199 protein-coding genes, 5 tRNA genes and 15 pseudogenes (2 of these 219 running past the window's edge) are annotated in these 230686 nt (G+C 35.0%); 118 read left to right on the top strand and 101 right to left on the bottom strand.

The features are described 5' to 3' along the window. Positions 1 to 3024: the start of an ankyrin repeat domain-containing protein gene (locus tag EA652_RS03400; protein ID WP_012673229.1), read on the bottom strand. 4401 nt of this gene lie to the left of the window's left edge; 3024 of the gene's 7425 nt are visible here — the first part of the coding sequence; its start codon is at positions 3022 to 3024; the stop codon falls past the left edge of the window. Between the two features lie 55 nt (positions 3025 to 3079). Here EA652_RS03400 and EA652_RS07285 point away from each other — a divergent pair, with 55 nt between their 5' ends. Further along, positions 3080 to 3211 (top strand): hypothetical protein, encoded by a 132-nt coding sequence (locus EA652_RS07285; protein WP_256359308.1) that lies wholly within the window; start codon positions 3080 to 3082, stop codon positions 3209 to 3211. Between the two features lie 185 nt (positions 3212 to 3396). Here EA652_RS07285 and EA652_RS03395 read toward each other — a convergent pair whose 3' ends face one another. Together EA652_RS03395 and EA652_RS03390 are read right to left on the bottom strand one after the other, a co-directional pair. Beyond that, entirely contained in the window at positions 3397 to 4476 is a 1080-nt protein-coding gene (locus EA652_RS03395; protein ID WP_012673230.1) for an ankyrin repeat domain-containing protein, read from the bottom strand. A gap of 95 nt (positions 4477 to 4571) precedes the next feature. After that, entirely contained in the window at positions 4572 to 7172 is a 2601-nt protein-coding gene (locus EA652_RS03390; RefSeq protein WP_012673231.1) for an ankyrin repeat domain-containing protein, read from the bottom strand. 528 nt (positions 7173 to 7700) lie between these two features. Here EA652_RS03390 and EA652_RS03385 point away from each other — a divergent pair. Next, positions 7701 to 7844 (top strand): hypothetical protein, encoded by a 144-nt coding sequence (locus EA652_RS03385; protein ID WP_226079608.1) that lies wholly within the window; start codon positions 7701 to 7703, stop codon positions 7842 to 7844. Between the two features lie 201 nt (positions 7845 to 8045). Here the strand turns inward: EA652_RS03385 and EA652_RS03380 are convergent, their stop codons facing one another. Beyond that, positions 8046 to 8966 (bottom strand): patatin-like phospholipase family protein, encoded by a 921-nt coding sequence (locus EA652_RS03380; RefSeq protein ID WP_007549910.1) that lies wholly within the window; start codon positions 8964 to 8966, stop codon positions 8046 to 8048. 9 nt (positions 8967 to 8975) lie between these two features. Continuing rightward, positions 8976 to 9194 (bottom strand): hypothetical protein, encoded by a 219-nt coding sequence (locus tag EA652_RS03375; protein WP_012673232.1) that lies wholly within the window; start codon positions 9192 to 9194, stop codon positions 8976 to 8978. A 124-nt stretch (positions 9195 to 9318) separates the two neighbouring features. Between EA652_RS03375 and EA652_RS03370 the strand changes: the two genes are divergently transcribed. Then, positions 9319 to 9855 carry an ankyrin repeat domain-containing protein gene (locus tag EA652_RS03370; protein ID WP_007549904.1) on the top strand — a complete coding sequence of 179 codons (537 nt, stop codon included), beginning with the start codon at positions 9319 to 9321 and terminating at the stop codon, positions 9853 to 9855. Here the strand turns inward: EA652_RS03370 and EA652_RS03365 are convergent. From EA652_RS03365 to EA652_RS03220, 30 genes and pseudogenes are all read right to left on the bottom strand, one after another. Further along, complete coding sequence (locus EA652_RS03365; RefSeq protein ID WP_012673233.1) at positions 9821 to 10801, bottom strand: phage late control D family protein; 981 nt, start codon at positions 10799 to 10801, stop codon at positions 9821 to 9823. The two genes, EA652_RS03370 and EA652_RS03365, sit on opposite strands and share 35 nt — an antisense overlap. Before the next feature lies 1 nt (position 10802). Beyond that, positions 10803 to 11009 carry a tail protein X gene (locus EA652_RS03360; protein ID WP_012673234.1) on the bottom strand — a complete coding sequence of 69 codons (207 nt, stop codon included), beginning with the start codon at positions 11007 to 11009 and terminating at the stop codon, positions 10803 to 10805. Further along, complete coding sequence (locus tag EA652_RS03355; RefSeq protein WP_007550111.1) at positions 10987 to 11403, bottom strand: phage tail protein; 417 nt, start codon at positions 11401 to 11403, stop codon at positions 10987 to 10989. Before EA652_RS03355 ends, EA652_RS03360 begins: the two co-directional genes overlap by 23 nt. Before the next feature lie 3 nt (positions 11404 to 11406). After that, positions 11407 to 13587, bottom strand: coding sequence for a phage tail tape measure protein (locus tag EA652_RS03350; protein WP_012673235.1), 2181 nt, complete (start codon positions 13585 to 13587; stop codon positions 11407 to 11409). 112 nt (positions 13588 to 13699) lie between these two features. Then, positions 13700 to 13951, bottom strand: a complete 252-nt coding sequence (locus tag EA652_RS03345) for a phage tail assembly protein (RefSeq protein WP_007549241.1) — start codon at positions 13949 to 13951, stop codon at positions 13700 to 13702. A gap of 16 nt (positions 13952 to 13967) precedes the next feature. Beyond that, positions 13968 to 14468 carry a phage major tail tube protein gene (locus tag EA652_RS03340; protein WP_007549243.1) on the bottom strand — a complete coding sequence of 167 codons (501 nt, stop codon included), beginning with the start codon at positions 14466 to 14468 and terminating at the stop codon, positions 13968 to 13970. Between the two features lie 21 nt (positions 14469 to 14489). Beyond that, positions 14490 to 15641, bottom strand: coding sequence for a phage tail sheath subtilisin-like domain-containing protein (locus EA652_RS03335; RefSeq protein ID WP_012673236.1), 1152 nt, complete (start codon positions 15639 to 15641; stop codon positions 14490 to 14492). Continuing rightward, positions 15634 to 16194, bottom strand: coding sequence for a hypothetical protein (locus tag EA652_RS03330; RefSeq protein ID WP_012673237.1), 561 nt, complete (start codon positions 16192 to 16194; stop codon positions 15634 to 15636). The genes EA652_RS03335 and EA652_RS03330 overlap by 8 nt, the downstream gene beginning before the upstream one ends. A gap of 14 nt (positions 16195 to 16208) precedes the next feature. After that, positions 16209 to 17675 (bottom strand): hypothetical protein, encoded by a 1467-nt coding sequence (locus EA652_RS03325; RefSeq protein ID WP_012673238.1) that lies wholly within the window; start codon positions 17673 to 17675, stop codon positions 16209 to 16211. After that, positions 17672 to 17866 carry a hypothetical protein gene (locus tag EA652_RS03320; protein WP_012673239.1) on the bottom strand — a complete coding sequence of 65 codons (195 nt, stop codon included), beginning with the start codon at positions 17864 to 17866 and terminating at the stop codon, positions 17672 to 17674. The genes EA652_RS03325 and EA652_RS03320 overlap by 4 nt, the downstream gene beginning before the upstream one ends. 93 nt (positions 17867 to 17959) lie before the next feature. Further along, positions 17960 to 19294, bottom strand: coding sequence for an IS110-like element ISWpi13 family transposase (locus EA652_RS03315; protein WP_012673403.1), 1335 nt, complete (start codon positions 19292 to 19294; stop codon positions 17960 to 17962). A gap of 239 nt (positions 19295 to 19533) precedes the next feature. Beyond that, positions 19534 to 20679, bottom strand: a complete 1146-nt coding sequence (locus EA652_RS03310; protein WP_147737886.1) for a hypothetical protein — start codon at positions 20677 to 20679, stop codon at positions 19534 to 19536. Between the two features lie 11 nt (positions 20680 to 20690). Beyond that, entirely contained in the window at positions 20691 to 22619 is a 1929-nt protein-coding gene (locus tag EA652_RS03305; RefSeq protein WP_103412392.1) for a DUF4815 domain-containing protein, read from the bottom strand. A gap of 6 nt (positions 22620 to 22625) precedes the next feature. Beyond that, positions 22626 to 23312 (bottom strand): hypothetical protein, encoded by a 687-nt coding sequence (locus EA652_RS03300; protein WP_007549309.1) that lies wholly within the window; start codon positions 23310 to 23312, stop codon positions 22626 to 22628. 20 nt (positions 23313 to 23332) lie between these two features. Then, a complete protein-coding gene (locus EA652_RS03295) occupies positions 23333 to 24550 on the bottom strand; it encodes a phage tail protein (RefSeq protein ID WP_012673240.1) in 1218 nt (405 codons plus the stop codon). Positions 24551 to 24556: 6 nt separating this feature from the next. Then, positions 24557 to 25354 carry a baseplate assembly protein gene (locus EA652_RS03290; RefSeq protein ID WP_012673241.1) on the bottom strand — a complete coding sequence of 266 codons (798 nt, stop codon included), beginning with the start codon at positions 25352 to 25354 and terminating at the stop codon, positions 24557 to 24559. Positions 25355 to 25363: 9 nt separating this feature from the next. After that, positions 25364 to 25699: a GPW/gp25 family protein gene (locus EA652_RS03285; RefSeq protein WP_012673242.1), complete on the bottom strand. Its 336-nt coding sequence runs from the start codon at positions 25697 to 25699 to the stop codon at positions 25364 to 25366. Between the two features lie 5 nt (positions 25700 to 25704). Continuing rightward, positions 25705 to 25959 (bottom strand): PAAR domain-containing protein, encoded by a 255-nt coding sequence (locus EA652_RS03280; RefSeq protein WP_007548996.1) that lies wholly within the window; start codon positions 25957 to 25959, stop codon positions 25705 to 25707. 8 nt (positions 25960 to 25967) lie between these two features. After that, a complete protein-coding gene (locus tag EA652_RS03275; protein ID WP_007548997.1) occupies positions 25968 to 26423 on the bottom strand; it encodes a phage baseplate assembly protein V in 456 nt (151 codons plus the stop codon). Continuing rightward, entirely contained in the window at positions 26410 to 26883 is a 474-nt protein-coding gene (locus tag EA652_RS03270; RefSeq protein WP_006280893.1) for a hypothetical protein, read from the bottom strand. The genes EA652_RS03275 and EA652_RS03270 overlap by 14 nt, the downstream gene beginning before the upstream one ends. After that, positions 26864 to 27361, bottom strand: a complete 498-nt coding sequence (locus tag EA652_RS03265; protein WP_006280854.1) for a phage tail protein — start codon at positions 27359 to 27361, stop codon at positions 26864 to 26866. Before EA652_RS03265 ends, EA652_RS03270 begins: the two co-directional genes overlap by 20 nt. Next, positions 27354 to 27674 carry a head-tail joining protein gene (locus EA652_RS03260; RefSeq protein WP_012673243.1) on the bottom strand — a complete coding sequence of 107 codons (321 nt, stop codon included), beginning with the start codon at positions 27672 to 27674 and terminating at the stop codon, positions 27354 to 27356. The genes EA652_RS03265 and EA652_RS03260 overlap by 8 nt, the downstream gene beginning before the upstream one ends. Positions 27675 to 27757: 83 nt before the next feature. Then, positions 27758 to 28762: a major capsid protein gene (locus tag EA652_RS03255; RefSeq protein ID WP_007548999.1), complete on the bottom strand. Its 1005-nt coding sequence runs from the start codon at positions 28760 to 28762 to the stop codon at positions 27758 to 27760. 25 nt (positions 28763 to 28787) lie between these two features. Then, a complete protein-coding gene (locus tag EA652_RS03250) occupies positions 28788 to 29159 on the bottom strand; it encodes a head decoration protein (protein WP_007549003.1) in 372 nt (123 codons plus the stop codon). Between the two features lie 67 nt (positions 29160 to 29226). Then, the gene (locus EA652_RS03245; protein WP_012673244.1) at positions 29227 to 30264 is read right to left on the bottom strand and encodes a S49 family peptidase; all 1038 of its coding nucleotides are present in this window, start codon (positions 30262 to 30264) and stop codon (positions 29227 to 29229) included. Continuing rightward, entirely contained in the window at positions 30261 to 31682 is a 1422-nt protein-coding gene (locus EA652_RS03240; RefSeq protein ID WP_007549005.1) for a phage portal protein, read from the bottom strand. The genes EA652_RS03245 and EA652_RS03240 overlap by 4 nt, the downstream gene beginning before the upstream one ends. Next, the gene (locus EA652_RS03235; protein ID WP_007549006.1) at positions 31682 to 32740 is read right to left on the bottom strand and encodes a PDDEXK nuclease domain-containing protein; all 1059 of its coding nucleotides are present in this window, start codon (positions 32738 to 32740) and stop codon (positions 31682 to 31684) included. Before EA652_RS03235 ends, EA652_RS03240 begins: the two co-directional genes overlap by 1 nt. Continuing rightward, on the bottom strand, positions 32740 to 32964 hold the full coding sequence (locus tag EA652_RS03230) for a gpW family head-tail joining protein (RefSeq protein WP_007549008.1): 225 nt from the start codon (positions 32962 to 32964) through the stop codon (positions 32740 to 32742). Before EA652_RS03230 ends, EA652_RS03235 begins: the two co-directional genes overlap by 1 nt. Before the next feature lies 1 nt (position 32965). Then, entirely contained in the window at positions 32966 to 34798 is a 1833-nt protein-coding gene (locus EA652_RS03225; RefSeq protein ID WP_041582652.1) for a phage terminase large subunit family protein, read from the bottom strand. Continuing rightward, positions 34798 to 35928 (bottom strand): annotated as a pseudogene (locus EA652_RS03220) (ankyrin repeat domain-containing protein); the annotation flags it as partial. The gene EA652_RS03225 and the pseudogene EA652_RS03220, both read right to left, overlap by 1 nt. 221 nt (positions 35929 to 36149) lie before the next feature. On the opposite strand from EA652_RS03220, the gene EA652_RS03215 reads away from it, so the two are divergent. Next, positions 36150 to 37172 (top strand): IS110-like element ISWen2 family transposase, encoded by a 1023-nt coding sequence (locus tag EA652_RS03215; protein WP_007548332.1) that lies wholly within the window; start codon positions 36150 to 36152, stop codon positions 37170 to 37172. 335 nt (positions 37173 to 37507) lie between these two features. Here EA652_RS03215 and EA652_RS03210 read toward each other — a convergent pair. Then, a pseudogene (locus tag EA652_RS03210) lies at positions 37508 to 39310 on the bottom strand (peptidylprolyl isomerase); the annotation flags it as partial. 304 nt (positions 39311 to 39614) lie between these two features. On the opposite strand from EA652_RS03210, the gene EA652_RS03205 reads away from it, so the two are divergent. Together EA652_RS03205 and rho are read left to right on the top strand one after the other, a co-directional pair. Next, positions 39615 to 40217 carry a cell cycle transcriptional regulator TrcR gene (locus EA652_RS03205; RefSeq protein ID WP_012673219.1) on the top strand — a complete coding sequence of 201 codons (603 nt, stop codon included), beginning with the start codon at positions 39615 to 39617 and terminating at the stop codon, positions 40215 to 40217. Between the two features lie 199 nt (positions 40218 to 40416). After that, on the top strand, positions 40417 to 41820 hold the full coding sequence (rho, locus tag EA652_RS03200; protein WP_007549497.1) for a transcription termination factor Rho: 1404 nt from the start codon (positions 40417 to 40419) through the stop codon (positions 41818 to 41820). 165 nt (positions 41821 to 41985) lie between these two features. Here rho and EA652_RS03195 read toward each other — a convergent pair whose 3' ends face one another. Further along, positions 41986 to 42462 carry an RDD family protein gene (locus tag EA652_RS03195; RefSeq protein ID WP_006280487.1) on the bottom strand — a complete coding sequence of 159 codons (477 nt, stop codon included), beginning with the start codon at positions 42460 to 42462 and terminating at the stop codon, positions 41986 to 41988. A 22-nt stretch (positions 42463 to 42484) separates the two neighbouring features. Next, positions 42485 to 42964 carry an RDD family protein gene (locus tag EA652_RS03190; protein WP_006280486.1) on the bottom strand — a complete coding sequence of 160 codons (480 nt, stop codon included), beginning with the start codon at positions 42962 to 42964 and terminating at the stop codon, positions 42485 to 42487. A gap of 143 nt (positions 42965 to 43107) precedes the next feature. Here EA652_RS03190 and icd point away from each other — a divergent pair, with 143 nt between their 5' ends. From icd to EA652_RS03170, 4 genes are all read left to right on the top strand, one after another. Beyond that, the gene (gene icd, locus EA652_RS03185; RefSeq protein WP_012673218.1) at positions 43108 to 44544 is read left to right on the top strand and encodes an isocitrate dehydrogenase; all 1437 of its coding nucleotides are present in this window, start codon (positions 43108 to 43110) and stop codon (positions 44542 to 44544) included. Between the two features lie 83 nt (positions 44545 to 44627). Continuing rightward, positions 44628 to 45929, top strand: coding sequence for a hypothetical protein (locus tag EA652_RS03180; protein ID WP_006280276.1), 1302 nt, complete (start codon positions 44628 to 44630; stop codon positions 45927 to 45929). A gap of 21 nt (positions 45930 to 45950) precedes the next feature. Beyond that, a complete protein-coding gene (nth, locus tag EA652_RS03175) occupies positions 45951 to 46589 on the top strand; it encodes an endonuclease III (RefSeq protein WP_006280275.1) in 639 nt (212 codons plus the stop codon). A gap of 276 nt (positions 46590 to 46865) precedes the next feature. Further along, positions 46866 to 48248: an IS66-like element ISWen3 family transposase gene (locus tag EA652_RS03170; RefSeq protein WP_007548562.1), complete on the top strand. Its 1383-nt coding sequence runs from the start codon at positions 46866 to 46868 to the stop codon at positions 48246 to 48248. On the opposite strand, the gene dapE is transcribed toward EA652_RS03170, so the two are convergent. Next, positions 48245 to 49393, bottom strand: a complete 1149-nt coding sequence (gene dapE, locus EA652_RS03165) for a succinyl-diaminopimelate desuccinylase (RefSeq protein ID WP_007548894.1) — start codon at positions 49391 to 49393, stop codon at positions 48245 to 48247. The two genes, EA652_RS03170 and dapE, sit on opposite strands and share 4 nt — an antisense overlap. A gap of 42 nt (positions 49394 to 49435) precedes the next feature. Between dapE and EA652_RS03160 the strand changes: the two genes are divergently transcribed. After that, entirely contained in the window at positions 49436 to 50692 is a 1257-nt protein-coding gene (locus EA652_RS03160; RefSeq protein WP_012673217.1) for an iron-containing alcohol dehydrogenase, read from the top strand. A 170-nt stretch (positions 50693 to 50862) separates the two neighbouring features. On the opposite strand, the gene EA652_RS03155 is transcribed toward EA652_RS03160, so the two are convergent. The 8 genes from EA652_RS03155 to gltX all read right to left on the bottom strand — a co-directional run bounded on the left by EA652_RS03155 (position 50863) and on the right by gltX (position 59466). Further along, positions 50863 to 50935 (bottom strand) — tRNA-Met (locus EA652_RS03155). Beyond that, on the bottom strand, positions 50935 to 52227 hold the full coding sequence (gene purB / locus EA652_RS03150) for an adenylosuccinate lyase (RefSeq protein ID WP_012673216.1): 1293 nt from the start codon (positions 52225 to 52227) through the stop codon (positions 50935 to 50937). The genes EA652_RS03155 and purB overlap by 1 nt, the downstream gene beginning before the upstream one ends. Next, entirely contained in the window at positions 52224 to 52457 is a 234-nt protein-coding gene (locus EA652_RS03145) for a hypothetical protein (protein WP_094189587.1), read from the bottom strand. The genes purB and EA652_RS03145 overlap by 4 nt, the downstream gene beginning before the upstream one ends. Before the next feature lie 6 nt (positions 52458 to 52463). Further along, a complete protein-coding gene (rplI, locus tag EA652_RS03140; protein ID WP_007548891.1) occupies positions 52464 to 53018 on the bottom strand; it encodes a 50S ribosomal protein L9 in 555 nt (184 codons plus the stop codon). 7 nt (positions 53019 to 53025) lie between these two features. Next, positions 53026 to 53301, bottom strand: a complete 276-nt coding sequence (gene rpsR, locus EA652_RS03135; RefSeq protein ID WP_007548890.1) for a 30S ribosomal protein S18 — start codon at positions 53299 to 53301, stop codon at positions 53026 to 53028. Beyond that, positions 53301 to 54074, bottom strand: a complete 774-nt coding sequence (gene rpsF, locus EA652_RS03130) for a 30S ribosomal protein S6 (RefSeq protein WP_012673215.1) — start codon at positions 54072 to 54074, stop codon at positions 53301 to 53303. The genes rpsR and rpsF overlap by 1 nt, the downstream gene beginning before the upstream one ends. Before the next feature lie 48 nt (positions 54075 to 54122). Continuing rightward, positions 54123 to 57452 carry a DNA polymerase III subunit alpha gene (gene dnaE, locus EA652_RS03125; protein WP_041582646.1) on the bottom strand — a complete coding sequence of 1110 codons (3330 nt, stop codon included), beginning with the start codon at positions 57450 to 57452 and terminating at the stop codon, positions 54123 to 54125. 691 nt (positions 57453 to 58143) lie between these two features. Further along, entirely contained in the window at positions 58144 to 59466 is a 1323-nt protein-coding gene (gltX, locus tag EA652_RS03115; protein WP_012673213.1) for a glutamate--tRNA ligase, read from the bottom strand. A gap of 214 nt (positions 59467 to 59680) precedes the next feature. On the opposite strand from gltX, the gene ligA reads away from it, so the two are divergent. Continuing rightward, on the top strand, positions 59681 to 61669 hold the full coding sequence (gene ligA / locus EA652_RS03110; RefSeq protein ID WP_012673212.1) for an NAD-dependent DNA ligase LigA: 1989 nt from the start codon (positions 59681 to 59683) through the stop codon (positions 61667 to 61669). A 38-nt stretch (positions 61670 to 61707) separates the two neighbouring features. On the opposite strand, the gene dapA is transcribed toward ligA, so the two are convergent. The 6 genes from dapA to EA652_RS03080 all read right to left on the bottom strand — a co-directional run bounded on the left by dapA (position 61708) and on the right by EA652_RS03080 (position 66123). Continuing rightward, on the bottom strand, positions 61708 to 62664 hold the full coding sequence (gene dapA, locus EA652_RS03105) for a 4-hydroxy-tetrahydrodipicolinate synthase (protein ID WP_041582614.1): 957 nt from the start codon (positions 62662 to 62664) through the stop codon (positions 61708 to 61710). A 9-nt stretch (positions 62665 to 62673) separates the two neighbouring features. Beyond that, positions 62674 to 63156 carry a single-stranded DNA-binding protein gene (ssb, locus tag EA652_RS03100; protein WP_012673210.1) on the bottom strand — a complete coding sequence of 161 codons (483 nt, stop codon included), beginning with the start codon at positions 63154 to 63156 and terminating at the stop codon, positions 62674 to 62676. Between the two features lie 67 nt (positions 63157 to 63223). After that, positions 63224 to 63297 (bottom strand) — tRNA-Arg (locus EA652_RS03095). Positions 63298 to 63310: 13 nt separating this feature from the next. Further along, positions 63311 to 64117, bottom strand: a complete 807-nt coding sequence (locus EA652_RS03090; protein WP_006280081.1) for a hypothetical protein — start codon at positions 64115 to 64117, stop codon at positions 63311 to 63313. A gap of 4 nt (positions 64118 to 64121) precedes the next feature. Next, positions 64122 to 64730, bottom strand: a complete 609-nt coding sequence (locus EA652_RS03085) for a hypothetical protein (RefSeq protein ID WP_006280080.1) — start codon at positions 64728 to 64730, stop codon at positions 64122 to 64124. Between the two features lie 4 nt (positions 64731 to 64734). Beyond that, positions 64735 to 66123 (bottom strand): hypothetical protein, encoded by a 1389-nt coding sequence (locus EA652_RS03080; RefSeq protein ID WP_049749683.1) that lies wholly within the window; start codon positions 66121 to 66123, stop codon positions 64735 to 64737. Between the two features lie 181 nt (positions 66124 to 66304). Between EA652_RS03080 and EA652_RS03075 the strand changes: the two genes are divergently transcribed. Further along, entirely contained in the window at positions 66305 to 67327 is a 1023-nt protein-coding gene (locus EA652_RS03075; protein WP_007548332.1) for an IS110-like element ISWen2 family transposase, read from the top strand. A gap of 698 nt (positions 67328 to 68025) precedes the next feature. Here EA652_RS03075 and EA652_RS03070 read toward each other — a convergent pair. The 4 genes from EA652_RS03070 to EA652_RS03055 all read right to left on the bottom strand — a co-directional run bounded on the left by EA652_RS03070 (position 68026) and on the right by EA652_RS03055 (position 73629). Further along, positions 68026 to 69771, bottom strand: coding sequence for a type I secretion system permease/ATPase (locus tag EA652_RS03070; RefSeq protein ID WP_006280392.1), 1746 nt, complete (start codon positions 69769 to 69771; stop codon positions 68026 to 68028). Between the two features lie 690 nt (positions 69772 to 70461). Next, positions 70462 to 71253, bottom strand: coding sequence for a prolipoprotein diacylglyceryl transferase (lgt, locus tag EA652_RS03065; RefSeq protein ID WP_006280508.1), 792 nt, complete (start codon positions 71251 to 71253; stop codon positions 70462 to 70464). A 6-nt stretch (positions 71254 to 71259) separates the two neighbouring features. Further along, a complete protein-coding gene (gene smpB, locus EA652_RS03060; protein WP_007548863.1) occupies positions 71260 to 71709 on the bottom strand; it encodes an SsrA-binding protein SmpB in 450 nt (149 codons plus the stop codon). 120 nt (positions 71710 to 71829) lie between these two features. Further along, positions 71830 to 73629, bottom strand: coding sequence for an ankyrin repeat domain-containing protein (locus tag EA652_RS03055; protein WP_238514263.1), 1800 nt, complete (start codon positions 73627 to 73629; stop codon positions 71830 to 71832). 116 nt (positions 73630 to 73745) lie between these two features. On the opposite strand from EA652_RS03055, the gene EA652_RS03050 reads away from it, so the two are divergent. Further along, complete coding sequence (locus EA652_RS03050; RefSeq protein ID WP_006280659.1) at positions 73746 to 74276, top strand: Na+/H+ antiporter subunit E; 531 nt, start codon at positions 73746 to 73748, stop codon at positions 74274 to 74276. Here EA652_RS03050 and EA652_RS03045 read toward each other — a convergent pair. Then, positions 74269 to 74685 (bottom strand): hypothetical protein, encoded by a 417-nt coding sequence (locus tag EA652_RS03045; protein ID WP_006279382.1) that lies wholly within the window; start codon positions 74683 to 74685, stop codon positions 74269 to 74271. The genes EA652_RS03050 and EA652_RS03045 overlap by 8 nt on opposite strands. A 304-nt stretch (positions 74686 to 74989) precedes the next feature. Between EA652_RS03045 and purN the strand changes: the two genes are divergently transcribed. Next, positions 74990 to 75556 (top strand): phosphoribosylglycinamide formyltransferase, encoded by a 567-nt coding sequence (purN, locus tag EA652_RS03040; protein ID WP_012673208.1) that lies wholly within the window; start codon positions 74990 to 74992, stop codon positions 75554 to 75556. On the opposite strand, the gene EA652_RS03035 is transcribed toward purN, so the two are convergent. The 4 genes from EA652_RS03035 to ribF are packed head-to-tail and all read right to left on the bottom strand — an operon-like array spanning position 75550 to position 79631. Then, positions 75550 to 76869 (bottom strand): M16 family metallopeptidase, encoded by a 1320-nt coding sequence (locus tag EA652_RS03035; protein ID WP_007548860.1) that lies wholly within the window; start codon positions 76867 to 76869, stop codon positions 75550 to 75552. The two genes, purN and EA652_RS03035, sit on opposite strands and share 7 nt — an antisense overlap. Then, a complete protein-coding gene (locus EA652_RS03030; protein WP_121721695.1) occupies positions 76856 to 78196 on the bottom strand; it encodes a M16 family metallopeptidase in 1341 nt (446 codons plus the stop codon). Before EA652_RS03030 ends, EA652_RS03035 begins: the two co-directional genes overlap by 14 nt. Positions 78197 to 78225: 29 nt before the next feature. Continuing rightward, on the bottom strand, positions 78226 to 78702 hold the full coding sequence (gene lspA, locus EA652_RS03025) for a signal peptidase II (protein WP_006279329.1): 477 nt from the start codon (positions 78700 to 78702) through the stop codon (positions 78226 to 78228). Further along, a complete protein-coding gene (ribF, locus tag EA652_RS03020) occupies positions 78699 to 79631 on the bottom strand; it encodes a riboflavin biosynthesis protein RibF (protein ID WP_012673207.1) in 933 nt (310 codons plus the stop codon). The genes lspA and ribF overlap by 4 nt, the downstream gene beginning before the upstream one ends. A 68-nt stretch (positions 79632 to 79699) precedes the next feature. Here ribF and grxC point away from each other — a divergent pair, with 68 nt between their 5' ends. From grxC to EA652_RS02995, 5 genes are all read left to right on the top strand, one after another. Continuing rightward, the gene (grxC, locus tag EA652_RS03015; RefSeq protein ID WP_007550037.1) at positions 79700 to 80038 is read left to right on the top strand and encodes a glutaredoxin 3; all 339 of its coding nucleotides are present in this window, start codon (positions 79700 to 79702) and stop codon (positions 80036 to 80038) included. Positions 80039 to 80153: 115 nt separating this feature from the next. Then, positions 80154 to 81026: a hypothetical protein gene (locus tag EA652_RS03010; RefSeq protein ID WP_007550039.1), complete on the top strand. Its 873-nt coding sequence runs from the start codon at positions 80154 to 80156 to the stop codon at positions 81024 to 81026. A gap of 948 nt (positions 81027 to 81974) precedes the next feature. Continuing rightward, the gene (locus EA652_RS03005) at positions 81975 to 82574 is read left to right on the top strand and encodes a peroxiredoxin (RefSeq protein WP_012673206.1); all 600 of its coding nucleotides are present in this window, start codon (positions 81975 to 81977) and stop codon (positions 82572 to 82574) included. Next, entirely contained in the window at positions 82561 to 83499 is a 939-nt protein-coding gene (gene trxB, locus EA652_RS03000; protein WP_012673205.1) for a thioredoxin-disulfide reductase, read from the top strand. The genes EA652_RS03005 and trxB overlap by 14 nt, the downstream gene beginning before the upstream one ends. Before the next feature lie 263 nt (positions 83500 to 83762). Further along, positions 83763 to 84785, top strand: coding sequence for an IS110-like element ISWen2 family transposase (locus tag EA652_RS02995; protein WP_007548332.1), 1023 nt, complete (start codon positions 83763 to 83765; stop codon positions 84783 to 84785). 227 nt (positions 84786 to 85012) lie between these two features. On the opposite strand, the gene EA652_RS02990 is transcribed toward EA652_RS02995, so the two are convergent. After that, positions 85013 to 86452 carry a hypothetical protein gene (locus EA652_RS02990; protein ID WP_041582644.1) on the bottom strand — a complete coding sequence of 480 codons (1440 nt, stop codon included), beginning with the start codon at positions 86450 to 86452 and terminating at the stop codon, positions 85013 to 85015. A 127-nt stretch (positions 86453 to 86579) separates the two neighbouring features. Here EA652_RS02990 and EA652_RS02985 point away from each other — a divergent pair, with 127 nt between their 5' ends. Next, the gene (locus tag EA652_RS02985) at positions 86580 to 87935 is read left to right on the top strand and encodes a phosphomannomutase/phosphoglucomutase (RefSeq protein ID WP_241516699.1); all 1356 of its coding nucleotides are present in this window, start codon (positions 86580 to 86582) and stop codon (positions 87933 to 87935) included. Between the two features lie 74 nt (positions 87936 to 88009). Here EA652_RS02985 and tnpC read toward each other — a convergent pair. Continuing rightward, positions 88010 to 89352: pseudogene (gene tnpC / locus EA652_RS02980) on the bottom strand (IS66 family transposase). A gap of 555 nt (positions 89353 to 89907) precedes the next feature. Here tnpC and EA652_RS02975 point away from each other — a divergent pair. Continuing rightward, positions 89908 to 92103 carry an AAA family ATPase gene (locus EA652_RS02975; RefSeq protein WP_006280189.1) on the top strand — a complete coding sequence of 732 codons (2196 nt, stop codon included), beginning with the start codon at positions 89908 to 89910 and terminating at the stop codon, positions 92101 to 92103. A 1165-nt stretch (positions 92104 to 93268) separates the two neighbouring features. Here EA652_RS02975 and ltrA (EA652_RS02965) read toward each other — a convergent pair. Together ltrA (EA652_RS02965) and EA652_RS02955 are read right to left on the bottom strand one after the other, a co-directional pair. Continuing rightward, a complete protein-coding gene (gene ltrA / locus EA652_RS02965; protein ID WP_006280268.1) occupies positions 93269 to 94582 on the bottom strand; it encodes a group II intron reverse transcriptase/maturase in 1314 nt (437 codons plus the stop codon). A gap of 585 nt (positions 94583 to 95167) precedes the next feature. After that, on the bottom strand, positions 95168 to 96172 hold the full coding sequence (locus tag EA652_RS02955) for a virulence RhuM family protein (RefSeq protein ID WP_006280269.1): 1005 nt from the start codon (positions 96170 to 96172) through the stop codon (positions 95168 to 95170). A gap of 836 nt (positions 96173 to 97008) precedes the next feature. Here EA652_RS02955 and EA652_RS02950 point away from each other — a divergent pair. From EA652_RS02950 to EA652_RS02835, 23 genes and pseudogenes are all read left to right on the top strand, one after another. Next, positions 97009 to 97464 carry a crossover junction endodeoxyribonuclease RuvC gene (locus EA652_RS02950; RefSeq protein WP_012673199.1) on the top strand — a complete coding sequence of 152 codons (456 nt, stop codon included), beginning with the start codon at positions 97009 to 97011 and terminating at the stop codon, positions 97462 to 97464. Between the two features lie 113 nt (positions 97465 to 97577). After that, positions 97578 to 98804 (top strand): DNA modification methylase, encoded by a 1227-nt coding sequence (locus EA652_RS02945; protein WP_006280179.1) that lies wholly within the window; start codon positions 97578 to 97580, stop codon positions 98802 to 98804. Between the two features lie 13 nt (positions 98805 to 98817). Next, positions 98818 to 99297: a hypothetical protein gene (locus EA652_RS02940; protein WP_006280180.1), complete on the top strand. Its 480-nt coding sequence runs from the start codon at positions 98818 to 98820 to the stop codon at positions 99295 to 99297. Between the two features lie 3 nt (positions 99298 to 99300). Further along, positions 99301 to 100782 carry an ankyrin repeat domain-containing protein gene (locus tag EA652_RS02935; RefSeq protein WP_010082188.1) on the top strand — a complete coding sequence of 494 codons (1482 nt, stop codon included), beginning with the start codon at positions 99301 to 99303 and terminating at the stop codon, positions 100780 to 100782. Continuing rightward, a complete protein-coding gene (locus EA652_RS02930) occupies positions 100779 to 102602 on the top strand; it encodes a phage terminase large subunit family protein (RefSeq protein WP_012673198.1) in 1824 nt (607 codons plus the stop codon). Before EA652_RS02935 ends, EA652_RS02930 begins: the two co-directional genes overlap by 4 nt. A gap of 3 nt (positions 102603 to 102605) precedes the next feature. Continuing rightward, positions 102606 to 102839, top strand: a complete 234-nt coding sequence (locus tag EA652_RS02925) for a gpW family head-tail joining protein (protein ID WP_010962704.1) — start codon at positions 102606 to 102608, stop codon at positions 102837 to 102839. Between the two features lie 40 nt (positions 102840 to 102879). Next, positions 102880 to 103140 carry a hypothetical protein gene (locus tag EA652_RS02920; RefSeq protein WP_012673197.1) on the top strand — a complete coding sequence of 87 codons (261 nt, stop codon included), beginning with the start codon at positions 102880 to 102882 and terminating at the stop codon, positions 103138 to 103140. Next, positions 103131 to 103412 carry a type II toxin-antitoxin system RelE family toxin gene (locus EA652_RS02915; protein ID WP_010962706.1) on the top strand — a complete coding sequence of 94 codons (282 nt, stop codon included), beginning with the start codon at positions 103131 to 103133 and terminating at the stop codon, positions 103410 to 103412. The genes EA652_RS02920 and EA652_RS02915 overlap by 10 nt, the downstream gene beginning before the upstream one ends. Before the next feature lie 102 nt (positions 103413 to 103514). Further along, positions 103515 to 104933: a phage portal protein gene (locus tag EA652_RS02910; protein WP_012673196.1), complete on the top strand. Its 1419-nt coding sequence runs from the start codon at positions 103515 to 103517 to the stop codon at positions 104931 to 104933. Further along, positions 104930 to 105991, top strand: coding sequence for a S49 family peptidase (locus tag EA652_RS02905; protein WP_006280203.1), 1062 nt, complete (start codon positions 104930 to 104932; stop codon positions 105989 to 105991). Before EA652_RS02910 ends, EA652_RS02905 begins: the two co-directional genes overlap by 4 nt. A gap of 74 nt (positions 105992 to 106065) precedes the next feature. Next, positions 106066 to 106437: a head decoration protein gene (locus EA652_RS02900; RefSeq protein WP_010082142.1), complete on the top strand. Its 372-nt coding sequence runs from the start codon at positions 106066 to 106068 to the stop codon at positions 106435 to 106437. 37 nt (positions 106438 to 106474) lie between these two features. Further along, positions 106475 to 107479 (top strand): major capsid protein, encoded by a 1005-nt coding sequence (locus EA652_RS02895; RefSeq protein ID WP_006280204.1) that lies wholly within the window; start codon positions 106475 to 106477, stop codon positions 107477 to 107479. A gap of 97 nt (positions 107480 to 107576) precedes the next feature. Further along, the gene (locus tag EA652_RS02890) at positions 107577 to 107882 is read left to right on the top strand and encodes a head-tail joining protein (protein ID WP_007550857.1); all 306 of its coding nucleotides are present in this window, start codon (positions 107577 to 107579) and stop codon (positions 107880 to 107882) included. 1 nt (position 107883) lies between these two features. Next, positions 107884 to 108405: a phage tail protein gene (locus tag EA652_RS02885; protein WP_006280676.1), complete on the top strand. Its 522-nt coding sequence runs from the start codon at positions 107884 to 107886 to the stop codon at positions 108403 to 108405. Further along, complete coding sequence (locus EA652_RS02880) at positions 108402 to 108878, top strand: hypothetical protein (protein ID WP_010962732.1); 477 nt, start codon at positions 108402 to 108404, stop codon at positions 108876 to 108878. Before EA652_RS02885 ends, EA652_RS02880 begins: the two co-directional genes overlap by 4 nt. Next, positions 108865 to 109329 (top strand): phage baseplate assembly protein V, encoded by a 465-nt coding sequence (locus EA652_RS02875; protein WP_012673195.1) that lies wholly within the window; start codon positions 108865 to 108867, stop codon positions 109327 to 109329. The genes EA652_RS02880 and EA652_RS02875 overlap by 14 nt, the downstream gene beginning before the upstream one ends. 7 nt (positions 109330 to 109336) lie before the next feature. Continuing rightward, complete coding sequence (locus EA652_RS02870) at positions 109337 to 109591, top strand: PAAR domain-containing protein (RefSeq protein WP_010082105.1); 255 nt, start codon at positions 109337 to 109339, stop codon at positions 109589 to 109591. A gap of 2 nt (positions 109592 to 109593) precedes the next feature. Beyond that, complete coding sequence (locus EA652_RS02865; RefSeq protein ID WP_007552425.1) at positions 109594 to 109929, top strand: GPW/gp25 family protein; 336 nt, start codon at positions 109594 to 109596, stop codon at positions 109927 to 109929. Between the two features lie 2 nt (positions 109930 to 109931). After that, on the top strand, positions 109932 to 110723 hold the full coding sequence (locus tag EA652_RS02860) for a baseplate assembly protein (protein ID WP_012673194.1): 792 nt from the start codon (positions 109932 to 109934) through the stop codon (positions 110721 to 110723). Further along, complete coding sequence (locus tag EA652_RS02855) at positions 110723 to 111883, top strand: phage tail protein (RefSeq protein WP_044471240.1); 1161 nt, start codon at positions 110723 to 110725, stop codon at positions 111881 to 111883. Before EA652_RS02860 ends, EA652_RS02855 begins: the two co-directional genes overlap by 1 nt. A 155-nt stretch (positions 111884 to 112038) precedes the next feature. Then, positions 112039 to 112654 (top strand): annotated as a pseudogene (locus EA652_RS02850) (ankyrin repeat domain-containing protein); the annotation flags it as partial. A 509-nt stretch (positions 112655 to 113163) separates the two neighbouring features. After that, positions 113164 to 113479: pseudogene (locus EA652_RS07540) on the top strand (DUF2924 domain-containing protein). 4 nt (positions 113480 to 113483) lie between these two features. Beyond that, positions 113484 to 114905 (top strand): annotated as a pseudogene (locus tag EA652_RS02835) (recombinase family protein). 406 nt (positions 114906 to 115311) lie between these two features. On the opposite strand, the gene EA652_RS02830 reads toward EA652_RS02835, so the two are convergent. The 3 genes and pseudogenes from EA652_RS02830 to EA652_RS07535 form a co-directional block, all read right to left on the bottom strand. Next, on the bottom strand, positions 115312 to 118212 hold the full coding sequence (locus EA652_RS02830) for an ankyrin repeat domain-containing protein (RefSeq protein ID WP_121692673.1): 2901 nt from the start codon (positions 118210 to 118212) through the stop codon (positions 115312 to 115314). A gap of 1119 nt (positions 118213 to 119331) precedes the next feature. Next, positions 119332 to 122832, bottom strand: a pseudogene (gene cifB / locus EA652_RS02825) (cytoplasmic incompatibility factor CifB). A gap of 75 nt (positions 122833 to 122907) precedes the next feature. After that, positions 122908 to 124203, bottom strand: a pseudogene (locus tag EA652_RS07535) (cytoplasmic incompatibility factor CifA). 242 nt (positions 124204 to 124445) lie between these two features. On the opposite strand from EA652_RS07535, the gene EA652_RS02810 reads away from it, so the two are divergent. Together EA652_RS02810 and EA652_RS02805 are read left to right on the top strand one after the other, a co-directional pair. Then, the gene (locus EA652_RS02810) at positions 124446 to 125630 is read left to right on the top strand and encodes a hypothetical protein (protein ID WP_244942335.1); all 1185 of its coding nucleotides are present in this window, start codon (positions 124446 to 124448) and stop codon (positions 125628 to 125630) included. Positions 125631 to 125835: 205 nt separating this feature from the next. Then, on the top strand, positions 125836 to 126690 hold the full coding sequence (locus EA652_RS02805; protein ID WP_244942334.1) for a TomO hydrophobic C-terminal domain-containing protein: 855 nt from the start codon (positions 125836 to 125838) through the stop codon (positions 126688 to 126690). A gap of 587 nt (positions 126691 to 127277) precedes the next feature. Here the strand turns inward: EA652_RS02805 and EA652_RS02800 are convergent. From EA652_RS02800 to EA652_RS07435, 4 genes and pseudogenes are all read right to left on the bottom strand, one after another. Continuing rightward, complete coding sequence (locus tag EA652_RS02800) at positions 127278 to 127748, bottom strand: pyrimidine dimer DNA glycosylase/endonuclease V (RefSeq protein WP_147737885.1); 471 nt, start codon at positions 127746 to 127748, stop codon at positions 127278 to 127280. Then, positions 127749 to 128522, bottom strand: coding sequence for an Rpn family recombination-promoting nuclease/putative transposase (locus EA652_RS02795; protein WP_007550849.1), 774 nt, complete (start codon positions 128520 to 128522; stop codon positions 127749 to 127751). It lies immediately after the preceding gene. Then, the gene (gene ltrA / locus EA652_RS02790) at positions 128519 to 130057 is read right to left on the bottom strand and encodes a group II intron reverse transcriptase/maturase (RefSeq protein ID WP_147737889.1); all 1539 of its coding nucleotides are present in this window, start codon (positions 130055 to 130057) and stop codon (positions 128519 to 128521) included. Before ltrA (EA652_RS02790) ends, EA652_RS02795 begins: the two co-directional genes overlap by 4 nt. Positions 130058 to 130533: 476 nt before the next feature. Continuing rightward, positions 130534 to 130770, bottom strand: a pseudogene (locus EA652_RS07435) (PD-(D/E)XK nuclease family transposase); the annotation flags it as partial. 210 nt (positions 130771 to 130980) lie between these two features. Here EA652_RS07435 and ppdK point away from each other — a divergent pair. Both ppdK and EA652_RS02775 read left to right on the top strand, forming a co-directional pair. Beyond that, positions 130981 to 133707 (top strand): pyruvate, phosphate dikinase, encoded by a 2727-nt coding sequence (gene ppdK / locus EA652_RS02780; protein ID WP_173862868.1) that lies wholly within the window; start codon positions 130981 to 130983, stop codon positions 133705 to 133707. Between the two features lie 114 nt (positions 133708 to 133821). Next, positions 133822 to 135204: an IS66-like element ISWen3 family transposase gene (locus EA652_RS02775; protein WP_007548562.1), complete on the top strand. Its 1383-nt coding sequence runs from the start codon at positions 133822 to 133824 to the stop codon at positions 135202 to 135204. Positions 135205 to 135282: 78 nt separating this feature from the next. On the opposite strand, the gene EA652_RS02770 is transcribed toward EA652_RS02775, so the two are convergent. Next, positions 135283 to 136326, bottom strand: a complete 1044-nt coding sequence (locus tag EA652_RS02770) for a hypothetical protein (RefSeq protein WP_238514260.1) — start codon at positions 136324 to 136326, stop codon at positions 135283 to 135285. A gap of 112 nt (positions 136327 to 136438) precedes the next feature. Between EA652_RS02770 and glpX the strand changes: the two genes are divergently transcribed. Continuing rightward, positions 136439 to 137347, top strand: a complete 909-nt coding sequence (gene glpX, locus EA652_RS02765; protein WP_007549174.1) for a class II fructose-bisphosphatase — start codon at positions 136439 to 136441, stop codon at positions 137345 to 137347. A 100-nt stretch (positions 137348 to 137447) separates the two neighbouring features. Continuing rightward, positions 137448 to 138545 carry a hypothetical protein gene (locus tag EA652_RS02760; RefSeq protein ID WP_121721670.1) on the top strand — a complete coding sequence of 366 codons (1098 nt, stop codon included), beginning with the start codon at positions 137448 to 137450 and terminating at the stop codon, positions 138543 to 138545. Positions 138546 to 139087: 542 nt separating this feature from the next. Here the strand turns inward: EA652_RS02760 and EA652_RS02755 are convergent. After that, the gene (locus EA652_RS02755) at positions 139088 to 139582 is read right to left on the bottom strand and encodes a hypothetical protein (RefSeq protein WP_007549176.1); all 495 of its coding nucleotides are present in this window, start codon (positions 139580 to 139582) and stop codon (positions 139088 to 139090) included. Between the two features lie 205 nt (positions 139583 to 139787). Here EA652_RS02755 and carA point away from each other — a divergent pair, with 205 nt between their 5' ends. The 36 genes from carA (at position 139788) to EA652_RS02575 (ending at position 160628) form a co-directional block, all read left to right on the top strand. Then, positions 139788 to 140879 (top strand): glutamine-hydrolyzing carbamoyl-phosphate synthase small subunit, encoded by a 1092-nt coding sequence (carA, locus tag EA652_RS02750; protein WP_006280739.1) that lies wholly within the window; start codon positions 139788 to 139790, stop codon positions 140877 to 140879. A gap of 114 nt (positions 140880 to 140993) precedes the next feature. Then, positions 140994 to 141076: transfer RNA gene (locus EA652_RS02745), tRNA-Tyr, on the top strand. A 4-nt stretch (positions 141077 to 141080) separates the two neighbouring features. Further along, positions 141081 to 141151, top strand: a tRNA-Gly gene (locus tag EA652_RS02740). Positions 141152 to 141229: 78 nt separating this feature from the next. Next, on the top strand, positions 141230 to 142402 hold the full coding sequence (gene tuf, locus EA652_RS02735) for an elongation factor Tu (RefSeq protein WP_012673185.1): 1173 nt from the start codon (positions 141230 to 141232) through the stop codon (positions 142400 to 142402). A gap of 14 nt (positions 142403 to 142416) precedes the next feature. Next, positions 142417 to 142737: a 30S ribosomal protein S10 gene (rpsJ, locus tag EA652_RS02730; RefSeq protein ID WP_012673184.1), complete on the top strand. Its 321-nt coding sequence runs from the start codon at positions 142417 to 142419 to the stop codon at positions 142735 to 142737. A gap of 9 nt (positions 142738 to 142746) precedes the next feature. Next, positions 142747 to 143469 carry a 50S ribosomal protein L3 gene (gene rplC, locus EA652_RS02725; RefSeq protein WP_006279218.1) on the top strand — a complete coding sequence of 241 codons (723 nt, stop codon included), beginning with the start codon at positions 142747 to 142749 and terminating at the stop codon, positions 143467 to 143469. 2 nt (positions 143470 to 143471) lie between these two features. After that, positions 143472 to 144086, top strand: a complete 615-nt coding sequence (rplD, locus tag EA652_RS02720) for a 50S ribosomal protein L4 (RefSeq protein ID WP_012673183.1) — start codon at positions 143472 to 143474, stop codon at positions 144084 to 144086. Further along, on the top strand, positions 144083 to 144370 hold the full coding sequence (locus EA652_RS02715; protein ID WP_012673182.1) for a 50S ribosomal protein L23: 288 nt from the start codon (positions 144083 to 144085) through the stop codon (positions 144368 to 144370). Before rplD ends, EA652_RS02715 begins: the two co-directional genes overlap by 4 nt. A gap of 1 nt (position 144371) precedes the next feature. After that, on the top strand, positions 144372 to 145196 hold the full coding sequence (gene rplB / locus EA652_RS02710; protein ID WP_012673181.1) for a 50S ribosomal protein L2: 825 nt from the start codon (positions 144372 to 144374) through the stop codon (positions 145194 to 145196). A 3-nt stretch (positions 145197 to 145199) separates the two neighbouring features. Beyond that, positions 145200 to 145484 carry a 30S ribosomal protein S19 gene (gene rpsS / locus EA652_RS02705; protein WP_006279181.1) on the top strand — a complete coding sequence of 95 codons (285 nt, stop codon included), beginning with the start codon at positions 145200 to 145202 and terminating at the stop codon, positions 145482 to 145484. Between the two features lie 5 nt (positions 145485 to 145489). Then, positions 145490 to 145837: a 50S ribosomal protein L22 gene (rplV, locus tag EA652_RS02700; protein ID WP_007549821.1), complete on the top strand. Its 348-nt coding sequence runs from the start codon at positions 145490 to 145492 to the stop codon at positions 145835 to 145837. Positions 145838 to 145876: 39 nt separating this feature from the next. Beyond that, entirely contained in the window at positions 145877 to 146491 is a 615-nt protein-coding gene (rpsC, locus tag EA652_RS02695) for a 30S ribosomal protein S3 (RefSeq protein ID WP_010962753.1), read from the top strand. Between the two features lie 14 nt (positions 146492 to 146505). Beyond that, positions 146506 to 146919 carry a 50S ribosomal protein L16 gene (gene rplP, locus EA652_RS02690; RefSeq protein WP_010962752.1) on the top strand — a complete coding sequence of 138 codons (414 nt, stop codon included), beginning with the start codon at positions 146506 to 146508 and terminating at the stop codon, positions 146917 to 146919. A gap of 11 nt (positions 146920 to 146930) precedes the next feature. Further along, positions 146931 to 147134, top strand: coding sequence for a 50S ribosomal protein L29 (gene rpmC / locus EA652_RS02685; protein WP_006279350.1), 204 nt, complete (start codon positions 146931 to 146933; stop codon positions 147132 to 147134). After that, positions 147127 to 147363: a 30S ribosomal protein S17 gene (rpsQ, locus tag EA652_RS02680; protein ID WP_007549925.1), complete on the top strand. Its 237-nt coding sequence runs from the start codon at positions 147127 to 147129 to the stop codon at positions 147361 to 147363. The genes rpmC and rpsQ overlap by 8 nt, the downstream gene beginning before the upstream one ends. Positions 147364 to 147376: 13 nt before the next feature. Further along, positions 147377 to 147736: a 50S ribosomal protein L14 gene (rplN, locus tag EA652_RS02675; RefSeq protein ID WP_006279348.1), complete on the top strand. Its 360-nt coding sequence runs from the start codon at positions 147377 to 147379 to the stop codon at positions 147734 to 147736. Further along, the gene (rplX, locus tag EA652_RS02670; RefSeq protein WP_006279347.1) at positions 147736 to 148053 is read left to right on the top strand and encodes a 50S ribosomal protein L24; all 318 of its coding nucleotides are present in this window, start codon (positions 147736 to 147738) and stop codon (positions 148051 to 148053) included. The genes rplN and rplX overlap by 1 nt, the downstream gene beginning before the upstream one ends. A 6-nt stretch (positions 148054 to 148059) precedes the next feature. Continuing rightward, on the top strand, positions 148060 to 148593 hold the full coding sequence (gene rplE / locus EA652_RS02665; RefSeq protein WP_010962750.1) for a 50S ribosomal protein L5: 534 nt from the start codon (positions 148060 to 148062) through the stop codon (positions 148591 to 148593). 16 nt (positions 148594 to 148609) lie between these two features. Further along, the gene (gene rpsN, locus EA652_RS02660; RefSeq protein ID WP_006279345.1) at positions 148610 to 148918 is read left to right on the top strand and encodes a 30S ribosomal protein S14; all 309 of its coding nucleotides are present in this window, start codon (positions 148610 to 148612) and stop codon (positions 148916 to 148918) included. A 21-nt stretch (positions 148919 to 148939) separates the two neighbouring features. Beyond that, positions 148940 to 149335 carry a 30S ribosomal protein S8 gene (gene rpsH / locus EA652_RS02655; protein WP_007551150.1) on the top strand — a complete coding sequence of 132 codons (396 nt, stop codon included), beginning with the start codon at positions 148940 to 148942 and terminating at the stop codon, positions 149333 to 149335. A gap of 16 nt (positions 149336 to 149351) precedes the next feature. After that, positions 149352 to 149897, top strand: coding sequence for a 50S ribosomal protein L6 (gene rplF / locus EA652_RS02650; RefSeq protein ID WP_007551152.1), 546 nt, complete (start codon positions 149352 to 149354; stop codon positions 149895 to 149897). A 5-nt stretch (positions 149898 to 149902) separates the two neighbouring features. Further along, positions 149903 to 150274, top strand: a complete 372-nt coding sequence (rplR, locus tag EA652_RS02645; protein ID WP_006279867.1) for a 50S ribosomal protein L18 — start codon at positions 149903 to 149905, stop codon at positions 150272 to 150274. Between the two features lie 12 nt (positions 150275 to 150286). Then, entirely contained in the window at positions 150287 to 150799 is a 513-nt protein-coding gene (gene rpsE / locus EA652_RS02640; RefSeq protein WP_010962748.1) for a 30S ribosomal protein S5, read from the top strand. A 3-nt stretch (positions 150800 to 150802) separates the two neighbouring features. After that, positions 150803 to 151273, top strand: coding sequence for a 50S ribosomal protein L15 (gene rplO, locus EA652_RS02635; protein ID WP_006279863.1), 471 nt, complete (start codon positions 150803 to 150805; stop codon positions 151271 to 151273). A 3-nt stretch (positions 151274 to 151276) separates the two neighbouring features. Then, the gene (secY, locus tag EA652_RS02630) at positions 151277 to 152605 is read left to right on the top strand and encodes a preprotein translocase subunit SecY (protein WP_010962747.1); all 1329 of its coding nucleotides are present in this window, start codon (positions 151277 to 151279) and stop codon (positions 152603 to 152605) included. Then, entirely contained in the window at positions 152602 to 153243 is a 642-nt protein-coding gene (locus EA652_RS02625; RefSeq protein WP_007550178.1) for an adenylate kinase family protein, read from the top strand. The genes secY and EA652_RS02625 overlap by 4 nt, the downstream gene beginning before the upstream one ends. A gap of 59 nt (positions 153244 to 153302) precedes the next feature. After that, positions 153303 to 153671: a 30S ribosomal protein S13 gene (rpsM, locus tag EA652_RS02620; RefSeq protein ID WP_007550179.1), complete on the top strand. Its 369-nt coding sequence runs from the start codon at positions 153303 to 153305 to the stop codon at positions 153669 to 153671. Between the two features lie 24 nt (positions 153672 to 153695). Further along, positions 153696 to 154082 carry a 30S ribosomal protein S11 gene (gene rpsK, locus EA652_RS02615; protein ID WP_012673179.1) on the top strand — a complete coding sequence of 129 codons (387 nt, stop codon included), beginning with the start codon at positions 153696 to 153698 and terminating at the stop codon, positions 154080 to 154082. A 21-nt stretch (positions 154083 to 154103) separates the two neighbouring features. Then, a complete protein-coding gene (locus EA652_RS02610; protein ID WP_012673178.1) occupies positions 154104 to 155171 on the top strand; it encodes a DNA-directed RNA polymerase subunit alpha in 1068 nt (355 codons plus the stop codon). A 7-nt stretch (positions 155172 to 155178) separates the two neighbouring features. Continuing rightward, positions 155179 to 155607 carry a 50S ribosomal protein L17 gene (gene rplQ / locus EA652_RS02605; RefSeq protein ID WP_007550873.1) on the top strand — a complete coding sequence of 143 codons (429 nt, stop codon included), beginning with the start codon at positions 155179 to 155181 and terminating at the stop codon, positions 155605 to 155607. 23 nt (positions 155608 to 155630) lie between these two features. Further along, positions 155631 to 155981: a YraN family protein gene (locus tag EA652_RS02600; RefSeq protein ID WP_012673177.1), complete on the top strand. Its 351-nt coding sequence runs from the start codon at positions 155631 to 155633 to the stop codon at positions 155979 to 155981. Between the two features lie 41 nt (positions 155982 to 156022). Continuing rightward, the gene (gene atpH, locus EA652_RS02595; protein ID WP_007550302.1) at positions 156023 to 156583 is read left to right on the top strand and encodes an ATP synthase F1 subunit delta; all 561 of its coding nucleotides are present in this window, start codon (positions 156023 to 156025) and stop codon (positions 156581 to 156583) included. Further along, positions 156580 to 158121 (top strand): F0F1 ATP synthase subunit alpha, encoded by a 1542-nt coding sequence (gene atpA / locus EA652_RS02590; protein WP_012673176.1) that lies wholly within the window; start codon positions 156580 to 156582, stop codon positions 158119 to 158121. Before atpH ends, atpA begins: the two co-directional genes overlap by 4 nt. Before the next feature lie 9 nt (positions 158122 to 158130). Continuing rightward, complete coding sequence (gene greA, locus EA652_RS02585; protein WP_007549342.1) at positions 158131 to 158625, top strand: transcription elongation factor GreA; 495 nt, start codon at positions 158131 to 158133, stop codon at positions 158623 to 158625. 6 nt (positions 158626 to 158631) lie between these two features. Then, on the top strand, positions 158632 to 159276 hold the full coding sequence (gene ribB, locus EA652_RS02580) for a 3,4-dihydroxy-2-butanone-4-phosphate synthase (RefSeq protein ID WP_007549343.1): 645 nt from the start codon (positions 158632 to 158634) through the stop codon (positions 159274 to 159276). Positions 159277 to 159347: 71 nt separating this feature from the next. Then, positions 159348 to 160628 (top strand): M48 family metalloprotease, encoded by a 1281-nt coding sequence (locus EA652_RS02575; protein ID WP_012673175.1) that lies wholly within the window; start codon positions 159348 to 159350, stop codon positions 160626 to 160628. Between the two features lie 27 nt (positions 160629 to 160655). On the opposite strand, the gene EA652_RS02570 is transcribed toward EA652_RS02575, so the two are convergent. Beyond that, positions 160656 to 160991: a TrbC/VirB2 family protein gene (locus EA652_RS02570; RefSeq protein ID WP_007550269.1), complete on the bottom strand. Its 336-nt coding sequence runs from the start codon at positions 160989 to 160991 to the stop codon at positions 160656 to 160658. A gap of 95 nt (positions 160992 to 161086) precedes the next feature. Then, positions 161087 to 161821: a 3-oxoacyl-[acyl-carrier-protein] reductase gene (gene fabG / locus EA652_RS02565; protein WP_007549473.1), complete on the bottom strand. Its 735-nt coding sequence runs from the start codon at positions 161819 to 161821 to the stop codon at positions 161087 to 161089. A 266-nt stretch (positions 161822 to 162087) separates the two neighbouring features. Here fabG and EA652_RS02560 point away from each other — a divergent pair, with 266 nt between their 5' ends. From EA652_RS02560 to EA652_RS02520, 7 genes and pseudogenes are all read left to right on the top strand, one after another. After that, positions 162088 to 163608 carry an HlyD family type I secretion periplasmic adaptor subunit gene (locus EA652_RS02560; RefSeq protein WP_007549478.1) on the top strand — a complete coding sequence of 507 codons (1521 nt, stop codon included), beginning with the start codon at positions 162088 to 162090 and terminating at the stop codon, positions 163606 to 163608. Between the two features lie 142 nt (positions 163609 to 163750). Continuing rightward, positions 163751 to 164835 (top strand): annotated as a pseudogene (locus EA652_RS07640) (IS3 family transposase). Positions 164836 to 166174: 1339 nt separating this feature from the next. After that, positions 166175 to 166939, top strand: coding sequence for a cytochrome c oxidase subunit II (gene coxB / locus EA652_RS02540; RefSeq protein WP_012673173.1), 765 nt, complete (start codon positions 166175 to 166177; stop codon positions 166937 to 166939). Between the two features lie 15 nt (positions 166940 to 166954). After that, complete coding sequence (ctaD, locus tag EA652_RS02535; protein ID WP_006280406.1) at positions 166955 to 168505, top strand: cytochrome c oxidase subunit I; 1551 nt, start codon at positions 166955 to 166957, stop codon at positions 168503 to 168505. 1 nt (position 168506) lies between these two features. Then, positions 168507 to 169394: a heme o synthase gene (locus EA652_RS02530; RefSeq protein WP_007548955.1), complete on the top strand. Its 888-nt coding sequence runs from the start codon at positions 168507 to 168509 to the stop codon at positions 169392 to 169394. A 176-nt stretch (positions 169395 to 169570) separates the two neighbouring features. Further along, positions 169571 to 170008, top strand: a complete 438-nt coding sequence (gene rnhA / locus EA652_RS02525; protein ID WP_007548952.1) for a ribonuclease HI — start codon at positions 169571 to 169573, stop codon at positions 170006 to 170008. Further along, entirely contained in the window at positions 170001 to 172925 is a 2925-nt protein-coding gene (locus EA652_RS02520) for a YhdP family protein (protein WP_012673172.1), read from the top strand. Before rnhA ends, EA652_RS02520 begins: the two co-directional genes overlap by 8 nt. Positions 172926 to 173218: 293 nt before the next feature. On the opposite strand, the pseudogene EA652_RS07635 reads toward EA652_RS02520, so the two are convergent. After that, positions 173219 to 174151: pseudogene (locus EA652_RS07635) on the bottom strand (IS5 family transposase). 249 nt (positions 174152 to 174400) lie between these two features. Beyond that, on the bottom strand, positions 174401 to 175999 hold the full coding sequence (locus EA652_RS02500; RefSeq protein ID WP_012673171.1) for a hypothetical protein: 1599 nt from the start codon (positions 175997 to 175999) through the stop codon (positions 174401 to 174403). Between the two features lie 901 nt (positions 176000 to 176900). On the opposite strand from EA652_RS02500, the gene EA652_RS07530 reads away from it, so the two are divergent. Together EA652_RS07530 and lpdA are read left to right on the top strand one after the other, a co-directional pair. Beyond that, positions 176901 to 177026, top strand: coding sequence for a WPE palindromic element domain-containing protein (locus EA652_RS07530; protein ID WP_144078584.1), 126 nt, complete (start codon positions 176901 to 176903; stop codon positions 177024 to 177026). 709 nt (positions 177027 to 177735) lie between these two features. Continuing rightward, a complete protein-coding gene (gene lpdA / locus EA652_RS02485; protein WP_007549070.1) occupies positions 177736 to 179109 on the top strand; it encodes a dihydrolipoyl dehydrogenase in 1374 nt (457 codons plus the stop codon). 5 nt (positions 179110 to 179114) lie between these two features. Here lpdA and EA652_RS02480 read toward each other — a convergent pair whose 3' ends face one another. Continuing rightward, positions 179115 to 179507 carry a hypothetical protein gene (locus EA652_RS02480; protein WP_006279962.1) on the bottom strand — a complete coding sequence of 131 codons (393 nt, stop codon included), beginning with the start codon at positions 179505 to 179507 and terminating at the stop codon, positions 179115 to 179117. Between the two features lie 69 nt (positions 179508 to 179576). Between EA652_RS02480 and murG the strand changes: the two genes are divergently transcribed. Next, complete coding sequence (murG, locus tag EA652_RS02475) at positions 179577 to 180608, top strand: undecaprenyldiphospho-muramoylpentapeptide beta-N-acetylglucosaminyltransferase (protein ID WP_007549072.1); 1032 nt, start codon at positions 179577 to 179579, stop codon at positions 180606 to 180608. Here the strand turns inward: murG and gshB are convergent. Continuing rightward, positions 180593 to 181522: a glutathione synthase gene (gene gshB / locus EA652_RS02470; protein ID WP_007549071.1), complete on the bottom strand. Its 930-nt coding sequence runs from the start codon at positions 181520 to 181522 to the stop codon at positions 180593 to 180595. The two genes, murG and gshB, sit on opposite strands and share 16 nt — an antisense overlap. A gap of 60 nt (positions 181523 to 181582) precedes the next feature. After that, complete coding sequence (locus tag EA652_RS02465; protein ID WP_006279461.1) at positions 181583 to 182179, bottom strand: BON domain-containing protein; 597 nt, start codon at positions 182177 to 182179, stop codon at positions 181583 to 181585. A 140-nt stretch (positions 182180 to 182319) separates the two neighbouring features. On the opposite strand from EA652_RS02465, the gene EA652_RS02460 reads away from it, so the two are divergent. From EA652_RS02460 to lon, 5 genes are all read left to right on the top strand, one after another. Continuing rightward, positions 182320 to 182401: transfer RNA gene (locus tag EA652_RS02460), tRNA-Leu, on the top strand. 158 nt (positions 182402 to 182559) lie between these two features. Next, positions 182560 to 183894 carry a trigger factor gene (gene tig, locus EA652_RS02455; protein WP_041582610.1) on the top strand — a complete coding sequence of 445 codons (1335 nt, stop codon included), beginning with the start codon at positions 182560 to 182562 and terminating at the stop codon, positions 183892 to 183894. A gap of 11 nt (positions 183895 to 183905) precedes the next feature. Continuing rightward, complete coding sequence (gene clpP / locus EA652_RS02450; protein WP_006280254.1) at positions 183906 to 184532, top strand: ATP-dependent Clp endopeptidase proteolytic subunit ClpP; 627 nt, start codon at positions 183906 to 183908, stop codon at positions 184530 to 184532. Next, the gene (gene clpX, locus EA652_RS02445) at positions 184532 to 185809 is read left to right on the top strand and encodes an ATP-dependent Clp protease ATP-binding subunit ClpX (RefSeq protein ID WP_006279985.1); all 1278 of its coding nucleotides are present in this window, start codon (positions 184532 to 184534) and stop codon (positions 185807 to 185809) included. Before clpP ends, clpX begins: the two co-directional genes overlap by 1 nt. Before the next feature lie 15 nt (positions 185810 to 185824). Beyond that, positions 185825 to 188278, top strand: a complete 2454-nt coding sequence (lon, locus tag EA652_RS02440) for an endopeptidase La (protein ID WP_012673169.1) — start codon at positions 185825 to 185827, stop codon at positions 188276 to 188278. Positions 188279 to 188290: 12 nt separating this feature from the next. Here the strand turns inward: lon and EA652_RS02435 are convergent, their stop codons facing one another. Continuing rightward, positions 188291 to 190072 carry an ABC transporter ATP-binding protein gene (locus EA652_RS02435; RefSeq protein WP_041582609.1) on the bottom strand — a complete coding sequence of 594 codons (1782 nt, stop codon included), beginning with the start codon at positions 190070 to 190072 and terminating at the stop codon, positions 188291 to 188293. A 286-nt stretch (positions 190073 to 190358) separates the two neighbouring features. On the opposite strand from EA652_RS02435, the gene EA652_RS02430 reads away from it, so the two are divergent. Both EA652_RS02430 and EA652_RS02425 read left to right on the top strand, forming a co-directional pair. Continuing rightward, positions 190359 to 191654 (top strand): Na+/H+ antiporter NhaC family protein, encoded by a 1296-nt coding sequence (locus EA652_RS02430; protein ID WP_006280323.1) that lies wholly within the window; start codon positions 190359 to 190361, stop codon positions 191652 to 191654. Between the two features lie 34 nt (positions 191655 to 191688). Next, entirely contained in the window at positions 191689 to 192939 is a 1251-nt protein-coding gene (locus tag EA652_RS02425) for a cbb3-type cytochrome c oxidase subunit I (RefSeq protein ID WP_006280322.1), read from the top strand. Between the two features lie 500 nt (positions 192940 to 193439). Here EA652_RS02425 and EA652_RS06920 read toward each other — a convergent pair whose 3' ends face one another. Next, complete coding sequence (locus EA652_RS06920; RefSeq protein WP_149036240.1) at positions 193440 to 193706, bottom strand: hypothetical protein; 267 nt, start codon at positions 193704 to 193706, stop codon at positions 193440 to 193442. 323 nt (positions 193707 to 194029) lie between these two features. Here EA652_RS06920 and EA652_RS02420 point away from each other — a divergent pair, with 323 nt between their 5' ends. Then, the gene (locus EA652_RS02420) at positions 194030 to 195052 is read left to right on the top strand and encodes an IS110-like element ISWen2 family transposase (RefSeq protein ID WP_007548332.1); all 1023 of its coding nucleotides are present in this window, start codon (positions 194030 to 194032) and stop codon (positions 195050 to 195052) included. 339 nt (positions 195053 to 195391) lie between these two features. After that, complete coding sequence (recJ, locus tag EA652_RS02415; RefSeq protein ID WP_007549138.1) at positions 195392 to 197131, top strand: single-stranded-DNA-specific exonuclease RecJ; 1740 nt, start codon at positions 195392 to 195394, stop codon at positions 197129 to 197131. Between the two features lie 920 nt (positions 197132 to 198051). Here recJ and ygfZ read toward each other — a convergent pair. Next, entirely contained in the window at positions 198052 to 198858 is an 807-nt protein-coding gene (gene ygfZ, locus EA652_RS02410) for a CAF17-like 4Fe-4S cluster assembly/insertion protein YgfZ (RefSeq protein WP_006280302.1), read from the bottom strand. Between the two features lie 186 nt (positions 198859 to 199044). Here ygfZ and EA652_RS02405 point away from each other — a divergent pair, with 186 nt between their 5' ends. The 3 genes from EA652_RS02405 to EA652_RS02395 all read left to right on the top strand — a co-directional run bounded on the left by EA652_RS02405 (position 199045) and on the right by EA652_RS02395 (position 202262). Continuing rightward, positions 199045 to 199326 carry a co-chaperone GroES gene (locus tag EA652_RS02405; RefSeq protein ID WP_173862882.1) on the top strand — a complete coding sequence of 94 codons (282 nt, stop codon included), beginning with the start codon at positions 199045 to 199047 and terminating at the stop codon, positions 199324 to 199326. 100 nt (positions 199327 to 199426) lie between these two features. Next, positions 199427 to 201076, top strand: coding sequence for a chaperonin GroEL (gene groL / locus EA652_RS02400; protein WP_006280301.1), 1650 nt, complete (start codon positions 199427 to 199429; stop codon positions 201074 to 201076). A gap of 682 nt (positions 201077 to 201758) precedes the next feature. Next, positions 201759 to 202262, top strand: coding sequence for a protein-disulfide reductase DsbD domain-containing protein (locus EA652_RS02395; RefSeq protein WP_012673166.1), 504 nt, complete (start codon positions 201759 to 201761; stop codon positions 202260 to 202262). Positions 202263 to 202418: 156 nt separating this feature from the next. Here the strand turns inward: EA652_RS02395 and EA652_RS07630 are convergent. Both EA652_RS07630 and EA652_RS02370 read right to left on the bottom strand, forming a co-directional pair. Beyond that, positions 202419 to 203363, bottom strand: a pseudogene (locus tag EA652_RS07630) (IS110 family transposase). Between the two features lie 717 nt (positions 203364 to 204080). Beyond that, the gene (locus EA652_RS02370) at positions 204081 to 205103 is read right to left on the bottom strand and encodes an IS110-like element ISWen2 family transposase (protein ID WP_007548332.1); all 1023 of its coding nucleotides are present in this window, start codon (positions 205101 to 205103) and stop codon (positions 204081 to 204083) included. A gap of 320 nt (positions 205104 to 205423) precedes the next feature. On the opposite strand from EA652_RS02370, the gene EA652_RS02365 reads away from it, so the two are divergent. From EA652_RS02365 to EA652_RS02360, 3 genes are all read left to right on the top strand, one after another. After that, entirely contained in the window at positions 205424 to 206767 is a 1344-nt protein-coding gene (locus tag EA652_RS02365) for an alanine:cation symporter family protein (RefSeq protein WP_012673164.1), read from the top strand. A gap of 35 nt (positions 206768 to 206802) precedes the next feature. Beyond that, a complete protein-coding gene (locus EA652_RS06915) occupies positions 206803 to 206961 on the top strand; it encodes a hypothetical protein (protein WP_153296804.1) in 159 nt (52 codons plus the stop codon). Between the two features lie 152 nt (positions 206962 to 207113). Beyond that, a complete protein-coding gene (locus EA652_RS02360; RefSeq protein WP_012673163.1) occupies positions 207114 to 209786 on the top strand; it encodes a hypothetical protein in 2673 nt (890 codons plus the stop codon). Here the strand turns inward: EA652_RS02360 and EA652_RS02355 are convergent. From EA652_RS02355 to ccmC, 6 genes and pseudogenes are all read right to left on the bottom strand, one after another. Continuing rightward, positions 209778 to 210374 (bottom strand): Maf family nucleotide pyrophosphatase, encoded by a 597-nt coding sequence (locus EA652_RS02355; RefSeq protein WP_007550161.1) that lies wholly within the window; start codon positions 210372 to 210374, stop codon positions 209778 to 209780. The genes EA652_RS02360 and EA652_RS02355 overlap by 9 nt on opposite strands. Further along, the gene (gene infA, locus EA652_RS02350; RefSeq protein WP_007550159.1) at positions 210352 to 210615 is read right to left on the bottom strand and encodes a translation initiation factor IF-1; all 264 of its coding nucleotides are present in this window, start codon (positions 210613 to 210615) and stop codon (positions 210352 to 210354) included. The genes EA652_RS02355 and infA overlap by 23 nt, the downstream gene beginning before the upstream one ends. A 112-nt stretch (positions 210616 to 210727) precedes the next feature. Beyond that, positions 210728 to 213166, bottom strand: coding sequence for a coiled-coil domain-containing protein (locus tag EA652_RS02345; protein WP_012673162.1), 2439 nt, complete (start codon positions 213164 to 213166; stop codon positions 210728 to 210730). A 251-nt stretch (positions 213167 to 213417) separates the two neighbouring features. After that, positions 213418 to 214146 (bottom strand): annotated as a pseudogene (locus tag EA652_RS02340) (IS5 family transposase). A gap of 103 nt (positions 214147 to 214249) precedes the next feature. After that, positions 214250 to 215527: an adenylosuccinate synthase gene (locus EA652_RS02335; protein WP_006280265.1), complete on the bottom strand. Its 1278-nt coding sequence runs from the start codon at positions 215525 to 215527 to the stop codon at positions 214250 to 214252. A gap of 275 nt (positions 215528 to 215802) precedes the next feature. Then, a complete protein-coding gene (gene ccmC, locus EA652_RS02330) occupies positions 215803 to 216513 on the bottom strand; it encodes a heme ABC transporter permease CcmC (protein WP_012673161.1) in 711 nt (236 codons plus the stop codon). Positions 216514 to 216648: 135 nt separating this feature from the next. On the opposite strand from ccmC, the gene EA652_RS02325 reads away from it, so the two are divergent. The 4 genes and pseudogenes from EA652_RS02325 to EA652_RS07625 all read left to right on the top strand — a co-directional run bounded on the left by EA652_RS02325 (position 216649) and on the right by EA652_RS07625 (position 219187). Then, on the top strand, positions 216649 to 217479 hold the full coding sequence (locus tag EA652_RS02325) for a pyruvate, water dikinase regulatory protein (RefSeq protein ID WP_006280267.1): 831 nt from the start codon (positions 216649 to 216651) through the stop codon (positions 217477 to 217479). A gap of 49 nt (positions 217480 to 217528) precedes the next feature. Further along, complete coding sequence (gene ykgO / locus EA652_RS02320; protein ID WP_006279631.1) at positions 217529 to 217657, top strand: type B 50S ribosomal protein L36; 129 nt, start codon at positions 217529 to 217531, stop codon at positions 217655 to 217657. Between the two features lie 49 nt (positions 217658 to 217706). After that, positions 217707 to 218021 (top strand): FtsB family cell division protein, encoded by a 315-nt coding sequence (locus tag EA652_RS02315; RefSeq protein WP_010962526.1) that lies wholly within the window; start codon positions 217707 to 217709, stop codon positions 218019 to 218021. Between the two features lie 79 nt (positions 218022 to 218100). Further along, positions 218101 to 219187 (top strand): annotated as a pseudogene (locus tag EA652_RS07625) (IS3 family transposase). A 57-nt stretch (positions 219188 to 219244) separates the two neighbouring features. On the opposite strand, the gene EA652_RS02295 reads toward EA652_RS07625, so the two are convergent. The 4 genes and pseudogenes from EA652_RS02295 to EA652_RS07525 form a co-directional block, all read right to left on the bottom strand. Beyond that, positions 219245 to 220327 (bottom strand): efflux RND transporter periplasmic adaptor subunit, encoded by a 1083-nt coding sequence (locus tag EA652_RS02295; protein WP_012673160.1) that lies wholly within the window; start codon positions 220325 to 220327, stop codon positions 219245 to 219247. A gap of 209 nt (positions 220328 to 220536) precedes the next feature. Next, entirely contained in the window at positions 220537 to 221619 is a 1083-nt protein-coding gene (locus tag EA652_RS02290; protein ID WP_006280480.1) for a Fic family protein, read from the bottom strand. A gap of 237 nt (positions 221620 to 221856) precedes the next feature. Beyond that, positions 221857 to 223605, bottom strand: a complete 1749-nt coding sequence (gene dnaG / locus EA652_RS02285) for a DNA primase (protein WP_044471234.1) — start codon at positions 223603 to 223605, stop codon at positions 221857 to 221859. 615 nt (positions 223606 to 224220) lie between these two features. Then, positions 224221 to 224310 (bottom strand): annotated as a pseudogene (locus EA652_RS07525) (WPE palindromic element domain-containing protein); the annotation flags it as partial. Between the two features lie 195 nt (positions 224311 to 224505). Here EA652_RS07525 and ubiG point away from each other — a divergent pair. Beyond that, the gene (gene ubiG / locus EA652_RS02275) at positions 224506 to 225681 is read left to right on the top strand and encodes a bifunctional 2-polyprenyl-6-hydroxyphenol methylase/3-demethylubiquinol 3-O-methyltransferase UbiG (RefSeq protein WP_006280332.1); all 1176 of its coding nucleotides are present in this window, start codon (positions 224506 to 224508) and stop codon (positions 225679 to 225681) included. Positions 225682 to 225784: 103 nt separating this feature from the next. Here ubiG and EA652_RS02270 read toward each other — a convergent pair whose 3' ends face one another. Next, entirely contained in the window at positions 225785 to 226114 is a 330-nt protein-coding gene (locus tag EA652_RS02270; protein ID WP_238514257.1) for a TrbC/VirB2 family protein, read from the bottom strand. 157 nt (positions 226115 to 226271) lie between these two features. On the opposite strand from EA652_RS02270, the gene metG reads away from it, so the two are divergent. Next, positions 226272 to 227918, top strand: a complete 1647-nt coding sequence (gene metG, locus EA652_RS02265; protein WP_007548974.1) for a methionine--tRNA ligase — start codon at positions 226272 to 226274, stop codon at positions 227916 to 227918. A gap of 73 nt (positions 227919 to 227991) precedes the next feature. Here metG and EA652_RS02260 read toward each other — a convergent pair whose 3' ends face one another. From EA652_RS02260 to EA652_RS02250, 3 genes are all read right to left on the bottom strand, one after another. Next, a complete protein-coding gene (locus EA652_RS02260; protein WP_007548973.1) occupies positions 227992 to 228864 on the bottom strand; it encodes a hypothetical protein in 873 nt (290 codons plus the stop codon). 81 nt (positions 228865 to 228945) lie between these two features. Further along, entirely contained in the window at positions 228946 to 229473 is a 528-nt protein-coding gene (locus tag EA652_RS02255) for a hypothetical protein (protein WP_007548972.1), read from the bottom strand. Positions 229474 to 229560: 87 nt separating this feature from the next. Further along, positions 229561 to 230686, bottom strand: partial view of a replicative DNA helicase gene (locus EA652_RS02250; protein WP_012673158.1) — the 3' portion only. The gene runs 326 nt beyond the window's last position; the window shows 1126 of its 1452 coding nt (coding positions 327–1452); its start codon lies off the right edge, out of view; it ends in the stop codon at positions 229561 to 229563.

Here is a 230686-nt window from a genome sequence, read left to right as displayed (position 1 = left end):
AATCTTAGCAACATCAATATGATTGTTTTTTATTGCATAGTGTAAAGGTGAAAAACCAGCTATATCTTTGGTATTAGTATTAGCATTATTTTTTAGTAGAATTTCAACAGCATCTTTGTGACCATTTTTAGCTGCAATATGTAGTGATGTTTTGCCACTATTATCTAGATCATCAACATATACACCTGTTTTTCCTATAAAAAATTCCACAATATTTTTCCTTCCATATGCAGCAGCAATATGTAGTGGGCTTTGACCATTAATATCTTTAACATTAACGTCTAAATTTTGATTAAGAACAAATTTTATAATTTCAAGACTAGGTCCCTTAGCAGCAAAATGTAATGTAGTCCATGAGTTAATACTTCTAGCATTGATGTCTGCTCCTTTTTTGAGATAACTCTTTAAGTCTTCAAGATTTCCTTCTTCCAACGCAGCAAACATTTTTTCCTGATTAGTAATAGTGATAAGGTTTTGATCGTATTTATCTTTCAGCTTGGAAGGATCATCTCTTACCGACTTGCCAATTTTCTTCTTACTTTTTATTACATTTTCTGAAATAAGTTTTTTAGCATTCAAGATAACTGCTATTGAGGGATCAGATAACAATACATCAACTAAGGTATTATCGTGTGCTAAATGATTACGCAAACATTTTCCAGTTAATAAAGGAGTGTTATCATCTAAAAAAAGTAGATTGTTTTCTAGATGCTTCTCTGATCTACCTAAAATTGACATTATATCCAGAACAAGCATTTCTACTACTGCTTGCAACTCTTTATTCCTCTTGTAGGAAGGAAGCTTTTCAGTTAACTTGCCACTTAATGCGTTATTCCTCAAAATACTTTTCAGTTCAGATAACTTCAGTTCAAGCTGGTTATTGTATTTTTCTTCTGTTATGTTGTAAGCCTTCCTTTGTTTATGTATAGGAATAAACGAACCTTTCTCATTCAACTTGTTTCTTAATTCCTCAATCCATTTAAGGTCACCTGTTCCAAGTTCAGCAATGTAAAAAATCTCACAAGTTAATCTATTTACTTTATCAAGGTTGTCATCCTGTATTCTTGACCTAACACTATGAGAAATTTTCATTGATAGTTCGGCTATTTCTTTAAGATTGTGAGACTCTATTTGGGAAGGAATATTCTCTAGTGTTTTATTAGCAAAGAATTTTATTCCTCTAATAACATTATGGTCAATCTTATTGTCATTCAAACCAACATCTAAGCTCTTTAATGATATAAACGCCGTAACATAATCAGTTCTGATATTTTTTGATTTAGTTTTTGCAAAATTGATTATGTTATCAATTTTATTAAACAGCTCCTTTTCATAATTCGTCTTTTCAGTTATATTATTGCTTAATTCTTTTATGAGTTTTTCAAGCTTATAATGTTCCATCACTTTAAAACTCTCTGTAATCATTTCATCTAATTCAACGTTACTAAATATTCCAGCAACTTCTTTTATCTCGTCTAAGTTTTCACTACTGGTAATTTTCTTTAGCAACATTATGACTATTTTAATCTTGTTATTGTAAAGAATATCAGTAATTACATTATCGATTCTTTTAGTATCATTTTGAACACCAATAAAAAAGCTAACATCTGTATTTTCTTCAATCTCTGTTCTCTTAGAGAGCGAGTAAGCATGTGATAGTGAATTACGTAAATCTATAATGACTTCTCTTGTGTTCCTTGGTAATGATAGTAGAAGAAGCTCGCTTGTAGTGCTAGATAACTTAGGAGATTCTAGGGTGTTTTTTAAATATTCACCAATAACTTGTAAAACCCTTGTAATAATTAACTGCCCTTCCCTTTGTTTAGGATCAGCTGATAACGCCAACTTTATATAATCACTTATTTTCTCTAAAGAATGAATATCCCTAATTTGTTGATAATCGCTATACAACTCTCCAAATTGAGGATAATTTCTAACGATCTCTGCAACAACCCTCTCACGTTTTAACTTTGGGAGATCAGCAAATTTACCAATGTCCACACCTTCTATAATATCTTTTTCTTCTTTAAGTTTCTTTGCAAAATTTTCTAAGTGGTTTAGTATTTTACTTTTATTCAATGTGGCATTATAGAATAGATTCATTTCCTGTCGTTTTATGTGAGAAGAAACAAAACTGATCAAACAAAATTCCATTTCTTCCCAAGGTAGTCTATTGTAGGTTGATTTCAACTGCCGCTTTAATATATGAATATTTTGTGCAATAAACTTTGCTATGAATAAAAACTTTTCATCTACTTTTTCTGTGTTTGAATATTCTGCCTTTAACAGGCTAATATTTTGAAGTACTAACTCAATCCGCTCTCTGATGTTATTAAGATAACTCTTCACATTCTGATCTTGTCCAGAAGCACTAGAGAAAAAACGGAGGTTTATCAACTTATTTTCAACAAAAATTTCTATCTCTTCTGACAAGAATACGTTCTTTAGTTTTAATTCCTCATAAGATCGTGAAAGAATTTCATCTAATTCCCTGAAATGAACAGCAAAATAATTGCCTGGCCATTTATTAATGAGTGTATCAAGAAGTTCAACATTACCTGAACGTATAGCATAATAAAACGCATTATGGCATGTTTCATCCTCATCATCTGGTAATATAGTAGTTTCTCTGATGCCAACAGATAAATTACTGAGAATTTTACTATTATTGCCAAGTAGGTATTCTAAAATCTTTACCTTATTGTGTTTACAAGCTAAGATAACTAAGTTAGTACTCTTAACAGGGTTATTAGCATTATCATAATAGTCTCTCAAAGTTACTTGATCTTCTGCATCACTTATGTAATCAATAAAATTGCTTAATTTTTTTAAGCTATCGACATTACCATCTGATATTGCCTCTTCGAGTTCAGTTAAAACCAGGAGATAAAGTTCTTCAGCTTTTGCTTTTCTGCGGTAGAGCTTTTTATATTCTCTAATAAACTCCTCTTTTGATGTGTAAGAACGTGATAAAAACTGTTTATCTTCTTGATAAAAACTGGTTTGTTGTTTAGGTACATGCATAAACCCTCTCTGAGATATATTTACACCAGTATTAGAATAGCAAAGTTTACTTAATATGGCAAAATTTAAAATAGCATCTTTTGTTAATAAAATATTTTTGAGAGAATATCTACTAATCCTGCAATTTCAGGACGAAAAGCCTTCACAACATTTGGTTTTGGGTGTGGGAAATGTGTTGGTTGTTTAAATTTTTAGTAACACCTACTAATAATAACCCGTTTGAAAACAACAAAGAGAAATGATGATCAACTTACATAAAAAAGCACTAAGTTTAGTGTTTTGGCATTATAGCAATCTCTTATGTATCACCTCTCTGGAACCATACGACTAATTGTTGTTCATAAAAAACTCTAGTACTGACAAAAAATGTATTTATTCTAATCTTGCACGTTTGGTATCATTACTTATAGAAGTTTCATAAAGTCTTGTACCAGGCTCTACGAGATTATTTAAGGGACTTAAAGATTGAAAAGTACGTTTATTGGAATCATCAAACGCTACTATAAAGTTTAACAAGTTATCATTATATAGATATTCAGTTATATTATATGTAGAATCATGGTCCAGAATAATTTTCTTTTCTTTGGCATCTTGATCTGCCACATCTAATTTAGTATAAAATTGTATCTTACTTAACTTATTTAACAAATCTGCTCTTTCTAAAAAAGGTTTTACCTTATCTAATATGATATCATTATATATAGGATAGCGTATGGAATAATCAATTTTTGCTAGTCTTACAGATAATTGATTATTATATAGTACATGTATGTTGAAGTTATTTGTAACAAATTCATATAGTGGAAGGCTATCTTTTATTTCATCTGTTTTCATTTGAAGAATTTCACAAACACAGTCATCTAGATAACTTGATAATTTACTGTAATTACTGCATCCTTTATAAGGAGATAAGTCAATAATTTTTCCGTAATCCTTATTGAAGTTCCTTACTAAAGTAAATTTAATCAACAATTTAGTGCATGCTAGATCACTTACAGCGTTATCTAAAGATGTGGAACAATTATCATAAAGCCGTCGTTCACGATTTCTTATGTTAATATCAGCTCCATATTCTAATAGTTCTTTAACTACTCCCAGATTTTTACCACTTTTTTTTACAGCATGGTTCAGTGCAGTATTGCCTTTACGGTTTGTTGCATTTACATCAGCACCATGTTTCAGAAGTTCTCTAACTAATTCTAATTCCTTCCCCAGTGTTATAGCAGAATGTAGTGGAGTTTCACTATACATGTTTCTTGAATTGACTTCAGCACCACCTAACAAAAGCTCTTTAGTAATTTCTACACTACTAGTAGTATGAAGTAACGTATCTCTATTCCTTTCTACTCTAAGGTTAGCATTAGCACCTGCAGACAAAAGAGCTTTAACTTTTTCTAAGTTTCGTTCATAGACTGCTTTTTCTAATTCTTTGTTAATATTATTATTTAGCATATTTTTAAAATCCTCCTAAATTTCACTATTTTGTAACAAAATTTTTGTATATTTTCTAGATCTTGTCACCCTCATTAGAGTTTCATTTAAGAGAGCTATAACTTTAAACTCTTTACTCGATTTTCTACGCTGACATCTTGTAAACTCTGATCTGGACTTTTTAATATTTCTAATAATCTACTTGCAAGGTTTGAGTGTTTATTGATTACTGCAACCTGGACTAATGACTTGTCTTGATCATTACGAGCATTTGTTACAGCTACGCGCTCATCAGGTTTTATTGCTTTCAGCTTACTGATAATTTCAACATTACCATTTTTTGCATTCTCAAACAGCTCTTCTACTAATTTCAATAGGTTAGTAATATTCTGGTCTCGAGAAAGATCAAGTGGTATTTTACCTTCCTTATTCTTGATGTTATAAATTGCACCATGTTTCAACAAAGACTTTACAGCTTCAAAAAAGCTATTTTCAGTAGCAACATGCAACGATGCAGTGCCTTTAACTATTGTTTTAGCATTAATAAAATCACTCAATTTATTGTGGCTTACACGTTGTAACAAAGCTTCAATAATTTCTTTATGACCTTTGGAAGCAGCAGTGTGTAATGGTGTATTACCTTTGTTAGTAACTTTAGTAGCATCAGCTCCATTTGCTAGCAAGATATTTACAACTTTTATGTGCCCATTATTAACAGCATAATGTAATGGCGTTCTTCCATCCACGTTTTTCGAATCAATGATTGCTCCATCTCTAATGAAACTCTCAATTCCTAAATAATTATTATCTTCTATAGCCTTAAATAACTTCTCAACCAATTTTAGTAATTTTATGACTTCTGGGTTTCCTCTTCTTTCTGCAAAGTGTAATGGTAAAACATATCTACCTCCTTCAGCTCTAGCATTAAAGTATGCTCCGCTCATAAGTAGAGACCTAACTATATCTAAATTACCAATTTGTGCCCCTAAGTGTAAAGGCGTAGCATTTTTATCCATTTTTGCATTAACATCCGCTCCATTTATAATAAGAGTTTTAACTACCTTAGGATGACCATATTGAGCTGCAAGATGTAGGGCTGTGCCTTTATTTTGATTTTCTTTTACATTTACATCAGCACCATGTTTCAATAGAACGGTTGCTATCTGATCATAACCTTTTTCTGCTGCAAAATGTAAAGGAGTCCAATTTGTGTGATCTAAAGCATTAATATCTGCTTCCTTTTCTAAGAGCAATTCAACCACCTCTAAATGATCATGGTCTACTGCAAAGTGTAGAGGTGTAGTACTTTTAACTGTTTTAGCATTAATGTCTGCTCCTTTATCAAGCAAAGATTTAGCAACTTCTAAACTACCATCATATGCTGCACAATGTAGAGGAGTCCAACTTCTGTTATCTAGAGCATTAATATCTGCTCCATTTTCAATCAAGAAATTCATTATTTCCAAGTGATTATGTTCTGCTGCCAAATGTAGAGCTCTTCTACCATCATCCATCTTTGCATTTATATTTGCTCCTTTTGCAATTAAGCTCTCTACTATTTTTAAAGAAAAACCATTATATGCTGCATTATGTAAAGGAGTCCAATTCTGATCATCCACGGTGTTAATGTTTGCTCCATTTTTAATTAAAAAATCACTCACCTCGAAATGACTTTGCTGAATTGCTAGATGCAAAGGTGTAAAACCTTCGTTTTTTTTAGCATTAACATTGGCTTTTTTCTCTATTAGTAGCTTCACTACTTCTAAGTGACCATTCTGAGATCCTATATGTAAAGCTGTGGAATTATCGTGGCCTTTAGCATTAACATCAATTCCCTTTACGAGAAGAAGAGACTTAACTACTCCAAAGTGATTACGTTCTGCTGCTAAATGTAGAGGTGTAAGATTCTCATAATCCTTAGCATTAACATTAGATTTTGCTTTTAGTAAAATGTCTACTAACTCTAAAAAGCCATTTTGAGACGCTAAATGTAGAGGTGTAATCTTATCATCTGTTTTTGCATTAACGTTTGCTCCAGCTTCAAGCAGAACTTTAACTATATCTAACCTACCAGTTTGTGTTCCCAGATGTAAGGGTGTAATGTTTGCATCAACTTTATGATTACCTATGCCTGAAGATCCAGCGTTAATATTAGACCCTTGTGAAATAAGAGCTTTAACTACTTCGAGGTTACCATTTTGTACTGCAGAATGCAAAGGTCTTGCTCGATCATTATTTACAGCATTAACATCTAACCCCTTTTCAATAAAAACATTTACTATATCTAGATGACCATTCTCTGCTGCTAGGTGTAAAGGTGTATTAAGTTTATCTGTTTTAGTACTAAGATCTGCTCCATTTGCAATCAAGGTGTTGACTATATCTAAATATCCTTGCTGGGATGCAAAACTTAAAGGTGTAAAGCCTAGAATGGCCCTATGGTTTACATCTGCTCCATGAGCAATAAGAAAGTTAACCATCTCTAAGCGATTTTTTGCAATTGCAAAATACAGTGGCGTAAAGCCATCGTACTTAATCTCTGAGTTAATATCTAAACCCTCTCCTAATAAAGTGTTGACTAAATCCAACTGACCATTTCCTGCTGCTAAATGTAGTGGTGTAAGACTAAGATGTTTCTGAGTTTCATAATTTTCATTTAAAAACTCTACAAAAAATTGTAGCTGATCCAGATTATTAGATATTCTATTAGTAAACATAAAGGCCTCGCATGAAGAATTTACGTAAAATATAGTATCTACAAGTTTTTAAGCAAGATAAATCTTCTTCTTAAAAAAGATACTGTAATCCAATCTGTGTGCTTATAACTTTTTTATTTGATCATGAGTGATCAGCTGTCTCAGCTGCAATAGAGACACCTTTCTTAAGTAGTTACATCAAATTTCTCTGTTTTTTGCCCTTTTTTTTCGCTGATGATGATGTCTTCATTCTTCTCAGTAGCCAACATTCTTTTTAAAGTATAATCGTTACGTGCACCAAAGCATTAATAATTATACACAATTGTGAAGAAATATTCAATCTTTTTATTGTTTTGAATGTGTTGATGAAAAAAACGTCTGTCAGAGATCATCTGAGAATTGCATTTTAGGCTTTAGATGTAGAAGGGTCTTATCGTCTTTTTATCAATACTCTAAAAATAGGCTTAAATCGCCAAGAGATGGATATCATGAATTTAGTAGCGTAAAAACATCAAAGATACCTCATATCATAAAGTTTAATGTCAACATTTGGTAGCAACATTCCCGATTTACAAAGCAGAGTCAATAAAGGTTGCAAATAATCTACGTATGTTGGACGTTTCTGTTGATGCTATTTCTAAAATAACAGATTTATCTATTGAGGAACTTGAAAATCACGCTTCCAAAACTTAACCTGAATTAAAAGCAACATTAGTTTACTGATTTCTATACAATATATTAAAATATCAACAAAGGTGATTACATAATTAATTATCTGCATTGCTGAATGAAATTCTTGTGCTTCTGTATTCAATATATAATATTAAAAAAATATTTTAGTAAATTTATTAAAGTAGATACTAGAAACTCGCTTATTTCGTTTTTCTAGCTCAGTTATAGTTTTGGATTTTGCTTGCAGAATTTGTCTATCACTTTCTGGTTATCCTCTATCATTTTACTTGCCTCTTGCTGAAGAAATTTGATATTTTTGAGTGTAATATTGTCCATCTCAGTCGATGCTACTTTCAATTGCGATTGTATTCTTATGTATTTATCATCTATTACTTGTTCTAGTTGATAATCAACGCAATCCAATCCAGAAGCAAACATCACATTCAGTAGTGGCTTGATCCACCCTATTTTGCCAAATCTCCTTGAGTTAGCATACTTTATACTTCTATTTGTTCCACCAGTGCCTATTGATAGCAGTATAATCTCATCATTTGGAAATAACCTTTTACCACTTGCATATGCACAAGCCGCTGGATTATTGGCAAACACTCCGCCATCTATCAACACTCTCTCTGTTTGGCTAATTTTTAGACGTTTTGGTGTGAAGTACGTTGGAGCAGCTGTTGTAGCTCTGAGTGCATCTTTTAACTTAATGTTTTCTTCTTTCCAACTTTTGAAGAAAAATTCACAACTATTGTGAATGTCATAACTGGTGAGCAGTAGATTACTCGCAACATCGGCCATAGTGCTTTCGCCGAAGTATTTGTTGAGAATAAATTCCATATTTTTATATGAGTACTGAGAACCACTCAGCCAAGAAGCGATTGATTTTCTCCAAAGTGATGCTTGAAAGATATATGCTCCATACTCTTGGTAAAGTTCAACCAAATCATTGGCAGAGTATTGAAGTTTATTGCTTTCACAAAGTCCAGCAACAACAATTCCACCGGTTGAGGTTCCTGCCATTAAGTCAAAGATCTGGGAAATTGGCTTTTTTGTCCTAGATTCAATTTCTGCTAGAATAATGGCAGGAATTATTCCTCTAATTCCTCCTCCATCTACAGATAAAATGTACTTTGTCATTTGTTATAGTTATTTTTGTCTCTGCTCAAGCTCGTTAACTTCTTCAGCAAGGTTTTTGACCCTTTCTTCAAGACGATAGATGATTTCTGTAGTCCTTTGATTTTGCTCTATAAATTTATCATGCATATGAACTCTTAAGTCGAGCTTAGCTAGCCACCAGATCAATGCTATTGTTTGTATCACCATAGTAGCAATTACTGCTACAGGGATCTTTCCTGTGTTTGTCATCTTTTTTAAAGGAAAAGTTGTATATATACATATACAAGATTCATCAAAAATACGTCCAAAAAATCTTTTCTAAAATAAAGTTAATTAGTTGCACTAAACAAGCGATGTAAATAATATAATCAACATGAAATCTAGCCTTTTTTGGAAATTGTTAACAAGTTCAATAATACCAATAATATGCGTTATTGTTCTGTATCAGCACTTTAGTACAGACCAATTATCAAAAGATGTGCCAATAAAAAGTAAGGCAAGTGGCAATGATCTGGAAACATTATCTACTGCAGCTGAAAAATGTAATTTAGATACTGTAAGATCCTTAATAAAAAATGTAGTAGATATCAATGCTACTCATCATTTTGGTGCAACATCATTACACTATGCTACAAGCGGAGGCTGTTTAGAAGTCGTAAAATTTCTAATTGAAGAAGGCATTGATGTAAATACTACTGATGCTTTTAGCTGGACAGCTCTGCACTATGCTGCACGAAAAGGACATCTGGAAATTGCTAAATTTCTACTGAAAAATGGAGCAAATCCTTCTGCTAAAAACAAAGATAAAAAAACTCCTTTAGATCTTGCTGTAGAGGAATTAAACAATAATAAAGAAGATATCTATGAGGAAATTATCAATTTACTTTCCAACTATCAATTATTCCCGTAACAATAGTACGATAGCCAAGGTTATCAATTACATGCTCAGCCCTATTTATTATCCATTTACCATAAACTCCTTTGCGAAATCCAGAAAGATTAATCTTTGCTTCAGCAAATAATTCAGGATTTCCTGGCATTGTGACATTGAGTGTTGCTGCATTACTCATCAGCTGATTCAACTTCGCAGATGCTGCACTTTGTGCCAAATCACTACTTGCATAAATATCTCGCAAAATATAGCTTGGTTCTTGATCACCTACTTTTTCCGTTATTGTCTCTGCTTTTTCATAATCATACCAGTAAGCAATAACCGAGCCATATTGATTACGCTCATTAAATTTTACTTTCCAATTTGTAATATCTCTAGGTGTTAAAGTAACAGTGCTTAAAGTTTTTCCGGTAACTGATTTTGCTTTTCCTTTTGAAACAAACAGTAAATATCCTCCTGCAGGTTTTGCTATTGCTCCATAAATTTGAGCAAGCCTGGTTAAAAAATGCATATCGCTCTCTGCAGTTTGATCAATATGTGATATCATGATATTTACAAACTCTGCAGCAATTTTAGCTTGATAGCCATGTTTGTCTGCAATCTTTTTTACCAAATCATTTAAGGTGATTTGATGCCACTCATTAAACACTTGTTCCTTTAATGACTCTTTTAGATCCGCTGCATGACTTTTAATCTTTAGTGATTGTGGCGGGCCTTGTAGCGTAATTTCATTTACTATATAATCTCCCATTGGCACAATGCCAGTTTCCTTATACCCGAGTAAAATATTTAGCTTTGCCCCAGTTCTAGGAATCTCAAATAATGAATCACGGTCATCAAGATGAATTACAGCAGTATCACTTATTACTCCTGCTTCATCAGTAATATGCATTGATACCAATCGACTTTTCACCAATTCAGTGATGGAAATGCCCTCTACTGAAATACTAAAGTCTGGTGTCATTTTAATCCCATAGTTTTACTACTTGCTTTTGCGTCTCTTTTTGAATAACAGGAAGTTTAATGATTAATCCTGCAGGAAGAAGTTCGTACTCTGCAAGCCCAGGATTAGCTCTTAACACAATCTCAACTGCTCCTGAGCTGAATCCATAGTAGTTCCAGCAGATTAAATCTAACATATCGTTTTCTTTAGTTTTGTAGTACATCATCATCAAGTTGTATATTGTCAACGGGATTATTTAGTGATCCGTCTGACAACACATTATCGTAGTGCTTCAAACTTAAGTGAAACTCAATCTTTCTTGGTTCACCATTTGGAAAAAAATATTTCTGCGTTTCTTCTATTTTCACGATAACAAAATGCCCTAAAATATTACCTTGGCCATCAATAAGTAAAAGAGGTTTCGATGAATTTCGCATATTATTTATTTGCTTCAGCCCTCCTGAATAGATTACTCCTGCAAGCTCAACAATGTCCTCTCCAGGACCAATACTTTGAAGCAATGGCTTTTCCCCAATACGCTCAAGTGCAGGCCAGCGATATTCACTTCTGCGTGTAAAGCCTTGCTCAATTAATGAAAATCTATATGGACCAAGAGATAACATAATTTAATTTATATCGTAAAGTGCGCCACTAAATTGCTCTCTAATTCGCTCCATTACTTCATCAGCAATGCTACGTGTATCTTGCCCAGGAGTTGAATGAATATTAATACTGAAGTGATTATTTTGAGTTTTATTCTCTATAGCTTTACTGTGTGCCGCAATGGGGTACTTAAGAGAATCACTTATAACGTTATTTACAGACTTAACTTCTAGTTTAGACTCATTTCTTTTATTCCACAGATTACTGATTGTTCTAAAGGGCTGAGTAATATTATTCCAAAATTTTCCTACCCAATCAGAAAAAGACTTCCATACAATTTTCACTGATTCCCAGATAGTAACAAAAAAGTTCTTTACTGCTTGCCATTTGGTAATTATCAAAGTTGCAGCAACAGCAATACCACCAATAATCAGCCCCATAGGGTTGCTCATCACAGCAATTGTTAATGCTTTAAATCCAGCAATAATTGCTGGAAAAACTGCAGAAGTAGAATAAAGACCTATTTTTACCAAAGTAATAACAGATCCAAACATTCTCCAAGTAGATAAAAGAGCGAATAAAGAACCTTTTACAAAAGTCCAAGCATAGCCAAGAGATATAGCTGCTATTTTAATGCTAATCAACGCTGTAGTAGTACTCATGATTACTGTAGTCAATACTGGATATTCCTTGGCATAAAGTGCTACCTGTGTAGTTGCTGACCTCAGAAGATTAACAGTAAAATTTAAAGGTGGTAATAATACATAACCAAGATTCATTCCTACTTCTGCTATTGAATTCTTAAGTAGCTGAAGATTATTTGCTGTAGTATTTGCTCTATTTTCAAACTCTCTTTGCATTGAGCCATGATATTCTTCGTTTATTAATCGCAAAGATTTTCTATATTCATCTAGACTACCAGTAAGTAGCGCTATATCATCCTGATATTCAAGACCAAAGAGGTCAAAGAGAACGCTAGAACGTTCTTGCTTATCTAATTTTGCAACTGTTTCTAAAAACTTAAGTAATGTGCCTTGTGCATTCTTGCCAATTGCTTTTTCAAATTCCTTAGCATTTATTTTTAGCTGCTGAAAAGATTTTTGAAAATTGCCACCTTGCTTACTTGCTGTTTGCAACTTACTGAGCATCGCATTAATTGCTGTACCTGCTTTTTCGGGGGTCTTACCAAGACTAATGAAGCTACTTGCTAAAGCTCCCGCTTCTACTGCAGTTAAGCCAAATTGCCTTGCTGTACCACCGATTCTGTTTAATGCAGGAACAATGTCTTTAGCTTTTGCTGCAGTGTTATCAGAGATATGGTTTATTGCATCACCAATACCTTTCATTTCACCAATTTCAATTTGATAAATATTAGAAAGTTTAGCAATAGCGTCTCCTGCTTCTTCTGCTGACATATCAAATGCAGTTGCCATTTTGGCCACAGTGTCTGTAAAAGTCGTAAGATCTTTAGCTTTAATACCAAGTTGACCACCACTTGCAGTAATTTGCGCAAGTTCTGCCGCAGATAGCGGAATTGTACGCGACATTTCCTTTAATGTTTCCCCAAGTTTTGTTAAGCCATTTACATCTGTATCTTCAAACTTTACAACTTTCTTTACATCAGCCATGGCACTCTCAAAACTAATTGCAGCCTTAAGTGGTGCTGCAAGGGTGAGGCCAAGTGCCACGGTATCCATGATTTGAGCTCTAAAATTTGCTCTTTGCGCTAAAACTCCCTTACGTTTTTGCATTACGGAATTTAAAGCTGTATAGCTATTTTTAAGCTTTTCAATAGAAGAGCCAAGTTTAACTTGATCTCCAATAAGAGATTTTATATCTCTACCACTTTTACTGAACTCCGTGCGTAGTAAGTGGAGAGCACTTCTTTTTTGTAAATAAGCTGTTTTAGCTTTCAGTGCTGCAGCTTTAGATCTTGTAAATTCATTTTGTAGTTTCTTACTTGGTGCTTCTGTGTTTTTTATCTGTTTAGCCAGAGATTTTGTCTTTATTTCTAGCTCATCCCAAGAGCGCCGAGCAAGCAGAGCATCACGGCTAAGCTCTTTAAACTTAGACACTGATTTACTTGATGATTCAAGTTGTTTTATCGTACTACCAATACGAGAAAGCTGCTTCGTACTACCTGCTATCGTACTATTAAAACTGCTTTGTAGTGTTGCTCCAATTACTATAGAAATTGCCTTCATTTGTATAATTTTCTGCTACTTTCAAACCACGTAAAAAACTCTTCAATATCCATATCAAGCCACTGATTGATTCCACCACCAACTACTGAGCTAAGCGATAATATGCTCAGCCTCAACTCTTCTGCTGAGACAAAAAACCTTGTAACGCTTCTTGAATTTTGCTGTAGTCTGCAAGATCAAGTTCTTCTACTGCTTCTCTTGAAATACTTGCAAGATTTGCAATCAGTGCTACTTCTTTCTCTGCATCGTTATTACTCATACGTTCAACAGCTAAACGATCTCGTACTTTTGGGCGACGTAGAGTTATCTCTGAAACTAAAATTCCATCGATTTTTATTGGTTCAGTTAATTTAATTTTTTGCATTGTTTTACCCTTTTAGTTAAATTCCTAAGGCTGTACGCATAGAAGTCATTTGATCAACACCATCGATCTTGCGAATCATGTTTTCTGCATCAATTTCAATCAATTCTTTGCCATCAATAGTAAGCTTATAATAGTTGGCAGCTACAGTGCATTTTAGCATTGCTTTTTCAGCAGGTTTCCAGCTACCAAAATCAAGTTCTTTAAAGAGCCCTCTTAAGTTAATCACTACTGATTCTGTATCACTACTTCCCTGCAAACCTCCTCTTAAAGTAAGAGAAACTGCATTATTGTTTATCAATCCGAAAAGTCTAAAGAGCTCAGAGTCATATTCAGCAAAAGTGAGCTCTGCTTCAAGTTTCTCCATTCCCATATCAATATTTATTGGAATATCCATACCACCAGCTCTGTATTCTTCTGTTTTTATGGTAAGCTTTGGTAGCGTAATTTCATCTATTTTCCCTGCATAACCTCTACCATCAACGAATACGTTAAAATTCTTTAAAATCTTCGGTAACATTTTTTCCTCTTTTTTCCCTTTTTACAATATTGTACCACTCACGAGGTGTGACCTAAAAGTAATCTGCTCAGCTGGATATGGCGGTGTAAACTCAAAATCAAAAGACACTTTTCCGCTTGCAATATTTGCCGGTGTATTGAGTTCGGGAGTTGCATAACATTTTCCACTGATAATCGCTCCTTGTGCTTTTAAATTGGCCAAATAAGAATTTACCCCCTCAATCACATCATCTATATAGGTTTTGGTAATATTGCGATCAACTGCCCATAGATGAGCTCGAAGTAAACTATCGTTAATTAAATCTGCAGTACGCCTCACTGATAGAAAAGTCCATTTCGCATCGTTTGAACATGTCCTATTTCCCCAAAGCCTATAGCCATTTTGATGAATTATCGTTGTTACTTCATTTTCATTTAAGTGGTTTGCTCTACAATTTGTATTACCGAGCGTAAAATCAATAGGCCTGCTTGTTCCAATAATACCATTTATCTCTTTATTTGAAGGTGAGTGCCAAAATCCTTGCTCGCTATCTACTTTCGCTATTAAACCAGCTACAAATGAACTTGGAGGCAAAATTTCTTCTTTTCCTTCAATAAATACCTTAACCCAAGGATCAACTACGTAAACTCTTGAGCTGCCCACACTTTTTCTCCATTTTATTGCTTCTTCATCATTGGTATTTGGTCCATCTGCTACTATTATGCTTCTCAGCTTTTCTGCTATAGGAACTAATGCTGCAACCGCTGGATTTTTGCCATCTTCTGGTAGTTGGTGAGTAAACTGAGGTGCAATTAGTATTCTAGGTAGCACATGAACTATACTTTCACTGCTGAGAAATGCCTCGATTCCCTGATATTCTCCGGTTTCTTTATCAACACCGCCAATTATATTTTGAATAGTTTCACTTTCTTCAACTCGAATAACTACTACTGTTGCACCAATTTGGGAAAATATTCCGTTTATTGCAGAAGGTAGTGTTCCACTTTTCCCAAGCTTTGCTGCTTCCTTTAAGCTTCCTGCTATTAATACTGGACTATTGAGTGGAAATTTTTGCTCATCAGCTTCAGGGGCAGTACCAATTACACCTATCACTGATGATTTAGCTGTACGTACTGTCTTTGCTCCTGAGGTTACCTCAATAACATTTACTCCATGTAAAAATTCTTCAGCCATTTCTTTGCATCTTTTGTTTAAAATTGTTTAGTAAGTCCTCTAGCTCTTCTTCACTTTTGGCTTCTTCAATCTTTCTCTTGGCTAAATCTTCAAGCTCTTCACATTTAATTATTGCTTTTACTGCTTTTTCTGCCTTCTCTTCTATTATTTTTGCCATCTCCACTACTGAAATCCCTCTCACTCTTGCCAGTGGCTCTATAATTGCTGCATCCTTCTCATCTATAGATTCTTGTGTTGTTAAAATGTTCTCCGCGGTTTTTGCTTGAATCTCGTACGACTTAGCCTTTTGATGAGAGTGCCCTGAGAATCTACTAGTAAAGTTATTAAAATGAGTACGAATATTGTCAAATGCACAGAGCTTCGCATTATCCAGTAACTCCTTTTGTATATCTTCTTTAGTACGCTGAGCAATTTCTCCTCCTTCCGTTAGACAATAACTCTTTTGCCATTCAAAATTTTCTGGCGCTTCATACCAATCATTTCCAGCTGGTTTGCTTTTAAGCGTCGTTGTTTCTACTTGTTTGTTATGTTCAAATCTAATATAAATTGGCATTGGTTTTCTCCGTTTTAATTCCAGATTTTGTGGGTGGCATCTAATCCTGGGCATTGCCAAGCCCTGAGAGTCCTTTCCACATCTACTTCAAGTCCTGTAGTCAGAAAATTGCTACGTATGTTATATATTCCCCACTGGATAAATTGACCATAGTTGTATACATAATTTGATGCAAGCATACCTTGACTGACTTGTGTTCTGGAACATAGGTAAGATGATGTGTAAAGTAATATTGCAACTGTTTTTCCTGCTGGAATCTCCACATTACCAGATCCAGCTAATTTGCTATCAGAACTCGTGTATTGGTAAACATTTTTCCATACTATTTTTGAAATACTTGATTTATTAGAATTAGTATTATCTGGTGTTCCCACAAATAGTCCTGCACCCCCATACTCCGTACTAGAGTATGATGATCCAATAAATTCTATTGTTTTATTTATGTTCACATTCGTTGTATTTTTTACAAATACTACTCCAAGTGCAGCATATGGGTAATAGTATATCTCATCATAACTACCCGAAAAGCTTTTTGTGCATAACTCTCCGTAAATAAATGTTCCCTTGCTTCCCTCTATAAAACTTAGTTGTCTTGGCCGATAAAAACTAACGTAATCTGTATTGTACGTATGGCTACCTGCTAGTAGTTGTAACATATAGTCAGTTTTTGTTATATCACTACTCCACTTTCCAAGCTCTGTCGTAAAAGTTCCGTGGCCAAAATAATTATTTTTTCTTCCAAGTACACCAAATAAGAAAGGTAATGACCCTGGTTCAGCCATATTACGCTTTCTTATTTCATTTATAAGAGACGCTTTTAACTGTTCATCCCGAGTTTTTACCTCATTTATCAGGGATGTTTTTAATTGGTTATCACGAGTTTCTATTTCCCTAATAATTGATGAGCCAGATGGTACATTATTAACAGCACGAAAATCTTCTACTAAACCTTTAAGACCATCTTTATGACTGTTACTAATGCTATTTATTGCTGCAATATTGGCATTCTTTCTCGTATCAAGTAGCGATATATGCGAATCTGATGATGCTTTTAAAGTGTTTAAGGAATTATCCCTAAGCTTGTTGATTTCATTAACAGACTCTGTTTTTACTGCAGTTATGGACGATATTGAGTTTGTTTTGTTGCTGTTTATGTCACTTAAGTGTTTTTTTGCACTATCAAGAAGTTCTTTTAACTTACCATCAGTCATTTGCACAATTTCAGAAACCGCACTTTTGTCGACTATTGATTCCAATGCTTTAGCAAGATATGCTAATTGATCTGGTGTACTGTTTGCTACTAAATCCTTAAGTCTTTTTTGTAGTGCATCAATTATTCCTTTTACTTCAGTCATCTGCACAACGTTGGAAATAGCTTTTTTATCTGCTATCAATTCCAGCGATTTTGCAAGATATGCCAGTTGATCAGCTGTGCTACTTACTGCTAAATCCTTTATCCTTTGGTATATTGCTTCTTTCATTCCCAAAAATTCAAAAAAGTTTCAAATCTAAATCGTTCAAAATTACTTTTCAGTTGATTATGTTTATTTTCTCCCTTACTCATATCCTCATCTATTTTCTCTATAGCTTTTCGAATACGTACTACATCTTCCACTGCAATATTTTCTGGATGAGGTAATGGATACTCTCTGCTTGTTTTATCATTTGGCATTTTTTTTATGTTATAACAATCCGCAAGTTTTTTACCTTTGGCCGATAAACAACCGTTCCACTTAAAACCAATTTTATCCTTCTAACAAACTCCCTATATTAGTTCATGTTTTTTTGTTAAAACATAACCAAGTTCACTGGCCTTTTTGCTTAAATTTTTCAATACTCTCTCCTTATATAGTTTCTCATAGTAGTCAATCCCTTTCTCAACATACTCTTGTCCATGCTTTAGCATACTGTAAAAGATACATGCTAATTTCCTTGCCGTAGCAGTAATCGCTTTTGGTGCACCTAGTCGTTTCTTTAATCTTCTACAATATGCACCTATTCCGCTGTTGCTTCTTGATACACAGTGAGCAGCCATTCGAAATGCATTCGCAGCACGATTAATGACTCTACACGTTCTTGTGCTAAACACTTTTTCTCCTGTAATTTTATTAGCAGGACTGAGTCCCAACCACGACGAAAAGTGCTTTTCTGTTGGCCATTTATTGTGATTTATACCAGTTTCTGAAATTATGGTTTGTATGCTTAATGCATCAAGCCCTGGAACTTTAGTGAAATCCATACCTGTTACTCTATGCAATTCCTCATGTATAGAAAAGTTTGGCCTGTTTTTTGTAGACCTATTCTTTATTTTACTACATTGCTTATTTCCACAGAATTTTGTTTCAAATGTTTTATAGTAATTCTCTATATTTTCATCACACTCTGCTATTTTTTCCTGGTAAATATTATATAGCTCAAGTTCTTGTTTTAATACAAACAAATGTTCTTCTCTATAGTCTCCTGTTAATGCTTTTGCTATAGTAGCTTTATCATTCTTTATATTCGAGCTTCTGAATTCAGCCAATTTCTCAGGATTTCTTTCGCCTTCAATTATAGCCTCAATGATTTTCATACCAGTCACTCCAGTAATATTGCTAATAACCTTGTGTAATTGAATATTCATTTGAATTAATGCCTTCTGCATACGCAGAACATGCGTGGATGCACTCTCAGTAAGTTTTTTACGTTGCCGCACATAACTACGCAATACACACATCTGATTATCTGGTCTAAATGATCCACGAAGCAATCCGTAGCTATGCAATTGTTGAAGCCATTGGCAATCTTGAACGTCAGACTTCCTGCCAGGTACATTCTTTACATGTCGTGCATTTACCAACTTGACCTCGAATTCATATGATTCAAGTATTTGAAATAAAGAAATCCAGTACACTCCTGTTGATTCCATTGCCACAGTTGTAACTTTGCACTTCTTCAACCAGCGTGCCAAATTATGAAGGTCTGCAGTAAAGCAGCCAAATTTCTGAACACGTTGTTTATCTCTTCCCTCAGGTACGCATACATAGTGTACGGCTGAACCAATGTCTATTCCTGATGCATTCGGATTCACTATTTCTAATTTACTTTTTGCTTTTGTCATGTCAAATTCCTCCTATATAACTTATAATGGAGAAGCGCTTCAGCTTGGGGACGGTTAGATTATACAATCTTCTAAGCGAGGTAGTCTAAAAGACTCCATCAATAGTTTAACCGTTTCCTCCAAAACCATGCTTGCCTGCGGGCACTTATGGCACCATTGGATAGTCCGGTTATAACTGCAAAAGCGCTTCCACAAAATTATACTCAAAGACTGTTAAAAGCATAAGTAATGGAGTTTCTTCATCGTTTAACAGATTTTATCTGTTCGTTGCTTGTCTCATTAGCATTAAAGTTTGTCAGTACATGAGTTCTCTCCACCCAGTTTTCCCCTATTGGTTTTCCTGATGTTAAATTGACTAATTGCCAATCCACATTTTTTTGCACATATGCTTTTACGTCTGCAGTGCCAGGTATTAGCGCATCATAGGTAATTGTTATCTTAGTGTTAGTTCCTGCTGTAATGCTCTTAGTTACATAATCTCCTTTTTCCCCTATATTACCCATAACTAGCTGTAACCCAGGATATAGCACTGGACTTTTTTCTTTTGACCCTTTTAAATTTGCCTTTACTGTTAACTCTCCAGATAGTCTTTCACGCAGCGCGAGCGGCAAGTTATCAGATAGAAAATTTTCTTTTCCTTCTTCATCTGTCAGAATAAATTCTACATTGGTATCAAATGCTACTTTTTCGACGTTCGTCAAAACAATTAAATCTGATACATTATTTACAGTAACTTTGCCCAGATCAACAACATGAGAAACTTCACTAAATTTTGCAGCTAGTAGTCGAAACGTTAAATCTAAATTTTGATGTGGAGTCCAGGTGCTTGCATTGCTTGATGACAGTAATACTCCTACTTGATATGGCTGGCTTGTTACCCAACGGCTATTTACTGCATCATATTTGCCAAGTTCTGCTATCTTTACTGCAGTACCAGGATCATCAGTAAGCAGTACTATTGCATACTCCTCTCCTGCATGGCAAAACACTGGTGACCAAGTTATACGTGTTGCTGTGCCATCTATCTTTATATCTTTTGGCTCAATATAACTTTCAGCAATGACAGTCTGCGAGGGCATTCCCACTGCTGTTTCTCTAATCTGCACAACAACACGTTTTTTGCCTTTATTTATAAACCATAACTCTAGACCTCCTATGTGTCTGCTCTCATTTAAAGTAAATGTTTGCGCTAATGGATCAACTCTTCTTGCTGCGATCACTCTTCTTCTTTCCTCTATGGTAATAGTTTTTTTACCAGTATAAGTTGCCTCTCCATAGCTTCCTTTATCCCCATAAAACTGTACTAATTTAGTACCTGCTGGAATGTTTGCTGGTACTTTCACCTTTCCCTTTAATTTTCCCTGGTTGTTAGCTCTTTTTTCCACTTTTTTTTCCTCTATGCCATAGGTATAATAGAAATGCCATCAAATTTTATTTCCTTAAGCTTTTCATCTGGCTCAAAACCTTCAATTTCAAAATTCTGTACTGCTTCTCTCATAAATTCAGTTTCGTATGAAGTACTTGACAGCAGCTCTGTCGTTTCTTTAGCATTAAATACTCTGGTTACTGGACTTTTCCAATTTGTTTTTACCTCCGTCCAGTGATCAATGTTTTTATTTAGAGTAATTTGTGCCGGGACTGGATCAAAAGCTTGATATGGATTGATCTTTTCTCCTTTAGTCTGTAAAAGCTGCTCCAGTACCGGTTCAAGTTCATATGGCAAAAGATATCTTTCCCCACCTTTTTCAATATCTGCAACTTCTACATCTATTGGCAGAACTAGCTCTCTATTTACTATTGCTGCAAACTGCGAAATTCCTTGATCACGCATATCATCATCAAAGAATGGGTCAACAAATACTCCTTTTTTGGTGGTAGGTTCTCTTGAATTTGCATCACTGCGTAGACGTTCCTGTGCAACAAGAGCATAAAGATCATTTATTCTTTTTTTCATTGCTTCAAGCTCATTCATCGGTACAGCATGAATAGCATTATTCACTATTTTTACCCCTTCGCCTTTTTTCCACGTCTGATGAATGTAGCAGAGCAAAAGTTGTCCACTAGGCGCTTTTGGCATCGATGGTCGCCAAGGGTGAGCTATACCTTTTATTCTCCTTACCACTCCTTTGCTATCGATAGTAATTAAATCAAAGCGGGGCATTTTCCAGGTGTAATCAATCAAAACCAAGCTGTTATCAACTGCTCCTTTTACTTTGCATCCCTCTTCACTTATATCTTCAGGACTTACATGAGTGCGACAGCGGTAAGTTATTTGATAACTACTTCCAGGAGCTGGTTCTTTACCGGGTAATGACCAATCAACGTTTCCTGCGTTTAGTTTGTAATCTATACTATTTTCATAAATAACATTGCCTTGTTTAGCTTGAATAAGCTCAAGTATTGCAGAATCAGGTATTGGATCAACAGCTCCTGAATATGAACCGTGAGTAACAGTAATAGTTTTTTGAACAGTTATATCTACTTTTTTGATTTCACTTATTGGAAAATCATTAACTTTAAGTTCCATTACTCTTTGGCTATTTGGCTGAAAAGTATGTGGTTCTGATTCAACTGCTTTTATGTCTGGATCTTCATCAAAAGAAACACGAATACTGTGAGGTAGCTCAATCTCATAGCCATCAACATGAGCTTTGCCCTCATTAATCACAAATATTTTTTTTCCTCCTTCTCCCTCTTCCTTTTGCAGGAACATTACTTCAAGACCATTTACGACATAGGAACCATTTGCCTCTTTGTCATAACGAGCAAGAGCAGTAGTTACTATATTTGCTTGTGGTGGCGGTGAATGTTCTATCAATACTCCATTTTCAATGTTATAAATTGGATAAAATTCTCCTTCAGAAAAACGTGGAGAAAGACCTTCTGCTTGATAACTCCAAGTGGTGGAAACTTTAAGCCTTGCAGCCCCTACTTCTTGATAATTACGTGTACCAACAGCAGGATCACGAAGGTTTTCATCCTCAAGTTCTGTAATCGTAGATTCTACATAATAAATACCTATACGCACTGTGGTACTTAGTGGAATAACAAATTCTTCTTCTTCAACTTTTCTAACTGCTCCACGAAGATAGATTTTTCCTGATTCAAGCGTAACTTTACCAGTTTCTCTATCTATAATACAATTGCTTCCTGTTATAACATCACCATCACGAAATATTGCATCGCCTATGCCTTTAAGCTCAGAGAGAGCATACTCCTGAGTTTCGTTTAATTCTGCAGATTGCAAACCTCTTCCAGCAAGAAACAAGCTTTTTTCGTATTCTTTGTCAGGATTAAAGCGGTTATAATAACTATTTAAGGTCATTTTGTTTCAAAAAGTTACAACAAATGAAAAAGTTTCCCGAGTTGCAGATGTTCTGATAAGTGGTACGGTGTGTTCTAAAACTAACAAAATTCCAGGATTTTCCACGTCTTTTGGCTCGAAATATCTCTGTCCTTCAGGTAATCCTTCTTTTATTTTAGTACCAACCATAACCCCTAATTCCCGTATAACTTGATTTGCTGCGTCCGTGAAATCGAAAGTAAATTTAAGATACAGATTATTGATTGGTACATTCGATGGTTTAAACCTTCCAGATGGAGTCACAAGTTCTCCATTCTCATCACCACTGCAAAAGAGCACCTCATCAACAACACGACGTCCAACTTCCTTAATTAATGTTGCAGAAGTAATTAGTTCCGGTGGTGTGTCTTGAGTATACTCTATAGTGATTACGCTATCTGCTATAATTGCACCATTTTCTACACGCTCAATAGCGCCTGAGCTACCATCAACTATATAATCTATGCTTGACTGATAAATTGTTTGCCCTGTATAAACTTTTACATCTTTAATAGTGTGGTGATCTAAACTTATCTTGCCACCTGCTGTAAAAGTTTTTTCAACTTTGTAGCTGCTTTCCCAGGTAGAATCTCCAGATCCCCAAGCAAGATGTATTGGTTGCTCTTTTATGCTCGCAGCAATAGCTGCTCTGCCTGATTGTGTCAGTATTGACATGTCTGATTGCGTGATTGATATTATATATATACAAGATTCGTAGAAAAAACGTCCAATTTTTTTGTAATAATGGGCTCAAAATTTTTCCAAGGGCGATTTAAGTGGCGATGTTCATGCCAAGTGACCATACCTGGGTAAAATACTGCTACGTAATTTTCTAGCTCATGAATAGGATCTTTCTGTTTTAAATCTGAGTCATTTTGACAATCAATATGATATTCCCTTAAATTAGACTCTATTATTCTTTGATCAGTAAAACTCTTTGCTTCGTAGTAATAAGTTATACTAAACCGCTCTAAAATTGGTGTACGTCGAAAATTCCAAATCTGCTCAGAGAGTTTATCTTCACTTAAGTAAAATGTATGCTCTATTTCTTTATAAGCAGTTGGTGCAAAACAAGCATTGATATCTCCCAAATTCCAACTATCTGATAATACTATCAACGCTTTAGCAAACTTAATTTCTGGCAATAAACCCTGTGGTAGAGGATATAGTGCTTTTAAGTTATACCACTCGTGACTTCTTTCATATATACCGTTGTAATTCTTGGTGTGAGGCTCTGTCTCTCCTAATACTGCAACATCCAACCTATATAAATCATTACTGTAACTTCTATCATAATGTGATCTAAAAGTGCTAAATTTAAATCTTGGATTTCCTATTTTTAGCTCAAATGAGTTTTTTCTTCCAAACGATAATACTGGCCCTTCTTTTGCTATTCTTACACCCGAGTAGTCTGAAAGAAGATCTCCAAAAATACTTTCATCTAACATAAACCGCTGAGCATTGTAATAGTCATTGAATATTCGCATTAATCGAGATCTTGCCGGTGCAGAAAGTTTTGCCAGAGCAATTACACTATCGACAAAAAAATCATTAGGAACATCAGAGATGCCAATTTGAAATTCAGCAAAATGCTCTCCTGGTGGTTCTTCTTGAATGGTAATATTATCAATGTTTGCCCATTTCAGCGCCATCTTCAGTGACTGTGGTGTACCGCGCAAACGTTGAAATCTTATTCCGTTTTGTTTAGCTAAGACCCATTCTTTTAATGCACTCTTAGTAGCTTTCTTACCCCAGGATAAAATTTCTCCCAAGCCGTATTCCGCTACTAGCCACGGCAACATTTCAGTCTGTGGGTTAAATTTAAATCCCCGTAGAGAATTTGCATCAAGAGAATAATTAATTATGTCTGTAAGTATTTGCTCTTGCTTTGAAGCATTTGGAGGAAGTATCACCAATTTTTACCTAACACTTAAATTATTTAAAGTAACGCATTCATTATCTTGCACGACGATGTCTTCTATCGGCTCTGTAAGCTCTATATTCTGCATACCTTCTATAAAGAGGTGGGCAATAATCCATGATCTGGTAACATTCCACCCTAAACCTTTAGCAGATTCAAGATCTTTGATAAATTGTTCCTTTACAGCTTCGATAACATCTTTTGATGCAGTAGGGTAAATATGCACTTTAGCATGAATAGTAATGGGAATAATACCACAGCCAATAACTGTAAGCGTATCTGTTAATACACGAATATCATCACGAATAACGTGATTTCTGACGATCTCTAGCAATTCTTCTGAAGGTACTCCATCATTTTCTGTGGAAAGTATTGAAATCTGTACACTTCCTGGTATAGGTGATACCACTTGCGCATCTTTTACTCTCGTGTCAGCAGATAATGCATGATAGCGATAATGCTCTTTACTCCCTGCTGTTGACCAACCAACAATTTTGGCTTTTACCCGCTTCCTTAAGGATTCATCATTCTCTGACTCCTTTCTCAGCACACCATAAAATTCAGCCAAGTGATCAAGGTCATTACCTCTTGCAAAAGCAAGTAAATTTGCCTGTGCTGCATCATTAATCCTTTGCCTAAGCAAAAGTTCACGCCAGGCTGCTACTTCCAGTATCTTTATTGCTGGATCACTCTCAGTTAGTGCAGAAAAACTTGCATTCCGACGCACTAACTCTTCTTTCATTCGCGAAAAGATTTCCTCAAATTTTAATGTTTCGACAATATTTGGTGTTTTCATCCTACTACCTTATACTATAATACCATCAAGGCGGATCAGCTTTCCATTTGGCAGATAGATTCCCTCTAAAATGAGAGTTACTTTACCTTCTTTTATTTCTGTTATTTGTACACGTTTAAGCTTAAATCGACGCTCCCACTTTTCTAATGCTTCTGCAACTGCTGCATAAAGTTCTTGTGCAAAACCAGGTACAATTGGATGATCAATCAGCTCAAATAACCTTGATCCATAATCTCGGCGCATAACACGAGCACCAATTGGTGTAGTTAAAATATCAACTATTGATTGTTTTAAATGCTCTATACCACTTATTGTTTTACCAGTTTCAGAATTCATACCACGCATATCACTTACCCTGCAAAGACATCATTGCTTCCTTGTTCTGCCACTGCTCCACAGGAAATTAGGTCACCAGTACGAGCAATCGCTTTGCTATTTGCAAACACTGCTTTCGACCCTTGAGTCATTACTTTTCCTTCACTCAAACTATCTCCTTGCCTACAGACAGGTCTTCCGTTTATAAATACATCTCTGCTTCCACTTATACAAAAATGCGGCAACGCTTCTTCACAGTGATCTCCTAGGCGTACAACTGATTTATTCATTCCTTTCCCTAATTTAGATTTATTCTTTTTGCTTTTAGTTTTATTTCGTTCTTTGCTATCTCTATGCTTGATTCCCCAACCTTCAGTGTTATTTTGTCTACTACTTCAATCTCTAAATGATGTTTCCCTTTATCATATGTAAACTTTGTTCCGTCTTGAAATTTTATACTATTTACTTCCTTTTTATTCTCTGGAGGAGGGTATTTTTCCTGATATATTGCCGGTAACACCACCCCCAAAGACAATTCTCCCAATGGTGATAATACTATTACCTGTTCATCAATATTTGGTGGTAACCAATTTTCAGCTCTATTTGTTATCCATGGAAGAAAATCTGTTACAAGTTCACCTATTTTAACTTTTACTTTAGCTTTTTCATAATCTATTTTTTCGACAATGCCTATACGGACAATGTTGGCCAATTTTCTCCGCAATTCTGAAATTGCAAAATTACTTTCCAACATTCACATCGATTAAATGAGGTTTTATTTTACTCACTTCCCAAATCGATCGCCCTACATGCAATTCGTGCGCCCAGTCTACCATCCACACTAAATATGCATCGAGCTCTGGCCTAAAATCATCTCCTCCTCCTGATATAAATTCTCCTGGTGAAACATTTTTCACGTTCCAAGTATTTTTATTTACTACTCTGGCAACCTCAGCAGCTAATGATCTGACAATAATAGGGGCATTTTCTATTGTGCTATCGATCACTATTCGTGCCTCAAATTTTGCTCTCAGCGCTAGCTCCTCTGTTCCTGGATCTTTTCCTTGCTCTAGACTTGACAATTCTATAAATACCGCTGGAGCTGCTAACTCTTTCCTTATTGCTGGATAAACCTCACAAGTTTGAATTGCTGGTATCTCTGCCTTTAGCGTATTACAGATTACCTCATGTAAATTAGTCCAAAATGCCGTCATAAAATAACTCATGTGTAAAATATTTTTCAAATATCCTTTCAACTTCATAATTAACAAGATTTTCTATTATCCTTGAAGCCTCAGGTTCAAGTGGTAGTTTAACTTCCTGTATTGGCAGTGCTGTTTTTCCTTCACGTTTAAAAATACCACGATAGCCTCTTGGCATCGTTGCCATAAATGCATCATTAAATGCTGTTCTTATTTTTGCTTGTTTTATATTTCTCATTCTCACATCATACAGATATGCTCTAATTAAAACCTTCAAAGTGCTTTTCCTTGCCTTGATAATTCTTAGTCTTTTTCTAATTACTTTTAGCCTAATTTGCTTTTCTTCACTGATTTCTCGGACAGCCTGAGATTTTAACCATAATGCCGTTTTGTTTAGCGCTCTTACCGCTGCCAATTCTATTTTTGCTTTGTTAGCATCAATGTTGTGAATAATTCTCTCAATATTTTCATTAACCTCAATGTTAAACATCCTTCTCTCCAAATACCGTGCATTTTATATTCCACACTACTCCTGAGTTATCTCGAAGCGGTGGCGAATATACTTTATATTTACGATCGTCAATAACAAAAATATCTCCTACCATTGGCCTCAGTACATCAAAAATGCTTACCTCAAGAAAAAGCATCTCTCCCACAAATTGTCCTTCACCAATCTCGTATAATTTATCTGGCTGTTGCTTTAATACCTGTACCATATATGACTTATCCTTTGATTTATAACAAGCCACTTCTCCTAAATGGGCAAAACAATCTTTAAATAATCTCTTAATATTCTCTTGCACATTTCTCCGCTATATACTAACATTTATATGCTAAGAAGAGGTAAAGCATTCTTCTGCCTCACACCGCTTTATATTTGCTCTACCTATGTTGCAACAATCTTGATTAATGTTGCTGGACGGTGGCACATTGGCAGAGGATTTGACTGCGTATGTAAATCGGTCCCTCTATCAAATCTTCTTGGCCCTTGTTTTGCATATAGTGGCTGCCCAAGAGTATTTACTGTCTCATTAAAATCTGCTGGTGCAAAATATGTTGTAAATGTACTTGCTGTTCCTAGTGGAAAACAGTGACCTGTATCTCTTTCTATAAATCTTCTCACGGTTCCTTCAGGATCAGTTGCTTGCCCTCTATATTCCTCAAATGTGATTCCACAGAACGTAAATCCTGACCTCATATCATTCCTTAGCGCTGCTCCTTCTTGCCATCTTTCATATGCTTCTTTTACTTTAGCATGAGAAGTGAGTGCATCAAAAAACTCAGGGCTTACCAGTGCATGAATCCCGGTCATATATTCACCACTTAAGTTGTCTTCAATATGCCGCAATACTTCCAGACACTTACGTTTTACATCAGTTGTTGCTGTTCCCAGGGCAAAATTTACTACTTTTGGTGTTATTTCAAATTCGTTGTACAGATTTAATAATTCTGACCCATCAGCATCTAAAATTATTCCTTTGAGCGCTCCCATTCGCAAATGCTCTAATGTTATTGCATGTTTGTTTCTCATTAGCTGCAAATGATCAGTTATTACATCTGCAAGCGCTTTAAGTTCACTCTCTGATCCAAATGCCCTTATTCCTTGTACTTCTTCTGGCAGCACTACATCATCATGCGGAATGTGCGGAATCGTAAATGTTCTTACCTTTCTTTTTCCTCTTTTTCCTACTGTTGCTGGTGCTCCGGGTACTTGCGTTGGTAGTAAACTTAACACTCCGTTGTGTTCTTCTATGGTAATATGTCTAAATCTTACTGACCTACTTGGAAACAAATTTAAATTTTCAACACGTCCATAATTTATCGGCAATATATTCATCGCATTTGTTAGTGCCGTCATGCTAAATGCTGTATTTGTAAATGGATTTTGCATTCTTTTTTCCCCTTATTAATTTTAGTTAAACTCCCTTGCGGATAATGATCCCTCGTCCTTCAAGTTGCTTTATTACTTCAGCTTTTTGCTCTTCAGTGATATTTGCTGGCCACACCACTGCATGATCTGCTAGTATTGCAACACGAGTAACAATTACCGCTTTAGTATTTTCTATTGCATTTACATCACTTACTATTACACCTATCGCTGTTTGTGTGCCATCTGTTCCAGCGGGATTAAGTACTCTAATAAGACCATCTTCCGTCTTTTTGGCAACTACTGCACCAAGCTTAATATTTTGTCCCTTGGCTACTGTTATCTGATCTCTTGAATATAGACTTGACACCTCATACTTTAATAAGTCACCCAGATTATTTTGTTCGCTTATACAACTCATAAATTTCTCTCCTTAACTGATTACCGCCGCTTTTATCAATGCTATATACGGCGGTTATAAAAATACTTTAACTCCTACGACTTTTCGCTACCTGCATCATCAATTCTTCTCCTGAATTCTGTGGTACTGCACTCAGTATCTCTGTCTTCTTCGTTCTTTCTGCAAGTAATTCCATTAAAACCTCCCTTGCTTGCTCAACACTTACGCTTTGCTCAATAAATTCTCCTATCTTTTCTGGCATCTTCGATATATTACATAATCGTATTAATTCAAGAACTTCAGTACGATACTTGGTTAAATTATCAGTTTCTAGGTCATTTGTAGTTTGTTCATTCATAGTAATACTCCTGTTTTTATTAATAGATGAAAGAATTGTCATTCCATCTGCAAGACCCATCTCTATTGCTTTCTCGCCAAAATATAGCCCTGCTTCAGTATTTTTTATTGCCTCTACAGAGAGGCTTCTATTCCGCGCTATTAGCTCAACCAGCATTCCATATAAACGATTCACTTCGCTTTTTAGATTTTCTAAACTCTCAGAAGTTATTGGCTCATGTGGATTTAAATCATTTTTTCTACTTCCAGCAAATACTGTAGTATATTTTATCCCCTGTTTTTCATCAAACCCACTTTGATCTATATGACTTGCGATTACCCCTATACTCCCAACTCCTGAAGTGCGGGTGAGAAAAATCTTTTCAGCACTAGAAGCAATTGCATACGCAGCAGAATACGCATCGTCATTTGCTATTGCAATAATTCTCTTTTTTGCTCTTGATTCATAAATAAAATCAGCAAGGTCAAACACTCCATTTACTTCTCCTCCTGGGCTATCTATATCAAGTAGAATCGTCTCTATGCTTTTATCTTCTAAAGCTCTCTCTATCTCTTCATGAATTTTTTCATATGATGTCATACCCAGTAAACCATCAAAAGTTTCTGACTTTTTTGTCAAGATTCCATGTATCGGTATTATTCCTCTTTCACTATTTCTTACTGCATGTTTTATATTTTTAAAGATAGGCTGCTTTCCTGCTTGTAGTGACAGTAATTCAAAACTCCTTGGTTCTACCATTACACATCTGTTTAGCCATTGTTGTTTCATAGTACCTCTTGATTGGCCGTAACGTCAGAATCAAAACTTAAGCCCAGTTCACTTGCACGTCTTTGATCTTCTGCTATTTCTTGGTCAATTTCTTCTACATCGTAACCCATTTCTGATACTACTTCCGATCGACTCTTAAATCCATTTCTTACTGCCATTTGCTGTGCTTGCTGATCTTTTAGCGGATCGACCCAATCAAATCCCTGTGGTATCCATTTTACTTCTTTTTTTGCTCCTTCTTTTCCCTTTGTCCATTCTTCACCTATGTCTAGCTCTCCAGAAAGTAGTGCTAACTCTAACCACCTATCCCATACAGGACGGCAAAACTGAAATACCATAATGTTATGCTGTAACATCGTGCACCTCCTGCGAAACTCTATCAATCCTGCTCGAATGGATGAATAATTAACGCCTGTTAAATCTCCTGTTAGCTGTTCATATGTTATCCCTGTACCAATCGCTATTGCCCTGAGTTGCTGTCTTATAAACGCTTCATAACTTCCTCCAACATCTGACGGTTCTGAAAATTTTATGTCTTCTCCTGGGTCTAAAAGCTGCATTGTTCCTGGCTCTAAACCTGATAGTGCCACTCCTTGCTCATTACTTTCACTTTCTCCCATGATATTTGCTTCTGGATCGAGTCTCGTAATAAATCCAGCAAACATTGCTGCAGTTTTCTTTCTCACCAGCTCTGCATCATCATATTGATCAAGCTCATAAAGCTTCAGCAGTATATTAGAAAGCCAAGGCTCCCCTCTAATTTGCCCAGGTCTTAGTGGTCTATAAATATGTAAAACATCGTTTGCTGGTACTCTCACTGATTCTCCAAATGAGCCTTCGCCTGGATGTTCTCTAAATAAGTAATATGCCTCTCTTTGCCCAAGTCTATTGAACTCAATGCCGTTTCTTATTACATTACCATTGGCTAGTTTTTGATTACTTTTACTATCTAAATGCTCTGATTCCAGTACTTGCAGTTGTAATGGTACATATCCCTCCAGCTTTCTCGTTCTTAAACGTACAAAACATTCTCCTCCCTCTATCATACTTCTGCATACTAGAGCTTGTAATCCGTAAAAATCACTTATCCCATTACTGTCTGCTTCATCTGTCCATTTCAGCCATAATTCTTGTACTTTCTTTCGAAATTCTCCATCTCTTGCTTTTGATTGCGGTTTTATTCCTGTTCCAATAGAGTTACTTACTATTGTATCAATGATATTTGCTGCATATGGATTTTTTCTTACCATATCACGAGAGCGGCTACGTAAAGTTTCAAGGCTTTGAGACAGCAAATTGTTTATACTTCCTAACTCTGGTTGAAAGTGTAAAAATCTTCTTCCTGAGCCTGCTGCATCCCATGCTGAGCTTTTGATTTTTGGCTTGTTAAATAGTTGTTTGAATGACTTAAGTAGCATCACTTTTCCTGATCTGAAACTTTAGATAACTCAGCTTCTAATTCCTCTATCGTTGGTAAAGCTGTCTTTATATTCTCTGGTAGATTCTCGGTTATCCTATATTCCGCAAGGCCTATCGGCTTATTTATGTCACGTAATGCGTACTCGGCTATAACACCAACTTTAGAGCGGTATAGGATAAGACCAATTGATTGATTATCACCTGGCTGTCTTAATAAATCATCAACTGCTGAAAGGTAAAAATTCATCTTCCCAGTATATTCTGGCCTAAATTTACCGGCCTTTAACTCAATTACAACATAGCAACGGAGCTTAATATGGTAAAAAACCAAATCTAAATAGAAATCTCTGTCTCCAACCCGTAAATGGTACTGCCTTCCTAAAAATGCAAACCCTTCACCAAGCTCTAAAAGAAAACGTTCTATGTGAGCTACAAGAGCTTTTTCTATCTCCCTTTCATGCGCTTTTTTACCAAGGCTTAAAAAATCAAATACATAAGGATTTTTGAGCGTTTGCTGTGCTAAATCTGATTGAGGTGATATAAGATTATTCCTAAAGTTTGTTATTGCTTTACCTTCACGTTTATACAAATTTGTCTCTATTTGCATAGACAAGATATTGCGAGACCAGCCGTGTTCACATGATTTTTTAATATACCAAAATCTTTCTTCTTTATTTTTAACTTCGTACATTATTACAATATTGTGTCCCCAAGGTAATTGGTCAACAGCTTGTTGACCAATTTCATTTTCGCTATATTCTTCCGCAAACCTTCTCATATATTTTAGATTCTGAATGCTAAACCCCTTCATATCAGGAAAAGCATCTCTTAAATCACGACTGAGTTGATCAATAATTTTAGCACCCCAACCATGTTCTTTTTGCCGCTTTAAGATCTCTGTGCCAATATGGTGATAAAGCACAATAAGCTTGCTATTTACTGCTAATGCTGCTTTATAACGACTAGTAGCAATCTGCTCTTTCAGCTGCTCTAAAAATTCTGTATATTCTTTTGCTATAACTTTTGTCATAAAATTCCTTTCAACGATTTTTATCATTATATGATCCCTTTACTCGTTGAAAAAACAATTTTCCTCTTTGGCTTCATACCTGCAACTTTTAACTCAGCCTTAATTCGTTGTCTTAAATTCAATAAATCATTTATTTGAACTTCAGCATATCTCACCACATGGTCACCATAAGCAATTGATACTACTCGCTCTCCGCTTTGCAGCTTTTTTATCGCTTCTTCGACTTGAATTAAATACTCTTCGTTGTACATCTTACTTCTCATTCAACCATTTGCTTTGTCTCACTTTTTTAGGTTTTTTGCTTTCTGGCTTTTCACTTAAACTATTCCATTTACTCTCTGGCCAACGATCGATTCCAAGCGCAATAGATGCTGCTCTGGCATAAATTCGGCAATCTAACACTTCATTTCTTTCTCTTACCTTCTGCCACTCTTGTTTGGTATATCCTTTCACTACCTTGCTGACTAATTGCTCTGCCGTTAGCTGTTTAAAATATTCAGGTGCATACTCGGGAAAATGACAATATCCAGGTAGAGCTTTTCCTTCTTCTTCTTTTAAAATATTAAGTAATTGAAAAAGCTCTGACTTTAATATCGATACTCCCACTGGCCATAGCTTTATTCCTCTTTTTAGCTTTTGACCACCAACTGTTATATCTACTCTACTTGGACTGCTAAGTGGTACTAGGGCTTTATTTACACCTTTAACTGCCATTACTCTTCCAGCTCCTTGATGACCTCTTACCCAGTTGTATACTTCTTGCGTTGCATACCCTGCATCAACTGCCATCATACTTATCATATATTCAAGCCCATTTTGACCGATAAAATGATGATTTAAGAGCTCAGAGAGTTTTCCCCATACTTCTCCGCCTCCAGTATCACCTTCAAATACTCGGTAGTCTATTGACCAACTTTCGCGGCTTTTTCCCCATGCTACAACTTCTACTTCTAACCGATCTTTTTGGACATCAACACCTGCAGTAAGTACCACTTCTCTCCTAGGCACTGTGCCTACGGGAAAAAATTCTCTTCGGTTAAATAATTGCTTCCAGTCTGGTACTTCTCCCTTATCTACCCAGGTTTCTCCAAGCGTTGTGTTGATCCAAACTTTCAGTAATTGTTCACTTTCCTTTGCATGCAGAAAATCCTCTACTGCTTGTTGCCAACTATACCACCCAACTGGGCTATAAAGACTTGAAAGGTGAAATCCTATTACTTTGCTATTGTGTACTTGATTTGTAGCTCTCCATTCTCCACGGTCTAGCATCTCTGTCTTTTGATGATTTTCTATTTTGCCGCTACATTCAGTGCAGACATAATGTGCTGTTCTTGAGTCATTATTTTCCCATTTTATTTGTGACCACTTTAATACTTGGTAATAATTACAATGCGGACATGGTACAAAAAAGTATCTCTTATCTGTTGCTTCAAATTCTTTCTCAATTCTGCTTATTCCATGAATCGTTGGTGTTGACACTAAAAAAATCTTTCGATGTGCAAATGTATTAGTACGGGCTATGCTGAGTAAAACTGGATCTCCTTCACCTCCAGAATCTCCTGGATAGGCATCTATCTCATCAAGAAAGAGATACTTTACTGGCATAGATCGGAGGCTTACACTGCTATTTGCTCCAGTTATTACTACTATTCCACCTGGAAACTCCTTACTTTGTACAGTATTGCCTGAATCTCTTGACCTTGGGTCCTTTACTTTACTTTTTAAACATGGTGTACTCTCTATTAACGGTGCAAATCTTCCTTTTGACCAGCGCTTTCCCATTTCAACTGTTGGCTGTACTACTAGCATTGGACCTGGTGTTTGATCGATGATATAGCCTATCCAGTTGTTACCAGCTTCTGTTCCTCCAATCTGTGCTCCTTTCATAAATACTACTTTTTCAGCCTGTGAAGAAGGAGATAGTGAATCCATGATTTCTTTTAAATAAGGAGTTCTTTCTGTTCTCCATTTTCCTGGCTCTGATGCTGCAGTTGGCGCTAAAACTCGATACTCATTCGCCCACTCTGATACTTTAAGTTGCGGGTCTGGTCTTAAACCTTCAGAAAAAGCTCTAGCGTATATCATTATCTGCATCTACTCATAACTGGTTCTATCTCAACATCATTAACAGTAGAACTACACTCCTCCAGTTCCATAAACATCTTTTTCTGAAATTCGTTTTCTATATATCTTTTGCTCACCTCACTTATCATTATTGCTATAATAAGTGCAAATATCCCTGTTATTGTTGCAAAAATGATTGCATTGCTTATTGTTATTGCTGTTAACCCTATATATACCGCTATTGCTACTGCACTTACTGAGGTAGAAACACAGATCACATTATTGTATTTTCTTACTTTTGCATCTCTACGTTCTATACACCTATAATAAATTGGTACAGATCTGCCTATCTCATCTGGTAATTTGATACTCTTTTCTTTAAATAAAGTTTTTAGCAATTCTAAATTATTTGACTTGATTGCTAAGTGCAAAACAGGTGTATAGTTTGCTCCTTTTTTCAGTAGTAATTTTACTACATGTAAATGTCCTTTTTCCGCAGCAAGGTAAATCGGAGAGTGACCTTTGTTATTTAAGATATTAATATCGATTTCTTCTTTTAAAATTGTATCTACAACTCCTTTCTGTGCAGCTAAATGCAATAGACTATTCTTTTCAGAGCCGTATTTACTACTCATCAAAACCTTCTTTATCTCAGGTCTATTTTCAGCGTAATCAAATGGTGTCTTGCCGCTATCGTCTTTTACCAGAGGGTCTATGTCTTCTCGTGTTAGTAAAACCTCTATTGTTTTCAGTCTTTCAGCGTAATGTAGTGGTGTTTTATTTTCGTAATCTTGTAAATTGACTTGAGCATTAGGCTCCCTTATTAAGCATTTGAGAATATCAAGACATAAGTCTCTTTCATCGTAATTAGTATTACTTACAGCTATATGAACAGGCGACAATTTCATTGAGTTTTGTCCCATGCGTGCACTATTCACATCTGCTCCAAGCTTCAGCAGTAACTTTACTATCTCCAACTTTTTATTATTAACTGCATAGTGCATTGGTGTCTGATTTCGTGCATCAAAGACATCTATTTCAGCTTTTCCTTCTCTTATCAAAATCTTTACAACTTCTGCATGTCCTATCCCTGCTGCTAGATGTAATGGTGTATGATGCAGAGCATTTCGTACATTAACGTCAATACCTTGTATCTTGAAAAAAGCATCTAGTGTTTTTAAGCTTAAGCATTAGGTGGAGAAGGGAAGAACTCTGGAAGATTCCTTAGATATAAAATCTGTAGAAAAGAAAAGAGTTCCCTTCTCAAAAGTAGAGGCTGGACGGTATCGTAGAAAGGCCTAAATGGTTCTAATTCTGTATTCACAAGGTAAGCCTTACTTTTCATTTTTAATAGTAGTATATGGAGTTATATATGATCAACAACTTTTTAGGTATAGATGTTTCAAAAGAACGCTTTGATGTTTCTCTCTCATTCATAAGTAAAAAAGGAAAGCGTGAAACTAGGAAAAGGAAATTTAAAAATGATGATACTGGGTTTCAAGGTCTACTGAACTTTCTACAAAAACATAACGTAGAAGAAGTAAAAGCTTGCATGGAATCCACTGGTTGTTATAGCGAAGCTTTGGCTGAGTTCCTCCACAACGCTGGATATTTCGTTAGTGTTGTAAACCCAGCTTGCATAAGATTTTATGCAAAAAGTAAGCTTACACGACAAAAGAATGACCAGACTGATGCAGAGATTATTGCAGATTATTGTCAAAGACAGGAACCTTCTCGTTGGACACCACCTTCTCCTGAAAAGAAAAAATTAAAACATCTTTATCGTTGCTCAAATGCGTTAAAGGATGAGTTAACATTAGCAAATAATCATTTAGAAAAGAAAGAGAGACTGCCTAAAGAAGTTGCAAATGCTTGGGAAGACCTTGCAATGAACATAGAGCAAAAAATAGAAACAATAAAAAACTCCATACGCGAACTATTAAAACAACACAAAGAATTGTTGGAAGATTTTCAACTCCTATTAACTATTCCAGGAATAGGAGAGGAAACAGCAATAGCTATTTTAGCTGAAATTCCTGGTATAAAAGCCTTTATAAATGCTAGGCAATTGGCAGCATATGCTGGAACTATACCACAAAATATAACATCAGGCTCATCCGTACATGCCAAGCCCAGATTAAGTAAAACCGGTTCACGAACATTACGTAAAGCAATGTACTTTCCTGCTATAGCAGCTAAAAAGCATAATCCTATCATTATGGCTTCTTGCGAAAGATTAAAAGAGAAAGGCAAGCATGCTATGGCCATAGTTGGTGCTGCAATGCGTAAGTTACTTCATATAGTTTTTGGTGTTTTAAGTTCAAAAAAGGCCTTTGATCCAGATCATATCAAGAACTATAGGGCTAAAAGGTTAACTGAAGGTTTAGTACTTTAAAATCAAAAAATGCTTCTAATTCATCTTATGTAAAATGGCATCTTACACAAATTTATTGAATGTTGTTGGTTAGTGGATATGTTGATAAGTAAATTTCTGCTGTTTTATATGTAACTAATTTACTTATCAACATATCCACTAACTATAATCTGTATACTGCTACACAGTTGGAAGTATTTTTTGATTTTATTATGCAATTTGGAGAATTTTTATGACTTTTTTGTTGACTAACAAGACGGTATCTTTTCTAGTGAAGATTGCTCTCAAATCGCAATGTTCGTACAGTTGTGTGTCTGGGCACTGGATGCGTTTGAAGCAGCTTATAAGATTTTTGATTATATATCATCAAGTATAGCGTGATTAACTTCGACTTTATACTTTGATTCCAGATAGCTAATTAATTGCTCTTTTAGCGATATCATCACACGTTTTCCGGTGTCAAGCATGTTTAATTTGCCATTTGATGAATGCATTTCTTTTAGAACACCTATTATAATTTCATTATTGTATTGAATAGGGTCTGTCACTGAACCAGTTGTTTTCATATTGAAAATCTCTTCTACAAAAGAAAATGGGTAGTTTTGTTCATTGCGATGCATCTGCTGATCTTCAACTAATTCCACACCTTGAATTTTTTCCCAATCTGTTTTTTCTCTTAGTTGAACTGCAAACTCTTGCCCAATTTTAAACATTCTTTCTTTTATAAACTCACTCTGCCAAAGCTCTACTGCTGATGCCCTGCCTTCTTCAAAACTTTGTGATTTAGGTGGAACGATATCGATGATTTTTACACTAACAACAGCGTCCCCAACGCCCTTAAAATAACCTTTCTGATCCTTTTCTCGCGAAAAAATGAAAGAAATCAAATCACTAGAATCTCCTACGTTATTACCGCTTTGATCTTTTCCACTCGCATCTACTGGACCAATAGTTTGTATAGGTAAATTATATTCACTCAATATTTCTTCGATTGCTGAACCATTGTATATCTTATAGTTCACTTGGTTTATGAAATCATTGACTCTTTCAAAAGACTTTTGGTTAGTTAAAACTGACTTTATGTCTTTTTTTAAATCAACTAAGTCTTCATCAGAGATTTGATGCGCACTTTCCACTTTTATTATGTGCCAACCAAAACTGCTTGCTAAAACTTCACTTACTTCACCTACTTTAAGAGCAAACACCTTCTCTCTCATGTCTTCCGGTAGAAAATCCTTAGTTATATTATTTACTCTAGTTTCTTCAAGTTCTGCTTTGCCAAACTCTTCTACTATCTGTTCAAAGCTTGTTTTACCCTCCTCAAATGCTCTTCTTGCTGTCTCAGCTTCTTCTTTGGTAGAAAATATTATATTAAATATGTCTCTTTGATCTCTAAGTTCTTGTTGTTCTATTATGCCATCAACTTCTTCATCTGAGATCTTGATTTGATCTTCAAAATATTTCTGTTCTAGAGAAATATATTGCGCAGTTCGATACTCAGGATAATAAAAATGGGATTTATTTCTTTCGTACAAATCAAGTAAGGTTTGATCATCTGGTTCAGGAATGTTTGTAACTGCATCTTCAGTTATCTTAACAATATCAACTACTCTAGTTTGGTAGCGACTGTTGTATATCTGCTCATCAATTTTCTCGCCAAAAGTTACCGGATAATTATCTTTAAATAACGAAGTCATAAACATCATTGCAGGCAGGATTTTCTCTAGCTTTGCTATATACTCTTTCTCTGTCATATGCAGGTCATTTAGCGTTTCATGGAATTTGTTTTTGTCAAATTCGCCTTTATCATTTTGAAAGTACTTGGTGTTTTTAATATGGTTTTTTATAGACTCTTCTCCAACTGTCAACCCCAGTTCACTAGTTAGGTTAAACAATAGTTTTTGCTCTATAAGTGCGTTAAGTAAATCATATTTCAGCTTTTTTACTTGTTCTCTACTCGCATCAGATCCAGAAATTTGTTTTCCATAATTTTGATATAGTGATTTATACTCATCTGACGTTATAACTTCTTTTCCAACCCTAGCTACCTCTTCTTTTTCATCATCACCTGATAAAAGGTTGCCAACTCCCACAAAGATTAACAAGCAAGCTAAAAGGACAACAGTTACTTTAGTGAAAAAATTTTTAACATTCATTTTAAACTCAGTTAATTAATGGTTAATTATAGAATAGTGATAATTTAATACTTGTAAACCTGTTGCTTTATTAGATAATATATATAATATATTAACTTAAAATTTAACTCTCTTCTTAAATAGAAACATATGTTTAACTGAGTTATACTATACCTTAAGAAGGGGAAATATGCTTAAAGGTGAGAGCATTTAATTAACTTAAGAGGTGGGAAGTGACAAACAAAAAGTTATTGAATGACAAAATTAATGCTTTTTTAGTTTTAATAGCTTATATTTTAGCTCTGTATAACAGTAATGGATACTTTAAATGGGAGATGCTTTTTTGATGTCAATGGAATCTTCTAAGGGCAATAACGATAGAAATAAACAGTTTCTAGTGCAAATAGTTGCTTGGTTAGTAGACAACACTGGTTTAACTTTTAATCAAATAGCACAATGTTGCAGATTGGCCCTTGAAGAAGTACAAGACATAGCTGATGAGGAAATAGAAGTAGAAAAATATAACCCTATTATTTCTGGAATAATTACTGAAAAAGAAATCGATGATTGCAAAAAAAATCCAAATCGTGTACCAAATTTGATTATAAAAAATATAAAAAAAAGGAGTAAAGCGATTGGTAGCATTCTTGGCTTTGCCTCTACGGCAAGACGTAGAGATAAACCTGATGCGATTTATTATTTAGTAAAAAAATTTCCTATCTTGGACAATAACGTTATAGCTAAATTAATTAGTACAACAAATTACACAGTTGAGCAGGTAAGAGATGGATCTCATCATAACATGCAAAATATAAAACCCCAAGATCCTGTACTACTCGGCTTATGTAGTCAAGAAAATTTAGAAGCAGAAGTGGAAAAAGCAAAAGTAGAAGAGGAGAAGCAAGAAAGGTTAAAAAAATATAAAGAATAGCTATTGAAAATCCTCAAATTTTTGTGCTTTGTTAACATTAAATTAACTTGACTTGCTAGTGTTTATTAGTATAATGTAAGTAAAGTACGGGGTTTAATGATAATTAAGCTTAATACGCACTGAAACTAACTCAGCCTAATTTATTATCTTATAGTCACATTTTAGGTTAGTAAGCATCAATTAAAATTTTTGGAGGATTATGACAACAATCAATGAAGATGTTTTGGCAAAAGGAAAGGTTACAGCTCAACCTGAAAAAAGTGAGCAAATTTACAATAACGATACAGTAAAACAGATGGTCAATGAAGGTACTGAGAAAAACAGAAAAACATTAGATCTGAGCGAATTAAAAGAGAAAACAGCAGAAGAATTGTTAGAGTTAGCTGAAGAAAGAAAAATTTCAACTAACGGTAAAAGCAATGGTAGAATGCTAAAGCAGGAAATAATATTCAGCTTAATGAAAAAAATGAGTGAAGAAGGAGGCATAACCACAGGGAGTGGAATAGTGGAAATATTGCCTGATGGTTTTGGTTTCTTACGTTCAGCAAGTGCAAATTATGCCCCAAGTACCGATGATGTTTATATTTCTAACGGGCAAATAAAGAAGTTTAATTTACGTACAGGAGATATGGCATATGGAGAAATAAGGCCACCTGGTGATAAAGAGAGATATTTTACTTTAACTAAGGTTCAAAGTATAAACTCTACTGAAGTAAGTGAATTAAGAAAGTACGTCCATTTTGATAATTTGCTTCCTCTTTATCCTGAGGAAAGCATAGTACTTGAGTGTAATAATGGTGATGATAAAAAAGGCTTAAGCATGCGTGCTATAGATATAGTAGCTCCTCTTGGAAAAGGGCAAAGAGCGTTAGTAGTTGCTCCACCTCGCACAGGAAAAACTGTATTGCTTCAGCAAATGGCTAACTCTATAGCTATAAATCACCCTGAAGTAGAATTAATAGTGTTACTTATAGATGAAAGACCTGAAGAAGTAACAGATATGATACGTTCTGTAAAAGGTGAGGTAGTAAGTTCTACGTTCGATGAGCCTGCTTACCGTCACGTACAGCTTGCTGAAATAGTAATAGAAAAAGCTAAAAGAATGGTTGAGCATAAAAAAGATGTGGTAATTCTACTTGACAATATTACTAGACTTGCACGTGCTTATAATGCGGTTATTCCTTCGTCTGGGAAAGTTCTAACTGGTGGTGTAGATTCAAACGCACTGCAGAGACCAAAACGCTTTTTTGGAGCAGCTCGTAATATTGAGAATGGGGGTTCTTTAACTATAATCGCCACAGCTCTTATAGAGACTGGTTCAAAAATGGATGAAGTTATTTTTGAAGAGTTTAAAGGTACAGGAAATGCTGAGATCATACTTGATAGAAAACTTTCTGATAAACGTATATTTCCAGCTATTGATATTACAAAATCCGGAACAAGGAAGGAAGAGCTATTAGTTGATAAGGCTATACTAAATAAAATATGGGTGGTGCGTAGGATACTCAATCCTATGGGACCCGTTGAAGCAATGGAATTTTTACGTGACAAACTACTTTTAACAAAGAGCAATGCTGACTTTTTTAACTCCATGAATCACTAAAAGTAAGCCAGTTATGATGGATATGCTGAGCAAAAAGTAAAACGCTCTTATAGCTAAAATAATTTGGATTTACCAAAATATATTTATAGTTAAGTTGGCAATTTACCTTAAGTTAGCGCGTGACACTGGAATAACACCCTTGGTGGTAACAACTAAAGAAAAATATCAACTAGGTTTATAATCTATCACTACCGTGTTTGCAATTTTGTCATGAAAAGCTTGTTTATGTTCATCATCTACTGCACATACTAAAACTAGGATTAGTATAGCTAAAAGTAAAATAGGATTATAAAGCGATATACAGTAAATTATGAAAAAAGCGATGGTTCTTTTTATTGCTTGTATTAGAGTGATCTGCTCAAGTGTATCTTTGTCTCTTACACGCATGCTAAATAACAAGTGCCCTAGAGTGCCGCCAAATTTTACTAGCATGAATATATGAAATATACATGGTATCATTAAAAATAAAGAAAATACAATCGTGGTGATTACAATTATTGCACCCATGATCCCTTGTATTGCGTGTGTAAGTGAGAAACCTACCGCCATTAAAGCAAATGGTATTGCGATAAATAAAATACAATCAACTATAAATGCTAGAATACGCCTTGTCATTGTTGAGTAGTTTACGTTTTTATCCATACACTGCCTATAAAGAAAAATATCAACTAGGTTTATAATCTATCACTACCGTGTTTGCAACTTTGTCATAAAAAGTCTGCTTGCGTTGATCAAATATTGCAAACATTAGAACTAAAGTTAGTATAATAAAAAGGCATCCAGAAACATAGCTAGGCAGAAGATAAGACAGAAAATTATAAATAACCCAAATGCCTTCCCTAAAAATGTATCTTATTGTTGCTTGCATTAGAGTAACGTTTTTAAATGTATTTGCATCTTTTATACGTACGCCGCACAGTAGTCTTCCTGGAGTGCAACCGTACTTCGTTATTGTTAATATATTAAATACTATATATGTTATAAGCAGTGTTGCCATAAGGATTATCCTATGGGTAGATATATCATCTACATCGTAATTTAGAAAAAGGAGTGAAACAAGTGCTATTATCATCCATAAAACACCGTCGATCGCACATGCTGAAACTCGCCTCAGAATCCCTGCATAACTTACTTTAGTATCCATACTCTGCCCATGTTCTACTGTGACATAACTAGTATAAAAATATGTTATTAAATAACCGTAAATATACTAATTTGGGTAATATTAGCTACTTGTGTCACTCTATTATTTGAATTAACATTAAATCATTTACAGTTAGGGAAGTTATGTCAACACCAATCACAGTTGCGTATGGCGACGGTATCGGACCAGAGATTATGGAGGCGGTGCTGTCGATATTGCGCGGAGCGGAAGCGAAGATCTCAATAGATATTATTGAAATAGGGGAACGTGTTTATAGTAAGGAATGGTCTCACGGAATTTCTCCAAGTGGTTGGGAGTCTATTGAAAGGACAAAGATATTACTTAAGTCTCCGACAACAACTCCGCAAGGTAAAGGCCACAAAAGCTTAAACGTTGCACTCAGAAAAAATCTAGGGTTGTATGCAAATATCAGACCATGCATTTCATATCATCCTGTGATAGAAAATAAATTCGGTAAGTTTGATATCGTAGTGATACGCGAAAATGAAGAGGACGTTTACACCGGAATAGAGCATAGGCTCACTGGTGACTCTTACCAATGCACTAAAATTATTACTAGGTCTGGCTCAGAGAAGATATGCAGGTACGCTTTTGAATACGCGAAAAAACACAACAGAAAAAAAGTAACTTGCCTGACTAAAGATAACATAATGAAAATGACTGACGGCACTTTCCATGCAGCGTTTGATCGCATTGCAAAGGAATACCAGGACATAAAGGCAGAACATTATATAGTTGATATTGGAATGGCACGTGTTGCAACAGAACCCGAGAATTTCGATGTTATAGTAACCGAGAACTTATATGGCGACATATTATCAGACATTGTGGCACAAACCTCTGGATCTGTGGGGCTTGCTGGAAGTAGCAACATCGGAAATGAATACGCAATGTTTGAAGCAGTGCACGGTTCTGCCCCTGATATTGCAGGAAAAAACATAGCTAATCCTTCTGGTCTTTTAAATGCTGCAGTGCATATGCTAATTTACATAGGTCAAGTGGGTACTGCAAAATTAATCTACGATGCATGGCTCAAGACTTTGGAGGGTGGAATACACACTGCCGATTTGTATAAGGAGAAAAGAAGTAAACAGAAAGTTGGTACAAAAGAATTTGCAGAAGCTGTTATAGATAATTTAGGAAAGAAACCTGCTGAGCTTACAATTGGCAGTGGTTCGGATAGTAAAATAAATTTGGATAGTAAAATAAATAAAGTACAAGACAATTACGAACAAGATTACAAAGTTAAAAAGCTAGTGGGTAGTGATATAACTCTCGCTTGGGACAAATCCAGTAATGTTGATCAAATAGTAGGATTATTTGAATCAAGTAATCCGCAGATTATAGCAATATATTCGAAAGGCCTTGCGATTTGGCCAGGAAGTTCAAAGTCTTCAAGTGACCAAATAACCTGTAGGTTTATCGCGAATAGCGAAAAAAAACCTATCACAAATAGTGACGTAAACGACCTACTAATCAAACTCGAAGAAAATACCTTTGACGTAGTAAGAATGGATAAGTTGTATTTGTATGATGGGAAAGAGGGGTTTTTCTCTTAATGATCGTTTGACATTCTTATGATTGCATAAAACATTTAAATAGATTATACTAGAGATATAATTTATTTATGTGAGATGTAGTAATGGGTCAACATTTCAAGTTAACTGGTCAGGAGTTTTGTGATAATGCTGACCTGTTCAACGTATTGGAAGTAGAAGCTAAGCAAGTTGTAGACAAGAATTATGAAGAGCTTAGCGCAATTTTGAAGAAACAGCATAAGCAGTTAATTCTTGTAAATCATCCTGACAAGGGTGGAGATAAAAATAGATTTGATCAAATTTATAAAGCTTATCAAGAACTAAAAAAATATATTGAACCTTTGGAATCAGGAAATCCTTGTGTTAAAGTCAGTATTGGCGCTGAAAGTGATGGGCGTTTAACAGCAAGAGAGTTTCACTATAGGAAAAATTTGTTTAATAAGCTAAAAGTAAGTGAGGAAGAGGCTGTAGGTAAAGATTTTGATGGATTGATTTCTATACTAAAAAGAAATGACTATTCGTTTGAAAAAGACCTAGAAAAACGCATTGAACTTGAAGATAAAATAGAGAGGATTTTGCAAAATCCAAATTTAGATGATTTTGAGAAGAATGTAAAGAGTGCAGGATTAATGGAAGAGCTATATCAATATATAGCAAAGCCAAGCATACAATTATTCAATTATGTTACTCCTCTAGGAAAAAAGAGAAGCCTAATTGAAGAAGATAAAAAGACATTAGCATTGAAATTTATAGAGCGTAAAAATGCCTTACTATTTATTCGGACTCTTAGTGTTCTACCCTTAGGCCTGTTAACTACAATTACTATAGGTTGCTATTTTTCATGGTGGATCATAGCACTTAATATCATTATTAGTAACGCCTCTCGTTTATTAATAGGTCATTATATGAAAAAATATGCCAACTCAGAAATTTCTACTGATGAATTCATGAGTAAAATAAACTATATCGCACTAGGTAGTAAGCTTCTTATCAACTATCCTTTAGCTGCTTTTTCTGTTTATCTACTTACAACAAATTTCATTGCTAATAGATTAACTGTTGGTGGAACCATACTTGGTTCACTATTGTTATTGGCAGTATTAATTGAAATGTTAGCTCCTGTTTTCTCAAAAGGCTGTGAAATATATGCTGAAAAGCACACAAAAGATTTACTAGAAGAGGATCCAAGAGATAGGGTACAAAAGGAAACTGACCTGTTAGGATGGTATGATCCACGAAAACTGTTAATGCCAATTGTTATGCCTCTTGTTAAAAAGTGTTTTGCGGAAGTGGCAAGCGAATTTGCTGAGAGGAATTTTGATGAGGTAAAAACTGATATGTCTGATGTTAATGCTAAAGGACTATCTAAGCCTAAAGGAATTGAATTTGCACAGCAACCAGTGTAGTATAAGCTTTTAGCTCTATGCATGGACTCAAAAAAAGTAGAATTGATATTTGAAAAGTTTCAACAATCAAATCCTGCACCAAAAATAGAGCTGAATTATACCAATGATTTTACGTTATTAGTTGCGATAGTTCTATCAGCGCGAACAACTGATATAAGCGTTAATAAAATTACAAAGGAGCTATTTAGTATCACTGATACGCCAGAAAAAATGCTGAGTTTTGGGCAGAGTGAGCTAAGAAAATGCATAAGCAGTATTGGTTTATATAATTCCAAAGCAAAAAACATAATCGGGCTCAGCAAAATATTGATTGAGAGGTACAATAGCAAAGTGCCTACTGATTTCGATGATTTGGTGTCTTTGCCGGGAGTGGGAAGAAAGAGCGCTAATGTGTTCTTAAATTCGGGGCTTGGCATTCCAACATTGGCAGTTGATACTCACGTTTTTAGAGTGAGCAATAGAATCGGGCTTGTGAAAGAAAAAGATGTGTTTAAAACAGAACAATCTCTTTTAAATGTGGTTCCCAAAAAATACCTGCTTTATGCTCATCATTGGCTAGTTTTGCATGGTAGATATGTTTGCAAAGCACAGAAACCTTCGTGTGAAACGTGCATAATTCATGATTTATGTGAATTTGAGTGCAAAAGGTATAAAGTCTAGTATTTCTTTTTTTGTCATCCAAGTAGCTATAGAAACGAAAAAACTTACTTGACACATTTTGCTGGAATGATACAAGTTATTATTCAAACAACAGTTATGCAAGAGATCTGATTACATCTAAGCTAACAATGGACCACTAGATATATTACTAATCACGTTGACCTGATTTAATATTTTATTAGTGGGATTGAAATAATTGTATCCGTTCAGCGGAGTGGCAGAATAAGGTAGACAAGGTGATCTAAAAAGATAATCATAGAGCAAAAGTGAAATAATATGGTAAACCTTTTAGAACTTTGCAAAAATTTACAGCAAAAAATAGAAAGGTTAGAAGCAAAAATAGAAAGATTGGAAAAAGAGAATGAAAGTTTAAAAGCAGAAAATAAGGCTTTAAAGATAGAAAATGCTGAGTTAAGAGAAAGACTCGGTTTAAGCTCAAAAAATTCATCAATACCAAGTTCCAAAGAGTTGTATAAAATAAAAAAGAATAAGCCGAAAAGCGAAAGGAATATTGGCGGTCAGGTTGGTCATAAAGGAAGTTTTCGCGCCAACATGGATGCAGATAAAGTAGTAAAGATAGAGTTGCCTAATACTTGCGAATGCGGAGGAGAAATTGCAATATGTGAAAAACCATATATTCATCAGAAAGTTGATCTTCCAGAAATCAAGCCTTATGTAGTGGAATATCAGTTAGAACATGGCCGTTGTCGGAGATGCGGAAAGAGAAGAAGTAGCAAGTTACCGGAAGGTGTTACGCCAGATACATTTGGTCCAAGGGTTAAGTCAATAATTGCAGCGTTCAGCGGATTCTACAAAAATTCAAAACGCGAAATAGCGAGTGTCGTAAATGATATCTTCAATTTGAACATAAGCGTCGGTAGCATATCAAATAGTGAACATAGAGTTGCTTCAAAATGCAAAAAAATGTATGAGCAGATCGAACAAGAGATAAGTAGGAGTAAAGTTCTACATATTGATGAAACGAGCCATTATAACAAAGGTAAACTCGCTTGGTGTTGGATGTTTGCAAGCAATACGGCAAGTTTTGTAAAATTTACAGAGTCAAGAGGAATGAAAGTTTTACAAAATAGTAAATTCTGCAATCGCAATAGCTTGGTAATAACTGACAGGTATGCAGCATACAATTATTTTGCCGATAAAAACAGGCAAATCTGTTGGGCACATTTATCAAGAGATTTTGAAAGATTAGCACATAGTTGGAATATTGAAGTTAAAGTTCTGGGTTGTTACTTGAGAAACGTGGCCACTGAATTATTTGCACTAAAAAAAGCTTTACTAAAAAGTGAGATAGATGTTTTGAGGTTTGTCAGACGTGCCAGAAAATTAAGAAAACGTACAAAGTATTACTTGAAGGAGATATCTCGTTTACCTGAAGCAATTGGAGCCTCTCGAGTTGCAAAAAATGTTCTGAGATCTGAAAGAATGATGTGGAAATTTTTAGATGACCCAGAAAATATTCCGCTGACAAATAACCACGCTGAACGGCAAATTCGGCATTATGTCGTTTATCGCAAAAACTCATATTTTACACAATCAAAGCGGGGAAATACATTCCTTGAGCGGATAATTTCATTATACTTAACTTGGAAACAAAGGGGTCTCAATCCTTTCCAAAATCTCCTATCTATTGTTTCTTAAACCACTCTCCTGAACGGATACAAATAATTTTCTATAAATTCCTTATATATAGCTGTTAACTTGTGTATATCGTTTACTAATACGCATTCGTTTATCTGATGTGCGGTTTTGTTGATTATACCAAATTCAATCACTGGACAAACATCTTTGATAAACGCAGCGTCAGATGTGCCACCACTTGTGCTCAGCGCAGCATCAATACTGGTAACTTTATTTATCGCATCAAGCATAATATCAGTATTTCTATCGGGAGTAGAGAGGAAAACGTCCCTGCTGCTATGCACAGAAAGTTTATAATCGTTAGTTACACTGGAGCATATTTCATCAATCAGCTTATATAAGCCACCCGGTGTTTGTTCATTGTTATATCGAATGTTAAAACGTGTAGTTGCTAAACCAGGTATTAGATTGCTAGTATTATTTCCAACATCGATAGTAGTAACTTCGCAATGTGAAGGCTGAAAATATTTATTACCATGATCAAAAGTAGTATTTTTTACCTTACTCAATATCGATATTACCTTATATATTGGATTATCTGCTAGGTCTGGATAGGCAACGTGCCCTTGTTTTCCATGGCAAATTAATTCAAATGTTACAGAACCTCTTCTGCCTATTTTTATGGTATCACCTAATTTCTCACTACTGGTTGGTTCAGCAACCACACAGAAATCCACCTTTTTTTGCTTACTTTTCATCCATTCCAAAACTGCCTTTGTTCCATATTCTTCCGTGCTTTCTTCAGCACTGGTAATCAATGCACTTATCGAACCATTAAATTGAAACTTCTCTGCAATCAAATTTACCATAGCAGCAATAAACGCAGCTACTCCGCTTTTCATATCAGCCGCCCCTCTTCCATATAATATACCATCCCTCACTTCTGGATTAAATGGACCAAATGCCCAATCTTTTAACTGACCCGGTGGTACAACATCAACATGCCCAGCAAAGCACAAATTTGGTACTCCATTTATATATTTCGCATAAAGATTTTTAACTTTATCACCAAACTCTAAAATTTCACAATCAAAGCCACTCTTCTTGAAGATTGTTGCTATATACTCTATTGCCCCGCCGTCCCTTGGTGTTATACTCTCAAAAGAGATCAATTTCTTAGTTAGCTCTACAGGGTCAATTTTCATGTCAATCTTAAAATACTTATATTGCTATATTGTAAACACTCTATGCACTATTTAAAACAAATATTACATCAAGCCGAACAAACTTTTCTAAGGGAAGTAATAACAGATTACCACCTTGCTGATGATATCTATGAAATATGCACACGACACGGAAATGACATCTTTCTAGTTGCAGATGAAAATACAGCAAAACTTTTAAACAAAAACGTATTTAATAAAATTTCTCATTTAATTATTCCAGCCCCACCTGTCATTCCAGTGTCACGCGCTGGAATGACACCGGGTGGAGAAATGACACCAAGCAGAGCTGCCTCTCTTGAAACCGTAAATCTAGTGAGAAACAAAGTAAAAGACAGTGACTTAATAGTTGCATTTGGTAGCGGCACCGTTAACGATATCTGCAAATATGCAAGCTACCTCGAGAAAAAAGATTATATATCGTTCCCAACAGCCGCTTCCATGAATGGATATACATCCGCAAATGCTTCAATATTAGTAAATGGATATAAAAAATCGTTCAAAGCACATCTTCCAAGAGCAGTATATATAGATATAGACATACTTGTCAATGCACCACTGCGTCTCACATTAAGCGGATTTGCAGATTTCATTTGTCGTTCAACAGTTCAGGCTGACTGGCTACTATCTCATTTGTTGCTTGGCACAGAATACAATGAATTACCTTTTACACTTGTTCGCGATTTGGAGCAAATTTTGCTAAGAGAGTATACGGCGCTTACTAAAAGAAGTAGAAAAGTGGTCCTATTACTTATGGAAGTTCTACTAATTTCAGGACTTGGAATGGTAATATCAAAAGGCAGCTATTCTGCAAGCCAAGGAGAGCATATGATAGCTCACGCAATGGAAATGGTAACAAGAGATCATTCCTTACTACATGGCGAAAAAATTGCTGTTACGACGATTACCATGGCTAATTTGCAGGAAAAGATATTATCAATACAAAACCCGATTATCAAACCGACCACTTTAGATGTAGAACATATAACTCAGTGCTTTGATAATATCGAATTTGTAAGAACTTTTGAACAGAAGCAAATTATGCAGCAAAAAATCCAAGAGATTATTTGTAAAGAATGGCATAATATTTCCAGTTTAATTAAGCAAAATTTACTACCTGCAAAACACCTGCAAAAAATATTTGAAGATCTATCAATTCCACACTTACCAGAGCACCTCAGTTGGAATAAAGAACAATATTGTAAAGTGGTCGATCTTGCGTTTACAACAAGAGATAGATTCACCTTTCTTGACTTAGCTAACTGCATAGAAGAAAGTTAAGTTTTGTAGTGAAATTCTGTCATTTAAAGAGATCATAGGCCAAAAGCTAAACCCTTTTCACAATCTCTTATCCATTGTCTCCTCACCTGAGTGGATATACAACTCATTCCAAGTAACTGACACTGGGTTTCACCAGTAGCACTGCTTTGCTAAACATAGTTTAGTTCGAGTGGCTGAGGAGGGACTTGAACCCCCGACCAAGAGATTATGATCCTCCTGCTCTACCAACTGAGCTACTCAGCCTAATTAAAAACCTTATTATACACACGATCTATATGTTTCGTATAATACTTCAAATCAAACAAAGATTCAAGTTTTTCCGAGTTAATAACCTTAAGTAAGGGTTTATCTTGTTTCAATTCGGCCAGAAAATCACTGTTGTTTTGTTTCACTTTCATTGCATTGCTCTGAACAATTTTATACGCCTCTTCCCTCGCCAAACCACTATTTACTAACTCAAGCAATACACGCTGTGAGAAAACTAAACCTTTTGAAGAATTTAAGTTCTTTTCAATGTTTTCCTTATTGATCACCAATTTATCTATCAAATCTGTTAATCGCACTAAAGCAAAATCCATTGTTATACAAGCATCAGGAGCAATGCATCTTTCCACAGACGAGTGTGATATATCACGTTCGTGCCACAATGCAACATTTTCTAACGCAGGAAAAACATAACTGCGTATTAAACGTGAGAGTCCAGTCAGATTTTCACTTAAAATAGGATTACATTTGTGTGGCATAGCAGAGCTTCCCTTCTGCCCCGTGGAAAAATGCTCAGAAATTTCGCCGATTTCAGTTCTTTGCAAATGACGAATTTCAACAGCAACATTTTCTATTGAGCTTGCAATCACTCCCAAAACTGAAAAGAACATAGCATGTCTATCACGAGGAATGACTTGAGACGATATGATTTCAGGTATGAGTCCTATTTCTTTCGCTACATATTCTTCAACAAACGGATCAACATTTGCAAAATTGCCTACTGCACCTGATATTTTACAAATTGAGATCTCTTTTTGCGCGCTAATTAATCTCTGATAATTGCGTTTAAATTCAGCATAAAATCTGGCAAATTTTATTCCAAGAGTTGTTGGTTCTGCATGCATTCCGTGACTGCGTCCAACACAAACAATATCTTTATAGTCCTCAGCTTTTTTTTTCAATGCTGCAAGTAAATTTTTTAGATTCTCGAGCAAAATATCACAGGACTCTTTCAGTTGCACCGCAAGGCATGTATCCAAAACATCAGAACTTGTCATTCCATAATGAAGATAACGAACATCAACTCCCGCTTTTTTAGCAATATATGTCAGAAAAGCTATAACATCATGTTTTACAATGGATTCAATTTCGTTGATACATTCAACATCAAATTCAATAGCACCAGAGAGGTTCTCAGCAATATTATTCGGAATCACTCCTAACTTTGCTTGAGCTTCACACGCTAATTTTTCTATTTTAAGCCATATATTAAATTTATTATTTTCCTCCCAAATGGAAGACATTTCTTTTCTGCTATAGCGGGGAATCATTTTTGATTTATTCCAATAATGGTGTCATTCCAGTGCGTGACACTGGAATCCAGGTATAAAAGTATTTGCAAATTATTCAATGGACAACGGATTCTAGAAGCATAAAATAATGTCCATGATGAAATAAACTGGATCCCAGTGTCACGCACTGGGATGACATGAGGGAAGCGCTGGGATGACACCAGCTTAGCCATGGCAGACATTTCTTTACGACTATAACAAGGGATCATCTTTGATCAGCTATCATCACCATCAGCAGCTTCTTTATTCGCATCTTGCTCTGCCTCTTGTTGCTCAGATTTCTGATTTTGCAATTTTACTTGCCTTAGCTCATTTGCATCTGTTTCGGATTTCACGACGTATATAGTAATTGGTACTACTACTTCACTATGTAATTCTACGTTTACTTGGTATTCACCCAAGTTTTTGATGCTTATTCCACCAAAAGATAAACTACGGTGATCTATCACATGTCCTTCTTGTAGTAAAATTTTCGCAATTTCACGTGTTGTTACAGAACCAAAAATTTTACCATCCTCTGAAGCTTGCTTTATTAATACCACAAACTTATCATGTAGTGACAACGCAAGCTCTTTTGCTACATTTAATCTTTTTATATTCTCTTCTTCCAGTAATAAACGTTGCTCCTCTAGCTTTGTTAAATTTTCCTTGGTAGCTTTCACCGCTTTTCTTTGTGGAAAAAGAAAATTACGTGCATAACCTGGTTTAACTTTGACAACTTCACCAAGCTTACCTAAAGTCCTTATATTTTCCTTTAAAATTATCAACATAAATTACCTAAACTTTTTTAGTACAGTAAGGAATAAGAGCTAAAAAACGTGCCCTTATGATCGCTAAGCGTAACTTCCTTTGTTTTTTTGCACATACGCCTGTTAATCTTCTAGGTAATATCCTACCATAGTCAGAGGTAAACTTGGATAATAAATCTATATTCTTATAATCTATGTCTTCATCTTTAGACGCAGCAAGAGGGCAAACTTTAGAACGCCTAAAGCCAGTCCTATTATTTACAGATACGTAAGAATTATTAAAACTATTTCGTCTTTTCATCATTATGCGCTTTGTTCCTCAATTTGTTTATTCATCATATAAGATTTACCTTCAAAAATTTTATCAACCTGCACAGGAAAGTGGCGAATAACGTTCTCATTAAGTTTCATTCTACGCACAAATTCATCCAGAATGCTTGCAGTAGAACTTATGCACATTATACAATAATGACCGCTCTTCATTTTATTTGTGTGATATGCAAAATCCAAAAGACCCCAATGTTCATACTTGATTAATCCTGATGCTTCAATGTTTTTCAAAAGCATTTCCAATGCTTTGCTCGATTGAGTTGGACCGTTTATTCTAAAATCTTTCAAAATATCTTGAAAAATCTTTATTAGATGTTCTGAAATATTTCTCTTCAAAGCATTTACTGCGTTATGGATAAACGCACTTTTAGTACTGCCTCCTAGAAATTTTGTAAAATCTTGCGTTATTCCTAAATCTTTTAGGTCATCTTTCAACTCTTTATCGATTTTTGACTTCACTTCTTTCAAATTTGAAAGATCTTCTTCTAATTCAACCCATAAAATTTTTGTAAGATCTTCCAAGAAATCAGAGTAAGCAACTAGACTTTCTTTAATGTTCTCAGCACGCACTTCTAACTCTTGTTTTGTAAGCTTGTCATTTCCTTTTTTCAGAATATCCCTGATTTGCTGGAACATAACATCTGTTTTAATGTTTTTCAACAAGACAGCTAGCTCTTGGACCATCTCCTCTACTTCTTGCTGTAATAATCCTTGTTGTGCTATAAAAGTAAATTCATAAAGATTCACTATATCTTCCTTTAATACCGATTAAATATTTCATTATATAAAGCTTTTTTATATAAGCAAGTTATTTGTATTAATTTCTACGCCTTTAATCCAGCTTAAGTTAGATATTTCATAAATAACTTGAGGAGCAATTGAGTATGCACCTGGTAATAAGATGCTCACTTTGTGTTTTTCGAGAAGAAGTTTTAGCATTATTTTGGTTCTGCCTTCATCTTTCAATATTGCGTTTAATTCCATAGCGGCTTTTTGCGAATCCGTGCACTCAGTGGTGAGAACTAATTCTTTTATTGTAGAAGTGACTCTTTTTGTAAACTCAGATATATCCTTGCCTGCTAATCTTGTCGTATTTTCCGAAGCTTCAAGATCAATTATCACAAATGTTCCTGGTGAAAATAAATCTCTTTTTTCTTCTATTATTTCATTATTATAGAATGCTATTTCAGAAACGTTATGGGGATCAGAAAGTGTGAGGATAACAAACCTTCCACGCTCTGAAGTTCTCATACGTGCATTTAATATTACCCCAGCAGTTTTTGCTGTTCTATTTTCTCCGATAAACCCAATATTTAACTTTTCCAGAAGAGTTCTAAATTTTTCAAGCGGATGATTAGTTAAATAAAATCCTAGTGAAAATAACTCATGTTCTAATTTTTCCTCTTCATCAAAATCTTCCACATTCTCAAGTTTCGGTTTGAGGACATCAAGACTACCAAACAAAGCAGCTTGACTTGATTCTCTATCCTGTTTGTTTTTATTTGCAAAGTAAATCAGCGTGTCCATTGACTCATATAGCTGCTTTCTGTTCTTATGCACGCTATCGAATGCTCCGGATTTAATCAGGCTTTCTAGCGCTCTCTTATTTATTATATGACCTGAATTTTGAATGAATTCCCATATGTCCTTACAAGCGCTTGAACGTACGTTCACTATTCCTTCCGCTATAGAAAAACCAACATTCCTCAAGGCAGCAATACCATAACGTATGCGTTCATCCTCTATTGAGAATTCAGCTTGAGACTTGTTTATATCAGGTGAAAGAACGGTAACGCCACTAAACTTTGCTGCATGATAAAATAAATTCAGTTTATCTCTATCATCAATATTCAGATTCATTAGTGCTGTAAAAAATTCTAATGGATAATTAGCTTTAAGGTAAGCCGTTTGATAAGATATAACCGCATATGCTGCAGCATGAGATTTATTGAACCCATAACCAGCAAATTTTGCAACAAGGTCAAAAATATAACTTGCCCTGTCATAATCAACGCCATTCTTCGTTGCCCCTTGGATGAAAAGTTCACGTTGTTTATCCATCTCTTCCTTGATTTTCTTACCCATGGCACGTCTCAGCAGATCTGCTTCCGCTAAGCTATACCCGGAAAGAATACGGGCTATTTCCATCACTTGTTCTTGGTAAATTATTACCCCAAATGTCTCTTTTAATACTTCCTCAAGTAACGGATGAATATAATCTGGCTTTTCAAGTCCGTGTTTTCTTGCAACATAAGTTGGAATGTTATCCATAGGTCCTGGACGATAAAGGGAAATTAAAGCGATAATATCTTCAATGCAGTCCGGTTTTAGTTTAATTAAAGCTTCTCTCATTCCCGAACTTTCAAGCTGAAACACTCCAATTGAATCACCGCTTGAGAGCATCTCATAGGTTTTTTGGTCATCTAAAGGAACTGAAGAAATATCGATCTTTTGTCTATCACGATTAATTAAACGACATACATGATCTATTAGCGTTAGCGTACCAAGCCCAAGAAAATCAAATTTTATTAGCCCAGCTTTCTCCACATATTTCATGCTGTATTGAGTGATTGGCAGAGCCGAATTTGGATCATAGTACACAGGAACAAAATTTTCCAACTTTTGATCACATATTACAATTCCAGCAGCATGGGTTGAAACGTGACGATATATTCCTTCAAGCTTAAGAGATATATCAAGAAGCTTTGCAATTACCTCATCACTATCCCGTTCTTTCTGCAGGTTTTGATCAAACTCTATCGCTTGTGATAAAGTTACAGGATTTACTGGATTAAATGGAACCATTTTAGATATTTTATCCACTTGAGAGTAAGGCATTTGTAATACCCTCCCAACATCACGCAATACTGCCCTTGCCTGCAATTTTCCAAAAGTGATTATTTGAGCAACATAACCGTACTTTTTCTGAACATAATCAATAACCAGGTCTCTTTTTTCCTGGCAAAAATCAATATCAAAGTCAGGCATCGATATACGATCAGGATTCAAAAATCTTTCAAATATTAGGCCAAACTTTATTGGATCAAGGTCTGTAATCTGTAAGCCCCAAGCAACAATTGATCCAGCACCAGAGCCTCTTCCTGGACCAACTGGAATGCCATTTGCTTTGCTCCAACGAATGAAATCAGAAACTATCAAAAAGTAGCCAGCGTAGTTCATCGAAGTTATCACACTCAGTTCGTAATTCAGCCGATCGTAGTATTGTTTAAGGTCTATGTCTGTCTCATTCGCAATACGGAATTCTAATCCTGCAACTGCCTGCTCCCTCAGTTCTTCATTCTCAGTTTTATTTTCTCGACAAGGAAATTTAGGCAAAATAGGCTGCCTGCTTCTTGGCATGTAAGAGCACCGCTTAGCTATCACTAAAGTGTTATGAATTGCTTCGGGAATGTCACTGAACAGCTCCTCCATTTCTGCCACAGATTTGAAGTAATGCTCGGTAGTTAACTTCTTTCTGTTATTCTCCAGGGCATAACTCCCCTCCGATATACACGTTAATATATCATAAGCCTCATAGTCAGACCTATTTGGAAAAAATACATCGTTCGTTGCAACTAGTGGTATATTGCGCTGATAAGCAAAATCTATTAAAGTTTCTTCAAGCTCTAGCTCCTTGCTCAGCCCATGACGCTGCAATTCAACATATAAATGACCATTGAATGCTGAAAGCAGTTTTTCAACCGTTTCTTTATCTTGCCCCAACAATAGTTGAGCCAAACATCCACCGGTTAAAGCGATCAGACCCGTACTTAAATTCAATAGCTCATCAAAATCAACGTAAGGAATATCGCTGTTATTCTTGCGCTTTCTAAAAGACTCACTCACCAAAGTGACTAAATTAGTGTACCCTTGCTCATTTTTTGCAAGCAATAATATAGGTAAATTTTGTTCTGAATGTTTAACTATAATATTGCATCCTATTATTAGCTGTATTCCCCTACTTGCCGCATATTCTGCAAACTCAAGTGAACCAAATAAATTACCTGAATCAGTAATTGCAACCGCTGGCATTTTATTTCGCAAACAAAGGCCGATCAGCTCCTCAATTTTAACCGAGCTTTCAAGCAGCGAATAAACACTATGAACACGTAAGTGTATGAACATAAGAAACTTTAGATCAACAAAAAAGGATAACATTAATTTACTCATGAGAACATAATTTTCATGAGAACAAAAGCCTATAAGATTTCTCAAATCTAAGGTTAAAATACAAAAAACTTCCTTGACAAACTCCGCCAGCCCCCTTATCATAAAATTGAAGCTATTGTATTTGCTTTCGCCAATCTGCAGATTAAAAGGTAAGGATTACTTAATGTATCGGCGTCTTATGTTCAATTTTTTGCAGTATATAGATACTGTATGTCTTTACAAAACTTCATCTACATCTAGATTTTTATCTAAATAAGCTGAACGCGCTTATAAAGCGTTACAAGACATCAAAAAATGCCAATACTCGACAGAGATAGTAAAAGACTAGCTAACTCGGGGATTCTTTGTCTTTTTTTCTGCTTAGTAAATTTCTTAAACATTTGCAGCGTAAGTTAGTTGCAATTAAAAGCGGCTGAATCTCGCTTGTCAAGCGTTTAAAACATAAAAAACGCCAATATTTTAAAGCGGATAATAACCACGGGGCTTCTTTTGCCTTTTTTTTCATTTGGTAAATTTCTTAATGTTTATGGCTAAACGACAACCGTCATCCCGCTGCTTGTTAGCGGGATCTCTTGTTAGCGGCTGAGATACCGCGAATGAATCGCGGTATGACGTAGGGATTGCATTAGCTATAATTCTTTAGTTTTCACTTTTCTTTTAACCTTGCAATGATATTTTCTTTGCCGATAAAAATTAATAGTTTAGCGAGCTCTGGTCCTGTTTCTGTTCCTGTTAAAGCTGAACGCAACTGCGTAAATAGGTTTTTTGCCTTTATATCCACTGTTTGTCGAATAGTTTTGACCCATTCTGACAACGTGTTTTCATTACAATCACCTTGGGGCAATGCATTGAACGCAATTTTTATAAGCTCCTTATCAAGAATCACAGGCTCTATATCAGATTTGCATATTTTCCACCACTTGGCCACCTCAGAAAACCTTTCTATATTGTTCCTTATAAAATACCAAAACTCTGAGGAGTCCACTCCAATTTGATTTAAACGGTCTTGCACCATTTCAAATGGCATTTGTTGCAGAACTTTGCTATTTAGCTTATATATTTCACTCAAGCTGAATTGTACAGATGCTGAGCTAAATTTTTTAATATTAAATGAATCAATCAAAGATTGCATACAGGCGCAAGCTTCAATTGGATTGGATGTTCCAAGCTTCACTAAATAACTAACTAGTGCCATCGGTTCAATTTCATCTTCTTTTATAGATTTAATGTTCAGCACGCCGGTTCGCTTGGATATCTTGCTATCATCAAAATGTAGCAGAGAAAGGTGAGCAAATGTAGGGATTTTCGCTTTTAATGCTTTAATCATTTGGAGCTGAACTGCGGTATTAGTTACATGATCTTCCCCGCGTACAACATGGGTTACATTAAAGTCAACATCATCAATAACAGAAGGTAACATGTATGTGTAAATTCCATCTTCTCTTTTTACCACAGGGTCACTTATGCTACTGGTTGCAATATTTATTTCATCTTTAACTTCATCATTCCATTTAACAACCTCATTTCTATCCAACTTAAATCTAAAATGTGGTCTTCTTCCTTCTTGCTCATAACTAATTTTCTCTTGCTCAGTTAGAAGTAACGCGCTTCTGTCATATACAGGGGGAAGTCCTTGTTTTAACTGCAATTTTCGTTTAATGTCTAACTCTTCTCTTGTTTCATAGCATGCATAAATATGCCCTTCTTTTATTAACTGCAAAAACACCTCATTGTAACGCTCAAAGCGCTCTGATTGCTTGAAACTTGCATCCCAATTGATACCAATCCATTTCAAATCTTGTATGATATCATTTATATATTTGACATCTGAACGCTGAAGGTCAGTATCATCAAAACGGAGTAAAAATTTTCCATTTTGATTGCGTGTGTACATCCAACAAACCAAGGCAGTTCGTACGTTTCCTACGTGGAGGTAGCCAGTTGGGCTTGGAGCGAATCTTGTTAGCATTTAAACAGCAATATTGTTTACTCTAATTTATTTTAATTTTATATAAATATATGGCTAAAGCAAGTGAGATCTGCTAATACAATTGAGCGAGAGAAGAATAAGTATGGCTATAGCATTGTGGCACCTTTGATATTTGATGGATTAAGACCATATGATAAATTCAAGAAAATTCACAGCTTGACGACAAAGGCTAATGTAGCATTATATTGGTATCATGACTAACTTAGAAAAGATGAGAGAAAAACTGCAAGATCAAATAAATTATCATAATGTTTTGTATCATCAAAAAAATAAGCCAGAAATAAGTGATGCTGAATATGATGAACTGAAGAAAAAGTTAGCTGAAATAGAGCCAGAAATTTATGCAACACAAGAAAGTGTTGGTGCTCCACCTGATGAGAGGTTTTCTAAGGTGGAACATCAAGAACCTATGCTTTCCCTTGAGAATGCTTATGATGAACAAGGTGTAGAGAAATTTTTGTCTAAAATAAAGAGGTTTTTAATTGAGGACAAAATAGAGATATTATGTGAACCAAAAATTGATGGGTTGTCGTTTTCTGCAATTTATGAGGATGGAAGATTTGTTAAAGCTGCAACTCGAGGTGATGGTTTTGTAGGGGAAGATGTCACTCACAATGTTGCAACAATAAAAGGCTTTCCTAAGTTTTTGCAAGGTGTGCAAGGAAGACTAGAAGTAAGAGGTGAAATATACATCAGTAACAGCGACTTTTTAAAGTTAAATGAAAACGATGAATTTGCCAATCCTCGAAATGCAGCCGCTGGTTCTCTAAAGCAATTGGATGCAAACATTACAGCAAGCAGACCTCTTAGATATTTTGCTTATTCTTTGATTGGTGGAGCAGAGAAAAGTCAAAGTGAGGTACTAAATAAGCTTGAGGCACTTGGTTTTTGCGTAAATGAGCATCAGTCCTTAACGAGTAGTTTGGATGGAATGCTGAAGTTCTATAACGAAGTCTATAACTGTCGCTATAACTTGGATTATGATATTGATGGAATAGTCTATAAAGTAAATGATTTGGTACTACAAAATCGTCTAGGGAATACTCACAAAGCACCGCGCTCAGCACTTGCATACAAGTTTTCTGCGGTTTATGCAAAAACAAAGTTAAATAAAATATTTATACAGGTGGGCAGAACAGGAGTTTTAACTCCAGTTGCAGATTTAGTGCCAGTTAATATTGGTGGGGTGCTAGTTAGTAGAGCAAGTCTGCATAACCAAGATGAGATAAAACGTAAAGACATAAGAGAGGGAGATATTGTAACAATCAAAAGGGCAGGGGATGTAATTCCCCAGATCGTTGAAGTAAGCAGAGATTCTCGTCTTCCAAATACACCTGAATTTGTGTTTCCTGAAGTATGCCCTGAATGTGGTAGTAAAGTACGTCAGGTTGAGGGAGAGGCTGCAGTAAGATGTCCTGAGGAATTTGCCTGTAAAGCTCAAATAATAGAAAAACTAAAGCATTTTGTATCGAAAGATGCATTTGACATTGTTGGCCTTGGTGATAAGCAGATAGAGTTTTTTTACGACCTTGGTCTGATAAAACAAATTCCCGATATTTTTACTTTAGAAGAAAGATTGGATGAATTTAATCTGGAAGAACAGTCTGGTTGGGGCAAGAAATCAATAGCTCATTTATTAAATGCTATACAAAGCAGAAGGGTAATAACTCTAGATAGGTTTATATTTTCTTTAGGTATTAGATTTATTGGCCAAGTTGCAGCAGAATTGCTTGCAGATTATTATGTTTCTTATGATAATTGGTATAATTCGATGATTGAACTGTCATCAGATAATACTGAGCTAGTAGGTATAGACGGCATAGGAAAAAAAGTAGCTGAATCTTTGGAATCATTTTTTTCTAAGGAACATAACATCAAAATGTTAAATGATCTTACTGCTTGTCTTCAAATTCTTCCTGTGAGCTCCAACTCTAGTAACTCTGTTTTAAATAATAAAATTATAGTGTTTACTGGTAAGCTACTTGCTATGAGTAGAGGAGAGGCAAAAGTAAGAGCCAAAACTCTAGGAGCAAAGGTCAGCTCACATCTTTCTGCTAAAACTGACTACCTAATTGCAGGAGAAAAACCAGGATCCAAATATAAAAAGGCAGTGGAATTAGGTGTAGAAATTTTAGATGAAGACCAGTGGCATAAAGTGATAAGTTTGGGAGTGTTCAAATGAAACTTGGATTGTATATTAAATCAAAGTTGCAAGACTATTTAGAGAGTAGCCAATTCTTTCCATCCAAGAATCATTTTATTGACTTGCCTCAATTTTTCAACAGAAGGCAAGTCTTCTGTGCTGAGCGGTAGGCGGACAGTTTTGTGTTCTATGAGCCCAATATCATGCAAAAGTGCTTTAGTGGGTATTGGGTTGCTGGCAGTAAATAACGCTTCGCAAGCCTGTTGCCAGATATCTGTTGAACTTTTCATGTCATTTTCTGTCATTTGAACAGGTTTCCTTCTGGATTCCAGCGTCACGCGCTGGAATGACAGTGAAGAGAGTTCGTCGTTCAGACATTTCTTAACATATTCATGCGCTATGCGTGGCCAAACATTGGAAGCAACGGAAACCAGGCCAGCCGCACCATAAGCGGCCATATCGGATATCATATTATCATCTCCGCAAAAGACCTCAATATTTGGTGCAACTTTCTTATACTGAGCTAAAGTATCAACAGTGCCACTTGAATCTTTGATAGCCCAAAATTTTTCGTCGCTGGATAAGTTGCGTATAGTTTCAGCGTAGAGACTCACTCCTGCTCTTGATGGAATATTGTAAAACATAGCCGGCACATGTGCTTTCTCAAGCAGCTTTTCAAACCATAAAGTCTGCCCCATAATTCCGGGCTTTGCATAAATGGGAGTTGTCATTAGATAGCCATGAATAGGCATACCCTTGCAAAAATCAAGCCATTCAAGAGTCTGATATAGATTCACTCCTGGTACGCCAATTATAATTTTCGTATTTAATTTTAGCTTACATACGAATTCAACTAATGTACGCTTTTCAGAATCAGTAAGCGATAGGCTCTCACCTGTGCTACCCAGCAACACTACGCCATTTTCAGCTTTAACTTGCATTGTCAGTAAACGCTGCAAACTGCTATAATCTATGCTATCTCCATTGCAATTAAAAGGAGTAACACAAGCAGTCCATAAAAATGTAGATTTCAATTTAAATTGTTAAAATGGTATTTCATCATCGAGTAGTTCATCTTTTATATCGTTGTCAAAACTTTCGTGTTTATCTTTTTGTTCTGTTTCACCTTGTTTGTATTCACTTGGCTTGTAATCAGAATTTGGCGCACTATTTCGTGAATCCAAGAGAGTAAGAGCGCTATTAAAATTATATAGAACCACCTCTGTTGTGTATCTTTCACCACCGTTTTGGTCAGTCCATTTTCTAGTTCTCAAAGAACCTTCAACATAAACTTTACTGCCTTTGCGTGCAAAATCTTTGACGATTTTTACTAATCCTTCACTAAAAATTACGATATTATGCCATTCTGTCTTTTCAGAGCGCGTACCAGAAAATTTATCAGTCCAACTTTCAGATGTGGCTATTGAAAAACTTGCCATTTCTTTTCCATTTTGTGTAGTCCTAATTTCAGGATCTTTTCCTAAATTACCAACTAGTATGACTTTGTTTATGGTACCACCAGACATAATTATGCTCTAAATAAATCCTTTTATTATCTTATGTGAAAATACTATTGTCAAATTTAATTAAAAGTGCGCTTGGAGGGATTCGAACCCACGGCCTTTGCCTCCGGAGGGCAACGCTCTATCCAACTGAGCTACAAGCGCATATATATTTAAGTTATTTAATAGATAAGCCATCCAAGTTAAATTTTTGTTTTGGATAAAGCGTAAACATAATACTCCCATATCCAAAATATACATTTTGAGAATCATTCGCATGCTTTTTTATTGCTTTTTGATCTACGGTCCATACAAAAGTTACATAATTTTCAGTGACTGAGTGCACTTTTAAATCCTTAGTATTTATAAACAGTTTTCCATTTACCCATATTTTCCATGTATCGGGAGAAAGATATAAAATTGAGTCTAAACTCACTACCTTACAGTTGAAATTCTCCTCTTTCGCAGCTTTTGAAGACCATAAATTGAACTTTTCCATTTCATGAACCATTTTATTAACTGGCTCTTCATCAAAAAAAATGCTTTTTACGTTACTATATTGTGACAAAACGTCAAAGTCACTTTCCACTGCTTCTCTTATTATATCGTCCCGATCTGTATAGCTTAGTTTTTGATTGTTGATAAAGAAACACTCTTTTGCACGCAAATTTGCTATATCAATAAAATCGTCGATTTCTTGATTGCCAACTTTAAGAATACTTTCAAAATATCTTTTTTCTATCATCATTCCATACTGAGAATGATGACAAACCATTTCATCATTACCTTGTTTTTCTATATATACGCATAAATTTCCACTATTTAATCCTAATATTTTATGCTCAATAAAATCTTCATTGCCAATATATTGTCGGCAAGAATACTTCTTACAAATTCCTATGCTTTCTATAATATCTTCACAACTGCAATATGCATTAACATTGGAAATGAGTAGCGTAAAAATAAAAAACAGCTTTATATTCATTATCTTATCTACTTAATATAGTATACCAATCAAAGACTATATTAGCTCTCACTATCTCTATCATATTACCATTCAAAATCTGATTCATAGTTGCAGCATCAATATTTCTCTGCTTGTTTAAAATAAGAGATTTGATCATAACATAACCAGGCAGATTTGGAATAGACTGTAAAAATAAAAAAATATGCTTATCGCTGATTGAGCTTAAATTTAGGGCCACTTCACTTTTTATTACTTTTGTGCGTTCACTTTTGTTGTGGAGCTCAACTTCTTCGGGTATAGAAATTGATATTTCAGGTTCTAATATATAGTACTTTTTATATAACTTGCTAAGCTCGAAATTTAAATTTGCAATGTATCTGCTACTATGTAAATTTGAAGAGGAAATTTTTTTCCATAAATCTAGATTTTTATTTAGAATGACTTCCTTTTTTTGAATCTCAGTAATCTGTAAATTAATAAAACGTATTTTATCAATCTCAATTTGGTTTTTATTATAAATCTTTTCGTTATAGATAACAACATATGTTAATAACCCTATTAATCCAACAGATAATAACAAATACGATATAAACTGAATTGTAGCTTTTCTTTTTAATTGAGAGATAGTCATTAATCTACATTGCCTCTCCTATTTCAACATCAATAGATAGATTTTGCTCTTTAGCAGCAGGTAAGCTAGAAATATTAATGTCATAGGTACGAAAATTATCGTTTAAATTTTTTCGTAGTTTCTCGTATTGATGAGAAATATTTTTACCGGATTGAAAATTAAACTTTAAAGTTGTGGTAATATAACTTTTTGCCTCATTATAATTCCATTCAAATGATCGAAGCTCTATACCTGGTATTTTTAACTTTTCTACATACTTAACTTGTGTAAGAGGAGAATATTCTATTTTTGATAAAATATTATTGATATTAATAAAATCATAAATTTCATCTATTTTTTTTACATTATAGCTTTGGCTAAGTTTTATTAGTTGGTTATTTAAGGTGCTCTTCTTTGTGGATAAATTATCAGCGACATTGAAGTTTGAATATAAATTTAGCAAACAAAGGGCATTAATTACAACTAAAACCAAAGCAAAGTATAGAAAAGTTTGAGGAGAGTTTAAATAAAGGTAATTGAATAGATAAAATTCTTTAGTTTCTTTTGTATTAAAAATAGCTGCTAATTTATTCTTAAAGCTATGAAACAAAATTATGGTATCGCAAAAGTTATCTTTTTCACTTATGGCTAGCTCTGCTCCCAATAGCTTGCCTAACTCATATGGAGTTAATATGCTTACGCTATTCTCTGAAAAATTTATGACTGATAAACTAGCTTTAATATCTTCTGACACTATGATGCAAAGGTCGATAGGGTTATTTTTTTCGAACCCAAACTTAGTTAAGGATCGAATAGTATCTTGCACTTCCTGATATATTCCACCAGCGATAATTCCTGGTAAATTATCATTAGTAAATGATGTTAAGCGCGTAAATACCATTTTATTCTCTTTAAGAACCACTTGTCTATAGCCTCCCGTTTTAGTTGCAGCAACTATAATTTTCCAATTATTAGGATCTTTATGTAGAATCTTTTTTGTTATATTACTTATTTCTATAGGAAACATTAATATTCCCTTAAAGTTGGAGCCTATCTCAATAAACACATTCAACCAATATTCTACTAAATGCTTTGCTTTTGATGAAACAAGAAGATAGCACCAGTTTTGATTGAATTTGTTTGGCTTCTCAACCAAAAAAACTGAACTTATGTCATTATTACGAGAAAAATGCTCCATCTTTGTTTTTGCTGATAGATAGGCACTAATCTTGTTTGCCCTTGTAATAAACTGTAGCGAGTAATTTTGATCTGCATGATTAAGCACCAGGTATAAAGGTGCTTTTTTATCTGACGAAAGACATGAAATTAAATCGGAAACTGCTTTATCGTTTTTGCCCTTAACAAAATACCTTGTATCTTGAAAAAAGCATCTAGTGTTTTTAAGCTTAAGCATTAGGTGGAGAAGGGAAGAACTCTGGAAGATTCCTTAGATATAAAATCTGTAGAAAAGAAAAGAGTTCCCTTCTCAAAAGTAGAGGCTGGACGGTATCGTAGAAAGGCCTAAATGGTTCTAATTCTGTATTCACAAGGTAAGCCTTACTTTTCATTTTTAATAGTAGTATATGGAGTTATATATGATCAACAACTTTTTAGGTATAGATGTTTCAAAAGAACGCTTTGATGTTTCTCTCTCATTCATAAGTAAAAAAGGAAAGCGTGAAACTAGGAAAAGGAAATTTAAAAATGATGATACTGGGTTTCAAGGTCTACTGAACTTTCTACAAAAACATAACGTAGAAGAAGTAAAAGCTTGCATGGAATCCACTGGTTGTTATAGCGAAGCTTTGGCTGAGTTCCTCCACAACGCTGGATATTTCGTTAGTGTTGTAAACCCAGCTTGCATAAGATTTTATGCAAAAAGTAAGCTTACACGACAAAAGAATGACCAGACTGATGCAGAGATTATTGCAGATTATTGTCAAAGACAGGAACCTTCTCGTTGGACACCACCTTCTCCTGAAAAGAAAAAATTAAAACATCTTTATCGTTGCTCAAATGCGTTAAAGGATGAGTTAACATTAGCAAATAATCATTTAGAAAAGAAAGAGAGACTGCCTAAAGAAGTTGCAAATGCTTGGGAAGACCTTGCAATGAACATAGAGCAAAAAATAGAAACAATAAAAAACTCCATACGCGAACTATTAAAACAACACAAAGAATTGTTGGAAGATTTTCAACTCCTATTAACTATTCCAGGAATAGGAGAGGAAACAGCAATAGCTATTTTAGCTGAAATTCCTGGTATAAAAGCCTTTATAAATGCTAGGCAATTGGCAGCATATGCTGGAACTATACCACAAAATATAACATCAGGCTCATCCGTACATGCCAAGCCCAGATTAAGTAAAACCGGTTCACGAACATTACGTAAAGCAATGTACTTTCCTGCTATAGCAGCTAAAAAGCATAATCCTATCATTATGGCTTCTTGCGAAAGATTAAAAGAGAAAGGCAAGCATGCTATGGCCATAGTTGGTGCTGCAATGCGTAAGTTACTTCATATAGTTTTTGGTGTTTTAAGTTCAAAAAAGGCCTTTGATCCAGATCATATCAAGAACTATAGGGCTAAAAGGTTAACTGAAGGTTTAGTACTTTAAAATCAAAAAATGCTTCTAATTCATCTTATGTAAAATGGCATCTTACACAAATTTATTGAATGTTGTTGGTTAGTGGATATGTTGATAAGTAAATTTCTGCTGTTTTATATGTAACTAATTTACTTATCAACATATCCACTAACTATAATCTGTATACTGCTACACAGTTGGAAGTATTTTTTGATTTTATTATGCAATTTGGAGAATTTTTATGACTTTTTTGTTGACTAACAAGACGGTATCTTTTATTTAAAGTATTATTTTTAAAATATAGTAACATTATGCCTTCTTCTCCAATAGAAAGCATAAACTTACTTTTGGATTTTGAACTAAACATATTAACAAAGCATATACTTATCTAGAATTAAAAAGGCAATTTATTGAAATTCATTAAACGTTAGAGGGAAATATTGTTATAAATTTTCGCAGCAACATTATTTATATTATAATTTTTTTATAAAATTACTACTAATATTAAGTTATTTAGATAACAAATTAAGAAAATTCATTAAGACGAATTTGTTATTTTTCAAATTGTAGGTAAACTGAAGCCACTTTAGCTATATCTGCCAATTGACTTTAATTAATAATAGTTATTAATCTATTTACTATTCTTGTAATATTATTTCTAATGGTAAAGAAATATATATTTTTCTGGAACAGTTGTTATTTCAGATACAGAATTTATTGTAAGTAAACTAACCATTTGCTGAAGAGCGCTCATCTTCTGTGGTACTTGATGATGGAGCAACTAATTTGCTCAAAATCTCATCTTTTGGTCCCATAGCGTAAATGACACCATCTGACATGAGGATCACCTTATCAACTACGGACAATAACGGTAGCTTGTGAGTGATGATAACAGTAGTAGTATTTTGTTTTCTTGCAATGCCAATTGCATTAATTAAGCATGCCTCTCCATTGCTATCTAAGTTAGCGTTTGGTTCATCAAGTACTAAAAGTTTTGTGTGACCGTAAAAAGCTCTGGCAAGTCCAAGAAGCTGTTTTTGGCCGCCAGAGAGCGTTACCCCTCCAGGACCTCCTATTATTGTATCATATCCATTTGGTAAGCTTAGTATTAGTTCATGTATCCCTGCAATTTTTGCTGCTTTGATTATTTCTTCAGGATTTGGATCTGGCCTCATGCGAGCAATATTAGCTTTGACACTAGTGTTAAATAACTCAATATCCTGAGGTAAGTAGCCAACATAATTACCAAAATTTTCTCGATTCCAAGTATATACATCAGCGCCATCTAGTCTGACTACACCAGATATTGGCTTCCATACACCAACAGTTAATTTTGCGATAGTGGATTTACCAGAAGCACTTGCACCAATAACACCAACTACATCTCCAGGATCTATAATGAATGATATTCCTTTTACTGTCGGCTTATTGCTTCCATAAGGAGTAAAAAATACTCTATCAAATTCCAATTTTCCTTCAGGTTCTGGTAGAGCCATCGTTTGCTCTCTTTTTGGCGATGTTAATATAAGTCTTTGTAGCCTTCCATATGACATTCTAGCCTGATTTAAAAACTTCCAAGTATGAACCGCAGCGTCAAATGGTGCTAATACTCTACCCATTAAAATTGAAGCAGCGATGATGCTACCGGCAGTCTTATGAGCTGTGATTGCAAGTAATGCACCTGTTCCAATTACTGATATTTGCAGAGTTGAGCGCAAAAACTTAGTGATTCCAGTAATTACATTAGAGCGATTTTGTGCTTTAATTTGCATTGCTCGATTCTGATCATTTCGTTTACACCAATCAGAGACTATGAATTCTGACATGCCCATAGCTTCAACCACTTCTGCATTTCTTGTTGCAACATCTATAGCATTGATATTCCGTATAGTTTCTTCGTTGGTTTCTTGTAATATTCGTTTAGTGGCAAGTTCATTCCATATTGCCATAGAGACTAATATAATAATTCCAGTAATAGCTATAAACCCCGTGGAGGTATGTATCATGAAAATCACAACAAGGTAAATTAACGACCATGGAGTATCAAACAGTGAGAATATACCATTTCCTGTAATGAAATTTTTTATCACTCCGAGATCTCGTATTGCTTCACCACTTGAAGTTGAGCTCTGCACTGACGTTAGCCTGATTGACCTTACTATCAGATCTGGTGTTGCAGTTTTATCGATCCAATCACCTATTTTTGCCATGGCTAAATATCGACAAGTTTCAAGCATTGCAGAACATGCAAATGCAGATAAAGTGATAATTGTCAGCATAGTTAGTGTTGATACACTTTCGCTCGATATCACCCGATCAAGCACTTGAGAGGTATAAAGTGGTAGGAATAACATTAATAAATTGATTCCCGCACTAAACCAAAAGATAAACCAAAATGCACTTTTGCATTTTTCTAGGCAAATATATAGAGTACTTTGCTTCAATTCTTTTTTTATTGATGGCGTAATTTCCACAATCTTCCTCTTAATTTGATTACATGCACCATATACAATTTTTATTACAAAAATATTAATAACGGTAGTTAGCTTACTTTAAGTGAGTAAAATATTAATATATGTGAATAGGAAATATAAACAATGGTAAAAAGAAGTATAGTTAATATTTCCTTCATTGCCTATAGCGAAGCTACGTCATACCGCGATTCATTCCATAGCTGTACGAACATTCATTTTTGAAGGTAAACTGCACAGCAAATGGTGTCATGAAAGTAGCTGACACTGGGATGGCTTTGTTGCATCGCTACTTATGAAAGGCTAACTATAATTAGGATTATAAGCAACTTATTGAAAATCTTGTTTTTTTGCAATCAATCTGATCAAATTTAAGAATAGTAATTTGTTATTTATATTAATAAATTTAATTCTATTGAAAATAGCTAAAGCATTGAAATTCTTGAATTTTAGCCAGATTAGTGAGTGGTAGTGAAATTTCTTTTACTCAAATTTAGGTATTCACTGACCGTTCTTGTTATAAATACCAGAATAATAAGCTACTGATATTCTCCACCTTTTTTATCTTTAATCCATCATAGCTAGCGATGCAACAAAGCCCACCGATTCATTCTACTGCAACGCAGAAAATTCGTACAATTGTGCATAATGTGGGGCTTCTGGCTACATTTTTCTATTGAACTCACCTTTTCTCTATGTGACAGATTTCGTATTAAATTTTAAATTTAATGCGCCTAGATATACAAGCATTCCTAGCAAAACCATAGGTATAGAAAGCAACTGCCCCATAGTTAAATCAAGCCACAAATAGCCAATTTGATAGTCTGGTTCGCGAAAAAACTCAACGAAAAAACGTGCTATTCCATACCACATAACTGCAATACCAGTTAACGCACCGTGATACAGTCTTATTCTAGTTAAGAAAAACAGTGAATTTGCAACTGCAAAAAGTAGCAGTCCTTCAAAAAGTGCCTCATAAAGCTGGCTTGGATGATGCAGCAAATTATCACCACTCTCTGGAAATACCATACCCCATGGCATAGTTGTAACTCTGCCAAATAACTCTCCGTTTATAAAATTGCCTATGCGACCTAAAAATAAACCTATGGGAACTCCGCAAGAAACTAGGTCCAGTGCATAAAATATAGGAATGTTATGTCTTCTGCAGGAGATTATTACTGCAAGCAAAACTCCTATAGCACCGCCATGAAATGACATCCCTCCTTCCCAGGTCTTCAATATCTCGATAGGGTTGCTTATATAAAGAACTGGATCATATATCAATACGTAGCCAAGTCTACCTCCAAGGATAATACCTACAATAGTGGCTGTTAATAACGAATCGTAAAAATTCTTAGTAAATATTTTTTGGTCATCTAGCCTATGTAAATACCAATATGCAAACACTATACCCAAAACGTAGGCTAAGGAATACCAATATATAGAAACAGGACCGATGCTGAAAATTACTGGATTTAAAGACATATTTTGCTATAAATTATTTTTAGACAATCTACTTTTTTCACGATCCCATTCTCTCTGTTTTATGGTTGCTCTCTTATCGTAGAGTTTTTTTCCTTTTACAATGGCAATTTTAGTTTTTGCAAATCCTTTATCGTTAAAATAGACCGAAAGCGGCACAACAGTTATCCCAGCAGTCTTGATTTGACCAATTAGTTTATTTATCTCCTTTTTATGCAAGAGTAATTTACGTTCCCTTTTTGGTTTATGATTTTTTCGGTTCGCAGCTTTATATTCTGCAATATGCATATTGTGCAGCCATACTTCGCTATTCTTTTCAACAACGTAGGCGTCGGAAATATTTACTTTTCTTTCTCTTAGCGATTTAACTTCACTGCTTAATAAGACCATACCCGCTTCAAATTCTTCTAAGATGAAATATTCAAACCTTGCTTTCCTATTTTCTGCAATAACTTCCATATCTAAAGATATCTTTAAGCTTCAATATATTACAGAGTTTTTGACTTAATTCATAATAAAACAGTTATCCCAATAAATATAAGGTGCCAGGCTAGTCTGATAGCAACAGGATAACAAAAATCAAGTAAGTGCTTTTTCTGTCTCTCTAGGCACAAGTTCCTTTACTTCTTTCATTTCAGTTTTAGGCTTTGACATTATATATTGACCAGCACCAACTATGAGCGCAGATCCTGCAGCTAGTCCAATTATTGCTGGTACAGATAGGGCAGTAGCAAATGCAAGTGCAACACCAACTATCACTGCAGTTACAAAACACACAATAACACCTTTTACAATTGCATTTTTTGCAGATTGTTCTTTTTCTTTCACAATTGCATTTTTTCCAATTTGTTTTTCTTCCTTTTTCTCTGGAAGCTGCATTACATCTTTATTTTCAGTAAGATCCTTTGGCGTTTTTTTATTCTCATTTTTTAACGTTTGCTTTTTTTCCGCTTCCTCTAAAAGCTGAATTATACCTTGATATTTAGTAAGGTCTCTTGGCGTTTTTCCATCAACATCTTTTAATGAAGGGTCTGCTTCAGTGTGTAGCAGAACTTCCACCACTTTTATTTTGCCATTTTTAGCAGCAAGATGTAAAGGAGTACGTCTATCACCATTTTTTGCATTAACCTCTGCTCCTTTTGCGATTAGAGTTTTTACTACATCTTCGTGGCCATTTTTAGCAGCAAGATGTAAAGGAGTACGTCTATCACCATTTTTTGCATTAACCTTTGCTCCTTTTGCGATTAGAGTTTTTACTATATCTTCGTGGCCATTTTCAGCAGCAACATGCAAAGGAGTCCATCTATCAGCATCCTTTATATTAACATCTGCTTTCTCAACTAGAATTTTTACTACCTCTATGTGGTTATTTTCAGCAGCAAGATGTAAAGCAGTACATCTATCATCATTTTCTGCATTAACCTTTGCTCCTTTTGCGATTAGAATGTCTACTACATCTTTATGGCCCTCTCTGGCTGCAAGATGTAAAGGAGTACATCCATCATCATCTTTTGCATTAACGTTTACTCCTTTATTTAATAGGTTTTTCACCTCCTCCTCATTATTATGTTTAACAGCTGAATGCAAAGCTTTGATGTTCTCTTGTGCCTTTAATAGAGCTTCTTTTACCGCTTTATGGCCTTTTTGAGAAGCAAATGTTAAAGGAGTCCATTTATAATGGTCTTTCGCATTAACATCTGCTCCTTTTTCAATTAGAGTTTCTACTATATCTTTGCGGCCATTTGCAGCAGCAAGATGTAAAGAAGTCCACCCATCACTATTTTTTGCATCAACGTTGATTCCTTCTGCTTTTGATAGAACTTGTACTATCTCTTTGTGGCCATTTGTAATAGCAAGATGTAAAGGAGCCCATCCTTTATCATTTTCTGCATTAACATTTGCTCCTTTTCCAATTAGAGTGTTTACTACATTTTTGTGGTTCTTTTCAACAGCAAAATGTAAAGAAGTCCATCCATCACCATTTTTTGCATCAACAATTGCTCCTTTTCCAGTTAGAATGGTTACTACATCTTCGTGGCCATAGTGAGCAGCAATATGTAAAGGAGTAATTTTATTATCATGTTCTGCATTAATATCTGCTCCGTTTTCAATCAGAGCTTTTGCTACATTTGCACAGTTCCAATAAGAAGCAAGATGTAACAATTTGACTTCCTTAGAATTTTGACCACGAGATATAGTAAATATGTAATTTATGCCAGATCCACTATCATTGTCAGGTTTACTCTTTTCCCACTCTTGACATAAATCTGGATCTTCTTCTTGTAACTTAGCTTTTATTTTTTCAACTATATTGTCCTTGCTCAAATCTGAAAGGTCATTTATTTTTTTTAATATTTCCATAAATTTATTATATTCCATAACTTCCTCACTTAAAAGATATAACTTAGTTGTTATATCTTTTAACATAGAAGTCAAGAACCTAAATATTCGTTATTATCTTTCCTTAAAGAGTCATTTAAGTTATATTACAGACTATGAAAAACCTCAACTTTAGGAAGGAAATCAAGTTTTTTTCTCTGTCATTTATAATTTTATTTGTTCTATGGACTGTATTGTCTGGTTATTTTGAGCCGTTTTTTATTTTTTGTGGAGTGTTTTCCTGTATATTCACATCGTTTATCTTTAGAAGGTTGATAAACGCTGAAAGAGCTCTTAGCCAGATTTTAAATAGTACGAGTAGACTGTCGTTTTATAAGTTAGTAAGTTATATACCATGGTTAATGTACCAAATCATTTTATCAAGTGTTTATGTAACAAAAAAGGTGCTACAACTCAAATCTAAGCTTGAACCGATTATTATCCTAAGAAAATGCAAAGGGCATAATGACGAAAGCATTGCGTTATTTGCCAATTCAGTCACAATCACTCCCGGAACTTTAACTATCAATGTTGAAAGTAAGCAGAAAACATATTTCTCTACCATGTATTTGATAGATAAAGATCTTGAAAGCGGCATTTCTGAAATAGAAAATAAAATCTTAAAAATACTACGTTCAGTTAAGTAATTGCTTTAAATAAGTTAACAGCATCCTTATATTCCCTTACAAGACTTTCAAGCATTTCTTTTGGAAGGCTATTGTTAACAATAGAACATAAATAATTATACAAATCTTCTAACCTTAATATGTTATTTCTCTTCTTGCTGTTGAATTTATACGGAAAAATACCTTCCATAACTTCAATAGTAGTAGCCTTGTTTAAAAATACATTTTCACTTGTCACGCTTATTCTTGCTAAAACAGTGTTAATTTCAGGTTCGTCACTCGTATAAAAATCTGATAGCTGAGTTATTCTAATAACGTACAAAGTTACTATTTTTGACAAGCAATTATCAGCATATTCACAATTTTTTATTACCTCCCACTGAGTAACCTGAGATTTACCTATTTTTGCATTGTTCGGTAATTTACTCATTGAACTTTCTCCATTTAATCCAGTGTAATAAATTATACTAATACTTTGTTAAATAAATAATAACGCGATTACAAAAATATATACTTATAGTAGTATATTATACAAAAATAGCACAATATCTAAGCATTAAAGCTAGTTTTAGCTGGGTACATGGGGCTATTCGTTATTTTGTGTTGTCCAGTGAGGTCCAAAATTAGAGGTCCACTTATATAAAGAGTTTAGTCTGCCTTCTTTGCTATAAAATAAGTTTTCCTTTTGAGCTGTTTTGTTAGTATTAACTAAATTCTAAACTAACTGTGCTATAATGAAAAAGATAAAACTCGGAATACTAATTTCAGGTAGGGGGTCGAATATGCAGGCCTTAATAGAAGCATGTCAAGATCAGAATTTTTCCGCAGAAGTTGCATGTGTTATCACAAATAATAGCGAAGCTGCTGGTCTGAAAATAGCAGAGCAAGCAGGAATCTCAGCGTTTATTGTTAAAGATAAACCGCTTGATGCTGGTAAAATTCACGAAATACTTGTTCAACATAAGGTTGATTTAATTTGCCTTGCAGGGTTTATGAGAATTCTCAAAGCTGATTTTCTGAGTAAATGGCATAACAAGGTGATAAATATTCATCCCTCTTTACTTCCGTCTTTTAAAGGCCTAAACGCTCAAGAGCAAGCTCTAAAAGCAGGTGTAAAAATTACAGGTTGTACTGTACATTATGTCACTCCTGAAGTTGATGCTGGAGCCATAATTGCTCAAGTTGTTGTACCAGTGTTACCAGCTGATGATATTCAAAGCCTCTCAGAACGCATTCTAGCTGAGGAGCATAAGTGCTATGTAGAAGCAGTAAGATCAATAGCAGAAAGTATTAATTATTGACCCTGAGCGTTTTTTCCAACTTCAACGAAAAATAAATTTTCGGGTTCCAGTAAAGAACTTGCCAGCTCGTTTACTTTTTCTAGCTTTACGTCATTAATGAGACTTACAAAATTATTTAGACGATTAATATCGCGATTACGTACCTGCATACTAGCCAAGAACACTGCTGTGTTTGCGTTATTAGATAGGGAAAAGATAAAATTATTTACCATACTAATTTTTGTATCTTTAAATAATTGTTCATCAATTCCTTCCTTTTTTATCCTGCTCAATGTATCTCTTATTGCAGATATGGATTGACTGGCAGTAGAGCTATCAGTACTTAAACCTCCGGCTATAATATTTGCATGCGTATAACTAGCCATAGAGGCACTAATACCATAAGTAATTCCAAGATTTTGCCTTAGCTCTTTCATCAGCACTGAATTCAGCCCCATACCACCAAGCGCATTAACCAAAACTTGAGCATTATAGTAGTCTGGATCTTCATAAGCTATACCTTTTTGAGCAAAAAGTATCACACTTTGTGGTATATCCATAAAAATGTTCTTACTTTCTGCAGAACCAAAATCATTTTTCACAGGTATTTTTCTCACTTTTGATCTTTTTGACGGCAATTTAGATAAATATTTATCTAATAGCGTAATAATTTCTTCTTTTTTTGTACAACCAGCAACACTGATAACTATGTTATCTTTAGCAAAATTACGCTTTATGTATGTTAAAACATCGTCTCTAGTAATGCTCATTATAGTATCAAGAGTACCGTACACACTTTTTGAGTAAGGATGTTTTTTAAACAATAACGTATCTAATTCTTTTCCAGCAACAAAATAAGGATTTTTTTCAAGATTATTAAAATCAACTTTGGCTTTCTCGAAAACTCTATTCAACCCTTCAGAGTCAACTTTAGGACGTATTATAGCATCGCTAAGTAGTGAAATACTTTCTTCTAAATTTTCAGACAAAGTTTCTAATGACACTCCGAAACTTTCTAAATCGGGGTAAAAAAGTAAATTTATTCCTTTGATCTTCAGTTTTTTTGCAAAATCCTTAGCGTCATTTTCTCCTGCCCCTTCTTGGATTACAAGAGAAGTAAACCAAGCAAGCCCCTGTTTTTCTGCACTCTCATACACATAACCTGCATCTTTAAATGATATATTCAGTGAAACTTTTGGTAAAGCACAGTTTTCGACAAATAAAAACTTAAATCCTTTACGGGTAGTGACCTCCTCTATATTTAAGCTACCACTTGCTTGTAAATTAAAGCTTAGGCAGAAAAAAAACAGAAGTACAAATTTACTTATTCTCATTGTTATCTCCTTTTGGTAATAAACGACCAATTAACTTATTGGAAGAAAAGATAGTACGAATTTTGTTATTTACATCCTCTAAATTAACATCATCTATTTTGCTATATGAAATATCTATTTCATCAAGTGGAATACCAAGTGCAAGGTGTGGCACATAGAACATCGCTATATGAGTTAAGTCAGATAGATTATCAAACTGTGCTGCTTTGTATCTATATTTCGAGCTTTGCAACTCCTCATCCGTTATTCCTTTAGACATGAAGTTATTAATAGCATTATCTAACTCTCTTTCAACAATATCTAAATTAACTCCGCTTTTTGGAATGACCTGAATATCAATGTAGCCATCACTAAAAGCTAGGCTATTATAATAAGCAAACACTGATACTGCCACATCTTCATCTAAAACCAGATCATTATACAGTTTGCTGGATTTGCCGCTACCTAAAATTTCAACCGCTAAATGAGCAGCGGAAGCTTCATTTATATGCTCAAATAAGGGTACACGATAACGAAAATATAAAACTGGTTCTTTTACTTCAGTGCTCTCTAAGGTCACCGATAGACCTGCATTATGCACTGGATCCTGATTTGGGTAATTTCTCATTACAGGCTTAGCTTTAATTTCGCCATATTTTTCTTCTGCTAATTTCACTATTTCATCAAGTTCCACATCACCCACAATCAGTAATATTGCATTGCCGGAGTGATAATAGTTATCATGAAACCTCGTTATGTCATCCAAATTGTAAGTTTTGATATCGCTCTCCCAGCCGATAACAGACCTACCATAGCCAGTACGGTAAAATGCACTATTCATTTCTTCCCATAACAAGTTGTTAGGATGATTATCAAATCTCATTTTTCTTTCTTCCAACACAATGTTTTTTTCTCTATCTATTTTGTCTTGAGTAACATTAAAGCTGCCCATTCTATCTGCTTCAACTTCCATTGCAAGTGGTAAATCTTTTTTGGGGACCAACTCATAATAACAGGTATATTCTTTAGTGGTAAACGCGTTAAATTGAGCCCCAATGCTACTCATAGTGGCTTCTATATCTGTGAACTTTCCTGTAGTTTCAAACATTAAATGTTCAAAGTAGTGAGCCAATCCTGCTTTGCCGATTGGATCATCCATTCCCCCAACTTTGTATATTACTGCATGTAAAACGGCTGGAATCCGATGATTAGAAACAACATAAACATCTAGTCCGTTACTGAGTTTAGTATATTTTATGTTGTGCTCTATGTTTAAAGCATTCGAAGAAATTGGGTAAGTAAAAAAAAGTACAGGTAGTATAAGAAAACTAAAAAACTTATGAAGCATTATTTCGACCTAATATAAAAACAATTATTTTATTCCTCATTTTGTTTAGAAATAAGCATATCGTATATATACCACTTATATAACAATGTAAACATTCCACAAACTATAGATAAATCTGCTAAATTAAAGGCTGGCCAATACCAATCATCAATATGAAAATATATGAAATCATATACAGCTCCCCAATAGATCCTATCAACTACGTTTCCGATTGCTCCACCAATCATCAGAGAAAAACCAAGGTAAGTTGACTGATCGTCAGACTTGTATATCAAATATGCAAGTATACCAATTATTAGTATTGAAAATGCTGAAAAAAAGAAACCGCCATGTGGTAAAGCGCTACACATTCCAAAACTAATACCTGAATTCCAAACTTCAACTAGTTTTATAAAACTAGCGATCTCAATTGATTCTCCTTCATCAATCAATGAGTTTATGTACAATTTGCTCGTTTGGTCAATCAATACTATAATTAATATAACAACTAAGCATAACTTTTTCATAAATTTGCCTTTAACCTATAAACTTTAAGTATATCATAATTTATCTGTTTTGTTAACTCCTCAATACTATGGAATTTTTTTTCTGACCTTATGAATTTTAAAAGTTGTATATTGACTTTATGACTATATACGTCTTCATCAAAATCGAATATGTGCATTTCTATTATAGGCTTTTTCAGATCCTTAAATGTAGGTCTCATACCAATATTGACTACTCCATATAACCAATTTGGATTACTATCAGGAAAAGTCACTCTAGCGTAATATGTGCCAAACTTAGGTTTTATCATGCAATCTTCTATAGGAATATTTATGGTTGGAAATCCTATTTCTCTACCTCTACATGCACCTTTTGTCACAACACCAGAAACTTGATAAGGCCTGCCGAGCAATTTATTAGCAATTTCTATTTCGCCCCTTTGTACATACTCCCTTATTGAAGAAGAAGAGCAAATTTTGCCGTCAATTGTTAATGGCTCTAATTTAGTCAAAGAGTATCCATATATTTCAGAATATTTCTCTAGAGTTAATATATTACCCAATCGTTTATGACCAAAAGTGCAATTTTCTCCGACAATTATGTGTTTAGCGCCATATTTATCTATTAAAATCTCACTGATAAAGTCATCGCAGCTAACCTCAGAAAAACCTCTATTAAAATTAATAATATATAAGTAATCTATACCATAGCTGCTGATTAGTTCCTTTTTTTGTTCTTGGTCTATTAACCTAAAATTGTTTCTACCAAATAAAACAGTTGATGGGTGAGGCTCAAAAGTCAAAACTGCAGAGGGTAATTCTCTTTCTTGTGCTACCTTCTTTAGAGTAGAAATTGCAAACTCGTGTCCTAAATGAATGCCATCGAAATTTCCGAAGGTTAGTGCTATATTATTTTCTATTCCTTGCTCACAATTATAAATAATTTTCATACAATTTGATGTTTTTACATGTTTCTTATATATAATAACTATATTTTAGTAAGCTACGGAGATAAATTGTGAAAAATGTTGTGATATATGTAAAGAAGGGCTGTCCATACTGCATAAGGGCAAAGGATTTACTAGATAAAAAAGGTGTGAAGTATGAAGAAATTGATGTGCTCAAAAACTCAGATCTATTTAACGACATAAAATCAAAGTATAACGTTAGAACAGTTCCACAGATTTTTATCAACGATAAGCACATTGGGGGGTGTGACAAATTGATGGATCTTGAAAAAGAAGGAAAGTTGGATGATATGCTAAATAATAATGACAATCACACTGATGTCACAACCTACACAAACAGCAATGATGAATGTGGAGAGTGTGTTATACCACATGATGATTTTATGTAACTTTTTATCTTGTTTTGTCGTGTAATACGTAAATGAAAACTAGTATGCTCACTTTAAACAATTCTTAATGAATTAAAAATACAATTCATTCAGTGAGTTTTTTTAGTGGGAAAAAATGACAAAAAATATTTCAATTATTAGCAGAAACTTAATTAGTATCGAATTAGTTAACAAACAAGATTTAGAGAATTTCATCAAGATTTTCACAGTGCTTGATAAACATATAGCAGCTAAAACACTTTTTACAGAAGAAGTGAGAATAGAGTATAAACAACACAACGGCATAGAAGTTGTTGAATTGCTAAAAGATACAGACTTTACATATCATGAGGTTGAAAATGTATTGAACCACCTGAGTAAACATGGAATGAAGGTGCCCAGCAGTGTTATAGCACACACCCTTTTTGCTGCATACAATCATGCACTTGAATTTAAGGATGTAGCATTTTCCTTTTCTGAAGGCTCTCCACAATTTAACATCAGAGTGAGTAAGAACACCTTCATAATAACTCCTATGAGTGAGGAGAATTTGGAATTGAATTCACAAAGTAGCAAGAAATTAATAGAGTCGTTACAGAGCGAAAAAAATATTTATGATTGTATAGTAGAAGAAAATACCATTAAAGTTATAGTGCATTCTGAAATACATCAAGCTATAAATTTGATTATAAAATCACTGATAAAGTCTCGCCTTTTAGCAAAAGAGGAAGAAGGAAAATTCAAAGAGAAATTGAGACAACTTGCTTTTAAGGATCAAGCTTTTGTTGAGTATTCCAGTATCAAAACCATCAGTAGGTATCCACATAATCATCCTCTGAGAAAGCATGAAAGTGTTACTAAGGATATAGAAAATATTTTATGTGATTTCATAGCAAATGAGAATAGCGAGTTCGCTATAGAGCGGTTAAATAGGCTGAGCTCAGCAGTTTCTCCGGATACTCCAAGAATCATCACTAAAACTATAGATAAACTTGTTAAGTTTCACTAAGATATACGAGAGCCAATAGATTTCTTGTATTACCTTTTGTCATCCAAGTAGCCAAGGCTACTTGGTTCTTTTTTTGGGTTCCAGCTATGTACATAGCTGTATGAACATTGTAGCCGTTATTCAAGTAGCCCGCAGAAGCGAAAAACTTACTTGACAAACTCCGCCAACTCCCTTATCATGAAACTGAAGCTATTTATTTATCTTCTCTGTACAGATTAAATGACAAAAAAACTCACGTATCTGGCGTCTCATGTTTAATTTTTTGCACTATGTGCACCTTATGTCTTTATAAAACTTCTAGGTTTTTACCTAATATAAGCTAAAATGCGCTTATAAAGCATTTAAAACATAAAAAAACGCCAACTTAAAAAATGGATAGTGAATAACTAGCTACCCTAGGGTTTCTTTTGCCTTTTTTTCTGTTTAGTAAATTTCTTAACGTTTATAATTTAGATTAGTTGCGGTTTAAAAGCAACTGAATCGCGGTTATTAAACGTTTAGAATAAAAAAACGCCATACTTGAAAGTATAATGTAAGTAATTAGCCAACCACGGGGCTTCTTTTGCCTTTTTTTTGTTTGGTAAATTTTTTAACATTTATAGCTAAACGACAACCGTCATCCCGCTACTTGTTAGCGGGATCTAGAGATACCGCGAATGAATCGCGGTATGACGGTTCGTGGCGGTATGACGGTTCGCGGTGGCATGACGATAGGCTCGTCATCCCGCTACTTGTGAGCGGCTGAGATACCGTGGCGGTATGACGGTTCGCGGTGGCATGACGTAGAATTTTATACTCACCAACTCAGTATTTCAACCTGGATTGTATCTTATCGGTAAAAAAGAAGAGCTATTTTAGGAAGTTTTTATAGGACTAAAACCAAAGAAAACTTGCATATAAGTTTATCAAGATGTAAAATTAAAGTTATTTTAAAAGAATAGGTTAATTATGAATCTTGTAACAAAATCTGCTATCGATTTTACTGCTTCATCTGTTCTCTCTGACGGAGAAATTGTTGATGATTTCTGTCTGAGTAAGCGCATAAAAAATAAGTATGCTGTCCTTTTTTTCTATCCACTTGATTTTACTTTTGTTTGCCCAACTGAATTGATATCGCTCAATAATAGAATAAATGAGTTTGCAAAGCGTGGTGTTGAAGTGATAGGAATAAGTGTAGATTCAAAATTTTCACATTATAAATGGCGAAACACTCCAGTTAATGATGGTGGTATTGGAGAGATTAGCTACACTTTAGTGTCTGATATCAAAAAGTCTATATCAAGAGACTATGGGGTCTTATATGATGACTCAATTGCGCTGAGAGCAACTTTCGTTATTGATGATAAATTTATTGTACGTCATCAATCGATAAATGATTTGCCTTTAGGGCGTAATATCGATGAATTCGTTAGAATCGTTGATGCAATTAAACATAATGAAGAGCATGGTGAGGTGTGTCCAGCAGGGTGGAAAAAAGGTAAGCCAGCAATGCAGGCAAGCGATGAAGGAGTAGCTGATTATCTAAACTCATACAGTGAAGAATTATAAATTTAGTACAAAAGTTCTTATTATTGGATCTGGGGCAGCGGGTTATGCTGCTGCTATATATGCAGCACGTGCAAACTTAGAGCCAATTGTAGTAACGGGAATGCAGCCTGGTGGTCAGCTTACAATTACTACAGATGTTGAAAACTATCCTGGTTTTGTTTCAATACAGGGTCCAGAACTAATGGAGCAAATGAGGTTGCATGCAGAAAAGGTTGGAGCAAAAATAATAGATGATGAGATAAAAAGCGTTGAACAACTTGAGGATTCTAATGAGTATAGGTTTAGATCTTCTGGTAATACTAATGACTACTACTCAGATGCAATTATAATTGCATCTGGTGCGCAAGCGAAGTGGCTTGGTCTCAAGAGTGAAAAGGAATTTCAAGGTTACGGAGTTTCAGCTTGTGCAACTTGTGATGGTGCATTTTTTAGGAATAAAGTTGTAGCTGTGATTGGTGGTGGAAACACTGCTGTTGAAGAAGCAATATTTTTAACTCGATTTGCCAAAGAAGTGATATTAATACACAGGCGTGATAAATTAAGAGCGGAAAAAGTAATGCAAGATAGGCTCTTTAAAAATGATAAAATAAAAGTAATGTGGAACCATACCGTAGAGCAGATTCTTGGAGAAGAAAATCCAAAAAGGGTTGCTGGTATTGCGATTAAATCAGCAGAAACCCAAGAATTAAAAGTGGATGGAGTGTTCATTGCAATCGGGCATGCACCAAATACGGGTATTTTTAAAGGCTTTGTTGAAATGGATGAGCAGGGTTACATCATTACAAAACCTGGAACAACTTTAACTAGTAGGGCAGGAGTGTTTGCTGCAGGTGATGTTCAAGATAAGGTATATCGTCAAGCAGTAGTTGCAGCAGGAACAGGATGCATGGCTGCGCTTGATGCAGAAAAGTTTTTGGAGTCGTAGTTAATTCTAGGATTTTAGATAAATTGCTTGCAATTTTCCTTGTATCTTGAAAAAAGCATCTAGTGTTTTTAAGCTTAAGCATTAGGTGGAGAAGGGAAGAACTCTGGAAGATTCCTTAGATATAAAATCTGTAGAAAAGAAAAGAGTTCCCTTCTCAAAAGTAGAGGCTGGACGGTATCGTAGAAAGGCCTAAATGGTTCTAATTCTGTATTCACAAGGTAAGCCTTACTTTTCATTTTTAATAGTAGTATATGGAGTTATATATGATCAACAACTTTTTAGGTATAGATGTTTCAAAAGAACGCTTTGATGTTTCTCTCTCATTCATAAGTAAAAAAGGAAAGCGTGAAACTAGGAAAAGGAAATTTAAAAATGATGATACTGGGTTTCAAGGTCTACTGAACTTTCTACAAAAACATAACGTAGAAGAAGTAAAAGCTTGCATGGAATCCACTGGTTGTTATAGCGAAGCTTTGGCTGAGTTCCTCCACAACGCTGGATATTTCGTTAGTGTTGTAAACCCAGCTTGCATAAGATTTTATGCAAAAAGTAAGCTTACACGACAAAAGAATGACCAGACTGATGCAGAGATTATTGCAGATTATTGTCAAAGACAGGAACCTTCTCGTTGGACACCACCTTCTCCTGAAAAGAAAAAATTAAAACATCTTTATCGTTGCTCAAATGCGTTAAAGGATGAGTTAACATTAGCAAATAATCATTTAGAAAAGAAAGAGAGACTGCCTAAAGAAGTTGCAAATGCTTGGGAAGACCTTGCAATGAACATAGAGCAAAAAATAGAAACAATAAAAAACTCCATACGCGAACTATTAAAACAACACAAAGAATTGTTGGAAGATTTTCAACTCCTATTAACTATTCCAGGAATAGGAGAGGAAACAGCAATAGCTATTTTAGCTGAAATTCCTGGTATAAAAGCCTTTATAAATGCTAGGCAATTGGCAGCATATGCTGGAACTATACCACAAAATATAACATCAGGCTCATCCGTACATGCCAAGCCCAGATTAAGTAAAACCGGTTCACGAACATTACGTAAAGCAATGTACTTTCCTGCTATAGCAGCTAAAAAGCATAATCCTATCATTATGGCTTCTTGCGAAAGATTAAAAGAGAAAGGCAAGCATGCTATGGCCATAGTTGGTGCTGCAATGCGTAAGTTACTTCATATAGTTTTTGGTGTTTTAAGTTCAAAAAAGGCCTTTGATCCAGATCATATCAAGAACTATAGGGCTAAAAGGTTAACTGAAGGTTTAGTACTTTAAAATCAAAAAATGCTTCTAATTCATCTTATGTAAAATGGCATCTTACACAAATTTATTGAATGTTGTTGGTTAGTGGATATGTTGATAAGTAAATTTCTGCTGTTTTATATGTAACTAATTTACTTATCAACATATCCACTAACTATAATCTGTATACTGCTACACAGTTGGAAGTATTTTTTGATTTTATTATGCAATTTGGAGAATTTTTATGACTTTTTTGTTGACTAACAAGACGGTATCTTTTCTCTCTGTAATTCATTTAATTCTTTAGACAATTGGTTCGCCGTTTCAGCCAATGTATTGTTTTCCTTTTTTGTTTCCATTAACTGTTCTGCCAACTGCTTTTTATGATCATCGTTTAAACCTTCCACTATTTTCTTCAGGTCATTCTCCAAATTTGCATTCTTTTCCTTTAGTACAGTTAAATTAGCTTCACTTTGCTTCAATTTTCTCTGTAATTCTTTATTTGCCTCATTTGTTTCACCTTCCTTATCTTTCAACTGATCATTTAAGTTCTTTATTACATCATTTTTATCCTGTAGTTCTTCCTCTTGTTCCTTTATTCTTTGACCTCTTTCAAATATCGCTCGCTGTTGTTCATTGACTTTATCTCTCAAGGAGTCACGTTCTAATCTTAGATCCTCAAGCTGCTTTGCCTGCGCTGCAAAATGTTGAGCAAATGTTTCTTTTCCTTCCTTTAATTCCTCAATTTCGTTTATAATTTCATCTACTTCATCTTTTAATCCTTCTTGCTCATACTCTTCTTCATCACCAGACATATCATCCTCAAATATTTCATCTTCATCACTAAATTCACTGCTGGTGGATATAGAACTTCTACGTGAAGAAGGTGTGCTAGGAGAGGAATACCCACTGCTGCTTGGTGTAGGTGACTGTGGTGATATATGTAGATCTTTTGTAAATATTTCCTCTGCTGGTACTTGCTGATCGTCTACACTCTTGGATATGCCAGTAAAAGCTTGATACAGAGTTTTTCCGTTGATAAAAACTTCTTTATTTTGTCCAACTAACTTTAATACTTCTTCTGAACTCGTTATTCCTCCAAATTTTGGCTCACCAATAACACTCTGTATACCACCAGAATCCAATTTTACGGTCATGCTACAGTCTATGCTGTTACCTTCAGAATCCTTAGCCTGCCAATTAATGGTCATTTCACATGAGCTTGAACCAGTAAAATCATAGTGCCTTTCGCTGCCTTTTTTGGTTGCAGTTATTTGACTATCTTTCCCTAAAGATATGTTATAAACCTTACCTTCACTGCTAGCTCTTAAAATATTGCTAATTTCTATTGGTTTTTCTTCATTTTCAAATCTAATTTTGAAGTCATCATCTTTTGTTGAATACGCTAAGAAATTTTGATTTGGTAAAGATGCTTCAAATTCTCTATGTGTTTCATTTATTGATTGCTCAAATTTTTGGAACTCCTTTTCCCACTTTAAATTTATCTGTCCTGTAATGTCCTCATCTTTGCGTAAAGGGCCAATAAAATACCAGATTAAATTTTTTTCCTCCAATTGTTTTATAGTCTCTTGAAAGCTGCTACAAGATTCAATCACATCTAAAATATCCTTTTTCTGCTGTTCATCTACATCTAAACTTTGACTTTCAGCTATAAATACATTTTCGTTTTCCTGTGGCATAATTTTACATTTTAAAAAATATACTATAATATTAACAGATTTCTTTAAAAAGTCAACTAATTGTTGGATAAATAAACTTGAGCATTTGGCCAAAATGTTATATAGTAGTCACTTCAAGAAGTACAGTATGGACAATACCATTATAAGAAAATACGATATTAGAGGTATAATAGGCAAAGACTTGCAGATTAATGATGGGTACGAGATAGGTAGAAAGTTTGGCCAAACCGTAGCTAGTGTTTGTGTCGGCTACGATAGCAGAATAGATTCACCAGGTATAGAAAGAGAATTAATTAGGGGCTTAACTTTATCCGGTGCAAATGTTATACGCGTTGGACTATGCTCTTCACCTATGCTTTACGCTGCAACACAAATCACACAGGCGGATCTTGGTATCATAATAACTGCCTCTCATAACCCCAGCGAATATAATGGCTTTAAATTTTTTAGTAATAAAAAAGTCTTCTCAGATCAAGAAATGAAGGAAATTATAAGCAGTCCAATTAAAAACAGCACAAGAATTGGAAGCTTAATTAACATAAATATATATAGTGAGTACATTAGCATATTGAAAAGTGCAGTGAAGAATAATACTACACAGAAATTAAAAATAGCCTGGGATTGTGGAAATAGTCCAGCAAGTGGAATTATAAGGTATATTGAAAAGATCTTGCCTGGTCATACGCACATCGTAACCAATAACTCTATAGATGGGGCATTTCCACTGCATGATCCAGATCCCATAGAGGAAAAAAATCTTGCTCAATTAATTGACATTGTGAAGGAATATGGATGTGATCTTGGCATTGCGCTAGATGGCGATAGCGATAGGGTGCGCTTAATTGATAATAAAGGCAACGTTGTTTCCAATGACCATTTATTTATAATTTTTGCACGTGAAGTGTTGGAGGAATATCCAGAAAGCAAAGTTATTGCTAACGTAAAAATGAGTATGAAAGTGCATGATTTTGTTAGCAAGTTAGGAGGGCAAGTTATCACCTGTGCTACTGGACATTCACTAGTTAAGAAGAAGATGGTAGAGGAAGAGGCAAAGTTTGCTGGTGAATTAAGCGGGCACTTCTTCTTTTCTGAGCTAAGTTTTGATGATGGGCTATATTCTGCTGTTAAAGCAGTTGACATTTTGCTTAAGAAAAACCAAAGCCTATCTCAGGTGATTGAGGATTTACCGAAGTTATATATCACTCATGAAGTGAAGATTGTAGTGAAAGATGAGAAAAAGTTTCAAATAATTGAGTCAATAAAGAAAACACTGGAGCAGCAAAATATTGTATTTTCAGATCTTGATGGTGTTAAGGTAACCGATAATAAAGGTTGGTGGCTTCTTAGGGTATCAAATACGCAAAACTGCATTACAGCAAGATGCGAAGGAGAGACTTTAGAGGGTTTTGAACTTACTAAAAAGGTTTTGTTCCATTACATTGATGAAGCAAGGTCTTTAAATTGTAGCTACTCACAGAAATAAATTTGATTTATAAAATTGACATGAAAGTATAAAGATAAATAGGCTAAATGTACGTATCCGTTCAGGAGAGTGGTTTAAGAAACAATAGATAGGAGATTTTGGAAAGGATTGAGGCCCCTTTGTTTCCAAGTTAAGTATAATGAAATTATCCGCTCAAGGAATGTATTTCCCCGCTTTGATTGTGTAAAATATGAGTTTTTGCGATAAACGACATAATGCCGAATTTGCCGTTCAGCGTGGTTATTTGTCAGCGGAATATTTTCTGGGTCATCTAAAAATTTCCACATCATTCTTTCAGATCTCAGAACATTTTTTGCAACTCGAGAGGCTCCAATTGCTTCAGGTAAACGAGATATCTCCTTCAAGTAATACTTTGTACGTTTTCTTAATTTTCTGGCACGTCTGACAAACCTCAAAACATCTATCTCACTTTTTAGTAAAGCTTTTTTTAGTGCAAATAATTCAGTGGCCACGTTTCTCAAGTAACAACCCAGAACTTTAACTTCAATATTCCAACTATGTGCTAATCTTTCAAAATCTCTTGATAAATGTGCCCAACAGATTTGCCTGTTTTTATCGGCAAAATAATTGTATGCTGCATACCTGTCAGTTATTACCAAGCTATTGCGATTGCAGAATTTACTATTTTGTAAAACTTTCATTCCTCTTGACTCTGTAAATTTTACAAAACTTGCCGTATTGCTTGCAAACATCCAACACCAAGCGAGTTTACCTTTGTTATAATGGCTCGTTTCATCAATATGTAGAACTTTACTCCTACTTATCTCTTGTTCGATCTGCTCATACATTTTTTTGCATTTTGAAGCAACTCTATGTTCACTATTTGATATGCTACCGACGCTTATGTTCAAATTGAAGATATCATTTACGACACTCGCTATTTCGCGTTTTGAATTTTTGTAGAATCCGCTGAACGCTGCAATTATTGACTTAACCCTTGGACCAAATGTATCTGGCGTAACACCTTCCGGTAACTTGCTACTTCTTCTCTTTCCGCATCTCCGACAACGGCCATGTTCTAACTGATATTCCACTACATAAGGCTTGATTTCTGGAAGATCAACTTTCTGATGAATATATGGTTTTTCACATATTGCAATTTCTCCTCCGCATTCGCAAGTATTAGGCAACTCTATCTTTACTGCTCTGTCAAAGATCCATGGCGCGAAAACTTCCAATAACCAGCCATAATATTCCTTTCAGCTTATGCTTGGCTATCAACTCAGAACTTGTAATGATGTTTTGAGGCTTTCGCCAATCTTTCTCTTAACTCAGCATTTTCTATCTTTAAAGCCTTATTTTCTGCTTTTAAACTTTCATTCTCTTTTTCCAATCTTTCTATTTTTGCTTCTAACCTTTCTATTTTTAATGTAGGGGTTCTGGTTATATAAGTGATATTTTAATATCGACCTTTCCTGGGACAATTGTTAAAAATCATAATATTCTTTTAAAGCTGAACCAAAAAGTAATTGCCGTTTTCAGAAACTTTTCATTTTTACAGATGGCTTGAAAAGATTATCATTAATAGGTAGGCCAAACTCCTCCAAAGAAAAAAGTTTTTAATTTTTTCAGAAAAAGTCATAAGAAACCCGGTATATATATAGTAGAGGGTTTTCTATCAAAGACACCATTATGAATTATATAGCAGAAAGAAAACATTAGTTTTTTTAATTTATTTTAAATATATCAACAGAATAAAAACTAAGTGGTTGACATGGTGAGTAAAATGTAGTAGAATTATAATAGAGTATTTTTCCTTAAAAGAAAGAAGATACTAAAACCTCACTTTTCACCTGAACTGACTTCCTTTACTTGTTAATATATTTTTCAAGCTTTGCCAAGAGAACCCCCACCGTAGTTTTTACTTACATAATGAAAGAGTAAGACCCCAATCAAAACAGCCTTACTCAAAAACCTTTCAAACGCTTAATCTTAAAAGGAGTTTCAACTTATGGTACAAGATTTTTTAACTGATGTCAAACAAAAAAATACTTTAAATGATGAATATTATGATTTTAATAATACTGTAGAACCATTAGAGCAATTTGATGTAGAAGAAATAAAAAGACAACTATTATTAAACATAAGATCATGCCTTTCTTATTTATTCCCAAGGGGAACTTTTCATGGAGATGAATTCCGAATAGGTGATGTGCATGGTAACAAAGGACAAAGCCTCAGAGTAGCATTAACTGGTGGAAAAGCCGGACTCTGGCAGGATTTTGCAACTGGGCAGAAAGGTGATGTTCTTGATATTTGGGCAGGTGCACAGGGAAAAGATACAAAGAGAGACTTTTGTGAAGTGATGGCCTCTATAAGTGAATGTCTTGGATATAACAAGAAATGCGCAAAGGCTGACGAAGACTTCGAGAAATTTATTACCCACAGTTGGAATTATTATGATGAAAATGGTCAGGTCATTGTAAAAATTTATCGTTCTGATCCTCCTAAAGGAAAAAAGCAATATAAGCCTTTTGATGTTAAACAATCTCGGTATGGTGCGCCAAAAGTAAGACCTCTCTATAACATACCAAGTATTTTAAAGTCTGATAAAGTTGTTCTGGTTGAAGGGGAAAAATGTGCAGAAGCGCTGATAGAACAAGGTATCACAGCAACAACAGCAATGTCTGGAGCAAACGCACCAATTGATAAAACAGACTGGTCACCACTTAAAGGTAAGCATATTATCATTTGGCCAGATAATGATGAAGCAGGTAATAAATACGCAAAAAATGCTGAAAAAAAGCTTTTAGAGATCGGAGTTGCATCACTTGCTGTGCTTGAAATTCCTCGAGGTAAGCCTGAGAAATGGGATGCTGCTGATTGTGTAGAGGAAGGTATAGATGTCAAAGAGTTTTTAGCTTCAACTCCGTTGCTTACTATTGATACTCCAGCTACTGATACTTCAAATATGAAAAGTTTAGAAAGATCCACAAAACAGCCACTTAACATTTTAGATTGGAGTGCAGAGCGCTTTGTAGGTCCGGTACCAGAGCAAAAGTTTCTTGTTGAAGGTCTATTTCCTTTAGGTGTTACTTCAATAATAGCAGCAATGGGAGATACAGGCAAAGGTATGCTTCTTCTTGACCTAGCGCTTAAGGTTGCAAGTGATAAGGATCAGATGTGTGGCTTTGGTTCACTTGTTACTGAACATGGATCAGTAGTGATTTTTTCAGCAGAAGATGATGCAAGTGAGATACACCGCCGCTTAGAACGACTCGACCCTAAGTGTGAAAGGTTGAAACATAAAGATAAATTATTTATTGTACCACTGCCAAACGTCAGAGGATCACTTACAATACTCAGAAATGTTCGTGGTAAAATCGTCGAAGTTTCTCCTGAATTCGAATCCGTAATGAAACAGCTCGAGGAAATTAAAGATCTGAAATTGATAGTATTTGATCCACTTGCTTCATTTATCCATGCAGATATAAATGCTGATCCTGCTGTAGGGGATTATCTAATGTGCTTATTATCTGATTTAGCATGTAGTACTGGAGCTTCGATAATTACTGCTCATCACATGAGAAAGCCAAAAGGAGAAAAACCAATATTAACTGCTGAACAAGCACGCGATGCAATTAGAGGTACCTCTGCTCTTGTTAATGGTGTTAGATGCTCATACGCTTTTTGGCCAATAGAAAATACAGCTAGGCTAGAAATCTTTAAGGCAGTAGGAGAAACACCAAGACAGAATGCTTTGTTTCATGGGGCAGTTGTGAAGGCCAATGGTTTAGCTGATCGCACTGTAAGAACTTACCTAAGAAATCAGGAAACAGGGCTACTAGAAGATATAACAATACAACTAACAGTTAAAAATGCTAGTGAAAAAGACCTTAAAATATGTCTTACTGATGCAATTACACGATCTGCTGTTGCAGGACACCCATTTACTCACACAGGAAGCACAGGAGTATATAAACAACGGCATAGGCTACCTGAGATTTTCCACAGTATGGGAAGAGATCGACTAGAGCGTATAGTTCAGGAACTTTTACAAGCAAAGCAGTTAGTTAAAGGAATGTCTACAGGTGCAAAAGAGGATAAGTGGCTTGACATTCCAACTGGACCATTTGCTTGTGGTATAGGAAAGTTCACTCTTGGAGCTGAAGATTTTAGCTATAGGCAAAATTTAATGTTAGGATAAGTCTTTCTTTATGGGTGGCTCTTTAAATATTTTAGAGTTGCCCTATTTTCTCTATTCAATCTACCATCTACTCAATCTAACTTCGGAGCCACAACCCTATTATAAGTTATGATTTCAATTAAAAAGGGATAAGACATCAAATGGTTGAATTATATTCCTGATTCCTTGGTTACTAAATAAGTAATGAGAAACTAGGAAGCTAAAGATCGCTTGAATCCTAACCTTTTGCCCTCTATTCCTAAAAGTGTTCCTAGTTATTATGTGTCTGAAGTCAGCCAGTATAGCGGATTCTGCGTTCCTAAAACCCTTATATATTATATATATATAATAGTAATAAATAATAATAGATAATATAAAATAATAGTAAAATACAAATAAAGTACAATAACTTAAACAGCAAAAAGAAAGAAGTCCAGAAAGGCTGCCACAAAATATTATTAAGATATTTACATTTAATGAAAAATACAATTAGTGCGTTTTTAAAAGGCTCTTACTCTCATCTTTTTTTTATGCTGATAAAACTCAAATAAACGTTGGTCTGCTAATGCGGTTTTAAAACGATTCTACGACTTCAGGGTACAATTATACCACCAAGACCTAAGTTGCTCATGTAAGGTAGCTTAAAAATCGATTATGAGGCATTTCTAAATTATTTTTTATCTCAAATTTTTATTTATTACAAAAAACCCTAAAGCTAGTCTATCATGTTTTTTTGTTGGTTGCAAAGAAAATTTTTCAAAAAAGATTGAACAACTTGTGGTGAGTATAAGGGGTTAATGGAGACTATATGAGAATACAACAACTTTTATTGCAAACCTCTGAGCAATTGATTGCAAAACTCTCAGTGATGAAACAATCTTTATCAGCAAATTGTAGATGAAGCTAAAGGAAAAAAGTTTGAAGTTACTGCCATAGAAGAAGAGACAGAAGCTCGTAAAATTTGATTGCTGCTTAAAATGGAGACAAAGAGCAAAGTTTATTTACGTCTCCAACAGAAAAGCTTCTTTTGTAGTAGTCAAAAAAAGCAGAGATATAGGGCTTTCTGAAGGGAGGGGGTCTGGTAGAGACTCATGACCTTGAAACCAGCGATTTGGTCTCATAACCATAGTCTCCCCAAAAGAACCGTGCTTGCGGATTTCCCGCACACGGCTCCACAATACAGCGTTCACACTAGTGCTCCTGTGTATAAAGAAACATATACCTTTGGTTTTGGTAATGGATTTACTTTTAAATAGTGTATAAATTGTTCCCAATCCATACTTTTCTTTTGACTACGTCGGTTTATCCACTTAAATGCTAACTTTGTTACCGGTCGATAGAATTGAATCAAACACCGATAATTTCCGCTAACTCCGAAGTAGCTATAGTGTCCTGTTAGTTTGGCTTTAAGTTTCTGCCACCAATCTTTGAGACAGATACGACTTCGTACCATCTTCAACCATTCTTTGATTTCTTTAATCTTTCTGGCTAGGCTTATTTTTGAAGTTTTCTGCTTCATCATAAGTTTACCATTACGACTTTTTCCACAATAATGTGTAAATCCTAGAAAGTTGAAGCTAGCCGTCCTACGTTTCTCTCTTTCTGCTTGATACCATTCTTTCTTACCAAACTTTACTATTTTTGTTTTATTTTCAGCTATTTCCAACCCAAATTTACTTAGTCTTTGTTTCAGTAATTCTAGAAATTCTTTTGCGTCTTCTTCCCTCTCGCAGCCAACTACAAAATCGTCGCAAAACCTTATTAGCTGTAAATATCCTCTGGCTTTTGGCTTAAATTTCTTTTCAAACCATAAGTCCAGCACATAGTGTAAGTATATATTAGCTAATACAGGGCTTACTATACCACCTTGTGGTGTGCCTTGATCGGTTGCTTTATAACATCCAACTTCGACTATTCCTGCCTTTAGAAATCGTTTTATTAACCACAATAAATTTGGGTCAGCTATTCGTTCCCTTAGACAATTCATTAGCCATTTATGTTGAACATTATCAAAGAACTTCTTGATATCCACTTCTACAATATAGTTAATTGGTTTGTGCATAACTGCTTTATCTAGAGCGTTTATCGCCTGATGACAATTTCTTCCTGGTCGAAATCCATACGAGCTGTCCATAAAGTTTGCTTCATAAATATTTTCTAATATCTTCTTTAGCATTACCTGTACCAACTTATCTTCCGTTGATGGTATTCCGAGACCGCGCTTCTCTTTGCTCCCGGCTTTGGGTATGTATACCCTTTTCACTGGTAGCGGTTGATATTGTTTTCTCTTCATACTATCCACTAGTGTTTTAAGTTTCTCTTCTAGATTTTCTCCATAAGCTTCCACTGTCACACGATCTATACCACAAGCCTTGTTGCGTTTTAGTTCCTTATAACACTCTGCAAGATTCTCTTCATTAATCAAATGAACTAATGATGTAAATTTTACTCGCTTATCTTGCTTAGCCCTTACTGCTATCTGGTTTAGTTTTCCTTGCATACTCCTCCAATCTCTGTTGTATTGGTATAGCAATCCCTATACCAGTCACTATATTGCTAACCGCTTCCCCTTGTATGTGGCTTTCCCACACTCCGAGTACTATCAGTTAGTCCGACTTCCTTTGCATCTTCCTCCAGTCCTCGCCTTTATTGACTTGTTCCAGAGTACCCTTACAGGAATACAAAGGATCTCCCAAGTTCACGTAAGGTCCATCTCAACACATGACGCGGCCTTCGATCCCGATGAGGTGAGTAATATCTTGCCTTAGCGTTATTACCCATGTTGCCTTCCACCAAATGTAAAGTGTCAGCCCCCATGACGCGTGAATTACGGGACTCAATACCTTCACTTTCGTTGCACCCTATGTTGTCCATTCCATTAGCTTTACTACGCTCGTTACCTTACGCAGCATAATGGTTTGTTCCAGGTTGCCGGCTAAGCTTTACCCGTGTTGGATTTTCACCAACTGTTCCTTACGCACTTCTTGGCGCACACAATTTTTCACCCCCCTTAAAATTAAAACAAAAGGTGGTAAACAAGATGTCAAACACAGATAACTCAACTACAAGCTGGTTTTTGTTGTAGTTAGATAGTTATTTTCTCACTTTCTTTACTTGCTTTAATTAATTCATCAAAATCAGATTCATGTAATTTGTCCTGTATAACTCTGTACTTTTCGTATTCTCCTTCAGCCAGGGCTTTTGCAACTTCAGCACTAACTTTACCGGCATCTTTAAGTACTTCATAATCATTGAATAATAGAAATGCATCCAATTTTTCAGCCCAGTCTTGCATTTTCATCAGCCGATTCTTTTTTGCTTGAAGTTCTGCATAATCTAGATACATCGAAACAATGTGGTTTAGTTCACTTAGTTCTTCTTCAGTTAAGTAATTTTTCGCAATACTTACATCACTCTTGTGAATTTTTTTACCTGGACCATCTTTCCATGTAGTTAGCCCCATATGTGGTTTTTTGTGATCAACCCGAGAACATATCAACTCTGCTGCAGTTAAACCATAAATTGCCCAATATAATTTGTTTTGTACTTTTGCGTAAAATTGTTTTGTTATTTCTGAATTTGGATCGTAATCTGCAGAACATTCGGCATAAATGTCGGTAATCTTCTGGTAAAATCTACGTTCGGATGCTCGTATTTCCCTGATTTTTTCAAGTAATTCATTGAAGTAGTCTTTGCCAAACTTTTTCCCGTTTTTTAGTCGTTTACTATCTAAAGCAAATCCTTTGATAATAAAATCCTTCAAAACTTTTGTAGCCCATACTCTGAATAATGTTGCTTTTTTAGAATTAACTCGATAACCAACAGCTATAATTGTATCTAAATTGTAAAGTTGTGTTGGGTAATTTTTACCGTCTGCAGCGGTTACCTCAAAAGTGGAAACAACTTCTTTTTCCTGTAATTCACCAGATTCAAATATGTTCTTGATATGCTTACTAATAGCTGGCAGTTGTACATCAAATAATTCAGCCATCCTTTTTTGCGTAAGCCAAAGATTTTCATCTCTGCATAAAACTTCAATTTCTATATTTCCACCTGGAGTAGTATAAAATACAATCTTATTCTCATCCATTATCTATCTCCTATAACTTACAAACAAACCATTGATCATCAATAGGAATTTAACCAATTAATTGTCTCTACTGCAACTAAATTCTTTAAAACGTCTTTAGAGGGCTATTATAACTTATTAATGAGCTGGATAGAGGGGAATATCTGTTTTATCAAAAATTCATGTGACCTCTTCTCAGCTCCAGTAAACAGTTATTTCCAAAATGGAAACAACTCAAATAGTAAGGTGTCTAGGAGGTCGGACTTCCGTTTAGCGGGTTCTTAAAGTTTAGGCTCTCTTTAATTTCTGAGCTGCATTCAAATTATTTTAACTTTTTTTCAGAAAATCCCGGAAAAAGTGGTGAGAAATCCGGAGTATAGGGGCATTGAGTGTAGATGTGCTTCAAACACAAAAGTCGGCAAATAAACAGAGTAGAAAAGATTGAAGGAAGCAAAAGAAATTTAGGCTTTTGGTAAGTTACGTAATTGAGAATTTGTATTTTTTTAGATGAGGTAAAAACTTTGTTTTAAGGCTAGATGCAACTTTAGGGTACAAATACTACTATTACCAAAGAACGCATATAATACCCCTTAGAACTCGAATAAATGGCATTCTTAGCAATTCTATTACTGTATAGCAAACTCACAGGTGAGTTTAGCACGTTTTTTACGCTTTGCAAAGAAAAATTAAAAAAAAGTGAACAGTTTTTGTAAAATCGGTGAATATATATAATACCAAGTCCTAACTAAGGTAGGTAGCATAAGATTCTTGTCATTGGCCAACAAAAACCCATTCATAGCGTATTTTGAAGGAACCAGACGATATTTAGCGCTACTTATAGTTTTAAATAATAGCAAATGTCAATCCTCACACTCGACCTCGGCAAACAAACCGGCTGGGCAATTCTAACAGATGGAATAATTGAAAGTGGGAGCAAAAGCTTTCATGGTAGTCGTTTCAGCGGAGGTGGAATGTGTTTCTTAAACTTTTGCAATTGGCTCAATTCTTTGAAAGACATTTCTGCAGTGTACTTTGAGGAGGTGAGAAGACATTTAGGAACTGATGCAGCCCATTGCTACGGTGGGTTTCTTGCAGTGCTGTCTGCTTGGTGTGAAGAGAACAATATTCCCTACCAAGGTGTTAATGTTAAAACTATAAAACGCTTTATAGCAGGCAAAGGCAATGCAAGTAAGAGTGAAGTTATTGAAGCGATACGTGAAAAAAGTTTTTCACCTAGAGATGATAATGAGGCCGATGCTTTGGCATTAATGTTCTATATTAGTAAAGATATTAATAAGACGAAAAATCCATAAAAAGTGGGTCCTTTCAGCCAGAATGGCGGATTTGGTGGGTTCAACCCCAGGCCTTCTTTAGCGTCAGAGATATTTTGAATATTAACTTTTTAATTATTAAGGATTTAAATTATATGAATTTAGCAATCCACTACTATCCTGTTGAAAACCTCGTCGAATATAAGCGTAATCCTCGTAAAAATGATGATGTAGTAAATAGAATGTGTGCTTCAATCAGGGAATTTGGCTTTCGTATACCAATAGTTGCAAAAAGCGATGGAACTGTGGTTGATGGTCATTTAAGACTTAAAGCAGCAAGAAAACTTGGTATGGAGAGTATTCCAGTGGTCTTAAGTGATAATTTAAATGAACCACAAACTAAAGCTTTTCGGTTACTGGCAAATCAATCAGCTAACTGGGCAAAGTGGGACGATGAGCTTTTGAAAGTGGAAATTCAAGAGTTAGAAGATTTGCAGTTTGATCTTAAAATGACTGGATTTGAATTGGAAAAAGTTCAACGTTTTCTCGATGATTTTGATGGAAAAGAAGAAGTAGAAAGAGGAGTTTTGGAGTTAATTGATAAAAAGGTAGAAATAGCAAAACCAGGGGATTTATGGATTTTAGGTGATCATAGAATCTATTGCGGTGATAGCTGCGTAGTTGAATCATTTAAAGCAGTATTAGATGATAAAATGGCAGATATTACTGTTTGTGATCCTCCATATAACGTTGATTATGGTAGTAGCCAGGAGAGAGAAGATAAAAAAATATTGAATGATAATCAAGGTGAAAAGTATGAGCTTTTTCTCTACGACATCTGTTCCAATATTTTAGCATATACGAAAGGAGCAATTTACATCTGCATATCATCATCAGAGTTTTCAACGCTGCAAAAAGCATTTGAGGAAGCAGGAGGAAAATGGTCAACATTTATCATTTGGGCAAAGAATCATTTTACGCTAGGCAGGTCTGATTATCAAAGACAATACGAAGCAATGCTCTATGGATGGAAAAGCGGCAATAAACGTGAGTGGCATGGAGGTAGAAATCAAAGTGATCTATGGTTTTATGATAAGCCAATACATAACTCACTGCACCCAACAATGAAGCCAGTAGAGCTAATGGAGAAAGCAATAGTTAATAGCAGCAGACCTGGGGATACTGTACTTGATCCATTTAGCGGTTCTGGCAGCACACTGATTGCATGTGAGAGAACAGGAAGAATTTGCAGAACAATAGAGCTAGATTCAAAATTTGTAGATGTAGCGATAAAACGTTGGCAAGTATACACAGGTAGGGAAGCAATTCTTTCTGGTACTGGCAAAACTTTTGCACAAATTCAAGAAGAAAAACAGCAATAAAGGGGCAAAAGAAGTGGAAAAGATCACACAAACGGAATGGGCAAGAGAGATAGGAGTTTCAAAGCAATATGTCTGTTATTTAGTAAAAAAAGGAATAATTGAGTTGGAGAATGGTTTGGTAAATAGAGAACAAGCAAATGAAGCAGTAGCGGCAATAAGAGATCCAAGTCAGCCACTTAGGAGGAAAAATCCAGAAAACGAAAATACAAGTAACCTTTCCACGATGTTGCTAAAAACTCGAATAAAAAATGAAATGGAACGAGGTAAACTTCTTGAGGCGAAAGCTAAGGCTGAGATTGGTGAACTTGTAGCAGTAGAGGAAGTAAAGCGCGATGCATTTAATGTAGCAAGAGTTGTACGTAATAATTTGCTTAATATTCCAAATAGAGTTTCAGCACTGCTTGCATCACTGAGTGACACTGAAAAGATTCATATGGCGCTAACCGAAGAGATTACAAACTCATTACAAGAATTATCTAATATTAAGTTTTAAATAATGTCTGCTAACTTAAGTTTAGAATTAATAAAGTGTCTTATTAATCAACCAGGAGTGGATGTAAATGTTAGAGGATTAAATGGGAAAACCCCACTACATTATGCAGTAGAAATTAACGAGCTTAGTATGGTTGCTCTCTTACTAAATAGGAAAAATATTAATCCACTGATCACTGATGATAATGGTAAAAGTGCGCTGGATTGTGCAAGAGAAGAGATATTACAAGCACTAATCAATCACAAATATGGATTGGAGAAAGATAGCTTACTTCACTTAGCTGCGATGTTGAATGAAGCAAATGCTGTAAGGTTTTTACTCGACAAAGGGACTAATGTTAATGAGCAGAATGCTTTACTACATACACCGTTACACTTAGCGGCAGGAGCTGGGCATGAACAAATAGTAGAAATTTTAATTAGAGAAGGAAATGCGGACAAAGATGTTCTTGATGCGAGAAATCATGCAGCAATTCATTATGCAGTAAACAACAAGAAGCTAGGAGTAGTAAAATTACTTTCAAATCTTGGTGCGAATGTTAATGTAGTTGGCAGCGGCAGAAATGCAATGAAATTATCTTCTTTGCACGTAGCTATAAGTAGTAGTAATTACGACGAAAGGGACTTATGTTTAGATATTGTAAGATGCTTAATAAATGTTCCTAATGCTGGGGTTAACTTACAAGATTATGAAAATAAAACGCCACTACATTATGCTGAAAGGCTGAAAACAATAGAAGTTTTACTAACGCGAGAAGATATAGATCCTTTAATTAAGGATGATAATGGCAAGACACCATTTTGTTATGCAAAAGAAGCAAATAGATTAGATATAGTAAAGATTTTAGCAAGTAATAGATACGGAGCTGATAAAAACAGTTTGCTTCATTTAGCTGCCAGAAAAGGATATGAAGACCTAATAGACGGTATTCTTGGTGAAGGAGTTGAAATAGATGCTGTAGATGAGAGTGGAAAAACGGGAATTTATGTTGCTGTAAAGCATGGTCACTTTAACGTAGTAAAGTTGTTGCTAAAGAGAGGAGCAGATGCCACGGATGTTTTTCAGTATGCAATAATAACGAACAACGCAAAATTAATAAAATTACTGAGCAAAGAGAAGGAAATAGTGTTATTTGGAAGACAGAAGAACTTTCCAACATTTCATTTATTGAGCAATAAATATTTTGAAGAAAGGAAAATAGCAGACAAAAAAATAAAGAAATATATCAATATCGTCTGTGTTTCTATAACAGTATGTGCAATAGTGATAGTGGGAATTTACCCTAACATTATAGCTGCGGTAATGGTGGGAATAGTTGCGCTCATAGCTGCAATAGCAATGAGTAATTTAACTCAGAAGTACATAGAAGAAGCACTTGAAAAGAAAATGTTTATTGAACTCGAAAGTGAGAAAACAAGTGAGTGCAGTTCTATTTTAAGTGATGTTGAGGTATCATCTAATGATGGTGAAGAGCTAGCGATATGATATATGCTACATCTTTTTCTGAAGGTTTAAAGCCAGATCCACTACTTAAAGTGTCAGAGTGGGCGAATGAGTATCGAGTTTTAGCGCCAACTGCAGCATCAGAGCCAGGTAAATGGAGAACAGAAAGAACTCCTTATTTAAAAGAAATCATGGATTCACTTTCTCCGTCCTCACCAGCAGAAAAAGTAGTATTCATGAAAGGAGCGCAGATTGGAGGAACAGAAGCTGGTAACAATTGGATAGGCTATATTATAGATCAGACTCCTGGTCCAATGTTAGTTGTGCAGCCAACAGTTGAAATGGGAAAGCGTTGGTCAAAAGGAAGATTTGCGCCGTTAATAGAGAGTACGCCATGTTTAAAGAGTAAAGTAAAAGACCCAAGGTCAAGAGACTCAGGCAATACTGTACAAAGTAAGGAATTTCCAGGTGGAATAGTAGTAATAACCGGAGCAAATAGCAGTGTAGCACTGAGATCTATGCCAGTAAAATATCTCTTTCTTGATGAAATAGACGCCTATCCAGGAGATTCAGGTGGTGAAGGAGATCCAGTGCTGCTCAGTATTGCTCGAACTAATACATTTGCACGGCGAAAGATTTTTTTAGTATCAACACCAACGATTCATGGAATAAGCAGAATTGAGAAAGAATTTGAAGCAACAGATAAGCAGTACTTTTTTGTACCATGTCCGTATTGTAATTACTATCAAGTTCTAAAATGGTCACAAATTAAATGGGAAAACAACGACTCAAGAACAGCACATTATGTCTGCACTGAATGTAGCGGCAAAATAGAAAATCATCAAAAGACAGAGATGCTTGAGCGTGGAGAATGGAGACCTACTAATAGAGTAAAAGGTGAGAAAAAAGGATTTCATCTTTCAAGTCTTTATAGTCCAGTAGGCTGGTATAGCTGGACTCAAGCAGTAGAAGATTTTCTTCATGCAAAAGAAAGTGAACAATTACTAAAAGTATGGATAAATACTACGCTTGGAGAAACCTGGGTAGACAAAGGAGAAGTACCAGATTGGAAGCAATTATTTAACAGGAGAGAATTTTTTCCCGTAGGCACAGTACCTAGGAGAGAAGTGGTGCTTACTGCAGGAGTAGATGTCCAAAAAGATCGTTTAGAAGTAGAAGTTGTAGCATGGGGAAAAAGCCGCGAAAGTTGGTCAATAGAATACCGAGTATTTGAAGGTGATACTGGAAGAGGAGAAGTATGGGGAAAACTCTCTGAGCTCTTAAATCATCATTTTATCGGTGAAAATGGTCTTGAATACATGATAAGTATGATGGCGGTTGATGCTGGGTATGCGACACAAGAAGTATACAATTGGGTAAGAGGTCATCAAGGCTCTGGAAGAGTAATGGCAGTGAAAGGTGTAAATAAAGCTCTAGTACCACTTAGCAGCCCAAGTAGAGTAGATATAACAGTTGGTGGTCAAAAGCTAAAAAGAGGAATAAAGCTCTGGCCAGTGGGAGTATCGATTTTAAAGTCAGAACTTTTTCAATTACTTAATGTTTTAAAGGACGGTGAAGAAGCTCCAGCAGGATACTGTCATTTTCCCGAGTATGCACCTGAATATTTTAAGCAGCTAACGGCAGAGCAATTAGTCAGCAAAGTAGTAAAAGGTTATACCAAACAAGAGTGGCAAAAGGTAAGAGAAAGAAATGAAGTATTAGACTGTAGGATTTATGCAAGAGCAGCATCTATTGCGCTTGGAATCGATCGTTGGCCAGAGAGTAAATGGAATAGTTTAAGTGAAAAACCAGAAAGTAAAAAATCAAAGAAAATAGTGAAAAGCAAATGGATCAGCGAGTAGTAAATGTATAACGAAGATTATCTAATTCAAGTCGAAGAAGCGATAAAGAAACTACAAAACGGAGAGCGAGTAGTATCAATTGCATATGGTGACCATGTTGTAAGATATGCTGAAGTAGATATAAATGATTTACTAAGCTTAAGACAACGTATTAAGGCTGAATTGAAAATTGCAGGTATGAAGCCAAAGAGAAAAATTGTTTTTTCAACAAATAAAGGGGTTGACAAAATTATGTAAAAATGTTATAGTTTAGAGTTGATATCTTACAGTGAATAATATGGATCAAAGTCAAGGAAGGCTTAATGTTAATGTAAATTTTGAGGGGGAATTTGCTCAGTATCTTACAGAAATGGCAAAAGTTCAAAATAGAACTATTGAAGAAATTGTAAAAGATCTAGTAGAAGAAGAACTTGAGGTAAGTAAACTATCTGAAGGTGACGAAATGGATGAAGGAGAAATAGCTCTACTTGAACTTGCTGCTAAACGTAATGTTCCTGGAGCAAAAATAATTAGACATGAAGATATCAAGTGGGAATAATTTACCAAATTGGTTATTTAGAAGGTGTAGATACCGAAGATCTTCCTTCTCTTCCGAAAACAATACGGTTAAGGGTGCAAAAAGCTATAGAAAAACGTCTCACAATTATTCCTGATAAAGTAGGTGAGGCTTTATCGCATAAATGGGTAGGCTACTTTAGGTTGCGTGTTGGCGATTATCGAGTCATATACTTAATAGATAACTCAGAGCACATGGTCAAAATTGCAGCAATAGGACATCGAAAAGAAATTTATAAACGTAGTCCAGAGTAATGACTCTCTACATACAATCTGTTGACCAAATTCTCTAGCAACTTGCTATAATTTTTCAATGTCAAATTGTGCAACAACTTGTTGCATAATCAAAGAGGCAAAATGTTATTAAAATCATTCAAACAACTATTTAACAAACCAAAGATAAAAAGCTCAGCCTGGGATGCTGCAGGCTCAGGAAGAAGATTTTTTCACTTTCAACCAGAGTTAGGAAGTATAAACAATTTGCTGTCTCAAAACCTTGAAACTTTACGTAGTAGATCACGTGATATGGTGAGAAAAAATCCATATGCAGCAAATATTATTGATACAATAGTAAGTAACTCTATTGGAACAGGAATAAAACCGCAATCAAAAGCAAGGGATGGGGAATTTCGAAAGAGGGTGCAAGAATTATGGCTAAGATGGACAGATGAAGCAGACAGTAACGGAGTAAGTGATTTTTATGGATTACAAGCTCTAGTATGCAGAAGTATGATAGAGGGAGGAGAATGTTTTGTACGTTTAAGAACGAGAAAGCTGGAAGATAGATTTTCTGTGCCATTACAACTGCAAGTACTTGAGTCTGAACATTTAGATAATAAAACAAATCAAACTTTAGGAAATGGTAATGTAATAAGAAACGGGATTGAGTTTAACAAGCTTGGGCAAAGAGAAGCATATTACCTATTTAAAGAACACCCTGGTGAAGGCTCATTTGGTGAATCAGTGAGAGTGCCAGCAAATGATGTTTTACATATTTATAGACCATTAAGACCTGGGCAAATTAGAGGAGAGCCATGGCTTTCGAGTATACTGCTAAAGCTCTATGAACTTGATCAATATGATGATGCAGAATTAGTGAGAAAAAAGACAGCAGCGATGTTTGCAGGGTTTATTACAAGGCTCGATCCTGAAGCAAATATTTTAGGAGAAGGTGAAAGTAATGAGCAAGGAGTAGCACTATCAGGTTTAGAGCCAGGAACAATGCAGCTTTTAGACCCAGGAGAAGACATAAAATTTTCAGAGCCATCTGATGTAGGAGGAAGTTATGAAGCATTCATGAGACAGCAGCTGAGGGCAATAGCAATAGGCACAGGGATAACATATGAGCAACTAACAGGAGATTTAACGGGCGTTAATTATTCATCCATTCGAGCAGGATTAATAGAGTTTCGTCGTAGATGTGCTATGCTGCAACACAACATTATGGTATTTCAATTTTGCAGACCAGTATGGAGTAGATGGCTAGAATTAGCAGTACTCTGTGGAGAACTGAGTATAGATAAAAAAGTAGCAAAAGCAGCGAAAGAAGAAGTAAAATGGATACCACAGGGATTTGATTGGGTGGATCCTTTAAAAGACCAGCAAGCACAACAAATGGCAGTAAGAAATGGATTTAAGAGTCGATCAGAAGTGGTTTCAGAGCTAGGTTATGATGTAGAAGAAATAGACCAAGAAATTGCAGAAGATCAAAGACGTGCTAGTTCCTTGGGTTTAAGTTTTGATTCCGACGTTACTACTAATCAAGAGATAATATGAAAAACCAAGCGATATGGCTAAACAGATGTGTAATGGTAGAACCAAGGAGTTTTGAATTACTGTCACTACAAACAGGAAAGCAGCCTATCTTTAAAAATATAAAACATGCGGTAAGAAATAGTGAAAGAGGAATAATACCAATACATGGAATCTTGACGAAAAAGTCAGAAGTTTTTGATGATGTATTGGGGATGACATCGTATGAGAAGATAAGTGAAGAGATAGAAGAAGCTTTAATAGATAAAGAAGTAGAAACAATAATTTTGGACATAGACAGCCCCGGAGGAGAAGTAAACGGTTTATTCGACCTTTCCGACTTTATTTACCAAGCAAGGAGAAAAAAGAGGATTGTGGCAATAGCAAATGATGATGCGTATTCTGCGGCGTATGCAATTGCATCAAGTGCTGAAAAAGTATTGGTAACTAGAACTTCAGGAGTTGGAAGCATAGGAGTAATAGCAAGTCATATAGATCAAAGTGGGTTTGATGAAAAACAGGGAATAAAATATACGACAGTATTTGCAGGAAGTAGAAAAAATGATTTAAATCCACATGAGCCAATAACTTCTGAGAGTTTAGAAAGCCTAAAAAGCGAAGTGAATCGTTTATATGGAATGCTGGTTGAGCTAATAGCACGCAATAGAAACCTTTCTGTAGAGGCAATAAAATCAACAGAAGCAGGGCTATATTTTGGCGAGAAAGCAGTAGAAATAGGTCTTGCAGATGGAATTACAATTCTTTCAGAGTTTAAATCTATTAATAAAAAAGGGGATATTACTATGAATGAAAAAACTACAAATGACCTAGAAACTGACAATTTAACTAAGTATCGTACTGAAGTTCTTGAATTAATACGTTTATGTAACTTATCACGAATGCCAGAAAAGATAGGAGAATTTATTGAGCAAAGCGTAAGTGTTGAGCAAGCCAGGGAAGTTTTAATGGAGTTACTTGCAGAGCGAACGAAGAAGACAGAAATACTAAGTGCAATACCACAGAATTCAGGAGAAGAGTTGATGATGCAGGTAGCGAAAAGTCGTGCGCAATCAAACATTTAAAGTATGTGTATAACCGCCGTGTATAACAACCACAAATATGGCGGTAAAAAAATAAAAAAAGGAGAGAAAAAGACATGATAAGTATAACTGAAGGAAATAATTTAGGCGATCTTCTGAAATATGAAGTGTCCAACCTATATTCAAGAGATCAAATAACAGTAGCCAAGGGACAAAATCTAAAGCTGGGAAAAGTAGTTGGTTATGATACTAAAGATGGTTTTATTAAAGCTTTAAATCCAACTGCCACAGATGGGACACAAACGGCTATAGGAGTGATAGCAAGCGATGTAAACGCAAAGGAAAATAGTAAAGGAGTAATTATTGCTCGTGGTGCAATACTAGCAGATCATGCAGTTGTATGGCCAGCAAATATCATTGAAGAGCAGAAAACTGCAGCAATAAAGCACCTTGAAGGACGAGGGATCATTATCCGCAAGGGAGCTTAAAAAAACTATTAAAAATACAAAAGGGGGAAAAGAAAAAATGCAAAATCCATTTACAAATACAGCATTTAGCATGACGGCACTAACAAATGCGATAAATATATTGCCGATAAATTATGGACGAGTTGAAAATTTAAATTTGTTTCCAAGTAGGTCAGTAAGATTTAGACATATTACTATAGAGGAGCAAAATGGAGTATTAAGTTTACTACCAACGCAGTTACCAGGAGCACCAGCAACAGTAGGAAAACGTGGAAAACGAAAAATAAGAACTTTTACCATTCCACATATACCACATGATGACGTAGTGTTGCCTGAGGAAGTACAGGGAATAAGGGCATTTGGGTCAGAAAGTGAACTGAAAGCATTGGCAGATGTAATAACTGATCATTTGCAGCTAATGAGAAATAAACACGCAATAACGTTAGAACATTTGAGAATGGGAGCGCTGAAGGGAATCATTCTTGATGCTGATGGGTCGGAGTTATTAAACCTTTACAACGAATTTGAAATTACACCAAAAGTAGTAAATTTTGCATTGGGGACTGCGACAACCGATGTAAAGCGTAAGTGTCTGGAAGTATTGCGCCATGTTGAGGACAATTTAAGTGGTGAATATATGACGGGGATTCATGCACTGGTAAGTCCAGAGTTTTTTGATGCACTAATTTCGCATAGTAAAGTGAAAGAGGCATATGAAAGATGGCAAGAAGGAGCAGCGCTGAGGAATGACATGAGATCAGGATTTACGTTCTGTGGAATAACATTTGAAGAGTATAGAGGGCAAGCAACCGACCCTGAAGGAACCGTAAGAAGATTTATAGAAAGAGAAAGTGGAAACTGTTTTCCACTAGGAACAGCGAGCACATTTACAACGTATTTTGCACCAGCAGACTTTAATGAGACAGTAAATACTCTTGGACAGCCACTTTACGCGAAACAAGAGCCAAGAAGATTTGATAGAGGGACCGATTTACATACTCAGTCAAATTCTCTGCCAATGTGCCATAGACCGGGAGTATTAGTAAAAGTCGTTGTAACATAACAACACAGGTAGAGCAACTATAAAGTGGTGAGGCAGAAGAATGCTTTACCTGTGTGCCCCTTCTTAGCATGTAAAGGTTAGTATATAGCAGAAAAATATGCAAGAAAATATTAAGAGATTATTGCAAGATTGTTTTGCCCATTTAGGAAAAGTAGCTTTGTATGAATCAAAGGATAAGTCATATATGGTACAAGTACTAAAGCAACAGCCAGATAAATTATACGAGATTGGTGAAGGACAATTTGTAGGAGAAATTTTATTGTTGGAAGTAAGTGTGTTTGATGTATTAAAGCCAATGGTAGGAGATACTTTTTCCATAGGTAGTTGTAGATACAGAGTACACACACCACCACTTAGAGATAATTCAGGAATGGTATGGAAAATTCAAGCATCGGGGGTGTAAAATGTCTATTAATATAGAAGTTACCGATAATATTAATAAGGTAATTGAAAATGTAAATGCTGAAAGGAAAAAAGTGGAAAAAGCAGCGGTGAGGGCATTGAACAAAACAGCACTATGGTTAAAAACGCAAGCAGCTAAGGAAATTAGTGAGGAAAAGAAGATAAAATTAACGGTAATGAGAAAAAGGCTAAGAATTTTTAAGGCTAAGACAAGTAGGTTAGATGTATTAATGAGAGCAAATTTATATGATATTAGGGTATCAGCAATTGGCAAGATGAGACAAACAAGAAAAGGAGCGAAAGTAGGAAAACATAAGTTTATAGGAGGATTTATGGCAACAATGCCAAGAGGAAATAGTGGTGTTTTTAGGCGTGAAGGAAGAACAGCTTTGCCAATACAAGAGGTAAAATTAGGACTGGAACCAGAAGCATCAAAAATAATAAAGGAGCTAGTTAATTATGAAACAGAAGGGATATTTGAGAAATATTTTGAGCGTGAATTAAACTATATTGTAAAAGTATGATTTTAATTGAGTTGCACAAAGCAATTTGCAGAATGTTGAAGAAAGAAATACCAGCGATACAGACATGTGAAATATATCCAATGATAAGAAGGGAAATAGTAGCACCAGCGGTATTTGTGGAATTGTCAAGTTTAGAGCAAGGAAAAGATTCAGGAACAGAAGAATTAGCCCTGAAAGCAAGATTTGAGGCACGAATTGTGATTGATAGCACAATAGAGAATGCAGCTATTATTGTCAGAGAATTAGCTGCTGAGGTTGCGAGAGTAGTAAATAAAAATACTTGGAACGTAAAAAATGTTTCGCCAGGTGAATTTATATCAGCAGAAATTGACGGATTTAGGCCAGAATTAGACGCGTATTTAGTGTGGATGGTAGACTGGGTGCATGAAGTACACTTGGGTCGATCTATTTGGGAAGAGGGAAAATTTATGCCACACAAAATAGAAATCGGTGAAATAAATGTTGGAAAGTAATTTTGCTATTTCAGAGTTGCAAAGAAAGTTAGCTAACATTGTACGTATTGGGCTTGTGAAAGAAGTAGATTATGAAAAAGCGAGAGTAAAAGTGCAAATAGGGGAATTTTTAACAGATTGGTTGCCATGGATAACAAGTAAAGCAGGAAAAGATAGAAATTGGTCTCCTCCAGATATCGATGAACAGGTTATTATACTTTCTGCGCTAGGAGAACTATCATTAGGGGTGGTATTAGCAGGAATATATCAGGAAAAATACCCTGCACCAGAGAATAAAAAAGAAATAAATAGTGTAAAAATTCAAGATGGGACAAGATTGTTATATGATAAAGAGAAGCATCATTTAGAGATTGAAGTAGTGGACAAAATAACATTGAAAGCTGGGGAATCAAGTATAGAGATGACAAGGAGCGAAATAAAACTGAAAGCAGATAGAATAGAACTTAATTAATTGGAAAATGAATAAATCAGTTGTGCGAGTAGGAGATTATTGTGGAGAAGCAACACCACATTTTTGCATTAGCGGCAGTAATAATGTTTTTGTAAATGATTTCCCAGTCTGTAGGAAAGGAGACAATTTTAACGAAGGAAAAGTAATGATTCAAGGATCAAAAACAGTGTTTGCAAATGGTCATGGTGTAGGAAGAGTAGGGGATTCAGTATCTTGTGGGTTAAAAGTAATAAAAGGCAGTAAAAGCGTCTTTGCAAAATAGAAATGAAGGGTATGGATGGTAAAACAGGAAAAGCGTTAGAAGGAATAGAGCACTTAAAGCAATCAATAATTGATATACTTACGACTCCTATAGGATCACGAATTATGATGAGGAATTACGGGTCTAGGCTATTTGAATTATTGGATAAGCCAGTTAATCGTGATTTAACACTAGAAATTTACGCAGCAACTGCAGAAGCTTTGGAAAAATGGGAAAAAAGGTTTAAATTAGAAAAAGTAAAAATGACAGAAGTAAAAGAGGGAAAAGTAACGCTTGACCTGGAAGGGTTGTACGTACCAATGGGGAAAAAGATTCGCTTCGATGAGGTTGTAGTATAAAGATGCAGCAGACTAACATTATTGAGCCACTGAACTTCGAAGAAATCTTTTCACGTATGAAAGAAGAATTAATAAGTCGAGATGAAAGTTTTACGGCATTAGTAGAAAGTGACTCAGCGATGAAGGTATTAGAAGTAGCAGCCTGGAGAGAGCTTTTGCTGAGACAAAGGATAAACGAAGCAGTAAAGAGTAATTTACTTAAGTTTGCGACAGGAGAAGATCTTGATAATTTAGCTGAATTTTATGGAGTGGAGAGGCAGAAAGAAGAAGATGACGAACGTTTTAGAAAAATAATTAAAGCAAAGATAATAGGCTGGAGCACGGGAGGAAGTAAAGAACACTATCGATATCATGCACTGTCAGCAGATAGTAGAGTAAAGGATGCATTAGTAGAATCACCTATACCAGGGAAAGTACAAGTTTCAATCTTATCCACAGAATTATCCACACTGCAAGAAGAATTACTAGAAATTGTCAAAAATCAGCTAAACAGGGAGGATGTGAGGATTTTAACAGATACAGTTGAAGTGGTAAGTTGCAATATGATAGAAATAGATATCCACAGTAAAATTAGCATTAAAAGACCAGATATTATTGAAACGGTGAAGAAGAAATTTATCGAAAAATTTGGAACAACGAAAAGATTAGGATGGAAGGTAACAAGATCATGGATAATAGCCAATTTGTTTATGGAAGGAGTAGAAAACGTGGAATTAATAGAGCCAAGAGAAGACATAGTTGTGAAAGGAAATGAGTGCGCTTTCTTAAAAAGTTTAAATGTTGAGTTAAATTAATGCTATTACCGCCAAACGCAACAAAAAAGGAAAAAGCGCTGGTTGATGCAATAGATTACAAAGTAGATCCTGGTTGTATCAGAGGGTTTAAATTTAGCCAAGGGGAAAAAGTGTTGCCATGGATAATAGAGGAATATGGGCTAGGAGAAATCCTACATTGGGTAAAAGACAAAAGAAAGGCGATAAAAAAAGGGATAAAATTTCAGCGTTTAAGAGGAACACCTGCTTCACTGAAAATAGCACTAAAATGGGCAAATATAGAAGATATTACAATTATCGAAGAACCATCTGGCAAGCACTTCTTTGAACTGCAGATAGGGATAAAAGATGTTCCGAATGACTTCTTCGTTGATGCAGTAGTAGAACTAGCAAAACTATCATTGCCTGCAAGATCGAGGCTAATGAGGATTTTTAACGATTATTACAACATTAGCAGGTTCATATTGGATGAGAGTTTTTTCGGAAGTTTATTATCGGATTATTCCGGGGTAAAAATAGAAAAAGATGGGCCAGTTTTATCATTTGGAAGAGTAAATTTTTTCAGGTCTCATGGTCCGGTTATTAGGATTGTAGAAAACTATCTACGCGATCATTATGAACGAGCTTTAAGCAATGACATATATCGCTTGGATGTAGCAATACTTGGAGAAACCGAGCCTCATACTAAGAACTACAACGGTATTTATGAACGAAATCATGTGTGGTATAACTTCAAAGCGCTATATCCGCTACCACAGAGCTTATTACCTAAGATTAAGTTTGCTAAAGCGCAGATAGTATTATCAGATAGCTGGAACTTAGGAGAAATAAACGCGTGTTTTCCGGTTACGAGTGGAGAAGAGAAAGGAAGTAAATTTTTACTAGGAAGTGATAAACTATCTGAACAACTGTGGAATTTAAAACACAAGCCAATTTTAGAAAGGTTTAGCGTTACTCACCACTACAAAGTAGAAGATTTTACCAACCAAAAAGTTATAATATTTGGTGTGGCAGAGCACAATATTCATTTTGAAAGGGATTTAAATTCAGAGCAAAAGGATTCAATACATGAACCGGAAAATTACGTTTTAGTGTTTTACCCAGGCGTACTAACGTGGCACGAACATCGTCATTTGAACAGAGGTTGGGAAGAGAAACAAGTAATATGTTTAATGCATTAAGCATATATATTTATATCTTCATATACTATATTAGTATTTAGTTAAAAAGGTGTACTACGCGAAAAAAGACTTGCCTTTACCAAACACACTGGGCTCTTGAATGCAGTAAATATAATTTGTCTGGCGCTAGAAAAGATAATTTTGTGAGGTATGAAATGGGGTTCAGCGAAGAAAAGAAAGAATCTTTTAACAAGTTTTTTAAAGAAGTATCAAGGAATGGATTTAAAAATATTAATAAAAGGGATGAAAAAGGAGAAACAGTATTGCACCATGCAGTAGAAAATTCCGATCACAAAACAGTGAGGAATTAATAGTTAAAGAAACGGAGATCAATGCAAGAGATAAAAATGGTTATACGCCACTGCACTGTGCAGTATTCGCAAAAAGTTTAGAAAATGTAAAAGTACTGCTAAGGTCAGGAGCGGAAATAAATGCCACTCAATATGTCAGTGGATGTACGCCACTGCACTCTGCATGTAAAATAGGAGGAGCAGGAGTTGAAATAATAAAGAGCTAGTAAAAGCAGGATCTGAAGTTAATCAACTGAATAAGTATGGTTCAACACCAATGTATTACATATGGGAAAGTGAAAAGTATTGTCTATGTGATGGGAAGAGAGTGAAAGGCAAGTAAAATTTTGAGACAAAAGTGGAGTAAAAGTAGAAAACTGACGTGCTATGGAATAGAGGGCTAGTGGGAGAAATAGCAGACAAGTTGGATAGAACTATATGCAAGAATAAAAAAAGTCGAAAAAGAAAAGACAAATCAATGTAAAATCATCGCGAAATGATAGATGAGGTGGTGAGATAAAAGGACATCAAGAAAATGAGTGGGTAAAAGAAAAGAGGATGCACTAAAAAGAATTGAGGAACTCAGGTAAAAATATTAAGGGGACAAAGGGCTGCATTATACAGTAGACGGAAAAACAGTGAGCTTAATAGTTGAAAAAGAAGCGAATGAATGCAGCAGATGTAAAGGATATACACACACCAGCGATAACGGAGAAACGTCTAAAACAGTTAAATTGATAAAATCAGGAAATGTAAATGCTATATAATGGCATCACCGCTGCACATATATAATGGGGAAAAAGTAAATAGTGGAGGAGCTGTAACAAGGCTAAATAGAACAAGCAGATAAATTAGGATGACAACGATGGATTATGCAAAAATAGTGAGGTAACTGAAATATTGAAGAGAAACAGACAGAATAGAAAAGTTATTTGAGAAATTATGAGAGGCTGAAAATATGGAAAGAAAGGAAGAAATAGAAAGAAAGTAATGAATTTAGAGAAAAAAGCGTTGGAGAGGTGAGGAAAATATGGAAAAGGGTATGCCTAGATATCAAAGAAATACCTGATACCAAGATTAGCTTATAGAATGGGAAAAAGCGTACGGAGAAATATCAAGAAAAGGGGCAAAAGACAAATACCAAATCGAACAAAGACATAAACATAATAAAAAAAGTACGAAACAAAGGGGAAAAGGTAATAAATAACGATAAAAAATAAAGAAGTTTTATACGTCATTATCAGCAGTAGCCGGCAAAATAATGGGAATGAGTTATAATGGACCGCTCCTATTTGGAATGAGATAAGAGAATGCTGAAAGAGGTAGATGCGATATATACAGAGAAAATCAAATGAAGACAGGGCTAGAACAAAGTTTAATAGTTTAGATGCACAGCGAGTAGTATGTGAGAAGTATATAAAGCCGAGAAGGGTGGGTAGCATTGGCAAAATACGATGATGGAGGGTTCTCAGGGAGTAATTTGAATAGACCAGCGATAAAGGAATTGTTTGAAGATGTAAGGTAGGAGAAGTCGACTGTGTAGTAGTATATACGCTAGATAGGTTATCAAGAGAAACAAAGGACTGCATAAGTAACATCATTTTTAGAAGGCACCGGATAAGTTTGTAGCAGTAACACAAATATTCGACAATAATACGCCAATGGGAAAATTTGTACAAACAGTGCTATCAGGGGCGGCACAACTAGAAAGAAATGATAGTAGAGAGTAAAAAATAAAATAGCAACATCAAAGAAAGAACAGGGGTTATGGATGGGTGGAACACTTGGGTATGATGTAAAAGATAAAATTAATAATAAATGAAAAAGAAGCAAAGACAGTGAACATATATTTGAAAGGTATGTAGAGCTGAAGTCAATGGCAGAGTTGGCGAGTTGAACAGAGGGATATCGAACAAAAGCAAAATCAGATATTTTTAAAAAAGCAACAGTGAGAAGAATAATAACAAATCAATATCGGCGATAAGACATTAGACAAACAATTGTGAGGCATGAGGCGATAATAGAAGAAGAAAAATGGCAAAAAGCGCAGGGATTGATAAGGAATCAACCATATAAAAAAGGGAATAAGGTAAGATTAAGAAACTGTGATGTAATATATTGACGGCAAAAAGGAAAATAAAAGGTATCGATACTACGTATGCAATAATCATTTAAGGGGAAAAAATTGTGAATCAGTGAATCGAACAATAGTAGCTGGAGAAGTGGAAAAAGAAGTAATGAGGAAGACAGAGCAGCTATATGAAAATTGGAAAGAAAAGACCGAAGAAGAGTGGAAAAATTTAAGTTTTGGAAAGCAGAAAGAAGTAGTGAAAAAGTTAATAAAAGGAGTAATGGTAAAAGGAGATGGAATAGAAGTGAGTTCAGAGGATAAGATAGAATTTATACCAATAAAGAAGAAAGGAAACAAATGTGTAGTAATGGAACCTGAAGGAAAAACGAACAATGCGTTACTGAAAGCAGTGGTAAGAGCCCATCTGTGGAAACGGCAACTAGAAGAGGGAAAATATGGAAGTATAAAAGAGCTGAGTGCCAAAATTAATATAGGTGCAAGACGTATACAGCAGATTTTAAGGTTGAATTATTTAGCACCAAAGATAAAAGAAGACATAGTAAATGGGAGGCAGCCAAGGGGTTTGAAGTTAGTTGATTTAAAAGAAATACCGATGCTGTGGAGTGAGCAAAGGGAGAAATTCTATGGTCTTGATTTATAAAAGCAACAGAAAAGGGCCACACAAAAAGATGTTGAAATTGATATAGAAAAGTAAGTCAATGTTACAGAATCAATTATGCGAAAATATCAATATAAATAATGAAGATTTTAGCATATCAGATGCAATAGTGATAAAAAATGTATCCAACTTTAACTGCATATTTTAATAGTAGATTTGGAGGAAAATTCTGTAAACATCAAAAAAAGCAATACTCTAAACTTCAGCACACAACTCCACGAAGTAGTACATGTCGAGCAATCTATAGCCTCTTTGAATCTGAAAGTGTACTTGAAAATTCATAAGCACTAAGTAAGTTTTTTAAGTAAAATAATTTCTTTTTTAACTTAATAAATAAACTTTCCCCTTCATTGTTGTGTCACAAGTCATATACAAAGCTATGGTCTACTTACAAGCAGTGCCTTATGTTGGCTTTTTCTATTTTTAACTCATCCATACTACAGCTTGGCAAGCTTGAATAGCATAAGGAATCTTTTTGTTCTTGCGTTTGTTTTGCCAAGGCCTTATTTCTATAAAGTAGGGGTTGAAAATGATCATGGCCTCCATTTACCATATGTAAGGCACTATTGTGACTATAATCTATCTTACCTGCTTTTGATCCTGAGCTATCTATTAACTGATGCAAGAACGGATCTTGTTGCTTATCAATAGTGTGCAATGGGTTACTTTCTGCAACATGCAATTTCACACCATACTTATCACAAAGTACTCTGCCCTCGATATCGGAACGTCCCCAAAATTCATTCTTTCCAATGCTATTGATATATTGGTTACACGTAATTCCACGATTTACGAGCTCACTTTCAACCTCATCAAAGTCATTGCCAATTTTACTTATAAACCACTCTGGAGGATTGTCTTGCGCAAATCTCTTACACTCATTCCTTAACTGCTCTACAGTAACTTTGATTCCCTTCTGTTGTTCTAGACTTTGCCTGAATGAATCAAAAAAACAGCTTCCATTATTGATTGTGTGCCCTAAATAGAAGTCATCAGGTATGTTTGATTTTTGCTCTTTATCACCTTGTTTTTCTACCTTTTCAATAATTTCTTCCTCTAAACCAAAAATCTTACTCCAGTTGTATTTACCTTCTAACCCCAATTTTTTACTTTCCTTTTCTGCTGCTTTAGCTAAGTCTGTTTTAGAAATATCCCCTTTTTCTTCATAGAACCTAGATAAAGTTTTAAAGATGTCTATCAGGTAAGTTTTTATGTCAAAATTCTTCTCCTTTTGTACAATATTAGACTCAATATTGCGTAAATCTTGTAATAACTTATGCCTTCTAGCAATTTCCTCCATAGAATCCCTTCTTAACTCTTCACGTTCTGTCCATTTGTTGTTAGACTCGCTTATTACTTCAGGACGCATTAATTTTCTAGACCTTTCAAAATATCCCTGTTCAATAGCATTGTAGACCGAGTAGCCACCGAGCGCGCAATCATTGCCTAACTCTTCTTCGCGACCTTTGAATTTTTCTAATATTTCTTCTCTATTACTCACTTCTACTATAATCTTGCTTTTATCCTGTATGTCAGGATACAGTCTAAGGTCTATATTTCCCAAACTAGTATAGAAAGTTAATACTATATCGCTGCCTTCTGTAAGATCTGTGTAATACCTTATGCCGTTTTCGGTTATAATTTCCATCTTACTTTTGCCAATTTTTATTATATCCCTTCTATATGATTCCTGAATTAGTTCCAGATTTCTTGTTCTATTTGTGATTCTTGCAACATCTATTATACTATCCTCTGAGTATTCTAAGTAAAATACATTATTATCGATTTTTCCATCATATAGTTGACCGCTGGTAGCAGCCTTTGCAATTCTAAAAAATTCCTCAGCATTACTAACATACTCTAAATGAGCACTGATCATATTAGCCTTATGAGCTTTGAACTTTAATTCTATTGTATCAATGACTTTTAAACTTTCTGACCTTTTTAACTTTGCTCCTCTTGATATTAATGTACATACTATATCACTGGCAATTCCATAGCTTCCTTCTATCTGAGCAATTTTTTCTAGTACGTGATCTGCAAAGTAATAATCTTTGTCTTTAGCAAAATTTAATCTCATTCCAGAAGCTATAATCTCATTTACAACTTCTTGTAATTCAATCATGCTTTTAGCTTTTACTACCTTACTTAAAAACTCATTGCGTTTAGCAAGGTAATTTATTTGATAAATCTCTGATAAAAAACTATCGCATTTTTCATAATTGTCTTGTTTTTTACCTATAAAATCAGCTGCTCCTGCTTTTAAGAGCAAGGCTTTTACATTAGGAAATTGACGAGATGGCGAATCAAGAAGTACTGAACTATCATCCTTAACATTTAAAACTATCTTTAAGTCGTTGTCATTTTCATATTGATTTAAAAACTTTCTTAGATTTTCAACCTCTGGATCATAAGCATTATCCCAATCTTCATCAGAACTTGTAGCGAGAAGCATTTTACCTAGTTGCTCTCTTAATTTTTTTTGACTATTAGTTAATAAACATCCTATAATGTTGTCATTATCAATTGCAACTTGCAGTGGAGTTTTTCCATCGTTATTTTTTATGCTTAAATCAGCTCCTTTGCTTATGAGCAAATCCATAGTTTTTCTGCTTTGATCACTACACTTAGCAGCATAATAGTGTAAAGGTGTGTTACCTTTTTCATCTTGTATATTTGGATCAGCTTTTGCATCTAAGAGATACCCAAGATCTTCATATCCACTAGAATAAATAGCAGTATCATGCAAAAGTGTTTTACCTTTATTATCCTGCATATTTAGATCAGCACCAGCTTTGAGAAGAGAAGGAATAATTTCGTCGTATTCGAGAAACACGTTCAATATTGTTGTTCCTAGATGCCCTCTTTTTAAATTAAGAACGTACTTCAGGTCTTTATTTTTCTCGTTACTTTCTAAAAACTGCTTAAGATTTGAAAATGAGTCATAATTTCCCATATTAAAATCTTTTATAATACTATTGAGTAATTTTTGATTTAACTTTTTTTGACTCTCTTCCAGTCCTAAGTTAGGTGCATGAATAAGCCACTCATCTATTAAATCCTCTAAGTATTTTTTATCATCTATCAAACTTCTATCAGCCGAAAATAAATCTCGCTTAATGAATTCATAATAACTATCTACTGGTAATCCAGTTGCTTCTGTTTTTGGGCTACCTATTTCTGAAAACTCTTGTCCAGCACTTAGGTCACACTTCAGTTTTTGCTCATCAGTGTGTTTGCTTTGTTCACTGATAGGTTCTGCAATATATTTTACTGACCCTGTATCCATATTACCTCCTAGCTCTAGATATAGAATATATTATATAGAATGTGTAGTATGTGTCAAGTTAATTTCAACATAATTTTTTTACTACTCATATTTTTGTTAAGTTTTTATGGTGAGTACTGCTAGGTTAAAAGTTGTTTATTACTGGAAGTTTTAGCCAATTTTACTATAGATCAACAAAATTGAGAACACCAGCTATATTTAATATATAGGAATATGATGCTTTAAAGGAGTACAAAAACTGCTGAAGCTTATACAGTAACCTGCGGAGCCACTTCAGCAGAATAAACAAACATATGCTAGTATTAGTAGAGAATTATTTATAAGTCAACTAACTTTTTAAAAAAATATTTTAGTGAAGATACCATGCTAGCTAGTGTTATAAGGAATTGAATTATTGACTCTTCCTAAGATTGCAAAAAAGGTCGTATATTTGTGAGAACAAGCCGCGTAAAAATAAGGTTATAAAAATAGAAGATTTAAATTATTTCAATAAGCTTAGGCAAAAAAGTTCGTATGTAGATATGGATGAAATGGGCTAATATAGCTAGTTTTAGCGTATAGTTAAATTGTTATATTAAAAAGTTCGTATGGTACATATGGTAGACCATCCCATCCCAAAGAAAAATGTTCTCACGGGTAGCGTTTTTTGTTGCTGGAAATGGTTGGATTATTTAAGTTATTAGCAATATATAATACTAAATTAATAGTAATTCATTTGAGAACAAAAAGAAAAATTTATGATAATTTTACATTTCAAATGGATATTGTTCTTTTTATAAAAAATATTCCTACACTATGTAAGGTCAAGTTCTAATCACATCAATTTTTCTTCCAAATTAAATCTTATCTTTTACAGTGGATCTTACGTTTAAATTATTTTATATCCAAAATTAAGGAAGTTATTCTAAACGGTACACAACTTCAGCATCTAAAGCTAGCTGATTTTAAGAAAATATCGCTCTCATGAATGTGCTTTACGGACAAAAGCTTTATTAATATCTTCTATATTATTGTTAATAAACAACCCCCCAAAAAAAATATGCAGAAATAAATTAAAAGACCCATTACAACCAACGCGTAAATATGGAGTAAAGAAATACTTCATTCACCTATTAACCTCTACCTACTGCCTCTACCATTGCTATGATCATAAACTCTATTCACTCCATCAATTTCATCCAATACAGATTGCGGACCAAAATCAATTGATATCACTCTTTCTCCGCCTAATTGCAATGCTCCCCCACCTCCACGCTGTGGATATTGGAGTTCTAAAAATTGTAATAGTAATGGATCAATTTCATGTTGAATTCCTGGACGACCTTGAATCAATCTACCCCTAGGAGAAGATAGAGAATCATTTTGGAATAATTGTGAAATATTTCTTCTCCGATTTCTAAAGTATTGTTCATTTCTTTGAGGTTGTCTAGTGTCATTTCCAATTCCTGCACTAAGAAGACCACGTATATAACCTATAATACCTTCACCTTTCTCTCCAAAGTTACTATTTCCCTGTAAAGCTTGATCAATAGCTTGGTTAATATCCCTAGCATTTTCGTATGCCCATATGCCACAATTATGGCCATCTGTTTGCTGATGAACGGAAACATCATGGACATTATCATCGCTAATATCACATTCTCTTAAAGCTCCTCGAATATTATTGTCAATACGACTATCTGGACCAAGTGAATCAGCATAATACCCATAATAATTTCCATTTTGGTGGACAATAACTAATGTAACCCAATGACGATTACCTACATTAATAATAGCAGTTAATCTATCTTTTTCACCCGAATCTACTTTTTGTTTAAAGTTATCTATGTTACTACTTAATAAGTCCCTACCTGTTGGATCATTTTGATTTCCATCGACTCCTACTGAAGTTATTGCAAAATCATGACGATCATTAGTTGGATTAGATCGATCATCATGGAAAGTATATTGTCGTGCAGCGAAAAACATGTCATGAGTTTGTAGCCAATAACGGAAATTTTGATTTTCTGTTGCAAAGTCTAGTGCAAGTAGATTATGCACATCTTCTATTTCACGAGCGTTGTTTCTACGAAGGATAGTGTTTATTTGTTGTAATATTCCTTGTGCTGTAGAAGTACCACCTCCCCTTATTCTTGACCTTAATGTTTCTATTGCCTGTGCTCTAGTACCTTGCAAGTAACTAAATGGAACGTGCAGATTATCATCTATATCAAGCAAAAAAATCGAGTTCTGTCCTGGTCTTTTTTCCATGTAAAAGCGCCTGAAATTTTCACGAGTTTGATCTGACAATAGATTTTCTGGTGGATTTTCATCAATAACACTTTCAGGTCCCACTAATACTTCTGGTCTTGAGTCATGACCACGACGATCAAGTCTATGTACATACACTGCTTGTTGTGGAAGAGATATAAAGTCTTCTGCTCTCTGTGCACCTCTATTAAATACAGCATAAGACAAAACCACCTCATTTCCAGAAGTAATAGGCAAATATCCCCTTTGTTTGCTCATCAATTCTGTTATTTTGTACCTTGCCTCGTCTTGCTCCTGTTCTACTTCTTCTGCATTATCAGCAAATCCTAATACATATCCAATTGGGTGAGTATCTGCTGTAGGTTGTCTTAATAATAGAAGACCTAGTCTCTGTTCTGTAACTCTTGTAAGTATTACCCTTTCTCCTTCTTCTTCCTGCCACCTTTTTAAACTATATGTTTGACCAACTTTATACATAGCAAGCACTTTATAAGGATTATCACTAGCATAAAATGTACCATGTAGTATAGAGCGAAACTTATCTTTGCTATTTACATCTATTATCATATTGCCATGCGTATCTTCTGGCATTAATACTGCAGAAATGTTTCTAAATAATTCTTGATGCTGAAATCTATCTTGCCAGCCATCATTCATAACTTGATTTAAAGCATTATGCACATTTCCAGCATTAGGCACTTGCACAAGATTACCACCAAGAAAATTATTTGCATTATTATTTTGGTAATTGTGATATAAACCAAGGTTATCTGTATGAATATTAAGGCCAAGTTGATTATTAAGTGTGCATGAAACTTCCCGTACATGAACATTATTTCCGTCAACATTAAGATCTTGTAAATTGATGGCTCCTTGTTGTACAGCGTTGTTATCTCTAATATGAAGTATAACTATATCAGAACCTTGAGTATGGAAGACCATGGTTAAAGCATGATTCTCATCACCATATCTAAATATATACTTTCTTACACGTTGTTGAACTGCGTTTACTAATCTGAACTCTTCTAAAATACTATTCCCAAAAGCAAAACCAGTTATGCAATCAAATATTCTGTTATAATTCTCTGCATTTCTTGGTATTTCGTTAGGAAGATGTTGAAGCAAGAAATCTCTAATATTTTCTCTAATTCCTTCATCCTCCAAACACTCAAATAATCTTTGTACCAAAGGAAATCTATTCTCTAAAAACTCTACTGTATCAATACTAAAAGGATCTATATTCAGATTAAAATTTAATCCAATACAAACAGCATTTCTTGATTCAGTGTGAATAGATATAAATGAAGAAGCATGTAATCTTTTAGCATCAGCTCTAGCGCGGTTTAATGCAATATCAGACGATGTCCTCCATCTAGTAACATTAATAACGATAGGAATGTTTTCTCTCTCTGCCTGATGACATATAAGAAAAGCAACATATGAATTTCCAGGAGACAAGTCAAGGTCAATATCTATTGTGTAGAGATGAATAAAATTTGCCAACAAACCTAAGAAAAATCCGTGACTCTCAAACTTTTGACTGCGATTTTGAATGTCATTTTGTAGGCTGCCTAGGTAACTACGATAGATTCGAGTTATGTATGGCAAAATTCCTTCATTTATTCCACGTTCTATATTTATTCTTTGGTTACTTGCTAGCACTTCCATAAAACTGAAAATCCCTTGCTGACCCGGTGCAACTTGCACAAAATTGACCAAATGACCAAGCTGTACTCTCTGATCTTGATTGAGTCATATACTTCCTATTTCCTTAACTGTCAACAAACTGCGTGGCGCAGGCGCATTAATCCCATTAAGCCTATTGCGTTCTATATGCCTAAGAAGGCTAATCTCAGACGCTGAATATTTAGCAAATCTATCTCTACCTTGAGAATCTTTTTCACGAATCACCTCGAATACTGTTGCAATCGCCTCTCCCTGACTCTTGCCCTTTCCATGCATGCATACTTTGTATTGCTCAAAATTTAGGTCTTCTTCCCTTAAATTTGGATTTTGCCCTCTAATCTCTCGCACTAGAGCATTTCTTTCCCTTGTACTGAACCTTAACCCATCACTATTAAGACGATCAGAAATACTGTAGCATCTGACAACTTGCTGTCCGTCACGATAAACAGCGACTTTTAGGTTCCCTGTATTTCTATTTCTACCACCTGTATCAATACCATGATTATCAAAACGAAAATACACTCTCTCATTTGCTTTTAAGATATTAGCATCATGAGCAGTAGCAAACATACTGAAAAAGAATACAGGAAGGAAACGTCCTGTACTTACATGATACAAGAAAAATGGACATTGATCTAAAAAGGATTCAAACTCTTGTCTAAAACCATCAAGATCTCCATCCACTAAACTTCTTATTAAAGACACAAAGCACCTCTCTATTTGCTAAGACCAGAAAAACCACTCACATTAATGAGTAGACTAGATTCTTCTTTTCTTATGAGAACCAGAAATACCACTCACACTAGGAGCTTCAAACTCAGACTGTGGGCCATCACCAGAACCATCAAGTGGCAAAGATACCTTAGATTGAGACCGCAAATTATTCCAAGGACCATCACCTACAGAAGGTAAAGTTACTTTCTCTAACTGAAGAAATAACTCTTCTGCAAACTTGCCGTAATCTACACCTTTCCTCTTTCCTTCCCTACCACATATTCTAAGATTTTCTATCATGACTTCTTTAAAAAGGTCAAACTTTTCAGGAAAGCAACCTTTGGCAAATGAAATCATATCTAATATTTCTTCTTTCTCTATTTTCCTATCGGGCTTACAAACATCTTCTCGTTTCCAATGTGATTAATCAAGCTCTTTTCTGTGTTTAGGCAGGGGTCTCTCCAACACATTTCAATCATAATAGGGATCTAGCTTGAACTTAGGCTCAGGATTTGAACATTTGGGATTGATGATGAGACGCCTTATTAAACAGGATTAGTGGGCCATCAGAACATAATCCATTGATTCAGCAAGAAGGGAATATACTCCCTTATCTTTCTGCAATAATTTCTGTAAAAGAGTATCTTTATCGCCTATATTCCTTACACAAAAATCTAAAATAGGAGCGTCTTTCTTAACAGATTGAGGACGAGAAAGAGCAACAATAGCTTCTGTAAGCTTCTTCTCCTTATCTTTTTCCTCTAACTGATTATAAAAATACTCTACCCCTTCGCTCCACTTAAGTTTTACAGCACTGTCAAAACCTTCTACTGCATCATACTTCTTTAATTCCCCAGATTCTCTATCGATCCAGAAATCAAACACAGGACCATTTCTCTTCATGGATGATAGCAGAATGTTTCTTACATATTGATCACTGATCGGATTACCTTGACTATCTACCTCTTCTGAAGTAAATTGACCTCTAGAGAGTACAAACTGTTTGTTGAAAAAATCACCTATCTTGCCCGTTATACAGTACCTAGATGCCATACCATACCTTGGTAGTGGGTTATCGATTTCTCCTATTTTCTCTTCAGTCAATTTCTGACCTAAAACAGTATTATTTAACCTTGTACCTAACCAACAACCTTCATCTCGAAAAACATTATATAAGAATTCCAGCTTATCATCCTTAAAAAGTTTGATATACTCTATATAGGTCTCGACCCACCTTTTAATAGCTAACTTTCTTCCAGCCGCAATGTCACGATCTGTATGTTTTATCACATCTTGTAGCTTTTTAAGCACTTCAGCCTGACGTTTTGTTTCTATTGGCATTTAAACCTCCCTATATCATGAAAACAACGCTATGGTACTAAATTTGTAACTAAGTTACAACACCTAATTACTCCAGAAAGACCTATTTGATACCCAAACGTTCTGGTCAGGCCTAGAGAAATCTGTCTGGAATTATTGAGTATTTTCTAGAAATCTTAATTTGACAGCTAACACCAGGTTTTCTGGAGACTATAGGTGATGCACTTTTTCTATTTATATTCCCAAGAATAAGGTCAGTAGATATGTTGTTTTCCAGAAGAATATTAGTAAGATTAATTGGAGAAGTGCTTATGACTTTAACTAAGTGTGTTTTAACTTCGCCCTTAAGTTCTGTTCAGCAGTATCTGTTAGTGTTAGGTAAGGTTATGGTTGTAAATACAAAATCCGATCAGCAGAGGGCTGAAGATGATCTATATACTGTTTTGAGATTCAAAGAAAAAGGAGATTTTGAAAGACGGATAAGAGAACTGCTTGTTAACGATTATAAGAAACTTAAAAAACCACTGAGCAAACTCCTTGGTAAGTTAGAAAGTAAAATAAGGACTGATAAAGAGAATAACCAAGCAGCCAGAAACGTTTATGATCAAATCAAAAAATCTAAAACTAATGAAGATAAATTAAGTAATTTATTGAACTTTAAAAAACAGCTAAAAGCTTTCCTAAAAAATCAAGATGATTGTAGTATTGTGTTAAATGCGATTGACTCTGCAAGTGTTATCCCTGTTATTGAAGTTAATGGTGTGCATCCAAAAGATAGTGAGATCAAAAAGTTAAAAAAAGCTCAACCTCTCACCTCTAACAGACAAGACTTTGAAGAAGCTCTAGGATACATAGAATCACAAGAAAAAGTTATGGGAATTACATTAGAGGAAATTATGGAATACAAGCAACACTCTGTTAAGATTTTTCTACTGAACCGTGTTCATTCATGCAAAAATGGGCATTCTCAATTGCATCCTGATGTAAAAGAAGCTATAGCAATATTATCAAATGATAAGCTGAGAGCTTTCTACGATGAAGAAGTAAAGAAGAAGACGCTACAACCAATATTGTCCTACAAAGAATGTGAACAATTATATGATAAAATTAACTATGAAAAAAATGAATCTCGTATTATAATCGAAAGAGAAGAACTTGGAGAGAATGTTAGGAGGGTAATGGGAGTGAAGCGCTTTACGAATGAAAGCAGTAGAGAAGATCAGAAAAATGGTACTAGTCCAACAGGAACTTCTACAAATTATAGACAAGAGCAAGTTGCCTCTAGTGGTGATAGAACACTTTATAATAGTGATATACCTTCACTAGGTAGATCGATTAAGAGCAGCCGAAGTGCACTGTTTATGCCATTTGGAGCTTCTGTTGATACGAGTACCCCGATTAAACCTGCCAATCCATCTAACCTGGTGATTATACTGGTGGACGTTTAAGAAGAGATTAGTGGAACGTATACCTAAATGAAAGTAATAATTCGCAAAGAACAGCTAAAGATTTATAGATTTTAGGAAAATTCTCATGTAATGAAACCTAAAATTAAAAGTGATTCAAATATCTTAGACAAAATGAAGGATTAAAATGAATGAATCTCAATTTTAGAGTTAAAGTAGCAGTAAATTTGCTAAGGAAACTTGGAACTTGAAAGAAGAAAAGGAATTGCTATTTAATAAAAAAGAAAAGATGCAGGAAGTTATAAATGGGCTGAATGAGAACAATCAACGATTAATGCAAAAAATAAATGGGTTAGAAGATGATTATGAGTATTTGTTAAGAGCGGAAAAGACAAAAAGAGAAACCGAAGATTCGTGTATACAAGTGGAGGATGCAGATATACCGGAAGGAAAAGCTGAGTTATGTAAAGACTATGAAATTAAACTAGTAAAGCTGGAACAAGAGATAGATGCAAAAGGGAAACAATGTGAGGAATTGCTATTAGAAAATAGTATATTACGAGGAAATATAGAACGATTAAAGGAAGAGAATAAACGATTAGAAGGCATTGAAGAAAGCTTTAGTATCGATCCCTCACATTTTTGCTCTGTAAAAAATTTGCATGATGAGCTTATTCTAGCTAATGAACAGCCGGAAAATATTGATATATCAATCCAGGATGAGATGGATTCAAAAGTTGCCACTGAGTCTGTGGGTGTTAATGTAAAACAAGGTTATAGTAAAAGGACTAGCAACCTATCTCGAGTCTCTGAACAAAGTTCAGCAGTAAAATCTCAATTCTCAGAAGCAAGAGCTCAGAGTAGAAAGCAAATAATTTATGCCTCTGCTTCTCTTATATTATCTGGAGTATTTGCTGTTGGCACAAGTTTAACAATGTCTCATTTAGGAATATCTATTTCACTTGCTTTGACTGCATTAACTTTCCTTACATTGGGATGTTATTGTTCATATAAGGCAAGTACAACGCTTAGGAATATTGAACTTGATCGAACTTTTAAAATGGCTGATCATGAAGCTGTTTTTATGGTTCCCAGCTTATAACTATGTGGAAAAATATATTGTTTTACTCACCCCAAGAAAAGAGATAATGGGAAAGATAAAAAGGTCTATCAGTTCTCGGTGCGGCAGATTAATTTCTGACGGTGATATAGAGCATTACTTATTTCTCTAGAGAATAGGGAATTGGCGAATAGAGTTCTAGGTGTAGAAGGAGATATAGATGAAGAAAAGACCAGATTTAGTAGAAAAATATAAGGGCTTCTTTGTAAATGATAGTAAGGGAACAGCAAAGTAGTTATATTAAGGGACTGGTTTTATGTTCTGAACTCAGATTTTCGTTAGGTTATAAAAGAGTATATCGAACCTGGCTTTGAAATTTCCGGGTGTTATACGGTGATGCAGCAACTACCATGAGTAATGTTTAAGGAATGCATGCGAAATTAGCATGTACTTTGAGGCAAATTAAATTAAATCAACGGAACAGTGGAGTAATGCTGAATGGTATTCAATTGGGTTAAAGATTGGACGATTTTAATGATTTTCAAATAGAGTTAAAGTGAGAAGAGGTCCATCACTAATTAACGTTCTTTATTTGCTTTTCAGACGATTCCTAAACAACCAATCAAACCCTAAGCAAACCTCATCTTTTCTTTTAGGTAGTACTCTCTGTAAGCTTTTACTGAATGACTAGACTTATATTGATCTGGTAACGCCTGTACAAAAGGCTTTATATCGGTTGATTGAAAAACAAGCAAATTCTTATTACTATCACACCAATCTATAACTTCTTCTGATCTATGTTTTCTTTTATATCGCCAAGTATACTCTTTGCACAGCTCCCTTCCGTATTTTATTAACCAGAAAAAGTTCCCTTTGGATTGTCTAGCCCATAGAGAACAAGGGTGGTTTTTGTGAGTAAGTTTATATGGAACTTCTATATTCTGGTCTGTGATGCTGACTAAAGGATTTGGCACTTTTAATGCTATTGAAAAAACATTACTCAGTAACTGAGCAGTTTCTAATAGCATTTTTACTATATGCTTATCACATAACATTTTTGCCGCAATCTCTGGGTTTTCATCTAGTACAAAGATGTTCATCTAAACATCCAAAGAGCTTAAGTCTTTAATTTCATTAGCTGTAAGACCAGTAGTTTGAGCTATGATATCAATAGAAACTCCTGCTTTAAGTAGATTCTTTGCAACTTCAATTTCCCTCTCTTTTCTGCCTTTTTCATGTCCGATGAGGATGCCTTTTGCAGTAGCATCATCAAGTTTTTGAGCAAGGACAGCCTGTTCATCAAGAATACGTTTTATTTCCTGTTCATAGGCAATAAATTCTTTTTCTGACCAGTTGAACCTATTTAGTTCTTCATAGGCCTTTTTAATTATTAGATCACTACCTATTATTTTTTCCAGCTCTTCTTCACTAGTCTCATCTGCATATTTAAAGAAGTAGACCCATTTCTCAACAATACTTGAAAGCTGATCTTCTTTGGTTTTTGGAAATTTAGGCAACTCAATAAATATAAAGTAAAAATCTTTTAGATCATGTTCATTAGTATCTTCATCGCGAATGGTATGCTTTGACTTATACTCAGACTTATCAGGAAATAAAATACAGTCTGCTATAGCAATAAAGATAATTTCCTTAAGGTCATGATATTGATCGCCTTTGTCAGCCTGTCTTGAATAGGCTTTAGCAGCATAGTATTGAGCACGTTTTTCAAAGCCCTTAGTTTTAGCGAGCTGGTTAGGTAAGGAAGTAGTATTGCTACTACTCCCTCCCTTAGAAACGCAGCATGCAGGTTTCCCCACACTACGCTTGAGCCCCTTATCTAAGTCCTTCTTTTCTCGAACCGGCTTGTCCTTCATGATTCCTCAGAAAACATCATTCTTAATGGTGACACCAACAGTAGAGAACCTTCTCTTGAGAAAGAGCTTGCTAACATTTTTGTTTGTTTCACTCTTTCATCAAAATACTTTTTCCATTTTAAGTCAAGTGGATTTGCATCCGCCCTGATTTTAACATGTCGTCTGATAGGTATATCAATCAACCTAAGCAGTCTTAAATACCTTATCTCTTTCGGTTTGTTCTTGCATATGGGTGCAGCAAAGACCCATTGGCGTTGTTTCATTACCTTGAAGTAACGATTCTTTATCCAACGTAATCCTTTACGAGGATGTCTTTTCTTTGCCCATTTCCATAGAGCACACATAATTTCATGGTCTATTTTGTTAAAAGCTCTTTTCGCACACACATGGCTGTAGTAATTTCCCCATCCCCTTAATAGGGAATTGAGCAACTTGATTAGTACGGCCTGAGTGTTCGCTATGTTTGCCTTTATCAATGTACGTGCTTTATTAAGAAGTTTCTTAATACTTTCTTTTGAAGGTTTTATAATTAACTTCTTATTATACCTGCGTACATTACAACCAAGAAAGTCAAACCCTGTTGTAATAGATGTAATTTTTGTTTTCTCTTCGGAAAGGATAAGACCTCTCTCCTGAAGAAAGGACGATACTAGAGGTTTTACTTCATTTTCCAGTACTTCACGTGTGATTCCTGAAATGATAAAGTCATCTGCGTACCTGATTACATTTACTCCACTTCTGATTTTGCTTCTTCTTTTACTGCCAAGTTTACCAAATTGACTTTCCAATGATTTTTCAAGTCCATTTAGGGCTAGATTTGCTAGTATTGGAGAGATGATACTACCTTGTGGGGTACCTGCAGTTGTGGAATACAGAGTTTTTGATTCTAGGAAGCCAGCTTTTAACCAGCTATGAAGAATTTTCTTCTCCATAGGAATATGCTTCATGAGCCATTCATGGTTAATGTTATCAAAACACCCTTTAATATCACCTTCGAGTATCCATTGTAGTTGGTTACGGCTTGCCAGTAACAAGTGACAAGCCACAGTAGCGTCTGCGCAGGATCTTTTTGGTCTAAAACCATAAGAGTGACGATCACTGATCGTTTCAGCTATCGGTTCCAAAGCAAACAAGTATAATGCTTGCATGGCTCTATCTTTTATCGTAGGGATTCCAAGAGGTCTTCTTTTGCCATTAGACTTACTGATGTATATCCGTTTTAGCGGAGAAGGTTTGTATCCTCTTTGTTTTAATAGCTTTATTCCTTGAAATTTTGTGTTGCAAGTTGACCATATTTGACGATCTACACCTGCTGTGTTTTTTCCTTGGTTTTCAGTTACTCTCTTAACCGCCAAAGCTTTGCCGCTAAAAGAGCGTGTGAGAAGGTGTTGTAAAGTTTTCACCTTACCCCATCTGCCTTGTTGGACAGCCTTAACAATACGCCTCTGTAGCCTCATAACAACTTTTTGGCATTTCTTCCAGGGTAACTGGTTCCATGCTTCGGAGTTATTGGTCCTGCAACGTTGCTGTGACACTGGGTTTAGGGTGATTGGCGGCCGGACCAATGAAGTTCTGTTTCGCGTGGACGTTCAAATCCTTATGCACAAGCATTACGGGTGGCCATAGGCAAATACAGGCTTATCCTGTTCCTTTTGTCATACAATAGTGGGTTAGGTGGCTTCTCTATACCGGTGGAATTATTATTTGCGTACATCCAGAAATGAAAAATGTAACTCATCCACATTACCTTTTGGTCGGAGCTTATCAGCATCTTTAGCTCTTTAATCGTTACGATACTTATGAAGCTTCACTTACGTTCACCATACCACTAAGCCTAGCCCTCCAACCACATGATGCTTGTAGTTTATGCTTTCTCTCACGATTGAGCATCTTCTTTATCAAGAGGAGGTTCATTGTCCGCGTCGCTCGGCACCAACTGGTTACCCAATTCGCACTGATGCGTAGACTCAGATGGCAAAACATCTGGTTCAATAAGCTTTAGAATCCTTTGGATATACCTGTTCCCACTAGAATCCCTGCAAAGAACATCAACAATGCTTTGTTTATCAGAAGCAATTTCAGCATCTTGAATAGTGCTGAGGAATTCTATTTCTTTTATTTCATCTTTGCCAGTGAACCCCAAAATATCATTGAGAAAGTGAATGAGGATGTCTTTATTTTTTTCAGTACCAAAAATACGCCGAAACGCAACATCATTCTTGGGGTCGAGAAACTTAGAAAGAGCCATAAAAAAATTTTTAAATGTATCTTTATATTATATATTCTTATTGATAATAATTCAATAATTTGTCATCTTTTTTGTTAACTTTACTGATGTTGCCAGAGGGAACGTTGTTGCAAAATTTTGTAAAATTTATTATCCTAAGGTTTCAAGTCCTCACAGGTTTATTGGAACTATATGTACAATGTGTTTATCAGTGAAAATCCGGAGAAAATGATGGGGGAAAAGTTAATACATTACTTTAGCCAGGGTAAATGCGAAGGCAATGCAGAAATGAAAAATCTGCTGGGAGGAAAGGGGGCAAATTTAGCAGAAATGTGCAATGTTGGCATTCCTGTTCCACCTGGTTTCACAATTTCCACCTCTGCTTGCAAAGTCTATTATCAAGACAATAGATCTTCTGTCATCCAAGTATCTGATTACTCGGATCCAGAAAAAAATGTGGTCACGCACTGGAATGACATATGTAGTGGAATTAAAAACTACATGACGATGCTCGAAAATGACATCGGTTGTAAATTTGGGGATTTAAATAATCCCTTATTAGTTTCCATACGCTCTGGTAGTGTTAGTTCAATGCCGGGCATGCTTGATACTATTTTAAATGTTGGTCTAAATGATGAAACCGTTGTTGGGCTTGCAAAAAAAAGTGGCGAACGTTTTGCTTACGATAGCTACTGCCGTTTCATCATGATGTACTCCAATGTTGTACTACAGCTTGATCATCACCTATTTCAAGATGTTATTGATAATGAGCAGCAAAAGAGTGGAGCAAAAAGCTTAGCTGATCTTGATGTTGATGTTTTAAAGAGAATTGTTAACGATTTTAAAAAGATAGTATATGAAAAAACTGAGAAACATTTCCCGCAGAACGTTGAAGAGCAATTGTTAAACTCAGTTAATGCAGTATTTGCCTCTTGGAAAAATGATAGGGCTGTTTCCTATAGAAGAATACATAATATTCCTGAAAACCTTGGAACAGCGGTCAACGTGCAAGCAATGGTTTTTGGTAATTTAAATGATAATTCTGCAACTGGTGTGATATTTACACGAAATCCTTCAACTGGAGAAAAAAAGCTTTTTGGTGAGTTTTTGGTTAATGCTCAGGGTGAGGATGTGGTTTCTGGTGTTTATACTCCTATGCCAATTGACGGAGAGCAAAAAAACACCATGGAGAAGTTGCTGCCAAGTGTCTACCGAGAATTATGCGTGGTATGTGAAAAACTTGAAAGGCATTATAAAGACATGCAGGATATCGAATTTACTGTACAGGACGGTAAATTATGGATTTTGCAGACTAGGTCTGGCAAACGCACGGCTGAAGCTGCTATTCGCATAATAGTTGATATGGTAAACGAAGGAACGATTACAAAAGAAGAAGGAATATTGAGAATTGATCCAAAAACTTTTGACAATTTATTGCATCCAGTTCTTGACGTTAAGAGTGACCAAAAAGTAATAGGGAAGGGGCTACCTGCTTCTCCAGGTGTTGCTTCTGGATATGTAGTGTTTAGTGCAAGTGATGCTGAAAAAGCTGCAGAGCAGGGTAAAAAAGTGATTTTAGTAAGGTCAGAAACGAGTCCTGAAGATATTAATGGAATGAATGCTGCAAGTGGCATAGTAACAGCACGGGGAGGGATGACCTCGCATGCTGCTGTTGTAACCCGTGGAATGGGTAAGCCATGCATTTGCAGTGTGAGTGGACTTTATATCGATAAAGATGGAACTTTCTTTTCTGTAGGGGATACAAAAGTAAATAAAGGTGAACCAATTACCATCAACGGAGGAACAGGGGAGGTTATGCTTGGCATTCTCCCTACAATTTCACCTGAATTATCGCAAGAATTCAAAACGGTAATCAACTGGATAGATGAAATCAAAACGGTCAAAGTGAGAGCGAACGCTGATACTCCAAAAGACGCAAAAATTGCAAAAGAATTCGGTGCAGAAGGTATAGGCTTATGTCGCACAGAACATATGTTTTTCGCTAGTGATAGAATCGAATTCATTCAAAAGTTGATAATAGCTGACGATGAAAATGAAAGGGCAAATGCGCTCATTAAACTAGAAGAAATGCAAAAGTCTGATTTCAAAGAAATATTTTCTATTATGGAGGGCAGGGAAGTCACTATACGGTTGCTTGATCCACCTTTGCATGAATTTTTACCCAATGATCAGTCTACTATAGAAAAAATTGCCAAATCACTTAGTAAGTCAGTTGAGTCAGTAAAAAATAAAATAGCACAGTTATCAGAAAAGAACCCAATGCTTGGCCATCGAGGTTGTAGACTTGCCATTTCTCATCCTGAAATATATAGCATGCAGATTAGGGCAATACTTAGTGCTGCAAGTGAATTAAAGAAAGAAAAGAAGATAGAAGTGGAGCCTGAAATCATGATTCCTTTTATCATGAGCGAGAAAGAATTTATTCTGATATGCGAGCTAGCAAAGAAAGAATCCTCTGTTATCTCACAGACGCAGATTCCAGCGTCACGCGCTGGAATGACATCAGACAAGGCGTACTCAATTGGAACAATGATAGAGCTACCACGAGCGGCACTGATTGCTGATAAGTTAGCAAAACATGCAGAGTTCTTTAGTTTTGGCACTAATGATTTAACGCAAACAACCATGGGACTTTCAAGAGATGATTCAGTTAATTTCCTCGATTCCTATAAGAAAAACAACATATTTGACAATGATCCATTTGAAGTGCTGGACATCGAAGGGGTAGGGGAGTTAATCAAGATGGCCATTGAAAGAGGCAAAAAAACCCGAAAAGAAATAAAACTGGGTATATGTGGAGAGCATGGAGCAGATCCAAAATCTATAGAGTTTCTCATCGAATCAGGGGTGGATTATGTTTCATGCTCACCCTATAGAGTACCGATTGCAAAGTTAGTGGCAGCACAGTTTAGTGTTAGATCTAAATTTGCTAGGTAAGTATAGTGGCAGTGTTGGCTACTCATATGGTTTGAGGTATCCGTTCAGCGGAGTGGCAGAATAAGGTAGACAAGGTGATCTAAAAAGATAATCATAGAGCAAAAGTGAAATAATATGGTAAACCTTTTAGAACTTTGCAAAAATTTACAGCAAAAAATAGAAAGGTTAGAAGCAAAAATAGAAAGATTGGAAAAAGAGAATGAAAGTTTAAAAGCAGAAAATAAGGCTTTAAAGATAGAAAATGCTGAGTTAAGAGAAAGACTCGGTTTAAGCTCAAAAAATTCATCAATACCAAGTTCCAAAGAGTTGTATAAAATAAAAAAGAATAAGCCGAAAAGCGAAAGGAATATTGGCGGTCAGGTTGGTCATAAAGGAAGTTTTCGCGCCAACATGGATGCAGATAAAGTAGTAAAGATAGAGTTGCCTAATACTTGCGAATGCGGAGGAGAAATTGCAATATGTGAAAAACCATATATTCATCAGAAAGTTGATCTTCCAGAAATCAAGCCTTATGTAGTGGAATATCAGTTAGAACATGGCCGTTGTCGGAGATGCGGAAAGAGAAGAAGTAGCAAGTTACCGGAAGGTGTTACGCCAGATACATTTGGTCCAAGGGTTAAGTCAATAATTGCAGCGTTCAGCGGATTCTACAAAAATTCAAAACGCGAAATAGCGAGTGTCGTAAATGATATCTTCAATTTGAACATAAGCGTCGGTAGCATATCAAATAGTGAACATAGAGTTGCTTCAAAATGCAAAAAAATGTATGAGCAGATCGAACAAGAGATAAGTAGGAGTAAAGTTCTACATATTGATGAAACGAGCCATTATAACAAAGGTAAACTCGCTTGGTGTTGGATGTTTGCAAGCAATACGGCAAGTTTTGTAAAATTTACAGAGTCAAGAGGAATGAAAGTTTTACAAAATAGTAAATTCTGCAATCGCAATAGCTTGGTAATAACTGACAGGTATGCAGCATACAATTATTTTGCCGATAAAAACAGGCAAATCTGTTGGGCACATTTATCAAGAGATTTTGAAAGATTAGCACATAGTTGGAATATTGAAGTTAAAGTTCTGGGTTGTTACTTGAGAAACGTGGCCACTGAATTATTTGCACTAAAAAAAGCTTTACTAAAAAGTGAGATAGATGTTTTGAGGTTTGTCAGACGTGCCAGAAAATTAAGAAAACGTACAAAGTATTACTTGAAGGAGATATCTCGTTTACCTGAAGCAATTGGAGCCTCTCGAGTTGCAAAAAATGTTCTGAGATCTGAAAGAATGATGTGGAAATTTTTAGATGACCCAGAAAATATTCCGCTGACAAATAACCACGCTGAACGGCAAATTCGGCATTATGTCGTTTATCGCAAAAACTCATATTTTACACAATCAAAGCGGGGAAATACATTCCTTGAGCGGATAATTTCATTATACTTAACTTGGAAACAAAGGGGTCTCAATCCTTTCCAAAATCTCCTATCTATTGTTTCTTAAACCACTCTCCTGAACGGATACGGTTTGAGCCCACCAGAGGGTGTCATTCCAGCGCGTGACGCTGGAATCTAGTTTTTATTATGGCCTTCTGGATCCCAGTGTCTGGGCACTGGGATGACATCCTGTTACACGTTCAACTTCATTCTCTCTCATCTCCCTATAACTTGGTAATGTAGAATTTTTTACATGCAACCCGGTGTATATTGCAACCAAAGCAGCTATGACACTGCAAACTACTGCACCAGCTACAAATGGAACCATTACAGCAGCAGTAATGAATAATCCTGTAATAACAACTCCAACAACATCTTTTGTCAATGAGGTGTAAAAATCCTTTTTGCTCTCTTTATATTTAGTTTCTTGTTCATTTGGCATAGAAAATTGAGCATCTACGAAGCCGTTAGCTTTATTATCATTATTTGGTGTGGCAGTTTGCTTAGTATTTGTTTCCTCTGGTATTACAGGCGTTTCATTTTCGTTACTATGACCTGGCTGATCATTAACACTACTTGACACAGGTTGGTTAGCATTTGCTTCTGTTACTATAGGAGGTGCTGGTACTATATTTTCTTCTACATTGGATGTTTCTGGTGTAATAAAATTTAATAGTATCTGAGTAATTTCTTCAACTTGTGTAGTTTGTTCTTTATCCATGGCCACCTTTAAAGCCTTTTGCATGTTTTCATCATTTACATGACCTAACAATAATTTAACTCCCTGGACATACTTTTGAGTAACAGCACAGAGCAAAGCGTTAAATTTTTCTTCTTCATTAAACTTACCACTATCCAGGAGTATTCTTACAACATCAGCTTGCTTAGTCGTTATAGCTTCGCTCAATCCAGCTTTTACATGTTTGAATTGACCAGTATTGCCTTCAGTTTTCAACTCTGTGAGTAATTTAATAATGTGTAGAAATATAGCACGATCATTGGTGTTGTCTGTAATATTAGGTCCCTTTGAATTAACAATATGCCCAAGTAAAGTATAATGATATTTATTTGTTTTTTTTATGTTTATCCTATTTTCTTTGAGCTTCTCACCAAACTCCTCAGCAGTTATATTAGGATTGTTAGTTACAATTTCCTTTATCTTTTCATAAGTCATGTCAAATTTTACCACTATTACTATCTAATTTATTATAGCAACTTTCCCATAACCAGTCAAGACATATTGCAGTTTCAAGCAGCATGATATATATTCAATGCTTTATTTATGGTTCTTAAAGCAAATGATGGAAGATTTAGCCTATAAATTAGTTAAAGTGACCGAAGCTGCAGCACTTGCTGCATATAAACTAGCAGGCTTCGGCGATGAAAAAAAGGCTGATCAGGTTGCAGTTGATGCAATGCGTACAGTATTAAATTCAATGGAAATAAATGGTACTATCGTAATTGGTGAAGGTGAGAGAGATGAAGCGCCGATGCTATATATTGGCGAGAAGGTTGGCACTGGAAATGGTCCTGAGATTGACATTGCTGTTGACCCACTTGAAGGCACTACGATTTGTGCTCATTACAAATCAGGGGCAATGTCCGTTCTTGCTGCAACGAAAAAAGGTAATTTTTTACATGCACCTGATGTTTATATGGAAAAGATAGCAGTAGGAAAAAATCTTCCAGAGGGTGTAGTCTCACTAAAAAATAGCATTGAAAAGAATCTAGACAATTTAGCCAAGGCAAAAAAATGCAAAGTGAATGATCTCGTGGTAACTGTACTTAAACGTGAAAGGCATGGTGAATTAATAGAGAAAATCAGGAAATTAGGAGCAAAAATTAAACTAATAGATGATGGTGATGTTGCGGCCATAGTTTCACTAGTAAATGGCAATCATGATATGTATATCGGTATAGGAGGAGCACCAGAGGGAGTGCTTGCGGCTGCAGCGCTAAGCTCTATCGGCGGACAGATGGAGGGAAGATTAGTACTTGACACGGATCAGTTAAGAGAAAGAGCAAAAAATTTAAATATTGATGACCCAGAAAAAGTCTACGCCGTAAAAGATATGGCAAGAGGTGAATCAGTGTTCATTGCAACTGGAGTAACAAGCGGAGAACTTGTGGATGGAGTTGATAACATATGTTCAACTAGTTCTTTAATAATTCTACCTAACAAGCTGATAAAGCTGCAAGTTATAAATTAGGTTAATTATTTTTCAATACACCTAAACTTTAGCTTTACAATACTGATATTAGAATATACTATTTATATTGTTTCTATCTTAAGAAAAAGGAGGTCCTGGAGTGGTAGGTTTATTGTTTCAATTATACAATAAGGTTCAATCTATAATTGACCCACATGATAAAAAGGTTCAACCTATAGTTGACCCACGTGATAAAAATGCTACAGAGGGTATTTCGCAAGAGAAATTAATTGTACAAGAAGTTTCCAAAGATGAATGTATGTTTGATAATAATCCTGAAGTACAATATATATTGTCAGACTTTGATAATTTAGATTTCTCAAATGGTCCATTTAACTATTCTTTGTATGATATAAATTATAATGAAGGTAAAGAGGCAAATCCATTCGATAAAATAACAAAATATTATGGAAGAAAGAAAAATGTTTTTCTTTTTATCTCCATGCTGCAGAACAGTGAACAGTTAGAAAAAATAATCAATATAATAGGTGAGAAATGTAATGCTCAAGATAGAAAGAAATTCACAGAAAGATTGAATATATATTTGGGTAGAATTAGAGAGGGGGACCAGGATGCAAAAGAATTATTAAATGGCGATTTCCCTGGTGCTTTTTTTAATGGACCTCATATTGGAAAAAATCGCAATATTCATCAGAATCTTAATATTAAAATTAAACCTGGGCAAACTTTAGAAGTTAGTAGCTTATTCAACAAAAAAAGTGAATTAGAAAGAGAAAAAATATACAACGAAAAAGGTCAAAGAATAGCAACGATTGAGAAGAATGAGAAACAACAGAGGAACTACTCCTTTACAAAATTTGCAATATGTGACACCGAAATTAGTTGGGGTGCAAAAGATGAATCTGAAAAAGGCCTTAATTGCGCTGTTGTTTTAAATATAAATTTAGGTCAAGTTAGTATTAAAAAATCAACTATTGACGGTAAAGATGTTGAACCAAAGAAAATTTTAGAGTTAACTAAGCAAAACGAGGCTGTGCTTATAAAAGGTAAAGCTTTACATGAAGTTTTAGCAGCACATTTCATTAAGCAAACACCATGTGAGGAAAAAGAGAACATACAACCACACGAGAATATCATTGTACCTGATTCTGGTGCACCTAGCTCGGCTATTGATGAGAAAATAACTGTAGAGCATCCGTTCGGGAAAGCAGCAAATAAGATGGACAGAGAAGAATAATAAAGATAATCATAGAGAAAATGTGAGGTAACATGGTTGATTCTTTAGAATTGTGCGAAAATTTACAGCAAAAAATAAAAAAGTTAGAAGCAAAAATAGAAAGACTGGAATAAAGAGAATGAAAGTTTAAAAGCAGAAAGGATAATTTCATTATATTTGACTTGGGTATCTGTTCAGATGCATGGCTAATGCTGAAACAAAAATTCCAGTGCTCCCTTTCTTGTCATGCCAGTGCTTGACACTGGAATCCAGCCCTTTTACGCAGTCCCATTAAAAACGTTGTATTTTAACGTAGAATTAGCTACTTTTATACTCACCAATTTAATCTCTAATCAAAATTCCTGGATCCCAGTGTCTGGGCACTGGGATGACATCCTCCCTAGTGGATTCAAATCACAATATTCGTATAGTAAGCACTGATCACTTTTGCTTCAATATTTGCGATGCCCCTGAACAGATACAATTATTCTATTATCAGGAGGATGCCGTTAATCGCCTTGTATGATGCTACTTGTAACACTTATGCCCTGAACGGAGACAGTTTAGGCTGTTATGCCTGGCGACTTTATTGAAATAAGTTTTTCAACACTGCTAACAATAAAATTAGTTATACTGTTAGCTACCTCATCGAATTTATCATTTATCTCTTTTCCTATTTCTTGATTTTTAACATATTCGTGTAGAGCTAAAGCAGTTATAGCTGCACATGCTGCAATTAAGCCAGTTTGTGCTATAATGAATAGTGATAATCCTCCTACGAATATAGATGTTAATCCAATAGCCAGGTTTATAATTTTACTTTGTGTTGTTTGTTGCGTCGCTTGGCTTTGATCTGCCTGTTTATCCTCTAAAGCATTCGATATTGTTTTTAAGGCAACTTTTATCGCTATTGCTGCAACTGAAACCATAATTAGCCCTATAGCTATTTTTGCTAAAAGAAGAATCGACGGTAGCATCATTACAAATAATAGCGCGCCAATTCCTCCAGCTAACCACTTCTCATTTATTTTTTTTGATTGATTTGTACCAGTGTTCATTATTACCCTCCACTTTACTTATGATTTACCTATATCTAATACGAAATATGAAGGTAGTCAACTATATATTTTATATGAAAGATTGTATTAAAAGTTTTTCATGTTATTTTTTGCTGCTTCGTGGTTAAATTTGGAATTTTAGAAAGAGTTACGTATTATTTGAAATTCTTGTATACTGTTTTGAATCAGTTAAATAGATAATGAAGTGCAGGACGCAGTTTTAATTTTACAAGATGGTAAATGCTTTTGGGGAAAATCAATAGGTAAAAAAGGTAAGTGCATAGGTGAGGTCTGTTTTACCACTGGTATGACCGGTTATCAGCATACTATAACTGATCCTTCTTTTGCCGATCAAATTATAACGTTCACTTTTCCTCATATTGGTAACGTTGGAATAAACCATAAGGATAATGAAGGAAAGAAAATTTTTGCAAGTGGTGTGGTTATGCGTGAACTTTCTTCTATGTCCCACCCTTCTTCATATATCAGTTTAAATGATTGGTTAGAGAAAAATAACGTGATTGGGATATCAGGAGTTGATACTAGAGCTTTAACGAGACATTTGAGAGAACATGGATCTCAAAATGGAATGATATGCTCATCGAGTAAGGCGCATGCGTTGGACAAATTGAAGGAATACAAATCTGTAAATGGGATAGAAATAACCAATAAAGTCAGCTTGCATAGTAATTTTAAAAGTGACCTTAATGCAAAATATAGGGTTGTAATCGTTGATTTTGGCGTAAAAATCAGTATAGTTTCACGCTTAATAGAACTTGGTTGTACAGTTGAATTAATCAGACCAAGCACAGGTTTTGCTCAAAAAGTGTTGAGTATGAATCCAGATGGGATAGTGCTTTCAAATGGTCCTGGTGATCCGCAAGAAATAGGAGAAAGTGTAGTTTCAGAAATAGACATTATTATAAAATCTAAAATACCAATTTTTGGCATATGCATGGGCCATCAATTACTTGCGATTACTTTGGGGGCAAAGACCATCAAGATGGATATAGGTCACCGAGGGAGCAACCATCCAGTTTATGATGTAAGTAGTGGAAAAGTTGGGATCACTAGCCAAAATCATGGTTTTGTTGTTGATTCAGCTTCTCTTCCAAGTAATGTTGAAATTACTCACATTTCTCTATTTGATAATAGTGTAGAGGGAATAATGATGAAGGATTACTCAGTCTTTTCTGTGCAATATCATCCAGAAGAAGCGCCAGGTACGCATGATTCGCATTATTTGTTTAGACGTTTTATTGACAATATTGTGTTGTATAAAATGAAATCTGCATGATTTTAATTAGGGTAGGTTTTATTGCTTGATTTTTTAATTTTAGGCGTTTAGTATTAAATACAATAAGAGCTTAAGTTAAGATGCTAAAATAGTATTCTCTTAACAAATTTTTGCGGAGGAGTGACCGAGTGGTTAAAGGTAACAGACTGTAAATCTGTCCGCGTGAGCGTACGTAGGTTCGAATCCTACCTCCTCCATTGTGCGGGTATAGCTCAATGGTAGAGCTCTAGCCTTCCAAGCTAGTGACGTGGGTTCGATTCCCACTATCCGCTCTTTTTTTTGTTGTATTTTTATAAAATCAACATATTATTTATTGATGTATTTGTATTTTAGGTAGAAAAGTTTAAATTATGACAGCAGTAGTGGAAGCATTTGGAAAGCCGCATGTAAATGTGGGAACAATAGGACATGTGGATCATGGGAAGACAACGTTAACAGCGGCAATAACAAAGCATTATGGAAATTTTGTAGCGTACGATCAGATAGATAAAGCGCCAGAAGAAAGGAAGAGGGGGATAACGATAGCAACAGCGCATGTTGAGTATCAGACGGAAAAAAGGCATTATGCACACGTTGATTGTCCTGGACATGCTGACTATGTAAAGAACATGATAGTAGGTGCAGCACAGATGGATGCGGCGATATTGGTAGTGTCAGGGGTTGATGGGCCAATGCCACAAACGAGAGAGCATATATTGCTGGCGAAGCAGGTAGGTGTTGGATATATCGTGGTGTATATAAATAAAGCTGATGTTGCTGATGCTGATATGATGGATTTAGTAGAAATGGAAGTGAGGGAATTGCTGAATAAATACGGATTTCCAGGGGATGAAGTTCCTGTGGTAGTGGGATCTGCATTGAAAGCGCTGGAGGATGACAGCAGCGAATATGGAAAGAAATCAATAGATAAATTGATGGAAAAGTTAGATGAATATGTGGCGGTTCCACCAAGGCCTGTGGATTTACCATTTTTATTGCCAATCGAGGATGTATTTTCGATATCGGGGCGAGGAACAGTGGTAACAGGAAGAATAGAGAAGGGAGAGATAAAGACGGGAGAAGAGATAGAGATAATAGGTTTAAAAGCAACACAAAAGACGATATGTACAGGTGTTGAGATGTTTAAGAAGTTGCTGGATAAGGGAAGTGCAGGGCTCAATGTAGGAATATTGCTGAGAGGAACAAAAAGAGAAGAAGTGGAGAGAGGGCAAGTATTAGCAAAACCGGGGACGATAACGCCGCATAGAAAGTTTAAGGCGGAGGTTTATATATTAAAGAAAGAGGAAGGAGGAAGGCATACACCATTTTTTGCGAATTACCAGCCACAGTTTTATTTAAGGACAACGGATGTAACTGGGAGCATAAAATTACTAGATGGGAAGGAGATGGTAATGCCAGGAGATAATGTGAGTGTAGAAGTAGAATTGCAAGTACCGATAGCAATGGATAAGGGATTGCGTTTTGCGATAAGAGAAGGCGGTAGAACTGTTGGTTCTGGTGTTGTTTCTGAAATTTTGGAGTGAGTGTAGTAACTAAGATGAAGCAAGATATATATATTAACATTAAGGCTTTCGATTGTTCTTTATTGGAGGAGTGTGTTCGAAAATTTGTTGATGAATTAAAGCGGTCCAGTGCAAAATTATCTGGTCCGATTGCGTTGCCAAGGAAAGATTCTAAATTTATTGTTAATAGATCTCCTCACGTTGATAAAAAATCTCGTGAACAGTTTGAAATGAGAACTTCTAGGCGTTTGATTGTTTTACATGATCTTACTCCTACTATGATGCAGATGCTTACAGGTTTATCTTTTTCTGCTGGCGTAGAAGTGGATTTAAAAGTCAAGGAAGTTAAGGTTTAGGAGAAGGAAATGAAGAGAATAAATTCGCTGAGGAGAATTGGTTTACTAATGATGAATATTGGTCATACTGCTATGTATTCTGACAATAGTCGCATGGCTGTAACTTTATTGCATCTCAGCGAAACTTATATTATTGATATAAAAGGACAAGATAAATGTGGCTATAATTCAGTCATTTTAGGCACAGGAGATTTTAAAAATATAGCAAAACCTCAGTTGGAATATTTAAAGAAAAAGGGTATAAATAATAAATGTAAGTTATACGAAAGTAGATTAAATGACCTGTCGGGAATAGAATGTGGTAAAAAAGTGGGAATCAATCATTTTGTGGTTGGTCAATATCTTGATATTACGGGTTATTCTATAGGTAAAGGATTTGCTGGTGTGATGAAGCGGCATAATTTCAGTGGGCTTAGGGCATCTCATGGTGTTTCTATTGCTCACAGATCACAAGGTTCCACTGGCCAATGTCAGGATCCTGGTAGAGTATTCAAAGGAAAGAAAATGGCTGGTCATTTAGGTAACAGCAGGATAACTGCACAAAATATGAAGATATTATCCATTGATCATGAAAATAGTATAATTGCTGTGAAGGGTAATAATGTTCCTGGGTTTAAAAATTCCTATGTTTTTGTAAGAGATGCAGTTAAAAAATCTTTACATAAAGATGTTCCTTTTCCGGTAGGTTTACTGTTAGATGTAAATGATGATGCTAGTAATTTGGTAAGTTAGTTATGGAATGTAATTTAGTTAATCTATCTAATGATAATGTAGGTACTGCTCAGCTCAATCCTTTGATATTTTCTGCTAAGCAAAAATTGAGTATTTTGCATGATATAGTGAGATGGCAATTAGCGAAGAGAAGAGCTGGTACTCATAAAACAAAAGGTATTAGTGATGTCTCTGGTACAACAGCTAAACCTTATGGTCAAAAACGTACCGGTAGGGCAAGACAAGGGAGCTTGCGATCTCCTCAATTTAGAGGTGGTGGGATTATTTTCGGCCCTGTTGTGAGGAGTCATACTTATTCTCTTAATAAGAAGGTACGCAAATTTGGTTTAAAAATTGCTTTATCTCTAAAGTATTTAAATAATCAAGTAATTATTCTGGATAATTTAAATATTGATGTGAAGAAAACGTCTGAAATGTGTAAATGTATTAAAAATTTTAAATTTTCTTCCTTTTTGATAGTTGGTGATTATGGAGATGATTTGTTGCGTGCGGCTAAAAACTTGCACTATGTAGACTTAATCAAACCTATTGGGTTAAATGTTTTTGATATATTGAATCACGAATGCGTGATGTTGACAAAGGATACTTTAAAGCATCTTGAAGGTAGATTGTTATGATCAAATATAATAATATAATAAAATCTCCTATAATTACAGAAAAGGCCTCTTTTTTGAGGGAGAAGTTTAATAAATATTCTTTGTATGTTTTTGTAAATGTAAATAAGCGTCAAATAAAGTTGGCAATAGAGTCTCTATTTGATGTTAAAATTTCTTCTATAAATGTTGTTAGAATTAAGCCTAAATATAGGCGTTTTAGGGGTGTGATTGGTTGTGAAAAACAGAAAAAGAAAGTTTATTTTTCTTTGATGGGTGGTCAAAAATTAGATATAATGAGCGTTTAGTATGGGTATGAAATTTTTTAATCCTGTTACTCCGTCTTCTCGTGGGACTGTGTTAGTAAGTAAAGTTGGTTTATCAAAAGATGAGCCAGAAAAGTCTCTTACATCCGGTAAAAAGTCCAGTGGTGGAAGAAATAATCATGGTAGAATTACAACTCGTCATAGGGGTGGTGGTCACAAAAAGAAGTATAGAGTGATAGATTTTAAGCGTAATAGAAGTGGTCAAGGTATAGTTGAAAAAATAGAGTATGACCCAAATAGAAGTGGGTTTTTGGCGTTAATATCATATAAGGAGGATGATATTAAGTCTTATATATTAGCTCCTCAAGGTATGAAGCCAGGTGATGTTGTTACAGCTGGGAATGATGCTGATATTTTGCCAGGGAATTGTTTACTACTCAAGCATATACCTGTTGGTTCTTTCGTTCATAATGTTGAGCTGAAGCCAGGTAATGGTGCTGCGATTGCTAGAGCTGCTGGTTGTTATGCACAAATCGTTGGTCGTGATGGCCAATATGTTTTATTACGACTCAGGTCTGGTCAAATTAGGTTGATTTTATCTTCTTGCAAGGCTACTATTGGTGTAGTATCTAACCCTGACCATAAGAATAGAAAGTTGGGTAAAGCTGGGAGAAGTAGGTGGCTTGGGATTAGACCTACTGTACGTGGAGTTGCAATGAATCCGGTTGACCATCCTCATGGAGGCGGGGAAGGAAAAACCTCTGGTGGTCGTCATCCTGTTACTCCTTGGGGTGTTGCAACAAAAGGAAAGAAAACTCGGAAGAGAAATAAATCTAGTGATAAGTATATAAAACAATTGAAAGGTTAGTTTATGAGTAGATCTGCATGGAAGCCTCCTTTTTGTCATCCTTCTATATTAAAGTCGGTGAATAATGCTTTAAACAAGGGGTTTGTTAACATGGCTATAAAAGTTCATTCCAGGGCTTCTGTAATTCTTCCTAATTGTTTAGGTTTAAAATTTGCTGTTTATAATGGTAAGGATTATATTCCTGTGAATGTTAATGATCAGAATATGATAGGTCATAAGTTTGGTGAGTTTTCACCCACTCGTAAATTTACTGGGCATAGTGGTGATAAAAAGGCGACAAGAAGGTAATTGATATGAAAAACAGAGATGTAATAGTTAAAGCTGGTTCTAGGGTTTTAAAATCAACTCCTCGTAAATTGAATTTGGTTGCTGGTTTAGTACGTAATAAAAAAGTTTCTTTTGCCACTGTGCAATTAAGATTTTGTGAAAAGAAAGCTGCAGGTCTTATAAGGAAGGTATTAAATTCTGCGATTGCTAATGCTCAAAATTATGGATTGGATATCGATAATTTATATATAAAAGAAATTTTAATAGGTAAGTCTCTTACTTTGCGTAGGGTATGTCCAAAAGCTATGGGTAGAGCTAATAGAGTTAGTAAACGTTATAGTAATATAACTGTAAAATTGGGGGAAATTATATGATTCATAAAAATAGAAAATTAATAAGGAAAGTGCAAAAATATGGGAAACGTTAATCCTAAAGGATTTAGGTTAAAAATAATTAATACTTGGTCATCTATTTGGTATGCTGAGAAGGGTTATAAACAAGGGTTGCATCAAGATTTATCTATTCGCAGTTATATAAATGAATCTTTTAAGCATGCTGGTGTTTCTAAAGTAATTATAGAGCGTACGATCGATTTGGTATCTGTAATAATACATTCTTCTAGACCTGGAGTGATAATAGGTAAGAAAGGCTCGGATATTGAGAAGATAAAGCAAAAGATAGCTGAAAAAGTAAAAAATAATGTGGAAGTGAATGTAGTAGGGGTTAAAAGGTCTGAAATAGATGCAGTTTTAATATCAAACAGCATTGCACAGCAGTTAGAAAAAAGGGTTTCATTTAGAAGAGCGATGAAAAAAGCTATTCAAAGTTGTTTGAGGATGGGTGCTAGAGGTATTAAAGTAAGTTGTTCTGGGCGCCTTGGCGGAGCTGAGATAGCTCGTACTGAGTGGTATAAAGAAGGCCGTTTGCCTTTGCATACTTTACGTGCTAATATAGATTATGCTTTTGCTGAAGCAAAAACTATATATGGCATCATAGGAGTTAAGGTCTGGGTTTATATTGGTAACTAATTAGGTATATTGAAATGTTTATTCCTAAAAAAAGTAAATATAAAAAAGTATTTAAAGGACGAATTAAGGGTAACACGAAAGGTGGTAGCACATTATCTTTTGGAGATTATGGTCTAAAGGCTATGGAAGCAGGTAGGATTCAATCTAAGCATATTGAAACTGCAAGGCGTGTAATATCTAGAACATTAAAACGCTCTGGTAAAGTGTGGATAAGAATTTTTCCTGATACCCCTGTTAGTAAAAAGCCGGCGGATGTGCGTATGGGTAAAGGGAAAGGTAGTGTTGAGTTTTGGGTATTTAAAGCTAAGCCCGGTAGAATGTTGTTTGAAATTAGCAGTGATGTTCCCATGCATTTAGCAAGATTGGCGCTTGAAAAGGCAACTGCTAAGCTTCCTATGAAGTGTAAATTTGTATCTAATCATAATTAAATGGAGTTGCAATGGATATAGCTGACATTGAATCGAGGTCCTCGCAAGAATTGCATGAAATTCTTGTGAATTTGAGAAAAGAGTTTGTTAATTTGGTTTTTCAAAAGAAGCTGGGCCAGTGCAACAATATTTCGCGTTTTAGCTTAATAAGAAAGAGCATAGCTCGTATTTTAACTACATTAAATAAAAGAAGAAGAGAGGAAAAGAATGCCTAAAAAGGTTTTTTGTGGTACTGTAACTAAGGCTAAGTGTGATAAGACTGTAAAGGTTTCGGTATTACAAGTGTATAAGGATGAGCTGTATAAAAAGGTTATAAAAAAATACAAGAAGTATACAGCACATGATGAGAATAATAGTTGTAAAGAAGGGGACAAGGTTTTAATACAAGAACACAAGCCTATTTCTACTACTAAAAAATGGGTTATTGTTAATAGCTCACATTGAATAGGATATTTATATGATTCAAAAAAATACATTGTTGGAAGTAGCTGATAATTCTGGCGCGCGTGCAGTGCTTTGTATTGGTTTATTGGGTGGTAGAAAGTCTGCATCTATAGGTGACACAGTTATTGTATCTACTAAATCTATTACTCCAAGAGGGAAAGTTGAGAAGGGAAAAGTATATAGAGCAGTTGTGGTGAGGGTGAAAAGCCCTATTAGAAAATCTGATGGTTCTGTAATTCGTTTTTCTAGCAATGCTGTAGTTTTGATTAACGATCAAGGTGAACCACTTGGCACTCGGGTGTTTGGTCCGGTAAAAAAGTTATCATCTGGTTCTTTTATGAAGATAATGTCATTAGCTGTTGAGGTTTTATAATGAGTGCTAAAATAAAAAGTGGTGACGACGTTATAGTTTTAACTGGTAAAGATAAGGGAAAAATTGGTAAGGTAATCAAAGTTATAGCACGTGATGCTAAAAAGAAAGTAATTGTTTCTGGAGTGAATGTGCATAAGAGACATACTAAACCAAAAGCTGGTAGTAGTGGTGGTATATTAAATAAAGAGTTAGCTATTGATATATCCAACGTTGCAACATTGGACCCTAAATATAAAACTCCAACTAGAGTGGGGTTTAAGGTTATAGACGGTAGAAAAGTGCGTTTTGCAAAAGTTTCTGGAGAAGTGATAGATTAGGTTGATATGTTTAAAGAATTGTATAAAGATAGCATAGTAAAGTCCTTGAAGGATAAGTTTAATTACGGCAATATAATGCAAGTGCCTAAACTTGTCAAGGTGTGTATCAATATGGGCGTTGGAGATGCTGCTACAGATAGTAAAGCAATAAATGAACCACTTGATAGCCTATATTTGATTGCTGGGCAGAAGCCTTTATCAACTTTTGCAAAAAAATCTATTTCTGGCTTCAAGATCAGAAAAGGTGCTACAGTAGGTTGCAAAGTAACTTTGCGTAGAGATAAAATGTATGAGTTTTTAGAAAGATTGATATATATTGCTTTGCCAAGGGAAAAAGATTTTAGAGGATTTAGTGTGAAGCAATTTGACGGTAATGGTAATTTTTCCTTTGGTATAAAGGAACATATCTCGTTTTTAGAAATAGACTATGATAAAATAAGTAAAATTAGAGGTATGGATATTAATATTATAACAAGTGCAGTTAGTGATAAGGAAGCAAAGGAATTATTACTGGCTCTTAAATTTCCTTTTTTTGATTAATTGAGAGGAGAAATATATGGCAAAAAAATCTATGATAGAAAGAAATCTTCGCAGAATAAAGTTGTGCGATCAATATAAAGAAAAAAGAGAAAAATTGAAATCTATAATAAATAATAAGAATTTGTCTATTGTAGAAAGGTTTACAGCTCAAAATAAATTAATTAAAAAATTGCCTAGAAATTCTTCTAAAACCAAAATTAGAAATAGGTGTGCTTTAACTGGGAGACCAAGAGGAGTATATAGAAAATTTGGTTTATGTAGAATTGTTTTGCGTGATTTATGTTCTTTTGGGCAAATTCCAGGAGTTACAAAGTCTAGTTGGTAAATATAATATAAGGAGTATATTGTGGCGTTATCTGATAGTATTGGTGATTTTTTAACAAGGATACGTAATGCTCAATTGGCAATGCATAGGGCAACAAGGGTACTATTTTCTAAGATGAATTCTTCTATATTGGAGATTTTAAAAGAGGAAGGGTATATCCTTGATTATGAAAAGCAAGTTGTAGATAATTTACCTTCTTTCATTGTAAAATTGAAGTATTATGAGAAGTCACCTGTAATTAGTGACATAGTTAGGGTGTCAAAGCCTGGTTGTCGTCGTTATTCTAAGTATAAGGACATTTCTAAAGCATATAATGGTCTTGGTATTTTTATTATATCGACACCCAAAGGAGTGATGACTGATTATAATGCACATAAGTTAAAGGTTGGTGGAGAAGTTTTGTGTCGTGTGTTTTAAATAATAGGAGAAATTCATGTCTCGTATAGGTGCTGCTCCTATCAATATTCCTGCTGGTGTTTCAGTTGAATATAATAATGGTAGTATGTTAATAAAGAGTGCTAAGGCTGAAAAGGAAGTTAGCTTGATCAGGGATGTTGTGTGTCAGATTATTGATAATCAGCTATTGCTTTCTGTTGATCAAGATAAAGATAATTATGATAAAATAAAGCCTATGTGGGGCACTTATAGGAGTAATATTAATAATATCATTAACGGCATGGTTGATGGTTTTTCTGTTAATCTTGAGATTAACGGTGTGGGATATAAGGCAGAGTGTGATGGTAAGTATTTGACTTTGTATCTTGGTTATAGCCATAATGTTAAATATAAAGTGCCTAAAGATGTTGAGATTAAGTGCATAAAGCCAACTCACTTAGTAGTTAGTGGTATGGATAAGCAGAAGGTCTATATGGTGGCGTCTGATATATGCAAAATTAGAAAATATGATCCTTATAAAGGTAAGGGTGTTGTAATAAAAGGCAAATTTATGCTGCGTAAGGTTGTAAGTAAAAAGAAGTAATAAAAATGAAAAGATCGTATAATTTTTTAAGTAATTCTGAAAAAAGGAAGTTACGTAATAGAGCGAAGCTTGACAAGAGCGCTGAACGTTTACGTATATCCATATTTAAATCTAATAGGCATTTTTATGTCCAGTTAATTAATGATGTAAAAGGAATAACTCTCACTTCAGCTTCTACTTTGGATGCTAAAATTAAGGATGTATGTAAAGGGAAAGTCAACGCTGAAACTATAAAACAGGTTTCTTCTTTAATGGTTGAGCGTCTGTCTGGCATGAAATTAGAGCAGCAGCTTACGTTTGATCGTGGAGCGTATAAATACACAGGATTAGTTTCTCAATTTGCTGAGGCTTTAAGAAGTTCTGGATTTGAATTTTAGAAGGTTTTGAATATGGCTATAAAGAATTTACAAAATAATAATGATTTATCAGAGCTTTTAGTTTCGGTACGAAGAGTGACAACGGTTACCAAAGGTGGTAGAAGATTTTCATTTTCAATTTTGGTTGTTGTTGGCGATGAGAAGGGTAGGGTAGGGTGTGGAATAGGTAAGCACGCAGAAGTTGCTGAAGCAAGAGTCAAAGCTGTAAATGCTGCAAAGAAATCAATGATTAGAGTGTACTTGCGTGAAGGTAGAACTTTGCATCATGATATTAAAGCTAAATTTTGTTCTGGTGAGATAGTTTTAAGAACCGCAAGAGCCGGAACAGGTATTATTGCTGGTGGAGCGATTAGATCAGTTTTTGAGGTGTTAGGTATAAAGGATGTGGTAGCTAAATCCACTAGATCAAATAATCCTCATAACGTTATATGTGCGGTGTTTAAGGCTTTTGATAGTATGTTATCTCCTCGTCAGGTAGCAAGCAAAAGAGGCAAAAAGATTAGCGAGATAGTTGGAAACAGGTAAAGTATGAATAATGCTGTAAAATTAAACTCTATATTTACTAAATTATCTAAGAAAAAGAAGCCTAAGTTGCTGGGTAGAGGTATCGGTTGTGGTAAAGGTAAAACATCCGGTAGAGGGCATAAAGGGCAGAAGGCTAGAAGTGGAGTTTCTATAAATGGTTTTGAGGGTGGACAACAGTCTATATATACTCGTTTGCCTAAAAGAGGTTTTAAGCCTATACGTAGGAGCATATACTCTATAATTAATGTTGGCGATATACAGCGCTTAATGGAAGCTAAAAAAATAGTGAAAGACTCTGTTATAGATAAGGAGAGGCTGTATAAATTAGGTTTTATAAAGTCTATTAAGGATAAAATTAAACTTCTTAATAAAGGTAAGTTGAGCGAAAAATTTGTGTTTCATGTTGATTTTGCGTCAGAAGCTGCAAAAAAATCTGTAGCTTCAGTTGGTGGTAGTGTGGAAATACTATCGTAAGTCATGGGCAATAAATCAGCATTTAATAGCTTGGATCCTACGTTGTTATATAAAGGCGATTTATTAAAGCGTATATTTTTTACGCTAATAGCTTTAATTTGCTATCGCTTGGGTACTTATGTGCCTATTCCTGGAATTAATCTTGATGTAATTAATGATATATTTCCCAAAGATGGCTCAGGCGTTTTTGGAGTATTTAATTTATTTTCTGGTGGTGCATTGGCTAGAATGACAATTCTAGCATTGAACGTTATGCCATATATAATGGCTTCTATCATTATTCAGTTACTTTCTTCTGCGATTAAAGGAATGAAGGAAGTTAAGAATGATGGAGAGTCAGGCCGTAGAAAGATGAATTCTTATATACGCTATCTGACCATAGTAATTTGTGTATTTCAATCAATTCCAATTTTGGTTGGATTGGAAGGGATGAATAGGGAAGGGGTATTGGTTGTAATCGAACCTGGTGTTATGTTTCGTACAATAGGTGTTTTCAGCCTTTTAGGTGGAACTATGCTTTTAATATGGCTTGGTGAACGAATCAGCGCTAGCGGTATAGGCAATGGTATCTCATTAATCATTTTCACGGGTATAATATCAGAGTTACACAGCGCTTTGTCATCTTTGTTAACGTTAAATAAAAACGGTAGCGTATCGTTATTTATTATCCTTTTTGTTTTGGTATTGTTTTTTTTGCTTCTACTCTTAGTCATTTTTGTAGAGTCTTCTTATAGAAAGGTTATTGTTCAACATCCTAAAAAGCAATTTAAAAGATTACATAATGACGATTTTACTTATATTCCATTGAAGATTAATTTATCTGGTGTAGTACCAACCATTTTTGCTAATGCAATTTTATTGACACCTATTTCAATTGCAAATTTCTATAAGGGGCACGCTTTTTCTGATTTTATTTTGAATTACTTTATGGCAAATAAAGTAGTATATATTGTAGCCTATTTGGTGCTGATAGTATTTTTTAATTTTTTCTATACCAATTTTATATTTAATCCAGAGGAAAACGCAGATTTTCTTAAAAAAAATGGTGGTTTTATACCTGGTAGAAGGCCTGGGAAACATACTTCTGATTACCTTCAAGATATAGTTTTTAAGTTGACATTCATTGGCTCTGCGTATTTGGTAGTCATATGTACTGTACCTGAAGTTATGAGATATTATTATGATATACCATTTATTTTTGGTGGGACGAGCTTACTGATTATAGTGAACGTTATTACTGATACTATTATGCAAATACAATCTTATATTTTTTCAAATAGGTACGACAACTGGATAAAGAAATATGAGTCTAAAACGAGGAAAGTAAGATGATCATTACGATTTTTGGTCCTCCAGGTTCTGGTAAAGGTACTCAGTCAAGCTTGTTAATAGCAAAATATAATTTAAAATTAATTTCAGTAGGGGATTTATTAAGGAATATTATATCTAGCAGTAGTGAGTTAGGTAAAAAAATAAAGGGTACCGTGGAATCTGGTAATTTAATTCAAGATGAAATTATATGTGGATTATTACGTGACCAGCTTGCATTAGTGGATGATAATTGCTTATTAGATGGTTTTCCGAGAAATTTAAACCAGGCTCATTTTTTGACTCAAGTTTTGCAAGAAAAATATAATAGGGATGTTGACATTGTAGTTGAGCTACAGCTTGACGATAATATTGCAATCGATAGGTTAAAAAATCGTCTCGCGTGTTTGGACTGTAAAAGCATATATAGTGTATCTTCTTTTAAGAGTACTACTTGTGCTAAATGTAAAAGTACGAGGTTAGAGAAAAGAATTGATGATGCTGATATGTCTGCAATTAATAAGAGAATAAGTGAATATCACCTTCAAATGAAAGGTTTACGCGAGTATTATAAAGGCAAATTATTAACAATTGACGCTAATTTGAGTGTTGATGAGGTAACGCAAGAGATTGAAAGTAAAATTTCTTGTAATTTGGTTTGACTCTGAGTTGTTTTATGGTATAAATTAAGAGTTGTTATTAATAAAGTATCGAGGTACCAGTGGCACGTATTGCAGGCATAAATATTCCAGTGAGGAAATGTGTTCCTTTTGCATTAACTTATATATATGGTATAGGTATTGCTACTGCGAATGTAATTTGTCACGCTTGCGAAGTTGATAAGCGCAAACGTGTTTCAGAATTACGAGATGAAGATATAGAAAAGATCAGCAGTTTCATTAGACAAAATTATGTTATAGAAGGTGAGCTCAGAAAAGAAGTGGCTATGAACATAAAATCTTTAGTGGAAATGGGATGCTATAGAGGGGTGAGACATAGAAAAGGTTTACCTGTGAGAGGGCAAAGGACTCATACTAATGCTAAGACTCGTAAAGGTAGATCTCGGTTGCCTATTGCTGGGAAAAAATAAAATTTATTATTATTGTGAGTTTTAATGAAAAAAGTCAAAACGGTTGGTAAGAGTAAGAAGGAGTTTATTACTGGTGTTGTCCATATTCGTGCAACTTTTAATAATACTTTTGTAAATGTAACTGATGTTCATGGTAATACGCTATGTCAAACTTCTGTGGGTGCATGTGGTTTTTCAGGTTCGAGAAAATCCACACCTTATGCTGCAGGTAAGGCTGCGGAGGCTGCTGCGAAGAATGCAATAGAGAGATTTGGTATGAAGGTTGTCTCTGTAATAATTCGTGGTCCTGGCTTTGGTACCGAAGCTGCGGTTAAAGCACTTCAGAGCTGTGGGTTGACTGTGACTTCAATTGCAGATAAAACCGCAATTCCTCATAATGGGTGCAGGTTAAGAAAAAAAAGAAGAGTATAGGATATTTGAAAAGGTTGTTTTATGTATTATAATAATGATGTTTCTCTCTGTAGCAATTTAGATAAATTGATTAAACCTAGTTCAGTTAAGGTAATATCAGATGATTCAAGTGAAAAAAGTGATATAGTGCTAGAACCGTTGGAAAGTGGTTTTGCTTTAACATTAGGTAATGCATTAAGACGTGTAATGTTATCTTCTCTTAAAGGTAGTGCTGTTTATGGAATAAAAATTGAAGGTGTAACTCATGAGTTCACTTCAATTCAAGGGGTGAGAGAAGACGTAACTGATATAGTATTAAATATGGGTATGTTGAGGTGTAAATTAAATGGTGCTTCTAATAAATGCTTAAATTTAAACGCTAAAGGGCCTTGCCAGGTATTAGCTGGGATGATAGAAACTGATGATCAATGCTCTATTGTTAATAAAGATTTGTTAATATGTACGCTGGGGCAAAATGTGGAGCTTAACATGACCATATACGTGGCTAGCGGAAAAGGTTATCTTCCTGTAACTAAATATAAAGAAAATGAACTTTTGAAGCTTATGAGTGAACAGGATTTAATTGGTTTTATTCCAGTTAATGCTTTGTATAGCCCTGTCAACAGGGTTTCGTACAGGGTAGAGAACAGTCGTGTTGGCCAAGTGACTGATAAGGATAAGCTGATATTGTCAATTGAAACTGATGGTACAATTTCTCCGAGTCAAGCTGTTGACTCTGCTGCAAGAATATTACAGGAGCAACTTCAGCCCTTTATTAGTTCTGATGTAAGTTATAAAAAATCGCAGGTTTCTTCGTCTAGTGGTGCTAAAGATTTGGGTTATGACCCTGTCTTATTGCGTAAGGTAGATGAAATGGAATTATCTGTCAGGTCTCATAACTGTCTGAAAAACGAAAACATCACTTATATAGGTGATCTTGTGCAAAAGACAGAAGGTGAAATGTTAAGAACTGCTAATTTTGGCAGAAAGTCTTTGAATGAGATTAAGGCAGTTTTGACTAATTTTGGCTTGTCTTTGGGTATGAATGTGCTAAACTGGCCACCTAAGGATATAGATGAGTTGGCTAAACAACATACTGATGAAGATTAGGTGATATATGAAACATGGAATAAAAAAACGTAAACTATCTCGTTGTACTGAACATAGATTATCGACGTTAAAGAATCTATCTATCTCATTAATTAACCATGAGCAGATTGTAACTACTTTACCAAAAGCTAAGGAACTTCGTCCATATGTCGAAAAGTTTATTACAATTGCTAAGAATAAGAATACTTTACATGGTAGAAGACTTTTGCTTTCACGCCTTCATAATAGTAAGTTAGCAGTTGATAAGTTATTAAACGTCTTAGCCAGCCGTTATCAAGATCGTAAAGGTGGGTATTCTAGAATAATAAAATTTAGCACTCGAAAGGGTGATTGCGCTTCAATGGCAGTGATAGAACTGGTTGATAGGGATATTGCAGCAAGAGGTAAGGTTTATAGTAAAAATAAAGAAGGAGGCAAAGTAGTTACACAAAGTTAATTGTTATCATAATTGTTCTTCTTGTGGTAAGTAGGTTACGCTACTTTGTAGGTTACTTTGGCGAGTTATTAGTTTTAGTATATTTAAAACTGAAATGGTATAATGTTATAAAACGCCGTTACCGTTGTAAGTTCGGTGAAATTGACTTAATTGTATCTAAAAAAAAGGAGCTGATTTTTATAGAAGTTAAAACAAGTTTACTTGGAAAAGAAATACCGATATCTCATCTTCAATGTCAGTCTATTATAAATTCTTCTAAGTATTTCTTAAGTAAAAACCTTAGTTTTTTAGATTATTCAGTCAGATATGATTTATATTTTCTTTCCTTAAAGAGAAGACCTGTTTATATAAAAAATGCTTGGATTGAAGAATGAAAGATTTGTAGCTGAATTAATTTAGATTTACTGGATTTAATATGAAAAAGACCCAATACAATAATTTAGTTTCATCTTACGCTAGAGTGCTATTTCATGTCTCAGGAAGCAGGTTAGGTATTATAAGGGAAGAAGTAGAATTTTTGTTGGCTTTTTTTAAGGATCAACGTGATGTTTTTGTGTACCTATCTCATCCTATGATTTCTTTTGCACACAAAAAAGAAGTGATGCTTTCTATAAATGAGCACTTGAGTGAGAATTTAGTAAAATTTATTATGGTTATATTTGCAAATAAACGCTCTAGTTTATTGATCCTTATATTAGAAAAATTCTTAAGTCTTGCAAGAGAAAATGAAAATGAATTCGAAATTACTATAAAGTCAGCAGAAACTTTAAAGGAATCTGATATAAAAATAATTACTGAATCTTTGAGCTTTCTTGGTAAAATAATAAAAGTAAGCAATGTGGTTGACCCTTCTATACTAGGTGGCTTCGTAGTTAGGTATGGTTTTAATTTGATCGATGCTTCGCTAAAAAGTTACTTGGATAGGTTAGTTGACTTAAGTAAAATGGAAATATTAAAAGTAAGGAATTTTGTATGAAGAACAGTATGAATGTTTCTGAGATAGCAAGTATAATAAGAGAAAAGGTTGAGACGTTTGATAATCCTATAAAGCGGGAAAATATAGGTGAAGTAATTTCAGTAACAGATGGTATCGCATTGGTTTATGGGCTGGAAAAAGCAAAATTCGGTGAAAAGGTATTTTTTGCAAGTGGTGTAGAAGGAATAGTTCTCGATTTAGATCATGATACGGCTGGAATAGTTGTGCTTGGTAATGACCGTGATGTGAAAGAAGGGGACGTTGTAAAATGTAGTGGTGATGTTGTGCAGGTGCCTGTAGGACATGAATTGTTAGGGAGAGTTGTAAATGCGTTGGGCCATCCTATGGACGACGGTGGGGAAATTAGAGCCAAAAACAGAATGGATATAGAATCTAAAGCGCCAGGCATTATTGATCGTAAGTCTGTGCATGAGCCACTGCAAACAGGAATTAAAATTATAGATTTGCTAATTCCAATAGGTAGAGGGCAGCGTGAATTAATTATTGGTGATAGACAAATTGGTAAAACTACTATTGCGCTTGATACTATTATCAATCAGAAGAAGATTAACGATGAGGTAAACGAAAATCAAAAAGTTTACTGTGTTTATGTTGCTATTGGGCAAAAAATTTCAACAGTAGCAAAAGTGGTAAATAAGCTGAAAGAAAGTGGAGCATTAGAGTATACAACTGTAGTTGTGGCTAGTGCATCTGACTGCGCGCCTATGCAATTTTTAGCACCTTATGCTGGTTGTACTATTGGGGAATTTTTCCGTGACAATGGAATGCATTGTTTGATTATATATGATGATTTATCTAAGCATGCTGTGGCATATAGGCAGATGTCTTTATTGCTCAGACGTCCTCCTGGTCGTGAAGCTTACCCTGGAGATATATTCTATGTACATTCTCGCTTGCTTGAAAGAGCTGCTAAAATGTCTGATAAAAAAGGGCAGGGTTCTTTAACTGCTTTGCCAATTGTCGAAACTCAAGCTGGTGATGTATCTGCATATGTGCCAACAAATGTTATTTCAATTACCGATGGGCAGATCTTTCTTGAGTCTGAATTATTTTATAAAGGATTTCGACCTGCAGTAAATATAGGTTTGTCAGTTTCACGGGTTGGTTCTGCTGCACAACTAAAGTCTGTGAAGAAAGTTGCTGGTTCTATAAAGCTAAGCTTAGCTCAGTATAGAGAATTAGAAGATTTTGCAAAATTTGGTTCTGATCTTGATGCTAGTGTTCAATTATCCTTGAATAAGGGTAAATATCTTGTCGAGTTATTAAAGCAGAAACAACATTTACCTATGTCAATAGAAGAGCAAGTAGTGCTGATGTATATTTTTTCTAACCTATATAATCAGTTAAGTAAAATACAAATAAGTTACATTAATAAATTTGAACATGATCTTATTAATTATTTTCATACTGTACACCCTGGGGTTTTAAAAAAGTTGTCAAATGACATGAGTGATGATATAAAAGGTGATATTTTTAACATTGTGAGTAATTTCGTTACTCAATTTAATTGCGTTTAGGTGGTGATTATGGCTTCATCCATTATTAATAAATTTCCTATGACGAGGGAAGGTTTTGAGAATATGCAAGCCGAACTTGAAAAATTAAAGGAAGAAAAACCTTCTGTGATACAGGCTATTTCTGATGCTCGTGATCAAGGTGATTTGTCTGAAAACGCAGAGTATCATGCAGCACGGGAAAGGTTAGGTTTTATTGAAGGCCGTATAATGGAGATAGAAAGTAAGCTCTCACATGCGGAAGTAATAGAAGTAAAAAATTTGTCTGGTGATTCAGTAATGTTTGGTGCAACTGTGACATTAAGCATGTTAAGTGATAATAACGGTGAAGTGGAATATGTTTATAAGGTTGTAGGCGAATATGAAGCTGATGTTTCAAAGCAGTTAATATCTACTAGTTCACCACTTGGGAGTGCCTTAATCGGCAAAAAAGTCGGTGAATATGTGGAAGTGACAGTGCCAAATGGAGAGAAATTGTATAAAATAGTTAAGATTGAATTTAAGTAAATTATTATGGTACAGGCCACTTATGCTTCAATGAGTCTACCAGGTATTTCTTCTGTGGAAGATGTATTAGAGGATGCTCGTTCCGGTAAATTATTCATTTTAGTTGATGATGAAAATAGAGAAAATGAAGGCGATTTGATTGTCTTAGCTGAGAAAATAAAGCCGGAACATATGGCTTTTATGGTTAGGTACGGTACAGGGGTTGTTTGCTTAGCAATGACTAAATTTCACATGAAAAGGTTGGGCCTTAATTTCATGGAAAAGAAAAATATTGGTGAAAATCATACCGCATTTACTACATCAATTGATGCACGTTATGGCATTACAACCGGTGTTTCAGCAGAGGATAGAACGAAAACTATACATGCTGCTATCAACAAGGATGGTACTCAGGATGACATCATAACTCCAGGTCATGTTTTTCCTGTAATTGCACATAAAGGTGGGGTGGCACAACGTGCTGGTCATACTGAAGCGAGTGTTGAAATGGCGAAGTTAGTAGGGTTTGATCATTCAGCAGTTATTTGTGAATTAGTGAATGATGATGGCTCTATGATGCGCTTACCTCAGTTACTTAAATTTGCTGAACAACATAAAATTAAGTTAACTACCATCGACAAACTTATCAGTTACGTTAAAAATTTAAACTAGCGTTTATAAATTTGTATAATTTAAGTGTTAAAATATAGAATTTCTATAAATTATACAAGCACAGAATTTTCATGTTTAGAGTTGCTAAGTTTTTGACCTTATTGTTCTTTTTTGCATATTGTAATAATGCTTACTCTATTAACATTATTAGAGATAGTGAAGTGGAAGCAATAGTGAAAGAGCTAGCGCAACCTTTATTTTCTGCTGCGGATATTGATCATGAGCAAATAAAAGTTTTTATAATTAATGACAATTCGATTAATGCTTTTGTAATTAACAATAACAGTATTTTCATTCATTTAGGACTTTTACAATATTCGGCTAAACCTTATGTCCTGCTTGGTATATTAGCACATGAGATTGCTCACATATCTGCTGGTCATATATTGCAAATGAGTAGTGCTATGGGTTATTTTCAATCGATAGCAATGATTAGTTATATGGTAGGATTAGTTTCTAGTATTATCATTAACCCTCAGGTTGCTGGTGCAATTTTGCTTAGTGGTGTAGCGTTTAGTTCAAGGCTATTTTTTAACTATTCTCAAGAGCAAGAAAGTGTAGCAGATAGCTATGCTTTAAGGTATCTTGATGAATCTGGCTATGATAATTCAGGTATGAAAGAGATTTTTGATTATTTTAAAAGTATTGAGCATGAGAACACCGAGGAATATTTCCGCACTCACCCACTTAGTGAGAAACGCATATTTGCTGTACAAAATTATAAGGTTAAAAACAACGTAAAACCAATTTTTGCGGATAAGTTACTAAAGTTTGAGCGTGTGGTTGCAAAGCTAGACTCTTTCTTTGCTCCTATTCATGTGTTATCTAATAAATATGAAGATAATTCTGAGTATGTAAATGCTATAGTTTGCTATAGGCAAGGAAAGATAGAAGAGGCTATTGCTAAAGTTAACTCATTGATTCAAGAATCACACAGTGATCCATACCTATATGAATTAAAAGCAGAAATGCTATACAAGGCTGGAAATTTAAGTGAAGCAATAAAAATGTATGAGGAATCGCTTAGGTATTTATCTGAGAAAAACAGTTATTTAGTGAAACTTGCATTATCTCATACTTTATTATTACACGGTGATGCAAAAAAGGCGATTTTTTACCTGGAGCAGATTTTGAATGTAGAACCAAATAACGCTTTTGTCTGGAAATATTTAAGCATTGCATATAAATGTGAAGCTGATACGGCAATGCATTATTTTGCCTTGACAAAAAAGGCTTGTATTGAAGGTGATTTAAAGCAATTTATGAAATACGCTGAGTTAGCTGTTAAAACTCTACCAAAAGATAGCCCTTATTTGTTGCAAGTTGAAGATATGAAGCGGTTTAATGGATAACAAAAAAGCATTTCTGCACTTTTTGGATTATTTTTGTCCACACTTTTCCAACATAGTTTTTGCTTCATCGCTTACGTTGGGCATAATTTTCGTTATGATAGTTTTAGCGCCAAAAAATACACCACAGAACATGCCAAGAGCAAAGAGGGCTGGCCACGGCATCCTGCCAAATATTGCAAGCAAAGCTGCACCAATTATTACTACCGTCATAAGTGGACCGCCTATCCCCCAAACATAACCAATAATATTGCATATTACTTTAGTTGTGTCATCCATATCAACACCAGGGTTATCTGCATAACCTGAGAAAGAGAAAAGCAATACTACACACAAAACACCAAAAAATCCTATTATAGAGCTCATTTTTTTGCCTCTAAATAATAAATTAACGCAAACCTAAACCTACACATATTTTTATTTTAAAGTAAAAATTATAATTTGTCCATACATAAGTGTTGCTACATAAATAACCCACCATTAATGTTAAGCACATGCCCTGTTATATATTTTGCTTCATCACTTGCTAAAAATAAGACCCCTGCTGCTATTTCTTCCCCTGTTCCCATTCTTTTCATTGGAATATTATCTAATATTTTTCCCTTTTGCACTTCATTTAAAACTTCAGTCATTTTAGTATCTATAAACCCAGGAGCAATACAATTTACTGTTATATTACGACTTGCAACTTCTTTTGCTATAGATTTGCTCATAGCTATTATTCCAGCTTTAGACGCCGCATAATTTGCTTGCCCGGCGTTTCCTGTCAGCCCTATTATTGAGGAAATATTTATAATTCTTCCCCAATTATTCTTAATTAGTCTCTTACATGCTTCTCTACTCAGCTTAAATGTAGAACTCAAGTTAATATCAATTACTTTTTGCCATATTTCATCTGTCATTCTCAGTAATAAACTGTCTCGCGTAATGCCCGCATTGCATACAAGCCCGTCAAAGCCTTCCATCAACTCACTTGCTCTATTTATTAGTTGATTTACTTCCTCAGCATTTGATAAGTCACAAGGGAGTATGTGTATGTTTTTTTCATATTGTTTAGCAACTTCTTCGAGCACTTCTTTTTTTGTGCCAGAAATACATAAAGTTGCTCCAGCTTTGTGCATAATTTTTACAATTGCTTGCCCTATTCCGCCTGATGCGCCAGTGATCAGGAACTTTCTGCTTTCCAATCCAAACATAATAACTTTATATTATCTTAATTCCTAACAGAATATCGACTGGTTGGCAATAGATTTCTTACATAATATAAGTAACTCAGATATTCACAAAATAAAGGAAAAGTTATAATAAAGTTAAACGTCAAAAAATTTTAAAAACATAATTGATGCAGGAATTGTTACTAAATAGTTTATTCTGGTGCTCTACAGTCTAAATGGAATGCTTAAATTATAGATTCTTTGTTTTTGTGTGTTATCTTGAGTTAACACAAATTCACAGTAGTATTATGATAAGTAAGTTAAAAAAGCTTAGCGCTGGATTTTCTTTGACAGGCTTGATTGGCCATGGTGATAATATAAATATGCAAGGAGCAAAAAATAAAAAGAAGAAGTACCCAAAATTTTTGGATAAGACGTTTGCATTGATTGATGCAGTGATAAATTTTATTTTAAAACGCGAAAGTAATAACGTAAATGAAGTCCTGAAAGTAACATGGGGACCACTATTTTTTGGTCTGGTAGTAATACTCATCTTTTTTGGGATAGGTGGTATTTGGTCGGCTATAGCTCCAATTGACGGTGCGGTGCATGCAAGTGGAGAAGTTATTGTATCTTCAAATAGGAAAATAGTTCAACACTTGGGTGGAGGAATAATAAGCAAAATTTTAGTAAAAGAGAGCCAAGCGGTTAAAAAAGATGAGCCTTTAGTTTTATTAAGTGATGTTAACGAGAAGGCGAATTTAAGTATCATCAAAGAGAAGCTCTTATCATTTTTAGCAACAGAAGCAAGGCTTCTTGCAATCAGAGTAGATTTGGACACACTAGAATTTTCTGATGAGGTTAAAAAATTATCTAACGATGAACTTGTAAATAAAGTGATAAAGAATCAAGTAAAGTTGTTCAACTCTCAGAGAAAGAGCATATTGGGAAAAACAGACATACTGCAACAACGTATAAAGCAGTTAAATGATGAATTAGCGGGGCTAAACTTTCAACTAAATGCAGCTCATAAGCAATATGACTTGATAACTGAGGAGTTGGAAACAAAAAGACAATTACTTGATAGTGGCCATATAAGCAAACCACACATTTTAGCTTTAGAAAAACAGTTTGCTGAAATTGAAGGCAGAGTTGGACATTACCGTTCTGCAATATCTCAAGTGCAGCAAAAAATTGGAGAGAACGAATTAGAAATTATAAACGTAAAAAATGATTCTCAAGAAAGAGCAAACGCTGAACTTAAGGAAGTTAGTACGTCTATTGCAGACTTGAAAGAGAGGCTGATGGTTGCTGAAGATTCATTGGCACGTACAATAATTAAATCGCCTCAAGATGGGATAGTTACAGATATAAGATACCATACTGAAGGTGGTGTTATACAATCTGGAGTTCCGATCATGAGCGTAGTGCCATCGGATGATGACCTAATAATAGATGCTAAAATTCAGACCAGAAACATAGAAGAGGTACTGTCAGCACAAAAGAAAGATAGCAACATAGTCTCTATTGATGGGCTAGAAGGGCTAAAGGTTAAAGTCCGGTTAAGTGCTTACAGTGCACGTCGTTTAAGTTTAATTAGTGGTATAGTAAGCCATATTTCTCCTGACGCTCTTGATGATCCAAGACTAGGGCGTTATTATTCAGTGCGCGTAGTGATACCAAAGTCAGAGCTTGCTCAATTTAAAAATGTATACCTATACCCTGGTATGCCAGCAGAAGTGTACATAGTTACTCAATCCCGTACTCTTTTATCATTCTTGTTTACGCCTATAATTGCAACAGTCGATAGGTCTTTTATAGAAAGGTAGCTCACTCGTTAAAGTAGTAGTGAAAGTGCCGTAATAAAATTTAGGTACATAATTAGACAATAGGCTTCTTGACCTTACCCAGAAAAAGTGGAGAGAAAGAAAGGAGTTTTTTCGGGTAAAATAAAATTTTGGAGGATTAGAAATGGCAAGAGAATATACGGCAGAATTCAAATTGGAAGCTGTTAAGCTGACAAATGAACAAAGAAAGGTAGGTCAACCAGTTGCAAAAGTAGCAAGAGATCTAGGAATAAGGGATAGTGTATTAGGAAAATGGATGAAGAAATATAACGAAAAAAAGTCAGCGGCAAATGCATTTCCAGATGTAGCACCTTATGACAAAGAGAGATTTGATTTACAAAGCAAGAGTAACAAGGGAAAGAGACATTTTAAAAAAAGCCCTGGCCAGTCAAAAAGAGTAAAATATTTTTTCATAAAAGAGCATAGTAAACACTATAAAGTGCAGGAATTATGTAGGGTTTTCTGCTAGTGGCTACTATAAGTGGACTACAAGGAAAATAAGCAGTAGAGAATCAGCAAATAAAGAGTTATTAGCAGATATTCAAAAAATATATAAGCTTCTAAATGTAGATATGGAGCTCCTAAAATTCATGCTGAATTAAAGGCTTTGGGTAAAAGTTGCAACTTAAAAACAGTGCAAAGTATTATGCAGAAAAATGGTATTCAGGCTATATTGAGAAGAAAATTTAAAATTAAGAAACAACAAACGGACAGTAGCTCCCAATATATTAGACCAAAACTTTATTGTCGATCAACCAAATAAAGTATGGGATTACTTATATAAAAACCAAAGAAGGATGGCTATATTTGGCAACAATAATCGATCTATATTCACGCATGGTAGTTAATGAGCAGTTCAATAAATAAACAATTGGTTATGGACTCTTTATTAATGGCCGTTAACAAGCGTAAACCTGTTAAAAATCTACTGCTGCACAGTGACCAAGGTTCACAATATACTGCGCAAGGGTATCAATATCTCTTAGCTGTAAAGAATATAGATGAGTAATAAAGGTTGTTGTTACGACAATTCTGTTGTGGAAAGCTTCTTCAGTTCTCTAAAAAGGGAGTTACCAATAGACACCTCTCGGCACTCTAAACAGCATACCAAAACTGCTATATTTGAATATATAGAAATTTTTTATAACAAACAACGTCACTATTAACTATTGCATTCCAGAACAATTTGATGCATCATTCTTTTTGTAAAAAACATTCCAAACTTTCTCTCCACTTTTTCTGGGTAAGGTCATCATAGCATTAGTTAGATGCATTAGAATTGATCATGATGATGTACATATAATGTTTAGGTTTCAAGAACTTGCTCTGGAAATGCAAAAAAAAATGTTCAACATTATGTCGCGAGTCAAACTTAGGGTATTTGGCGTCTCATGTTTAATTTTTCGCACTACGTGCATCGCATGTCTTTAAAAATTTCTGGGTTTTTACCTATATAAGCCGAAACGCGCTTATAAAGCGTTACAAGACATCAAAAAATGCCAATACTCGACAGAGATAGTAAAAGACTAGCTAACACGGGGATTCTTTGTCTTTTTTTCTGCTTAGTAAACTTCTTAAACATTTGCAGCGTAAGTTAGTTGCAATTAAAAGCAGCTTAATCTTGCTTGTCAAGCGTTTAAAACATAAAAAACGCCAATATTTTAAAGCGGATAATAACCCCAGGGCTTCTTTTGCCTTTTTTTTTATTTGGTAAATTTCTTAATATTTATAGCTAAACGACAATCGTCATCCCGCTACTTGTTAGCGGGATCTAGAGATACCGCGAATGAATCGCGGTATGACGGTTTGTGGCGGCATGACGATAAGGTTTATACCTTGTCATCCCAGTGCTTGACACTGGGATGACAGCTAGCCTGACAATCGTCATCCCGCTACGTGTTAGCGGGATCTATGCTTTGAGATACTGCGAATGAATCGCGGTATGATGGTTAAGTAAGGGATCTATGCTAAGAGATGCCAAAGACCTTCATGAAACTTTGCCCATTTGGCTTCTCTAAAGATTTCGTTTACAGAATCTAGTAACTCAGCTATGCAGAATAAAAAAAGTTTGTATGGTATACAAATAGTGTGTTTTTTTATAATTATTTTCTATAATACATAAACCTTTGGTCCAAGCTGTAAATGCCACCATAGGCATTAAAAGTTAATTAACAAACTGCAATGTATAATGAAATAAAGACACTTGTAAGATTTTGATCTTGCAAATTATAGATAAGCAAATTTGTCATAAAGTTTAATAGTGTCTGTTACTGCTTTTAGGTGTGAGGCTAGAGGGTTATTAGCAGTAACAGACACTATTAAACTTATTATAGAATTTACTTAAAGTAAATACTTAATTTAAAATATTATAATATTTTTACTTACAATAGATTTATGTAAATGCTTTTTTACTCAAATTAGTATTGTACTATTATACTTGTTGAATGCTAAAAAATTATTAACCATCACTAATCTCTATTTGCATAGTAAGTTTATATATACTATTATACAGTATATCATTTAGTTTTACAGCAAACAAACAAAAGATATGGTGAAGTTATTTGCACTATTGATAATATTTTACTCAAATATATCTGTTGCCTCTGCTCCTACTTCCTGGCAATTTGGATTTCCTGCTCCTGCAACTGAAGTAATGGAGGCTGTAGTTAGGTCACATTCGTTTGTGATGCTTGTGATGGTTACAATAATGCTTTTTGTGTGGGCGCTGCTTGCTTATATAGCGTTTCGCTTTCGTAAAAGCAAAGTAACAAACATAAGTAAAACTACCCATAGTGTTCCTTTAGAAATTATTTGGTTTGTTATACCAACTATCATTGTTGGAATATTAGCCTTTGAAAACGCTAAATTACTGAAGCTACAGGAAGAAATACCGAAAGCTGATATAACACTGAAAGTTATTGGCCATCAATGGTATTGGAGTTACCAATATCCAGAATATCAAGGTGTGTCATTTGATAGTTATATTAAGGGAAAAGAAGACTTTATCGAAGGAGATTTAAAGCTATTCTCTGTTGATAACAACATCGTTTTACCCATTAATACTAATGTTCGTTTACAAGTTACAGCAGGAGATGTGATACACAGCTGGGGAGTGCCGGCTTTTGGTGTAAAAATTGATGCGATACCAGGTAGGCTGAATGAGGCGTGGTTTAATATCAAAAAGTCTGGTGTTTATTACGGGCAGTGCTATGAATTGTGTGGTCAAGGCCATGGATTTATGCCAATTGTTGTTGAAGCAGTAAGCAAAGAAGATTTTAATAAGTGGATTGAAAATAGAAAATTAGTGAGTTAAATTTGGAGTATAGATATGAGTGACGTACCAAAGGGCGTAAAGCGTTGGTTGTTTTCCACCAATCATAAAGATATAGGGACACTGTACATTATTTTTTCCATATTAGCTGGAATTATTGGTGGATTATTATCGGTGATTATTCGCACTCAGCTAATGCACATTAATATACTTAACAATAATTATCAATTATATAACGTAATGGTTACAGGGCATGCGTTGATAATGGTGTTTTTTATGATAATGCCAGCCCTCATGGGAGGATTTGGTAATTGGTTTGTGCCTCTTATGATCGGTGCACCAGATATGGCGTTTCCTCGTATGAATAATTTGAGTTTCTGGTTATTAGTGTCATCTTTTATTTTGCTCATTCTCTCAGTGTTTATTGGTGAAGGTCCAGGTACAGGTTGGACTTTATATCCACCTTTATCACAGGTAATGTCCCATCCAAGTGCAGGAGTTGACATTGCTATACTTGCACTTCATGTTGCTGGTATGTCGTCAATTGTTGGGGCGATCAACTTTATAGTTACTATATTTAACATGCGCGCAAAAGGCATGTCATTAACTAAGATGCCACTGTTTGTTTGGTCTGTCTTGCTAACAGCATTTATGTTGATTGTTGCCTTACCAGTGCTTGCCGGTGCTATAACTATGCTTCTTACTGATCGCAATATTGGTACTTCCTTTTTTGATCCTGCCGGTGGTGGCGATCCTGTGTTATTTCAACATCTATTTTGGTTTTTTGGTCATCCAGAAGTTTACGTAATTATTTTTCCTGCATTTGGCATCATAAGTCAGGTTGTATCAACTTTTTCTCACAGACCTGTATTTGGTTACATAGGGATGGTTTATGCAATGATAGGTATAGCAGTATTTGGCTTTATGGTTTGGGCTCACCATATGTTCACTGTTGGGCTTAGTGCTGACGCTGCTGCATTTTTTAGCACTACCACAATTTTTATCGGTGTTATAACTGGTGTAAAAGTCTTTAGCTGGATTGCAACTATGTGGGGCGGAGCAATTGAGTTTAAAACCCCTATGCTATTTGCACTAGGTTTTATTTTTATGTTTGTTGGCGGTGGCATAACGGGAATAATTCTTTCTCATGGTGGAATAGATAAGCTCCTGCACGACACCTATTATGTTGTTGCTCACTTCCATTATGTCATGTCACTTGCTGCATTATTTGGAGCTTTTGCTGGCTTTTATTATTGGATTGGTAAAATGTCGGGTAAACAATATAATGAGCGCTTAGGTCAAATCCACTTTTGGCTTACTTTTATTAGCACCAATATCACTTTTTTACCTCAACATTTCTTAGGATTAGCTGGTATGCCAAGGCGTATACCTGATTATCCTGATGCGTTTATCCCTTGGAATTATATATCCTCAATTGGTTCGTATATGTCCTTTGTTTCAGTTATGTTTTTTGTGTTTATAGTTATACATCTTTTTAAATGGGGCAAGAAAGCTGGAGATAATCCTTGGGGAGGTGACACCTTGGAATGGACGGTATCTTCACCACCGCCTTTTCATACTTTCGAAAAACCACCAGTGGTAAAATAGAATGTACACAAGTGTTTTGCTAAATGTTGAATCAACAATACTGGATTTTTGGCGTTTGCTGAAGCCAAGGATAATGTATCTTGTGGTATTTACTGCAGTTGCTGGTATGGTTACTGCACCAGGTAGTATGCACCCTTTTCTAGCACTAATATCTCTTATATGTGTTGCTCTTGGCTCAGGATCTGCAGGTGCTATAAATATGTGGTATGACAGAGACATAGATCTGCTCATGGAAAGGACAAAAAACCGCCCTATACCCTCAGGTAGAGTTTCTGCAGAAAGTGCGCTTGAATTTGGTATAACTCTTGGAATATTGTCAGTATTTATCATGGCAATAGCAGTAAACTATATTTCTGCTGCTTTGCTTGCTGTTAGCATATTATTTTACGTTTTCATATATACAATTTGGCTAAAAAGGCGTACTCCGCAGAATATCGTTATCGGTGGTGCAGCAGGTGCTTTCCCTCCAATGATTGGCTGGGCAGCTGTGACTAATTCTGTAAGTTGGGAAAGTTTCATTTTATTTTTAGTAATTTTTATGTGGACTCCACCACACTTTTGGGCCCTATCTTTAAATAAGTCTGAAGACTATGCAAAGGCATCAATTCCAATGTTCAATATTGTTTATGGTCCGGAAAAAACAAGAAAATATATATTAATTTATAGTGTTTTGCTGGTGCTAACTAGCTTGCTTCCGGCTCTATTTTTGAAAAAGGCTTTACTTTATCTAAGCATGGCAATTTTTGCAGGTTGCATCTTTATTTGGTACGCTATATCAATTCTCAGATTCAAGAACCACAACTCACAGAAACAAATGTTTTCTTACTCAATTTCTTATCTATTTTCCCTATTCGCCAGTATTATTTTTTGTTCTATTGATTTATTTTAATTATGAAAGAACGGCAGAAGCATAAAAACTGTTTTTTACTTTTCCTTTTGGTAATGCTCGTTGTCACACTTTTTTTTGTTTCTATAATAAAATTTAAAGGTGCAGCTTAAACTACCTTTAGAAATTGTGCTTTCATAGAAGCAACTATATACTTTATTAATTCATTACAGTTAAAGATGAGCAAAAAGGAAGTGGCAATATATACGGATGGGGCGTGTTCTGGTAATCCTGGAGCGGGAGGATGGGCAGCTATCATATTATTTCAAGATTATAGAAAAGACATTTATGGTAGAGAAGAAAATACCACAAACAATAAAATGGAGTTAACAGCGGTGATCAATGGGCTGAAAGTATTGAAATTTTCTTGTAATATTAATTTATATACGGATAGTCTTTATGTTAAACATGGCATAACAGAGTGGATAAATAAGTGGAAAATGAATGGCTGGAAAACAAGTAATAAAAAATCAGTAAAAAATATGGAATTGTGGAAAGAGCTAGACAACGTTGCTTCACAACACGAAATTGATTGGAAGTGGGTTAAAGCACACAGTGGCGATAAGTATAATGAGGAGGCTGATAGTTTAGCGAGAAAAGCAATAATCGATGCTTAAAAAAATTACTGTATTATTTTCCGTAGCTTTATTGTTCATATTGTGCTTCTTTATTTTTTTAAAGCCTTTAGAAATCAATATTAATTATATTAATTTTTATGTTAAACATAAAATATCAAAAATATTTGTTGGCTCAAGCGTTAATATGGAGAATACCTCAGTTGTTTGGCAGAAAGATGGCAAAGATCCGTATTTAGTCATTACAGATTTGGCAATAGCAAACCCTAATTTTACTATAAAAGTTCCTGAGCTTTTTGTACATTTTAAGTTAAGTTCCTTATTTAAAGCTAGCACAAATCTCTCTCAGGTTTCGGCTGATAATGTGCATGTATGTATCAATCAGAAAGAAGCTGACTTTAAAACAGTAAATTTTAATCTGCAAAACTCAGTAAAAACAATAAGGGAATTTTTTTTTGACTTAAATGCGGATTCAAAAATTGAATTTACTAACATCGCTATTGATAAAAGCACAGAAGATGAATTTTTTATTGATAGATTATATATAGGGAAGGGGGAAGATTTTAATGTTTTAGATATTCATGTGAATACAAAAGATGAAAAGGGATTTTTGGATGATTTATCAATTACGATAAAAAATCGCAACAATTTGCTAAATGTGTACGGGACATTTTATGATCTAAAATTGGGACTATTAAGCGAGTTTTCTACATTAGTTAAAAGCTACAATTTGGACAAAAATATAGGATTCAAAGGAAGCTTCTCAGTGAAAATTAATAAAAAGGATGAAATTGTAGATGGAAATATATACGTATTGAATACAGAAAATTATTTGAACAAAAATTTGGCCTTAACTAATGTAAATATAAATTTAACATATAGTGATGGAATTATTAGTGTAAAAAACTTTCATTTTAAGTTAAATGGCACGTATCTCTCTTTAATAGGCAAAATGAACTTTAGTACAAGTCATGCTTTGCTTAGAATTAATATTAGTAAGTTTGCTGCAAAAGATTTATGTACTTATGTACCAGATGGTGTAGTGAATAGTAAATTTAAAAGCTGGTATTGTGATAATATTGATGGGGATGTTTTAAATACCATTGTAAGTTTCAATGGCAAATTGGTTGATGACGATCTGTCAGACATTGTAATTGTTGCTGATATAGAAAACGGTAGCGTAAAATTTGATGAAGATTTTGAGCAAGTAAAGGAATTAAAGGGTGATTTGATTATCAAGAATAACGATCTTGAAATTACTGTAAATAGCGCTAAGTTTCAGAATTTCACTGTTAATGGTGGTGATATTGAAATGAAATCTCTAAATAAGGAAAATTCAGTTCTAACCATTAATGGCCAAGCTGTAAGTGATGCGTATGGTTTATATGAGCCTATAAGATTTAAGCTGGATGATGTGGTGAAGGTTGAAAGGGATAAAGTAAGTGGAATGGCAAAATCCGTATTTAATTTTCGCATTTTTAATCTAAATGCTGATGACAAAAAAGTAGACTTCTCAGCAAATTTTCATTCTGAAATTGACAATTTGGCCGTCTATAATGCAAGTCTTGGTAAATATGATATTAAGCTTAGTTTTGGCAGTGACTTTATAGATTTAAATGGTAGTGGTATGGTGAATAACACACAGCTATTATTTGACCTGAAAAGTAGCAATAGGAATGAAAGTTTCGCCTGGAATTTGACCGGAGATTTACCCGCTCAAATATTTAATTTTGATAGTGGCTATGTCAGTGCAAATTTAGAGTCAGTGATAAATCAAGATAAGACGGGGTATGTTAATGGTGATATAGATTTATCAGAATTTGAATCACATTCAAGCTACTTAGGGTGGAAAAATCGCTTTGAAGATCACAATAAAATTTTGTTTTCTACAAGGTTAAAAGGAGCAGGTGAATTGTTAGTAGATAAATTAGACATTGTAGGAAATGACCTAGATATAAAATTCAGCGGAAGAGTAGAAAATGGAAATTTATATTTAAATTCTAGTAGCTTTAAATTGCCTGATAATGATTTTAGTATAGAAATTGAATCAGGTAAGGAGAAAAATGCCATAACTATTTATGGTGAGGAAATTAACTTAAGTGATATTTTAGGCTTGCTTGGCAAAAACAGTAATGGATTAAATAAAGATATAGAGATTAGTATGAATGTTGACAATGTAATTATGAAAGAAGGCATCGTTATCAAAAATGCTAAGCTGAATGTAACCTGTACTAAAGGTAATTGCAAAGGAAGTCAATTTACAGGGCAGTTTCTGGAAGATAGCAGCAACATACTAGCAGAATACAGTGGAATAGGGCTCGAAATATATGCGGATAATTCAGGTATGCTTTTGCGTTCCTTAGGCATTAGTAAATCAATTAAAAACGGCAAATTGTCTTTTTATCTCTCTCCTCAGAGAGAAAGTGGAGAACATTATGGTACGTTATCCATTAGCAATTTCTACATCAAAGATGCTCCACTACTTACTACTTTATTGTCGATGTCTTCATTGCCTGGCATTGTAAATGCCATAAAAAATGAAGGTGTATACTTTTACAAATGTAATGCACCTTTTTCATACAAAGATGGCACTATTGAAATTGAAGAATCTTGGCTTGAAGGGGCGGAGTTAGGTATTAGCACTGGTGGTAAGCTCGATATTAGAAATTATAAATTCCAGGTTGCAGGACAAGTAATACCAGCATATTCAATTAATAAATCTTTGTTAAAAATTCCTATAATTGGAAAACTTCTTACTGGTGGGAAAAGTAGGGGAATCGTTTCAATAGACTATAAAGCAAGTGGTGATGACAAAAACAATAACGTATCTGTTGATCTTATCTCTTCGCTAACTCCAAACCTATTAAAGAGGTTATTGGGAGTGTTTGATCGCATTATGACAAAAACTAACGAAAGTGGCTTAAAAGGTGGTGTGAAAAAGAAATTTGGTTCGATATGACCAAAAGGGAAGTTATTTAACAAAATTATGGACAAAAATGCAAGAATTTCAGAATGATCTACCTGGTTTTTTATTTAGTTGTTTAAGTAATACCACTCCCTTTAACCTCTCTATATTTGCTGAACAACTAAAAAGGGTAGGGGGGTGGTTGTAAATTGTATCTGTTCAGCAGAGTGGCAAAATAAGGTAGACGAGAAAAGACAACTATAGGAACAAATGGGTGTCATCCCAGTGCTTGACACTGGGATGGCTTTGTTGCATCACACTTTATGAGATGGTGATTTATGGTAAATTCATGTAACTATCTCAAATTTAGCCATACCAATATCAGTGAATTTATTAAGCAAATAACATTTGAGTAGCAGTTCCCTCTCACGATTCATTTCAGATTTGTTCCTAAAACTAAATCCAAATGTTTGTTTCAGTCGCGAGAAAAAACTTTCTATATAAGATCTTTTTCCATAACTCATCTCTTTTTTCCACTTCTTTATACCATCTTCATCATATGACTTTATGAGCTTGACTGCAGAATTTCTCTCAGCCATATAGTCTAACTTTGGATGCTCTGCTGCGTTGTTTTTCGGAGGAATTTTCGTTTTTATACCATATTGATTACACAGCTTATAGAGCTTTTCTCTGTCATATGCTCTATCTGCATATAGTGCTTTTATGGCATGCTGAAAATCAACTTCTTTTAGCAAATCACAAGCTCCATAGTGATCAGAGTAGACACCGTTACTGTATTTTACAGCTATGGCTTTTTTGTTGTTTATATTCAACATTACGTGCAATTTTCTCGTTTGCTCATAGCCACGATATTTTCTGTCAGTGCTATTTTCCTTGCTGTGTGTTGTTGTATATACTAATTCCTGTACTGTCTATAGCAATTTCGATATCTTCCATATTATTTTTATCAATTCTGCAATCATTTATCTTAATATTAAGTTTCTTTTGATGCTTGTGAATAGCTGCAAATCTCTTCCTATTTGTTGCAAATACCCTTTTATAAACCCGACTGTTTGTCTTAAACCAATTCTAAAGAAACTGACGATTATATGCACCAAAATCACAACTTTATCACTATAAATATAGTTGCCGCCCTGCATTTTTGGACAATTCTCGTACCAATTTTCTATGGCGTCATTGATATAACAAAAAATGCTTCCTCTTTCTTGGAGAAATTTGTTATATTCATGGCAGTTACTGACTCTCATTTTTTGTGGCATATTTTTTCTTCAACAGTTAAATGGCTATTTATAATGAATTTTGTCAGTAACTGCCAGTTCTTTTCACTTGAGCGATGCAATAAAGCCCACTGGGATCCAGAAAATTTGATTGTGTACTATACAACATTTTCGATTAAAAGCTGGATTCCAGTGTCAAGCACTGGAATGACATCACAGGGGCACTGGAATTTTTGTTTCAATATTTGTACATTAGCCATGCATCTGAACAGATACTGTAAATTAGCTATATTACATTAGCCCATCAGATGAGTTGTAATGGTTATAATTGTCTGATAAGTGATCTCTAACATCGTGACCTAACTCATTGGCATCAGGCTTAACTTCGTGATCTAACTCATTAGCATCGAGCTTAAACAAAGAAGGATTATCATCAGATTGTTGATTAGACTCTTTCTCTTTCGACCCAAATAACCATGAAAAGAGTGATGAGATAGAATCAATAATGGATTTAATTGTTGAAAAAATATTGGATAAGAAATTACTGGGTTGCTGAGTATCCTCTTCGGCTGATTCTGGTTCAGGCTCTTTTCCTGCTGTGTCATCCACATCTTCTTCAGGTTTACTTCTGCTTATAAGTGTCTTATCTAACCATTTGAATATATTCTTGTCTAGATTATGAAAATACATTTGACTTATCTCCTTATTTTCATCAACGTAAATCACTAAAGTTGTATTCTCATTCCCCAATCCATCACATTCACTAACGAGCGATTCATGAGAGTTCTTAATGTCTTTGATAAATTGAAGTTTTTCTTCTTCTGCTGAAAGATAATCTCTGTGTTCTGCTCTATAAGTGGTGCCTTTGTATTTAAAACTAAACATTGATTCACGATCTTCATATTCATCTAGTCCAGAATTCTTGACACGTTGTATAATTTGAAATTTCTCTGCTTCTGAAAGGTCCTTGAGGTATATACTACCAGTTGTATCTTTATATTTAAATTTAAACATCCATCCATGGTCTTCATATTCATCTAGTCCAGAACTCTTGACACGTTGTATAATTTGAAATTTCTCTTCTTCTGAAAGGTTTAGGCGGTATACACTACCAGTTGTACCTATGTATTTAAAAATAAAACTCCATCCATCGTATTTATATTCATCTACACCCATCTGCTTGCAAATAGCTTTATAATTTTTTTCTTCTACTTCTCGTCCAACAACATTTGCTATGAGTTCAGTATCCTGAGTACTCAAATCTTTGACTGTTGCCGATGGTGAAAAACGCAATTGAAATATGTGGCCTAGCTCATGACCTAGAACAAAATCCATGGCACTTTGCTTATATGTCAGAATATTCTGACAATCTGTTACTCCTCGTGTAATATATCCTGGACCACCATCTTCATCTATGCCGAGAAGATTGTTATACTTTGTATAATCGCTTCTATTATTAAAAATGTAAACCGTTATATCTTTAATTATGCTACTATCTTTGAAGCAAAACTTTTCTTTAAATGCCTCATAGGCAGTTTTAATGTCTGTTTCTATTTGGTTTTGTTCTTGCTCAGATAAGTTGTCGTATTTTATAGTACAATTTATATACCCGTATTTAACGGTAAAGCTGTTAGACAAAACATCATGTATATTTGTGGAAAAATAATTGAACTGCTTTGACTCAGCTTCCTTATACAATTGATGCCCATATTTATCCCTAGAATACTTTGGTAGTTTAGGTACTTTGGCAATTAAGTTTTTGTTACTATCAAAAAAAGAAATGTCTGTATTACCAATCCTAAAATCCGTTATAGATTGCCCGCAAGTACCATCGTTTGCACAATCATGATTATCTTTCTTATTAAACCATGCGTTGGTGTATTTTTCCATTTTGATACTTCACTACCAAATCTTACTATATTATTATCTTGGTAAAAATCATAATAATTCGTTAACTTGTGTTTTAAATTTATGTATCAAGTATATCCCATAAAGTGCCAATTGTGAGGCTAATGAACTTTATTTGTTTGAAACTTTGCTGAAATAGCTCTTTTTATACTATGTTTTATATAGCTAAACTGACTTACGACAATTTGAAAAACAAAAATTCGTCATTCCGCTACTATAGTATTTTCTAAAACGAATGATAAACGTCTAAAATGGTATTACCAACTAAAAGGTGTAAGTCTGTACATTGATGCATTAGAGGTCTGAGGCGACTTTTGATGGTGTGCCAACAATGCTCTATCGGATTTAGATCTTACTATTACCCACAAATATAAATGTTTGTTGCATAGCTCTTAATGGCATAACTTTTGCTTGAAATAACTGTTTATATGGTGCAATTTACAGCTTTTAGTTGCTAAAATTATAACTCTTAGTTTAATAATTTTAATCTAATAAGCTTTCAGGTTAATAAAATTAAATTATTTGAGTAAATACAATACTATGTTTTTATTTGTGGGTAATAGTAAGCGCTAACAAGCAGCGGGATGACGATTGTCAGGGTGTCATCCAAGTAGCCTCCCTCTCCTGTCATCCCAGTGCCCTCTTCTTGTCATCCCAGTGCCCCTATAATGTCATCCCAGTGCGTGACACTGGGATCTCATTTTACTTTATGATGATGTCATGAAAGTAGCTAACACTGGGATCCAGAAGACTTAATTTCAACCAAATAATAAAGGCTAGATCCCAGTGTCTGGGCACTGGGATGACAGCAGTCCTACGTCATACCGCGATTCATTCGCGGTATCTCAGCCGCTAACAAGAGATCCCGCTAACAAGCAGCGGGATGACGATTGTCAGGGTGTCATCCCAGTGCCCCTATGATGTCATCCCAGTGCCCAGACACTGGGATCCAGAAAACTTAATTGCAAGTAATGCATTGGGTTTGGTGAGTATGGGTTTTGCGTTATAGAATGAAACATTTTTGGTGAATTTGTAAAGAAAACTGGATCCCAGTGTCTGGGCACTGGGATAACAGCAGTCCTACGTCATACCGCGATTCATTCGCGGTATCTCAGCCGCTAACAAGAGATCCCGCTAACAAGTAGCGGGATGACGGTTGTTGTTTAGCTACAAACGTTAAGAAATTTACCAAGTGAAAAAAAAGGCAAAAGAAGCCCTGGGGTTATTATCCGCTTTAAAATATTGGCGTTTTTTATGTTTTAAACGCTTGACAAGCGAAATTCAGCTGCTTTTAATTGCAACTAACCTACGCTGCAAATGTTTAAGAAATTTACCAAGCAGAAAAAAAGACAAAGAATCCCCGAGTTAGCTAGTCTTTTACTATCTCTGTCGAGTATTGGCATTTTTTGATGTCTTGTAACGCTTTATAAGCGCGTTCAGCTTATTTAGATAAAAATCTAGATGTAGATGAAGTTTTGTAAAGACATACAGTATCTATATACTGCAAAAAATTGAACATAAGACGCCGATACATTAAGTAATCCTTACCTTTTAATCTGCAGATTGGCGAAAGCAAATACAATAGCTTCAGTTTCATGATACGGGGGCTGGCGGAGTTTGTCAAGTAAGTTTTTCGTTTCTATGTTGTCAGCTACCTGAATATTGATCATACGGGTTCCATCTGTTATATATAATCTTTTTGAATACGAAGAAAACTGATGAATGAGTATGATATTACGGTTATAGGTAGCGGTCCTGGTGGTTATATAGCGGCAATTAGGGCGGCACAGCTTGGGTTTAAAACTGCAATTGTAGAAAAAGAAAAAAATTTAGGCGGTATATGCTTAAATTGGGGATGTATACCAACAAAATCACTGCTTAGAGCATCTGAGGTTTATAGGCTAATAAAAAGATCAAAAGAGTTTGGTATAGAAGTAAAGGGAGCGAATTTTGATATACAATCAATAGTGAAATATTCAAGAAACGTTGTTGATAAATTGTCAAGCGGTGTTGCTTATTTGATGAAGAAGAATAACATCAAAGTTCATCAGGGCTTTGGTAAACTTGCAGGCAATGGTACTATAAAAGTTGCTGGCGATAAGGAAGAACAAGAAATTGTTTCCAAGCATATCATTTTAGCAACAGGCGTGAGGGCACGGAATCTGCCTGGAATAGAGGCAGATGGAGATTTAATATGGAATGCGCAGCACGCTATGACTCCAGAGAGATTACCAAAATCGCTACTAATTATAGGGTCTGGTGCAATTGGAATAGAATTTGCAAGTTTTTATAGTACTTTGGGTGTTGATGTAACAATCATAGAGATAAAGAGCACTATTTTGCCGCTGGAGGATAAGGACATTTCAGATTTAGCACAAGAAATATTCACAAAACAGGGGATAGAAATATATACAAGCAGTAGCGTAAAAGCTCTTACTAAAAGTAAAGACTCTGCTCAAGTGCTACTAAGTAGTGGTGAGAGCAAAGAATTTGAGAGGGTGATTGTTGCGGTTGGAATTCAAGCAAATATTGAAAATATAGGTTTAGAAAATACAAAAATTAAATTAAGCCCTTCTGGCTTTATTGAAACGAATGAATGGTATGAAACTAGTGAATCAAATGTGTATGCAATAGGTGATGTAGCTGGCCCACCATGTTTAGCACATAAAGCGAGCCATGAAGCCGTGATCTGCATTGAAAAGATTGCTGGTAAAAATGCTCATGCGTTAAAAAAAGAATGCATACCAAATTGCACTTATTCTCATCCACAAATAGCGAGCATCGGCCTTACTGAGGAACAGGCAATAAAAGGTGGGTATGATATAAAAATAGGAAAATTTCACTCTAATTTTAATGGTAAGTCTGTTGCACTCAGTGAAACTGAAGGGTTAGTGAAAACGATTATAGATAAAAAAACCGGAGAAATTCTGGGTAGCCACATGATAGGTGCAGAAGTAACGGAGTTAATTAGCAATTTTGCTCTTGTAAAGCAACTAGAAGGAACAGACTTCGACATAAAATCTACGATTTTTCCTCATCCAACCATTTCAGAGATGATACATGAATCAGTGCTTGCTGCAGATGTTAAATAGTTGAACTAACGTTCCATCGTTTTAGAGTTGTCAATGTCTTGAGTAGTAGTTTGATTAGGCACTTTAGTTTCAATAGATTGATTACCACCAGCATCAGAATTCTGTAACTCTTCTTTCAATCCCTTAGCTGCTTCTTTAACTTCAAGCTTTGCCTTTGGATGAAGATCTTCTGGGCCTTTTCCTTTAGTATCCAAACCTTGTTGTAGATTAGTGCTTTTCATTTTATTATGCTGCTCGTGCTCAGGTAGGTCAACGACCGAATTGAAAAGAATTTTTATTATATTTTTTAGCAGTTCTAAAAAACCTCCGCTTCTGCCTTCTCTTTGTTCTTGAGGTTTATTTTTCTCATTAGGTTCTTTTTTACTATTACTTTTAGGCATTTTTAACTCAACTATCATAACGCTTAATAAAATTCTACGTGCAAATTGTTAAATAACAGTTAACAATCTAGGATTTATTATTTACAGATGGATATTATTTTAGCAACAGGTGGCACAGGTGGGCATATCTTTCCGGCCATAGCTTTAGCAAAAGCACTAAAGACACAAGGATACAATTGCATATTATTCACTGATAAAAAAACAAATAAAAATACCGACATAGAAAGCTACACCTTACCATTACGTAGACCAAGCAGCAACAAATTTAAGTTTTTCCTTTTCTTGATATACAGCTCTATGTTAGCACTGTATCAAGTAAGAAAATTAAAACCAAAATCGGTCATTGGTTTTGGTAGCTATGCTTCTTTTCCAACTCTTCTTGCAGCAAGAGTTCTTTCTATACCTATAATTTTACATGAACAAAACACAGTTTTAGGGAGAGTAAATAGATTCTTTTTCAAGAGTGCAAAATTAATTGCAACCAGCTTTCCGGAGACTAAATATGCAGAGGGCAATAAATGTATTTTTACAGGAAATTTTGTTGATATAAAAGCACAGAGCCATTCTAGCACTGAGAAAATCCTAAATATATTGGTCATAGCAGGCAGCCAAGGTGCAAATTTTTTTGATGATGTAGTAAGCAGCGTAATTTGTGATTTACCTATTAAAATGAAAAAGAAAATTAGAGTGACGCAGCAATGTACGAAGAAAAATGTAAACAAGGTCAAAAGTCTATACAAAAGTGAAAAGATCGATTGTGAATTGAGTGAATTTTTTGATGATATGGAGAATAGACTGGCCAATGCTCACTTGGTAATTAGCAGAGCAGGAGCAACTTCAATAGCAGAGATCACTCTTGCTAGGCGTTCTGCTATATATATTCCTTACCCTTACTCAAAAGATAATCACCAATTTTATAACGCAAAATATATTGAAGACTCGAGAGCAGCTATAATAGTTAAGCAGAATAGTGAAGCAAAAAAAAATCTAACAGAGGTACTATTTGATCTATTAAATAATTCTCAAAAATTGCGTGATATGACCAATAGTACAGAAAAAACAGGGATAAAGAATGGGACTACTGAGTTTGTTAAGGTGATTGTTCACAGGTTTAGTTGATGGCTGCTTGCTTTTTCTTCAAACACGTCCCAAAGATCCTTTTCTAGCGATATATTATACAATTTATTGATATAAACTACTCCCGTGGGTGAAGTTGTGTTAATTTCGAGCAGGAAGTCATCTATAATATCAATACCAACAAATATTAGCCCTCTTTTCTTTAATTCAGGACCAATTTTGTTACATATTTCATTGTTTCTATCGTTCATTTGAGCGGGCTCAAAACTTGCTCCAAGTCGCATGTTTGTTCTGATCTCTCCACTGATTTTTGGAATTCGTTTCATTACACCAATTGGTTGGCCATAAAGTAGCAATATTCTTTTATCTTTATCTATGTTTTTACAAAATGATTGTGCAATCACAGGGCATTCGTATTTTGCTATCATGAGATCCACTACTACTTGAATACTATTCTCATCTTGTATTCTTATCACATCGTTTCCTCCATAACTATACAATGGCTTCAGAATAATATCTTGATAGTTGTAGTAGAAATCTCTAATCATTGATATATTTTCAGTAATCAAAGTTGGCGGAATTAGCTCTGGAAATAATGAAGTTATCAATTTTTCAGGACAATTTCTTATTTCTGTTGGATTGTTAATTACCAATGCGCTGGTTTTTTCTAAGATATATGTTGTTGTAATATAACGCATATCAAAGGGTGGATCCTGTCTGATAAATATGATGTCCATTTCATTCAAGTTGATTGCTACATCCTCTTTAGAGATAAAACTAAAATCATCAACGCTGACTTTCTGAGCCAGAGCAATTGGATGGTTTAGCTTTAGTGCTAAATTGTTAGGAGCATAGACAAAAACTTCGTGCTTCCTCCTTTGTGCTTCCTTTATTAGCACGAATGTAGTGTCAGTTTCAAAATTTATATTTTCATCCATCTGAAAGGCAACTTTCATTTATGTTCTCTACCTATTGTCACAATTGTACAAATGTTATAATTTGAAAGCGATTTTTGCCTAATGGCGTAACTTACTGTACCTATATCGTACATAACTTACAACTTGTTTTACTCCCTTTACTTTTCTTGCAATTGCTATTACAGCTTTTAATTCCGCTTTATTTTGGGCTATACCCATCAAATAAACAACTCTATCAACCGTATTAACGCTATAATTAATTGACTTAATATTTCTTTTTCCCAGGAGTCTTGTTCTTATTTCCGCTGTTATCATGCCATCTACAGTGGTGTCTAGCATGGAAGCCATTTGAATTGGTATTACTCTTATTTCATTTATCACTTCTTTAATTTCTTTTTGCTGCCAAGCTATTTTTTCTGCTGTAAGTTGTTTTTCAGGAGTGTCAACACTTCCAATGAGCAATACTCTTCCTTCACTTACTTTAACCTTTATGGATGAAAATAGCCCATGTTTTAAGAGCCCCTTATTAATTCTGATGACCATAGTCGTATCATCAATGATATTTCCCAAGGATTTGTCCTGCATTGTTATTGCTGTTGCTGTCGCTGTAGCCACCACACCACCTATTATAAGGGTTGTGCAACCACTTTGTGTAATCAAAAAAATTGCGAGTAAGAAGCTTGTTATTAATCTCATTATTGATTTTCAGGGTTTAGAGCTTTCATTAAGAAATGTTAATAAGCTTTTTTGATTGTGTAAATACCATAAATTAAGTAAGACTTTAAACCTTGAATATTTTTAATGGAATACCTATAATAGGGTACTGAAAATTTCTTGCGGATATGGCGGAATTGGTAGACGTGCCAGGTTTAGGTCCTGGTGAGCTTGCTCGTGGGGGTTCAAGTCCCTCTATCCGCACTTTAAAGTCATGTAACTTAGGTTTTAAGGGAAAATTTATAATCACTAAATACACTTTTGTTTGTGTAAAAACCTGTTCTTAAGGATTGTGTTTAACTTAAATTCTGGTAAAATGACTCTATTAAGATATGAATTAAAATGTTAATAAATGAATTATGATGTCTAATAATATACCTCAAAATACAGTCGAAGTAAGTAGCGTATATACCTACAAAGAGCTTAGTATAGATAAACTAAAGTATGAGTATGAAATCACAGTTGGTAGTGATTATATAAAACAAAAGGTAAATTCCAGGTTGCAAGAGATAGCAGAAAATGCAAAATCACCTGGATTTAGGGCTGGAAAGATGCCCTATGACCTTGTTGTTGCAAATTATAAAAACGAGGCTTTGGAATATGTGATAAATAATACAATTGATTATTGCTCAAGTGATTTGATGAAAAAAATTGAAGTCAAGTCTCACATTTATCCTAAGGTTGATGTTATATCATTACCAGATCTGGGCAAAGAAAATGAGGAGGGCAATTTTGTATACAAGCTATCTTTTGAGTCGATGCCTGAAGTACCGATGATAGATCTTGACAAAATAAACTTAAAGAAAATTGAAGCAAAGATTGAAGAGGAAGATATAAAAGAATTTATTGATTCTATCAAAACAAAGTTCCCCAATTTTGCCTCTGTTGATGATGCTTCTTATCAAGCGAAAGATGGGGATAAATTGATAATTGATTTTGAAGGGCGGATTAGGAATAAGCTCTTTCAAGGTGGAAGTAGCAAAAATTTTGCCGTTAATTTAGGGTCTGGCACATTTATTAATGGTTTTGAAGATCAATTAACTGGTATGAAAAAGGGAGAAACAAAGAACTTTAAGTTGAAATTTCCTGAAAATTACCAAGCCATTTCCCTTGCAGGACAGGAAGCTGATTTTTCTGTGCGAGTTAATGAGATTCAAATTGCCAAAGATTTTGAAAATGATGATGAAATAGCTAAGAGTATTGGGTTTAAAGATTATTCTTTGCTAATAAATCATGCAAAAAAAATGATTGGTGATCAGTGCACCGAAATGAGAAATCTCTTAATTAAAAAGGAGCTGTTTGATTATTTGGATGCTAACTATAGTTTTGATTTACCCACAGACATAGTAAAACAAGAGCAACAAAGAATGGAAGGAGAATTGGGTGCTCAAAATGATTCTCGTAAAGAAGCTGAAAAACGTGTAAAGCTTGCTATGTTATTTATGAAATTTAGTGCAGAACATAAAATATCATTAACTCAAAATGATGTTTTGAGTGTTATTGTAAATCAATATGTCAGTAAAGATGTGCAATTTGACAGAGTACTTAAGCATTTTGAATCAAATAAACAATTTCAAGAATTAGTTAGAGGGCAAGCGCTTGAGTATAAAGTGACAGATTATATAATAGAAAAAGTTAGTAAAGAAGAGCAGATTATTTCTGTGAAAGAATTAAAGGAATTATTTGATAATATTTAGTAGGAAAAGGTATGACTCTTATACCAATTGTAGTTGAACAAACTAGTCGCGGTGAGCGCGCTTATGACATATATTCAAGACTAGTGAAAGAAAGAATAATTTTTGTAACAGGTCCTATTGAGGACAACATGGCCAGTGTAATAGTAGCACAGCTTTTATTTTTAGAATCGGAAAATCCCGATAAAGACATTTGTATGTACATCAACTCACCAGGTGGTGTTGTAACTGCTGGTTTGTCGATCTACGATACAATGCAATATATAAACCCAGACGTTTCAACTTTATGTATAGGTCAAGCTGCGTCTATGGGTTCTTTATTGCTTGCAGCTGGTACAAAAGGTAAGCGCTACTCTCTACCTCATTCAAGAATTATGATACATCAGCCATCTGGTGGTTATCATGGTCAAGCAACTGATATAGAAATACATGCTAATGAAATTTTGCGGGTTAAGAAAAAACTAAATCAAATTTATGAAAAACATACTGGAAATTCACTGAAGAAAATTGAAGGAATGATGGAAAGAGATAAATTCATGGATCCTGAAGAAGCAAGGAAAATTGGCTTAATTGACAGGGTGATAGCTGAGCGTACAGATATTGAAATTGAAAATATTAAAGTTAAACAAAAGGTGGGTTAATGGATAACAATAATGATTTACACTACTGTTCTTTTTGCAACAAGGCGCAAGATGAAGTAGATAAATTGATTACTAACTCTTCGGATGGTTTAAAGGTGTTTATTTGTAATGAGTGCATAGAATTATCCCATAAAGCAATAAGTCAAAAGAAAGATAGATCTTTTAATTCAGATCGTATATCTGATATGAAGCTATTACTAAAGAAACCTGAGGATATAAAAAACTTTCTCAGCAAGCATGTTGTAGGTCAAGAACACGCGCAACACGTTTTATCTGTAGCTATGTATAACCATTGTCAATCCATGGTACAATTTCATGCTATAAGTGATATTGAAATCGAGAAGTCAAATATAATGCTTATTGGTCCCACTGGTTCTGGTAAGACTTTGCTAGCCAAAACACTTGCTAAAGTTTCAGATGTGCCATTTGCTATGGCTGATGCGACAACTTTAACTGAGGCAGGTTATGTGGGTGATGATGTAGAAAGCGTGTTGTCGCGTTTATTACAAGCTGCAAATTATGACGTTGTAAAAGCACAGCGTGGTATAGTGTTTATAGATGAAATAGACAAGATTACAAGAAAATCTGAAAGCACTTCAATAACCCGTGACGTTTCAGGTGAAGGGGTCCAGCAAGCTCTGCTTAAGATTATGGAGGGTACAGTTGCTTATGTTCCGCCACAAGGAGGGCGAAAACACCCACAACAAGAGTTTATACAAGTGGATACTAGTAACATACTGTTTATTTGTGGAGGAGCTTTTGAAGGCCTCGATAAAATTATTGAAGCGAGAAAAAAGGGAACGTCAGTTGGCTTTGGAGCAGATATAAGTCAGTCTAAAGAGCAAAAGAAAAAGAATGCTTTACATGATGTTCAACCTGAAGATTTAATCAAATTCGGTTTAATACCCGAATTTGTAGGGCGGGTTCCAATAACTGCTGTTTTAGATGAGCTGGATCATGAAGATTTAATACATGTGTTGACAGAGCCAAGGAATGCACTAATAAAACAGTACAAAGCATTGCTTGCGTTTAGCAAAGTAAACCTTGAGTTTTCAGATGAAGCAATATCAGCTATTGCTAAAAAGGCTATAAGCTACAAAACAGGTGCAAGAATGTTACGTGCTATCTTGGAGTCACTTTTGCTTGACATTATGTATACATCTGGAAACGGAGGCTTTGAAGGTAGCACTATAGTAATCACTAAGAAAATGGTAGAATTAGGAAAAGCAACGGTTAATCATAATAACAATGGCAATGTTATAACGGTTAATGATTAATTTGAGGCATATATTATGAACATTGAACGTGCTGTAAGCTCTAGTTTTACTGCATTGCCAGTATTACCTTTAAGAGATGTAGTAATTTTTCCAAATATAATGGTGCCTTTATTCATAGGCAGAGAAAAATCTGTTAATGCACTAGAGTATGCAATAAGTAGTAGTAATCACCAAAATGAGATTTTTCTTGTAGCACAGAAAGATGGCTCTGTTGATAATCCAGAGCCTGAAGATCTTTATGAAGTAGGTGTGTTAGCAAGCATTGTACAACCGTTAATAAAATTACCTGACAATGCAGTAAAAGTTATAATCCGGGGGATAAGAAGGGGAAGAGTTGTAGAATATATTAGCTCTCATACTTTATTACAAGCCAGGGTAGAGTTAGACAATTATTATAAAGAAGATGAAGACAATATTGATTTAGAAGCTTTAAGGCGGTCTGTTGTAGACGCGTTCGATAGCTGGTGTAAGCTAAACAAGAAAAATCAACCCGAGGTTGCCATTAACTCCATTGATCAAATCAAAGAAGTTGATCAACTTGTAGACACGGTAGCTTCACATTTAAATATAAAAGTATCAGATAAACAAAGTATACTTGAGGCTTATGACCCAGAAGAGCGTTTAAAAAAAGCTTTTGCTTTTATTGAGAGAGAAATGAGTATTTTGAACGCACAAAACCGTTTATATAAGACAATTAAATCGCAAGTTGAAAGCACTCAGAAAGTTTACTACCTTAACGAGCAATTGAAAGCTATACAGAAAGAATTAGGCGAATTTGAGAATGGTGATGAAGGGAATATACTCAATGAATTTGAAAAAAAGATAAATGAAACAAAGCTTTCTCAGGAAGCAAGAGAGAAAGCTATAACTGATTTGAAGAGATACAAGAAAATGAATCCCATTTCTCCTGAAGCTACAGTTATATCTAGTTACTTGCATTGGTTGCTTGAGTTGCCATGGGGAAAGTACAAAGATGCAAAAATTAACTTAAATGCAGCTAAGAAAATCTTAGATGAAAATCATTATGGCATAGAGAAAGTAAAAGATAGAATAATAGAATTTTTAGCGGTATTAAAAAGAGTAAAAGAGATAAAAGGTCCTATACTTTGCTTAGTTGGACCGCCAGGTGTTGGTAAAACTTCTTTAGCTAAGTCTATGGCAAGAGCAGTAGGAAGAGATTTTGTTCGCATAGCTCTTGGTGGTGTGCGTGATGAGTCTGAGATACGAGGGCATAGGAAAACTTATATTGGCTCAATGCCTGGTAAAATCATTCAACACATGAAAAAAGCTAATTCATGCAACCCGCTTTTTCTGCTTGATGAAATAGATAAGATGGGTTCTGATTCGCGTGGCGATCCTGCATCTGCATTACTTGAGGTTTTAGATACTGAGCACAATAAACACTTTACGGATCATTACTTGGAAGTTGAGTTTGATCTTTCAAGTGTAATGTTTGTAGCTACGGCAAACAGCTTAAATTTACCACATCCTTTGCGTGATAGGATGGAAATTATACAATTGTCTGGTTATACTGAAGATGAAAAAATCAGTATTGCTACACACCACCTTATTCCGAAGTTAAAGAAGGAGCATGGTTTGTATCAGAAGGAATGGGACATAACTAATGAGGCGTTATACGAGTTGATACGTTTATATACACGTGAAAGTGGTGTGCGGAGTATGGAAAGGGAGCTTGCAAAGCTCATGAGAAAGGCAGTTAAAGAAATATTGACTGATAAAAATAAGAAAATATCCGTAGGGGTTGACAATTTACAAGATTATTTAGGGGTACGTAAATATACCTTTGGCATTGCGGAAAATGAGAGTTTAGTAGGAATAGTAACTGGGCTCGCCTATACTGAAACAGGTGGTGATATTTTGATGATAGAATCAGTCCTAATTCCGGGCAAGGGAGAAATAAAATACACAGGAAAGCTTGGAGAGGTTATGCAAGAATCTATAAAAGCTGCGTATAGTTATATTCGATCGAATTGTTTATTTTTTGGTATAAAGCCCGAAAAATTCCAAAATAATGATATACATTTGCATGTACCTGAGGGTGCTGTACCAAAAGATGGCCCTTCTGCTGGCGGCGCGGTATGTACGTCTATTGTTTCTCTTATGACGAATATACCAGTTAACAAAAATGTTGCTATGACAGGCGAAGTGACATTGCGTGGTAGAGTTTTAGCTATTGGGGGCTTAAGAGAAAAATTGCTTGCAGCGCTCAGAGGATCAATCAAAACTGTGATTATACCAAGTGAAAATGAGAAAGATATGCAAGAGATTCCGGCAAGCATCAAAGAGGGGATCAACGTAGTTTTTGCTAAGAATATTGATGAAGTTATGAAAGTTGCTTTAATGCACCCTACTACTCCAATTGATGGTGATGATAATCAAAATAGTGTGCCTTCCTCTATAGAAAATAAAGATGATACTTTTCCTATGTCGGAAACATTGAAGCATTAGATTAAGAAAATATTATACAATCTCCACTTCTTTTTTATCCGGCAAAAACCCACCAACTTGCGCATTCCATAGGGTCTTATACATTCCGTTTTTATCAAGAAGTTCCTGATGCGTGCCATCTTCTAAAATCTTACCTTGATCAAACACTAAAATGCGATCCATATGCAAAAGCGTAGATAGGCGGTGGGCTATTACTATTGTAGTTTTATCTTGCATCAACTCCCATAGAGATTCTTGAATATTACTTTCAGTCACAGAATCAAGCTGTGAAGTTGCTTCATCCAGAATTAATATAGGAGCATTTTTTAAGATAGCTCTGGCAATTGCGATACGTTGCCTTTGTCCACCAGAAAGTTTCACACCTCTTTCACCAACGAGTGAATCATAACCTTGGGGTAATTTTGAAATAAACTCATGAACATGTGCTTTTTTTGCCGCTTCAATTACTTCATCATCGCTAGCATTTGTTTTTCCATAGCGAATATTCTCCATCAAAGTCCTATGAAAAAGCGATGGATCTTGTGGGATCATTGCGATTTTTGCACGCAAAGAATCCTGCGTAACATTACAAATATCTTGATCATCTATGAGAATTGCACCATCAGTTACATCGTAAAGCCTTAATATCAGGTTCACAAAAGTAGATTTACCACCACCTGAATAGCCAACAAGTCCTACCTTCTGTCCAGCTTTGATAGCGATTGATTTATTCTGGAAAAGAGGTTCGGTACCATCGTAATGGAATTTGACATTATTAAAAGTGATTTGCCCACTATTACATTTGAGAGAAACTGCATCAAGTTTATCCTGAATTTCGCAATGTATCATTAATGAAATTAAACTTTGCTTACATCTACCGACTGCTTTATTGAATTCATCGACCTCTGACATGGTGAACCACATCATATGTCCTGTTTCCATCGATAAACCTAATATTAAAGCAAAATCACCTATAGCCACTAAGTTTTTGCTGTAAAGATAAATTAGAAAACAAGCAGAAGAAGCCATCATAATGGCTATTAATCCTCCTTGTATGGAGTGCATGATAAATGAGTAAAAATGGGTTGCTGTATACGCTTTTTGCTGATTACACAAAAATGGAATCATTCTTGAATTTTCATAAGACTTTCTAGAAAAATTTCTGACATTACTTTGATTAGATAGAGAATCAACCAGCTCACCTATCACTATCGATTCTTCTTTAGCTTGAACATCAGACAGCGAAATAAGCTTTCGTGACATCATAATGCTTGCACTTGCAAAGAATATGAACCAGACAACCAATATGAAATAAAATATAGAATTTACAGAGTAAGCAGCTATAAAAGCAGCCAACAACAATGAAGCTCCTCTTAAGAAATTCGGTGCAACTCTGCTTATCAGAATTTCAATTCCATCTGCTAGATTAGTAATTTGTCTTGAAATTTTTCCTGATAAATTATCCTGATAAAATTTATTAGATTTTCCGAGTACATGATCCATCACTTTTCCAATGACACTATTAATAACAACAGGAATAAATCTACAGCGTATATAACCAATTCCTCTCCAAGTGAAATTATCAAATACGATAAAATTCACGACAATCAGGCTTGATGGTAATATTAAAATTGAAATATCTCCATTCTGCACATGTGGTAGAAGGTTGATGATGTTCTTAATCAGTATGCTGTTCAACGGTCCCCAAAATCCCGCAAAGATTGCAAGGGAAACAAAAATCGAGACCGATAATTTGTATGGTTTCAAAAAATGCCAGATGAAAGAATATAAAGTTTTAGGTAGCTGATGATTCATTTGAACACTCAATTTCTTCACCTTCCTTTCTATCTGGCAAAAACCCACCAACTTGCGCATCCCATAAGGATATGACTTGCTTTGTTGTTATGTCATTCATATTTTTTACTTATTCTATCTCCCAGTTTAATTCAAGTAGATGATAACAATCATATTATAATAGTCCTTTTCATGGAAACCTTTTCTGGTAGATTGCTTTCTAGAAAAACATTGGTCAAGATGCTAACTGTGGTTTATAATAATATAAATTATATCATAGTTGATTTGCATTTATCAGAGCTGAGGTATGTTTTATCTTACAAATTTTTTGCCTATTTTACTGTTCCTCTTTCTTTTTGTAGGAAGTGGTATATATTTTACTATTCTTGGCGTGTCAAATGCTTTTTATCAGTTATCTCCACTGGTAGCCATTGTTCCTGCCATAGCTCTGGGTTGGGTTTTATACAAGGGCAATACTGAAGAAAAAATGTATGCCTTTCTAGATGGGGTAAGAGATCGTAATATTATCACTATGTGCATCATTTTTTTACTTGCAGGTGCATTCAGTGAAGTAACTAAAGCAATCGGTAGTGCTGATGCCACAGTTAATTTGGCTCTTTCATTTATACCAACACAATTTTTACTCATAGGATTATTTTTTGTAGCAGCTTTCATCTCCACTGCTATTGGTACATCAATGGGCACCATTGCAACAATTGCTCCTATTGCAGTTGAACTGACACAAGCTGGGATTTCTCCTTCCTTAGGAGTTGCAACTGTTGTAGGAGGAGCAATGTTTGGCGACAATTTATCTATTATCTCTGATACTACAATTGCATCTGTGATGTCTCAAAAGGCTGATATAAAGAAAAAATTAAAACTGAATGCAAAAGTGGCACTAATTGCTTCTATATTCACAATAATTATATTATTTTATAGCTCAAGCAATAGTGCTGCTATTTCAGTTAAGGAGTATTCTTTATTGCTTGTGGCTCCTTACATCATACTTATATTGCTTGCAAACTTTGGAATCAATGTATTTACGGCATTGGTTTTAAGCATAACTTTTGCTGGAATCATTGGATTTATAAATAACAACAATTATGGGTTATTGTTTTTAAGCCAAAACATCACCAAAGGGTTTATGAGTATGCATGAAATTATGCTACTGTCATTGATGGTTGGCGGACTTTCAGGACTGGTAGGTAAAAATTCTAAGGAGTTTGCAGATAAACTTTCATCTTGGGTTATGATACAACGTGGTGGACAAAAAACTGCGCAGTTATTTATTGCAAAAATAGTCAGTATATTTGATATTTTACTTGCAAATAACACCATCGCTATAATTTTTAGTGGTGAAATTGCTAGAGATATTGCTAAGAAATATGAAATACCGCCTCACTATAGTGCAGCATGGCTAGGCATATTTTCTTGTGTATTTCAAGGATTAATACCGTATGGCGCTCAATTGCTTTTGGCTAGCACTATTGCTGGAGTTTCACCTTTGGCAGTCGTGCCACACGTATACTATTGCTATGTTTTAGGTATTATTGCAGTGTTATATATTGTATTGAACAAAATTGAGAAAAAAGATTGTGCTTAATATACAAGACAACGCTCCGCTCTGTAGAAAATGGATGTTCTTAGCAGTATGTGCCCTTGCTTGCTCTGGGTTACTGTCAATAATTGTTATTTTTCTACGATTGCCTTTTATCTCCTCTCTCGTTCCTTCTGCACAATATATTTTTGATAATGCGCTGGTAATACACGTGAACTTGTCAATTTTAGTGTGGATGTGCTCTATAATATCTCTGCTCTTTATCATAAACCTACAAAATACCAATAGTTGGTTTAACTTTTCATGGGTTCTATCAACCCTTTCGATGCTGCTCATATTTATATCCGCATTCGTTCCAAACACTGAAGTTATCAAAAGTAACTATATTCCCGTATTACAAAACAAATTATTTTTACTTGGACTCAGTTTATTTATTGCCAGTATATTAGTAAATACAATGCTAGCATACACATCAAAAAAAGAGGTTTCATTTCTCTCTGTTGGGCAAATTGGGCTAGTTATTATACTTGTATCGTCATTTCTTTGCTTTGTTTTAGCATATAATAATATGCCTCCAGGTCTATATCACTCAGATAATAATTTATTTTACGAATATCTCTTTTGGGGAGGCGGACATTTATTGCAGTTTGCTTTTACTCAAGGAATGTTTTTAGTCTATTTAATGATCAGTGATGTTAGTTTAGCTTCAAGCAATAAAATTACTATTTTACCACTATTTATAAACACGATTTTAGCTGTAGGCGCACCGTTTGTATATTTTGTTTATCCAGTTGATAGTGCCAAGTTAATACAGTTTTTTACTTGGCATATGAGGATTGCTGGAGCAGTTTTGCCGTGCTTTTTGATAATATTAGTGTGCTGCAACATCAGAACTTTTATTAATGATAAAAGCAACTATTTATTACATTCATTTTTGTTGTTCACTTATGGAGATGTGCTCGGAGTGTTGACTATTGAAGGTAATGTCACGATTCCCGCTCATTACCATGGTTCTGTAGTTGGGATCACTATAGCTTTTATGAACTTTGTTTATTGGCTGTTACCCAAATTAAACTTTAAAGAGATAAAAAGTTCCATGGTAAGATTACAGATTTATGCCTACAGTATAGGGCATTTTCTCCATATTACTGGCCTTGTTTGGCTTGGTGGATATGGTGCTTTAAGGAAGGTTGCAGATCTGCCAAGTATTTCATCAATGTTAGCACGCACGTGCTTCATTATAGGTGGCGCTATATCAGTTGTTGGTGGAATGTTGTTCGTAATAATTGTGCTTTTACATCTGTTAAAAGGCAAAGCGCGTACCAACTGACCCATAGAAACGAAAAAACTTCCTTGACAAACTCCGCCAGCGCCCTTATCATGAAACTGAAGCTATTTATTTATCTTCTCTGTACAGATTAAATGACAAAAAAACTCACGTATCTGGCGTCCCATGTTTAATTTTTTGCACTATGTGCATCTTATGTCTTTATAAAATTTCTAGGTTTTTACCTAATATAAGCTGAAATGCGCTTATAAAGCATTTAAAACATCAAAAAACGCCGATTTAAAAAATGGATAGTGAATAACTAGCTACCCTAGGGTTTCTTTTGCCTTTTTTTCTGTTTAGTAAATTTCTTAATGTTTATAATTTAGATTAGTTGCGGCTTAAAAGCAACTAAATCGCGGTTATTAAGCGTTTAGAATAAAAAAACGCCATACTTGAAAGTATAATGTAAGTAATTAGCCAACCACGGGGCTTCTTTTGCCTTTTTTTTCATTTGGTAAATTTCTTAATGTTTATGGCTAAAGATTGCACGAATGTTGCAATTACAAAAGCGTTTCTACTAGGAGGGTGTCATCCCAGTGCTTGACACTGGGATCCAGCCTTTCTGCAATCTCATCGGAAACGTTGTAACCACTTTCTATACTAGTTTGCTTGTGAGCAACCTGGATCCCAGTGTCAGCTACTCGGATGACACCGAAGGGGCTACTCGGATGACACCATTCTTTTTCCTGGATCCAAATAGTCAAGGCACTGGAATGACAAAAAAAGGAGGCACTGGAACGACAAAGTGGAGTGTCTGCTTCTGTCATCCTATGATAGCTAAAAAGACCTGGTCACGCGCTGGAATGACACCGAAGGGGCTACTGCCCTCTTGGATGGAGACCAGTGTCAGCTACTTAGATGATACCTTGTATCTTGAAAAAAGCATCTAGTGTTTTTAAGCTTAAGCATTAGGTGGAGAAGGGAAGAACTCTGGAAGATTCCTTAGATATAAAATCTGTAGAAAAGAAAAGAGTTCCCTTCTCAAAAGTAGAGGCTGGACGGTATCGTAGAAAGGCCTAAATGGTTCTAATTCTGTATTCACAAGGTAAGCCTTACTTTTCATTTTTAATAGTAGTATATGGAGTTATATATGATCAACAACTTTTTAGGTATAGATGTTTCAAAAGAACGCTTTGATGTTTCTCTCTCATTCATAAGTAAAAAAGGAAAGCGTGAAACTAGGAAAAGGAAATTTAAAAATGATGATACTGGGTTTCAAGGTCTACTGAACTTTCTACAAAAACATAACGTAGAAGAAGTAAAAGCTTGCATGGAATCCACTGGTTGTTATAGCGAAGCTTTGGCTGAGTTCCTCCACAACGCTGGATATTTCGTTAGTGTTGTAAACCCAGCTTGCATAAGATTTTATGCAAAAAGTAAGCTTACACGACAAAAGAATGACCAGACTGATGCAGAGATTATTGCAGATTATTGTCAAAGACAGGAACCTTCTCGTTGGACACCACCTTCTCCTGAAAAGAAAAAATTAAAACATCTTTATCGTTGCTCAAATGCGTTAAAGGATGAGTTAACATTAGCAAATAATCATTTAGAAAAGAAAGAGAGACTGCCTAAAGAAGTTGCAAATGCTTGGGAAGACCTTGCAATGAACATAGAGCAAAAAATAGAAACAATAAAAAACTCCATACGCGAACTATTAAAACAACACAAAGAATTGTTGGAAGATTTTCAACTCCTATTAACTATTCCAGGAATAGGAGAGGAAACAGCAATAGCTATTTTAGCTGAAATTCCTGGTATAAAAGCCTTTATAAATGCTAGGCAATTGGCAGCATATGCTGGAACTATACCACAAAATATAACATCAGGCTCATCCGTACATGCCAAGCCCAGATTAAGTAAAACCGGTTCACGAACATTACGTAAAGCAATGTACTTTCCTGCTATAGCAGCTAAAAAGCATAATCCTATCATTATGGCTTCTTGCGAAAGATTAAAAGAGAAAGGCAAGCATGCTATGGCCATAGTTGGTGCTGCAATGCGTAAGTTACTTCATATAGTTTTTGGTGTTTTAAGTTCAAAAAAGGCCTTTGATCCAGATCATATCAAGAACTATAGGGCTAAAAGGTTAACTGAAGGTTTAGTACTTTAAAATCAAAAAATGCTTCTAATTCATCTTATGTAAAATGGCATCTTACACAAATTTATTGAATGTTGTTGGTTAGTGGATATGTTGATAAGTAAATTTCTGCTGTTTTATATGTAACTAATTTACTTATCAACATATCCACTAACTATAATCTGTATACTGCTACACAGTTGGAAGTATTTTTTGATTTTATTATGCAATTTGGAGAATTTTTATGACTTTTTTGTTGACTAACAAGACGGTATCTTTTTTCTACTTAGTTTAGGTTATGCAGAAGTCTAATACAATTATAGAACAAGCTTAAAAATTCTGGTAAAGTAGTTTTATTTACAAAGAAAGAATATGCTACTTGAAATTGAAAAGCGCAGCATAACAAATGCATTGTGGAAGTTGCAAGAAGCAGATCAAAGGCAAATCTTAACTCTTACACAGAGATTTGAGTTACCAGAAATATTAGCAAGAATATTGGTTACTCGTGGTGTTAACATAGAAAATGCAAGCGACTTCTTATATCCACTAATCAGATCGCTATTACCAGATCCCTTTCACCTTCTTGATATGGATAAAGCTGTTTCTCGTATAATACGGGCAATAAAAAATGATGAAAACCTTGCAATATTTGGTGACTATGATGTTGATGGTGCAACGTCGTCAGCATTGATTAACAGGTACCTGAGAGCAATCGATATACACTCTATAATCTACATTCCAGATCGTGTTGATGAGGGTTATGGATTAAGCACAGATGCTTTATTACAACTTAAAAAGAATGGAATTGATTTATGTATTTCCGTTGATTGTGGTACGCTTGCATATCAACCAATAGAAGATGCAAAGGCTTTTGGTCTTGATATTATAGTTGTTGACCATCACCTTGGTACGGAAAAATTACCAAGCGCCGTAGCAATTGTGAATCCAAACCGCCTTGATGAGAGCTCTCCTTATAATAACCTAGCAGCAGTTGGAGTGTCATTTCTGCTAATTGTTGCTCTTAATAAAAGCCTACGTGAGCAAGGATTTTTTACCAACAAAAAAGAACCAGATTTATTTGATCTGTTGGATTTGGTTGCCCTGGGAACTGTCTGTGATGTTATGCAGATCACAGGCCTCAATAGAGCACTTGTCTCACAAGGATTAAAAGTTATGTCAACAAGAAAAAACGTTGGCTTGCGTGTTTTATTTGATGCTTTGGGAATCCTTGAAAAACCAAGTGTTTCTCGATTAGGGTTTAGTATTGGGCCATGCATAAATGCTGGAGGAAGAATTGGAGAAGCATCGCTTGGTGCAAGGTTGCTTTCCACCGATGATGATGAAGAGGCACATTCAATCGCGCTAAAATTAATAGATTTGAATAATGCAAGAAAAGTGTTAGAAAATGAGGCTCTCTTGGAAGCTACAGCACAAGCGGAAAAGTCTGCCCAATCAGGTGCGAATTTTATAATGATAAGTGGCAATTGGCACCAGGGAATAATTGGTATAATTGCATCAAGGCTAAAGGAGCAGTTTCACTTGCCAACAGTAGTGATATCTTTAAATAATGGAATAGGAAAAGCAAGCTGTAGATCAATTTTGGGAGTTGATATCGGTGCTGCAGTCCTTTCCGCAAAGTTTATAAATTTGATTATTGAAGGTGGTGGCCATAGTATGGCGGCAGGATTTTCAATTAAAGAAGACAAAATAAATGATTTGCATGATTTTTTTACTGAAAGATTTTCAAATTCTATAAATGAGAAAACTTTAAAAGCTGATAGTATAGTAACTGCTAAAGCAATAAATTTGTCTTTATGGAATCAATTGCAACGCTTGGGACCATTTGGAGTTGGAAATCCTGAACCAAGGTTTATTATCCAAGGAGCAAAGATAAGAAAGCCTGAAGTTATAGGAGTTGACCATATAAAATGTTTTATTGCTGATGATAATGTTATGGTAAAAGCTATTGCATTTCGTTCTGCAAATACTCATCTTGGCTCTGCTATCATGCAGGGTAATGTTAAAGCTATTTTGGGTAAAATCTCTATGAATTACTGGAATGGCAATGAATTTGTACAATTTTTAATAGAAGATGTATTGACCATTAGTTGAGTGTATCTGTTCAGCAGAGTGGCAAAATAGGTAGACAAGATAAACCAAAAAATCGAGAAAAAGTGAGTTTACAACAACTGGTGTCATGAAATTATCTGACACTGATTTCCATCCAAGAGGGTGTCATCCCAGTGCTCCTATAATGTCATCCCAGTGCGTGACACTGGGATGACACCCTACTTAACCGTCATACCGCGATTCATTCGCGGTATCTCTTAGCCGCTAACAAGTAGCGGGATGACGAGCTTATCGTCATGCCACTGCGAACCGTCATACCGCCGCGAACCGTCATACCGCGATTCATTCGCGGTATCTCTAGATCCCGCTAACAAGCAGTGGGATGACGAGCTTATCGTCACGCCGCCACGAACCGTCATACCGCCGCGAACCGTCATACCGCGATTCATTCGCGGTATCTCTAGATCCCGCTAACAAGTAGCGGGATGACGGTTGTCGTTTAGCCATAAACATTAAAAAATTTACCAAATGAAAAAAAAGGCAAAAGAAACCCTAGTCATTGTCTATTTTCAGTATTGGCGTTTTTAAGTCTTAAACACTGCAATTTAGCTGCTTTTGAATGCAACTAACCTACGCTGCAAATGTTTAAGAAATTTACTAAGCAGAAAAAAAGGCAAAAGAAACCCCGTGTTAGCTAGTTGTCACTCTCTAATCCTGCAAATTGGCGTACTATACTGTCTTAAACGACTTATAAGCGCGTTTCAGCTTATATAGGTAAAAACCCAGAAATGTTGTGAAGACATAAGGTGCACATAGTGCAAAAAATTAAAAATAAGACGCCAACTACGTTGTTTTCTTGCTGTTTAATCTGCACAGATGAAGATAACTGAATACCTTCAATATCATGATAAGGGCGCTGGCGAAGGGTGTCAAGCAAGTTTTTCGTTTCTATATGGGCTACCTTAAGACTTCAACGTCTTAACGCACTTGACCCCACCAGCATATAAATTTGCATAGCTCTTTCCAGTATTAAGCAATGCAAGTCCAATGTTGTCTACACTAGAGCGCAGTTCCCCTATTTCCTCATTGTTTTCATTTGTCACTTTAGTGCCAATATCTGGAAGTGCGTTATCCCCCTCAACAAGGTAAAGTTTTCTTCTGAATATTTCTTGTCTGCTCATTCGATTTACAACTTCCTGACCTATATAACACCCCTTATTAAAGCTTATACCGTTTACCTTATCGATTAAAAATTGCAGCGGAAACGATGAATTCTGCACCATATCTTTCGCTCCATCTGGAACGAGATTTTGAATTCTAACTTTTTCATACTGAGTAAAATCCCCAACCGGCTCTTTTATTTCATCTTTATGTATGATCCTCATTCCTAGCAGCTTGTGCCTTGGATCTTGAAAAATAACTTGTGATTCACTACTACACTCCGCCAACTTAGTATTAAACAAAACTCCAACCTTATATAGTGCGCTAACGTCTTTAATTTTCACTTTCAAATAAGTTTTAAGCAAATCCAGTTTCTCGATTATTTGCTGCAAGTGCATGTTTTCGCACTCTAAGAGGGTGTATTTACCATATTCAATAAGAAAAAAATCATATAGATATTTTCCCTGAGGGCTAAGCAATAAAGAGTAAATGGCTTTTTGGCTATCCAACTTATTAATATCATTGGTTATAATACCCTGCAGAAAATCTCTAGTGTCAGGCCCATATAGCACTATCACACCACGACTTAAAAATGGTATATAACTCATGAAATCTCTATAAATAAATCTAAATTTTATTATATAACATTAGGCTCTTTTAGAAACTGCTTTTGGCGTGCATATTTTATAATGGCGTGCATATTTTACAAGCTCCAGCCCTTGAAATCTAACTTACGAGTATATATATATAAACTTATAAGTTAATTTGTTGATGAGGAAAAACAAATGTCAAGTATAAGTTTAAATGTATTAGATGATAGCGTGCTGATCAAGCCTATTAGCGAAGAAAAGCAAGGTGGAATTGTGCTTCCATCAAGTGCTGAAAAGAAACCTACTAAAGGTGAAGTTATAGCAATTGGTGAAGGTTCACGCAATTCAAGTGGCGAACGCGTAACTTTAACTGTGAAAGCTGGTGATAAAGTGTTCTATCGTCAATGGGCTGGTACAGAAATAGAACATAATGATGAAAAGCTTATCGTGATGAAAGAGTCCGATATACTTGCTGTCATTAAATAGCAGTCTTTATTTTACTAAACTTAAACAAAGCGCAACATGACGCATTGTGAATGATTTTATTATAGTTTTCTAAATTTTTTATTAACAAGAGGTGATAAAAATGACTAATGTAGTAGTATCAGGTGAGCAGTTGCAAGAAGCCTTTCGTGAAGTCGCAGCAATAGTAGACTCAACGGTGGCAATAACTGCGGGACCTAGAGGAAAAACAGTAGGGATTAATAAGCCCTATGGAGCACCAGAAATTACAAAAGATGGTTATAAGGTGATGAAGGGTATCAAGCCTGAAAAACCATTAAACGCTGCGATAGCAAGCATCTTTGCACAAAGTTGTTCTCAATGTAACGATAAAGTTGGTGATGGTACAACAACGTGCTCAATACTAACTAGCAACATGATAATGGAAGCTTCAAAATCAATTGCTGCTGGAAACGATCGTGTTGGTATTAAAAACGGAATACAGAAGGCAAAAGATGTAATATTAAAGGAAATTGCGTCAATGTCTCGTACAATTTCTCTAGAGAAAATAGACGAAGTGGCACAAGTTGCAATAATCTCTGCAAATGGTGATAAGGATATAGGTAACAGTATCGCTGATTCCGTGAAAAAAGTTGGAAAAGAGGGTGTAATAACTGTTGAAGAGAGTAAAGGTTCAAAAGAGTTAGAAGTTGAGCTGACTACTGGCATGCAATTTGATCGCGGTTATCTCTCTCCGTATTTTATTACAAATAATGAAAAAATGATCGTGGAGCTTGATAATCCTTATCTATTAATTACAGAGAAAAAATTAAATATTATTCAACCTTTACTTCCTGTTCTTGAAGCTATTGTTAAATCTGGTAAACCTTTGGTTATTATTGCAGAGGATATCGAAGGTGAAGCATTAAGCACTTTAGTTATCAATAAATTGCGTGGTGGTTTAAAAGTTGCTGCAGTAAAAGCTCCAGGTTTTGGTGACAGAAGAAAGGAGATGCTCGAAGACATAGCAACTTTGACTGGTGCTAAGTACGTCATAAAAGATGAACTTGGAATCAAGATGGAAGATCTCACGCTTGATGATCTTGGTACGGCTAAAAATGTTAAAATTACTAAAGATAATACCACAGTTGTCAGCGAAAATAGCGATTCTGACAGTGTGAAAGCTAGAATCGAGCAGATTAAATCTCAAATTGAAACTTCAACTTCTGATTATGATAAAGAAAAGCTAAGAGAACGTTTAGCGAAATTATCAGGTGGCGTTGCTGTGCTCAAAGTTGGTGGAGCAACTGAAGTGGAAGTTAAAGAACGTAGAGATAGAGTCGAAGATGCGCTGCATGCAACAAGAGCTGCAATTGAAGAAGGTATAGTTCCAGGTGGTGGGGTTGCGCTTCTTTATGCTTCATCTGTTCTCGACAAATTAAAAGGTGCAAGTGACGAGGAACAAATAGGCATAAACATTATCAAGAAAGTTCTCAGTGCTCCAATTAGAAGGTTAGTTAAAAATGCTGGTCTTGAATCTGCTGTTATAATTGACTATTTGATTAAGCAGAATGATAAAGAGCTTATATACAACGTTGAGGCTATGAATTACGCTAATGCATTTACAGCTGGTGTGATTGATCCAGCAAAAGTGGTGCGTATTGCTTTTGAAACAGCGGTATCTGTTGCGAGTGTGCTGATAACTACTGAATCTATGATAGTTGATGTACCAAGCAAAGAAAATGCTTCATCTCCTATGGGTGCAGGAGAAATGAGTGGCATGGGTGGATTCTAAGTAGAATGAAACCGTGGAGCAATTGCTCCACGGTAGTTCCAAAAAATCTCACATTTTACTATTCGTTAAAGGTAATACGTTTGGTGCAGAAATGCACTACTGTTTGCATCCGTTTCGCTCCTTTATATTGTGGTTGTCTAATAACAAAAAGGCAGCATAAGAAAACTATAACCCCTAGTATATTTATACTATAGCTGACCCAAGCAACACGTCATACCGCGATTCATTCCACAACTGTACGAACATTACAATATGGCACATAGTAAACGATGTCATGAAAGTAGCTGACACTGGAATTCAGAAAAAAGGATGATGTCATTCCAGTGCTTGACACTGGAATCCAGCATTTCCATAATCATCAAAACATTGTATTTTAACAAAAAACAGCTATTTTTATGCTTGCCAACTTAATAAAATTCCTGGATCCCAGTGTCAAGCACTGGGATGACACCCTCCTTATGGGCCAAAATCACAATGTTCGTACAGTTGTGGATTCATTCGCGGTATCTCGGCATAGATTCCGCTAACAAGTAGCGGAATGACGAATTTGTCGTTTTTCAGATTGTCGTAAGTCAGTTTAGCTATAGCATAATGCTATATTAATAAATAATCTATATAATACTATTAAATATAATAATTAAAATCTAAATTACTTTCTCTATAAAAGGAGAAATTTACCTTAATGAAAATACATATATATTTAATATTGTTTTTATTTTTTTCTTGCACTCAACTATATGCTGACGAGGAAATTGCAAAATTTGATTTACTTATTGGCGAGATAAATGAAGCAAGCTTCACTCTTAAAGGTGCAATAAAGGTTACAGTAGAACCAGGCTGGCACATATATTATAAAGATCCTGGAGATTTTGGCCTTCCCACGTCTATTAGTTACGAAGGTAATGCATCAGATATAAATATTCACTGGCCTATTCCAAAGGAACATAAAGATAAAGTAGGGAGAGAGACGTTTGTAAGTAACGTATATGAGGATATGGTATTATTTCCCTTTAAGATGAATATATTTTTAAATCAAGGGTATATTGACCTTAACTTCCATATAAATTATGCGATATGTAAAGATAGGTGCATCCCTAAAAATGTTGAGATAAAAATCAGGCAACCATTAAAGGATTTTATAGATTCTGATATCAATAAACTTATAAATGAGTGGTATGAAAAATAGAGTTCTCATGGGGTAGGTGTCATTCCAGCGCGTGACACTGGAATCTCATTTACTTTTTTGTTCACTATGTGAGGAACTTGGGCCTACAAGTATATAAACATAATGGTTTCACATAAAAAATTTAGATCCCAGATACTGTCTCTGCTGTCAAACAAATTATCCAACAAAATTACAATTAAATGGTTGATTCTTTTTAAGAATACCAAAAAAGACATGCATTAATTTTCGCATTAACGCAAGAACTATGACTTTTGGACATTTGCCTTTACTTGCTAGACGCTGACAAAACTTTTGAAAATGATTATTATGGTTTTTGACTACTATAGCTGGCATATAAAGAGCTTTTCGAATACGCTCAGATCCTATTTTGCATATGCAACTTCTCTTACTTACTGACGATCCCGATTGATAATGTCCTGGCAGCAAAAGCTGTAAATTGTTTAGCATTGTCAAAGTTATCAACTGATGGCATTTCTGCGACAACAGCAACAGCAGTAAGATATCCTATACCTTTTATAGTCTTAAGGTTTTCCACCATATTTTTTAGATGTGGATAGTTATTTATATGCTCATTAATTTCTTTTTCGAGAACAATAATTTGCTCCTCTATTGCCAAAATTACTTTAGATATAGCTTCTTTGCAACTGGAATGCATATTTTTGTTTTCCAAGCGATTTGTCTGTTGCACCTTATCATCTTTTAGCGATTGCATGCAACGCCCTCAAATGCCTCATTTCAGGTGCAATGGGCTTCCAAAGAGCAGGTTTGTTGGCGATACAAAATCTAGCTATCATAGCTGCATCTGATTTATCTGTCTTATTTCTGAGCAGCTCACTTTTGCCAAAAGCTTTCTGGGTTTACTATACTGACATTATGTCCTAAATCGTGCATAAAAGTAGCCAAATCTTCTCCATACCAACTAGTTGCTTCAAGACATAAATGAGTAAGATTTGCTCCATGGCCATTGCACCAAACTACAAGTTTTGCAAAACCATCTTGATTATTTTGAAAGACTTTGTGTCGTTTTTTACTGTCCACTAACAAACAAACATCAAATTTCTTTTTTGAAATATCCACACCCAAAATAGCATTTACTTGCATAAAATTGCCTCCAAGACTATAAATAAACTGAGAGTTTAGACTAACCTTGTAATACGGGATATAATTCCAAAAGATACTGTTCAGTCTTTAACTCTATGGGAGGGAAGCAAAATCTGGCTTAATGGCATTAGTGTCGCATCAGCTTCACCCTCCCTGTGAGGTATTTTAGCTCTAATGCCTCACATCATAAAGATACAAGTGTCACGCACTAACTGTACGAACATTGAGATATAAGAGTAATTTGTACCAAGAAAAAAGATGTCATCCCAGTGCCCAGACACTGGGATCCAGATTGGACACTAAGTTGGTGAGTATAAAAGTAGCTAACCTTATGTTAAAACACAATATTTTTGGTGAGGGGTTGCATTAAAAACTGGATTCCAGTGTCAAGCACTGGAATGACATCGTCTTAACATTGTACCATATTACAATGTTCGTACAGTTATGTGTCACGCTACTTGGATGACAAGAAAAGATACCGTCTTGTTAGTCAACAAAAAAGTCATAAAAATTCTCCAAATTGCATAATAAAATCAAAAAATACTTCCAACTGTGTAGCAGTATACAGATTATAGTTAGTGGATATGTTGATAAGTAAATTAGTTACATATAAAACAGCAGAAATTTACTTATCAACATATCCACTAACCAACAACATTCAATAAATTTGTGTAAGATGCCATTTTACATAAGATGAATTAGAAGCATTTTTTGATTTTAAAGTACTAAACCTTCAGTTAACCTTTTAGCCCTATAGTTCTTGATATGATCTGGATCAAAGGCCTTTTTTGAACTTAAAACACCAAAAACTATATGAAGTAACTTACGCATTGCAGCACCAACTATGGCCATAGCATGCTTGCCTTTCTCTTTTAATCTTTCGCAAGAAGCCATAATGATAGGATTATGCTTTTTAGCTGCTATAGCAGGAAAGTACATTGCTTTACGTAATGTTCGTGAACCGGTTTTACTTAATCTGGGCTTGGCATGTACGGATGAGCCTGATGTTATATTTTGTGGTATAGTTCCAGCATATGCTGCCAATTGCCTAGCATTTATAAAGGCTTTTATACCAGGAATTTCAGCTAAAATAGCTATTGCTGTTTCCTCTCCTATTCCTGGAATAGTTAATAGGAGTTGAAAATCTTCCAACAATTCTTTGTGTTGTTTTAATAGTTCGCGTATGGAGTTTTTTATTGTTTCTATTTTTTGCTCTATGTTCATTGCAAGGTCTTCCCAAGCATTTGCAACTTCTTTAGGCAGTCTCTCTTTCTTTTCTAAATGATTATTTGCTAATGTTAACTCATCCTTTAACGCATTTGAGCAACGATAAAGATGTTTTAATTTTTTCTTTTCAGGAGAAGGTGGTGTCCAACGAGAAGGTTCCTGTCTTTGACAATAATCTGCAATAATCTCTGCATCAGTCTGGTCATTCTTTTGTCGTGTAAGCTTACTTTTTGCATAAAATCTTATGCAAGCTGGGTTTACAACACTAACGAAATATCCAGCGTTGTGGAGGAACTCAGCCAAAGCTTCGCTATAACAACCAGTGGATTCCATGCAAGCTTTTACTTCTTCTACGTTATGTTTTTGTAGAAAGTTCAGTAGACCTTGAAACCCAGTATCATCATTTTTAAATTTCCTTTTCCTAGTTTCACGCTTTCCTTTTTTACTTATGAATGAGAGAGAAACATCAAAGCGTTCTTTTGAAACATCTATACCTAAAAAGTTGTTGATCATATATAACTCCATATACTACTATTAAAAATGAAAAGTAAGGCTTACCTTGTGAATACAGAATTAGAACCATTTAGGCCTTTCTACGATACCGTCCAGCCTCTACTTTTGAGAAGGGAACTCTTTTCTTTTCTACAGATTTTATATCTAAGGAATCTTCCAGAGTTCTTCCCTTCTCCACCTAATGCTTAAGCTTAAAAACACTAGATGCTTTTTTCAAGATACAAGGTTTCTAGAATGACGGAAACGAAGTCATACATAGAAAATAGGTTAGGTATTTTCAATTTTTGTTGTATACTCAAATAAAAATCTCACTTTTACAGATGGATACAGTAAAGTTTGTTTTATTACTGCCAACAATATTACTCATGCTAGTTGCTGGTGTTTACCTATCGATTAAACTAAAATGGCTACAGGTATTTAGATTACCATACGCCCTTTCACTCCTTGGAGCTAAAAAAGGAGAAAATAAATTTTCTTCTATAGCCGCTCTGTTTACAATTTTAGGGGGAAATTTAGGAGTAGGAAATATTTCAGGAACTGCTGTTGCTCTAAAAACCGGAGGACCGGGCTCTATTTTGTGGATGGCGATAATTATTGTTATCACTTCTGTGATAAAATATGTCACTTGTTATCTAAGTATAAAAACCAGAAAGGAAAAGAACGGACGGTTTATAGGTGGCCCTGTAGCCTACATGGCTGATGCATTTAACTCTAGAAAAGCTACAATTGTGTTTCTAGTTGTTATGATAATGGTTTCAATAACAGTTGGTAACCTTGTTCAGGTAAATTCTCTATCAATACCACTTAACATGATAGATGTGCCTGTAGTCATTGGTGGCATTGTAATGGCCATAATATTTTTTGTTGTTGCAGCTCTCAGCTTAAAAAAAATTAAAATTTTTATATCAGCTATGATACCGATAATGACGGTAAGTTACCTCACACTTTGCGGTATCATATTATTTAAATTTAGTGAAAATATTCTTCCTTCTCTAAAACTAATAACAAGCAGTTTTTTTACAACCAGTAGCTTTAACTCTGGTTTATCTCTAGGTTTGATTCTAGAAATGTTGACTATTATTCAAGTAGGAACTTTGCGAGGTATTTTTGCAACAGATATAGGGCTTGGCCTTGAAGGAATCGTACATTCTTCAATTGTTCCTAAGAAAAATAATAATAAATTTATTATTGAGCAGAGTCTAATTACGATAATATCGCCTTTTATAGTTGCGTTTATAGTGTTTATTACAACAATGGTACTGCTTGTCACAGATTCTTGGGTCACTGATTTAGAGAGCACTAACATGTGCATATTTGCTTTTAGAAAGGCAATGAATTGGCCTTATATTGACTATTTAATTATGGCCATAATGTTTTGTTTTGCTTTTACTACTATTTTTACTTGGTTTTTTTGCTCAAAACAGACAATACGCTATGTGTCTATGGATAATAAATACACTAAAATCTGGGTTGTAATTTTTACCTTGATTATTCCGCTTGGTGCGATAGGTAAAGTTCAATTGCTATGGGATGTTGCTGATATTTCGATCGCCGCTTTGTTGTTTATCAACATACTCGCTATACTCAAGCTAACCTCTCAAGATCCAGAAGTGTTTACTATGAGTAGCAGATATTTGAAGTTGCAAAAACAGAGCTATAGCTAAAGCAATTTAGGCTATGCAGCTGTTGTGATATAAGAGTGATTTCCGCCAAGAAGGATGTCATCCCAGTGCCCAGACACTGGGATCCAGGAATCTTGATTGGCACTAAGTTAGTGAGCATAAAAGTAGCTAATCTTATGTTAAAACACAACATTTTTGATGGGGTTCGTGAAAGGCTGGATTCCAGACTGGAATGACAACTTAAATCGTTTGATGTTACCATAAAATAGCTTGTGTCATCACATTAGTAACACAACCTTCCTTAATAAAAATTCAACCAATGCTTGTGATAATTATATTAGCTAGTATTAGCTAGAACTAAAGGCAGAGGGTTATTAGTGAGGGATATATGGGCACTAACGATACACAACAAGAACACATTTATAATGAGCGCATTCAAGAAATTTTTCCTTTATTTGATAAAATAAAAAAGGAAGACGACCCAATTTATAATGCTAGAGTTGATTTTAACACAGTAAAGTTTTTAACAAAACACGCCAACTGGAATTGGGACGAAGAAGAAAACAAAGATAAAGCATATGGAGTTATTCTTCAGAAATGCGACAAGACAAAGAAAGCTGGACAAGAGCTTGAAAGTGAAGTTAAAGAAAGGTTGAAAGAGTATGTTGATGATGTTGCAGGAGTTTCAATATACGGTAATCACGCAAGTATTACGCTGGGAGATAACAAAAAAGAGTTTAAAATTAGCGAATTTTTAAATAGTGATTTTTGTGAGAAGAATGAAATCTCGGGATTTTCAACATTGCATAGTGATGGAAAGAGCGGAATGCATGGTTTTGTTGCCGAGGAAGAAGGGAAAAAAATAAGACATTATGTCGTAACTGATGGTTCATATGAAATGACTTTAAAGTGGTATGCGGAGGGGAAAGAATGTAAGATCAAAATTAAGATTGATGCTAACGGTGTAGACCTTGTTAAAGGTGATGATTTTTCTCTAGAACGGTTAGAAGTAAACAGAGATGTAAAAATAGGTGGTTTATTCTTGCATGAAATAGAATTCAGGGAAAAAGGAAAAGTGAATGAGGTGCAACATAATAAAGACAGTAACGAGCTATCATCTGAAACTACAACAAGAATTGATGTTAATAGAGATGTTAGCGTTCAAGCTACTGATATAACTCGAAAAAAAGAAGATCACCATTCACATTTTGGACCACAATCTAACAGCAGAGGGCAGTCTTACGATAGCGGAATTGGAAAAGATTTTGACGATAAAATTAATTCTCAGGAGGCTAAAGAAAAGCGTGAGCTTAGACAAGCAGCACGAGAAGCAAATTCGGGAGGTCAAGTTTATAACCTACAATCGCTTTTTGAGGAGAATCCTCAGAACAAAAAAACTCCTCCGCCACTTCCACCTAGAACTAGTTCACTACCACCTAAAAAAGGTGTTTTCGATGAGCAAGGGGGAGCCAAATCTGGAAGCCAAAAACCAGATGACTTGCGCGAAAATGAGCAAACACCTAATAATCAGCAAAAAGGTGCAACTTCTGATTCTTCAGATAGTTCTACTTTCACCAAGTCTGTAAGCCACAATCAAGATAATAGGCAAGAAGATGAACGGTATGACAATCCTACATTTGGACATGCTGTACCTGGAAGCCAAAAACCAGATAGAAGTGAGCAAACACCTAATGATCAGCAACAACCTAAAACCCAGCAACAAGAAGGAAATAGCAAAGGCGATCTGTTACAAGACATCAGAAATTTCAAGAAAAACAACTTACGGCACATTGATGTTGATGATAGAAAAGCATCAATTGCAGGAAGTAGAAAAAATAACCCATCACCGTTAGAGACATTAAAGGACAGAATTCCTTATTCATCTTCTCCAGATAACAGTGATAACCAAGATGCTAGTGATGCTAAGTGGAAAGAAAGTGAACAGCCGCTCTCTGCTACAGCACTCAATAATAAAAGTGACTCGGGCTATTCATCTCCAACTCATGACAATAATGAACAATCTCAAGTAAATCCTGAACAGTTAAAGAAGAGCTTAGAGAACATTGAACAAAGTGATCAAACTCCACCTGAAAATCTTCTTAAAGAAATCAGAGATAGATCACAGCAGGATAATAGAGGATTAAGGCAAGTTGATCCTACTGATAAACTGTCACAAGATAAAGAAGATGGATTGCAAAAAGACGATTTAGCAGATGTAAAAATAGTGGAAGGTCCAACTGTTAGTGTCTCTGCTTCAACACCAAATAGTATAAGTGATTCAGGCTATATATCTCCAACTAATAGTGATAGTAAATCTCAAACAGATTTAAAACAGGTAGGAAGGAAATTAGAAGAACATATTAGACAAAGTAATCTAACTCTATTTGAAGAACTTAAAAATACATTAGGTCAAGAAAATCTCGGGTTAAAACCAGCTGATCAGAGTCAGATTAGCGAAGAAACTAAAAAACGCTTGAGAGAAGTTGGGTTGCTAAAAGACAGCTCAACAGACATAAAAGCAAACGATTCGGGCTATTCATCTCCAACTCATGACAATAATGAACAATCTCAAGTAAATCCTGAACAGTTAAAGAAGAGCTTAGAAAACATTGAACCAAAAGAAATCGGAGATACGAGTGAGTTAAAAGGAGCATTGGGAAACCCGGATAAAGGGTTAAGAGAACCGGCACAACAGGCTACTAAAGAAAATATTCCTAAAGATTCATTCTCAGAAAACATTTTAGAAAAGATAGGAGAAGGTAAACAATATGACCCTATACGTAAGTGGTTAGAAAAAACAGTGGCAGAACGAGAAAATAATGACACTAATCCAACTGTAGATCAAAATAGCGAACTATATAAATTACTAGAGAAAGATGAAGCACAACTGAAAGCTGGAGTAATAGAAGAAGAAAGAGGAGATACTTTAACAGAACACACTGATGGTTATGATCGCAATAGAATTGCATTAGCTAACAGAAATAAAAGACCACTAGATTGGGCTAAACAGGTTGCTGAGTCACAACAAAAAAAAGATACTAATAAAGGTATTTCAATATAAATTGAAGTTAAAATAATTGCTTAGCAAACAATAGGTTTCATGTAATGGTAACCCTATAACGGAAGAGTAGGAGCCGCGTAAGAACAATACGAACACTCCAGCTAGGCCTTGTATGTTGCATCCCCCCGCCCTATTTTTCCACTCTTCTGATGCTAAATAATACTTAATTTCTTGTTCACTGAGACGTTTAAATTTCACTATTGTAACCACAGTCCTGATATGTTGTTTAGATTGATCGGGAGTTAATAGACATACACTGGTGTATACTCTATGCCTTCTTCCTGATAACAAGCGGATACATTTTTCTGCTTGCTCAACGTTTTCAGCTTTGAGCAATATCCTTCTACCACAAGCAACAACTGTATCAACACCAAGCACAAAGTAATTTGGATTTGAGCTTTGTATTTTCTCCGCTTTACTTTTTGCCATACGGATTGAGTAATCCTTCGGAAGTTCCTTTTTTAAAGGGGCTTCATCTATATCTGCTGGCAAAATTAAACCTGGCTCAATGTTTATTTGTTTTAGTAAAGCTATACGCCTTTTCGATGATGAAGCAAGAATAAGATTATTTAGAGATCGTTCTGTCACTTGTACCTTTAAGCCTTCTAATGATCCTACCCTTTCTCGCATTCCTATCGTAAATGCTCATCTCAACTAACACCCTATCCCCTATAATGATGCGTATTTTACTTCTTCTCACTTTCCCTGATACATGACAGATAATCTCATGTTCATTGTCCAGTTTCACTCTAAATTCTGCTGCAGGTAGTAAAGCAGTTACTGCCCCTTCCACTTCAAAAATTGTTTTCGATTTCTCGTCTTTTATCATATGTTATATTATAATTTAATAATCTTTTTTAGTCTACTATAGATTTTAAATTATTATCAACACAAAAGACCTTTTGCGCCCCACTTAAGTTGCAACTTAACCCCAACCATCTTCACAATGATACCCTACCTACGTTTCTACTCTCTGCCACCTTCTCAATAGAACTTATAGGACTTATGTTGAAAGATAAATCATTATCACAATTTTCTTCATCGCTATCAAGTCCACTATCAACGCTTAAAGATCTGAGTAATGTTGTCTTCTCTCTCAGTGGAACATAAGACTCATTATCAACGCTTGAAGATTTGGATAACCTTTTCTTCTGTCGTGGAGCATTACCAGACTCATTAGAAATTTCTCCCGTTAATTGATTGTTGAAGCTCCTTTGTTCATCAGCACGAATTTTTTCTTCCAGTCCATCAAGCATTCCTACCAATTCATCACCCCATTCATTTTCTTCTTCTAATAATTGTTTACACTTTTCTTTCTCACGCTCTAGCTCGTTTCTTAACTCTTCGACTTTATCTTCATCTTTAGTGAGTTCAAGTGTAAGCACCTTATCTCCTGGAAATTCCTCGTACTCGTTTTCTAGTTCTTCAATGTTGAGTTTTAGTCTCTCTTCTCCAAGTGTATCTTGTAAATCGCTATCCTGCCTATCTGATTCTTTAATCTTTTGCTCAATTTCTACTTGTACCTTATATTCCTGATCTAATTCTCTTAGCTGATCTTTCAAGCGCTCTTTCTGCTGGCGTCGTTCAACCATTATCTGTTCCGCATCTTCTCGTGCTTGATTTAGCTCTTTTTCCAAATTCTTCTTTCCTGCATTAACAATTTTCAGCTCTTCCTTTAGCTTTCTTTTTTCTTCATATACACCTTTAAGTTCTTGTGCTTTCCCTTGTAGCTCTTTTAACACACCTGCTAATTCTTCATTTTTTTGTGCCAGTTCAGTTTGCAATTCCGTGTTTTTTTGCTCCTCTTTTTCAAACCTGTCTTGTAAATTGCTATTCTGCTTCTCTAACTTTACAATTGTTTGATTAGCTTCTGCTTGGGTTGTTTCTAGTTTCTCCTGTAGTCGCTGATTTTCTTGTATTAATTCATGGTGCTTTTTATTTATCACTTGCAACCCTGCTTCTATTTCTTGCTTCAATTCAACAGCTTCTTTTTTCAAATTTGACATTTCTTGCTTCAATTCAACGTTTTTTTCGGACAGCATCTGATTATTTAAAATCAATTCATCCATTTGTTGTGAAGCAAATTCTGTCTGAGTTCCAGTGTGCTGTAAATTGACTTCCGTTTTAGTTTCGATTTGTTGTGAAGCAACTTCTGTTTGAGTTTCAGTGTGTTGTAAATTGACTTCCGTTTGAGTTGATGCATTGCTATTAATAGAAGGAGGAAGGCTATTGTCAGCATCAACTTTAGGGTCTAATTCCCCCTCTGGTTCCTTGCGATAGGCCACTATAGATTCATTTTGAAAATTGTTATTAGCAGTAGGTACAACATCAGCAGCCTTACCTTTTTCTAGTACAGCATCATATAAGGAGAGACCTTGAATATATAATTCATCATTTTGCTTTATCAATTCTAAGATCTCATCCGATAGCACAAAATCTTCATCATTAAATTTTAGTACTTCAGTTATGCCATCGCTACTCACATTTATAATCATGGTACACATTTCGGATCCATCCTTTACAGGCCAAGTGCTTTTCATTTCATAATATGCGCCCTCTTTAAATTCATAATATCTTTCCTTACCTTTCCGATGAGCGTGTATTTCATGTTTTTTATTGCAATAGATATTCAGCTCTTTAATATCTTTCTCTTGCTGTAAAATGTCACTCATCCTGGTTGGCTCACTTCTATTGTAATTAATAGAGTTGATATTCAAAACTCTATAAGCGTTATCAGTTTCTGTGTAATAAGCTTGAAGCTCTACGCCTTTCCTTCCAAGATATTTACTTGCAGCTTTTTTTCCCTGCTCTGCCAACTTTATGCATTTATCTATATCTTTCTTAAAGCTCTTATTAGCAGACTCTGTTACTGCTTTATCTATGTACGTTTTTTTAAAATCTCTATCATTTATTAGGTCATAAAAACTCCACTCATCTCTATAAGCCTTCTGTATAGCAGTGAAGTCACTTTCTTCTTTCAAAAGCATTAAGAAGCTTACCTTGTCTTCTAGGTCTTTTAGTTTAAAGCCTGTTATTATCTTCTCTAATTGAGAAAATTTTTCAGCAGGATTATTTAAATTTTTTAACTCTTTGTATAATTTATTATTTTCTGCAATTGAGCGGCAGAACTTTATTATAGCAGAGTCCTTAGTGAAAGAATTGTCTTTTTCCATTTTATTGATACAGTCCTTGAGGGATGTAAAATGCGATTCAAGCCATGACGAATATAGATCGTATTCATAAGATGCCAACAAGCAATGTATTGCATTCCAAGCACATGATGCTACCCTTATAACTGATTCAACATCATAATTCTCTGACTGATTACTTGTTTTTCCTGCCTCTGCTGTTTTTTCTTCCTTAGCCAAACTTCCAGTCATAATACGCCTCCTTAACTATATTTATATTATACCAATTAACATATATTAAAAGAAATCAAACTGTATAACCTCGTCCTACACTAACTTTTATGATTACTTAATTGTGTAAAAATAACTGCAAGTGTTAAACTTGAGCTTTTATTTTTCATTATACATTTCTTACTACATGTTTATACTGCTGTCTTGCATAATAGACTATTCGAAGTTACACAAGTATTTTTTTTATTAGATAAGAGTTAGTAAGAGCCTGTTCATAATTTTTTCAGAAGTAAGGCAGTGAAAGCCAGAACGACCATTTGTAGGCTAGTATTGAGTTTTCGCTCACAATTTTTCCACAATCTTCTACATTTTTCTAACCAAGCAAAAGATCGCTCCACAACCCATCTTTTGGGCAATACAACAAAGGAACGTAATTCATTTCTTTTGATCACTTCAACGGTTGCACCAATAATCGTTTTTATTTGAGTTACAAAATTCTCTCCAGTATAGCCTGCATCAACCAGTACATTTTTAACTCCCGAGAGGTTTTCTTTTGCATTTTCGACCATTCTCACAGCACTGCTACGGTCAGTTATCTCTGCTGTTGTTGTATAAATTGCATGCTTGCGTATCTACTGCAATACGGCCCTGAAATCTTCTTGCCTGCATCATAGCTTCAGCAGTATCTGCATTTTTTATACTCTGTGCATCAATTATGCAGAAGCTTTTCCGACCATTGTTTTGTCGCAATTATTTTTTTTTAATACCAGCTCCAGAACACTTTCTTTATTTACATCTGGTTTTTCACTCCACTTCTTAAAATAGTCGTAACAATTGCGCCATTTTGGGAACTCTTTTGATACCATTCTCCACTGGCAACCACTTTTTAACACGTATAACACTCCACAAAATATATCATGTAAATCAAGTGTTCTTGGTTTTGTCTTCTTTCTGCAAGATTCCAGATCTGCTACAATAATCTCAAACTTTTCTCGACTTATGTCACTTGGTTATAAACTTCGCATATCCTACTTTATATACTTTATCCTCTCACTTTATCTCTTTTTTGAGATTACGTACAGGCTCTAAGATACAAAGACGTTTTCAGAAATCTTTAAGCTTAATAACATCCTCTCTCTTTGGACTAGTTGAGATTAGATGAATTGGTACACCTATTAATTTTTCTAACCCTTCTATATATTTTATTAAATTGATAGGCAATGTTTCAATCGACCTTTTACCTTGAGTGTTTTCTTTCCAGCCAGGAAACTCTTCATATATTGGCTCTAATTCCCCTTGTATTGAATGCGATGCGGGTAAATAATCATACATTTTTCCGCTATACTTGTAACCAGTGCATATTTTAATTGTATCAAAAGAATTAAGCACATCTAATTTGGTTAATACAATGCTTGAAACTCCAGAGAGTTGTACGGCCTGGCGCACTAAAACTGCATCGAACCATCCGCAACGCCTTCTTCTATTGCTCACTGTTCCAAGTTCCTTACCTATAGTAAACAAGCTATCTCCTACTTCATTTTTCTGCTCAGTAGGAAATGGGCCATTGCCCACTCTTGTTGTATAAGCTTTTACCACACCAATAATGTAAGCATTGGAGGATAACCCTGAGCCTGTTATTGCTTGCGATGCTACAGTATTACTTGAAGTAACAAAAGGGTAAGTTCCGTGGTCGATATCTAAAAATGCGCCTTGGGCACCTTCAAATATTATTTTCTTACCTTCTTTCATCAAGTCATTTAATATCTTCCACACAGGTTTTTTATATGAAAGAATTTTTTCTGAAATCTCTTGAATTTCCTTTAATATTTCTTCTTTTTTAACTACCTGGTAGTTAAGGCCTTTCCTGATAGCATTGTGGTAATTCAAAAGAGTATCCAATCTTTTATTGAGCTCATCTGCGTTTTCTAAGTCACAAAGGCGTATAGCTCTCCTCCCAACTTTATCTTCATAACATGGTCCTATCCCTTTATTTGTTGTACCAATTTTGTGATTTCCATTTAAATCTTCAAATAGCTTTTCCTTGTCCTTATGTACGCTAAGTATTAATGGACAGCTCTCAGATACCATCAAGTTGTTATAGTTTACGTCTACTCCTTTAACTTTCAATGACTCTATTTCTGAGATTAGAGCGTGTGAATCAAGAGCAACGCCATTTCCTATGATAGATATTTTGCCTGGCCTCAAAACAGCAGAGGGCAGTAAATTTAATTTATAAACCTCATCATCTACTACTATAGTGTGCCCTGCATTATTTCCTCCCTGAAATCTCACAACTACATCTGCATTCTCAGAAAGATAATCTACTATTTTACCCTTGCCTTCGTCACCCCATTGCAGACCAACAATTACAATATTATTCATCATTATTTTCTAGATTAATACATAAATATTAATGCAGTACGCTACAAATGGAAAGAGAAATCTACGCCTTTCCTACACCTCTTAAATAAAGAGTTTCCAAGCCAGATAAAACATTTTTCCTATAGAATTGCAAGAATGGTTTCCCTACGTAATACCGCGATTCATTCGCGGTATCTCAGCATAGATTCCGCTAACGAGTAGCGGAATGACGAATTTGTTGTTTTTCAAATTGTAGATAAACCCAAGCCACTTTAGCTATAGAATTGCAAGACTATCTAATACCGCACACTAATTTCTCTCTTTATCTTATATAAATTAATTAAGTAAAGCGAATACAGTATCCACACTACTAAAAAAAATGTGGCACAAAACATAAACATTACAATGAGTGGCAACAGCAAAGAACCTTCTATTGCTACTCCACCTCTTCTCAAAATGCTTGCAGGCTGATGAAGAGTAGACCATAAATTCACAGAAAATTTTACTATGGGAATATTTATAGCACTAAAAATGGCAAATACTGCTGCTGATTTTTCTGCCCTCGCTTCATTATCAAAAGCGCTCCACAATGAAAGGTAGCCAACATATAGGAAAAATAAAATCAGCATTGAAGTAAGCCTTGCATCCCATACCCACCAAGTGCCCCAGGTTCCTTTTCCCCAGATGCTGCCTGTGATTAAACATATTGCCGAAAAGACTGTCCCTGCAGGAGCAGCAGCATGTGCCAAGACACTAGCAATGCTATTGTTCCACACCAATGAAATGAAACTGAGTGATGCAATTAATCCATATATTCCAAGAGCAAGCCATGCAGAAGGCACATGAAGATACATAATTCGTACAATTTCTCCTTGTTTATAATCTTCTGGGGAGAAGAATAACGCCAAAGACATTCCAATTAAAAAACATGCGAAACAAATCACCCCAAGCCAAGGTAGAGCTTTCTTAGAAAAATAAGAGAAATTTGTAGGCTTTAATAAAAACATTCATTTTGAGAATAATTGTGTTAAGAATTTACCAATTAGTTTGAGTTTTATCAACAGGATAGTTTTTCTATATTTACGTAGGTCAACAAATTAGCATAATTTCAGTAGCAGATTGCTAGCTATTATTTTTAGTATATGACCCTTAAAAAGCTTAATCTACACTTAGTATCAGATTCAAGTGGTGAAACTGTTATATCAGTTGCAAAATCAGCTCTGAAACACTTTCGTTCTGTAGAAACGATCGAATATGTTTGGTCTTTTGTAAAAGGAGAAGAGCAGATTGACAAAATTCTGGAGGAAATTAATAGGAAAAGTGATGAGCATAATTTTGTTATATGCACTATTACTGATGATGAGCTAAGAAAATATCTAAAAGATAACTGTATAAAGTTGAAAATTCCCTATAGAGCAATATTATCACATATTATTAGAGAAATTTCGTCTTATCTTGAAATTGAAAAAGACGAAAAGCTTGACTTGCATACTGAGATAAATAACGAATATTTTCAGCGCATTGAGGCAATAAACTACACTATTAATCATGATGATGGACAAAATATTCAAGATATTGATAAAGCAGATATAATTTTGGTTGGAGTTTCACGTACATCAAAATCTCCCACCAGTACGTATTTAGCTTACCGAGGCTATAAGGTTGCAAATATTCCTTTTGTTAGTGGGGTACCCTTTTATGTCGACTTGGCAAAATTAAAAAATAAACTGACAATAGGGGTAACAATAGACGTAAGTAGGCTAATAGAAATACGCAAAAATAGACTTACTTCAATTAACAACGAAGATAATAATATATATGCTAACCCTGAGAAAGTAGAAAAGGAAATTAAAGAAGCAGAGGAGCTCTTTAAACAGAATAACTGGCCAATTATCGATGTCACGCAAAAGTCGATCGAAGAAGTATCAGCAACAATTATACAATATTTTAATAAAATGTTATCAATTGACTAACTCTTGATAAGTGATTATAATGTAAAGTAATTTAATTCTTACTATAGATATGAAAGTCAAAGGGTCGCTAAAATCTCATCGTAACAGAGATAAAAATTGTAAAGTTGTGAAAAGGGGTGGTAAGATTTACATTATAAATAAGGTAAAGCCAAGGTGTAAAGCGCGTCAAGGTTCTTAGCTTTTTGTTCACCTTTTCATGTTATATATTTTTTATATGTGAAAGTACGGTGCTTATATCTAAAAAGAAGCAAAAGTTACTGTGTTTAAGCGCAGCCTTACTCATTTCTTCCCTTACATTATATTTCAGCATTAGCACAATTACAGGTAAACGTGGCTTATTGACGTTAATCGATTTAAAAAAAGAAATCGAGTACAATAAACTTTTGCTAAAGGATGTCTCTTCTGAAAAGGAAAAGTTGGACAACAAAGTATTTGGCTTATATGAAAAAAGCTTAGATTTAGATCTGCTTGATGAGCAAGCAAAAAATGCTTTAGGTTATGTGAACCCTAATGAACTTATGGTTGTTCTTGACGTGGAATAGCAGTAGTGACCTTACCCAGAAAAAGTGGAGAGAAAGAAAAGAGTTTTTTCGGGTAAAATAAAATTTTGGAGGATTAGAAATGGTAAGAGAATATACGGCAGAATTCAAATTGGAAGCTGTTAAGCTGGCAAATGAACAAAGAAAGGCAGGTCAAACAATTACAAAAATAGCAAGAGATTTAGGAATAAAGGGTGGTTTATTAGGAAAATGGATAAAGAAACACAACGAAAAAAAGTCGGCAGCAGATGCATTTCCAGGTAGAGGTAACATGGCTCCTTACGACAAAGAGAGGTTTGATTTACAAAGCAAGAGTAACAAGGGAAAGAGACATTTAAAAAAAAGCCCTGGCCAGTCAAAAAGAGTAAAATATTTTTTTATATAGTAACTGCTATAAAGTACAGGAATTATGTAGGATTTTCTGCTAGTGGCTACTATAAGTGGACCACAAGAAAAATAAGCAGTAGAGAATCAGCAAATAAAGAGCTACTCGAAGCTATTCAAAAAATATATCAAGTTTCTAAATGTAGATATGGAGCTCCTAAAATTCATGCTGAATTGAAGGCTTTGGGTAAAAGTTGCAATTTGAAAACGGTGCAAAGTATTATGCAGAAAAATGACATCAGGGCTATACTGAGAAGAAAGTTTAAAATTAAAAAACAACAAACAGATAATAGAGCTGTAGCTCCCAATATACTAGATCAAAACTTTATTGTTGATCAACCAAATAAAGTATGGGATTACTTACATCAAAACCAAGGAGGGATGGCTATATTTGGCAGCAATAATTCTCACGTATGGTAGTTAATGAGTAGTGCAATAAATAAACAATTGGTTATGAACTCTTTATTAATGGCCATTAATAGGCGTAAACCTGTTAAAAATCTACTGCTGCACAGTGACCAAGGTTCACAATATACTGCGCAAGGGTATCAATATCTCTTAGCTGTAAAGAATATAGATGAGTAATAAAGGCTGTTGTTACGACAATTCTGTTGCAGAAAGCTTCTTTAGCTCATTGAAAAGAGAAATACTTATTGATACTTCACAACACTCTGCTCAACACACTAGAACTGCAATATTTGAATACATAGAAATTTTTTATAACAAACAACGTCACTATTAACTATTGCATTCCAGAACAATTTGATGCATCATTCTTTTTGTAAAAAACATTCCACACTTTCTCTCCACTTTTTCTGGGTAAGGTCAAAGGATCTTATGTCTTAAACCTTATCACCAGGCTTAACAAATAGGTGGCCCAATACTATTAACTTTATGGATTTACCTTCGTTATTTGCTACTATCCAAACCCCATCGCTCTCATGATCAACAATTTCTATTGGTGCAAATACTACATAATTATTGTCATCAACAATCTTTATTCCAAGAGCACCCTCGTCACTTAAGCTCAGGGCTGAAGAAGGAACTTTATATGCAAATCTTTCGCCTGAAGGTAGCCTTACGTTGGCAGTTAGTCCCTGCAAGGATATCATTTTATTATTAGTTACCTTTACTTCTACCCTATAAGACCCAGTTTTAGGCTCAGCAATTTTACTAATAAAACTTACTTCACCTGCCAATTCTTTTCCGTCCAGCAAATTAATTTGAGCTGTGCTGCCTAGCTCTATTTTATTTACTTCATTTTCCGAAACGTATAACACTACAAGAATTTGATCGAAATTAACCACGTCAGCTATTTTTTGCCCAGCATTAACAAAATCCCCTTCGTTTGCATTGATTTTATCAATATAACCATCTATAGGAGATGTGACTGCAGTATTTTCTAAATCCAATTCTAGCCTTTTTAGGTCAGCTTTTGCACTTTGTAACGCAGTAAAAGCTGCTTCTACTTGTATTTGTGCCCCATAGCCTTTTTTATTCAGTTTGTGAGAGGAATCATACTCAATTTCACGCTGCTTTAATAAAGCTTTGGCTTTCTGAGCTTGCTCAATCCTGTCATAATCTTCTATCTTTAACACTACATCATCTCTTTTTACCTTTTCACCATCAGGTAAATAAATAGCAATAATCTTACCACTTATTTTTGAGACAAGGCTAGCTCTATGTAAGGGATTTACTGTACCAGAAAAATTTAAATATATAGTGCGGTTTTGCGGCGCACATTCTTGAGTTTTTACTGAAAAGCTACTAGTTGCATTATCGCTATGAACCGCCTGATCTTTTTTTAAAAATGCACTGCTGATAAAAAACAGTAGAATAAAAGCAATACTGGAAATGATGATTACTTTGTTTCTCACCTTTAAACAATAGAATTTGTTGACCAATCTTGTTAGAAACAACTGCATAAATTTTCGAATCAGAAATGTAAGTATAATACATGTACCATTGTCACTCCATAAATAGTTTTATATGAGAACAAACACAAGATTTTCCTACAATAAGTAAGTTTTTTATTGCTAAAATGCAATTTTTAATCGAATAAAAATGTAAAATTGCAAACAAAGTTGTGCATAAGACTGGATTTAAAAAAATCTTGAAAAACATACTAAAACTTTTAAATAATAACTTTATATCTAGTGGCTTTGCCTTCTCCAAGACGCTGTAAGTATTTCATCCCTAGCAGTTTCTTTGTAATTGCCTCTACTGTTCTTGGAGGAAATCCTAGAGCTTCTATAGCATCTTTTCTACTAAATTCTTTATCTGCAAGGCTAAGTGCCCATTCCCAGAAGAACAATTGTTTTCTTGATAATAAATATTCAGTATTCTCCCTCTCAAGAATATAATGCGCCTCATTTGCTTGCGTTTTGAGTACATTAAGAAAAAATATTAACCACGGGGAAATATCTTCTTTGCCACTTTTCCAGCTACTTTGTGTTTTATTAAGCGCTAAATAGTAATCAAGTTTGTTAGTTTCAATTATCTTTTCATGTGATACAATAGATACAAAATCATAACCCTGCTGCAACAACATTAAATTAGTCATCAATCTACTAGTTCTGCCATTCCCATCTTGAAAAGGGTGTATTGCCAGATACTCAAAAACAAAGTTAGCAACAATAATAAGAGGATGCTTAAATTTATTATTTAAGGACCAGTGATACCAATCAATAAGCTCTTGTACTTCCTTTCTAACAAGGTAAGGTGGTGTGGGATCAAAAATTATACCAACAACTTTTCCATTCTGATCTTTTGCCTCAACTCTATTAGAACTTGCTTTGTATTTTCCTCTATGATACAAATCTTTTTCACTATAAAGTAGCATCTGGTTGTTAATGTGCAATATTGATGACTCACTAATTGGAATATCCGTATAATCATGAAATATTAGTGTAAGCATTTCTAAGTAGCCAGCAATTTCTTGCTCATCTCTATTTTTAAATTTTTTGACACGTAGGTTTTTATATAGATCCTCAACTTCTTTATCGGTTAGACGATTTCCTTCAATACGGTTAGAAGCGCCAGAAGATGTAACAATAACTGAATGAGTTAATCTTTCAATTGTTTGTGGTAGTAGTTTTTTCGTTATCTGCCAGCTATTTTTAACACTATCAACTGCAGTAATTAACTCGTACACTTGTTCAATTACAGGCCCTTCTAGGTTGAGACGTGTACTAAGACGAAAATTCTTCCAGTTCATATTCTTCTCACATGCATATTATGTGAGATAATGTGAGATAATGTGATAAAAGTCAATAGTAAGCTTTATATGCATAGCAGAGCTAACTACAAAAATTATACATTTTCAAGTGATCCTAACCATATCAAAAACTACAGGGCAAAGCTGTTGGAGGAAGGCTTAATTAGTTAAAAATTTCAATCTTATGTAAAATATTGTCTTATTTTGTAATTTTCTTGTTGACTAACGAGACGATATTTACTTTTCAATAAACTCCATTTGCATTTCTTGTATACTACTTTCTATTTGCTCTATTTGTTCTATTAACCTTTCTTCTAAGTCAAGATTACCGCTCAGCCTCGCTTCGGTTCTTTCTTTTCGTAATGCATTTAATTCTTTTAGTAACACTATATTATTCCACACAATTTCTGCAGATTTTCTCTCGTTCAGTTGGCTATTTAGTACACTAGTTTTTTCAAATACATACTTTATAACGTTAAACTGTTTCAATTCTTGTAACAAAGCCTCTTTATCGAGTTTGTTTTTGTTACTTATTACATCAATTATACGCTGTTGTAATCTTTTCATCTCATTAGTAAATTCAAAATGAGAAAATTGCTCAAAAAATATAGGACGGTTCAAGATTTCAGGAAATTCTACGGCTATACGCAAAATTACGGCCTGATTTTGCTCTGCTTCAATTAGCTCTGGAGATTTGTTATGAAGATACTCACCTTTTGTTGCTCTAGTTTTACTATTAAAAATCTGTTTTTTGAAGCTACTTCTTAGTTCACTAGCCTTATTGTAAAAATAATCTCTGTAATACCTTCTAATACTGCTGTTGCTAATAGTATTTACATATTCCATGAACTTGTGCTCAAGAATTGAATATTTTTCCGGAGCAAGTTTTTCATAATTTTGCAAATTGCTATCGATTATGTGATGCCATAAATATTCAGAATGAAGTTTTGTTGAGTGATCAAGCGCAGTCAATACGTCTTCTTTCTTGTATTCCAGTTCGTTACATATATCGTATGGATCTTTATTACTCGGCAAAGTCACAAACTTTAACGTGTATCCAGGCTCTAATATTGGCAGAGCAAGTTCTGCAACTCGAGTAGCAGCATGACGTCCAGCACTATCGCCATCCATACAGATGGAGATTTCTTTAGCAAATCTCCATAGATTTTTTATCTGTTCTGCAGAAATTGCGGTACCAAGCGGAGCAACTGCATTACTAATTCCCGCTTGATGTAGCGCTATAGTGTCCATATATCCTTCAACAACGAGTATGTGCTGTTTTTTACGTATTTCGCTTAAAGCAAAGTTTAATCCGTATAAATTCTCCCTCTTCTTAAAGAGCTGACTCTCTGGACTGTTTAAATATTTCGGCTGTTGCTCAGAACTTAGCACACGTCCGCCAAAACCAATAACTCTCCCTGCAATGCTCTGTATAGGAAATATCAGCCGGTCATAAAAATAATCACGAAAATTTTTGTTTACTAATCCAATATCAATCAAAATTCTGTCTTCAATACCTGAAGAGTTTAAATACTCTTTCAAACCAGAGCTTGGTGCATAACCTATCTTAAATTTATCTATGATTTTAGGTGAAATCTTACGCTGCTTTAAATAATCTACAACACCTTGATTTTTTTGTGCAAACCAATTTGCAGCTAAATCAAGCGCTAAAAATAGTTTATTGTCCTCTTTTGTAATACTAAGATTTTTGGGCAGTTCAACACCTGTAACCGATGCTAATTTTTCCAATGCTTCTTTAAAGCTTAATCCTTCAGTTTGTGAAATAAATTCAAATGCATCACCACTAGCCAAGCAACCAAAACAGTAATATAACCCCTTAGTATTGCTCACCGAAAAAGATGGGGTTTTTTCGTTATGAAATGGACAGAGCCCAACAAAACTATCTCCTCTTTTTATTAATCTGACTTTTTTACCTACTATGTCGGATAATAATAATTTTGATTTTATAATATCTATATGATCCATCTTGTTAAATTAGTAGTAGGATAAAAATTATATAGAATTTATACACATCTGACTCGAAATTTATTTCTATAACTAAAGCAATTTAGATTTACCGACAATGTAGCTATACAAATTCAAGAGCAATCCTGTCATCCAGGTAGCCCACAGAAACAAAAAACTTCCTTGACAAACCTCGCCAGCGCCCTTATCATGAAACTGAAGCTATTTATTTATCTTCTCTGTACAGATTAAATGACAAAAAAACTCAACGTATCTGGCGTCTCATGTTTAATTTTTTGCACTATGTGCACCTTATGTCTTTATCAAATTTCCGGGTTTTGACCTACACAAGCTGAAATACGCTTATAAAGCATTTAAAACATTAAAAAACGCCAACTTAAAAAATGGATAGTGAATAACTAGCTACCCTAGGGTTTCTTTTGCCTTTTTTTCTGTTTAGTAAATTTCTTAACGTTTATAATTTAGATTAGTTGTGGCTTAAAAGCAGCTAAATCGCGGTTATTAAGTGTTTAGAATAAAAAAACGCCATACTTGAAAGTATAATGTAAGTAATTAGCCAACCACGGGGCTTCTTTTGCCTTTTTTTTCGTTTGGTAAATTTCTTAATATTTATACAGAAGGTGTCATTCCAGTGCTTGACACTGGAATCCAGTTCTTATTATACAGCTATCTGGTGTACTTATTTAAAATTAAGTTTTCTGGATCTCAGTGCCAAAGCACTGGGATGACACCCTTCCTGGCGGAGATTATTCTCAAATCACAATGTTCGTACAGTTGTGGAATGAATTGCGGTATGACGTAGGAAAACCTTAGCTATAGCTTTAGAACTCCCAAAAGGTCAGAAGCATTGAATGACTTGACAGAAAGTTCAAACCCATATAAAATGTCCTTATTTCTTATATGTTAGGTATAGTATCAATTGCCTCAGATCATTCTGGTTATGAATTAAAATCAGAAATAAAACCTTACCTGGAAGCCCTAGGTTACAGAGTGGTAGATCAAGGCTGCACTGCTCAGCAAAAGTGCGTGGATTATCCAGACTATGCTGTTAAAGTTGTAGAAGATATAACAAGCAAAAAAGCAAATTATGGGATATTAATTTGTGGTACAGGTTTGGGCATGAGTACTGTGGCAAATCGTTTTGAAGGAATCTACGCTGCTTTATGTAACAGTGTTGAGATCGCAAAATTAGCTCGCGAGCATGGCAACGCAAATGTACTGTGTCTTGGTGCAGGGTTTACTGCGAGTGGATTAGCAAAAGACATAGTCAAACAATTCCTCGAAACAGAATTTTCAAAAGAAAGCAGACATAAAAAACGCCTTGATAAACTCAGCAATATAACCTCTAAGAAAAAAAAAACAAAAACTTATAACGAAGATGAAATATCAAAATTCGCTAAAATGGCAGGCCAGTGGTGGGATGAGAACGGCAAATTCAAACCATTGCACATAATGAATCCTGTTAGAGTATCTTACATTATTGAGAAAATAAAAGAGTTAAAAAAATGCAATTTGAAAGAATTATCATTGCTTGATGTTGGATGCGGTGGTGGCATTTTGTCAGAGTCAATGGCACGCGTTGGCATTAACGTTGTGGGAATAGATGTATGTGAAGAAAACATAAAAGTAGCGCATTCACATGCAAAAAAAGTAGGGTTAAATATAGAATATATACACACCAGCATTGAAGAGCTAAGCAATGACAAGAAGTACGACGTGGTTCTGTTGATGGAAGTAGTTGAACATGTGGATAATTTAGAGCTTTTCATGAAAAAAGCGATAGAACTGCTAAAACCGAATGGGCTGATATTTATATCCACAATAAATAGAACTATCAAATCCTTCTGCCTTGCAATAATTGGTGCAGAGTACATATTAAATTGGCTGCCAAAAGGTACACATAACTGGAATAAATTTCTCAAGCCGTCAGAAATTGCAAATCACTTAAGAGAAAATAATGTAACGCTGCAAAACATGGCTGGTATGGAGTACAACGTAATAAAGCGTGAGTGGAATCTAACTAAAGGAGTAGATGTTAATTATATACTTTGTGGTTTGTTAGATTTAACTCTATAAAAGCACCATTTTCACTTCCAATACTTTGAAGGATCTTGGCCAGCTTTTATACAGTAGCCTTTATTAGTTAGCGCCCAACCGGAACGACAAGCATAACCTGTACCTACACGTTCATATCCAGGAGCAGCAACACACTTTCCATTCTCCAAGGTTTGACTTTAAAAAGACAACAAACTTCTTTTTCTGTTACCTTTGTTACAATTTGAGGAGCACCAAAAAACACAGCAACAAACATACCCAGTGCGAAAAGTGCAGGCCAAGGCATTCTGCCAAATATTGCAAGTAAGCTTGAACCAATTATTACCACTGTAATCATTGGTCCACCTATTCCATGAACGTAACCTATTACATTACACATTACATCTGTTGCTCCATCAGCGTGTGCATCAAATGCATAGAAAACTATAAATAGAATTACAAGAAAATTTCTCATTGTTCTTTCAATAATCATGCCTGATTGTTTCTTATTTTAATAAAATTTCAGTAAATAGCTTTTTTCAAAAATTATGCTTAACCCAATCAATATTTATTTATTACTGCCTTTTTAATACTATAATTAACTCAGTTGATTTTTATCAAAATGCTAAACCATGGAACAATTCGAGAACTTTTACATCACCACGCCAGTATATTACGTAAACGATAAGCCGCATATTGGTCATGCATACACTTCTCTCTTGTGTGACGTGGTGGCAAGGTTCATGAAACTAGCTGGGAAAAATGTCAAATTTACCACCGGTACAGATGAACATGGACAAAAAATAGAAAAAGCAGCTAAAGCAAAGGAAATGCAGCCAAAAGAATTTACAGATGATGTGAGCGTTTCATTTAAAGAATTGGCTAAGTTCATGAATTTTGAGTATGACGATTTTATTCGCACTACGGAGGAACGTCACAAAAAAGCAGTTATAGCTTTATGGAATAGACTTGAAGAGAGAGGGCAAATATATTTGGATTCCTATTCGGGTTGGTATTCAGTTCGTGATGAAGCATTTTATCAGGAATCAGAGCTGATAGATGGCAAAGCACCAACAGGCGCAGAAGTTCAGTGGATAAAAGAAGAGAGCTACTTTTTTCGCTTGTCAAACTGGCAAGACAAATTACTGGAACTCTATAAAAATCAGCCAAGTTTTATCTTTCCTGAGAGCAGAAGAAATGAAGTGATATCGTTTGTAAGATCAGGGCTCATTGACCTCTCAATCTCTCGCACTAGTTTTAACTGGGGAATAAAAGTACCAGGTAATGACAAACACGTAATCTATGTCTGGATAGATGCATTAACCAATTATCTTACATCAATAGGTTTCCCTAGTACTGAAGGTGAGGAATATAAGAGGTTTTGGGCAGAACCAGAAACACAGATTCCAGTGTCAAGCACTGGAATGACACCAAACCAAGGGAAAACGCAGATTCCAGTGTCAAGCACTGGAATGACGCCGAACCTAGCTGACAACTCTTTCAACGTTCATGTAATCGGTAAAGACATATTGCGCTTTCATGCTGTATATTGGCCAGCGATTCTCCTTGCAGCAGACCTGCCACTGCCAAAACAAATTGCAGTTCATGGTTGGTGGTTGAACGAGGGAGAGAAAATATCCAAGTCCCTTGGTAATGTCATAGATCCAATTGGCCTCGCTCAAGAGTTTGGTGTTGATCAGCTACGCTATTTTCTCCTCAGGGAAGCAAGCTTCGGCCAAGATGGCAACTTTAGTAAGAAAAATATGATCAGCCGGATAAATTCAGAACTGGCAAACAACATAGGCAATTTAGTGCAAAGAACAATTTCATTTTTACACAAGCAATGTTCTGGAATTGTACCAACAATCGATCAAATCCTACTTAAAGGTGAAGAAAGTCTTCCAGGTTGCAAAGCTATACTCGATCAAGTGATGAATCACCTATCAAAGTATGAATTTAACCATATCATACTTCTAATCATCAACATCTCTTCTGAAGCAAATGCCTACATAGACAAAAGTGCACCCTGGACACTAAGCAAAACTGACAGAGAGCGCGTGAATTTAGTAATTTACAAGTTACTGGAATATATCAGGATAATAGGCATTTTATTGCAGCCAATCGTTCCCAAGTCAGCAGAGATGATACTAAATCAACTGCAAATTCCGAAAGAACAACGAGATTTAAAATCTCTGTGCAACGCATGCGTAAGCTTAGGCATTACGCTGCCTAAACCTACGCCGGTTTTTTTGAGGGTTGATGCTAAAGAGGAGAAATAGTGTAAAAACTATTTCTCCTGGATGGGATTATCTTTAGTTAACAACGGTGCGCACCGCTGTCTACATATTCAAGTTAGGTGGCAAGTGCCTTAGTTACTTTAGCACAATATGGTTTAGTAACATCAGCACCTATCACTACTACTTCAGTAATTGCCGACTTAACCTTTCCTAGGCTCCATGCAAACCGGCCTTGACCATTTTCTTCTTTAGTTGGCTGACTTTCTGGGCTAGAAATCTCAGTACCTTTTTCATCACCAGATTCTGCATCATAAAATACATCCTGATCCTCAGAAAGACTCATTAAATAACTTTTAGCAGCATCAACATTTAAATGATCAGGTTGCTTAGGAACGTTATCAATATTCATCTGATTTTCCTGGCTAGGAGTCTCAGTTTTTAAATTTTCTTGTGTAGCCACATTCTTTTTTTCATCAGTTTGCTCTCTTAAAAATTGCCTTACCATCTTCTGTTTTTCTCTGAACAAAAAATCAAATAATATTGGAGAAAGCTCTAGCTTTGCCCCCTCTGGAATAACAATACCATTACCTTGAGATTCACTTGAAAGTTGACTAGCACCACTTGCTTGATCTGCCTTATTACCAAACATCAAGTTTTTAACACTATTCCAGTATGGTGAAAATTTTTCTGAGACCCATGAAAATTCTATTTTAGTTGATGGCATAGTATCATAAACATTTTTTAATTTATTTCCAACACTACTAATTGTCCCTTTTGCTGACTCAATTGATGTATCACAAGTGTTTTTCAAGCTGCTTCCAAAGCTATTAAGTGCACTTTTTACTGGTTCAAATGACGTACCATAAACATCTTTTAAGCCATCTTTAACAATACGAGTTACACGACCACTAATAAATGCTTCTTTTGTAGAAGTAAATGCTTTTTCAGATGCTGTTTTGATATCCTTTGCAAACTCAGCTGATGGCATAGTATCATAAATATTTTTTAATTTATTTCCAACACTATTAAATTTCCCTTTTGCTTGTGAAATAATGGCTTGCTCTTGAGTTTATACTTCGAAATCTCTCTTAGTAAGCTGCTGGTTTACGCTACCAATTTCTACCGCATCACCTGGCTGAGAAGCATTAATCCTTCTGGTTGCAGCCAACTCATTTTTCATTCTAAAAATCTCCCGATCTTTCTCAGAAATAGTTTTATCTTTATCTTCTATCTCTTTTGCTTGATTAGCCAGTTGAGTATTTTTTTCGGATATTTCTTTTACTTTCTCAGAAATTATTTTACCTTTAGCTTCTACTTTACTTTTTTCATCAGAAAGCTGAGCTTCCTTCTCAGAAATAGTTTTGTTCTTACTAACTGCTGCATACGAAAGTGCAATAGCTACAGCAGAAAATACAGCACCACCAATAATAAATGGAAGGCCAACACTTAATGCTGCAACTGGAGCTAAGAAACCAATATAAGGAGCTGCAGCAAACACTCCAGATGCTAATAAAGTGAAAGTAGCCAGAGTTCCAGCTATATAATAGGGTACATTGTTTTTATTCATCATCTCACGTATTATAAAATATAATACCATTATAAAAGGATTTTTAAGAAGTTGTCAAGCTATCTTTACATAAAAAAAATAATCAATGAACTTGGGAACAAGAAGATTGCTGCCAAGCTATGAACTATGCCTTTCCGTGTAATCTTTGAATGCACCTCTGTTAGAGTCAAAATATAGCTTCACACTGCCAATTGGTCCATTTCTCTGCTTTGCAATAATGAGCTCTGCAATGTTTCTAATTTTTTCCATTTTCTCTTGCCATTCCCGATGTTTATTGTTTCCTTCATTTGGCTGTTTTCTTAGTTCATAATACTCTTCTCTATAGAGAAACATTACTATATCTGCGTCTTGCTCTATGCTCCCTGAATCACGTAAATCAGAAAGTTGTGGTTTTTTATCATCCCTCTGCTCAACAGAACGAGAGAGCTGAGATAGTGCAACAATGGGAATATTTAGCTCCTTTGCAATTGCTTTCAAACCCTGCGTCACTTCCGAGATTTCTTGCACTCTATTTTCATTACTCCTTTTTGTTGTTCCTCTGATTAGCTGCAAATAATCAATGAATACCACTTCTACATTATATAATTGATACAGCAAGCGTATTCTGGTGCGAAGGGCACTAATTGATAGCGCAGGGGTGTCATCTATGATGAAAGGCAGTTCAGATAATTCTGTACTAGTATTGATAAATTCATGCAATTCAAAATCACTAATTCTCCCGGTTAATGCCTTATAATAACTAATCCCTGAATCTATAGTGATCAGCCTTGCAGTTAATTGCTCTGCTGACATTTCAAGCGAGAAAAACGCTACATAGTGTTGCTTATCTGCTCTTTTTTGCAACATCTTACAAGCATTAAGTGCGATGTTTAGCGCCAATGCTGTTTTACCCATAGAAGGCCTTGCAGCTAAAATTAATAAATCAGATTTTTGTAGACCACCAAGAAGCTGATTTAGATCTTGAAGTCCGGTTGTAACGCCTAGCGCTTCTGGATTATTTTTCAGTGTGCTGATCTTCTCAACTACATCTTTAATTGAACTTGCAAGTTTTATATATGTTTTCTCACCTTGTTTTTTTACTGCCAAATTGAACAATTTTGTCATTGCTTGTTCAATTTGCGCCTGTGCAGGATTTTCAATATCGTAGTTGTAGCTATCACCAACTATTTCTTGCCCGAGCTTGATTAAACATCTCCTTAAGTAAGTATCACGGATTATTCTAGTCAAACTATAAATATCAAGT

Source organism: Wolbachia endosymbiont of Drosophila ananassae (genome assembly GCF_008033215.1).
Taxonomy (GTDB): domain Bacteria; phylum Pseudomonadota; class Alphaproteobacteria; order Rickettsiales; family Anaplasmataceae; genus Wolbachia; species Wolbachia pipientis.
This window is presented reverse-complemented; position numbering and strand designations above follow the sequence as displayed.

Coding starts and splice junctions, on each gene's coding strand:
- EA652_RS07285 (WP_256359308.1), top strand. CDS start 3,080: ATGGCAAAATTTAAAATAGCATCTTTTGTTAATAAAATATTTTTGAGA.
- EA652_RS03395 (WP_012673230.1), bottom strand. CDS start 4,476: ATGCTAAATAATAATATTAACAAAGAATTAGAAAAAGCAGTCTATGAA.
- EA652_RS03390 (WP_012673231.1), bottom strand. CDS start 7,172: ATGTTTACTAATAGAATATCTAATAATCTGGATCAGCTACAATTTTTT.
- EA652_RS03380 (WP_007549910.1), bottom strand. CDS start 8,966: ATGACAAAGTACATTTTATCTGTAGATGGAGGAGGAATTAGAGGAATA.
- EA652_RS03375 (WP_012673232.1), bottom strand. CDS start 9,194: ATGACAAACACAGGAAAGATCCCTGTAGCAGTAATTGCTACTATGGTG.
- EA652_RS03370 (WP_007549904.1), top strand. CDS start 9,319: ATGAAATCTAGCCTTTTTTGGAAATTGTTAACAAGTTCAATAATACCA.
- EA652_RS03365 (WP_012673233.1), bottom strand. CDS start 10,801: ATGACACCAGACTTTAGTATTTCAGTAGAGGGCATTTCCATCACTGAA.
- EA652_RS03360 (WP_012673234.1), bottom strand. CDS start 11,009: ATGATGATGTACTACAAAACTAAAGAAAACGATATGTTAGATTTAATC.
- EA652_RS03355 (WP_007550111.1), bottom strand. CDS start 11,403: ATGTTATCTCTTGGTCCATATAGATTTTCATTAATTGAGCAAGGCTTT.
- EA652_RS03350 (WP_012673235.1), bottom strand. CDS start 13,587: ATGAAGGCAATTTCTATAGTAATTGGAGCAACACTACAAAGCAGTTTT.
- EA652_RS03345 (WP_007549241.1), bottom strand. CDS start 13,951: ATGCAAAAAATTAAATTAACTGAACCAATAAAAATCGATGGAATTTTA.
- EA652_RS03340 (WP_007549243.1), bottom strand. CDS start 14,468: ATGTTACCGAAGATTTTAAAGAATTTTAACGTATTCGTTGATGGTAGA.
- EA652_RS03335 (WP_012673236.1), bottom strand. CDS start 15,641: ATGGCTGAAGAATTTTTACATGGAGTAAATGTTATTGAGGTAACCTCA.
- EA652_RS03330 (WP_012673237.1), bottom strand. CDS start 16,194: ATGCCAATTTATATTAGATTTGAACATAACAAACAAGTAGAAACAACG.
- EA652_RS03325 (WP_012673238.1), bottom strand. CDS start 17,675: ATGAAAGAAGCAATATACCAAAGGATAAAGGATTTAGCAGTAAGTAGC.
- EA652_RS03320 (WP_012673239.1), bottom strand. CDS start 17,866: ATGCCAAATGATAAAACAAGCAGAGAGTATCCATTACCTCATCCAGAA.
- EA652_RS03315 (WP_012673403.1), bottom strand. CDS start 19,294: ATGACAAAAGCAAAAAGTAAATTAGAAATAGTGAATCCGAATGCATCA.
- EA652_RS03305 (WP_103412392.1), bottom strand. CDS start 22,619: ATGACCTTAAATAGTTATTATAACCGCTTTAATCCTGACAAAGAATAC.
- EA652_RS03300 (WP_007549309.1), bottom strand. CDS start 23,312: ATGTCAATACTGACACAATCAGGCAGAGCAGCTATTGCTGCGAGCATA.
- EA652_RS03290 (WP_012673241.1), bottom strand. CDS start 25,354: ATGAAAACACCAAATATTGTCGAAACATTAAAATTTGAGGAAATCTTT.
- EA652_RS03285 (WP_012673242.1), bottom strand. CDS start 25,699: ATGCGTGGTATGAATTCTGAAACTGGTAAAACAATAAGTGGTATAGAG.
- EA652_RS03280 (WP_007548996.1), bottom strand. CDS start 25,959: ATGAATAAATCAGTTGTACGCCTAGGAGATCACTGTGAAGAAGCGTTG.
- EA652_RS03275 (WP_007548997.1), bottom strand. CDS start 26,423: ATGTTGGAAAGTAATTTTGCAATTTCAGAATTGCGGAGAAAATTGGCC.
- EA652_RS03270 (WP_006280893.1), bottom strand. CDS start 26,883: ATGACGGCATTTTGGACTAATTTACATGAGGTAATCTGTAATACGCTA.
- EA652_RS03265 (WP_006280854.1), bottom strand. CDS start 27,361: ATGTTTAACATTGAGGTTAATGAAAATATTGAGAGAATTATTCACAAC.
- EA652_RS03255 (WP_007548999.1), bottom strand. CDS start 28,762: ATGCAAAATCCATTTACAAATACAGCATTTAGCATGACGGCACTAACA.
- EA652_RS03250 (WP_007549003.1), bottom strand. CDS start 29,159: ATGAGTTGTATAAGCGAACAAAATAATCTGGGTGACTTATTAAAGTAT.
- EA652_RS03245 (WP_012673244.1), bottom strand. CDS start 30,264: ATGAAACAACAATGGCTAAACAGATGTGTAATGGTAGAACCAAGGAGT.
- EA652_RS03240 (WP_007549005.1), bottom strand. CDS start 31,682: ATGCTACTTAAGTCATTCAAACAACTATTTAACAAGCCAAAAATCAAA.
- EA652_RS03235 (WP_007549006.1), bottom strand. CDS start 32,740: ATGATAAAAATCGTTGAAAGGAATTTTATGACAAAAGTTATAGCAAAA.
- EA652_RS03230 (WP_007549008.1), bottom strand. CDS start 32,964: ATGTACAACGAAGAGTATTTAATTCAAGTCGAAGAAGCGATAAAAAAG.
- EA652_RS03225 (WP_041582652.1), bottom strand. CDS start 34,798: ATGATATACGCTAGAGCTTTTTCTGAAGGTTTAAGACCAGACCCGCAA.
- EA652_RS03215 (WP_007548332.1), top strand. CDS start 36,150: ATGATCAACAACTTTTTAGGTATAGATGTTTCAAAAGAACGCTTTGAT.
- EA652_RS03205 (WP_012673219.1), top strand. CDS start 39,615: ATGGGAGATGCTTTTTTGATGTCAATGGAATCTTCTAAGGGCAATAAC.
- rho (WP_007549497.1), top strand. CDS start 40,417: ATGACAACAATCAATGAAGATGTTTTGGCAAAAGGAAAGGTTACAGCT.
- EA652_RS03195 (WP_006280487.1), bottom strand. CDS start 42,462: ATGGATAAAAACGTAAACTACTCAACAATGACAAGGCGTATTCTAGCA.
- EA652_RS03190 (WP_006280486.1), bottom strand. CDS start 42,964: ATGGATACTAAAGTAAGTTATGCAGGGATTCTGAGGCGAGTTTCAGCA.
- icd (WP_012673218.1), top strand. CDS start 43,108: ATGTCAACACCAATCACAGTTGCGTATGGCGACGGTATCGGACCAGAG.
- EA652_RS03180 (WP_006280276.1), top strand. CDS start 44,628: ATGGGTCAACATTTCAAGTTAACTGGTCAGGAGTTTTGTGATAATGCT.
- nth (WP_006280275.1), top strand. CDS start 45,951: ATGGACTCAAAAAAAGTAGAATTGATATTTGAAAAGTTTCAACAATCA.
- EA652_RS03170 (WP_007548562.1), top strand. CDS start 46,866: ATGGTAAACCTTTTAGAACTTTGCAAAAATTTACAGCAAAAAATAGAA.
- dapE (WP_007548894.1), bottom strand. CDS start 49,393: ATGAAAATTGACCCTGTAGAGCTAACTAAGAAATTGATCTCTTTTGAG.
- EA652_RS03160 (WP_012673217.1), top strand. CDS start 49,436: ATGCACTATTTAAAACAAATATTACATCAAGCCGAACAAACTTTTCTA.
- purB (WP_012673216.1), bottom strand. CDS start 52,227: ATGATTCCCCGCTATAGCAGAAAAGAAATGTCTTCCATTTGGGAGGAA.
- EA652_RS03145 (WP_094189587.1), bottom strand. CDS start 52,457: ATGATCCCTTGTTATAGTCGTAAAGAAATGTCTGCCATGGCTAAGCTG.
- rplI (WP_007548891.1), bottom strand. CDS start 53,018: ATGTTGATAATTTTAAAGGAAAATATAAGGACTTTAGGTAAGCTTGGT.
- rpsR (WP_007548890.1), bottom strand. CDS start 53,301: ATGATGAAAAGACGAAATAGTTTTAATAATTCTTACGTATCTGTAAAT.
- dnaE (WP_041582646.1), bottom strand. CDS start 57,452: ATGTTCATACACTTACGTGTTCATAGTGTTTATTCGCTGCTTGAAAGC.
- gltX (WP_012673213.1), bottom strand. CDS start 59,466: ATGCTAACAAGATTCGCTCCAAGCCCAACTGGCTACCTCCACGTAGGA.
- ligA (WP_012673212.1), top strand. CDS start 59,681: ATGACTAACTTAGAAAAGATGAGAGAAAAACTGCAAGATCAAATAAAT.
- ssb (WP_012673210.1), bottom strand. CDS start 63,156: ATGTCTGGTGGTACCATAAACAAAGTCATACTAGTTGGTAATTTAGGA.
- EA652_RS03090 (WP_006280081.1), bottom strand. CDS start 64,117: ATGAATATAAAGCTGTTTTTTATTTTTACGCTACTCATTTCCAATGTT.
- EA652_RS03085 (WP_006280080.1), bottom strand. CDS start 64,730: ATGACTATCTCTCAATTAAAAAGAAAAGCTACAATTCAGTTTATATCG.
- EA652_RS03080 (WP_049749683.1), bottom strand. CDS start 66,123: ATGCTTAAGCTTAAAAACACTAGATGCTTTTTTCAAGATACAAGGTAT.
- EA652_RS03075 (WP_007548332.1), top strand. CDS start 66,305: ATGATCAACAACTTTTTAGGTATAGATGTTTCAAAAGAACGCTTTGAT.
- lgt (WP_006280508.1), bottom strand. CDS start 71,253: ATGTCTTTAAATCCAGTAATTTTCAGCATCGGTCCTGTTTCTATATAT.
- smpB (WP_007548863.1), bottom strand. CDS start 71,709: ATGGAAGTTATTGCAGAAAATAGGAAAGCAAGGTTTGAATATTTCATC.
- EA652_RS03055 (WP_238514263.1), bottom strand. CDS start 73,629: ATGGAATATAATAAATTTATGGAAATATTAAAAAAAATAAATGACCTT.
- EA652_RS03050 (WP_006280659.1), top strand. CDS start 73,746: ATGAAAAACCTCAACTTTAGGAAGGAAATCAAGTTTTTTTCTCTGTCA.
- EA652_RS03045 (WP_006279382.1), bottom strand. CDS start 74,685: ATGAGTAAATTACCGAACAATGCAAAAATAGGTAAATCTCAGGTTACT.
- purN (WP_012673208.1), top strand. CDS start 74,990: ATGAAAAAGATAAAACTCGGAATACTAATTTCAGGTAGGGGGTCGAAT.
- EA652_RS03035 (WP_007548860.1), bottom strand. CDS start 76,869: ATGAGAATAAGTAAATTTGTACTTCTGTTTTTTTTCTGCCTAAGCTTT.
- EA652_RS03030 (WP_121721695.1), bottom strand. CDS start 78,196: ATGCTTCATAAGTTTTTTAGTTTTCTTATACTACCTGTACTTTTTTTT.
- lspA (WP_006279329.1), bottom strand. CDS start 78,702: ATGAAAAAGTTATGCTTAGTTGTTATATTAATTATAGTATTGATTGAC.
- ribF (WP_012673207.1), bottom strand. CDS start 79,631: ATGAAAATTATTTATAATTGTGAGCAAGGAATAGAAAATAATATAGCA.
- EA652_RS03010 (WP_007550039.1), top strand. CDS start 80,154: ATGACAAAAAATATTTCAATTATTAGCAGAAACTTAATTAGTATCGAA.
- EA652_RS03005 (WP_012673206.1), top strand. CDS start 81,975: ATGAATCTTGTAACAAAATCTGCTATCGATTTTACTGCTTCATCTGTT.
- EA652_RS02995 (WP_007548332.1), top strand. CDS start 83,763: ATGATCAACAACTTTTTAGGTATAGATGTTTCAAAAGAACGCTTTGAT.
- EA652_RS02990 (WP_041582644.1), bottom strand. CDS start 86,452: ATGCCACAGGAAAACGAAAATGTATTTATAGCTGAAAGTCAAAGTTTA.
- EA652_RS02985 (WP_241516699.1), top strand. CDS start 86,580: ATGGACAATACCATTATAAGAAAATACGATATTAGAGGTATAATAGGC.
- EA652_RS02975 (WP_006280189.1), top strand. CDS start 89,908: ATGGTACAAGATTTTTTAACTGATGTCAAACAAAAAAATACTTTAAAT.
- ltrA (WP_006280268.1), bottom strand. CDS start 94,582: ATGCAAGGAAAACTAAACCAGATAGCAGTAAGGGCTAAGCAAGATAAG.
- EA652_RS02955 (WP_006280269.1), bottom strand. CDS start 96,172: ATGGATGAGAATAAGATTGTATTTTATACTACTCCAGGTGGAAATATA.
- EA652_RS02950 (WP_012673199.1), top strand. CDS start 97,009: ATGTCAATCCTCACACTCGACCTCGGCAAACAAACCGGCTGGGCAATT.
- EA652_RS02945 (WP_006280179.1), top strand. CDS start 97,578: ATGAATTTAGCAATCCACTACTATCCTGTTGAAAACCTCGTCGAATAT.
- EA652_RS02935 (WP_010082188.1), top strand. CDS start 99,301: ATGTCTGCTAACTTAAGTTTAGAATTAATAAAGTGTCTTATTAATCAA.
- EA652_RS02930 (WP_012673198.1), top strand. CDS start 100,779: ATGATATATGCTACATCTTTTTCTGAAGGTTTAAAGCCAGATCCACTA.
- EA652_RS02925 (WP_010962704.1), top strand. CDS start 102,606: ATGTATAACGAAGATTATCTAATTCAAGTCGAAGAAGCGATAAAGAAA.
- EA652_RS02920 (WP_012673197.1), top strand. CDS start 102,880: ATGGATCAAAGTCAAGGAAGGCTTAATGTTAATGTAAATTTTGAGGGG.
- EA652_RS02910 (WP_012673196.1), top strand. CDS start 103,515: ATGTTATTAAAATCATTCAAACAACTATTTAACAAACCAAAGATAAAA.
- EA652_RS02905 (WP_006280203.1), top strand. CDS start 104,930: ATGAAAAACCAAGCGATATGGCTAAACAGATGTGTAATGGTAGAACCA.
- EA652_RS02900 (WP_010082142.1), top strand. CDS start 106,066: ATGATAAGTATAACTGAAGGAAATAATTTAGGCGATCTTCTGAAATAT.
- EA652_RS02895 (WP_006280204.1), top strand. CDS start 106,475: ATGCAAAATCCATTTACAAATACAGCATTTAGCATGACGGCACTAACA.
- EA652_RS02890 (WP_007550857.1), top strand. CDS start 107,577: ATGCAAGAAAATATTAAGAGATTATTGCAAGATTGTTTTGCCCATTTA.
- EA652_RS02885 (WP_006280676.1), top strand. CDS start 107,884: ATGTCTATTAATATAGAAGTTACCGATAATATTAATAAGGTAATTGAA.
- EA652_RS02880 (WP_010962732.1), top strand. CDS start 108,402: ATGATTTTAATTGAGTTGCACAAAGCAATTTGCAGAATGTTGAAGAAA.
- EA652_RS02875 (WP_012673195.1), top strand. CDS start 108,865: ATGTTGGAAAGTAATTTTGCTATTTCAGAGTTGCAAAGAAAGTTAGCT.
- EA652_RS02870 (WP_010082105.1), top strand. CDS start 109,337: ATGAATAAATCAGTTGTGCGAGTAGGAGATTATTGTGGAGAAGCAACA.
- EA652_RS02865 (WP_007552425.1), top strand. CDS start 109,594: ATGAAGGGTATGGATGGTAAAACAGGAAAAGCGTTAGAAGGAATAGAG.
- EA652_RS02860 (WP_012673194.1), top strand. CDS start 109,932: ATGCAGCAGACTAACATTATTGAGCCACTGAACTTCGAAGAAATCTTT.
- EA652_RS02855 (WP_044471240.1), top strand. CDS start 110,723: ATGCTATTACCGCCAAACGCAACAAAAAAGGAAAAAGCGCTGGTTGAT.
- EA652_RS02830 (WP_121692673.1), bottom strand. CDS start 118,212: ATGGATACAGGGTCAGTAAAATATATTGCAGAACCTATCAGTGAACAA.
- EA652_RS02810 (WP_244942335.1), top strand. CDS start 124,446: ATGTTGTTTTCCAGAAGAATATTAGTAAGATTAATTGGAGAAGTGCTT.
- EA652_RS02800 (WP_147737885.1), bottom strand. CDS start 127,748: ATGAACATCTTTGTACTAGATGAAAACCCAGAGATTGCGGCAAAAATG.
- EA652_RS02795 (WP_007550849.1), bottom strand. CDS start 128,522: ATGAAGGACAAGCCGGTTCGAGAAAAGAAGGACTTAGATAAGGGGCTC.
- ppdK (WP_173862868.1), top strand. CDS start 130,981: ATGGGGGAAAAGTTAATACATTACTTTAGCCAGGGTAAATGCGAAGGC.
- EA652_RS02775 (WP_007548562.1), top strand. CDS start 133,822: ATGGTAAACCTTTTAGAACTTTGCAAAAATTTACAGCAAAAAATAGAA.
- glpX (WP_007549174.1), top strand. CDS start 136,439: ATGGAAGATTTAGCCTATAAATTAGTTAAAGTGACCGAAGCTGCAGCA.
- EA652_RS02755 (WP_007549176.1), bottom strand. CDS start 139,582: ATGAACACTGGTACAAATCAATCAAAAAAAATAAATGAGAAGTGGTTA.
- tuf (WP_012673185.1), top strand. CDS start 141,230: ATGACAGCAGTAGTGGAAGCATTTGGAAAGCCGCATGTAAATGTGGGA.
- rpsJ (WP_012673184.1), top strand. CDS start 142,417: ATGAAGCAAGATATATATATTAACATTAAGGCTTTCGATTGTTCTTTA.
- rplC (WP_006279218.1), top strand. CDS start 142,747: ATGAAGAGAATAAATTCGCTGAGGAGAATTGGTTTACTAATGATGAAT.
- rplD (WP_012673183.1), top strand. CDS start 143,472: ATGGAATGTAATTTAGTTAATCTATCTAATGATAATGTAGGTACTGCT.
- EA652_RS02715 (WP_012673182.1), top strand. CDS start 144,083: ATGATCAAATATAATAATATAATAAAATCTCCTATAATTACAGAAAAG.
- rplB (WP_012673181.1), top strand. CDS start 144,372: ATGGGTATGAAATTTTTTAATCCTGTTACTCCGTCTTCTCGTGGGACT.
- rpsS (WP_006279181.1), top strand. CDS start 145,200: ATGAGTAGATCTGCATGGAAGCCTCCTTTTTGTCATCCTTCTATATTA.
- rplV (WP_007549821.1), top strand. CDS start 145,490: ATGAAAAACAGAGATGTAATAGTTAAAGCTGGTTCTAGGGTTTTAAAA.
- rpsC (WP_010962753.1), top strand. CDS start 145,877: ATGGGAAACGTTAATCCTAAAGGATTTAGGTTAAAAATAATTAATACT.
- rplP (WP_010962752.1), top strand. CDS start 146,506: ATGTTTATTCCTAAAAAAAGTAAATATAAAAAAGTATTTAAAGGACGA.
- rpmC (WP_006279350.1), top strand. CDS start 146,931: ATGGATATAGCTGACATTGAATCGAGGTCCTCGCAAGAATTGCATGAA.
- rpsQ (WP_007549925.1), top strand. CDS start 147,127: ATGCCTAAAAAGGTTTTTTGTGGTACTGTAACTAAGGCTAAGTGTGAT.
- rplN (WP_006279348.1), top strand. CDS start 147,377: ATGATTCAAAAAAATACATTGTTGGAAGTAGCTGATAATTCTGGCGCG.
- rplX (WP_006279347.1), top strand. CDS start 147,736: ATGAGTGCTAAAATAAAAAGTGGTGACGACGTTATAGTTTTAACTGGT.
- rplE (WP_010962750.1), top strand. CDS start 148,060: ATGTTTAAAGAATTGTATAAAGATAGCATAGTAAAGTCCTTGAAGGAT.
- rpsN (WP_006279345.1), top strand. CDS start 148,610: ATGGCAAAAAAATCTATGATAGAAAGAAATCTTCGCAGAATAAAGTTG.
- rplF (WP_007551152.1), top strand. CDS start 149,352: ATGTCTCGTATAGGTGCTGCTCCTATCAATATTCCTGCTGGTGTTTCA.
- rplR (WP_006279867.1), top strand. CDS start 149,903: ATGAAAAGATCGTATAATTTTTTAAGTAATTCTGAAAAAAGGAAGTTA.
- rpsE (WP_010962748.1), top strand. CDS start 150,287: ATGGCTATAAAGAATTTACAAAATAATAATGATTTATCAGAGCTTTTA.
- rplO (WP_006279863.1), top strand. CDS start 150,803: ATGAATAATGCTGTAAAATTAAACTCTATATTTACTAAATTATCTAAG.
- secY (WP_010962747.1), top strand. CDS start 151,277: ATGGGCAATAAATCAGCATTTAATAGCTTGGATCCTACGTTGTTATAT.
- EA652_RS02625 (WP_007550178.1), top strand. CDS start 152,602: ATGATCATTACGATTTTTGGTCCTCCAGGTTCTGGTAAAGGTACTCAG.
- rpsK (WP_012673179.1), top strand. CDS start 153,696: ATGAAAAAAGTCAAAACGGTTGGTAAGAGTAAGAAGGAGTTTATTACT.
- EA652_RS02610 (WP_012673178.1), top strand. CDS start 154,104: ATGTATTATAATAATGATGTTTCTCTCTGTAGCAATTTAGATAAATTG.
- rplQ (WP_007550873.1), top strand. CDS start 155,179: ATGAAACATGGAATAAAAAAACGTAAACTATCTCGTTGTACTGAACAT.
- atpH (WP_007550302.1), top strand. CDS start 156,023: ATGAAAAAGACCCAATACAATAATTTAGTTTCATCTTACGCTAGAGTG.
- atpA (WP_012673176.1), top strand. CDS start 156,580: ATGAAGAACAGTATGAATGTTTCTGAGATAGCAAGTATAATAAGAGAA.
- greA (WP_007549342.1), top strand. CDS start 158,131: ATGGCTTCATCCATTATTAATAAATTTCCTATGACGAGGGAAGGTTTT.
- ribB (WP_007549343.1), top strand. CDS start 158,632: ATGGTACAGGCCACTTATGCTTCAATGAGTCTACCAGGTATTTCTTCT.
- EA652_RS02575 (WP_012673175.1), top strand. CDS start 159,348: ATGTTTAGAGTTGCTAAGTTTTTGACCTTATTGTTCTTTTTTGCATAT.
- EA652_RS02570 (WP_007550269.1), bottom strand. CDS start 160,991: ATGAGCTCTATAATAGGATTTTTTGGTGTTTTGTGTGTAGTATTGCTT.
- fabG (WP_007549473.1), bottom strand. CDS start 161,821: ATGTTTGGATTGGAAAGCAGAAAGTTCCTGATCACTGGCGCATCAGGC.
- EA652_RS02560 (WP_007549478.1), top strand. CDS start 162,088: ATGATAAGTAAGTTAAAAAAGCTTAGCGCTGGATTTTCTTTGACAGGC.
- coxB (WP_012673173.1), top strand. CDS start 166,175: ATGGTGAAGTTATTTGCACTATTGATAATATTTTACTCAAATATATCT.
- ctaD (WP_006280406.1), top strand. CDS start 166,955: ATGAGTGACGTACCAAAGGGCGTAAAGCGTTGGTTGTTTTCCACCAAT.
- EA652_RS02530 (WP_007548955.1), top strand. CDS start 168,507: ATGTACACAAGTGTTTTGCTAAATGTTGAATCAACAATACTGGATTTT.
- rnhA (WP_007548952.1), top strand. CDS start 169,571: ATGAGCAAAAAGGAAGTGGCAATATATACGGATGGGGCGTGTTCTGGT.
- EA652_RS02520 (WP_012673172.1), top strand. CDS start 170,001: ATGCTTAAAAAAATTACTGTATTATTTTCCGTAGCTTTATTGTTCATA.
- EA652_RS02500 (WP_012673171.1), bottom strand. CDS start 175,999: ATGGAAAAATACACCAACGCATGGTTTAATAAGAAAGATAATCATGAT.
- EA652_RS07530 (WP_144078584.1), top strand. CDS start 176,901: ATGACGATTGTCAGGGTGTCATCCCAGTGCCCCTATGATGTCATCCCA.
- lpdA (WP_007549070.1), top strand. CDS start 177,736: ATGAATGAGTATGATATTACGGTTATAGGTAGCGGTCCTGGTGGTTAT.
- EA652_RS02480 (WP_006279962.1), bottom strand. CDS start 179,507: ATGATAGTTGAGTTAAAAATGCCTAAAAGTAATAGTAAAAAAGAACCT.
- murG (WP_007549072.1), top strand. CDS start 179,577: ATGGATATTATTTTAGCAACAGGTGGCACAGGTGGGCATATCTTTCCG.
- gshB (WP_007549071.1), bottom strand. CDS start 181,522: ATGAAAGTTGCCTTTCAGATGGATGAAAATATAAATTTTGAAACTGAC.
- EA652_RS02465 (WP_006279461.1), bottom strand. CDS start 182,179: ATGAGATTAATAACAAGCTTCTTACTCGCAATTTTTTTGATTACACAA.
- tig (WP_041582610.1), top strand. CDS start 182,560: ATGTCTAATAATATACCTCAAAATACAGTCGAAGTAAGTAGCGTATAT.
- clpP (WP_006280254.1), top strand. CDS start 183,906: ATGACTCTTATACCAATTGTAGTTGAACAAACTAGTCGCGGTGAGCGC.
- clpX (WP_006279985.1), top strand. CDS start 184,532: ATGGATAACAATAATGATTTACACTACTGTTCTTTTTGCAACAAGGCG.
- lon (WP_012673169.1), top strand. CDS start 185,825: ATGAACATTGAACGTGCTGTAAGCTCTAGTTTTACTGCATTGCCAGTA.
- EA652_RS02435 (WP_041582609.1), bottom strand. CDS start 190,072: ATGAATCATCAGCTACCTAAAACTTTATATTCTTTCATCTGGCATTTT.
- EA652_RS02430 (WP_006280323.1), top strand. CDS start 190,359: ATGTTTTATCTTACAAATTTTTTGCCTATTTTACTGTTCCTCTTTCTT.
- EA652_RS02425 (WP_006280322.1), top strand. CDS start 191,689: ATGTTCTTAGCAGTATGTGCCCTTGCTTGCTCTGGGTTACTGTCAATA.
- EA652_RS06920 (WP_149036240.1), bottom strand. CDS start 193,706: ATGACAGAAGCAGACACTCCACTTTGTCGTTCCAGTGCCTCCTTTTTT.
- EA652_RS02420 (WP_007548332.1), top strand. CDS start 194,030: ATGATCAACAACTTTTTAGGTATAGATGTTTCAAAAGAACGCTTTGAT.
- recJ (WP_007549138.1), top strand. CDS start 195,392: ATGCTACTTGAAATTGAAAAGCGCAGCATAACAAATGCATTGTGGAAG.
- ygfZ (WP_006280302.1), bottom strand. CDS start 198,858: ATGAGTTATATACCATTTTTAAGTCGTGGTGTGATAGTGCTATATGGG.
- groL (WP_006280301.1), top strand. CDS start 199,427: ATGACTAATGTAGTAGTATCAGGTGAGCAGTTGCAAGAAGCCTTTCGT.
- EA652_RS02395 (WP_012673166.1), top strand. CDS start 201,759: ATGAAAATACATATATATTTAATATTGTTTTTATTTTTTTCTTGCACT.
- EA652_RS02370 (WP_007548332.1), bottom strand. CDS start 205,103: ATGATCAACAACTTTTTAGGTATAGATGTTTCAAAAGAACGCTTTGAT.
- EA652_RS02365 (WP_012673164.1), top strand. CDS start 205,424: ATGGATACAGTAAAGTTTGTTTTATTACTGCCAACAATATTACTCATG.
- EA652_RS02360 (WP_012673163.1), top strand. CDS start 207,114: ATGGGCACTAACGATACACAACAAGAACACATTTATAATGAGCGCATT.
- infA (WP_007550159.1), bottom strand. CDS start 210,615: ATGATAAAAGACGAGAAATCGAAAACAATTTTTGAAGTGGAAGGGGCA.
- EA652_RS02345 (WP_012673162.1), bottom strand. CDS start 213,166: ATGACTGGAAGTTTGGCTAAGGAAGAAAAAACAGCAGAGGCAGGAAAA.
- EA652_RS02335 (WP_006280265.1), bottom strand. CDS start 215,527: ATGAATAATATTGTAATTGTTGGTCTGCAATGGGGTGACGAAGGCAAG.
- ccmC (WP_012673161.1), bottom strand. CDS start 216,513: ATGTTTTTATTAAAGCCTACAAATTTCTCTTATTTTTCTAAGAAAGCT.
- EA652_RS02325 (WP_006280267.1), top strand. CDS start 216,649: ATGACCCTTAAAAAGCTTAATCTACACTTAGTATCAGATTCAAGTGGT.
- ykgO (WP_006279631.1), top strand. CDS start 217,529: ATGAAAGTCAAAGGGTCGCTAAAATCTCATCGTAACAGAGATAAAAAT.
- EA652_RS02295 (WP_012673160.1), bottom strand. CDS start 220,327: ATGCAGTTGTTTCTAACAAGATTGGTCAACAAATTCTATTGTTTAAAG.
- EA652_RS02290 (WP_006280480.1), bottom strand. CDS start 221,619: ATGAACTGGAAGAATTTTCGTCTTAGTACACGTCTCAACCTAGAAGGG.
- dnaG (WP_044471234.1), bottom strand. CDS start 223,605: ATGGATCATATAGATATTATAAAATCAAAATTATTATTATCCGACATA.
- ubiG (WP_006280332.1), top strand. CDS start 224,506: ATGTTAGGTATAGTATCAATTGCCTCAGATCATTCTGGTTATGAATTA.
- EA652_RS02270 (WP_238514257.1), bottom strand. CDS start 226,114: ATGAGAAATTTTCTTGTAATTCTATTTATAGTTTTCTATGCATTTGAT.
- metG (WP_007548974.1), top strand. CDS start 226,272: ATGGAACAATTCGAGAACTTTTACATCACCACGCCAGTATATTACGTA.
- EA652_RS02260 (WP_007548973.1), bottom strand. CDS start 228,864: ATGCCATCAGCTGAGTTTGCAAAGGATATCAAAACAGCATCTGAAAAA.
- EA652_RS02255 (WP_007548972.1), bottom strand. CDS start 229,473: ATGGTATTATATTTTATAATACGTGAGATGATGAATAAAAACAATGTA.